The organism is Nonomuraea sp. CX421 (assembly GCF_059358955.1).
This window is the reverse complement of record NZ_JCADBK010000007.1, coordinates 56,481-280,799: the sequence shown is the minus strand read 5'-3', so window position 1 is coordinate 280,799 and position 224,319 is coordinate 56,481. Positions and strand designations below refer to the sequence as shown.

Below are 224,319 nucleotides of genomic sequence, written 5' to 3'. Positions count from 1 at the left end.
CTGGCCGAGGTCAAGGGAATGCGGCCCGACGAGCTGTGCGAGGCTATCAGCGCCAACGGGATCACGGTCTTCGGCGCCTGGTGACCGGCTCGCGCCCGGACCGTCCGGCCCGCGTCAGCCGGCCGGGACGGTCCGTCCTGCGTCAGCCGCCGAGGGACATCCCGAAGTCGGCGCCCTTCGCGGGCTGGAGCGGCCTCGGCTCCTCCGCGTTGCGCCCCGCCACCAGGACCTTCCCGTACGGCGCGGCGTCGGGCTGGCCGATGTAGATCTTGTTGCCGCTGAAGGCCAGCGAATAGCCGAAGAGCTCACCCATGGGGGCGATCCGCCTGTCCTCGCCGCCGTCCTTGAGCGAGATCACCCGCACCCCGCCACCGTACGGCGCGCCGATGGCCAGTCTGCCGTCAGGGGACGCTGCCAGCGAGAAGCCGAACGCCTGCCTGCCACCCTGCCGTACTGTCCTGGTCGGGGTGAGCTTGGTGTCGAGTAACTGCACGTAGCCGGGGCCCGGCGCGCTCACCGCGAGCCCCGAGCCTTCCACATAGGCCACCGCGTAGCCGTACCTGTCGTAGGAGGCTCCGGTCGGTGAGTCCAGCTTCGTGCTGACGAGCTCTCCCGCCAGCACGTCGTTGATCACGACGACCGAGCCCGAGTCGATCTTCCCGCTGCTGACCTGGCGCCCGGTGCCGTCGTCGTTCTCGTACGGCACGCCGACGATCAGGGAGTTGCCCGCGCCCATCGCCAGCGACCAGCCGAACTGGTCGCTCACCTCGCTGTTGCCGCGGACGGTCTCCGACTCCTGGCTGATCCGGCGCAGCCTTCCCTCGCCCTTGCGCACGTAGACGGCGCCCACGTCGGACAACCGCGCCTCGTCCTCGTAAGGGGCGCCGATCGCCACCAGGTCCCCCTTGGCGGCCACCGACCAGCCGAAGTGCGCGCCACGCTGAACCTCGGTCGAGACGAGCCGGACCGGAGGCGCGGCGCCGCCGCCGTAGACGAGGTAGGCCGCGCCCGAGTCCTCGGAGCCTTCCAGGTCGGTGAACGGGGCGCCGACGATCAGATCGGCGCAGGCGTCGGCGTTGACCCTGGCCAGCGTCACCGACCAGCCGAAACCGTCGCCCGGGTTCAGGCCGGGCACCGAGACGGCCACGACCTTCTCGCCGGAGATCACATGCACGGCACCCTTGTCGCCGTCGCCGAACGGGTCACCCACGACCACGTCCTCGACGCCGTCACCGTCGAAGTCGGCGGGGCCCGAGCAGGCGACCGCCGACGCGGCGCCGCCGGGGAGCAGCGCCACCGCGGCCAGCAGCAGAGCCAGGAACGTCGATCGGATCATCACAGCTTGACCTCGACTTGCTTGCCGTCTTTGAGGAGGGTCGCGGTGAGCTCGACGGGCCTGCGGTAGAGAGGCAAGTCGAAGACGAAGACGCGGTCGATGCGAGCTCCCGGCGCGATCGCCTCGGGCAACTGCACCGGAGGCGGATCGTGGCGGGCGCCCTTGTCGTCCAGCAGGGTCACGACCGGGCTGCCGATCAGGTGCAGCGCGCCACCCGGGTTGATCATGGACCAGCGGACCACGCAGAGCTGGCCCTGGGTCTGCTGGACGTCCTGGTACTGCTTCAGGCCGCACTGCGGGGCCGTCGCGACGATCAGCTGTGGGTCGTCGAACGCGTTGCCGAGGGCGTACCTCCGGCCCACGTCGGTGGACGGCTGCCCGGTTGGGGCGGCGGCCGGCGACTGGGCCGGGCGTGGGGCGTTGCGGCTGGAGGTGACGATCAGCGTGCCCGCCGTGACGGCGATGGCCAGCACCGCCGCGGCGGCCGCGATCAGCCAGCGGGTGCCGCGCGGGCGCTGCTCCTGGGCCTCCCGGGCCTCTTGGGTCTCTTGGGCCTCTTGGGCCTCTTGGGCTTCTTGTGGCGGAATCGTGAGCAGCGAGTCGGGGGACTGTCCCGCGGGCGGCTGGTCCTGCCGTGGTCGTACCTCCCAGCGGGCCAGCTCCTCCCGGGCCGCCTGCTCTTCCCGCCGGGCGGCGTCCTCCAGGGGCGGCTGGGTCGGTGCCTGCCGCACAGAGGGGGTTTGCCGGCGCGCGGTGTCCTGGCGGGTGGGCGCATCCTGCTGGTGGGCCTGGGCCTGGGCCTGAGTTTGGGGCCGGCCCTGGGCCTGGCGGGGCTGGTCTTGCTGAGGTGTGCCCGGCTGGCTGCGCTGCTGGTCAGGCCGGGACCCGGCGTCGCCCTGGTCCTGGCGGGGCGGGGCGTCCTGCGGTAAGGACTGCGCGGATGGCGAGGACTGCGGGATCTGCTCCCGCAAGGTCGCACCCTTGCCGCCAGTGGGAGGCTTGGCCATGGTGTCGCTGGGCGGCGGTGTGGCGAACGTGGCTGTGATGTCGGGTTCGTCCACCACATTCTGCGGGGGTTCCCATTCGTTGAGCAGCTCTGTCGCCACCAGCGTGGGCGGGTCGGCAGCCGCGGGCGCCGGAACGCTGCCTCCGACCAGCGCGATCAGCAGATCCTGGGCCGAGGGCCGGGGACCTGGCTCCATCGACGTGGCGAGCCGTACGAGCTCGTTGAGAGGCGCGGGCAGCGCGCCCAGATCGGGCGGGGTGTGCAGCACCCGCGTGGCCATCGTGATGGGGTCGCCACGGCCGAAGGGGTGGCGGCCGTTGCCCGCGTAGGCGATCAGGCAGCCCCAGGCGAAGATGTCGGCCGCCGGGCTGACCGCCTGGCCGCGTACCTGCTCGGGAGCCCACCAGCCCGGGCTGCCGAGCAGCTCTCCGGACATCGTGAACCCGGTCTCCCGGTCGAGCGCCCTGGCGATGCCGAAGTCGATCACGCGCGGGCCGGAGAGGGAGAGGATGACGTTGGCCGGCTTGAGGTCGCGATGGACCAGCCCGGCCACGTGGATGGCGGCCAGCGCGGCCGCGACCCCCAAGGCGACGCCATGCAGCGGCCCCGGATCCAAGGCGCCATATTTCGCGATCTGGTCGGACAACGGGGTGCCCGCGATGTATTCGGTCACCATGTACGGCCGGCCGTCGCCGGTGTTGCCGTTGTCGAGCACCTGAGCGGTGCAGAACGACGCCACCCGGCGCGCGTTCTCCACCTCGGCGTGAAACCTGGCCGCGAATCCCTCCTGGTTCGCGAATTCGGCCTTCACCACCTTGACCGCGACGAACCGCCCCGTAGGCGCACGAGCCAGGAACACCGTGCCCATGCCACCCTCGCCCAGCCGCCCGAGCAACCGGTAGGGGCCGATTTCCCGCAGATCCGTCGGGCGAAGCGGCGCGGCGCCCGTTGGCTCCATGAGGGTCGTCCCTTCCTTTTCCAACGCCATCCTCCCCTGTGGTGCCCCCGTCCGCCATCGCAGGTTCTTCGATGCGGGAGACTGGTTGGATGATGAGGCTGTTGGGCCCTGCAGAAATACGTATTTTGGCGGACAAGCTGGATCTGCGTCCGACAAAAAAGCTGGGCCAGAACTTCGTGATCGACGGGGGAACCGTCCGGCGCATCGTAAGGGTTGCAGACCTCACGACGGAAGACGTGGTGATCGAAGTGGGGCCGGGCCTCGGCTCGCTCACTCTCGCGCTCCTGCCGTCGGCCCGCCACGTGGTGGCCGTCGAGATCGACCCCGTCCTGGCCGCCCAACTCCCCATCACGGTGGGCGAACGCGGTCTCGGAGACAGACTCACCGTCGTGGGCGCCGACGCGATGAAGATCGTGCCCGCCGACCTCGGCGACCTCCAGCCCACGGCTCTGGTCGCCAACCTGCCGTACAACGTGGCGGTCCCGGTGCTGCTGCACCTGCTGGAGGTGTTGCCCTCGCTGCGCAAGGGCCTGGTCATGGTGCAGACCGAGGTGGCCGACCGGCTCGCGGCCGGTCCCGGCTCCAAGGTGTACGGAGTGCCGTCGGTGAAGGCCGCCTGGTACGCCGACGTACGCCGCGCGGGGCCCGTGGGGCGGACCGTGTTCTGGCCGGTGCCCAACGTGGACAGCGGCCTGGTCTCGCTGACACGCCGCGATCCGCCTGTCACCAGCGCGTCGAGGCAGGAGGTGTTCGCGGTCATCGACGCCGCGTTCGCCCAGCGCCGCAAGACCCTGCGGGCGGCGCTGGCCTCCTGGGCCGGAAGCCCGTCGCAGGCCGAGACGGCGTTGCGCGCGGCCGGGGTCGAACCCTCCGCTCGGGGCGAGCAACTGGACGTCGAGACGTTCGCCCGCATCGCCGAACACAAGCCGTAGCGGGGAAGGCGCAGGCCAGGGCGCGAGAGCGCACCGGGTGTGCGCCGGTTATCCACAGCCGCGGCGCGAACGTGCGCCGACTGTCCACAGAACCACGTTCGGGTCCACGGCCGGATGGGCCGGCGGATGATCCTGAGGCCTCCACTCCTCTTTCGGCACTGGAGGCCATCCATGAAAACGCGCTTCTTCGCGCGGAGTTGCTGCACGTGGCTCACGCTCGGCGGAGGGCTGTTGGCCGGGCTCACCGCGCTTGCGGGCCCGGCGGCGGCCGCCGCTTCGCATCCTCTCGGCCAGCGGGTGACCACCGCCTGTCTAGGCGTGATCACCCTGCCGGGCGCGTACGCCCGGCTGCTCGACGGCTCTCGCATGCCGAGACCTGACCGGTCGGCCCGGCGCCCTCGGTCTCACCCCCTCGCTCCGCCCAGGGCCGACGCCCTGCCGGTGTCCTTCGCCGTCCGCCTCGAAGGCGAAGCCTCGGCCGATCCGCCCTTCAAGGTTCTCTTGACCCTGCCCGCCGAAGCATGCGCTCGCCAGGGGCGAGTGGCTGAGGCGCTGGTCCGCGCGGGCATCTCCCCCATCGGTCCGGCCGCTCCGCCGGCGGTGACTGGAGCAGGGCCCACGATCAGGCCCGTCGTTCGTCAAGACGCACCATCGACCCGTCCCCGGTTCGTCTCCAGGCCGCCTGCGGAGACCTCTCCAAACGCGGCCACATCGGGGGTCGTCGGGCCTTGGCACATCGAGGCCGGGGACGTCAGGCCCTGGCACGCGGGGATCGACGAGTTCAAGCTTCGGGACGGTGACTTCGGCGGCGCCATCAAGCTCTGGGCCGAGAGGCTAGGCGGGCTCAAGCCCCGGGATGGGGAGCCTGGTGGGTGGGACCCGCAGGTCGGGGAGCGTGGCGGCATCAGGGGCCGAGATGGAGGGCTCGCGGCGACCAAGGCTCGAGATGGCGAGCCGGCAGTCGGCGGCCCACGTGTCGGCGGCCCACGTGTCGGCGGGGAGCAAACCCCCAAGACCCCTACCGGCACGTCAGGGAGCCCCGAGGCCGGCAGGGGCGGCAAGGCCGGAGAGAGCAGCCATGCCACACAGGCAGGGAGCACCGGCAAGCGCGCAGGGACGACGGTGACCTTCAAGGGCGGTGTCGCGGCGGTCGCGGCCGTCGGCCAGGTGGGCACCCCTTTCTCCTGGGGCGGCGGCTCTTCCACGGGCCCCACCAAGGGCATAGGCAGGGGAGCGTCCACGACCGGCTTCGACTGCAGCGGCCTGACCCTCTACGCCTGGTCGAAGGCGGGTGTGCGGCTCGCCCACTACACAGGCTCCCAGTTCCGTCAGGGCCGCCGGATCTCCCTCGGCGACCTGCGCGAGGGAGACCTGGTCTTCTTCGGCGGCGGCGCCGGCGACCCGACGCACGTTGGCCTCTACCTGGGCGACGGCGTCATGGTCCACTCCCCGAAGACCGGTGACGTGGTCAGGAAGACCCGCTTCCTTGACTCGTCCTACTACCGCCCGATCTATCGCGGTGCCGTACGCCCAGGCTGAGACCGCACCGGCAGGCGGGTCCGCCCCAGGCCGCTCACGGTCCGGCGAATCCTTGGCCTGATTCGGGTGCGTCGGCGAGCGCGACGGCCAGCGCTGGGTCCCGTCGGCGGCCTTTCGTGCCCGTCGATCAGGCTGGGAGGGTGTCAACTCCTGGCGCAGACCTCTGCCAGCGCTTTGACCAGCGGGGCCAGGAGGTCCTGGTCCTCGGGGCGGCTCGGCTCGTACTCCGTGATGCCCAGTCCGGCGACCTCGTACCGCTCCGCCACAGCCGTGACCATGGCCAGGAGTTCATCGGGGTGAAACCCGTCGGGCTCGGGGCAGCCGACGCTCGTGAAGATGCGAGGGTCGAGCACGTCCAGATCGATGTGGACGTACACCGCCTTGCGGCCCGAGTCGGCGTGATCTTGCCCCGGGCTCTGCCGACTCCCGAGGAGGGGGCCGGCGATCGCGGCGGTGAGTGCGGCGGGGTCCGCGGCACGGATGTGCCGGATGCCGCTGGCCTCGATGAAGGCGGCCTCGGCCGGATCAAGGGCGCGCACCCCGGCGAGCACGATCTGGTGAGGTCGCAAGGGCTGATCCGGGACGAGACCTATGGGTCCTTCGCCGGTGAGGGCGCGCAGCACCATGCCGTGGAAGGCCCCGGATGGCGAGCTCGTAGGAGTGTTGAGATCCCCGTGCGCGTCAAACCACACGACCATCAATCGGTCCCCGTGCCGTCGCAACGCCTCGGTGATCGGCTCCAGTTCGACCCCGCAGTCACCGCCGATGGTGACCACCAGTCCGTCGGCCTCCGACAGGGCCGAACGAACCCTGGAAGCGGTCGTGGGCAGAGAATCGTCCACGTCCACGCGGAGGCGGCGGGCGGTGGGCACCATTTCGGCCAGCAGTCTTGCCCCCTTGTGGAGCCGTTCGGCCGTAGGCGAACCAGATCCTCGCCACTGCGGCACCTCGATAATCGTCATATCGGACATAGCGGTCATGCTAGTCATGGGATCTCGTGAAAGATCATGCTCGGCATGCCGCTGGATTGCGGGTCCGGCCGTGACATCTCGTGTCGTGTCCGAGCGTGTCCGAGCGTGTCCGAGCGTGTCCAGAGTCGCCGGGGCGGACGCGGCACGCGATGTGCTCCCGCGTGGTGGTCAGCCGAGCCAGCGGCCGTCGCGCATGAGGTCGCGTCCCCGCAGTTCGTTCGCCTCACGCCAGGCCTGGATGCGCCGCGGCCGGATCAGGAAATACTGGTAGGGCTCGTCGAGCTCGCGCGGGTCGAACCCTGTCCTCGCCGCGAACGCGTCGCCCGTCTCGGGGGCGAGGTCGGCGATGTCCACCGGCTCGGCGGTGCCTTCCACGACGACGACGTCGCGGGTCGGCCCAAGGCTGAGTCGCACCCGGTGGTCCGCCAGCAGGTTGTGGCTCGTGACCGAGGCGCGCGGCGTCGAGATGAGGAACACGGTCCCGTCCCAGAGATACGAGAGCGGGATCAGGTGGACGCCGCCAGGGGAGCCCGACGTCGCGACCCAGAGATCGACCTCGCTCTCCAGTTTCGCGCGGGTGTCCCGCAGCCTCTCGTCAAGTCCACGCGCCGGCGCGCCTGTCATCGGATTTCCTTTGCTGAAGACCCCCGGCTTCAGCCTGGGGAAAGCGAGCCTGCCGCGGAGCAGCGCGAGGGTCGGCGATCGGTCGTCAAGGGTAGTGAGCAGTGAACAGTGACAATCAGGGCATGGTCGCCGGCGATGCGGCCTCCCAGGCGAACCCGTCGGGGTCGGTGAACGGCCCGGCATCGCCACCGATCATGAGCCGGTGCGATCCGGTGCCGTCGGGAGAGACGCCGGCGTCCTTGGCAAGGGCACGGCGCCTGTAAAGCGCCAGCTTGACGGGGCTCGACTCGCCGGCGAACTCGACGTACACGCGGCCGAAGCTCTTGGCCACGGCAAGGCCTCGGTCGGTGTAGAACCGCTTGCTCGCGGTCACGTCCGCGACTCCGAGCAGGAGCACGAGCTCGTCGATCTGCCGGGTGGCCGGGCCGGTGTCCTTCTTCGCCGAGGTCGCGACCTTCCAGATCGTCCCGTCCGGGGCCTGTACGACGCCGCCGTAGCCCCAGAGCGACTTGGTGACCGGCTTCAGCGACGTGGCGCCGGCGTCGAGGGCGGCGTCGATGAGGCCGTTGACGGTGGACGGCTGGGAGACCGTGAGCGAGAGCGTGAACCCACGGAAGCCGGTGGTCGGTGCCTCCGAGGCCCGCAGGCGAATTTGCGTGTCCCGCCCGAAGGCCGTGGCGTAGAAGTGGCCGGCGGTCGTGGGGTCGGCCACGTCGAGGGTGACGGATGCGATGGATGCCATGGTCATCACGCTATTTGCGGCTCGGCGACCGGCGCTTCTTGATTCCTGATCGGTCTCGTCACCTGTTTGGCCACACACGGCGGCATCCCCGCCGCGGCGCTCATCGCGCGGCGCCGGTAGACACTGGGCGGCATGCCGACCAGCTCGGTGAAGCGGGTGCTGAAGGTGCCCAGCGATGAGCAGCCGACCGCGAAGCAGACCTCGGTGACGTTGAGGTCGCCACGACGCAGCAGCGTCATCGCGCGCTCGATGCGCCGCGTCATCAGGTAGCTGTAGGGCGACTCGCCATAGGCCAGCCGGAACTCCCTGCTGAGGTGCCCGGCCGACATGTGAGCGCCGCGGGCGAGAGCCTCGACGTCCAGCGGCTGCGCGTAGTCCCGGTCGATCCGGTCGCGGACGCGGCGCAGCCGCGCGAGGTCACTCAGGTGCGCGGTGCGTGCGCGCCCCCATGCGGGGTGACACATGAGAAACTCCTCTCGATGCCCGGAAGGCTCGGACGGCTCAGCGAAGCTCCTGGATGCGGACCAGGTTGCCCGCGGGATCGCGGAAAGCGCAGTCGCGGATGCCGTACGGCTGCTCGGTCGGCTCCTGGACGACCTCGGCGTCGCCGGCCTGCACCCTCTCGAAAGTGCCGTCGAGGTCCCGGGTGGCCAGCAGGATCCAGCCGTAGGTGCCCTTGGCCATCATCTCGGCGATGGTGCGGCGCTCGTCCTCGGTGATCCCGGGGTCGGCGGCCGGCGGCGCCAGGAGGATGGACGTGTCGGGCTGGCCGGCGGGGCCGACCGTGATCCAGCGCATCTTGCCCTGGCCGACGTCGCTGCGGACCTCGAAGCCGAGGATGTCGCGGTAGAAGGCCAGGGACGCGTCCGGGTCGTCATGCGGCAGGAAGCTCGTGTGAATGGTGATGTCCATGACGATCAGGCTAGGTGCTGCTCCGTGACCTGCGCTTCTCGATTCCTGACCGATCCGGCCACCTGTTCGGCCATGCACGGGTCGCATCCCCGGCTGTCGCGCGTGCCGCGCTGGGAAGCCCGCGTGGCGGGGAAGCGGGTCCGTATAACATCGGATGTCCTTGAGCCGGCGGCGATGAAATGGCAGAAGATTGATGAGTTCGGTGACCGTACGGGTGCCCGCGAAGGTCAACGTGCAGCTGTCCGTGGGGCCCCTGCGCGAGGACGGCTACCACGACCTGGTCAACGTGTTCCACGCCGTGTCCATCTTCGACGAGGTGGTGGCGAACGAGTCCGAGTCGATCACCGTGTCAGTCGTGGGCGAGTGGGCCCACCAGGTGCCGGTCGATGACGGCAACCTGGCTGTTCAGGCCGCTCGGGCCCTGGCCAAGCACGCCGGCCGCGCCTATGGGGCGGACCTGGTGATCCACAAGGCGATCCCGGTGGCGGGCGGCATGGCCGGGGGCAGCGCCGACGCGGCGGGTGCGCTGGTGGCGTGCAACGAGCTGTGGGGTCTCGGCCTGCCGTTCGAGGATCTCCTGGAGATCGCCGGTGACCTGGGGAGCGACGTGCCGTTCGCGCTGCTGGGTGGCACGGCGGTGGGCACCGGCCGGGGTGAGCAGCTCAGCGAGCTGCCGACGGGTGGTGTCTTCCACTGGGCGTTCGCGGTGGCCGACGGCGGGCTGTCCACCCCTCGGGTCTACGCCGAGTGTGACGCCCTGCGCGCGGCGGCGGGGGCCGAGGCGCCGTGGCCGCAGGCGGACGAGGCACTGCTGGCGGCTCTCCGCACGGGTGACGCCCCCGCGCTGGGCACCCGTCTCGCCAACGACCTGCAGCCGGCCGCCCTCGCCCTCCGCCCCGAACTGGCCGGCACCTTGGCGGCCGGTCGCGATGCGGGCGCGCTCGGCGGCCTCGTCTCCGGCTCCGGCCCGACCTGTGCCTTCCTCGCGGCCGACGAGGAGCACGCTCGGCGTCTCGCCGACGCGTTGTCCGAGTCGCCCTCCTGCCGCACCGCTCTGACCGCTCACGGCCCCGTCTCCGGCCCCCGCCCGGCCTAGCACCTTCCGTTCTGCCGGACCATGCCAGGCGCTGGTCGCGACGTGAGTGGCCTCGGCAGGCCGGGGCGACCTCAACCAGCGAGGTGAGTGGCCTCGGCAGGCCGGGTGCCTCGACCAGCGAGGTGAGTGGCCTCGGCAGGCCGGGGGCCTCGACCAGCGAGGTTCAGCTCAACCGGGCGTGCGCGTAGGCGAGCATGGCGTCGCGCATGTACCCGGACAGGCCCTCGGCGATCCGCTCATAGTTCGCACCGAACCGCTCGTCGTCGACCTGCATCCGAGCCAGGTGCGTGTACTCCGCCGCGGTCGGCGACCAGAACCGGGTCAGGTGCCGGTAGTGAGCGTCGAGTTCGGCGAGAACCGTGGGGTCGTCGGTGGGGGTGCCGGCGGTCATGAACTCGGCCATCCGCATCATTCCCGCCGTCGCCTCCTGGCCCAGGCGGGCGATCTCCTCGGGAGGCAGGGTGTCCAGGAGCTCCTGTTGCCCGGACCGCTCCCAGTGCTCCGGCCACCGCTCGCGGGCCTCCGCGCCGTAGCGCACCCCGTCGAACCCCTCGAACAGGTTCTCCGGCCTACTGATTCTGGACATGCCGCCCTTCCCTTCGCTCTCCTGGAGTTCGGTGATGGTGCGGGTCACCATGCGGGCCACGGCGTCCAGCCGGTCGCGCTCCCGCAGCAGCCGCCGATGGTGCTCGCGCAACGCCTCCACCGGGTCGGTGTGCCGATCGATGATCTCCTTGATCTCGGCGAGACCGAGGTCGAGCTCACGCAGCACGAGGATCTGCTGCAACCGCAGCAGCTGGTCCTCCTCGTAGTGGCGATAGCCGTTCCCGCCGACCCAGGCGGGTGTCAGCAGCCCGATCTCGTCATAGTGGCGCAGAGTCCTCGACGTCACTCCCGACATCCGCGCCACCTGTGCGATCGACCATGCCATGGCCCGCTCACCCGTTCCCTGCCCATCACCGAGCCGGTTCTTCCGGCTCGTCCACGACGCTAGATGTTGACGCGACGGCAAGGTCAAGCACCGCTGCTCGACAGCGAGCCGGGAGGGCGCAGGGAGCCGATACCCTGGAAGCGCGATGAATCTGGTCAATCTCGAGTCTGTCTCCCATGCCTACGGGCCCAAGCCGCTGCTCCACGACGTCTCCCTCGGCGTCGAGGCCGGAGAGCGGATCGGTGTCGTGGGCCGCAACGGCGGTGGCAAGACCACCCTGATGTCGCTGATCGCAGGGGATGCGAAGCCCGACAGCGGGCGGGTGACGCACACGCGGGGCCTGAGGGTGGGGTTCCTGTCGCAGCGCGACGACCTCGACCCCGGCCGGACTGTCCGGGAGCTGGTGCTGGGAGGCAGGGCCGAGCACGAGTGGGCCGGCGACCAGGGCGTTCGCGAGCTTCTCGGCAGCCTGATCGGCGATCTCGACCTCGACGCGCGGGCGAGCGAGCTGTCGGGCGGGGAGCGCCGCCGTACGGCGCTGGCCCGGCTGCTGATCGACGAGCACGACCTGATCATGCTGGACGAGCCCACCAACCACCTCGACATCGAGGCCATCGCCTGGCTGGCGGCTCATCTGGCCGCCAGGAAGAGCGCGCTGGTGGTCGTGACGCACGACCGCTGGTTCCTTGACGCCGTGTCCACCCGCACCTGGGAGGTGGTCGACGGGCGGGTCGAGCGCTATGAGGGTGGATACGCGGCTTACGTGCTGGCGAAGGCGGAGCGGGCGCGCATCGCCCAGGCGTCCGAGGAGCGCCGCCAGAACCTCATGCGCAAGGAGATCGCCTGGCTGCGGCGCGGCCCGCCCGCGCGCACGTCCAAGCCGAAGTTCCGCATCGAGGCCGCTCAGGCGCTGATCGCCAACGAGCCGCCGCCCCGTGAGAGCGTCGAGCTGGTGAAGTTCGCCACGGCGCGGCTCGGCAAGACCGTCTACGACCTGGAGGACGTGACCCTCCACGCCGGTGGGCCCGGCAGCGGGCCTCTGGTGCTCGACCGGACCACCTGGCAGTTCGGGCCGGGCGATCGCATCGGGCTGATCGGCGTCAACGGCTCCGGCAAGTCGTCGGTGCTCCGGCTGCTCGCCGACACGGTCCAGCCCGACTCCGGGCGCGTGGTCAGGGGCAAGACCGTGCGGATGGCGCATCTGTCGCAGGAGCTGGCCGAGCTCGACCCCACCCGGCGGGTGCTGGAGACGATCGAGGACGTACGCAAGTACATCCAGGTCGGCAAGAAGGAGTGGACCGCCTCCCAACTGCTCGAACGCCTGGGCTTCAAGGGTGACGCGCAGTGGAAGGTGATCGGCGACCTGTCCGGCGGCGAGCGACGGCGGCTGCAACTGCTCCGGCTGCTCATGGACGACCCCAACGTGCTGCTGCTCGACGAGCCGACCAACGACCTCGACATCGAGACCCTCAACGAGCTCGAAGACCTGCTCGACGGCTGGCCGGGCACGCTGATCCTGGTCAGCCACGACCGCTACTTCCTGGAGCGGGTGACCGATCGCAGCGTCGCGCTCCTCGGCGACGGCAGGTTGTCGCTGCTGCCCGGCGGGGTCGACGAATACCTCCAGCGCCGGGCGGCGGGCGCCGCGCTCACGGCCCGGGTCGGTTCGGCCGTGCCCGCCGAGCGGGTGGCGGCCGAGGCGCCGGCCCAGCCCGCGGGGATGTCGGCCAAGGAGGAACGGGAGCTGCGCAAGGAGCTCAACCGCCTCGAACGCCAGCTCGACCGGCTCAGCGACAAGGAGGCCAAGCTGCACGCCGCGATGGCCGAGGCGGCGAGCGACTACGCCCGGCTCGGTTCGCTGGACGCCGAGCTGCGCGACCTCCTCAGCCAGAAGGACAGCATCGAGGCCGAGTGGCTGGAGGTCGCCGACAGCCTCGGCGACTGACCGCGCACCTCTTCAGGAGTCGAACGGTGTGAGGAGCGTGCGGAGGAGTGCGGCGAGGGTGCGCCGGTCGTCGGCGCCCAGGCCGGAGAGCAGCTCCCGCTCCCGCCGCAGCAGGTCGGAGAAGGCGGCGTCGACGCGCGCCTGCCCCGCCTCCGTCAGGGTGACCAGGACCCCGCGCCGATCCTCCGGGTCGGGCCGGCGGACGACGAGACCGGCCTGAGCGAGCCGGTCGATGCGGTTGGTCATGGTGCCCGACGTCACCAGGGTGGCGCGGAGCAGGCTACCCGGGCTCAGTTCGTACGGCTTGCCGGCCCGGCGCAGCGCGGTGAGCACGTCGAACTCCCAGGGCTCCAGGTCATGCTCGGCGAACGCGGCCCTCCTGGCCCGGTCGAGGTGCCTGGCCAGACGCGACACGCGGGAGAGCACCTGGAGCGGCTCGACGTCGAGGTCGGGGCGCTCTTCCCGCCAGGCCCGGACGAGCCGGTCGACCTCGTCCTGCGGATCCTCGGTCATGACCCAAGTGTACTGTCTTGACATCGAGATAACTATCTCGCTATCAATTATCTCTATGTCGAGAGATATCTGGGATCCAGCGACGTATGCCAGATTCGCCGGCGAACGGTCGCGGCCGTTCCACGATCTGATCGCCAGAGTGGAAGCGGACCGTCCCGATTATGTCGTGGACGCGGGCTGCGGCACCGGCGAACTCACCGTGGAGTTGGCCCGGCGCTGGCCGGAGGCGACCGTGGAGGGCTTCGACGCCTCGCCGGCCATGATCCGGAAGGCGAGGGAGCCGGCGGCGAGGCCCAGGTTCGAGGTCGCGAACGTGACCACCTGGCATCCGGACCGGCCGGTGGACGTGATCGTCGCCAACGCCGTGCTCCAGTGGGTGCCCACGTACCGTGACGTGATCGAGCGCTGGGTGGAGGCGCTGAGCCCCGGGGGCTGGCTGGCCTTCCAGGTGCCCGGCAACTTCGACGCCCCCAGCCACCGCGTCATCCGCGAGCTGTGCGCCTCGCCCACCTGGTCCGACCGGCTCGGCGATCTCGACCGCGACAGCCCCGTGGACAACCCGGTCGGCTACCTCGACCTCCTGTACGGCCTCGACTGCCGGCCCGACGCCTGGGAGACGACCTACACGCACGTGCTGCGAGGGGAGAACGCGGTGCTCGACTGGGTCTCGGGCACCGCCCTGCGGCCCGTCTTCGATCGGCTGGACCCGGCCGAGCGGGACAGGTTCGCCGCCGAGTTGGCCGGGCCGCTGCGCGAGGCCTATCCGAGCCGGGAGTACGGCACACCGTTCCCGTTCCGGCGGATCTTCGTGGTGGCGCGGAAGTGAGCATGGAGCCCGGTGTGTACGTCGCGGATCTCCTGGGCAATGGAATCGAGCTGCCGCCGCCGCGATGATTGTCCGGCTCCAGTGGCATGATTGTCCCCGAAACGGACCTTTTGCGAGGTGCTGTGGGCATCGAGATCGAGGACAAGTTCGACGTTCCGCCCGACTATGAGATTCCGGATCTGAGCGGGCTGGCCGAGGTCGTCGGCCCGAAGAGCCACCGGCTGGTGGCGCTCTACTACGACACCCCGGATCTCCGCCTGGCGGCGCGAGGCGTCACGCTCAGGCGCAGGCGCGGCGGCGACGACGCCGGCTGGCACCTGAAGCTGCCCAAGGCCAAGGGAGCCCGCCAGGAGATCGCCCGGCCGCTGACGCCGAGCACGAAGGTGGTGCCGCCGGAGCTCGCCGAGCTGGTACGCGCCTACACGCGGGGCGCGGAGCTGCGCGCGGTCGCCGAGCTCGACACCCGCAGGAGCGTCACCCTGCTGCGTGACGGCGACACCAGGCTGATCGAGGTCGCCGACGACCGGGTCAAGGGCACCGTGCTCGGCGAGGAGCGCAGGATCGCCCGATGGCGCGAGGTGGAGGCCGAGATCCTCGACGGCGACCGCGCCCTGCTGGCCAAGGTCGGCAAGCGCCTCAGGAAGGCGGGCGCCACCCCGTCCGGCGCGGCCAGCAAGCTCGCCAGGCTCCTCGACCGGCCCCCTTCGCCCGTGGCGGACACCGAGCCGGGCAGCGCGGGCCGGGTCGTCGTCGACTACCTCGCGAGCCAGGTCGCAGCCCTCCTCTCCCAGGACCCCCGCGTACGGCGGGCCGAAGAGGACGCCGTGCACCAGATGCGCGTCGCCTCCCGCAGGTTGCGCAGCGCGCTGAAGGCGTTCAAGACGATCGTGACCGACACCCGCGAGATCCAGGAGGAGCTCAGGTGGCTGGGCACGGTGCTCGGCGAGGCCCGGGACCTGGAGGTGATCAGGGCCAGGTTCGACGGTCTGCTGGACCGGTTGCCGCCCGAGCTGGTCGCCGGCCCGGTCCGGGGCAGGCTCGCCGACGACCTGCTCACCCGTGAGCGGGAGGCGTACGCGCGGATCAGGGACACCCTGAGCGGCCCGCGCTACTACGCCCTGCTGGACCGGCTCGACACGCTGGTGACCGAGCCGCGGCTGGCCAAGGCGGCGGCGAAGCCGGCCCGCAAGACGCTCACGAAGGTGGCGACCGCCGGCTGGGACCGGGTGACCAAGGCGTACGACATCGCCCAGGAGACCGAGGATCCGGCGCAGCGGGTGATCGCCCTGCACGACGTGCGCAAGGCGGCCAAACGAGCCCGTTACACGGCGGAGGCGCTCGAACCCACCCTCGGTGACCAGCTGGGCGAGCTGGCCGAGCTCGCCGAAGGCGTACAGGAGGTGCTGGGCGCGCAGCGGGACGGCGTGGTCGCGCAGCAGACGCTCGCCGAGGAGGCGGAACGCGCCCGCCAGGCGGGGGAGGACACCTTCACCTACGGGCTGCTGATCGGCCTCGAACGCGCCGCCGCCGAGCGGGCTGACACGCGGTTCCCCAAAGTGTGGGCGCGGACCGTCAAAGCTGTTAGGAAGGTGATATGAATGACATTCCCATCGTGCCCTTCGCACGCAGCGACCCGCTGAGCGTCCCCGCGGCCTACCGCGAGCTGCGGGAGCGGGAGGGCATCGCCAAGGTCCGCACCCCGATGGGCGACGAGGTCTGGCTGGTCAGCGGCTACGAGGATACGCGCGCCCTGTTCGCCGACGGCCGGCTGAACCGCTCCCACCCCGAGCCCGGGAGCGCGGCCCGCGTCTCCGCCTCCGCCCTGATCGGCGGCCCGCAGGGCGACGCCGCGACCGAGAAGGCCGAGCACGACCGGATGCGCAGGTTGTTCGTGCCGTCGTTCTCGGCCCGCCGCATGAAGGCCCTCAGAGAGCACGTCGGCACCCTGGTCGACGAGCGGCTGGCCCATCTGGCGAAGCTGACACCGCCCGCCGACCTGCACGCCGAGCTCTCCTTCCCGCTTCCCGTGCTGGTCATCTGCGAGCTGCTCGGCGTGCCCTTCGAGGACCGCGACTACTTCAGCGGCGTCTCGGCCCGGATGGGCGACGCCACGGACGAGGCCCTCGGCCTGGCCGCCCGCGAGGAGATGGGCGCCTACATGGCCGATCTCATCGAACGCAAGCGGCACACCCCGGGAGAGGACGTCCTGTCCGACCTGGCCGGTGAGCTGGACGACGACGGGAAGATCGCGCAGCTGGCCGGCGGGCTGCTGTTCGCCGGGCACGAGACGACGGTCAACCGCATCGACTACGGCGTGCTGCTCCTGGAGATGAACCCCGGCCAGCGCGCGCTGCTCAGCGCCGACCCGGGGCTGGCCGCCGCCGCCGTGGAGGAGATCCTCCGGCTGGCCGCGCCGAGCCTGCACGGCCTGCCGAGGTACGCGCACGACGACATCGAGCTGGGCGGGGTCACGATTCGCAAGGGCGAGGCGGTGCTGCTCATGACCGGTGCGGCGAACAGGGACGAGCGCGTCTTCGCCGAGCCCGACGCCTTCGACCTGCGCCGGCCGTTGAGCGATCCGCATCTCAGCTTCGGCTGGGGGCCCCGGTTCTGCATCGGGGCGAGCCTGGCCCGGGTCGAGCTGGAGGCCGTGTTCGGCAGGCTCTACCAGCGCTTCCCCGACCTGCGCGTGGCTGTGCCGGTGTCGGAGCTGCGGCGGTCGGAGGGGCGCATCACGGAGGGGTTCGCGGAGCTGCCCGTCACGTGGAGTGCCGCTCCACGCTGACCACCCGCTCGCCGATCCGGTGCACCACGGCGAACGCGCCCTTGCGCAGCCGCGTCTCCTCACCGGTCAGTGCGCGGATCAGGCCGGGCAGCACCTTGCGGTGGCTGCACACGGCCGCCGGCCAGCGCAGCGACCGCACCAGCGCGGGCGTCTTGCCCGGGTCCTGGCTCTCCTCGCCGAGCAACGGCTCCAGACCGATCTCCATGCCGTACGGCTCCAGCGTCTGGACGCAACGCAGGCTCGGCGAGCTGAGCAGCGTCTCGGGCCGGTAGGCCGGCAGCACGGTGGCCAGGGTCGCCGCCTGAGCCCGGCCGTCGGGGTCGAGCGGCCGGAGCGCGTCGTCGCCGCCCCACTCCTGCCGGGCGCCCGCGCTCGCGTGCCGGACGAGGACGAGGGGGACGGTGTCGAGCGGCGCGGCAGAAACGGCGCGCAGCAGACCCGCGTCCCACTCGTAGCTGAGCAGCGCGGCGGCCTCGTCGGCCGGCAGCCAGCGCAGCTCGTCCACCTCGTCGCCCGGCACGAAGTCGTCCCGCGCCAGCACGCGGCCCACCCAGTAGTCGACCCGTTTCGTCCGGCCCTGGCGCAGGTAGTGGGCAGGCGGCAAGGGGCGGCCGAGCGACACGCTCAGGCCCGTCTCCTCGCGCACCTCGCGCAGCGCGGCGGCGATCACGTGCTCGCCGGGCAGCAGTTTGCCCTTGGGGAAGGTCCAGTCGTCGTAGCGCGGCCGGTGGATGACGGCCACCTCCGGGCGGCTCTCGTCGCCCCGCCACACCACGGCTCCCGCGGCCCGCAGCGGATCAGTCGTCAACGGTCCTCCAGCGGTGGGTGCCGATGAGGTGACTCTGCAGGTCCTCGCCGGGGTGGCGGGCCCACGTGCCGTCGGCGTTCAGCCACCACGTGTTCGTGGTGTCGGCCATGGCCAGGTCCATCAGCCCGATCAGGTACGCCTTGTGCTGCTGGGCGGTCACCTTGACCAGGGCCTCCACGCGGCGGTCGAGGTTGCGGCGCATGAGGTCGGCACTGCCGATCCACACCTCCGGCCGCCTGCCCAGGCCGAACTCGTAGACGCGGGAGTGCTCCAGGAACCGCCCCAGGACCGACCTGACCCGGATGTTCTCCGACAGGCCGGGCACTCCGGGGCGCAGGATGCAGACGCCGCGTACCCACAGGTCCACCGGCACGCCGGCGCGGGAGGCGCGATAGAGCGCGTCGATGACCGGCTCGTCCACCAGCGAGTTGGTCTTGATCCTGATCCGGGCGGGGCGACCGGCCCGCTGGTGCGCGATCTCCCGCTCGATCCGGGCCAGCAGCCCGGCGCGCAGCGAGTGCGGCGCGACCAGCAGCCGGCGGTAGGCCGAGTGGTGGGAGTAGCCGGTCAGGTGGATGAACAGGTCGGTGACGTCCTCGCCGACCAGCGGATCGGCAGTGAGCAGGCCGAAGTCCTCGTACTGCCGGGCGGTCTTGGGGTTGTAGTTGCCGGTGCCGATGTGGCAGTAGCGGCGCAGCTCTCCGGAGGGCTCCTGGCGGACCACCAGGGCCAGCTTGCAGTGCGTCTTCAGGCCGACCACGCCATAGACCACGTGGCACCCGGCGCGCTCCAGCTTGCGGGCCCAGCTGATGTTCGCGTGCTCGTCGAAGCGGGCCTTGATCTCGACGACGACCACCACCTGCTTGCCCGCCTCGGCCGCGTCGATCAGGGCGTCGACGATCGGCGACTCGCCGCTGGTCCGGTAGAGGGTCTGCTTGATCGCCAGCACTCTGGGGTCGGCGGCGGCCGTCTCGATGAACTTCTGCACGCTGGTCGAGAACGAGTCGTAGGGGTGGTGGACGAGCACGTCGCGCTCGCGCAGCAGGCCGAACAGGTCCTCGTCGGCGCCCACCGCCTCGGCGGGCACGAAGGGCCGGTAGCCGAGCTCGCCGCGTTCGAGGTCCGCGATGGCGTGCAGGCCGGTCAGGTCGAGCGGGCCGGCGATGCGGTAGATCTCGTACGGCGCGACGCCCAGCTCCTCCACCAGGAGGTCCAGCACCTCGGGGGAGATCGTGTCCTCGACCTCCAGCCGGACCGGCGAGCCGAAGCGCCGCCTGAGCAGCTCCTTCTCCAGGGCCTGCATGAGGTTCTCGGTGACGTCCTCGTCGACGTCGAGGTCCTCGTTCCTGGTCACGCGGAAGACGTGATGCTGGACGATCTCCATGCCCTTGAAGAGCTGCCCGAGATGCGCCGCGATGACGTCCTCCAGCGGGACGAACCGGTCCTTCGACACGGGGACGAACCGGGGCAGCTGCGAGGGCACCTTCACCCGCGCGAACACCGTCTGGTCGTTGGCCGGGTTCCGCACGACGACCGCCAGATTGAGGCTGAGCCCGGAAATATACGGAAACGGGTGGGCAGGGTCGACGGCGAGCGGCGTCAGGACCGGCCGGACCCGCTCCCTGAACAGCTTGCGCAGCTCCGTGCGCTCCTCGCGGCCCAGGTCGTCCCATCTGACGATCGCGATGCCCTCGGCGGCGAGCTGGGGGGAGATCTGCTCGTGGAAGGCGGCCGCGTGCCGCCTGGCCAGCCCGTCGGCGATCGTCGCGATCCGCGTCAGCTCCTCGCGCGGTTTGAGCCCGCTCTTGGTCCGCAGCAGCAGACCGGTCGCCATGCGACGTTTCAGCCCCGCGACCCGGACCCGGAAGAACTCGTCCAGGTTGCTCGCGAAGATGGCCAGGAACCGCACCCGTTCCAGAAGTGGTACGGAGGGGTCCTCGGCCAGTTCGAGCACGCGCTCGTTGAACTGCAGCCAGCTCTCCTCGCGGTTGAGGAACCTCTCCTGAGGCAGGGCCGGCTCGCCGTTCCGATCGAGCATTTCGACGGACATATCCGGAATATGCCCCGTCAGATTGAACGGAACGTTAACTACGCCGCAACGGCTACTCCTGCTGGTCAGGCTGGCCGGGCCGGGCGGCGAGCCGAGCCTCCCGCTGACGCAGCTTGTCCTCGCGCTCGCGGGCCTTCTCGGTCTCCTTCCGGAGGCGTTCGCGCTCCTTCTCGGCCTCCTTCTGCAGGCGTTCGCGCTCCTTCTCCGCCTCCTTCAGCGCACGTTCGCGCTCCTTCTCGGCTTCCTTCAGCAGGCGTTCGCGCTCCTTCAGCTCACGAGCCCGGAGCTTCTCGGCCTCACGGAGGTCGCGCTGGCGAACCTTCTCCGCCTTCTCCAGCTCCCGCTCCCTGGCCTTCTCCAGCTCGCGTAGCTCCTTGTCGCTGGAACGGGGCTTGGCGGCGGCCGAATGTGTGCGGGTGGTGACGGTGATGGCCGGCTGCGGGTTGAGGTTGGTCAGGCCGTTCCACGCCAGGTTGACCAGGTGCGCGGCCACCTCCTCGCGCCCCGGCTTGCGCACGTCGAGCCACCACTGCCCGGTCAGCGCCACCATGCCGACCAGCATCTGGGCGTACATGGGCGCCAACTTGGGGTCGTAGCCGCGGCCGGCGAACTCGTCGGCGAGCACGTCCTCGACCTGACTGGCGATCTCGCTGATCAGGCTGGCGAACGTGCCCGTGCCCGACGCGGCGTGCGAGTCGCGCACCAGGATGCGGAAACCCTCGCTGCTCTCCTCGATGTAGCGCAGCAGCGCGAGCGCCGCCCGCTCCAGCTTGATCAGCGAGTGGCTGGCGGACAGCGCCTCGGTGATCATGCCGAGCAGCTTCTGCATCTCGCGGTCGACGACCACCGCGTAGACGCCCTCCTTGCCGCCGAAATGCTCGTACACCACCGGTTTCGACACCTGGGCGGTCGCCGCTATCTCCTCGATGGAGGTCCCGTCGAACCCCTTTTCGGCGAACAGCGTGCGGCTGATGTGAATCAGCTGCTCTCTTCGCTCTCTTCCGGACATGCGCCTACGAGATCGGGATTCGGTCACGGTTTCCATAATGGCGCTGCCGGGCGCGGGACCGGTCACCAAGGTGCCGTGGTCAGGCAACCCGCTTCGCCGCCAGCCGCTCCGGCGTGGGCCAGCGCACGTCGTGGGCCCAGCCGAGCTTCTCGAACATCCTGATGACGCCCGCGCTCAGGTCGATCTGCCCCTTCAGCACGCCGTGCCTGGCGCAGGTGGGGTCGGAGTGGTGCAGGTTGTGCCACGACTCGCCGAACGACGGGATGGCCAGCCACCACACGTTCCGCGACTTGTCGCGGACCTGGAACTCCTCCTCGCCGAACACGTGGCAGATCGAGTTGATCGACCACGTCACGTGGTGCAGCAGGCCGATGCGGACCAGGGTGCCCCAGAAGAACGCGGTCAGCGCGCCCTGCCACGACCAGGTGAGCAGCCCGCCGAGGATGCCGGGCAGCACGAGCGAGGTGACGGCCAGCGCCGGGAACGCCTTGTGCAGCCTGACGACGTCCGGGTCCTTGCACAGGTCGGGCGCGTACTTGTCGCGGTTGGTGCGCTCGGCGTCGAACATCCAGCCCATGTGCGCGTAGAGCAGGCCCTTGGACATCGACTTGAAGCCGGGGCCGAAGCGCCACGGGGAGTGCGGGTCGCCCTCCTTGTCGGAGAACTTGTGGTGCTTGCGGTGCGTGGCCACCCAGTCGAGCACGGACATCTCCAGTGAGAGGCTGCCCGCGATGCCCAGCGCGATCTTCAGCGGGCGCTTGGCCTTGAATGATCCGTGGGTGAAGTAGCGGTGCAGCCCGACGGTCACGCCGAGTCCGGTGACGACGTAGAAGACGAACGCGATCGCGATGTCCGTCCAGCCGAGCCCCCATCCCCAGGCGACCGGCACGGCTGCCGCGATGGCGATCAGGGGCAGTCCGACCACCAGGGCGAAGGTGACGAGCTCGGTCTTGGTGCGGACTTCTGGGTCGGCATCGGGTTTGGGTGTCGGCGTCGGACGCTCGGAGAGAACGGTCATGGGCTACCTCTCACGGCATGTATGGGGATGATTGTCCGGCTACGCAACCGTAACCTACGCCATCGTAAGTTAGGAAGACCTAAGCCACGAATATGAGATAGGTGACGCTCCGCCTTGCGATGAGAGTCGGATTCGTGGCTTGCCGGGGGTCCGGTTTTCTGCTAGTCGACTGCCCTACCCATCGAGGGCGGGGCCAATCGGAGGAGCCGATCGGCCGTGACATGACGGTGATCCGATGCGACGCGAATCCCGGCGCGCGCCGACGCGCGGGATCGGTATCGTAGATGTGTCGGACGCGGCCAGTGTCCGATTGATCCCGGATCGTCTAATCGGCAGGACAAGTGGTTTTGGTCCACTTTGTAGGGGTTCGAGTCCTCTTCCGGGAGCTCTGAGATTCTCCCCCGGCGCGAATGAGCCGGGCCCAGGCAGGTATCCTCACGGTGTCGGGAGGGTTGCCGTGCGGTGGTCGTACGAATGCCCTGATCTGTCCAGTCACAGGGAGCCTCAGTCCGTGAGTGTGCCGCGCCCGGCAGCCGTCATCGTCCTCGCCGCGGGCGAGGGCACCCGGATGAAGAGTCAGACCCCCAAGGTCCTGCACGAGGTGTGCGGCCTCGCGCTGGTCGACCACATGCTCGCCGCGGCCCGCGACCTCGGGCCCGAACGGCTCATCGTGGTCATCGGCCACGCCCGCGAACGCGTCGGCGCCCACCTGGCCGAGTCCAGCCCCGACGCGCGCGCCATCGTCCAGGCCGAGCAGCGCGGCACCGGCCATGCCGTGCGCACCGTGCTGGAGGAGGTCGGCGAGATCGACGGCACGGTCCTCGTCACCTACGGCGACGTGCCGCTGCTGCGCACCGAGACCCTCGCCGAGCTGCTCCAGCGGCACGAGGGCGACGGCAACGCGGTCACCGTGCTCACCGCCGAGGTGCCCGATCCGACCGGCTACGGGCGGATCATCCGTGACTCCTCGGGCGCCGTGCTGGAGATCGTCGAGGAGAAGGACGCCAGCGCCGAGCAGCGGGCCGTCAAGGAGATGAACTCCGGCATCTACGCCTTCGACGGGCGGCTGCTCGCCGACGCCGTCAAGCGGGTGTCGACCGACAACGCCCAGGGTGAGGAGTATCTCACCGACGTGCTGTCCATCCTGCGCGAGGACGGCCACCGGGTGGGCGCGCACGTCGCGGGCGACTACGCCGAGGTCGAGGGCGTCAACGACCGGGTCCAGCTGGCCTTCGTCCGTCAGGTGCTCAACCGGCGGCTGCTGGAGCGGCACATGCGCGCCGGGGTCACGGTCATCGACCCGTCCAGCACCTGGATCGACGTCAGCGTACGCATCGAGCCCGACGCGGTCGTCCACCCCGGCACCCAACTGCACGGCCACACGGTCATCGAGGCCGGCGCCGAGGTCGGGCCGGGCACCACGCTGACCGACACCCGGGTCGGCCCCGGCGCGGTCGTGCGCAACGCGGTCTGCGACGACGCCGTCATCGGGCCACGAGCCAGCGTCGGCCCCTACGCCTACCTGCGGCCCGGCACCGTGCTCGGTCAGGCGGCCAAGGCCGGTACGTTCGTCGAGATGAAGAACACCCAGGTCGGCGACCGTTCCAAGGTGCCGCACCTGTCCTACGCGGGCGACGCCACCATCGGTGACGACGCCAACATCGGCGCCGCCGTGATCTTCGTCAACTACGACGGGGTCGCCAAGCATCGCAGCATCGTGGGCGACGGCGCCTTCGTCGGCTGCGACACCATGCTCGTCGGCCCGGTGACGGTCGGCGACGGCGCCTACACGGCGGCGGGCTCGATCATCGACGGCGACGTGCCCCCCGGCGCGATCGGCGTGGCGCGCGCCCGGCAACGCAACATCGAGAAATGGGTCTTGCGCAGGCGCGCGGGCACGAAGTCGGCGGCGGCCGCCGAGCGGGCGCTGGCCGAGCAAGAACAGCAGGAGAGTGGCAAATGACCGGGCATGTTGAGGTCATCAACAGGCACCGCACCGAGGTCATGAGACCGACGAAGGAGAACTCATGACCAGCATCAAGCAGCCGGGCGAGAAGAATCTCATGCTCTTCTCCGGCCGCGCCCACCCCGAGCTGGCCGAGGAGGTCGCCGAGCACATCGGCGTCTCGCTCACCCCCACCAAGCTGATCGACTTCGCCAACGGCGAGATCTACGCCCGCTACCTCGAGTCGGTCCGCGGCTGCGACGCCTTCGTGATCCAGAGCCACACCGTCCCCATCAACAAGTGGATCATGGAACAGCTCATCATGGTCGACGCGCTCAAGCGGGCCTCCGCCAAGCGCATCACCGTGGTCATGCCGTTCTTCGGCTACGCCAGGCAGGACAAGAAGAGCCGCGGCCGCGAGCCCATCACGGCCAGGCTGATGGCCGACCTGTTCAAGACCGCCGGCGCCGACCGGTTGATGTCCATCGACCTGCACACCTCGCAGATCCAGGGCTTCTTCGACGGCCCCGTCGACCACCTGTTCGCGATGCCGGTGCTCGAGAGCTACCTCAAGAACCGGCTCGACCTGGCCAACACCACCGTCGTGTCGCCCGACACCGGGCGCGTGCGGCTGTCGGAGCGCTGGGCCGACACGCTCGGCACCCCGCTCGCCTTCATCCACAAGCGGCGCGACCTCGACGTCGCCAACTCGGTGAAGGTCAGCGAAGTGGTCGGCAAGGTACGCGGACGCACCTGCGTGCTGATCGACGACATGATCGACACCGCGGGCACGATCTGCAAGGCGGCCGACGCCCTCTACGAGCAGGGCGCCACCAACGTCATCACCGCGGCTACCCACGCGATCTTCTCCGACCCCGCGGTCGACCGGCTGAAGAACTCCCGCATCAGCGAGGTCGTGGTGACCAACACGCTGCCGCTGGCGCAGTCCGCCCGGTTCGACACACTGACCGTGCTGTCCATCGCGCCGTTGATCGCCCGGGCCATCACCGAGGTCTTCACCGACGGCTCGGTCACCAGCCTGTTCGAGGGCGACACGTGACCGGCGAAGGCCGCCGCCCGAGCCGGTAGACTGGCCAGGTTGCGCTCGTAACGCCTTCCGCTAGGGCGGGTGAGGGGGAGCGCCCAACATCCGATCTCGCATCCCTAGGAGATGTCGTGTCCGAAGTACGTATCGCCGCCGAGCCCCGCACGGAGTTCGGCAAGGGCGCCGCTCGCAAGATCCGCCGCGCCGACAAGGTGCCCGCCGTTCTCTACGGGCACGGCATCGAGCCCAAGCACCTGACCCTGCCCGGTCACGAGGTGCTCCTCGCACTCCGCACGGCCAACGTGCTGATCCGCCTCCAGGGTGACGGCGTCGACGAGCTCGCGCTGCCCAAGGGCGTCCAGCGCGACCCGATCAAGGGCTTCGTCGAGCACGTCGACCTGCTCCTGGTCAAGCGCGGCGAGAAGGTCACCGTCGAGATCCCGGTCACCACGGTCGGCGACGTCAACTCCGAGGGCCTGCTTGACCAGCAGCTCGTCTCGATCGCCGTCGAGGCCGAGGCGACCCACATCCCGACCGGTGTCGAGGTCGACGTCGAGGGCCTGGTGATCGGCACCGTCGTCACCGCCGGCGACCTCAAGCTGCCCAAGGGCACCACGCTGATCGCCGACTCCGAGGCCGTGGTCCTCCACGTCATCGCCAAGCCGGTCGAGGCGCCGGCCGAGGAAGAGGGTGTCGAGGGCGAGGCCGCCGAGGCCGCCGAGGTCGCGGGCGCCGAAGAGGCCGCCTCCGCCGAATAGCCACCGGGCGACGGGGCAGCCGATCCGATCGGCTGTCCCGTTTCTCTTGAAGGTCGCTCGAAGGTCGCTGAGGTCGCTTGAGGTCGCTGAGAGGAAACATGGACCGCTGGTTGATCGTCGGACTGGGCAACCCGGGTGCCGAATACGCGGGCAACCGGCACAACGCCGGCTTCATGACTCTCGACGAGCTGGCCGCCAGGGCCGGTGGACGGTTCAAGGTCCACAAGAGCCGGGCCGAGGTGCTGGAGACCCGCGCCGCGGTGCTGGCCAAGCCGCTGACCTACATGAACCTGTCCGGCGGCCCCGTCAAGGCGCTGTCCGACTTCTACAAGCTCGCCCCCGACCGGCTGATCGTGGTGCACGACGAGCTCGACGTCCCCTACGGCGCGCTGCGGGCCAAGCTCGGCGGCGGCGACAACGGCCACAACGGCCTCAAGTCGATCACCAAGTCCCTCGGCACCCGCGACTACCTGCGCGTCCGCTTCGGCATCGGCCGTCCGCCCGGCCGCATGGACCCCGCCGCCTATGTGCTGAAGGACTTCGGCACCGCCGAGCGCAAGGATCTGCCGTTCCTGGTCGACCGTGCGGCCGACGTGGTGGAGTCGCTGATGGAACGCGGGCTCGAAGTCACCCAGAACGAGTTTCATCGGGCCGATCTCAAGATTTCCGGCCCTCCTCGCTGATCATCGCATACAGCCGTTCGGCTGCCTCGGCGGTCGCATACCGCTACCATCTGGTGACTGTCTGCTATCCGATGGTCACGTGGAGGCGCGTTGAGCGACGGCGAAGGGCTGATGACCGTCGTCAGTTTCGATCCTGACGCGTCCTGGCGGGTCAGCCCACGCCTGCCTGGCTGGGTGCGCGCCTACCGTGCGCGGGCCGTGGTGATCGACTTCCTCGGGGGCGCCGCCGGGGCCAGCGCCGCCTTCTTCGGGCGGTTCGGTGAGATCACCCCCTACGTCACGCCGTACATCCTGGTGAGCGCGGCGATGCCGCTGGTGTGGGTGTGCGCGGTCGCGCTCAACCGGGCGTACGAGCCCCGCATGATCGGCATCGGCTCGGAGGAGTTCCGCCGCGTCCTGCAGTGCGGCGTCGCGCTGACCGCCGCGATGGCCATCGGCTCCTATCTGACGAAGACCGACATCGCCCGCGGCTACGTCGTGCTGGCCCTGCCGCTGGTGACACTCCTCACCCTGGTCTTCCGCTACGCGCTGCGCCGCTCGCTGCACCGGCGCAGGGCGCGCGGGGCCTGCATGCGCAAGGTCGTGGCGGTGGGCCACGCCGCCTCGATCGGCGAGCTCGTGGAGCTCTTCCGCAAGGAGCGTCACCACGGCATGGAGATCGTCGCGGCCTGCCTGCCGCGCGACGTGCCTGGCGACCTGGTCGCCGGCGTGCCGGTCGCCGGTGACTTCAGCGACGTGCCGATCGTCGTCGACCAGCTCGACGCCGACACCGTGGCCGTGCTCGCCTGCCCCGAGATGGACGGGGTGGCGCTGCGCCGGCTCGCGTGGCGGCTTGAGCGCACGCACACCGAGCTGGTCGTGGCCCCGGCCCTGATGGAGGTGGCGGGGCCGCGCACCACGATCAGGCCCGCCGCCGGGCTGCCCCTGCTCCATGTCGAGCACCCCGAGCTGGCCGGCGCCCGGCAACTGGTCAAGAACGTCTTCGACCGGCTGGTCGCCGCCGTGCTGCTGGTCGCGCTGGCCCCGCTGCTCCTCATGATCGTCGCCGCGGTGCGCGCCACCAGCCCGGGGCCCGCGCTGTTCCGGCAGACCAGGGTGGGCAAGGACGGCCGGCCGTTCACGATCGTGAAGTTCCGCACCATGCGACTCGGCGCCGAGCACCAGAAGTTCGCCCTGGTCAACGAAGGTGACGGCGTGCTGTTCAAGATCCGGGACGATCCGCGGGTGACGGCTTTCGGCGCGCTGCTGCGGCGCCACTCGCTCGACGAGCTGCCGCAGCTGATCAACGTGGTCTGCGGGCACATGTCCCTGGTCGGACCGCGCCCGCCGCTGCCCGAGGAGGTCGCCCGCTACGGCGACGACGTGCGCCGGCGACTGCTGGTGCGGCCGGGGCTCACCGGGCTCTGGCAGGTCAGCGGCAGATCCGACCTGTCCTGGGAGGAATCCGTACGTCTCGACCTGCGTTACGTTGAAAACTGGTCCCTCACGCTCGACCTCCAGATCCTGTGGAAGACTTGGTCGGCTGTCGCCCGCGGGCAAGGAGCATATTGATGATGATTCGCGACGATCACGCTCTCGCCGCCGACCTGGCGACCGAAGCGGGCGAGCTGTTGCTGGGCATCCGTGAGCGTGACGGCTTCGGCGACCCCTCCGCGCTGCGAGCCGAGGGCGACCGCGCCTCCCACGTCCTGCTGATGGAGTCACTCGCACGGCTGCGGCCGAGCGACAGTGTCCTGTCCGAGGAGGCCACCCGCGAGGAGCGGCTGGACCCGCGCAGGCTCGCCGCCTCCCGGGTGTGGATCGTCGACCCGCTCGACGGCACCCGCGAGTTCGCCGAGGAGGGCAGGGCCGACTGGGCCGTCCACGTGGCGCTCTGGGAGCAGGGGGGGCTGGCCGCCGGAGCGGTGGCGCTGCCCGCTCAGGGACGCGTCCTCACCACGGCCGAGCCGCCCAAGTCGCTCACGTTCGAGGGCGGCCGGTTCCGCATCGCGGTGAGCCGCACCCGGCCGCCCGAGTTCGTGCAACGGCTCGCCGCTCTCGTGGGCGCCGACCTGGTGCCGATCGGGTCGGCGGGCGCCAAGATCTCGGCCGTGCTGACCGGCGAGGTCGAGGCGTACGTGCACGCCGGAGGCCAGTACGAGTGGGATTCGGCCGCGCCCGTGGCCGTCGCGCAGGCGGCCGGGGCCCACGCCAGCCGGATCGACGGCTCGCCGCTGACCTACAACCAAGCAGACCCGTCCCTACCCGATATCCTGGTTTCCCTACCTGACTTGGCGTCAACCCTGCTCGCCGGGATTCGGGACCTGCACCGCTAGAACGCCGGAGGAAGCTCTCATGCTCCAGCGCGACTACACGACGTCGCAGCTCGACGTGCTCGAAGCCGAAGCCATTCACATCATGCGCGAAGTGGCCGCGGAGTTCGAGCGTCCGTGTCTGCTCTTCTCTGGCGGCAAGGACTCCATCGTCATGCTGCGCATCGCGGAGAAGGCCTTCTGGCCGGCGCCCATCCCCTTCCCGCTCATGCACGTCGACACCGGGCACAACTTCGACGAGGTCATCGAGTTCCGCGACCGGCGCGTCCAGGAGCTGGGCGCGCGGCTGATCGTGGCGAGCGTGCAGGCCTCGATCGACGCCGGGCGGGTGGTCGAGGACACCGGACGACGCGCCTCGCGCAACCGGCTGCAGACCACCACGCTGCTCGACGCGATCGAGGACCACGAGTTCGACGCCGTCTTCGGCGGCGCCCGGCGCGACGAGGAGAAGGCCCGGGCCAAGGAGCGGGTGTTCTCCTTCCGTGACGACTTCGGTCAGTGGGACCCCAAGAACCAGCGCCCCGAGCTGTGGAACCTCTACAACGCCCGGATCCGAAAGGGCGAGCACATCCGGGTGTTCCCGCTGTCCAACTGGACCGAGCTCGACGTGTGGGACTACATCCGGCGCGAGGGCATCGAGATCCCGTCAATCTACTTCGCCCACACCCGCAAGGTCTTCGAGCGCGACGGCATGCTGCTGCCCGACGCCGACGTCGTCCACCGCGGCGACGACGAGCCGCTCATCGAGGCGGTGGTGCGCTATCGCACGGTGGGCGACATGACCTGCACCGGCGCCGTGCAGTCCACGGCCGCCACGGTGGAGGAGATCATCGAGGAGATCGCGGCCACCCGGATCACCGAGCGCGGGGCCACCAGGGCCGACGACCGCGCGTCGGAGGCCGCCATGGAGGATCGCAAGCGGGAAGGTTACTTCTAAACCGATGGACATTCTGCGTTTCGCCACGGCGGGAAGCGTCGACGACGGCAAGTCCACGCTGATCGGGCGCCTGCTCTTCGACTCCAAGGCGATCTTCGAGGACCAGTTGGAGGCGGTCGAGCGCACCTCGCGCGACCGCGGCACCGAATACACCGACCTGTCGCTGCTCACCGACGGCCTGCGGGCCGAGCGTGAGCAGGGCATCACCATCGACGTGGCCTACCGCTACTTCGCCACCCCGCGCCGCAAGTTCATCATCGCCGACACGCCGGGACACATCCAGTACACCCGCAACATGGTCACCGGAGCCTCCACGGCCGACCTGGCGATCATCCTCATCGACGCGCGCAAGGGCGTCCTGGAGCAGTCGCGCCGCCACGCGTTCCTGACCTCGCTGCTCCGGGTCCCGCACCTGGTGCTCGCGGTCAACAAGATGGACCTGGTCGACTACTCCCAGGAGCGCTTCGAGGAGATCCGCGAGGAGTTCACCGCCTTCGCCTCCAAGCTCAACATCAGCGACCTGACGTTCATCCCGATCTCCGCGCTCAACGGCGACAACGTGGTGTCCCGCTCCGAGAGCATGCCGTGGTACAACGGCTCCTCTCTGCTCCACCACCTGGAGAACGTCCACATCGCCTCCGACCGCAACCTGGTCGACGTCCGCTTCCCGGTCCAGTACGTGATCCGCCCGCAGAAGGCGACCGATCACGCCTTCCACGACTACCGCGGCTACGCCGGCCAGGTCGCCGGCGGGGTGCTGAAGCCCGGCGACGAGGTCGTCCACCTCCCCTCGGGCCTGGCCACCAGGATCGCCTCGATCGACACCTTCGACGGGCCGGTGGAGGAGGCGTTCCCCCCGATGTCGGTCACCCTGCGCTTCGAGGACGACATCGACATCTCCCGGGGCGACATGATCGCCCGTCCCAACAACCAGCCGCAGGTGGCCCAGGAGCTGGAGGCGATGGTCTGCTGGATGGCCGACAGCGTCAAACTGGCCCCGCGTTCCAAGCTCACCATCAAGCACACCACCCGTACGGCCCGCGCCCTGGTGCGTGACCTCCACTACCGCCTCGACGTCAACACGCTCCACCGCGACGAGGAGGCCACCTCGCTGGGCCTCAATGAGATCGGCAGGGTGTCGCTCCGGGTCACCCAGCCGTTGTTCGTGGACGACTACGCGCGCAACCGGCTCACCGGTGGCTTCATCCTCGTCGACGAGGCCACGAACGGCACGGTCGGCGCCGGCATGATCACCGACGTCCGCTGACCCGATCACCCTGACGGCCCCCGCCTCGCCGGGGGGCGTCGGCGTTTCCCCATGTCGGCAGGTAGATCCTTAAACCGTTCACGAATCATGCGATTACTCTGAGCGCTAGAGTCTGCACGTTCCGTGTTCATCTTCCTGAGGCGTCATCTGTGATCGACCCTTCGACCGCCACCCGGGTGGTCTTCCTGGGCGGCCTCGGCCGCAGTGGCAGCACCTTGCTCGAACGGCTGCTCGGTGAGCTGCCCGGGGTGGCTCCCCTCGGCGAGGTGGTCCATCTGTGGGCCCGTGGTGTGCTGGCCGGCGAGCCGTGCGGCTGCGGCGAGCCGTTGCCCGACTGCCCGTTCTGGCGCAAGGTCGGCGAGCGGGCCTTCGGAGGGTGGACCGGCTCGCTGGCCGAGCGGATGCTGACCCTGCGGCAGCGGGTCGATCGCACCCATAGGGTGCTCCGCATCGGCCACCCCGACCTGGCCGAATACGTGCAGGCCTATCGCCGCGTCTACGACGCCGCGGCCGAGGTGGCCGACGCCCGCCTGGTGATCGACTCCAGCAAGCACGCCTCCCTGGCCCACTGCCTGACGGCGGACGGCTCCGCTCCGCACGTGATCCAGGTGGTGCGCGACCCGCGGGCCGTGGCCCACTCGTGGCGCAGGACGGTGGCGCGGCCCGAGGATGGCCGCCCGATGGCCCGCTGGGGCCCCGGCCGCACCGCGCTCCACTGGACGGCCCAGAACCTCGCCCTCGACCTGCTCGCCCGCCGCGGCCTCCAGGTGACCCGGGTTCGCTACGAGGACCTGCTCGCCGCCCCGCGCGCCACGCTGGCGTCCCTGGCGGAGCGCCTGGGCCTGCGGACCGAGCTGCCGTTCATCACCGACACGACCGCCCACCGCACCACGGCCCACCTCACCACCGCCCACACCGCCTCCGGCAACCCGATGCGCTTCACGGTGGGCCGGGTCGAGCTGGCCCTGGACGACACCTGGCGCTCCGCGCCCCGTCAGGGCCTGGTCACCGCGCTCACCTGGCCGCTCAGAGCCCGCTACGGCTATCGCGGGATCGCGGTGTGACTCCTCGATCAGGAAGTAAGACGATGCGACCATCTGTCGGCGTGGTGATCCCCACTCGGGGAGACCGGCCCCAGCAGCTCCGCGCCGCCGTCCTGGCGGCGGCGAGCCAGGACCACCCCGGCGAGACCTCCGTCGTCGTCGTGGCCGACGGCGTCGCTCCCGAAGCGGTCGCTGCCCAGCTGGCGGGGCTGGAAGCCGGGGCCTTCGCCGAGCACGTGACGGGGTTGGAGGCTGGGGCGTTCGCGGGGCGTGGGTCGGGGTTGGAGATCGGGTCGTTCGCGGGGCGTGGGTCGGGGTTGGAGGTCGGGTCGTTCGCCGGGCAGGAGTCCGGCCGGATCCGCGTCCTGGCCAACACCCTCACCCCCGGGCTGCCGGGCGCCCGCAACACCGGCATCGCAGCGTGCGACACCGAGCTGGTCGCGTTCTGCGACGACGACGACCTGTGGCTGCCGGGCAAGCTCGCCGCCCAGGTCGCCGTGCTGGAGAGCGGCGACGCCGAGTTCGCCAGCTGTGGCATTGAGGTCGAGTACGGCCGCCGCCGGGTGCCGCGACTGGCCGGGACGAGCACGGTCACCCGCGACGACCTGGTCCGCTCCCGCATGGTCATGGTGCACGCGTCCACGTTCCTGTTCCGGCGCGGTGCCCTCTGGGCGGACGAGAGCGCCCCCGGAGGCCAGAACGAAGACTGGGACCTCGCCCTGCGCGCCGCCAAACGGCGGCCAGTCGTCAACGTCGACCGGCCGCTCGTCCGGGTCCGCTGGGGATCGTCCCACTACGTCACTCGCTGGGCTGACCGCATCGCCGGGCTGGAGTGGATGCTCGCCCGGCACCCCGAGTTGGCCGCCGACCGGCGTGGCGCGGCCCGGGTCTACGGCCAGCTCGCCTTCCACCACGCCGCGCTCGGTCACCGGAGGCAGGCCGGGCGGTGGGCGGTGCGCGCCTTCACCGCCCGCGCCGGCGAGCCGCGCGTGCCGCTGGCGCTCGCCGTGGCGACCGGGCTCGTTTCCGCGCCCGCAGTGCTCGCCCTGCTGCACGACCGGGGGCACGGCATTTGACCAGCTCGCCACAGATCGCGCCGACGTCCGACGAGCCGCCGCCCGTGTCCGCCCAGTCGCCACTCGCCGCCGAAACGCCGCCGGCTCCGCCGGCCGCCTCGCCTGGTTCGTCAGCAACTCTGCCGGCAATGTCGTCAGCAGCGCCACCAGTAGGGCCAGCGGCAGTGCCGTCGACAGTGCCACCAACAGTGCCGTCGACAGTGCCACCAACAGTGCCGTCGACAGTGCCACCAACAGTGCCGTCGACAGGGTCACCAGCAGGGTCGGCAGCAGGACCGTCAGCAGTGCCACCAGCAGTGCCACCAGCAGTGCCACCAGCAGTGCCACCAGCAGTGCCACCAGCAGTGCCGTCGACAGTAGGGGCGGTGGGCCGGGCGGTGGGACGGGTGGCCGTCGCCGGCGTCATGGTCGATCCGCTGACCGAGTCGCAGGTGGTCGAGCGGGTCGCCGCCGCGCTGGAGGCCGGGCGCGGCGGCCGGATCGTCACGCCGAACGTGGACATCTGCCGGTCGGCCGCCCGCGACCCCGCCCTCAGAGAGCTGGTCAATTCCGCCGACCTGGTCGTGGCCGACGGCATGCCGCTCGTGTGGGCCGCACGACTGCTGGGCACCCCGCTGCCCGAGCGCGTCACCGGGGCCGATCTGATCTGGTCGCTCAGCAAGCTGGCCGCTCGCCGGGGCTGGCCGATCTACCTGCTGGGCGGGCCGCCCGGCGTCGCCGTCGCCGCGGCTCGGGAGCTCACCGGCTGCTATCCGCGGCTGCAGGTCTGCGGGGTCGAGTCGCCGCCCTACTCCTTCGACCAGACCGGCCCTGGCCGGGAGCGCGTGCTGCGCAGGGTCGTGGCGGCCAGGCCCGGACTGGTGTTCGTCGGGCTCGGCTTCCCCCGGCAGGATCTCCTGGTCGCGCGGTTGCGTGAGCGGCTGCCCGGGGCGTGGTTCGTGGGCTGCGGGTCGGCCATCGCGTTCGCCTCCGGAGCGGTGCCCAGAGCGCCCGGCTGGATGCGGCGTTCAGGGCTGGAGTGGTCGTTCCGGCTGTTGAGTGAGCCGGGGCGGCTGGCCCGCCGCTATCTGGTGGACGACCTGCCGTTCGCGCTGCGGCTGCTCGGCGGCTGTCTGGTCGAGCGGCTTCGCGGGGCCCGGCGGCGTCGGCTGTAGACCGCGAGTCACCGCGTTCATCGGGTGATGGTGGCGAGCATGAGACGCCGTGCGCGCGCCGGTGCGGTGGCGTCGGCGAGCAGCTGAATCTCCTGGTTGGCCGACATCGCGATCCCTGTCAGGGCTGTCACGAGATCGTCCGCGTCCAGCGTCGTGGTGATGTCGCCCGCTTCCTGCGCGATCACGATCTGCTCGCGCAGGAAGGCCCGCCATCGGGTGACCGTGGCGAGGAGGAAGCTCCGCAACTCGCCTGGCCGGCCGTCCAGCTCACAGGACGCGGCGGTAATGAAGCAACCGTTGGGAAACGGGCTGCTATCCAGATAGCCGCACCACAGATCGATCATCACGCGTAGGCGCGGCAGGCCCGACTCCACCTCCATGCTCGGCGCAACGACGGCGGCGATGAACATGTCGGCTGCCTTGGTCAGAACGGCGAACTGCAGTCCGGCGCGGGAGCCGAAGGGGCCGACGACGCCCGCCTTGCTCATGCCGAGAGCTTCGGCCAGGGTGCCGATGGTCAGCGCGGAGAGGCCGTCGGTGGAGGCCTTCGTCACGCCGGTGGCCACGATGCGTTCGCGGGTCAGCTGGGCCGCCTCGGCAGATCTCCTCATGGTTGACGAGCTTAGCAAACGATCGTACGCTAACCAGCCAACGAACGGTCGTACGCTAAAGGAGTCCGGAAGATGCGTGTTCGGTGGCTGGGCTGGGCCGGGGTGGAACTGGAGGCGCAGGGTCACAGCGTGGTGATCGACCTGCTCGGCCGCCCGGAGGGAGTGTTGGAGGGCACCCCGCTGTCGGCGCCTATGCCGACGGTCGTCCGGCCGCGTACAGAGGGGGACGTGATCGCCGGGCTGTGCACGCACCTGCATCGAGACCACACCGATGCCGCGGCACTGGCCGAAGCGCTCCGCCCCGATGGCCAGGTGTTGCATCCCGCGTCCTTCGGTGGCGACGACCACGAGAACCTGTGGACGCTCAAGGCCGACCGCGAACTCGACGAATGGAACCTGTCCCGGCGCCCGATGGGGCTGTGGGAGACCGTCACGATCGGCCCCTTCACGATCGCGGCCGTTCCAGCCGTCGACACTCTGGGTGATCCGCAGGTGTCCTGGGCCGTCGAAGCCGGCGGAAAGCGCGTGCTACACCTGGGCGACAGCATGTTCCATGGCTACTGGTGGCGCACCGCCCACCGGTTCGGGCCGTTCGACGCCGTGCTCACTCCCATCAACGGCCCGATCGTGTGCTTCCCGCACTGTCAGCCCCCGAGCCCCTATCCGGCCTCGCTCGACGCCGGCCAGGCGGCCGTGGCGGCGCGCCTGCTGGGAGCGAAAATCGCGGTGCCGATCCACTACGACGGATTCCAGATCGACGGCTTCTATGACACGCGGCCCGATGAGCTTTCCCGTTTTCTGGACGCGGCCTCGGCCGAGACCTATGAGGTCGCCGCCCTCAAGCAGGGCGAGGACATCACGGTCTAGACCTCTGGCCCGCAGCATCGGCGGCGATCAGGTGGTGAGCTCGCGTACCCGCGACACCTGGGCGGGGGTGAGGCCGCGGGCGGCTGTTTCCAGGGCGCGGCGCGAGTCCATCGGGCGGAAGGCGGTGCGTGACAGACCCGACCAGGCGAACCCTCGCTCGGCCGTCGCGGCGCCGGTGCACGCCCGGCCCACCCGGCGCTCGACAGCGGTCGACCAGGTCAGGCCCGCGTAGTCGTACAGGCGCCGGAAGCCGGGCACCGGGTCACGCGCCAGGTCCTCGTAGGCGGTCACCAGGACGCCCGGGGTGCGGGCCAGGATCCGGTGGGTCACCCGCCACAGCGCGGCGGCCTTGGCGACGCGGTCCTGGGAGCCGACGAGGGCGCGGAGCTCCAGCAGCTCGGGATGGTCACGGACGAGCAGGGGTTGTTCGAGCAGCTCGTGGAAGTAGACGGTCCAGCCCAGCCGCTGCCAGCTGGCCACGAACGACACCGGATCACGTTCCAGGGCGATCACCCGGCAGCCGAGCCGCGAGGCGAACCAGCCGGCCGACAGCACCGCGAACGGGTCGTCGAGCAGAGCCCGCCGCCCGGCCACTCGGCCCCAGGTGAAGGCGGTGCCGTACCTGAGCAGGCGGGCGAGATCGTACGGCGAGCGGTTGGCGCGGAGCTCGGACAGGAAGCGGTAGCGCAGCGCGGTCGTGTCGCGGAAGGCGGGCAGCCAGCCGGCCGAGTTGTCGTCGCAGATGTACTGGAACCGGTGCGTGACCTCGGCCCGCAGCACGCCGGGGCAGCGGCCGGGCGGGTGCTGGGGGTTGAGCGGCTCGTTGACGTAGACGAGCTCGCCGCCGGCGGCCAGCATCTTGCCCGTCCAGCTCGTGCCGCTCCGGGGCAGGCCCGTCACCAGGATCGGCGGTCGTCCGGTCATGCCGCCGACCAGGAGCGGATCCGCAGGGCGGCGAGGCTGTGGCGACCGAAGGGCCGCAGGCCGTAGCGGTGGTGGAGCTGCCAGAGCGGCAGCAGGTTCTTCGCCAGCATGCCGCCCGACCAGCCCAGCGCCGCGCCGAGCGCGCCGTGCGCGGGGATGAGCGCGATGTCGAGCGCGATCGTGATGGCGGTCGCCGCGACAAGGTTGAGCAGGCTGGCCGTGGTGTGCCCGGCGGCCGTGAGCACCACGTCGACCATCCCGCAGGCCGTCGCGACCATCATCGTGGCGGCAAGCACCAGGGCCACGGGGGCGGCGGAGCCGTACTCTGAGCCGAGCAGGCGCAGCAGCCACGGCGCCAGGGCGGCGTATCCGAGCCAGACCGGCCAGGTGAGCAGCACCAGCCAGACGGTCGTGGCCTGGTAGAGCTCCCGGGCACGCGCCAGCTCGCCGTCGGCCAGCGCGCGCACCAGGCGTGGTTGCACGGCCTGCGCCAGGCCCTGGTTGGCGAGCTGTCCGACCACCTTGAAGCGGGTGGCCGCGGTGTAGACGGCGGCCTGTGCCGGGCCGCCGAGCAGGGCGACGATCACGATGTCCAGCCGCTGGAACACCGCCTGGATCGCGCCCGCCACCGACCGGGGAGCCGTGTAGCGCCACAGCTCGCGGCCGGTGCCCGCCAGCTGCCGGGTGCGCGGCACCCGGCCGCGCAGGCAGCCCGCGGCCAGCAGCAGCACGGGAAGGTACGGCAGCGCCCAGGCGACGGGCAGCCAGCCGGGGGCCGCGACGACGGCCGCGACGGACACGAGCAGGAGCTGGCCGGCGGGCAGCAGCATGCCGTCGAGCAGCACGGTGGGGCGCATGGCGCCGAACCCCCGGGTGGCGGCCAGCAGGATGTCGGCGGCGACCATCGCGGGCAGCGCCAGGGCGAGGAGGCCGAGGTGAGGGAGGAGGGCGACGGTCGCGGTCACGGCCACGGCCACACTCGGGACCAGGGCCGCCCGGATATATCCGGAAATGCCCTGATAATCGGACGTCCTGGCTCGGGCGATGAAGTACACCAGACCGTTGCCCGCGTCGAGCTTGGCCACCCCGGCCGCCATCAGCGCCAGCGCCGTGGCGGTGAAGAAGGCGCCGGCCTGCTCGGCGCTGAACGCCCGGGTGACCACCACGACCAGCAGGAACTGGGCCAGCGCGCTGGTCGTGGCCCCGGTCACCCCGGCGGCGCCGCCCCTCGCCAGCCCCGTCAGCGCCGCCACGACGGGTCACCGCCCAGCCAGCGGACCAGGTGCGTGTCGTACACCTCGAAATGGTCGCTCAGCGCCTGCCGCACCGAGTCGGGCAGCGGCTTGGGCCGCGACCGCCCGTTGTGCCGCTCGAACTCCGGATAGCCCAGCCGCGGCATCCCCAGGAAGTCGAGCACCTCGTCGTAGACGTGCTCGGGCTCGGCGAAGAACCGGTGGCTGTCGAGGACCAGGATCCGCTCGCGCCCGAACAGCGGCTCCAGCCGGTCGAGCTGCTCGGCGTAGCGGCCGCGCGCCAGGTAGGCGTGGTGGCGGTGGGAGTGGTGGACGGAGTGGGGATGTGCCCGCAGGCTCTCCTCGGCTCCGGTCAGCCGCTGGGCCTCCAGCTCGACCGCGTACTCGAAGTGCGACTCGGTCTCGAACCCCCGGGCCAGCTCGTGCGCGTGGGCCGAGCAGGCCCGCTCGACCGGGTCGCGCACCAGCACGATCAGCTTCGCCCCGGGCAGGTCGGCGGCGATGCGCTCACCGGCCAGCGGATGGAACAGGTAGTAGGGCGACGACTCGAAGGCCAGTGGCCGGACACCGTACCGGCTGGTCAGCAGCTCGGCGCTCATCCGCAGCTGGAAGTGCGCCTGGTACCAGGACAGCGGACGGGAGTAGCCGACGTCGAAGTAGTGGACGCCCTTGTGCAGCACCGGCTTGAGCAGCAGCGGATGCTGCGCGAGCGCCCGGTAGAGCGAGGTGGTGCCGCACCGCTGCGCCCCTGCGATCAGGAACGACGGCAGGAGCCGCGAGGCCGACGTGATCCGTCCCGCCGCCCGGGAAATGGACAGCACCGACTGCTTCAGAGCCTTCAAGTGAGCAACTCCTGGTGGTCGAGGAGCGGGTTGAGCCAGACGTCGGGGGAGCCGAGCGGGGAGTGGCCGTCGGCGGCGTGCCGGTCGGCCAGCGCGATGAGGTAGTGCAGCGCGGTCAGCCGGGCCTGCGCGGCCGACAGCCCGAACGGCGCGAGCACGCCGACGGACTGCGCGAGGCAGGCGCGCGCGGCCGTCGCCGGGCTCATCCGGCGCAGCGCGCGCTGGAAGAGGTGGTGCAGGGCGTCGAACCCGCGGGGCACGCCGACCGCGTAGCGCTCCCAGTCCCAGACGAGCAACCGGCCGTCGGCGGAGGGGGAGATGTTCCACGGAGACAGGTCGCCGTGCCAGGCCGCGCCCGCCGGGCCCCCGGTCGCGGCGATCTCCCTGATCGCGTCGGTGAGCAACGCCGCGGGGACCCGGCCCCGTCTGACCGGCAGTGGAGACAGCGCCAGCACCTCCAGGTCGCGCCAGCGGCCGTGGTGCAGCACCGTCGGCACGACGACGGTCTTGAACGCCTGGTCGGCCATCCTCCGCAATGCGGCGGCCTCGTGTGCGACCAGCTCGCGGGCCCGCGCGGTGTCGCCGATCTTCACGTACGCCAGGCGCTCGCCGCCCGACCAGGCCTCCAGGATCGGTTTGCGGTTGGCCCGCCGGGCGGGGCGTACGTGGAGCACGGTCTCGATCGGGGCGCCCAGGACGTCGCTCAGGTGGGCGGCGATCGACCCGTCGGCGGCAAGTACGAGCTTGCGGCCGGGATGCCACCACCGGCGGGGCGCCAGGCGGCGCGGCAGCAGCCGGTGCGGCAGCACGCTGTAGGCCCGGGGCGAGCCGGAGCCGGGATGGAGCAGCCGCACGGTCTCGTCGAGATAGCGCAGACGGATCTTCGCGTCGTTCACGGACGGTTCCTCCACAGAAGGGCGAAGGAGATGAGGTAGAGGATGAGTGGCGTGACGAGCCCGTCGTAGATGAACATGTAGAGCAGCACGAGGGCCATCACCAGCACTCCCGCGAGCCCGACCGGGCTGCGGTCGCTCCAGTGACGGCGGATCGCGCCGACGAAGAACGCCACGTACAGGGCCGCTCCCGCGAAGCCCTGGGTGATCATCAGCAGCCAGAGCTGCCCGTCGCTGCCCAGCGGCGGGTGGCCGCAGCCGCCGCACCACGCCGTCTTGCCCGTGGTGATCGTGCGGTGGTTGCCCATCGCGTTGCGGGTGTTGCCGTAGCCGATCAGGGGGGAGTGGCCGGCGGCGCTGATCGTCGCCGACACGGTGAAGGCCCTGATGTCATTGGAGTGGGGGTTGTCCAGCCGCTGGGCGACCAGCGCGGCGAGCGGGCTGAACGCGAACACCAGCGCTCCCGTCACGGCCGCCGCGCACACCGCGAGCCTCGTCCGGCCGCCGACCCGGACGACCAGGTAGAGGGCGCCCAGCCCGAGCCCGATCCACAGCCCCCGGTTGAGGGAGTAGACGATCGGGATGGCCGCCAGGCCCATGAGCACGACCGCCACGGCCCTGCGCTGCCGGCCCCCGTGGACCCACCAGCCGACCACGAACCAGATCAGCAGCACCGACACGTTGCTGCCCCAGGCGTTGGCCCATTCGAACGGCGCCTCCGGGCGCGGGGAGGCGTAGCCGAGCACCTTCTGCGTCTGCGCGGCGGTGGGGTGGATCAAGTTCTGGACGAACGAGTTGCCGCCGATCCAGTCGGGCAGCGCCAGCTCCAGCGGAGAGGTGAACGAGAAGCTCGGGAAGAACACCCCGAGCAGCCCGCCCGCCACCGTCGTCACGAACAGCACCCCGAGCATCCGCACCAGCCGCAGCTGGGGCAGCTCCCGCTCGCTCAGGTTGCCCAGGTAGAGGACCATGACCAGCATCGACACGTAGAGCGCGAGTCGCATCAGGTAGCCGATGACGCGGCCCGCCCCGAACTCGCCGTAGGTGTCGGGCGGCATCTCCGACAGCATCAGCGCGCTCAGCCCGTAGCCGGCCAGCAGCAGCAGCCAGAGCCCGAACCCACGCGGCACCCTGATCGGTCTGCGCCGCCAGAGGATGACCGCCATCGGCACCGCCAGCACGATCACCGCGAGCCCGCCGAACCCCAGGCCCCACCACACGGGATAGCCCACGAGCAGCGCGGCGATGGGCCAGGCGGGCCCTTTCACGTCAGCGTGCCCGGTGGATGCGGCATCGCCTGCATGGGGGAGGTCTCTGGGTTGAGGCCGGGATCGAGCTCGGCGCCGGCCACGAGCTTGCCGAGGGAGGAGTGGGAGCGCGTGGTCACGGTCGGGGGGAACACGGGCTCGCGGTCGGCGGTGAGGACGCCGATGATCGGCACGTGCTGCCTGGCCAGCGGGCGGACCGCCGCCCTGACGTCCGCCGAGGTTGCGCGGCCGAGCCCGACGACCAGCACCGCGGCGTCGGCCCTGGCCAGGTCGCCCACGTCGGAGCCGTCGAGCACGGTCAGCAGCGTGGCGTCGGCGAGCGGCGCGGCCACGGCCGCGGCCGCGAATCCGATGGGCACCGCCCTGACCAGGAGCCGTTTGCCCTGGCAGCCGGCGATCACGGTGGAGGCCAGGTCGTGCAGCGCGCCGTGGTCGGGGCGGTGCGGCAGGTCGGCGATGACCGGCAGCCCGGTCAGCCGCTCGACGTCGGCGGCGGTGCGCAGCAGGGTGTCGAACCGGTCGCGCAGGGCGGCCCCCGCGGCGCCGAGAAGGAGCCCCAGCATCAGCCCGGTGCCGAGGTAGAGCGGCAGGCTGGGGGAGCTGGGGCGCTCGGGCGGGACGGCCTGGCTGAGGATCGAGCCCGGGGACACGGTGAGCGTCTTGAGGGCGTCGTACTTGGTGGTCAGGTTGTAGGCCTGCCGGTTGAGCACGCTCTGCCGGTGCTGGGCGAGGGTGTGCTCGGCGGTGCCGGCGGGCAGCGTGGGGAGCTCTCGGACCACGGTGTCGAGGTCGGTGTTGACCTGCTTGAGCTTGGCCAGCATGGCCTTCTGCTGGAGCGTGATGGCCGCCTGCGCGCTCTCGGCGCGAACCGCGAGGTAGGCGTCGGCATAGGCCTGCGACTGGGCCGCCGCGGTGGCCGGATCGGAGGCCGTCACGGAGATCGACAGCACCGCCGAGTTGGGCGGCACGGTCACCTCGACCGGCTCGGGCTCGGTGGTGCGCAGCAGCTCGGCCGCCTTGGCGGTCACCACGGCCGACTGCGCGACCTGTGCCTCGGTGTCGAGGTTGAGCGGCTCACGCTGCCGGGCGGTCACCTGGTTGCTCTGCTCCTGCGCGCCGACCGCCGTGACCAGGACCTGCGTGGTCGCGGTGTAGGCGGACGGCACGACGCACAGCAGGACCAGGCCCGCCAGGCCGCCGGCCAGGACGAAGCCCAGGAAGTGCTGCCAGCGCCTGCGCAGCAGGGCGAAGTGCTCGCCGAGACCGGTGCCGGAGCGGTGGGCCGGGAAGTCCGGCGACAGGCTCATGAGGCTCCCAGGGGTGTGCGCGATGTCATCGTGTGGCGACTCAGCGTCACATGTCGAGGCGCCCGCCCACTATAGGCCGGGCAGATATGGCCCAAGCTTATTACGGAAGATTTTCTCCGCTCTCGTCTGCGATTCGCCCTTCGAAAATACGAAATCGGGGGGAATTTCTGGTCGGATTGCAGCCGGTCTCATCAGCCAGAACACCCACACCGGCTGACGTCAAGAGAACGGCGTGGCATGGTTCAGCATTGACAGGGCGGGGGTCCTGGGAAAAGGGGGCGGAGGGTGCTGATGCTAAAAGACATTTCGTTTATGTCCAACAAAAAGGGCATGATTCTGCTGGTCGGGTCGGTAGGGCTGGTCGTGAGCCTCGTCATGGGGCTGACCGGGTGTTCGGGCCCGGCGGACACCCGTGAGGGGACGGCGTCCCCGGTCGACCCCAAGCCCAGGAAGGGCAAGGCCGCCTGTACGGTCACCGACAAGCTCATCCCGTCCTGCGGCGCCTGGTGGGGCATGGCGCCCGAGATCTTCACCGGCGTGCCCGTCGACCAGGCCATCCGCAGCGCCGAGCAGCGCATGGGCACCCACGCCGACGTGGTGCACGTCTATCACCGCACCAGCGAGCTGTTCCCCACCGACCGGGAGATCCGGCTGGCCCGCGACCCCGCCCGCCCGAGGCTGCTGCTGGTCAACTGGAAGCCGTCGTTCGACCACACCTGGGCGGAGATCGCCGGGGGAGCTCTCGACCACCGGATCGACCGGCTGGCCGCCTACATCCGGCGTACGTTCCCCGAGCGGTTCTTCCTCACCATCCACCACGAGCCCGAGAACGACGTCCGCGCCGGTCAGGGCTCGGGCATGCAGGCGGCCGACTACGCGGCCATGTACCGCCACGTCGTGCTCCGGCTGCGCGAGAAGGGCGTGAAGAACGCGGTCACGGTCATGACCTACATGGGCGCCCCCAACTGGGCGGCCAAGGCCTGGTTCGAGGAGCTCTACCCGGGCGACGACGTGGTCGACTGGGTGGCGATGGACCCCTACGCCGACAGTGACGTGCGCGACTTCGCCGGCCTGGTCAACAAGACCCGGCCCGACTTCCCGCGCTGGCCCGGCTTCTACCGGTGGATGCAGCTGCGCTTTCCCGGCAAGCCGGTCATGGTGGCCGAGTGGGGCGTGTTCGAGGACGCCGGCTCGCCCAAGGGCGCCTTCTACCACTCCGTACGCGCCCAGATTCGCAACTATCCGCAGATCAAGGCCCTGATCTACTTCGACTCACCCCAGGCGCCGCGCGGCAACACCAGCTTCGACACCGAGCCGATGACCGGCAGGGCGTTCACCACGCTGGCGCGCGACCCGCACTTCCGCTCGACCCGGGTGCCACTGCCCTGACCCCCGCCGGTCAGCGCGCCCAGCCGCCGGACCGCAGCGCGCCCAGCACCTGGGAGACCGCCGCCTCGATCGACAGGTGGGTGGTGTCGATGACCAGGTCGGCGTCGTCCGGCTCCTCGTAGGGGTCGGAGACGCCGGTGAACTCGGGGATGAGCCCGGCCCGGGCCTTGGCGTACAGGCCCTTGCGGTCGCGGCGCTCACACTCCTCCAGCGGGGTGGAGACGTGCACGAGCAGGAAATCGGCGCCGACCGACTCGACCATCTCGCGCACCTCCGCGCGGGTGGCCTCGTAGGGGGCGATGGGCGCGCAGATGGCCAGGCCGCCATGACGGGCCGCCTCGGCGGCGACGAAGCCGATGCGCCGGATGTTGAGGTCGCGGTCGGCCTTGGAGAACGTCAGGCCCTTGGACAGCAGGGCGCGCACCACGTCGCCGTCGAGGTAGGTGACCGTGCGGGTGCCGAGCTCCAGCAGCGCGTCACGCAGGCCGCGGGCGACCGTCGACTTGCCCGAGCCGGACAGCCCGGTGAAGAACACCACGAGACCGCGCCGGTGCGGGGGGCCGGGGATGCGCACCGGCTCGGGCCCGGCCAGGTGCTCGGTCGCGCCGTAGGCGGTGGCGACGTGCTCGCGCAGCTCCAGGTCGATCTCGGGCTCCTCGCGCGGCGCGAGCGGCACCGGGACGACGAGGGTGCCCTCGGGCAGGTGGTCCCTGGCCCGCAGCGCCGCCCTGACCACCGACGGGCCCTGCTCGCCGTACGAGAGGGGGAGCAGCACGATCGCCGCGTCGAGCTCCTTGGCGGTGGCGGTGATCTCGGTGAGGTCGTCGAGCGGCCCGCGCATCGTGACGACCAGTGTCGGGCGCCCGCCGAGGGCCTCGCGCACCTGGGACGGGGTGCGGCGCAGCCGGGCGAACGGGCCGTGCTCCGGCGCGCCGAGGCCGCGGACCGGACCGGCGGTCAGGCCATCGGGCTCGTGCTCGGTCACGGTGAGAACGGCGAGCGGCACGCCCTCGGGGTCGAGCAGCGTGACCTCGTCGCCGGGGGAGACGTCGGCGGGCAGACGCAGCGTGACCGGCGCCGGCCAGGGCGTGCCGTCGGCGAGGGTGCCGCGCTCGGCGACCGTGTGCAGGTCGTCGTGGCCCAGGAACCCGGTCAGGGGCTGGAACGCTCCGGACAGCAGCAGCTCGAGATCGGCCAGTTCGTGCGCGTCGGGGGTGTGCTCCACGTTCGAATCCCAAGTGCTCCGGTTAGATGACCGTCATAGTGTGTCACTAGATGAGACGTGCGAAGTGGTTCTGCGGCTTCCTGATGACCATGGTGATCTCGTCGTGTGACGAGGGATAACGGCCGCGGCTCAGCCTGTCGGCCAGCGTGACGGCGGTGCGGCCGAGCCGGCCCAGGGCGGGGCCGCTGGTCCTGGTCTCGTCGTCGGTGATCAGCAGGCCGCGGCTGAGGCAGAAGGCGTGAATGCCGTCGTACGAGGTCAGTGGCTCGTAGACGGCGGGCAGCGGGCCGGGTGTGCCGTCCGCCACCAGGTGGCGCCAGAGCGCGCGCCGCAGCCACCCCGGCGTGAGGCGGTCGCACAGGCCGTAGGCCGACTTGCGGTCGCGCATCCGCAGCAGCACCAGGCCGCCGGGCCGCAACGCCTGGAGCAGCCGGTCGAAGACCAGCTCCGCGTGGTGGATGCGTTCGAGCAGGAACGACAGCTGGATCACGTCCACCGATCGGGGCGGCACCGGCGCGGACCGCAGGTCGCCCAGCGACCAGGTGGCCAGGTCGGCTCGCTCCTCGACGACGCTCCTGATCGCCGGCAGATCCTCGTCGACCCCGGTGAGCCGGGTCTCGATCCGGTCGAGGGCCAGCGGCTCGTCGTGGGCGCATCCGGCGATCAGCAGGTCGAGCCGCCTGCCCAGCTGACCGGCCCACTGCTCGCGGATCCGCTGATCGAAGAGGCCGCCTTCCGGCGCGACCGACCGCACTTCAGACATGTCACTTAGAGTAGTCGGATCATCGCGAGTGGTGAGGGATTTCCCCTGCCGGCGTTCGTCGGCCTTCTGTGGCGGGGTATGCGGTCGTGCGGGGCGGGGTGGACAGTACCCTGGAGAACTGACACCCCCGCGACCTTCCCGGCCGGGGGTAATCGTGTTGCCGTCGTGGGGCTGTGGGCGTATCTGATGAGTCTTTCCGGGCTACTTGACCTTGTTGCCGCCGACCCGAAGCTGACCGCCGCGCTCGAAGAGGGCGGCGACGTCTCGCTGGTGGCGCCCTCGGCGTTGCGCCCGTTCGGCGTGGCCGCGCTGACCGGGCACGACCAGCGCACCGTGCTCGCGGTGACCGCGACCGGCCGTGAGGCCGAAGACCTGGCGTCCGCGCTGACCAGCCTCATCGAGCCGAGTTCCGTGGCGGTCTTCCCGGCCTGGGAGACGCTTCCGCACGAGCGGCTCTCGCCGCGCAGCGACACGGTGGGCCAGCGGCTGGCCGTGCTGCGCCGGCTCGCCCATCCGGTCAAGGGCGACTCGGCGGCCGGGCCGCTCAGCGTGGTCGTCGCTCCGGTGCGCGCGCTGCTGCAGCCGATCGTGAAGGGCCTCGGCGACCTGGAGCCGATCCGGCTGAGGGCGGGCGACGACGCCGACCTCGAGACCGTCGTGGACGACCTGGTGGGCAACGGCTACCACCGGGTGGACATGGTGGAGAAGCGGGGCGAGGTCGCGGTGCGCGGCGGGCTGCTCGACGTCTTCCCGCCCACCGAGGAGCACCCGCTCCGGCTGGAGTTCTGGGGCGACACCGTCGAGGAGATCCGCTGGTTCAAGGTGGCCGACCAGCGTTCGCTGGAGGCGGCCGAGGACGGCCTGTTCGCGCCGCCCTGCCGCGAGCTGCTGCTGACGCCCGAGGTGCGGGCGGCGGCGAGCGAGCTGGCCGGGCGCTACCCGGCGCTGGCCGAGGTGCTCGACCAGCTGGCCGAGGGGTCGCCGGTCGAGGGCATGGAGGCGTTCGCGCCCGTGCTGGCGGGCGAGATGGACCTGCTGCTCGACCACCTGCCGGCCAGGGCCGCGGTGTTCGTCTGCGATCCCGAGCGGATCAGGGGCCGGGCCGAGGAGCTGGTGCGTACGTCCCAGGAGTTCCTGGAGGCGTCGTGGATCAACGCGGCGGCGGGCGGCGAGGCGCCGATCGACCTCGGCGCGGCGGCCTTCCGCGGCCTCGACGAGATCCGCGACCACGCCGGCGCGCTGGGGCAGCCGTGGTGGACGATGGCGCCGTTCGGCACGGGGGTCGAGCTCGACGCCCATGACTCCGAGGCGTACCGGGGAGACACCAGGAGGGCGCTCGACGACGTCAAGGGCTGGCTCGCCGACGGCAAGGCCGTCGTGCTGCTGAGTGAGGGGCACGGCCCGGCGGAGCGCATGGTCGAGGTTCTCAAGAGCGTGGACGTTCCCGCCCGGCTTGAGAAATATCTGGACAAGGCGCCTGAGGCGCAGGTCGTCCACGTCACCACTGGTCTGATCGAGCACGGCTTCGTCACCCCCGACCTCGCCGTGCTCACCCATCTCGACCTCGTGGGCCAGAAGGCGTCCACCAAGGACATGCGCCGCCTGCCCTCCCGCCGCCGCAACATGGTCGACCCGCTGCAGCTCAAGGTCGGCGACCACGTGGTGCACGAGCAGCACGGCGTCGGCCGCTACGTCGAGATGGTCCAGCGCACCGTCCAGGGCGCCACGCGCGAGTACCTGGTCATCGAGTACGCCAAGGGCGACCGCCTCTACGTGCCCACCGACCAGCTCGACGAGGTCACCCGCTACGTGGGCGGCGAGGCCCCCACGCTCAACCGGATGGGCGGCGCCGACTGGGCCAAGGCCAAGTCCCGGGCCAAGAAGGCGGTCAAGGAGATCGCCGGCGAGCTGATCCGGCTCTACTCGGCCCGCATGGCCTCCCCGGGCCACGCCTTCGGCGCCGACTCGCCGTGGCAGCGCGAGATGGAGGACGCCTTCCCCTACGCCGAGACCGGCGACCAGCTGGAGGCCATCGACGAGGTCAAGCGCGACATGGAGCGCGGCGTCCCGATGGACCGGCTGATCTGCGGCGACGTCGGCTACGGCAAGACCGAGATCGCGGTGCGGGCCGCGTTCAAGGCCGTGCAGGACGGCAAGCAGGTGGCCGTGCTGGTGCCGACCACGCTGCTGGTGCAGCAGCACATGTCGACGTTCACCGAGCGCTTCTCCAGCTTCCCCGTGACGCTCAAGCCGGTCTCGCGCTTCCAGACCGACGCCGAGGTCAAGGGCACGCTCGAAGGGCTGCGCGCCGGCGCCGTGGACGTGGTCATCGGCACCCACCGGCTGCTCAGCCCCGAGGTGCGGTTCAAGGACCTGGGCCTGATCGTGATCGACGAGGAGCAGCGCTTCGGCGTCGAGCACAAGGAGGCCATGAAGCACCTGCGCACCCAGGTCGACGTGCTGGCCATGTCGGCCACGCCGATCCCGCGCACCCTGGAGATGGGCCTCACCGGCATCCGGGAGATGTCGACCATCCTCACGCCGCCGGAGGAGCGCCATCCGATCCTCACGTTCGTCGGGCCGTACGACGAGAAGCAGATCGGGGCCGCGATCCGGCGCGAGCTGATGCGCGACGGCCAGATCTTCTTCGTGCACAACCGGGTCGCCTCGATCAACCGGGTGGCCGCGCGGCTGCGGGAGCTGGTGCCGGAGGCGCGCATCGCGGTGGCCCACGGGCAGATGAACGAGCAGCAGCTAGAAAAGATCATGGTCGGGTTCTGGGAGCGGGAGTACGACCTGCTGGTCTGCACCACGATCGTGGAGTCGGGGCTCGACGTGCCCAACGCCAACACGCTGATCGTCGACCGGGCCGACAACTACGGACTGTCCCAGCTCCACCAGCTCAGGGGCCGGGTCGGGCGAGGCAGGGAGCGGGGCTACGCCTACTTCCTCTATCCGCCGGAGAAGCCCCTCACCGAGACCGCGCACGAGCGGCTGGCGACGATCGCGCAGCACACGGAGATGGGCGCCGGCATGTACGTCGCGATGAAGGACCTGGAGATCCGCGGCGCCGGCAACGTGCTGGGCGCCGAGCAGTCGGGCTTCATCGCGGGCGTCGGCTTCGACCTCTACGTCCGGCTCATGGCCGAGGCCGTACAGGAGCAGAAGGCCAAGCTGTCCGGCGAGGAGGCGCCCGCGGAGCAGCTCGACGTCAAGGTGGAGCTGCCGATCAACGCGCACATCCCGCACGACTACGTCACCTCCGAGCGGCTGCGGCTGGAGGCGTACAAGCGGATCGCCGCCATCTCGGCCCCCGTGCACATCGACGAGGTGCGCGACGAGCTCACCGACCGCTACGGCAAGCCGCCGGTCGAGGTGGACAACCTCCTGGAGGTGGCGAGGTTCCGCATCGAGGCCCGCCGGGCCGGGCTCACCGACGTCACCCTGCAGGGCCCGAACATCAAGTTCGGCCCGGTCAGGCTCAAGGAGTCGCAGCAGGTACGCCTCGACCGGCTCTACAAGAAGGCCATCTACAAGCAGGCCGCCGAGACGCTGCTCGTGCCGGTGCCCAAGACCAAGCCGCTGGGCGGGCAGCCGCTGCGCGACCTCGAGTTGCTCAAATGGTGCGGCGACCTGGTCGAGGCGATGTTCCTGGAACCAGCACGGGTAAGCTAGCGGCGGTTTTTGTCGGAAAGGGATGCATGTGAAGTCGATTCGAGTGGCTGTGGCCGCTGCCGCGCTGGCTGTCGTGATGACCGCCTGCTCCTCTCCCATGGAGGCCGGCTCCGCGGCCGTCGTCGGGAACGAGCGCATCTCGGCCAGCGACCTGACCAGAAACGTCCAGGAGTACGAAGCCGCGCTGCGCAAGGCCGGTGTCCAGCCCGACCAGATCGGGCTGCCGGGCAGCGTGCCCGAGGTCGTGCTCTACCAGCTGGCCAACGTCAAGCAGGCCGAGCAGCTCGTGCGCAAGGCCGGGGTGCGGGTCAGCGAGGGCGAGGTCGACCAGGCCATCGACGCCGCCCAGCAGCAGGGCGCCACCCTCGACCAGAACATGCTCTCCCGCGGCATGGCGCCGAGCCTGGGCCGCGACTACATGCGCATCTCGGTCGGCATCCAGAAGCTGCTCCAGCAGTACGGCGGCGGCACCGACGAGGCGGCCCAGCAGCGCGGCAACGAACGGCTGCAGAAGGAGGCCGCGACCATCTCGATCTCCTTCAACCCGCGCTACGGGAAGATCAACCAGCAGCGCACGGAGGAGAACCAGGCCCTGTTCATCGACGCGGGCCGCTTCGGCAAGGCCGTCGAGCCCGCCCAGCCGCAGCAGCAGCCGCAGGGCTAGCCGTGCCGCTGATCGTCGTCACCACCTCGCCGCGGATCGCGCCGGGCCTGCTGAGTCACCAGGCCTGGCAGGCGCTGCGCTCCGGCCGGGTGCTGACCGGCTCGGAGGACCATCCGCAGCTGCCCTACCTGGCCGAGGCGGGTGTCGAGGTGACGGTCGTCACGCCCGACCCTCCGCGGCTGGCGGCGGAGGCGGTCACCGAGACCGTCGTGTGGCTGGCCGACGACGACGAGCGGTTCATGCGCGATCTCGGGCACGCGGCGATCGCGCTGGACGAGCCGCCGGTGATCGAGGTGGTGCCGGGCTCCTACGACCTGCCGGGCGCCCGGGTGCTCGACCTGGTCGCGGTGATGGACCGGCTGCGCGCGGAGTGCCCGTGGGATCGCAAGCAGACCCACGAGTCGCTGGTCCCGTACCTGCTCGAAGAGGCGTACGAGGTGCTGGAGACGATCGAACAGGGCGACTATCCGGCGCTCCGCGAGGAGCTGGGCGATCTGCTGCTGCAGGTGGTGTTCCACGCGCGGGTGGCGGCCGGCTTCGACATGGACGACGTGGCCGCCGGGATCGTCGAGAAGCTGGTGCGGCGCCATCCCCACGTGTTCGGCTCGGTGCGGGCCGACAGCGCCGACGAGGTCAACGACAACTGGGAGGCCATCAAGGCCGCCGAGCGGGCCGCGAAGGGCGAGGAGACCTCGCTGCTGGACGGCGTGCCGCTCGGCCAGCCCGCCCTGTCGCTGGCGGCCCAGCTCGTCCGCCGCGCCGAGCGCGCGGGCGCGCCCGAGAGCCTGGCCGCCGCGGTCGGCCAGGGGGTGGGCCGCGAGCTGTTCGACCTCGTCCGCCGTGCCCAGGAGGCCGGTGTCGACGCCGAGGCGGCGCTGCGGGCCGCCGCCCGCTCCTACCGCGACCGGGTCCGCGCCTGGGAGTCCCGCGAGTCCTGACCGGGGAGCGCCTCCTCGGGGAGACCGCGCGTCCTGAGGGCGGGCGCGCCGACGAGGTGAGGCCGTACCGATAGGCTCTGAACGCATATTGCCTTTCGATTTAGGAGCGCATCCCGTGGCTACCATCGAGGTCGTTTACGCACGCGAGATCCTCGACTCCCGGGGCAACCCCACGGTCGAGGTCGAGGTGGTGCTCGACGACGGCAGCAGCGGCCGCGCGGCGGTGCCCAGTGGCGCGTCGACCGGTCAGTTCGAGGCGGTCGAGCTGCGCGACGGCGGCGAGCGCTATGCCGGCAAGGGTGTCGAGAAGGCCGTGCTGGCCGTCACCGACGAGATCTTCGACGAGGTCAACGGCGTCGAGGCCGAGGACCAGCGGATCATCGACCAGATCATGATCGACCTGGACGGGACGCCCAACAAGTCAAAGCTGGGCGCCAACGCCATCCTGGGCGTCTCGCTGGCCGTCGCCAAGGCCGCCGCCGACAGCGCCGACCTGCCGTTGTTCCGCTACCTCGGCGGGCCCAACGCCCACCTGCTGCCCGTGCCGATGATGAACATCCTCAACGGCGGCGCCCACGCCGACACCAACGTGGACATCCAGGAGTTCATGATCGCGCCGATCGGGGCCGAGACGTTCCGTGAGGCCGTGCGCATGGGCACCGAGGTCTACCACGCGCTCAAGGGCGTGCTGAAGGAGAAGGGCTACGCGACCGGGCTGGGCGACGAGGGCGGGTTCGCGCCCAACCTGCCGTCCAACCGCGACGCGCTCGACCTCATCCTGGTCGCGATCGAGCGGGCCGGCTACACGCCGGGCGAGGACGTCGCGCTGGCGCTCGACGTGGCCGCCTCCGAGTTCCATAAGGACGGCGTCTACACGATCGACGGCAAGGGCCTGTCGGCCCAGGAGCTCATCGCCTTCTACGCCGACCTGGTCGACAACTACCCGCTCGTCTCCATCGAGGACCCGCTCGACGAGGAGGACTGGGCCGGCTGGAAGGCCATCACCGAGGCGCTCGGCGACCGGGTCCAGCTCGTCGGCGACGACCTGTTCGTGACCAACCCCGAGCGGCTGGCCCGCGGCATCGAGCACGACACGGCCAACGCGCTGCTGGTCAAGGTCAACCAGATCGGCACCCTGACCGAGACGCTCGACGCGGTCGACCTGGCCCACCGCAGCGGCTACCGCTGCATGATGAGCCACCGCTCGGGCGAGACCGAGGACACGACGATCGCCGACCTGGCCGTGGCCGTCAACTGCGGCCAGATCAAGACCGGCGCGCCCGCCCGCTCCGACCGGGTGGCCAAGTACAACCAACTGCTGCGCATCGAGGAGACCCTCGACGAGGCCGCACGCTACGCGGGTCGCGCGGCCTTCCCGCGGTTCCGGCGCTAGTTTCGGGTACGGCTCGCGGTGGCGGTCCGCCGCGGGCCGCTACCAAGGGGGGTGCGGCATTGGCGAAGAGACCACAGTTGACCGGACGGGCCGCGATCCTCGCGGTCGTGGTGTGCGCGATCGCGATGAGCCTGGCCTACCCTGTGCGCGAGTACATCGCCCAGCGGCGTGGCATCGCGGAGCTGAGGGCGGAGAAGGAACGGGTCGAGGCCGAGCGGCGGACACTGGACGCCCAGGCACGTCAGATCCAGGATCCCAACTGGATCAAGCGCACCGCCAAGGAGCGGCTCCACTACTGCGGCTCCGGCGAGAAGTGCTTCGTGGTGACGGACCCCGGGCTGGGTAAGGGGCAGGCCGTGGCGAAGCAGCCGGCCCCGGTGCCGCCGTGGTACCAAACGCTGTGGACGTCCGTCAAAGCCGCCGATTCGGGCACCGGTCTGCGGGCGGGCACAGGAGAGAAGGAGAGTGTTGAACAGTAGCGAGGCCCCGGCCGAGAGCGACGTCGAGGTGGTGCGCCGGCAGCTCGGGCGTCCGCCCCGAGGGATGCGCGGGGTCGCTCACAGATGCCCGTGCGGCAATCCCGACGTGGTCGAGACCGCGCCGCGGCTGCCCGACGGGTCGCCGTTTCCCACCCTCTACTACCTGACCTGCCCCCGGGCGGCCTCGGCGATCGGCACGCTGGAGGGCTCCGGCCTGATGCGCGAGATGCAGGCCAGACTGGCCACCGACCCCGAGCTGGCGGCCGCCTACCAGGCGGCCCACGACGGCTACGTCGCCAGGCGCGACCAGGTGGCCGAGGAGGAGGGCGTAGAGCCGTTGCCGCGCGGCATGCAGAGCACCGGGGGGATGCCGCTGCGGGTCAAGTGCCTGCACGCGCTCGTCGCGCACGAGCTGGCCGTGCCCGGCGCCAACCCGTTCGGCCGGGAGGCGCTCGACGCCCTCCCTGACTGGTGGAGTGACGGACCATGCGTGTAGCCGCTGTCGACTGTGGCACCAACTCGGTGCGCCTGCTGATCGCCGATGTCTCCGATGACACGCTCGTCGAGGTCGAGCGGCTGATGGAGATCGTCCGGCTGGGTCAGGGGGTCGACGAGACGGGCCGGTTGGCGCCCGAGGCGCTGGAGCGGACGTTCGGCGCGATGCGCGGCTACCGCAAGCTCATCGACCAGCACGGCGTGCGGCACACCAGGGTCGTGGCCACCAGCGCGACCCGCGACGCGGCCAACCGGCAGGAGTTCGTCGACGGTGTGCGCGAGATCTTCGGGGTCGAGCCCGAGGTGGTCACCGGCGGTGAGGAGGCCGAGCTCTCGTTCACGGGCGCGACCAGGGGGCTGCTCAGCCTGTCGCCCGAGACCGGGCTGCCGGAGGGCCCGCTGCCGCCCTACCTGGTGGTCGACATCGGTGGCGGCTCGACCGAGTTCGTGGTCGGTTCGCGACACGTCGACGGCGCGGTCTCGGTCGACATCGGGTGCGTGCGACTGACCGAGCGGCACCTGCGCGAGGCGGGCGACCCGCCGTCGGCGACCGCGCTTGAGGCGGTGGTGGCCGACATCGAGGCGGCGCTCGACCGCGTGGCGGAGGCGGTGCCGGTCCAGGAGGCCCACACGCTGGTGGGGCTGGCCGGCTCGGTGACGACGGTCGCGGGCATCGCGCTCGACCTGCCCGCCTACGACCCGGAGCGGATCCACCACTCGCGCATCGCCGCGGGTCAGGTGCACGACGTCACCCGCCGGCTGCTGGCGATGACCCATGACGAGCGGGCCCGCATACCCGTGATGCATCCGGGACGGGTGGACGTCATCGGGACGGGTGCGCTGATTCTTGATCAGATTGTGAGACGTTTCGGGTTTACGCAGGTTGTCGTGAGTGAGCACGACATTCTTGATGGAATCGCCTGGTCAATCACTTAAAATCCGGTCAAATTGGGGCATTTCGGGATTCATGCCGTAGTTGAGCACGCGATCACTTTTGTGCTTAGGTAAAGGAGCATTACGGGGGCTTTGCCATATTGCCGGACACGGATGATGTCGGCGTGGCGACCGTTCCCGAGCGCATCTTTTCCCTCACGGAATGGAGCACTCTCCCATGATGTCCTCTCCCTTAGCACGGAAAGCGGTGGCGTTCGGCGCCTCCACTGTCGTGCTGGCCGGCATGGTGGCGGCACTGGCCGCCGGTCCCGCCCAGGCCGGCCCGAAGGTGGGACAGGCCGGCCCGGCCGCCGCCCAGGCCGGCCCGAAGAAGCCGCAGCCGAAGGTCTCGGTCTCCACCCCCAAGGCTACGCAGCGCGACTATGCGGGGGCCTGTCCCATCAAGGTCAACGTCTCCGCCAAGATCAGCGTCAAGGCGACCGGCAAGACCACGCTGGCCTACCGCTGGCTGCACGGTGACGGGTCCAAGAGCAAGGTCAAGACCGTCCGGGTCAAGGGCCACGGCACCAAGACCGTCACGGTCAAGCAGTCGGCCACGTTCAAGGACGACGTCAAGAAGGGCTGGGAGGCCGTACAGGTTCTCAGCCCCCGCAAGGTGACCTCCAAGAAGGGCTACTTCTCGGTCACCTGCGCCAAGGTCGTCGAGCTGAAGGAGGTCACCAAGGTCTCCGTCCGCGCGTGGGCGAGCCCGAGTTCCTACGTCGGCTCCTGCACTCCGGGCACCAAGATCGACTTCACCGGCCTGATCAGGGTCAGCGACCCGTCCTGGGTCCGCTACCGCTGGATCCTCAACGGCAAGGTCGTCGACTACGGCAAGACCAAGGTGTGGCGCTCCAAGAAGGTCGGCTTCGGCATCTCCCCGCGCAGCAGCGAGCACGGCTACGCGGTGCTCCAGGTGCTCGGCCCTGACCGCGCCTACTCCAACAAGGCCCACTACAAGGTCCTGTGCAAGACCGAGGCTCCGGCCACCCGCGTCGCCGTCACCGACCTGGTCACCGCGACCAACCACGACGGCTGCAAGGTCGGCGCGCACGCCGTCGTCCGGTCGACCGGCCCCGGCCGCGTCGAGTACGTGTGGTCGCTGAACGGCCAGCGCGTCCTCAGGGGCGACACCGTGTTCAACCACGGTGGCAAGCGCACCGTCACGCTGCCGGAGAAGGTCCTGACCGGCGCCGCGACCAAGGGCGGCAAGATCACGCTGACGGTCTTCGGGCCGCGCAACAGCGACTCGATCACGCAGTCCTACGCCGCCTGCGAGGCCCCGAAGCCGACCGTGTCGGTCTCGGCGGTCACGGTGGCGGGTCAGCGCAACGAGATGTGCGCTGACAAGCGGGGTCCCGGCGTCGACTTCAAGGCGACCCTCACCAGCACCGGCCCGACCACCGTCAAGTACTACTGGGTGGTCAACGGCAAGCGCGACCACAACACGCTCGAGCGCCAGGTCAACGGCAGCCTCGACGTGCAGTGGGGCGTGGGCGGCACCCATGGTGCCTCGGTGACCTCGGGCTCGATCGAGCTCGTCGTCATCAGCCCCAACGCGACCTCGTCGGGCGCTGCGCAGTTCACGGCGACGTGCCCGGCGCCGTCCACCCCGGCGCCGGCGACCACGCCGTCCGCCTGATCGGTCTCTCCGACCGGTTGACCTGACCGGGCGGCGCCCCTGTGGCGCCGCCCGGCTTTTCATGTGCCGCGACCGCTCCGCCCTGGTCCGAGGAAGTCCGGCCGATCGGGCACCATCGATGTCATGAGCTTCGTACCTCCCGGCACCGGCTGGCCGGACGATCCGGCGACCGCCGACACCCCGGTCGCCCATGACCCCGCCGACGTCCGCCGCCTCGCCGCCACCAGCCCCACCCTCGCGGAGCTCACCGCCCGGATGTCCGTCTGCCGCGCCTGCGCCCGCCTGGTGGAGTGGCGCGAGGAGACCGCCCGGGTGAAGCGGCGGGCGTTCGCGGACGAGACCTACTGGGGCCGGCCGATCGCGGGCTGGGGCGACGACCACCCGCGCATCCTGATCGTCGGGCTCGCGCCGGCCGCGCACGGGGGCAACCGGACCGGGCGGATCTTCACCGGTGACCGCAGTGGCGACTGGCTGTTCGCCTCACTGCATCGCTGCGGCCTGGCCGTACAGGAGACCAGTGAGCACGCGGGCGACGGCCAGAAGCTCATCGGCGCGCGGATGCTGGCGTCCGTGCGGTGCGCGCCGCCCGCCAACAAGCCCACGCCGGACGAGCGTGACACCTGCCGGCCGTGGATGGCGCGCGAGCTGGCCATGGTGGCGTCGAGCGTGCGGGCCGTCGTCGCGCTCGGCGGGTTCGCCTGGCAGGCCATGTGGCCGGCGCTGAAGGAGGCCGGCTACGGCCTGCCGCACAGCAGGCCGCCGTTCGGGCACGGGGTGGAGGTCCCGGCGACGTACGGCGAGGCGCCCGTGACCCTGATGGGCTGCTATCACCCCAGCCAGCAGAACACGTTCACCGGCCGGGTGACGGCGCCGATGCTCGACGACATCTTCACCAGGGCCGCCACTCTGGCGCTGTGACGCGCATGACAGGTCACGGATTGGTAATAGGCCGGTCTCATGACGTAGGCTATTTGTGAAAGCTTTCACAAGCATTCCCATGAGGGTGGGCCCGAAGGATGACCAAGCACATTCTGATCGTCGGCGGCGGCTACGTCGGCCTGTACACCGCGCTGAGACTGCAGCGCAGACTCCACCGTGAGCTGCGCGACGGACAGGTGCGCATCACCATCATCGACCCCCAGTCCTACATGACCTACCAGCCGTTCCTGCCGGAGGCGGCGGCCGGCAACCTCTCGCCCCGGCACGTGGTCGCGCCGCTGCGGCGGGTGCTGCCCAAGGTCCGGATCCTCAACGGCGCCGTCACCCGGGTCGACCACGCCGAGCGCACCGTCACCTTCCAGCCCGCCGAGGGCGAGGCGCGGCGGATCGGCTACGACCTCATCGTGATGGCGGCCGGCTCGATCTCGCGCACCCTGCCGATCCCCGGTCTCACCGACATCGGCATCGGGCTCAAGACCGTGGGCGAGGCCATCGCGCTGCGCAACCGGGTGCTGCACCTGCTTGATGTGGCCGAGTCCACCGACGATCCCGAGGTGCGGCGCCGCGCGCTCACGTTCGTCGTGGTCGGCGCGGGCTTCGCGGGCGTCGAGGTGCTGGCCGAGCTGGAGGACATGGCCCGCGACTCGACGCGCTACTACCGCAACATCAAGCCGTCCGACATCCGCTGGGTGCTCGTCGAGGCCACCAGGCGGGTGCTGCCCGAGGTCGGCCCCGAGATGGGCAAGTGGACGCTGGAGCAGCTGCGCGAGCGGGGGATCGAGGTCAAGCTCGACACCCGCCTGGAGTCGTGCGTCGGCGGCCACGTGGTGCTCTCCGACGGCTCGGCGTTCGACGCCGAGACCCTCGTGTGGACCGCCGGGGTCAAGCCGAGCACGGTCGTGAACGCCAGCGACCTGCCGCTCGACGAGCGCGGCCGGATCAAGACGACCACCATGCTGACCGTCGCGGGCACCCCTGACGCCTTCGCCGCCGGCGACGCGGCGGGCGTGCCCGACGTCACCAATCCGGGTCAGTACTGCGCGCCGAACGCCCAGCACGCGGTGCGCCAGGCCAAGGTGCTCGCCGACAACATCGTCCGCCGGCTACGCGGCGAGCAACTCGTCGAATACCGCCACAAGTATGTCGGATCGGTCGCCGGTCTCGGCCTGCACCAGGGTGTCGCGAACGTCTACGGGGTCAAGCTTCGCGGATTCCCTGCGTGGTTCATGCACCGGACCTACCATCTGTCGCGGGTGCCGACGCTGAACCGCAAGGTCCGTGTCGTCGTCGACTGGACCCTCGCACTCTTCTTCAAGCGGGAGACCATCTCGCTGGGTGAGATGGAACACCCGCGCGACGGGTTCAGGGCAGCCGTGGCGACGACCCATCGCTAGTCCTGCAACGGCAGCGCCCCGGCGTCCTCGCGCCGGGGCGTTCTCGGCGCCCGCGAGATCTCGGACGAGAGGGGATCCTCGGGTGGGGCTCTCTGCGGTGACCGTGCTCGGCGTCGACCGGCCCGGCGTCATCGCCGCGGTCACCGGCTCGCTCGCCGACTGCGGAGCGAACATTCAGGACTCGACGATGACCCTGCTCGGCGGCCACGTGGCGATGATGCTGCTGGTCTCGGGCGACCTCAGCCCGGAGCAACTCGTCAAGCAACTGGACACCCTCGACCTGGTGGTGACCGCCTCGGCCGTCGACGCCCGCCGCCACTTCGGCTGCAAGGCCGGGGGGCTCGGCTACGTGCTGACCCTCCACGGCCCCGACCGGCCGGGCATCATCTCCGCCGTCAGCGGCGTGCTCGCCTCGGTCGGCGGCAACATCACCGGCATGAGCACCCGGCTCACCGGACGCCTCTACGTGCTCATCGCCGACGTCGACATCCCCGAGCCGGTCGACGTGGCCGCGCTCATGTGCGACCTGGCCACCGTGGGCTCGGGTCTCGACCTCGAGATCACCTTCCGCCCCGTCGAACCGGACCTGCTGTGAAGAGGGCCGCCGGCCAGGCGCGCCACGTGCTCGACGCCCCGCACCCGATCCTGTCCACGCCCGCCGAGCAGGTCGATCCCGCCGACCCGAACGTCGTCGCCGCCGCGGCCGACCTGCTCGCCACCCTGCGCGTCGAGCCGAGCCTGACCGGCCTGGCCGCGCCCCAGATCGGGCTGAGCTGGCGGCTGATCGCCTTCGACGCGCGCCGCCACCCCCGCAGCCGGTCGGGGGCGGGCGAGCTCGTCGTGGTCAACCCGCTGCTTGCCCAGGCCGCCGGTTGGCGCGGCGGGCGCGAGGGCTGCGCCTCCATCACCGGTCTCACCGCGGAGGTACGCCGCGCGACCCGCATCACCGTGCACGGACGGCTACCGGGCACGGGCGATCCGGTCACCATCGATGCCGATTCTTTCGAAGCTCGGTGTATTCAGCACCAACTGGACCATCTAGACGGTTTACTCTTCCTTGACAGAGTCCCCAGGGCTCTGGCACTTCACCGCAAACTTCACAGTTGTGACAGCTGATGCGAAGTTGTGCTCCTCGGGAGCATGGTCCCTTTCGTATGATTGCGGCGCCCCCGTAGCCCAATGGCAGAGGCAAACCCCTTAAAAGGGTTGACGTGCGGGTTCGAATCCCGCCGGGGGCACCGGCCTCTACCCCTGGCGAACCGATCTTTCACCCGTCACCCTCGACCTGGGAACTTCACCGGCGAGACGTTCGTTCTCTCGCTGCTGAAGTCTCGAAACCACATAGATCTGAGCGCGAGTCGACCTTGGCGACGCCGGGTCTCGTAGGCTCGGCGCAGGAGGCATCGATGGAGAGTAGAAACCCCGTTTTCAACAGGTCCCGGCAGCGGCCCGGGGCATGGGCGCCCCCCGCCCCGACCCCCGACCAGTTGCAGCACATGTACGACTCCCCGTCGTACGCACCCCCGGCGGGGCCCGCCTACCGCACGATGACGATCGACGACGTCGTGGTCCGCGGGTTCATGACCCTGGGCACGCTCGTCGCTACCGCCGCCGTGGCGTGGTACTTCCAGGTCCCGATGGCCGTGGCCGTCGGCGCGGCGATCGTCGCCCTGGTGCTGGGGCTGATCGCCTCGTTCAAGCAGAGCACCAGCCCGGCCCTCATCCTGGCCTACGCCGCGTTCGAGGGCGTCTTCCTGGGCGCGCTCAGCAGCCTCTTCGAGTCGTTCTTCAACGGCATCGTGCTGCAGGCGATCCTCGGCACCGCGTTCGCCTTCGGCGGCGTGCTGACCGTCTACGCGCTGCGCATCGTGCGCGTCACACCCAAGCTCACCAAGTTCGTCATCGCGGCGGCCATCGCGGCGATCGGCCTGATGGTGGTCAACCTGCTCGTCGGCTTCTTCGTCGACGGCGGCATCGGCATCCGCACCGACTCACCGCTCGGCTGGATCTTCAGCATCGCGATGATCCTGCTCGGCTGCTTCTTCCTGCTGCTCGACTTCGACGCCGTCGAGCAGGGCGTCAAGCAGGGCGCCCCTGAGAAGTTCGCCTGGCAGTGCGCGTTCGGCCTGACGCTGAGCCTGGTCTGGATCTACCTCGAGGTGCTGCGCTTCATCAGCTACTTCAGCGGCAACGACTGAGACTCGACGGTGCAGAGGGGCCTCGCCGATCCGGCGGGGCCCCTCTGCTGTCTCAAGCATGAACTTCATGTAACGAATTGGTGCCGACTTGGGGGTTGCCTTTCCGGTGGCGGTGTTGCAGTGTCGAGCAAAGGACCTTAATCCGTGGAGGTGCCCATGTCCTTGAACCACTCACCGGAGACGCAGATCAAGCTCATCGCAAGGGTCCCGACGATAACGGGACGCCAGCTCCCCGAGTGGTTCCAAGCCATCGACAACGGTCCGTCGTTCCTCAGATGTGATGAGCGGGCCAACTGGCTCGCCGACGAGCACGGGCTGACCCACGGCTACGCCGCCGCGATCGTCCACGAACACGAGCGGCACCGCCGCAATCGCATGGGCTTCATCTAGAGGCTCCCACATGCGCGCCCGCGCCTGAGGCGCGGGCGCGTCATCATGGGGGGATGGATCTAGACAAGGCACGAGAGTTCCTCCGGCACAACCACCGCGCAGTGCTGCAGACCAGACGTGGCGACGGCGGCGCGCAGTTGTCGCCGGTGACGGTCGGCGTCGACGCCGACGGCCACGTGGTCATCAGCACCCGGGAGACGGCGGTCAAAACACGGAATGTCCGCCGTGATCCCCACGTGTCGATCTGCGCCTTCACCGACGCGTTCTTCGGTGAGTGGGTCCAGGTCGACGGCCAGGCCGAGGTCATCTCGCTGCCGGAGGCCATGGACCATCTGGTCACCTACTATCGCGACATCGCGGGCGAGCACCCCGACTGGGACGACTACCGGGCCGCGATGATCCGCGAACGCCGCGTCATCCTTCGGGTCAGGCTGACCCGCGCCGGCCCCGACGTCCAGGGCTAGCCCGTCCAGGGTTGGCCGTTCAAGGGTGGGCGGCAGGTCGCCCCGGCCGTCCGAAGGCCGGGGCGAGACCGGCCGCTAGCCCAGCCGCTCCAGGATCATGGCCATGCCCTGGCCGCCGCCGACGCACATGGTCTCGAGCCCGATGGACTTGTCGTGGTGCTGGAGGCTGTTGATCAGCGTGGAGGTGATGCGGGCCCCGGTCATGCCGAACGGGTGCCCCACCGCGATCGCGCCGCCGTTGACGTTGACGCGGTCGAGGTCGATGCCCAGCTCCCGGTAGGAGGGGATGACCTGGGCCGCGAACGCCTCGTTGATCTCGACCAGGTCGATGTCCTCGATCGACATCCCGGCGCGGGCGAGCGCCTGCTTCGACGCCTCGACCGGGCCCAGGCCCATGATCTCGGGCGACAGGCCGGTGACCCCGGTGGACACGATCCGGGCCAGCGGCGTGATGCCGAGCTCGGCCGCCTTCACGTCGCTCATCACGATGACCGCCGCCGCGCCGTCGTTGAGCGGGCAGCAGTTGCCGGCCGTGACCGTGCCGTCGGGCCGGAAGACCGGCTTGAGCGTCGACACGGCCTCGTAGGTGGTGCCGGCGCGCGGCCCGTCGTCCTTGCTGACCACGGTGCCGTCGGGCAGCGTGGCCGGGGTGATGTCCTTCTGCCAGAAGCCGTCGGCCAGGGCCTTCTCGGCGAGGTTCTGGGAGCGTACGCCGAACTCGTCCTGCTCCTGGCGGGTGATGCCCTTGAGCTGGGCGAGGTTCTCGGCGGTCTGGCCCATGGCGATGTAGATGTCGGGCAGCGCGCCGTCGTCGCGCGGGTCGTGCCAGGTGTGCCCGCCCTCGGCGAAGGACTTGCTCCTGGCCACGGCGTCCTCGAAGAGAGGATTCTGCGTGTCGGGCAGCGAGTCGGAGTTGCCCTTGACGAAGCGCGAGACGGTCTCGACCCCGGCCGAGACGAAGACGTCACCCTCGCCCGCCTTGATCGCGTGGAAGGCCATCCTCGTGGTCTGCAGCGACGAGGAACAGTAGCGGGTGACCGTGGTGCCGGGCACGTTGTCCAGGCCCAGCATCACCGACACCACCCGGCCCATGTTGTAGCCCTGCTCACCGCCGGGCAGACCGCATCCCAGCATGATGTCGTCGATCGTGGTCGGGTCGAGCTGGGGCACCTTGTCCAGCGCGGCCCTGATCATCTGCAGGGTCAGGTTGTCGGGACGGATGTCCTTCAACGAACCCTTGAACGCACGGCCTATGGGAGAGCGTGCGGTCGCGACGATGACTGCCTCGGGCATGTGGCCCCTCCTTTGTCAGCACTCTTCTAGAACTATATTTCAGTATTGCCGACATGCCCGCCGCCCCCTTCCCGGTAATTTCCGGCCGATTTGCACGAACCTGTGAGATCGGAGCTTCTAGCCGTACATGCCCGGTGCCGTGACGGTGCTGTCGTTGAGGGCGTGCATCGCGCCCTTCTCGTCGCGCCACAGCCGCCAGCCGTCCTGGCTGCCTGTGTACCAGGCGGGCGGCGCCGACGAGCTCGGGACACGCTTGCCCGTCGCGAGGTCGTAGTCGCAGACGGCCGCGACCGAGTAGAAGCCGGGAGCCTGGCCGCGCAGCGGGAGGGGCTTGGGGTCGGTGACGCAGAACGACCAGCCGCGCTCCTCCTCGACCGGCACCTGGCGGCCCGTGGCCAGGTCGAAGGCCGTGCCCTTGGTGTCGTGCTGCAGGAAGCCCAGCTTCTGCATGCGGTCGGGGAAGGCCAGCCACCAGCCGGATCCCGGCACCTCCGAGGCGGTGATCTGGCCGACCACGCGCCCGGTGGCGGAGTCGAGCCTGGCGAACCCGCCGTAGGCGCCGTGCTGGTCGACCGGCCGGACCACCGGCGCCAGCCCTGGGCTGCCGCTCGGGTAGACGCGCACCACCGACGGGCGCATCCAGTTGACGGTGCCGTCGGCGATCTTGATAGAGAAGAGCCCGAACGCGGACGCCTTCTTGGTGCGCGGGTTGGTGTAGGGGGCGACGTAGCCGACCAGGTCGTCGCCGGTCGAACCGAAGGCCCAGCCGCCGGACAGGTCGATGCCGGGCCCGAGCGCCTGCTCGATCGGCTGCTGCCACTGCAGCTTGCCGGTCTTGAGCTCGTACGACTCGATCATGGGGCTGGACGAGAGCCGGAGCAGCAGCACGCGCTCGGCGTCGGACCACTCGACCTCGGCGATGCCGGGCAGTTTCCACATCAGCTTGCCGGTGGCCGGGTCGAGCACGACCACCCGCGCGGACGACAGCGCGGTCTGCTCCGGCAGGCAGACGTAGGGGCCGCAGCGCTGGGGGCCGAAGGTGGAGTGGACGGGCCTGGTCCACTGCTGCCTGCCGGTGCGGGCGTCGCGGGCGATGAGCGTGGCGTTCCACTGGCTCGTCCTGGCCGGGTCGAGCGCCACGACGACGGCCTGGTCCTTGCCGGTCGGCACGATGGCCGGGGCCGAGACGCCCATGCCCGGCAGCCGGCCCGCCATCGTGGCGGGATGGGCCCACAGCTTCTTGCCGTTGGCGAGGTCGAGCGCGGCGGTCTCCAGGGTGCCGTCGGGCTTCATGGACGTGGCCGTGACGACCCCGCCCGCGCTGGTCATCCGGCTGACGGCGTTGACCTCGGTGTTGTGCCAGGTGGGGAAGGCGGCCGTGGCGGCGTCGCTGTCGGAACAGCCGGCCAGGGCCAGGATCCCGGCGAGGGCCACGGCGGGTTTCGCGAGGGGCCGGAGCACGATCAATCCACTCCAAAGGGGACGGGGAGTGACGGCTCTGACGCGAAAGGTGACCGAGATCAGGTGTCGTTGAGCATCTCGCCGTCTCGCCTGCGGAACAACGTCGCCCATCTGCCGTGGGGACCCGTCGCCCGCCCTGCGACCCGGGTCGGGGACACCTCGGTGCCGGACTCCTCCGCGGCAGTGGCCGCCGCTAGGTAAATCGGTTGCAGTCCTTCGCCCAGCGCGGGTCGCGGCTCAGGCCACAATCCCAACGCAGCGCATACAGAAGGTAGCACCGCGTAAGCGGCCTGTGCGTAACCTCGGTCAGATGGATGGAAACGATCCGGTCCGAACATCTCGCCCGGATTTGTTGCGAATTCGGGACCCAGGAGGTCGGCGAACGCCACCGTACGCCCGCCCGCGTCGACCACCGCGACCGTCTGCGCGGCCGCCAGCTGGCGGCTCCAGCGCCTGGTCACCCAGCGCAGCGGCTGGGCGATGGGGCGCACCGTGCCGAGGTCGGGGCAGGTGCCCACCACCACCTCCGCGCCGGCCTCGCGCAGCCGCCGCACCGTCTTGGTGAGGTGGCGTACGGCCGTCGCCGGCGGTGTCTTCGTGACCACGTCGTTGGCGCCGACGAAGACGACGGCCACGTCGGGCCTGAGCCGCACCGCCTTGTCCACCTGCTCGGTCAGCTCCGCCGACGAGGCGCCCGACTTGCCGAACACGCCGAGCCGCACCGGTCGTTCGGCGATGGCGGCCAGGCCGTTGGCGATCAGCACGGCCGGGGTCTTGCCCGGCTCGCTCACGCCCAGGCCTATCGACGTCGAATCGCCCAGCATGACCAGGGTGAGCGGGACGCCGGGGAACTCACCGTAGAGGCCGTCGGAGGCCGGCCCCTCCAGCCCGTGCGGGCGGCCGATCACCTTGCGGGCCAGCATGCTCTCGGCGATCAGCAGGCCGTAGGCCGTGGCTCCGAGCGCGGTCAGGCCGCCGCCGCCGAGCGCGGCCGCTGTCGCGATCCTGCGTGCGGCTCGCGCCACACCCGCCGACCAGACCACGTGCCCTCCTCATCGGAACTCGACGGTAGCGTTTGCTTGAAACTAGCCGAGTGCCCGCCACCCATACGCGACCTCGGCATCCGGCAAGCTGATCAAGCTTCGGCAAAGAAGGTGAACACCTCGGTGCGCGTTTATGATTCCCTGGTCGAACTGATGGGCAACACACCCCTCGTCCGGCTGCACAAGGTCACTTCCGGCCTGCCCGCCCAGGTGCTCGCCAAGGTCGAGTACTTCAACCCCGGCGGCTCGGTGAAGGACCGCATCGCCGTACGCATGATCGAGGCGGCGGAGGCGTCCGGAGAGCTGCGCCCGGGCGGCGTGATCGTCGAGCCGACGTCCGGCAACACCGGCGTGGGCCTGGCCATCGTGGCCCAGCAGAAGGGCTACCGGTGCCTGTTCGTGGTGCCGGACAAGGTGGCCCAGGACAAGATCGCCGTGCTGCGGGCCTACGGGGCCGAGGTCGTGGTCTGCCCGACCGCGGTCGCTCCCGACCATCCCGAGTCCTACTACTCGGTCTCCGACCGGCTGGCCCGGGAGATTCCCAACGCCTGGAAGCCCGACCAGTACTCCAACGTCAACAACCCCGACTCCCACTACCACTCGACCGGCCCCGAGCTGTGGGAGCAGACCGAGGGCCGCATCACCCACTTCGTCACGGGCATCGGCACCGGGGGCACGATCAGTGGCACCGGCCGCTACCTCAAGGAGGTCTCCGGCGGCCGGGTGAAGGTCATCGGCGCCGACCCCGAGGGCTCCGTCTACTCCGGCGGCTCCGGCCGGCCCTACCTGGTCGAGGGGGTCGGCGAGGACATCTGGCCCGCCACCTACGACACCGGGATCTGCGACCGGATCATCGCCGTCTCCGACAAGGACTCCTTCAACATGACCCGCCGGCTGGCCCGCGAGGAGGGCCTGCTGGTCGGCGGCTCGTGCGGGATGGCCGTGGTCGCCGCGCTCCAGGTGGCCGCCGAGGCCGGGCCCGACGACGTGGTGGTCGTGCTGCTGCCCGACGGCGGCCGGGGCTACCTGTCGAAGATCTTCAACGACGACTGGATGGCCGACTACGGCTTCCTGACCACCTCGTCCGACGAGGGCCAGGTGGCCGACGTGCTGGCTCGCAAGGGGCCTGGGCTGCCGGAGTTCGTGCACGCGCACCCGCACGAGACGGTCGGCACGGCCATCTCGATCATGCGCGAATACTCGGTCTCGCAGTTGCCCGTGATGAAGGAGGAGCCGCCGGTCATGGCCGCCGAGGTGGTCGGCTCGATCGTCGAGCGCGACCTGCTGGAGGCGCTCTACCGCGGCAAGCTGTCGTCCGACGACCCGATCGGCGAGCACATGTCCTCACCGCTGCCCACGATCGGCGGGGGCGAGCCCGTGGCCCGCGCGGTCGAGGCGCTGGAGAAGGCGGACGCCGCGGTGGTGCTGGAAGAGGGCAAGCCCGTCGGGCTCATCACCCGGCAGGACCTGCTTGCCTTCCTGGCCAACCACTAGGAGCTCCGGACCGCGGCGCCGCGCTGAGCCCGGCGCCGCGGTCACGACAGCGGAAACTCCGCGACGACCTCCCAGCCGCCCTCGGGCACCGGTCCCGCGTGCAGCCTGCCGCCCAGCGCCTCGACCCGCTCGGCCATCCCGACCAGCCCGAAGCCGCCGCCGAGGCTCGCCGTCCTGGCATCGGACGCCGAGCCGAAGTCACGCACCCGCAGCCCCGCCACCTGGTCGGACAGATGCAGACGGGCCTCGATCCAGGCCGCTCCCGACGCGTGCCTGCGCACGTTGGTGAGCGCCTCACGCAGCACCCGGTGGAGCGTCGTCATCACCTCGGGCGGCAGGGTGGCGTCGTCGATGCCCGGCCCGATCTCTAACGCGACGCGGGGACCGTTCGCCGAGAACCGCTCGGTCAGCAGGCGCAGGTCGGCCAGCGAGGTGCCCGGCGTGCGGGCCGCCTCGTCGTCGTCTCGCAGCACGGTGACCAGGCGCCGCATCGAGGTGAGCGCCTCGCCGCCGGCGCCGGCGATCGCGTCCAGGGCGGGCAGCACGGCCTCGGGTCTCAGCTCGGCGACCGTACGGGCGGCCTGCGCCTGGACCACGATGCCGGTGATGTGGTGGGCCACCAGGTCGTGGAGCTCCCTGGCCAGCTCCAGACGCTCGCTGCGTCGTACGGACTGGATGGCCTCGGTACGGCGCTCCTGCTGGAAGCGGAGGTAGCCGCCGACGCCGGCGGTCAGCGACCAGCCCGCGAACAGCAGGAACGAGAAGGCCAGCCCGTTGTGCTGGAGATCGCGCCCCGAGCCCTCCGCCAGGAGCACCACCAGCACGCCCATGGACAGCGCCGCGGCCCGCCAGACCGGCTCGACGTGGCGCAGCACGCCGAGGGTGAGCACGAGCAGCGCGCCGCTCTCCGCGCAGCCGGGCGCGCCGCCGAAGCCGGTGACGCCCATGGTCAGGGAGACGCAGGCGGACAGGGCCAGCAGGACGGCGAGACTCGCCAGGCGATGGCGCCGCCGCAGCATCACGGCCACGACGCCGGCCGCTCCGGTGGCCGGGACGAGCCACTGGAGCCCGCCGAGGCCGGTCGCCATGGCCAGGTCGATCAGCAGCATCAGGCCCAGCCAGCCGAGCATGGCGAGCTCGCTCAACCGGCGGATCCAGTAGACGATGCGTTTGGAGTCCCCCACCTCACGCAGCCTAGACCGGAGGTCGTAGCGGCCGTATCGGCCGTTCGGCCGACCGGGCGCACGAGGACCGGCCCTTCAGCGGAGGCGCGGCCGGGCGGTCGGCGGCGATGCTGGGTTCCGGAGAAGGGGGATGGAGACATGATGGTCGTCGGGTTCGCGTTGCTGGGTGTCGGGCTGGTCATCGGAGTGTTGCTCGCTCTGGCCGATCCGGTGCTGCTCTCGCGCGTCAACGGGGAGTACGCGGAGGGCGGCAGCGGTCGCCACCTCGATCGGTCCGCGGTGGTGCGGCTGGCCGAGCGCGGCGGGCACGGCAGGGACGAGCGCGCCGCCGCCTGAGGCCGCTCGCCCGGGCCGCTTCCGTTACGGTGGCCATATGACCAACGGTTTCGAAACTCTGGCGATCCACGCAGGTCAGGAGCCCGACCCGCTGACCGGCGCGGTCGTGCCACCGATCTATGCGACGTCCACCTACAAGCAGGATGGCGTGGGCGGCCTGCGTTCCGGATACGAATACAGCCGCTCGGCCAACCCCACCAGGACCGCGCTCGAAGAGGCGCTGGCCGCGGTGGAGGGCGGAGCGCGCGGGCTGGCGTTCGCGTCCGGCCTGGCGGCCGAGGACACCTTGCTGCGCGCCCTGTGCAAGCCGCAGGATCACGTGATCATTCCGAACGACGCCTACGGCGGCACCTACCGCCTGTTCGCCAAGGTGCACGCGCGCTGGGACCTGCACTTCGACCCGGTGCCACTCGGCGACCTCGACGCCGTGGCCGCCGCGATGACGCAGAAGACCAAGATCGTGTGGGTGGAGACACCCACCAATCCGCTGCTCGGCATCGCCGACCTCACCGCCCTGGCCCGGCTGGCGCACGAGAACGGCGCCCTGCTGGTCGTGGACAACACGTTCGCCTCGCCGTACCTTCAGCAGCCGCTGGCGCTGGGCGCCGACATCGTGGTGCACTCCACGACCAAGTACATCGGCGGCCACTCCGATGTGGTCGGCGGTGCGCTGGTGGCGGCGGACCCGGCGCTCGGCGACGAGCTGGCCTACCACCAGAACGCGATGGGCGCCGTGGCCGGGCCGTTCGACGCGTGGCTCACGCTGCGCGGGCTCAAGACGCTCGGCGTGCGGATGGACCGCCACTGCGACAACGCCGAGCGGGTCGTCGACCTGCTGCTCGCCCACCCGCGCGTGACGCAGGTGCTCTACCCGGGCCTCGGCGAGCACCCCGGGCACGAGGTGGCCGCCAAGCAGATGAAGAGGTTCGGCGGCATGGTGTCGTTCCGCGTGGCGGGCGGCGAGGCCGAGGCGGTCGCGGTGTGCGACCGGGCCAAGCTCTTCACGCTCGGCGAGTCGCTCGGCGGTGTCGAGTCGCTCATCGAGCATCCGGGCAGGATGACGCACGCCTCCGCGGCCGGGTCACCGCTTGAGGTGCCCGCGGACCTCGTGCGGCTGTCGGTCGGCATCGAGACGGTCGGCGACCTGCTCGCCGACCTCTCACAGGCGCTGGGTTAGGTTGGCACCACCATCAGGAACAGGATGACCAGCCAGATCACCGCCAGCAGTCCGCTGATGGCGGCGATCCGGCCGTTCTGCACCTGAGCGTCGTCGGCCGGGGTCTCGCTCGCGAGGGCCCGGACGGCGGTGCGCAGGTCGCGGTCGATGATCACGACCAGCACGATGGCCACGATGAACAGCGTCATCGACGCCGTCATGTACCACTTGCCGAGCACACCGCCGCCCATGACCACGCCGAGCGCGATGCCGAAGATCAGTACGCCGAGCGAGCCGATGGCGTAGACCCGCGTGGTGCGCTGGATGTTTCGCAGGACGGGCACGTTCTTGGTGCGGATGGCTCGCGGTGCGGCCATCGTCACCGCGGTGAGCGGGCCGATGGCGAAGATGGCGAAACCGATGTGCAGCCACAGAAGCAGGGACATGCGGGAGAGACTAGTCCCCGACGATCTCGGCCGGGGAGTCGACACACTCCTTCTGCTTCGAGGCGCGGCGCATGACGAGCTCCATGGCGGCGATGGCAATGATCATCAACGCGATCAAAAGAATCATGGCAATCATGAGGCACCCCTCCTTCCCCGTGTCAGACGGAAATATCGTCCGTTATGACTAGAGGCTGCGGCAACGGAATAAGTTCAGCGCGGGTAGGGTTGGAAATCGCTGTTTTTCTCTTACCCTCCGGTTACAAAGGAGTTCCTTCCGTGGCCATCAGGCATGTCGAGCCCTACACCGACGAGTGGCTGCAGCAGCCCGCCTGCTACGTGCGCCGCGTCGTCGGCCGGCTCGGAGCCGAGGTGACCGACTGGTGGGAGGGGCCCTGCGATCCGCGTGACGCCACCATCCGGTTGGCCGACGGCAGCGCGCTGGTGTGGGACGAGGAGAGCGGCTGGCGCCTCGGCCGCTTCGTCTCCGGCGGGCGCGACCGGCACACCGAGCTGTCCGGGGTCCGCTATCTGGGCGGCGGCCTGCTGCCCCGGCCGGAGCGGGTGCCCGCGGCCCTGGCCGACGCCCGCGCGGGCGTCGGCGCGAGCAGCGCCTGGCGTCCCTGCTACCGCTCGCACCGCAACTGCCGCGACGGGTTCGACGTCGCCCTCGACTTCTACGCCGGGCTCATCGACGCCTGACCCTCGAACACCTGACCCTCGAACACCTGGGCCTCGAACGCCTGGGCCTTGAACGCCTGACCTTCGAACGCCTGAGCCCCAGACGCGTGGCCCGGACCGCCAGAGCCTCTAGCGGGCGCGGCGCAGTCGCAGGAAGTCGCTGACCACGTATTCGCCCAGCCGGTCGGCGCTGGGCGAGAAGACCCGGCCGCCGTTGCGGCGCGCGAGCTCGTCCACGAACTCCTGCAGCCGCTCGTCGGCCGCCAGCATGAAGACGTTGATCGTCGCCCGCCGCCGCGTCATCTTGTCGACCTCCGCCAGCGTGAGCTCCAGCGTCTCGCTCGACGGGGGCCACTCGAACGCCGAACGGCCGTTGCGCATCAGATGGGCCGTGGGCTCGCCGTCGGTCACCACCAGCACCACGGGCTCGAAGTCGGGATGACGGTCGAGGTGACGCCCGGCGATCAGCAGGGCGTGGTGCAGGTTGGTGCCCTGGACCATGTCCCAGTCGAGCCCGGCCAGCTCGTCGGGCTGCAGCACCCGCGCGTAGTTGGAGAAGCCGATGATCTGTACGGCGTCCTGCGGGAACTTGGCGGCCACCAGCGCCTGCAGGGCCAGCGCCGTCTGCTTGGCGGCGGCCCAGGTGCCACGCAGGGCCATCGAGTAGGACAGGTCGACCAGCAGGCAGACGGCGGCCGCGCTGCGCCGCTCGGTCTCGGCCACCTCGAAGTCGTCCACCGACAGCCGCACCCCACCGGCCGTGCCACCGGGCCGGTGGCGGAGGCCGCCGTTGCGGACCCCGTTGACCAGCGTGCGCACCACGTCGATGGGCTGCTCGTCGCCGAACCGCCACGGCCGTGACGACCCGGTCAGCTCGCCGGCCGAGCCCGCGTCGCGCTGGTCGTGATCGCCCCGGCGGCCGGCGTCGAGCGAGGAGAACACCCGGCGCAGCGCCGTCTCACCGAGCCGCCGCACGGCCTTGGGGGTGAGCTCCAGCTTGCCGCGGCGGCGCAGGAGGTAGCCCTGCTCCTCCAGCTCGCGCTCGATCCGCCGCAGCGCCTCCAGATCGTCGACGGCCGAGCGGCCGAGGGCGCGGCGGACCGCGGCCTCGTCGATGTCGTCGAGCCGGGCGCCCGGGTAGTCCTGGCGCAGTGCCGCCTCCAGCTGGGTGAGGTCGGCCAGCTCCTCCAGCGCGGTGACGGAGTCGCCCATGCCCAGCGGCTCCTCGCCGGTCAGCCGCTCGGGGGAGTTCCAGGCCAGGTCGGGGCGGCGGGCCTGGAGGGCGTCGCCGAGCCTGCGCATCTGCTCGGCCAGCCCCTCCTGGTCGAGGGCCTGGTTGATCAGGTTGGCGAGCTCCTCGCGCTGGCGTGGCGTCAGCGAGGCGAGCATCCGCTGGGTGGCCGCGGCACGCCGGGCCAGCAGGTCGACGAGCTCGTCGAGGGTACGCGGCCGCTCGGGGAACAGGTCACCATATTTCGCCATAAAGGCGTCGAAGTCGGCCTGGGTGTGCTCGCCTCGGGCGTCCCTGTCCAGCATGTCGTTCAGATCCGACATCATGTGCCGGATCCGTTCCATCGCGGCCGGATCCGGATGGGCCAGCGCGTCGCGCAGCCCCTTGAACTGACTGTCGAGCACCTCGCGCCGCAGCAGGTCGCGCAGCTCCTCGAAGGTCTGCCGGGCGGCGGCCGAACGCCACTCGTAGGAGCTCAGCTGCTGGATCGCGCTCGCGGTGTCGTCGGGCAGCCCGTCGAGCTCCGACTCGCGCAGCCGGGCGTCGTCGGAGGGGTCGGGGAAGAGCTCGGCACGCTCCTGGCCGATGGCCTTGTCGAGCAGCGCCCGCGCCTTCTCCAGGGTGCCGTCGAGCCGGCCGCGCTCGCGCAGCTCGCGGCGGCGGCGGCGTACCTCTCTGAGCATGTCGTCGAGGCCCTTGCGGTCCTGCGTGCCCGGCAGCCCGCGCTTGAGCAGGTCGCGCAGCGCGTGCACGGGCGTCGAGCCGGACAGGATGGCGTCGCCCATCTCGTCGAGCGCCGCACGCACGTCGTACGGCGCGGCAAGGGGGTCAGGGCCGTCGAAATACTCGCCATAGCGGTAGGCCATCACGAATCCACGCTAACCCGGGAATCCCGGCCACGCGCCCCCCAGGCGGCGCTCACGTGCGGTAGACGGTGACGCCGTCGAGGTCGTCCTTGGACAGGCGGCGCATGAGGTAGAGGCCCTCCAGCGCGAACTCCAGGGCGGCCGCGGCGTGACCGGGTGACTCCTCGCCCGCGCCCATGCCCAGGTTGGACATGATCTTGGAAAGGCCGTCCACCGGACCGATGCGGTGCAGCAGCTCGCCGGCCGCGACCAGCTCGCCCGACTCCACCTGGTTGCCCTCGGAGAACTTGTCGGTCAGCGGCGACAGCTCCACCCCGCCCAGCCGGCTCCGGAACGTCTCGGCCGTGGCCCGGCGGAGCAGGTGGGCCAGGATCTCGGTCTCCCTGCCCTCCTCGCTGACCTCGAACTCCACCTTGCCGCGCAGGCTGTGGACGACGTTGGCCAGGTCGCACACCCGCGTGACGGCCCGCTCCTCGCCGGTGATCGCCGCCCTGCGCACGGCCGAGGCCGAGGCGGTCTCGGCCGCCGCGATCGAGAACCGCGCCGAGACGCCCGACCGCGCGTCGACGGAGGTGGACTCGCGGACCAGCCGGGTGAACCGGGCGATCACCTCGACCAGATGCTCGGGGACGTCGGCCCCGATGTCCGGCACCGACTCCTGGCGGATCAGCTTGAGCTCGTCGTCGACGGTCAGCGGGTAGTGGGTGCGGACCTCCGCGCCGAAGCGGTCCTTCAGCGGCGTGATGATGCGGCCGCGGTTGGTGTAGTCCTCGGGGTTGGCGCTGGCGATGAGCAGCAGGTCGAGCGGCAGCCGCAGGTTGTAGCCGCGCACCTGGACGTCGCGCTCCTCCAGCACGTTGAGCAGCGACACCTGGATGCGCTCGGCCAGGTCGGGCAGCTCGTTGACGGAGAACACGCCGCGGTTGGTGCGCGGCACCAGCCCGTAGTGGACCGTCTCCGGGTCGCCGAGCCGGCGGCCTTCGGCGATCTTGATCGGGTCGACGTCGCCGATCAGGTCGCCGACGGAGGTGTCGGGCGTGGCGAGCTTCTCGCCGTAGCGCTCGTCGCGGTGCTTCCACGCCACGGGCAGCTCGTCGCCCAGCTCCCGTGCCAGCGTGACACAGCGCGTGCAGACGGGCGCGTAGGGGTGGTCGTTGATCTCACACCCCTCGACCACCGGGGTCCACTCGTCGAGCAGACCGGTGACCGTACGGATGAGCCGGGTCTTGCCTTGACCACGCTCACCGAGCAGGACCAGGTCGTGCCCGGCCAGAAGGGCCCGCTCCAGATGGGGCAGGACGGTGTCGTCGAAGCCCACGATGCCGGGAAAACGGGGCTCACCCGCTCGCAACTTGGCCAGCAGGTTTTCGCGGACCTCTGCTTTCACGGTGCGATGAACGTGACCGCTCTCTCGCAACTCGCGGAGGTTTAGAGGCTGATGCACGGGATCGAGACTACGTCCCCCAGAACGAAAGCGGCAGGGACTTTCGCATCTGGCGGAGATCTCGGACCTTGACAATTGAGTCACGGCACATGTGCGTGCTTGTTCCTTTAGTGGGGAGAATCGGGCCGAGGGAACTAAGACGTGTCGAGGGAGGCGGGAAGCGTGGCCCTGATGACGAGCCGCTTCGCAGACGGCCTCGCCGTGGGCGCCGACCTGGCGGAGGTGGCCGAACGGGCTGTCGGCCAGGCCCTGTCGAGGCTCGGTGACCAGGCGGACCTTGTCTGTTTCTTCATCTGCGGCGACGACCCCGACGACGTGGCCAGGGCGGGTGAGCGGGCGATGAGGCTCGCGCCCGACGCGCACGTGATCGGCTGCAGCGCCACGGGAGTGATCGGCGACGGGCAAGGGGTCGAGCTGGCGCCCTCGGTGAGCGCGTGGGCGGCCACCCTCGGAGAGGCCCGGCTGACCACGTTCGCCCTGGAGACGCTGACGACCGAGGACAAGTTCGTCGTGGTGGGCCTGCCGGAGCGCAGCCCCGACGACCATGTGGCGATCCTGCTGACCGACCCCTACTCGTTTCCGACCGACGCGTTCGTCGAGCGCTCGGTCGACGTGCTGGGCGACCTGCCGTTGATCGGCGGCATGGCCAACGGCCTGCAGGGCCGGGGCTCGGTCCGCCTCTTCGCCGACGGCGAGGTCTACACCGAGGGCGCCATCGGCGTGCTGCTGAGCGGCGACATCCGGGTCAGCACGGTGGTCAGCCAGGGATGCCGGCCCATCGGGCCCACCATGGTCGTCACCGGCGCCGAGGAGAACCTCCTGCTGGAGCTGGCCGGGCAGCCCGCCCTGGCCCGGCTGGAGGACATCGTCAGCGACCTCGACGAGGACGACCGCGAGCTGGTCGCCTCCGGGCTGCAGATCGGCCTGGCGATGGACGAGTACGCCGATCGCCACGAACGCGGCGACTTCCTGATCAGAGGGGTCATCGGCATCGACCCCGAGCGGGAGGCGGTGGCCATCGGCGACGTCGTCGAGGTCGGCAGGACCGTCCGCTTCCAGGTGCGCGACGCGGCCACCGCCGACGAGGACCTCTACGACATGCTCGACGCCCACCGCGAGGAGCTGGGCCGGGTCGACGGTGCGCTGCTGTTCTCGTGCAACGGCCGGGGCTCGGCGATGTTCGGCACCGCCGACCATGATCCGGTGGCGCTGCGCGACACGCTCGGCCCGGTCGGCATGGCCGGCTTCTTCGCCGCCGGTGAGGTGGGCCCGGTCTCCGGCCACAACCACGTCCACGGGTTCACCGCGTCGGTGCTGGTCTTCTCCTCGGGCGCGGCGGGCGGCGAGTGATCCTCGCGATCGACGTCGGCGGCACCAAGCTGGCCGTCGGCCTGGTCGGGCCCGACGGGGCGGTGGCCGCCTCGGCACGCGTGGCGACCCCGCAGGACACCGACGCCGAGACGCTGTGGGAGACACTGGCCGCTCTCGTCGAGCCCTTCTCCGGGGCGGTCGACGGGGTGGGGGTGGGCTGCGGCGGGCCGATGGTCTGGCCGCGCGGCGAGGTCTCCCCGCTCAACATCCCGGCCTGGCGGGCCTTCCCGCTGCGGGCCCGGCTGGCCGGACGGTTCCCCGGCCTGCCCGTACGCGTCCACAACGACGCCGTCTGCCTGGCCGTGGCCGAGCACTGGCGGGGCGCCGGCCGGGGCAGCCGCGACATGCTGGGCATGGTCGTGTCCACCGGGGTGGGCGGCGGGCTGATCCTGGGCGGCCGGTTGATCGACGGCGGCACGGGCAACGCCGGGCACATCGGTCACGTGGTGGTCGAGCCGGACGGCGGGCCGCCCTGTGGCTGCGGCGGCCGGGGCTGCCTGGAGGCGGTCGCCCGGGGGCCCGGGCTGACCGCGTGGGCGGTGGCGCAGGGCTGGCGTCCCGGCCGGGGTGTGCCGGAGGGCGACGACGAGGCGTACCGAGAGGATCGGGTGGTGACCGGGCGGGCGCTCGCGGCCGACGCGCTGGCCGGCGACGAGGTGGCCCTGGCGGCGATGCGCCGGGCCGGACGCGCGCTGGGCGTCGCGATCGCGTCGGCCACCCACCTGTGCGACCTTGAGCTGGTCACCGTCGGTGGTGGGCTGTCCCAGGCGGGGAAGCCGTTGTTCGGGCCGCTGGAGGAGGCGCTGCGCGAGCACGCTCCGATGGATTTCGCCCGGCGGGTCCGGGTCGTGCCCGCGGCGCTCGGCCAGGAGGCCGGGCTGGTGGGGGCGGCGGCGCTGATCCTGGCGGGGGAGACCTACTGGGCCACCCCCCATTCGGCGGCCACCCGCTCCGACAACGCCGCGTGCCGTGGGTTGTAGACACGGAAGAACTCTCTGCCGCACTCGAGATCGTCGAGGGCCGAGGCGATCTCCTCGTGCAGGAAGGGCTCCGCCTGCTCCGGGGTGAGGCTCGCGTTGTCGCGCAGCATCGTGGAGAAACGGTCGCGTTCGAGCGTCGCGATCGTGCTGGGGACCGCCGAGCCGACCGGGTAGCCCCGGCCGGTCAGGCAGGCGGCGTAGCCGCGGGCCAGCTCGACCAGGCGCGGATCGGTGTCGAGCTCGCGTTGCCGGGCGCGTTGGACCGCCCTCGTGTACTGCCGCCGGAAGTGCGGGACGTCGGTGACGTCACGGCCCAGGACCTGCTTGACGGCCTGGACGTAGCAGGCGGAATGCGGCTCGGACAGCGTCGAGACGAAGCCGTCGTCGAGCCAGGTGTCGGAGCCGTCGGCGCTCGGCACCTCCGGGTAGAGCACCGTGGCGAAGACGCCGTGGCCGTAGCGGTCGCGGTAGGCGCGCAGCGCGGTGTAGTCGCCCTGGCGGCGCCTGAGCTGCTCGGCCGTCGGTGTGGGCATGTCGGGCGCCCACGGGATCTGCTGGATGCCCCGGGCCTTCAGGCAGGCGGCCGCCACGTGCTCCTGCTGCCACCGCTTGCTCGTGCCGCTGGGCAGCGCCTCGGAGGTGGCGCAGCCCGTCAGGAGGATGGCGACCGCCAGCACCACGAGGATCTTGGGCATGGGGGTCACATTAGAGGGTCAGGTGGGCCAGGCGGGCTTGTGGGGCTGGAAGAGCCAGACGTCGAACAGCGACCGCAGATCCTTGCCGGACAGCTGCTGGGCCAGCGCGATGAACTCCGGGGTGGTGGCGTTGCCGTACTTGTGCTGCTCGGTCCAGGTCTTCAGCAGTTTGAAGAACGTCCGGTCGCCGATCTCCTCGCGCAGGGCGTGCAGCGTCATGCCGCCCCGGGTGTAGACCGACTCGTTGAACAGGTTGCGGGGCCGGGCCTCGCCGGGAGGGTAGCTCCAGATCCGGTCGCCGGCCGGCCGGGCGAGGTTGCGCCGGAAGGTGGCCTCGGTGGTGCTCTTGCCCGTGTGGTCCCACCAGAGCCACTCGGCGTAGGTGGCGAAGCCCTCGTTGAGCCACAGGTCCTTCCAGCGCTTGATGCTGACGCTGTTGCCGAACCACTGGTGGGCCAGCTCGTGGGCGATGATGCCGTCGTCGGGGTGGAACCCGCCGTAGAGCGGCTTGGTCTGGTTCTCGAGCGCGTAGCCGGCCGCGAAGTTGTCGATCACGCCGCCGGTCGAGGAGAACGGATAGGGGCCGAAGATCTTGGCCCAGTGGTCGGTGATCCGGCTGGAGTTGGTGTAGAGGCTGTCGAGCGAGCCGCGGTAGGCCGGGTCGACGGCGGTCACGTTGGGGATGCCGCCGGGAGTCCTGCCCTGGCGCAGCTCGAAGTCGCCGAGCGTCGCGGTGGCGAGGTAGGTGGTCATGGGGTGGCCCTCGCGCCACCGGAACGTGGTGCGGCCCGCGGAGGTCGTCGGCTTGCCGGTCAGCTCGCCGTTGGCCAGCGCGGTCAGCCCCTTGGGCACCGTGATCTGGAAGTCGAAGGTGGCCTTGTCGGCCGGGTGGTCGTTGGCCGGGAACCAGGTCTTGGCGCCATTGGGCTCACAGGCCACGAACGCGCCGTCGGACGTCGGGATGAAGCCGAACGTGCCCAGGTTGGCCGCGTCCTTGAGCGGCTGCGGCCGCCCGGAGTAGGAGACCTGGACCTTGAACGCCGCGCCCGGGGCCAGCGGCTTGGCGGGCGCCACGGTGAGCTCGTCGCCCTGGCGCGTGAACGTCGCCGCGGCCCCGTCGACCGAGACCTTGCGCACCTTCAGCCCGGAAAGGTCGAGATTGAACCGCGACAGCCACTGGGCCGCCCTGGCGTCGATCGTCGCCACCCCGTCGAGGAGCCTGGTGGCGGGTGTGTAGCCGATCGCCAGGTTGTAGTGGGCCACGTCGTAGCCGCCATTGCCGTCCAGCGGGAAGGCGGCGTCGCCGATGCCGGCCGCCCCCGCCCCCGGAGGTGGGGACGGGGTGGGATGCGCGGCGGCCCCGTTGCCGGGCGAGCAGGCCAGCACGCTCAGCAACGCGATCACCGGCATGCCCGCGTAGCGGTTGAACCCCATGGCCCCGACTCCCCTCCGTAGCGTGGTCAGCAGTTTACGCTGCGTAGGGGAGGGGTGAGGGTCGTCCGGCGATCAGAGATTGCCTCTGCGCTCCTGCTCGCGCTCGATGGCCTCGAACAACGCCTTGAAGTTGCCCTTGCCGAACCCGAGTGAGCCGTGCCGCTCGATGAGCTCGAAGAACACGGTCGGCCTGTCCTGCACCGGCTTGGTGAAGATCTGCAGCAGGTAGCCGTCCTCGTCCCGGTCGACCAGGATGCCGCGCTTCTTCAGCTCCTCGATCGGCGCGCGTACCTCGCCGATGCGGGCCCGTAGCTCGGGATCGTCGTAGTACGAGTCGGGCGTGTCCAGGAACCGCACCCCCGCCTCGCGCATGAGGTCGACCGTGGTCAGGATGTCGTTGGTGGCCAGCGCGATGTGCTGCACGCCGGGTCCGCCGTAGAACTCGAGATACTCGTCGATCTGCGACTTCTTGCGGCTGACGGCCGGCTCGTTGAGCGGGAACTTGACCTTGCGGGTGCCGTCGGCCACGACCTTGGACATCAGCGCCGAGTATTCGGTGGCGATGTCGTCGCCGACGAACTCGGCCATGTTCGTGAAGCCCATGACCTTCTGGTAGAACTCCACCCACTCGTCCATCTTGCCCAGCTCGACGTTGCCCACGCAGTGGTCGACGGCCTGGAACAGCCGGCCGTTCCTGGTGGCCGGCGGGGCGACGAGCGGCTCGGCCGGTTGGTAGCCGGGCAGGTAGGCGCCGCTGTAGTTGGACCTGTCGACGAGCGTGTGCCGCGTCTCGCCGTAGGTGGCGATCGCCGCCAGCACCACCTTGCCGTGCTCGTCCTCCAGCGTGTACGGCTCCGCGAGCCCGCGAGCCCCCTGCGCCACGGCGTGCCGGTAGGCGCCCTCCACGTCGGGCACCTCGATGGCCAGGTCGATCACGCCGTCGCCGTGCTCGGCCACGTGCCGGGCCAGTTCGGTGCCGGGCCGGACCGAGGCCCTGAACTCGAACCTGGCGCGGCCCGAGGTGAGCACGTAGCCGACCTCGTCGCGGCTGCCGGTCTCCGGGCCGCGGTAGGCCACCAGCCGCATGCCGAACGCGGTGGAGTAGTAGTGGGCCGTCTGCTTGGCGTTGCCCACGGCGAAGACGACGGCGTCCATGCCGTTGACCGGAAAGACATCACTCATACCGCTCACTCTCGTAATACCTGGACGAGTTGTGCAAGAGTTACTTCAAATGGTGCACAATCTGTCCAGTATCAGCCCGTCGAACCCGGAGAATCTGTACACCATGACGATTGACGACCTGGACGCCCGCCTGATCGCGCTGCTGGCCGCCGAGCCTCGGCTGGGTGTGCTCGAGTGCTCGCGCCGGCTCGGCGTGGCCCGCGGCACCGTCCAGGCCAGGCTCGACCGGCTGGTCGCCAGGGAGGTGATCACCGGGTTCGGGCCCGACGTCTCGCCGGTGGCGCTCGGCTACGACGTGACGGCGTTCATCACGCTGGAGATCAGGCAGGTGGCCGGGCACGAGCCGGTGTCCGACGGGCTGGCGCGCATCCCCGAGGTGCTGGAGGCCCACACGATCACGGGAGGGGGCGATCTGCTCTGCCGGGTGGTCGCGCGGACCAACGCCGACCTGCAACGGGTCATCGACCGGATCGTGGACGTCAAGGGCGTGCTCAGGACGTCGTCGGTCATCGCGCTCGACACGCCGGTTCCATACCGAGTGCTGCCGTTGGTCGCCGATGTCCCCCGGCACGGCTCTCGTTCGACGTAGCATCGTCGGAAAGGCCGAGGCACCGATATCAGTCGTTTACCCTTGACATTCGCCCAGCTGACGGGGGTTTGGCGCGGTGCGGAGTGGTGGTGGAAAAGGCATGCGGAAGCGGCGCGTCCTTCGGCGGCTGCTGATTGCTTGTGGGCTGGCGATCGTGGGGGCACTCGCCCTGTTCGGCATCGCGTGGGCGATGACCCCGATCCCCGACAGCACTCAGGAGCAGGCCACGGCCCAGGGGTCGATCATCTACTACCGCGACGGCAAGACGGTGCTCGCCAGGCAGGGCGTCGACCGCCGCAACGTCGAGCTGGCCAAGGTGCCCGAGCACGTGCGCGACGCGGTGATCGCCGCCGAGAACCGCTCCTTCTACCAGGACAGCGGCGTCTCGGTGAAGGGCACCAGCCGGGCCCTGTGGTCCACGCTCACCGGGCAGCAGCTCCAGGGCGGCTCGACGATCACCCAGCAGCTGGTCCGCAATTACTACAGCGGGCTCAGCCAGGAGCGGTCCGTCACCCGCAAGTTCAAAGAGATCATGATCTCGATCAAGGTCGACCAGTCCAAGTCCAAGGACTGGGTGCTGGAGCAGTACCTCAACACCATCTACTTCGGCCGTGGCGCCAACGGCATCCAGGCGGCCGCCCAGGCCTACTTCGGCAAGGACGTCGGCAAGCTGACCGTGGCCGAGGGCGCCTATCTGGCCACGGTCATCCAGCAGCCGAGCCGCTTCGCCGACCCCGAGGGCGACGACCTGGCCGCCGCGCAGGGCCGCTGGCGGGCGGTGGTCGCGGCCATGGGCGAGACCGGCGCGCTCGACGCCGAACAGGTCGCGGCGCAGCGGTTCCCCGACCTGAAGGCGCCGAAGAAGCCGTTCGTGCTCAAGGGCCAGGCCCAGTACATGCTCGACCAGGTGACCGCCGAGCTCAACCGGCGCGGCTACTCCGACGAGGACATCAACGGCGGCGGCCTCCGGGTCGTCACCACCTTCGACCGGAAGCTGATGGACGCGGCCGAACGCGCGGTCAGGGAGGCGGTGCCCGAGTCCACGCCCAAGAAGGTGCGCACCGGGCTCGCCGCCGTCGATCCGGCCACCGGCGAGGTCGTCGCCTTCTACGGCGGCGACCCCCGGCGCTCCGACTACGACAACGCCTTCTCCGCCAAGGTGCCGGCCGGGTCCACCTTCAAGCCCTACACGCTGGCCACGGCGCTCGACAACGGGTTCGGCCTGTCCACGCGGGTCAACGGCAACTCCCCGATGCGCGTCGCCTCCGATCCCGACCACCCGATCCCCAACGACAGCGGGCGCTCCTATGGCCAGATCAACCTGGTCACCGCCACGCAGAACTCCGTCAACACCGCGTTCGTCGACCTCGGCCAGAAGGTCGGCCTGGACAAGGTGGCCGCCACCGTCAAGTCGGCGGGCATCCCGGCGGACCAGCTCCAGCAGCATCAGGCGGCCGCCGCGTTCCCGCTCGGCGTGGCCTCGGTGAGCGCGGTGCAGAACGCCTCCGGCTTCTCCGCCTTCGCCAACGGCGGCATCCACATGGAGGCGCACGTCGTCAAGTCGGTGAAGAACGCCGACGGTGTCAAGAACGTGATCAAGCCGGTCGCCACCAAGGTGGTCGGCGAGCAGGCCGCGGCCGACACCACGTACGCGATGCAGCAGGTGGTGAAGTACGGCACCGGCACCGCGGCCAGGCTCTACGACCGGCCGGTGGCCGGCAAGACGGGCACCACGGACGATTCAGTGTCGGTCTGGTTCAACGGCTTCACCCCGCAGCTGGCCGTCGCGGTCGACATGTTCCGTGACGACAACAAGACCGTCACGATCCCGGGCTACGGCGTGCAGTTCGGCGGCCAGCTGCCGGCCCAGATCTGGCGGGCGTTCATGACCGAGGCGATGGCCGGCAAGCCGGTCGTGGACTTCCCCGAACCCTCCGAACTGGGCTACGGCTACTCCACACCGGACTGGGAGCGGAGCGTCCCCGACGAGCGGGAGACCCAGGAGCCGGACGACTGGGGCAGCCCCGAACCCGAGTTCACCGAGCCGCCCGCCAACGACCCGACCGTCACGCAGGAGCCCGAGGAGAACGGCGTGCCGGACGAGTCCGGGCCGCCGCCCACGGAGCAGCCTGAGGGCCCGCCCTCGTTCGGCCCCGACCAGGGCCTCGGCAGATCACCGGATGAATGAGCCCGCTTTCCCGCCCCTCATCAGGTCAGGGGCCGCGTCGACCACGGCCGATGCCGGATCGGCTGTGGGGATGATCACGTCAGCGCTCGGCGAGCTGCGCGCGTAGCGCCTCGGGGGTGGTCACGGGCAGCCGGCAGGTGAAACCCCTGCACACGTAGGCCGCCGGGGCGCCGTCGATCGGGCCGCGCCCGTCCAGCAGGGCCGGACGCGACTCGTCGTCGGTGCCCGGACCGGGCGCCACGACCAGCCCGGGGACGTCGGCCAGCAGCGCCTCGCGGTGCAGGGCGCGGGTGCGCGGGTCGCCGGGCGGGCCCACCACCGCCACCTCGACCGGCCCGTCGAGCGCCGCCCGCGCCACGGCCAGCCCCCAACCGGCGAACCGCGCGTGCTTCCCGGCCAGCACCGACACCGTGCCCAGCGCCGCATGGGCCGCGTCACGATGCCGCATGGAGCCGCTCAGCGCCGCATAGGACAGCAGCGCCCCGGCGGCGGCGTACTGGCCCGAGGGCGTGGCGTTGTCGGTGGGGTCCTGCGGCCGCTGGAACAGCCGCTCGGCGTCGTCCGCCGTGTCGTAGAACCCGCCCGCGGTGTCGGCGAACCGGTCGAGCACGACGTCGAGCAGCGCGCCGGCCAGCCGGAACCAGCGCGTGTCGCCGGTCACGCCGTAGAGCGCGACCAGCCCCTCGGCCACGTTGGCGTAGTCGTCGAGCACTCCGGCGTTGGCGCCCGCGCGGCCGTCGCGCGAGGTGCGCAGCAGCCGGCCGTCCGCCAGGTGCACGTCCTCGATCAGCGCGGCGGCCGACGAGGCCGCCTCGACCAGGTCGGGCCGGTCGAACACCAGGCCGGTCTCGGCCAGGGCGGCGATGGCCAGGCCGTTCCAGGAGGCCACCACCTTGTCGTCGCGCGCCGGGCGGACGCGCCGGGCCCTGGCGGCGAGCAACCGGGCGCGGACGGAGCCGCACCGGCCGACGTCGTCCGGGTCACGAGGCAGCTGCAGCACCGACGTGCCGTGCTCGAACGTGCCGGTGACCTCGAACACCTGCTCCGCCCAGGCCGCGTCGGCGGGCCCCAGCACCTCGCGGAGCTCCTCGGGGCTCCAGACGTAGAACCTGCCCTCCTCGCCCTCGCTGTCGGCGTCGAGCGCCGACGCGAAGCCGCCCTCGGCGGTGCCCAGCTCGCGCAGCATCCACTCGGCGGTCTCCAGCGCGACCCTGCGGGCCAGCGGGTCGCCGGTCGCCTTCCACCAGTGCGTGTAGACACGCAGCAGCAGGGCGTTGTCGTAGAGCATCTTCTCGAAGTGCGGCACCACCCACGCGGCGTCGACGCTGTAGCGCGCGAAGCCGCCGCCGAGCTGGTCGTACAGTCCGCCGCGGGCCATCGCCTCCAGGGTCGCGCCGCTCATCTCCCGCTCGCCGGACCGCAGCAGAAACTCCAGCGCCATCGACGGCGGGAACTTGGGCGCGCCGCCGAACCCGCCGCGCTCCGGATCGAACGACTCACGCAGATTTCGTACGGCCCGCTCCAGCGTCTCCGCGGTGGGCAGCGGCCCCGTCGGCAGCGCGGTGGACCTGTTGAGCGCCTCGACGATCTTCGAGCCCTGCGCCAGCACGGCCTCCCGGTCGTGGCTCCACGCGTCGTGCACCCCGGCGAGCAGCCGCTGGAACTGGGGGCGCGGGAAGTAGGTGCCGCAGTAGAACGGGTGCCCCTCGGGCGTGGCGAACACCGTCATCGGCCACCCGCCCTGCTGGGTCATGGCCTGGGTGGCGTTCATGTAGACGGCGTCGACGTCGGGCCGCTCCTCACGGTCGACCTTCACGTTGACGAAGTGCTCGTTCATCAGCCGCGCGGTCTCGGGATCCTCGAAGCTCTCGTGTGCCATCACGTGACACCAGTGGCACGCCGAGTAGCCAACGCTGATCAGCAACGGCACGTCCCGCGACCGGGCCTCGGCGAACGCCTCCCCGCCCCATGGGTGCCAGTCGACAGGGTTGTCCGCGTGCTGCTGCAGGTAGGGGCTCGTCGCGTCCTTCAACCGGTTCATCAGGACCTCCTGTCTTCACCCTAGACCGCCCGGCCGGTGTCCTCCGGAGCGGACGATGGCCGCGTCGCGAGCCTGGCGGGTGTGGGGACGGGCGCGGAGGCGTAGGTTACGGAGAGTGGACCTGGACTTCGTCTGCACGCACGCGGGCCGGCGCGCCTCCGCCCTCACCAGAAGAGACGTGGCGCGGGCCCTGCTCGACGTGCCGTCCGGGATGGCGCTGGTGGGGCTGCCCGAGCTGCGGCGCGCGATGATGGCGGCGGGCAATCCGCTGTCCGTGGTGTTCTGGGAGTCGGCCAGGACGATCCTCAACGCGATCGAGTCGGGCGTCGCCACGGTCGGCGACGTGCAGCGCTGGATCGAGTCGACCGGCAGCGAGCCGATCCTCATGACGCCCGGCTACTTCATCTGGCCCGAGGAGGACGAGCGCGGCCCGGTGTCGACCGAGATGTACGCCAAGCTGGTCCACTACCTGGAGGCTCGCGTCCAGGCCGGCGAGGTCGACCCCGACGCGCTGGTCCGCGGCGACCAGGCGGCCCGGCGGGCGTACGAGGAGATGCAGGAGGAGTGGCTGAGCAGGCCGCTGCCCGACGGCCGGGTGCCCGGGTTCGCGGTCAACGACGAGCAGGACGAGGAGCTGTTCGCCGCCTGGGGCGAGGAGGAGGCGCTGGCCCTGGAGGAGCTGCGGCGGATCATGGGCGAGCTGCCCGAGCCGCCCGAGCCGCCCGCCGCGGAGCTGGACCGGGCGGGCGCGCGCCTGCGGGCGCTGCTGAGCCTGCCCGGCTATCCGGCCAACGTGCTGCGGGCCTGCGCGGGGTTCGAGGAGAGCCCGATGCCCGACGACGACCGCGCGCTCTGGCTCGCCGTGGTCGCCGGCATCGCCGCGCCGATCTCCGATCTGTCGGAGGAGGACGACACGCTGGAAGAGTGGACCGACCTCGAAGGCGAGCCGCGGCACGAGGACACCGTGCTGGCCCACATCTGCGCCATCCAGCACGCCGACTGGCTGGCCGCGGTGGCGGCGCTGGCCAGGCTCGGGCCGGGAGTGCTCGCCTCGCCCGAGCGGATCGCCCGGCTCATCGCCGAGTCGGAGGACATCGACGTCGACGAGCAGGACGTCGCGCTGGACATCGACGACGTGGCCGCGACCGAGAGCCTGTTCGCGCCGGTGGTGACGCTCTGGGGCTATCTCGGTGTCGTCGACCCGGACGACGTGCTGACCCCGCTCGGCTGGTGGGGGCTGCCGAAGGCGCTGGAGCGCGCCTGGTCACCCCGTGACTGAGGCGTCGAGCAGGTCTTTGTACTCGGGGTTGCGCTCGATGAGCCGCGTGACGTAGGGGCACTGCGGCACGACGGTGAGGCCGGTGTCGCGGCTCACGTCGAGGGCGTGCTTGATCAGCCTGCTCGCCAGGCCCTGTCCTTCGTACTCGGACCGCACCTCGGTGTGGGTGAAAACGATCTTGGTGGGCAGGAGGAGATAATCGGCGAACCCGGCGACCTTGCCGTCCACGAGAACCTCGAAGCGGCTTTCGGCTGCGTTGTCGACTACTTCGATCGGCATCTATTCGGCTTTCGTGTCGTCCTTGTCGGCCCCGCTGGGAACCTTGATCTTCGACATCTGCTTGTTCATCGACTTGATCAGGAAGTACAGGGCCACCCCGATGAGGGCGACGACGGTGAAGCCGAGCAGGCCCGGACTGACATCACCAGCTGCTAGAACTGTCACCCCTTCAGTCTGCCACCAAGGGGTCGTGGTCGGGTCAGTGGCAGGCGGCCGAGACCTCCTCGGCGTGGATGCCGGCGAACAGGTCGTCCTCGGGCAGCCCGGTGTCGACCAGCGAGCGCGCCAGATGGTAGTCCTCGGTCGGCCAGATCTCCTGCTGCAGCTCGCGCGGGCAGACGAACCAGAAGCCGTCGGGGTCGACCTGGGTGGCGTGGGCCAGCAGCGCCTGGTCGCGGATCTCGAAGTAGTCGCCGCACGGCACCCGGGTGGTCACCGGCCACTTGGCCGGGCGGTCCTCCCAGCGGGAGATCCAGTCGGAGTAGGGGGAGCCCATGCCGCGCGTGGTCATCGCCTCGTGCAGCGCCTCGAACCGCTCCTTGGTGAAGCCCATCTGGTAGTAGAGCTTCAGCGGCTGCCACGGGTCGCCGGCGCCGGGGTAGCGGTCGGGGTCGCCGGCGGCCTCGAACGCCTCCACCGACACCCTGTTGGTCATGATGTGGTCGGGATGGGGGTAGCCGCCGTCGTCGTCGTACGTCATGACGACGTGCGGCCTGAACTCACGCACCGCGGCCACGAGCGGCGCCGAGGCGACCTCCAGCGGCTGCACCGCGAAGCAGCCCTCGGGCAGCTCCTCGTCGTCGTTCTCCGGAAGCCCGGAGTCCATGAAGCCCATGAACCTCTGCCGGACGCCCAGGATCTCGCGCGCGCGGTCCATCTCGGCCCGGCGGACCTCGCCGATGTTCGCCACGATCTCGGGGCGGTCCATCTTGGGGTTGAGCACGGACCCGCGCTCTCCGCCCGTCAGTGTGCAGACCAGCACCTCCACGCCCTCGCGGACGTAGCGCGCCATCGTCGCGGCGCCCTTGCTCGACTCGTCGTCGGGGTGCGCGTGGACGGCCATCAGCCTCAGCGGTGCGCTCACGGGCTCGATGTCTCCTCTGTCAGGACCTATCACTAGCCCGGACAGGCTAGTTTCTGCTGGGCGGTCGCGAGGGCGTGACCCCCGCGGGCGACAATTGTCTCGGATAACGCTGAGGGAGTGCAGGGAGATTCCGCCATGGTCACCAGAGATGTCGAGAACGGGCCCGTTCTCGGCACACCCGACGACTTCCCGGACCGTCCCAAGCGAGGTGGTCGTCTCGTCGTGCACGTCGTGATCGGCGTGCTGGTGGCCATCATCGCAGGTGGATGGGGCTACGTGATGTGGTCGATGACCGGCAGCAGCACCGGTGCGGGCTCGCAGGTCGTGACGTTCACCGTGGACGGCCCCACTCAGGCCGAGATCACCTTCGACGTCAGCAAGCCGACCGAGCGTGCCGCGGTCTGCCGGATCAGGGCGCTGGACGTCAACCACGCCGAAGTGGGCAGCAAGGAAGTAAAAATTCCGGCTGGTGAGGGTATCAAACGTCTTACGGAGCGGGTCAGCACCAGCGTGCAGGCGACTTCCGTCCACATCCAGTACTGCAATCTCGTATGATGAGACGTTTGGGGAAGCGTTCGCGCGGCTGACTTGTTAGCCTTTCGCAATTAAACCGCACGCTACCTCAAGTGATCCAGGGCCCCCTAGGCAGCAAGGAGAACCCGTGGCCGACTCTCGCGATGAGAACGTCACATGGCTGACGCAAGAGGCGTACGACCGCCTGAAGGCGGAGTACGAGTATCTTTCGGGCCCCGGGCGCGTCGACATCGCCAAGAAGATCGAGGCCGCCCGCGAGGAAGGTGACCTGAAGGAGAACGGCGGCTATCACGCGGCCAAGGACGAGCAGGGCAAGATGGAGGCCCGCATCTTCCATCTCCGGCAGATCATCGACAACGCCCAGGTGGGAGAGGCGCCCAAGGCCGAAGGCGTCGTCGGGCCCGGCATGACCGTGACGATCCGGTTCGTCGGTGACGACGACGAGGTGACCTTCCTGCTCGCCTCCCGTGAGGAGAGCGGAGCACCGATCGACGTATACTCGCCCAAGTCTCCCCTCGGGGCGGCGATCAACGGCAAGAAGATCGGTGAGAAGGCGACCTACAGCATGCCCAACGGCCGTCAGAACACAGTCGAGATCCTCGAGGCTGTGCCGTACATCGGCAATTGACACCCGATGACACCAACCGCCGGGTCCACGCTGGCCCGGCGGATTTTTCGCATGGCTCCGGCATCCGCGGCGACCTGAGTTTTCTCGTCCGCTCCCGCAAACGGCGTGACCACCGGCGGCTGGTTCCGTTCATCGTGGTCACGCTGGTCGCGGTGCTGACCGCCGACCTGCTGTTACTCGTGCAGCCCGGCCGGCCGGTGGCGACCGAGGCCGTGCGCGCCCGGCCGGACTCCCGGCAGACGCCGGTCGCCGAGGTCAAGACCAGGCAGCCGGTCAAGCCGCTGGGCACGCTGCGCAAGCCCCACCTGTTCGTGGTGACCCGCAAACCGTTCACCACGCGGACGCTGAAGCGGGTGGCGCGGCTGCGCGGTGTGCGGGCTCTGGAGCTGGCCGACGCCGCCTCGATCATGCTCGACGGCAAGCGCGTCCAGACGCTCGCGGTCGACCCCTCGACCTTCCGGGCCTACACCCCCAAGGTGACGGCCTCCTCCGACCCCCTGTGGAACAACGTGGCCGCGGGCGACGTCGCGGTCTCGTTCGTGCTCGGCAGCGACGGAGGTCTCGCGCTGCACAGCCGGGTGTCCGGCCCCGCCGGGCCGCTGCGCATCGGCGCCTACGCCACGACCGGCTTCGGCGCGGTCGACGCGGTGGTCTCCCGTGACACGGGCCGCTCACTCGGCCTGCCGAAGGACAACGCGCTGATCGTCAGCGCCCCCAGGACCGACTCAGCCAAGCTGCGCAGGAGCCTGCTGAAGCTGCTGCCCAAGGGCTCTCAGGTGGCCATGGTCAACCCGGTGCTGCCCCCGGCCCAGACCCAGCCGCGCGCCTGGGCCGCGGGTTCGTTCATGTCGGGCGAGCAACTGACGGTGGCGCTGCGGGCGGCGGTCTCCAAGCTCGGCCGGCCCTACGTGTGGGGCGCCGAGGGGCCCGACACGTTCGACTGCTCGGGGCTGGTGCAGTGGGCCTACAAGCAGGCCGGCGTGCGGATGCCCCGGGTGACGCACCAGCAGTGGGTGACGGGGCCGCAGGTGCCGCTCTCGCAGGCGCAGCCGGGCGACCTGCTCTTCTGGCGCAACGACCCGACCAACCCCGCGTACATCTCGCACGTGGCGATCTTCTGGGGCGGCGGCAAGATGCTGCACGCGCCGCGCACCGGTGACGTGGTGAAGCTGGTGCCGGTCAACACCCGCAACCTGGCCGGCGTGGTGCGGGTGAGCCCTGCCGTGGCGTCCGGGGTCAGGTAACCGTAAGAGTTCCGTACCTGTGCGGGTGCCGTACGTGCTTTTCCGGCGCAACCATGTAATTCTGATTACATGGAGAGCGACGAGATCACCGCGCAGATCCGAGGCTGGTTCACCGGGCGCCTGCCCGAGGGCTGGTTCACCGGCCCGCCGGAGATCGTCAGGGACCGCGAGGAGATCGCGGTGTTCGGCACGCTGCCCGAGCCGCCCGGCGACCTGCCCGAGGCCGAGCGGGCCGCTCTCGTCGACGGGCTGATCCGGAGGTTCCGGGAGGAGACCCGCGAGCGGCGGATCGAGATCGCCAAGGAGGCCGAGCGCGCATTCCGGCAGAAGGTGTCGTGGGGCGTCGTCTGCGGCGACCAGACCGTGATGTTCACCACACTGTCGGTGCCGGTGATGACCCGGCTGCGCCAGACCGAACGGCAGGTCCTCGACACGCTCGTGGCCGCCGGGGTGGCCCGCAGCCGCAGTGACGCGCTCGCCTGGTGCGTGCGGCTGGTCGGCAAGAACACCGACACCTGGCTGGCCGAATTGCGCGACGCGCTGCAGCACGTCGACCGAGTTCGCTCCGCCGGGCCGGACGTCCGATCCTGAGGGCACGCAGCGCGAATCGTCCGGGCACTGGTTTATACCTCTCGGCGAATTGGTTTAGACCAAATAGATTGGCCTAAACCACTGCTCTGACGAATTCTTTTAAAACGCTTCCGCCTGGGTAGGCTCCCCCAATCGTCAAGGCCGCTGCCTGCGACGGAGCTCGCGAACAGGTCTATGCCAATTGGCTTTCGCGCGGTCTCGTCGTTAATGATGGCGGGGCCCTGAGAAGTGTGGAGGAGCCGGAGCCGTGTCCCTTTCCGTGGAAGTACCAGCCCCGACCAGCAATGGCGAATTGGTCGCGTGGGTGAGCGAGGTAGCCGCCCTGACCCAACCCGACCGGATCGAATGGTGCGACGGCTCGGAGGAGGAGTGGACGCGCCTGACCAACCTGCTCGTCGAGCAGGGCACCATGACGCGTCTGGCGAAGCGGCCCAACAGCTTCTACGCCAAGTCCGACCCGAGCGACGTGGCCCGGGTCGAGGACCGTACCTTCATCTGCTCCGAGCGCGAGGAGGACGCGGGCCCGACCAACAACTGGATCCCGCCCGCGGAGATGCGCGACACGTTCGGCAAGCTCTTCAAGGGCTGCATGCGCGGTCGCACGATGTACGTCGTGCCGTTCTCCATGGGCCCGCTGGGCGGTGAGATCTCGCAGCTCGGTGTGGAGATCACCGACTCCGCCTACGTCGCGGTGTCCATGCGGATCATGACCCGGATGGGGGAGCGGGCGCTGCGCCTGATCGAGGAGCGCGGAGCGGCGCGAAAGGCCGAAGAGAGCGAGGGACGAGCCAACGAAGGCCGCAGCAAGCGCGACCATGAGCAGAGCGACTTCGTGCGCTGTGTGCACAGCGTCGGCGCGCCGCTCGAGGACGGGCAGGACGACGTCCCGTGGCCGTGCAGCTCCACCAAGTACATCAGCCACTTCCCCGAGACCCGCGAGATCTGGTCCTACGGGTCCGGCTACGGCGGCAACGCGCTGCTGGGCAAGAAGTGCTACGCGCTGCGCATCGCCAGCACCATGGCCCGTGACGAGGGCTGGCTGGCCGAGCACATGCTCATCCTCAAGCTCACGCCGCCGTCGGGGGAGACGCGCTACATCGCCGCCGCCTTCCCCAGCGCGTGCGGCAAGACCAACCTCGCCATGCTCCAGCCGACCATCCCCGGCTGGAAGGTCGAGACCGTGGGCGACGACATCGCCTGGATGAGGTTCGGCGACGACGGCCGGCTCTACGCCATCAACCCGGAGGCGGGCTTCTTCGGCGTCGCGCCGGGCACCGGCCAGACCACCAACGCCAACGCGGTCAAGACGCTCTGGGGCAACAGCATCTTCACCAACGTCGCGCTCACCGACGACGGCGACGTGTGGTGGGAGGGCCTCACCGACGAGGTCCCCGCGCACCTCACCGACTGGAAGGGGCGTTCCTGGACGCCCGACAGCGATGAGCCCGCGGCCCATCCGAACGCCCGGTTCACCACGCCGGCGTCGCAGTGCCCGACGATCGCACCCGAATGGCAGGACCCCAAGGGCGTGCCCATCTCGGCGATCCTGTTCGGCGGTCGCCGCGCCACCGCGGTGCCGCTCGTGACCGAGTCGCTGAGCTGGGAGCACGGCGTCTTCCTCGGAGCCAACGTCGCCTCCGAGAAGACCGCCGCCGCCGAGGGCAAGGTGGGCGAGCTGCGTCACGACCCGTTCGCGATGCTGCCGTTCTGCGGCTACAACATGGGCGACTACTTCGCCCACTGGCTGAAGATCGGCCGTCGCGAGGGTGCCCGGCTGCCGCGCATCTACTACGTCAACTGGTTCCGCAAGAGCGCCGACGGCCGCTACATCTGGCCGGGCTTCGGCGAGAACAGCCGCGTGCTCAAGTGGATCGTGGAGCGCCTCAACGGCGAGGCCAAGGCCGTGCCCACGCCGATCGGCCTGCTGCCCGAGGCGCTCGACACCGAGGGTCTCGACCTGCCCGAGGAGGACCTGCGCACGCTGCTCTCCGTCGACCGGGAGGTGTGGCGCGAGGAGGCGGCGCTGATCCCGGACCACTTCGAGACGTTCGGCTCCCACCTGCCCAAGGAGCTGTGGAACGAGTACAACGCCCTGCTCGACCGCCTGTCCTGATCCTGTCCGGTACGGCTCGACGCGACGAGCCGTACCGGTTGATCCCGTTCTGGCCGGACCAAGGTACGGTGTGCTCGTGCTTTAACCAAGCGCTTGGACGGGAGGCGGGATGCGGATCGTCGACCTGGGCGGCGGTGCACTCGGGCCGGGGGACGAGGCGCCGCACGAGCCGGGCCCCGAACTCCTGTGGAACGAGTCCTACTACTTCGACTTCGTCTCCGAGGACGGCGAGCTGGGCGGTTACGTCCGGCTCGGCCTCTACCCCAACTGGAACCGCGCCTGGTACTGGGCCTGTCTGGTCGGTACGGACGGCCGGCGGCACATGGTCGTCGACCACGACGCCAAGCTCCCGACCGGCGCCGACCTGGACGTCAGCGGCGACGGCCACACCGCCACCCAGCGGACCGTCGAGCCCATGGAGGCGGTCCGTCTCACGCTCGCCGCCGACGACCTACGGCTCGACCTGGAGTGGCGGACCGCCGGCGGTGTCTACGGCTACGCGCTCACGTCGCGCTACGAGATCCCGTGCCGGGTGAGCGGCACCGTCGACGGCCGACCCTTCGCCGGCCACGGGCAGCGCGACCACTCCTGGGGCGTGCGCGACTGGTGGTCGGTCTCCTGGCTGTGGAGCAGCGGCCGGCTGGAGGACGGGACGTACCTGCACGGCATGCAGGCCAATGTCGGGGTCGCGCTGCCCTGGCCGGCGTTCACCGTGCCGCCCGGGGGACAGGTCGAGCACGTCGAGGGTTTCTCCGCGGCCACCGAGTTCGCGGGCGACCGGCCGAGCACCGCCCGGCTGGCCTTCCCCGGCCTGGGCACGACCGTCGAGCCGCTGGCCGACGCCCCTGTGGAGCTGACCTCACCGGACGGGGCCCTGGCCCGGTTCTCCAGGTCGATGTGCCGGTTCGTGACCGACGACGGGCGGGTGGGCCACGGCTGGACCGAGTGGCACCAGCCCCCGGGCTGGCGCGAGCACGGCTGGGGTCCCTTGCTCTGACGTGGCCGGACATCCTAGGTTCGGTGCATGATCGTGGACGCGCACCAGCACTTCTGGGACCTCGAAACCGGTTCCTATCCCTGGCTCACTCCCGAGGCCGGAGTGCTCTACCGGACCTATCGCCCGGAGGATCTGGCACCCGAGCTCGCGGCGGCCGGGGTCGAGGCCACGGTGCTGGTGCAGGCGGCCGACTCCTACCAGGAGACCGACGGCCTGCTGGCCCTGGCCGACGCGCACGACTTCATCGCCGGGGTCGTCGGCTGGGTGCCGCTGACCCGTCCCGACGAGGCCGGCGAGGCTCTGGAGCGCTACCGCGGACATCCGCGCTTCTCGGGGATCCGTCATCTCATCCACGACGAGCCCGACCCCGACTGGGTGGTCCAGGACACCGTGCTGGAGTCACTCGGGCTGCTCGCGGAGGCCGGCCTGACCTTCGACGTCGTCTCGCTGCTGCCCCGTCACCTCGACCACGTGGTCACCGTCGCCGAGCGTCATCCCACTCTGCGGATCGTCATCGACCACCTGTCGAAGCCGTCTATCAAGGACCACGTGTGGGAGCCGTGGGCCTCCGGGCTGGCCCGCGCCGCCGCCTGCCCCAACGTGTACGCCAAGGTGTCGGGGCTCGTCACCGAGGCCGACCACGCGGACTGGACGGTGGAGGACCTGCGGCCCTACGTCGAGTACGCGGTCGAGACGTTCGGGCCCGAACGCCTGATGGCCGGCAGCGACTGGCCCGTCGCGCTGCTCGCGGCCGACTACCAGACGGTCTGGCAGGTCACGTCCGCCCTGCTCAGTGGCACGGACCGGAGCCTCGTCCTCGGCGGCACGGCGGCGCGTTTCTACGGGTTTAGCTGACTTTCGGGGGGAAACCCTTGTGTGGTGGGCGGACTTCGTTGCGTCGACGGATCTTTCCTGACCGTCACGCCCGTCGCGTGCACGGACAGCGTCGGCGCCCCGTACGAGATCACTCTGGAGCTCCGTCGCGACGGCACGCCGTACGGAACGGTGGGTGAGCGGTGCGGGTGGGTGCTCGCGCGGGTGGCGCGCGGCGTCGACGAGGCGCGGCAGGGGCGCGGAGAGGCGCGGCGCTGGTCCGACCCCGACGACAGGTTCCCCGACGAGGCGCCCGACAGTGAGCTGTTCTCGTTCCGCTATCGCACCCGGTCGGGCACCGTCGGCGGTGGCGAGCTGCGCTGCCAGCTGCGGACGATCCCGATGTGGGTGCCCGGACGGGAGCGTCCGGGCGCGTGGCGGCTGACGCGGCGGGCCATCGTCGAGGCGTGGGGCGCGGGCGGCGTGGGCATGCGGGCGGTGCTCACCTCGGCGGAGCTGGCATCGTTCGTACGGGAGCTGGTCGACGAGGCCGAGGGGTGTCTGGGGGGCCGCAACCTGGCCCGCAATCCGGTCGAAGATCTCGGCAGGAATCACATTGAGGGGGCGGGCAGGGGCTAAACCCGGTGATAATTGCCTGTTAGGTCATTCGACCCGAGGCACAGCACCGCTGGGGAGGACTCCGTGGGCCTGCGCGACCTGGTCTACCGGGTGTACGAGCACCGCTTGGAGACCAAGCTGTCCAAGGACAGTGTGCCCCGGCATGTCGGGGTCATCATCGACGGCAACCGCCGCTGGGCGCGTGCCATGGGCATGCGCGACGTGGCCAGCGGGCACCGCAAGGGGGCCGACAAGATCTCCGAGCTGCTCACCTGGTGCCACGAGACCGGGGTCGAGGTCGTCACGGTCTGGATGCTCTCCAACGACAACCTGAACCGGCCCCGCGAGGAGCTGGAGCCGCTCCTGCGCATCATCGAGGACGTGACGCAGGAGCTGGTGGACGCGGGCTGGCGGATAAGTCCGGTAGGGGCGCTCGACCTGCTGCCGGACAGAACTGCCAATGTCCTGAAAAATGCAAAAGAAGTTACATCACACCGTCCGGGCCTGATTGTGAACGTTGCAGTTGGGTATGGAGGAAGACGTGAGATTGCCGATGCGGTGCGCTCACTCCTCCAGGAGCATGCCAGCAAGGGTGCCAGCATCGAGGACCTCGTCGAGGTACTCGATGTCGAGCACATCGCGGAGCATCTTTACACTCGCGGCCAACCCGACCCGGACCTCCTCATCCGGACCTCGGGCGAGCAGCGCCTGTCGGGCTTCATGCTCTGGCAGAGCGCTCATTCCGAGTTCTACTTCCACGAGGCCTACTGGCCCGACTTCCGCAGGGTGGACTTCCTGCGGGCGCTGCGCGATTACGCTGCGAGACATCGACGTTACGGTTCATAACCGGACATCTGGGTATGATGCACGTAACGTTGTAAGTGTTCGACCGCAGGTCGGACGCTACGGAGGGGGCCCGCCTTTGCGCCAGGACACTGCCGAGGGGGGCCGGCACCCCGGCACCACCGGCCGGTCACGGCCGGAGATCCCGGGCCCGGTCCGAATCCCACCTCGTCTGCAGGGCGCCCGTCCTCTTGGGCGCCCGGGGGAGAACGTGTGGCAGTGTCCTCGAGCAACCCTTCGACCAAGCCCGCCAAGCGCACCTACGTTCTGGACACCTCGGTCCTGCTCGCCGACCCGGCGGCCATGACCCGCTTCGCCGAGCACGAGGTCGTCCTCCCGATCGTGGTGATCACGGAGTTGGAGGGAAAGCGGCACCATCCCGAACTCGGCTACTTCGCGCGGAAGGCCCTGCGCTACCTCGACGACCTGCGCGTGCAGTACGGCAGGCTGGACGAGCCGATGCCGACAGGGGATGGCACGATCAGGGTCGAGCTCAACCACAGCGACCCATCCATCCTGCCCGCCGGGTTCCGTCTGGGCGACAACGACACCCGCATCCTGACCGTGGCCCGTTCGCTGGCCGCCGAGGGCTGCGACGTCGTCCTGGTCTCCAAGGACCTGCCCATGCGGATCAAGGCGGCCTCGATCGGCCTGGCGGCCGAGGAGTACCGCGCCGAGCTGGTCGTCGAGTCCGGATGGACCGGCATGGCCGAGATGCAGGTGACGACCGAGGACGTCGAGACGCTCTTCGAGCAGGGCACCGCCGAGGTGGAGGAGGCTCGCGAGCTGCCCACGCACACCGGCCTGAGGCTGCTGTCGTCCAAGGGGTCCGCCCTCGGCCGGGTGCTGCCCGACAAGTCGGTGCGCCTGGTGCGCGGCGACCGCGAGGTGTTCGGCCTGCACGGCCGCTCCGCCGAGCAGCGCATCGCGCTCGACCTGCTGATGGACCCTGAGATCGGCATCGTCTCGCTCGGCGGCCGGGCCGGCACGGGTAAGTCTGCGCTGGCGCTCTGCGCGGGCCTGGAGGCCGTGCTGGAGCGCCGCCAGCACCGCAAGGTGATCGTCTTCCGGCCGATCTACGCCGTGGGCGGCCAGGAGCTCGGCTACCTGCCCGGCACCGAGGGCGAGAAGATGGGCCCGTGGGGGCAGGCCGTCTACGACACGCTGGGCGCCATCACCTCGCCCGAGGTGATCGATGAGGTGCTCGACCGCGGCATGCTGGAGGTGCTGCCGCTCACCCACATCCGGGGCCGCTCGCTGCACGACGCGTTCGTGATCGTGGACGAGGCGCAGTCGCTGGAGCGCGGCGTGCTGCTCACCGTGCTCAGCCGGATCGGCGCCAACTCGCGGGTGGTCCTCACCCACGACATCGCCCAGCGCGACAACCTCCGGGTCGGCCGGCACGACGGCGTCGTCGCGGTGGTGGAGAAGCTCAAGGGCCATCCGCTGTTCGCGCACGTCACGCTGACCAGGTCCGAGCGGTCGCCGATCGCGGCGCTGGTGACCGAGATGCTGGAGGACATCACGCTCTAGATCATGTGCGATCAGATCATCTGAGATCGCCGCAGATGAACCGCCCCTCCGTCTTGGGGGGGCGGTTCCTGTACGTATGAATGATCTTGACTTGTTCGAGGGCGGCGTCCTGCTGGGCCGTACAGACGATCTGGGCCATGGCCGGCCTGCTCAGCGTGCCCTCGCCCCTGACGTAGACCGTCAGCGTGGAGGTCCTCGGCAGTTGGACCTCGTCGCGCTGGACGGGATTGAGAGAGTCCTCGATGCGCTCCAGGGTGAATCCGCGCAGCGCGGTGTCCAGCTCGCCGAGCGGCTGCGTGGAGGCCGCGAACAGCGCGGTGAGCAGGCTCTCCACCGCGTCGGACTCGACGTCGGCCGGCTCCCTCGTCAGCTCGCCGTCCTTCAGCAGGAAGATGGTCTTGGACGGGGGCGGGACCTGGATGACCGGTGGTCTGGTCCGCTCCTCCACGGCGTTCGGCGAGATGCCGCAGCCGGCCACCGCGAGCCAGGCGGCCAGCATGAGTGCCGTACGGGTCCTCATGGCCGCGGCAGCCAGACCGTGAAGAGCGTCCCCGGGTCCTGGGCGCGTACGGAGATGGTGCCGCCGTGCAGGTGGACGTTGGCCCGTGCGATCGACAGGCCGAGACCGCTGCCCTGGCTGCGGGCCCGGCCCGCGCCCGCCTTGTAGAAGCGGTCGAAGACGTGGGCCAGCGCCTCCGCCGGGATGCCCTTGCCGTGGTCGCGCACCTTCACCTCCAGGCCGTTCTCGGTGCCCCTGGCGTTGACCAGCACGGGAGGCTGCCCGTGCTTGAGCGCGTTGCCGACGAGGTTGGCCACGACCACGTCGAACCTCCTCGGATCCAGGTTGACCGTCAGATTCCGCGGGGCGTTGACCCGCACCTGATCGCTCCAGCCACGCACCTCCAGGCAGTCCTGGATCGCGTCGGCCACGTTGACCGGCTCCAGGTTGAGGGTCGCGGTTCCGGCGTCGAAGCGGCTGATCTCGATCAGGTGCTCGATCAGCTCGCGCAGCCGCTCGATCTCGCCGAGCACCAGCCGCACCGCCTCGGCCGACTCCTCGGGCAGCCGGTCGGCCTCGTCGTAGAGCACGTCGGCCACCGCGGTCATCGCGGTCAGCGGGGTGCGCAGCTCGTGCGAGACGTCGGCGACGAACCGGCGGGACATGGCCTCCAGCGAGCGCAGCTCGGCCACGCTCAGCTCCAGCGCCGCCGCCGCGTCGTTGAACCTGGCGGTGAGCTCGGCCAGCTCGTCCTGGCCGTGGACCGGCAGCCGGGTGTCCAGCCTGCCCTCGCCGAGGGCCTGGGCGGCCGCGCTGAGCCGCCTGACGGGCAGCAGCACCTGGCGGGCCGACAGCCAGGCCACGACGAGGGCGATCAGCACGATGACCGCGCCGCCCTGGGCGAGCGTGCTCCGCAGCGTGCTCAGCTGGCTCTCCTCGTCGCGCAGCGGGAAGAAGACGAAGGCCCGCAGCCCGGTCGGCTCGGCCGTGGGCCCGCTCTGGCGGTAGACCTCCGAGCCGACGATGAGCCAGAGCTCGCCGTGGATCACCTTGCGCTGGCTGACCATGTTCTGCTTGGCCCTGCCGTACAACTCGTTGGGCACGTCGGCCATGGTCAGCGGGCCGTCGGCGTAGGCCAGGTTGCGGTACTCCACGGTGACGCTGCGGCCGGGGCCGTCGAGCGCCTGGGCCAGGTCGGCGAGGTTCTGGCTGGTGGGCGGCGCCTCGCCCTGCCTGAGCCGGCCGACGGGGAAGGTGATCCGGTTCAGCTCCCGGGCGACCACGTCCAGGGCGGTGTCCTCGGCCCGCTTGACCAGGGCGGCCTTGGCGAGTTCGAAGCCGATGGTGGCGACCAGGACCGAGGCGGTGACCGCGACCAGGGTGAAGGTGATGACCAGGCGCGCCCGCAGTCCGGTGGGCAGCGGGATCACGGTGGGCTGAACCGGTAGCCGAACCCGCGGACGGTGTGGATGAACACCGGCTCCGCCGGGCGCGGCTCGATCTTCGCCCGGACCCGCTGCACGCAGGCGTCGACCAGGCGCGAGTCGGCGACGTGCGTGTGGTCCCAGACGGCCCGCAGCAGGTAGCGCCGGTTGAGCACCTGGCCGGGGTGCCGCACCAGCTCCAGCAGCAGCCGCAGCTCGGTCGGCGTCAGATGGATCTCCTTCTCGCCCAGCATGACCTTGAGGGCGCCCCGGTCGATCATCAGGTCGCCGAACGCGATGCGGTCGGAGGCGGCCGACTCGGCCCGGCGCAGGATGGCCCGGATGCGGGCGTCCAGCACCCGGGGCTCGACCGGCTTGACCACGTAGTCGTCGGCGCCCGCCTCCAGGCCCACGACCACGTCGAGGTCGTCGCCGCGGGCGGTGAGCAGGATGACCGGAAGCTGGTCGAGCCGGCGGATCCGGCGGCACACCTCGACGCCGTCGATGCCGGGCAGCATGACGTCGAGGATGGCGATCTCGGGGCGGCGCGACCGGATGTGGTCGAGGGCCTCCTCGCCCGTGGCGTAGGAGGTGACGGAATGCCCCTGTCTGGTCAGCGCGAGCTCGAGAGCCGTACGGACTGAGGGATCGTCTTCGACGAGGAGAATTCCGGCCACGCGCACATTATTCTTCCAACCTGCCTATATGTAGGTTGTGTCATAGAACTGTGACATGCCACGCACATGACCACAAAGAGCGCGCGAGACCCTGAAATACGGCCCTCCCTTCGGTTACGGGAGCCCGAGGGGCGGGCCAACCATGTGATAAAAGTCACACTATTTACGAAATGCCACCATAGCGCCATGGTTGCCCTGGGGAAGGTAAACCGAATATCCCGTTTCGGTTGCGGACCACCCCCCCACACAGGGCAAGCTCATAGGTCGTGAGCCCAGGTCCGCAGTTGAGAGAGCGCCGTGCGCCCGAAAGCTCCCGCTCGCGCCGTTCGTCCTCGCGGCTGACCCCGAAGCGGGTGCTCGGTGTCGGCCTCACCGTGGTGATCGTCCTTGGTGGCGGCGGCTACGTCGCCTACCGCGCGGTGCAGAACGCCAACACCCCGCCCACTCCGTTCTCGGCCGAGGAGTTCGGCAAGATCGCCAGCGGCGACCTCAACGCGCCCGACCCGGAGACGGACGCCCTCAAGGAGGCGGCTGTTCAGGCCTACAAGGCCGACGAGCTCAAGAAGGGCCGCGCGGGCGGCAGCAGCAAGGACTTCGACTGGGTCGAGGTCAAGGAGAGAGGGCCCGGCGGCAACGGGTTCCCGCCCGCCAACTTCCCGCCCGGCAGCAACCCGTCCCCGGGCAGCAACAAGGCCACCGCCAGGGGCATGCTGGCCTCGTTCGGCTTCGGCGCCGACCAGTGGGGCTGCCTGGAGAGTCTCTGGCAGAAGGAGAGCGGCTGGAACGAGCGGGCGATGAACCGCTACTCCGGCGCCTACGGCATCCCCCAGTCACTGCCCGGCAGCAAGATGGCCAGCGCGGGCGGCGACTGGCAGACCAACGCCGTCACCCAGATCAAGTGGGGCCTCGGATACATCAAGGGCCGCTACGGCACGCCGTGCGGTGCCTGGGGACACTCTCAGGCCAGGGGTTGGTACTGACAGGTCATCATTTCCCTCTGTAATCGGCAAGCCGTCGCGCCCGGCGAGATAGGGCGGCGCACGCTGACCCCATGGGTGTGAAGGTCAGTGTGATCGTCAATGTCCACAACCCGGGTGATACGGCCGACGCGTGCCTGCACTCCGTGCTGGAGCAGACTCTGCCCGCGGACGACTATGAAGTGATCTTCGTGGACGACGGGTCCACGGACGGGATCGCGGAACGGCTCGACACCGTCTCCGCGGTGCGCCGGAACGTGAAAGTGCTGCACCTGCCCCACACGGGCTCGCCGATGCGGGGCCGCAACGTCGCCATCGCGGCCGCCCAGGGCGACTACGTCTACCTGATGGACCAGTGCGACCGGCTGGAGCGCGACGCCCTCGCCCGGATGTACGACAGGGCCGTCGAAACCGACGCCGACGTGCTCGTCGGCCGGCTCGTACGCGACTGGGGTCCGCCGGTGGCCGCCTTCGAACAGAGCAGGGCCCGCGCCGACATCCTGCGGGACCGGCTGTTCAGCCTGCTCACCCCGCACAAGCTCTACCGCCGGGCGTTCCTGGAGGAGCACGGCCTGGGCTTCGCCGTGCCCGGCGGCCGCGTCGCCGAGCAGGCGTTCGTGGTCCGCGCGTACCTCCACGCCAAGATCATCTCGGTGCTGGCCGAGCACGTCTGCTGCCACCTGGGCGAGCGGGCCGAGCCGGAGGACGACCCGCGCACGCTCGTGGCCGAGCTCCGGTCGCTGCTGGACGACATCGACGCCTTCATCGGCGAGGGCCGCCACCGCGACCGCATGTACGGCCACTGGTTCCGCTCCACCGTGCTCAGGCCGTTCGTGGGAGCCAGGTTCGCCGCCTCCTCCGTCGACCGCAGCCTGTACTTCACGCTGCTCAGGGAGCTCGTACTGGAGCGCTTCCCCGAGCGGCTCGACCGTTACCTGCCCGTCCAGCTACGGGTCGTGGCGGCCCTGCTGCGCCTCGGCCGGCTCGATCAGCTCGTCATCCTGGCCAACTCCAGAGGACGCACCGGGCTGCGCGCCGACCTGACCGAAGTCCGTTGGGACGCCCAGGTGCTGGTGCTGGAGCTGGCCGTCGAGCTCCTCGGCAACGACGGCCAGCCGGCCAGGTACCGCACCGAGAACGACCGGCTCTACTGGATCCCGCCCCGCTCCGTCGACGCCCGGCTCCTGCCGGACGACGTCACGGAGGTCAGCTCCGCCGTCGAGCGCGCCCGCATCGAGGTCTACGTACGGCACGCCGAGACGGGCGTGGTGCACTTCCTGCCCGTGGCGTACCGGGTGGAGCGGTTCAAGGACGGGCGGCGGCACACCAGAGTGCGGATCCTCGGCGAGGCTCGGGTCGACGTGACGGCGGCCGCCCTGGGAGAGCCGTTGCGGCCCGGCCAGTGGGAGGTGCACGTCCGCATGTACGGCGGGGCGCACCAGGCCAGGAGCCGGGTCGGGCGGCCCGAGGGCCCGCTCAACTGCATGGGCGTGCTGTCGCAACGGCCCAGGACGCGGCTGGTGGTGCCCTGCTGGAGCGACGTGGGGGAGCTGGGCCTGGCCATCGAGCCGCGCTCGTTCTCCGAGTCGGTCGCGCTGGTGTCGCCGGGCGTGTCCATCCGGCGGCTGGACGGGCACGTGTACGTCGTGCTGCCGGTGCCGTACGTGCCGCCGAGCGGCGGGCCGCCGGTGGAGCTGGTGCTGCGCAACGCCGCCAGACGGTCGCGTGAGGTGTCCGCGCCCGCCCTGGTGGAGCCGGGGCTCCCGGGCAGGCTCGCCGGCCAGCTCGTCGCCAAGGTGCCGGTCAAGCGGATGCTGCCGGGGCGCGACCAGCTCGGCCCCGGCGCCTGGCTGTCGTCGCTGCGCACGGCCGACGACGAGATCGGACTACGGTTCGGGCTGGAGGTGCGCAGGGGGAAGATCCTGGTGCGCCCGTCGGCCGCCGTCGACCCCGAACGCCGCTCGCCGATGGGCAGGGACACGGTGTGGCACCGGCTGGGCCGCCGCCTGCCCGGCGCGCGGCACCTGGTGCGGCTGGCGCGCGCGGGCAAGCACCGCTACCTCCGGGACTGAGCCGCTCCAGCCCGACGCGCACCGAAGACGGGCGTCGCTCCCTGCTCGCGTGATCATGAGCGGCTGATAGGCTGACGTCATGACCGCGTACCTGTCCAGCTGGTGGCCCGCCTCCTAGGCGGCATCCGCAGCGACACCTACGCGTCCGGCCGCCTCGACGAGGCGGCCGTCGGCATTTCCAGGGGCGTCCCGTCGAGCACCTCGACAGACGAAAGGCGTAATCCGTGACCACCACCTGGGCCGCACTGCTCGGCACGCTCCTCGACGGCACCTCGCTCACCCCCCGGCAGGCCGCCTGGGCCATGGAGCAGATCATGTCCGGCGCCGCGACGGACGCGCAGATCGCCGCGTTCGCGGTGGCCCTGCGGGCCAAGGGCGAGACCGTCGCCGAGGTCGCCGGGCTCGCCGACGGCATGCTGTCGAGGTCGTCCGCCATCCGCGTCTCGGGCGACACCGTCGACCTGGTCGGCACCGGCGGCGACCGGGCCAACACGGTCAACGTCTCGACCATGGCCGCCATCGTCACCGCGGCCGCCGGAGCGCGGGTCGTCAAGCACGGCGGCCGGGCCGCCTCGTCCTCCACGGGAGCCGCCGACGTGCTGGAGGAGCTCGGCGTCCGGATCGACCTGCCGCCCGCCACGGTTGTCCGGGTCGCGGAGGAGGTCGGCATCACGTTCTGCTTCGCGCCCACCTTCCATCCGGCGCTCAAACGCGCCTCCGGCCCCCGGCGCGAGCTCGGCATCCCCACGGTGTTCAACTTCCTCGCCCCGCTCACCAACCCCGCCCTGCCGGCGGCCCAGGCCGTGGGTGTGTTCGACCCGGGCATGGCTCCGGTGATCGCGGGCGTCCTGGCCGAACGCGGCGGCTCCTCGCTCGTCTTCCGCGGGGACGACGGCCTCGACGAGCTCACCACCTCGGGCCCGTCCACCGTCTACGTCGTACGGCGGGGCACGGTCAGCCGCACCGCCCTGGACCCCGCCGACCTCGGCATCCCCCGGGCCCGGCCCGCCGACCTGCGGGGCGGTGACCGCGCGCACAACGCCCGGGTGGTCCGCGCGGTCCTCGCCGGCGAGCCCGGCCCGGTCCGTGACATCGTCCTGCTGAACGCCGCCGCCGCACTGGTCGCCGCCGAGGGCGCCCCGCCGCCGGCCGACCTCACCTCGGCTCTGGGGGCCGCCCTCAAACGCGCCGCGGACGCGGTCGACTCCGGTGCCGCCGCCGACCTGCTCTCCCGATGGGCCGCGGCGACCTCCCACTGACTCCCGGAGCCGTCAGGACGGGGGCCTGGTCATGGCCAGCACGTCGAGGGCGGCGTCGAGCTGCTCCTCGGTGATGCGGCCCTCGGCCACGTGGCCCCGTTCGACGACGACCTCGCGGATGGTCCTGCGTTCGGCCAGGGCCTGCTTAGCGATCTTGGCGGCCTCCTCGTAACCCAGGTATCGGTTGAGCGGGGTGACGATCGACGGTGAGGACTCCGCGTACTCGCGCAGCCGTTCCACGTTGGCCGTGATCCCCGACACGCACCGGTCGGCCAGCAGCCGCGACACGTTGGCCAGCAGCCGGATCGACTCCAGGACGTTGCGGGCGATGACCGGAAGCTGCACGTTGAGCTCGAAGGAGCCCGAGGCACCCGCGAACGTGATGGCGGCGTCGTTGCCGATGACCTGCGCCGCGACCATGGCGGTGGCCTCGGGGATCACCGGGTTGACCTTGCCGGGCATGATGGACGAGCCCGGCTGCAGGTCCGGCAGGTTGATCTCGCCGAGCCCGGCCCGAGGGCCCGACCCCATCCAGCGCAGATCGTTGGCGATCTTGTTCAGGGAGACGGCCACCACCTTCAGCTGGCCGGAGAGCTCGACCATGGAGTCCTGGGCGCTCTGGGCCTCGAAATGGTCCATCGCCTCGCGGAACGGGATGCCGGTCGCCTCGCGCAGCCTGGCGATGGCCTTCTCGGCGAACCCCGGCGGCGTGTTGATGCCGGTGCCCACGGCGGTGCCGCCCAGCGGCAGCTCCAGCACGTGGCCGAGGGCCGACCTGACCCGCACCAGTCCATGCTCGATCTGCGAGGCGTAACCGCCGAACTCCTGACCCAGCGTCACCGGTGTCGCATCCATCAGATGGGTCCGGCCCGACTTCACCACCTGGTCGAACTGGATCGCCTTGGCCCGCAACGCCGCCGCCAGATGTTCGAGGGAGGGCAGCAGATGGTAGGTCACCTCGGTCGCGGCGGCCACGTGGATCGAGGTCGGGAACACGTCGTTGGACGACTGCGAGGCGTTGACGTGGTCGTTCGGGTGCACCGGACGGCCCAGCCGCTCCTGGGCGAGCGTCGCGACGACCTCGTTGACGTTCATGTTGGACGAGGTGCCCGACCCGGTCTGGAAGACGTCGATCGGGAAATGCGCGTCATGCTCGTTCTCCGCGACGTCGGCCGCCGCCTGCGCGATCGCCTCCGCGATCTCCTTGTCGACGACGCCCAGCTCGGCGTTGACCTCTGCGGCGACCGCCTTGATCAGGCCCAGCGCGGCGATGTGAGACGGCTCCAACCGCCGCCCGGAGACCGGGAAGTTCTCGACCGCCCGCTGCGTCTGCGCCCGCCATCTGGCCCCCGTGGGTACGCGCACTTCGCCCATCGAGTCATGTTCGATACGGAACTCGCTCATGCCTCCAGTCTGACCCACGGGTGCCGGATCAGCTCGGCCCGAGCCCGCCGGATCGGCTCGCGCACCGGCCCCGCCAGGTCAGCCCGACAGCACCGCCACGATCAGAATGGCGATCACCACGGCGGCCGCCGCGGCCACGGCCATCAGGATGAGCATCCCGGTGCGGTTGCCGCTCGACGGCTGCTCGGGCCCGACGATCGAGAACAGGTCGGTGCCGAGCCCCTGGGCGCGATCCTCCTCGCGCGAGGGCGGCGGGGCCGGGATCTGCTGCGGCCCCGCCGGCGACATCGGTGGCGAGGGCAGCGGGTAGACCTGCTGTCCCGGCGAGTTGTTGTGGGGTTTGGGCTGCTGCACGCGCCGGGTGGTGACCGCGCCCTCGTCGCCCGGCCAGCCGGGAGCGGGGCTCTGCGGCAGCGGCGTCTTGGGCCGCATCATGCTGACGGTCCGCTCGGGATCGTGACCGCCCTGAGCCTGGGGCCCGGGAGCGGCTCCGCCCTGCGTGGGCCGCGGGACCGTGCCGGGCCCGCGCGGGCCGGCCGTGTCCGCCTGCTGCCCGAACTGCTGCGGGCCTCGCCCTCGCGGCTCCTGCGGGCCGGGTCCTTGCGGGGAACCCTGCGGACCCGCCGGGCCACGGCCGTAGGCGGCGTCGGCACCCGGCCCCTGCGCGCCGGGCCCGCGCGGACCTGGCGCCTGCGGACCGGGACCGTGCGCGCCAGGTCCGTGCGGACCTGGCGCCTGCGGACCGGGGGCGTGTGGACCGGGGGCGTGCGCGCCGGACGCGGAGCCGCGGCCATGGGCGGGCTCACCACGCACCTGTTCGTACGGCGAGCCGGGCCCGGTGCCCGGACCGAACGCGCTGGGCGCCTGGTCGAACGCGGAGCGCGCTCCCTGGAAGGGCGGCTGGGCATGGGGCACGGCGGCCTCCCGAGCGGTCAAGGCCTCCGCCGTGATCGCCGGCATCTCGTTGGTGGGCGTGTCGGCGACCATCCGGAGCAGCGTCTCCGCCTTCGCCGCGGACAGTCGCTGCTGGTAGTCCTTGTTGAGCAGCCCGACGAGCACCGGCCGGAGCTGACCGGCCTGGGTCGGCGGATCGGCCGTCTCGCTGAGCAGGGCCGCCAGCGTCTCGGCGATCGTGGCCCGCTCGTAGGCGGGACGCCCTTCCACGGCGAAGTAGAGCGTGGCGCCGAGCGACCAGATGTCGGACTCGGGGCCGGTGTATTCGCCCCTGGCACGTTCCGGGGCGGTGTAGCCGGGAGACCCGATCACCATGCCGGTCTTGGTGAGCTTGGGGTCGCCCTCGGCCTTGGCGATGCCGAAGTCGGTCAGCACGACGCGGCCGTTCTGGGTGATCAGCACGTTGCCCGGTTTGACGTCGCGGTGCGTGATGCCCTGAGCGTGCGCGGCGCGCAGCGCGCCCAGCAGGTCGACGCCGATCTCGGCCACCAGCCGGGGCGGCAGCGGACCCTCCTCGTCGATCACCTGTTCCAGCGAACGGCCCTCGATGAGCTCCATGATGATCCACGGGCTGTTGCCGTGGATGAGCACGTCATGGATCGAGGCCACGGCCGGATGGTTGATCCGGGAGGCGATGCGCCCCTCGCGGACCATGCGTTCGCGCAGCTCGGCGCGTTGTTCTTCGGTGAGCCCGGAGTCCTGGCGGATCTCCTTGACAGCCACCTCGCGCCCCAGAGCACGGTCACGGGCCCGCCACACGGTGCCCATGGTGCCGCGGCCGAGCGGCGAGATCAGCTCGTAGCGCTCTGCGAGCAGGCGTGTCTGCTGTTCCGGCATGAAAAGAAGATATCGATTCTCGCTTGGGAAGTGCTTTAGCCTCGCTTGCGAAGTTCTCTTGGCCAGAACCGTCGAGGGAGGCACAACTTTATCACCGTCGTCTTGAAACGGGCATAAGCGGAAGGCGCCGGTCGTGCTTCGACTCGTTTCCGGTGCACTCCCTCGCCGGCCTTGCGCTCCTGCCGGGGCGCGGGCACGGTGACCGCCACCGGCTCGGCCCGATGCAGACCGCGATGCGTCGATCTGCGGGCGAACGCGGGCGTCGGGGGAGCGGCCGGTGAGCGTACGGGCCGCCGCGCGGCCAGTGGCTCCTCGGCCGAGCCGCCCGCCGCCACGCGCGCCAGCATCAGCGAGGCTCGTACGGAGTCGAGCCTGGTCTGCGGGTCGATGCGGAGCAGCGCGTCGAGCACCGGGGCCAGCGGGCCCGCCTTGGTCATCGGGATCGGCTCGCCGCTGGTGAGCGCGGCCAGCGCGGCGGCGGCCGTGCGGCGGCCGTGCAGGCCCCTGCCCTCGACGGCCGTGTAGAGCGTCGCGCCGAGCGACCACAGGTCGCCGGCGGGGCTCGCCTTCGAGCCGAGCACCCGCTCTGGCGCGATGTAGCCGGCGGAGCCGAGCACGATGCCCGCCTGGGTGATGGAGACGTCACCCTCCAACGCGGCCAGACCGAAGTCGGTGAGCACCGCGCGATCCTCGGTCACCAGCACGTTGCTGGGCTTCACGTCGCGGTGCAGGATGCCCTTGGCGTGGACGGCGCGCAGCGCGCCGAGGATCTGCCGGCCGATCTCCGCCGCCTGGCGGGGGTGGAGCGGTCCGTTCTGCTGCACGAGCTGCTCGAGTGACCTGGCCTGGAGCAGCTCCATCACGATCCACGGGCGGTCGTCCTCGGTGACCACGTCGAACACGGTGATGACCGACGGGTGCGCGACCATCGCGGTCGCCCTGCCCTCACGCTCGGTGCGCGCGCACAGCTCGGCCCGCAGCTCCTCGTCGAGCACGGCCGGCAGGCGCACCTCCTTGACCGCCACATGACGGTCGAGCAACTCGTCGTGCGCCCGCCAGACGGTGCCCATGCCGCCGCGTCCGACCGGCTCCAGAAGCCGGTAGCGCGCGGCGAGGAGGTAACCGGAGGGCGCACGCATGCCTGGCAGCTTACCTATTTGTGTAAACCGACCAGTAGAGGCGTGGCCGATAAAATGTTGCGATTCTGAGTCAACCCGCCTGACTCGGCGCGTCAGTAAAGCGACGGTCATATCAGGCCGGCCGACCCCGGCTTTCCGCCGTCGGAGCGGCGGCCGGCATGCCGCCTTCAGGGCCGGTGAGGCCGTGGAAGTGCTGGTCGATGCCGGGTCCGGGCGACGGACCGGTCGATCATGGTCGCCATCCGAGGAGGCCGCTCCGGCGTCTGACCCGGAGCCTGACGCGACGGCTCGGACTCGACGGGACCTCCGGCCGCCACGGGCTTGCGCGCCGCTTCGGGTGCCGCCCCGTACTGGCCCGTCCGGGGCTCGCGTCCGTGCCGCCGGCCGACGGGCGGGGAGCCCGGACATTGCCGGATCCCGAATGCGGACGTGTTCGCGCAGCTCACCGCATTGTGTGCGCTGTCCGCTCACTCCGTACGGAAAGGCGTGTGTTGCCCAGTAAGTGCTTCGCAGGTGTCAGGCCTGGTTGCTGACAAGAACTCTCCGGAAGGCGTCAGCAGGTTGTAAGGGTGCCGTAAGGGGCCGGGGGCAGAGTGAGGGCGCCCGTAAGTAAGCCCGGTGAAGAGGTCCGGAAAGTACCGCCTTCTGAAACCCGCGCAACAGGAGCGTCATCTGAGAGGTGCACCATGTGCAGTCACTTCCCCCTTTGCCCCAGTGCCGACTCGCCCGACCGTGAGGCGTCGCACGTGATCTCGGCCCACCCCGACCAGGGGTGGAGCCTGCTCTGCAACGGCGTGGTGCTGTTCGAGGACACCGGCCTGCTGCTGCCCGATGGCCGGATCGTCGCCCCCCACCGGGCGCCCGTCGCCGCCTGAGCCCCCGACAGGTGGTGCCGAGCGGCGGGAGCGCCCGTCCGGCACCTTCGCGGCCGCCCGCCTAGCGGCGGCCGATGCTCAGCGCCAACGGTGTCAGTGAAGAAGCCTTATCGCTTGTTTGTCTAACGGTACCAATTTGCGATCACATGCATGATCGAGACGCCCCGCGTGCTTGGCGTGATCAGACTCAGCGTCACCACCGATGCCAGCACAGCTTCCGAACGTCAGCGAGACGCGATCCAGCACTGGGCCAACGCCCCCCATGTCAGCGGAACCGTGATCGGGTGGGCTGAGGACCTGGACGTGTCGGGCGGCCTCGACCCGTTCAAGCGACCGAAGCTCGGTTCATGGCTTACCAGGCGGGAAAGCGAGTTCGATGTCATCGCCGTTCTCAAGATCGACAGGCTTACCTGTCGCTCGAAGCACTTCGCCGAACTGGTCGAGTGGTGCGAGAAGCGCGGCAAGACGATCGTCTCTGTGACTGAGGGCATCGACATGTCCACCCCCATGGGGAAGATGTTCGCTCAGATCATCGCGGCGTTCGCGGAGGGGGGACTGAACACGATCCGTGCCCGGATCCAGGCCAGCGCGCAGACTCGTCTGGAGATGGGTGTGTGGACCGGGTGCTTCCGTTCGGGTACCAGTTCACGGAAAGTACGGCGGGCAAGGGTAAGAAGCTAGCCCAAGATCCCGAGTATTCGGCTCTGCTCAGGGAGATTGTGGACAGGGTGAAGACCGATTGGTCGGCCTACCGGATCGCCGTGGACCTCAACAGACGCAAGGTGTCGACATGGCGGGATTACCTGCGCATCAAGTCGGGGAAGCCACCTCGGGGAATCCAGTGGACTTCAGCCACGATCGTTGCCATTGTCACCAACCCCACCGCTGCGGGGTTCTTCACCTACAAGGGTGAGCAGGTGGAGGACGAGGAGGGCAACCCGGTCATGATCTCATCCAATCCGATCATGACTTCTGAGGAGTGGAACCAGATGGTCGTTCGTTTCACCACCGACGAGCGAAAGGCGGTCAGGTCCACCCCCTCACGTTCGATGCTCGGGGTATGGGCAGAGAAAGACGACGACCAGAAGCGGGCCTTTCTCAAGAAGCACAACATTCGCGTTGTGGTCTTCCGGGACTTGGTTGAGTGGTCCAAAGAGAGTGTCGTGGTCGAGTTCTTGGACCTGAAGGAAGTCATTCAGGTCAATAATCTTCAGCTGGATGATCCGGACTACTATAGGACCGACTTCGACACCCCGTCTGGGGATGATGGGAGCGCCATTCCATTGGAGCGGCTTACCGAGATGGCAAAGAGCCGCATCCAAGATCGTGTGTGAGAATAAGCCACTCTGCGATCTGATGCCTGTTCAAGCGCACGCTCAGCCCGCCGCTGCCGCTCCAGCAGCCACTCGGGGTCGTACGAGCCGGTCCGCAACATCGCGATCGCCGGCTCCACGGCCTCGGCACGGGTGTCCCACTCACGGGGTTGTGTGCGTCGCCGACACTTCTGTAGCCGGCGCCACAGCGCTGCTCGACCTCAGCATCCATCATCATCTGCACCATCCGCACCACCATCGCACGCAACACATCCGGCGAGGCCTGCGCCAAGGTCTCGTCGAACCGCGCACCCTCAGCAGGCGAATGTCCATAGCGGCCACTTCTCGTTCTCCTTCGAATGCCTTCGACAGCTGTGAAGGATCGCGGAGTGGCCGCCCTCATGTCACATCGGTCTTCCCTCTCGGGCTCAAGGTGACGTACGGGTTCAAACCCGTACACCACTTCCGTGGACGCAACTGTGCTCTCGCCCGTTGGGGCAGAGGACGGTAGGTCGTCAGACCTGCACAACGCCAGCCTGGTGCTGACAGCAACTGATCAGCCCGGACCACAGTCTGGAGCTTCGAGCTAGGTGTCGAGGGTCTACAGCCTGGGCGAGCGTGTTGGGATGCCTACGAAGGTGGCTCCACCGTCTAGTTGCCGTTGGTCAAAAAAGTCATCGCCCTTGTCGTCCACGACGATGAACGCGGGGAAGTCCTCGACCTCGATCTTCCAGACCGCTTCCATGCCCAGCTCGGGATACTCCAGGACCTCGACCTTCTTGATGCAGTCCTGTGCCAGCCGGGCCGCCGGGCCGCCGATGGAGCCCAGGTAGAACCCGCCGTACTTCTGGCACGCGTCCGTGACCTGCTTCGACCTGTTGCCCTTGGCCAGCATCACCATCGAGCCGCCCGCCGACTGGAAGCGTTCGACGTAGGAGTCCATGCGTCCGGCGGTCGTGGGCCCGAACGAGCCGGAGGCGTAGCCCTCGGGCGTCTTGGCCGGGCCGGCGTAGTAGACCGCGTGGTCCTTCAGGTACTGCGGCATCTCGCCGCCGTCGTCGAGCAACTCGGCGATCTTCGCGTGCGCGATGTCGCGGGCGACCACCAGGGGGCCGGTCAGGGAGAGCCGCGTCTTGACCGGATATTTCGTCAGCTCGGCCAGGATCTCGGGCATCGGGCGGTTGAGGTCGACCGAGACGACGTCGTCCGAGAGGTGCTCGTCGGTGGTGTCGGGCAGGAAGCGGGCCGGGTCGGTCTCCAACTGCTCCAGGAAGACGCCCTCAGGGGTGATCTTGGCCAGGGCCTGCCGGTCGGCCGAGCAGGAGACGGCGATGGCCACCGGGCAGGAGGCGCCGTGCCGGGGGAGCCGGATGACGCGGACGTCGTGGCAGAAGTACTTGCCGCCGAACTGCGCGCCGATGCCGAGCTTCTGGGTCAGCTCGAAGACCTTCGCCTCGAGCTCCAGGTCACGGAAGCCGTGCCCGGCCGGCGACCCCTCGGTGGGGATCGAGTCGAGGTAGCGGGCGCTGGCGTACTTGGCGGTCTTGAGGGCGTACTCGGCCGAGGTGCCGCCCACGACGATCGCCAGATGGTACGGCGGGCAGGCGGCGGTGCCGAGCGAGCGGATCTTCTCCTCCAGGAAGGCCAGCATGCGCTTCTCGTTGAGCACCGCCTTGGTCTCCTGGTAGAGGAACGACTTGTTGGCCGAGCCGCCGCCCTTGGCCATGAACAGCAGTTTGTACTCGTCGGCGTGGCCGAAGGGGTCTTCGGCGTAGAGCTCGATCTGGGCCGGCAGGTTGTCGCCGGTGTTCTTCTCCTCCCACATGGTCAGCGGGGCCATCTGGGAGTAGCGGAGGTTGAGCTTGGTGTAGGCGTCGTAGACGCCGCGCGAGATGTGCTCGGCGTCGCGGCCGTCGGTCAGCACGTGGCGGCCGCGCTTGCCCATGACGATCGCGGTGCCGGTGTCCTGGCACATGGGCAGCACGCCGCCGGCCGAGATGGAGGCGTTCTTGAGCAGGTCGAGCGCGACGAACCGGTCGTTGCCGCTGGACTCGGGGTCATCGATGATCTTGCGGAGCTGGGCCAGGTGCGATGGCCGCAGGTAGTGCGAGATGTCGTGCACGGCCGTCTCGGTGAGCAGCCGCAACGCCTCGGGGTCGACCTCCAGGAACGTACGGCCCGCTGCCTCGACTCTCCGCACCCCCTCCGATGTGATCAGCCGGTATGCGGTCTCGTCGGCGCCCAGCGGAAGCAGGTCGGTGTAGTCGAACTCGGCCATGACCATCCTTTCGATTGCCCAAAGGGTACGCCCACGGCCGCCCGCGTTCGTGCCATGGGGGCGTACGGTATGGGCGGTCTGTCAGGTGGCGTCGGCGGTGAGCCGGACCGGCTCGGGGGTGCGGTCGGCGGTGAGACCCACCACGATGCCCGCGATCACCAGGCCCGCGCCGAGCAGGTCGTAGCCGGAGGGCGTGGCGACGCCCAGCACCAGCCCCGTGACGATCGCGCCGACCGGGATGAGCCCGGCGAACAGCCCCGCCCGGCCGGGCCCGAGCTTGGGCAGCGAGGTGTACCAGAGGAAGAACGCCAGCACCGTCACCACCGTCGCCAGGTAGCCGAACCCGAGCGCCTCGGCCGCCGTCGGCGCCCGCAGCATTCCGGTGCCTTCTCTGACCAGTCCGATCAGGGCCAGCATGGGCACCGCCAGCATCGTCGAGTAGGCGCTCACCCGGATCGCCCCCAGCTTGGGCAGCAGCGGGATGGCCAGCAGCGAGAAGCTGATCTCCCCGGCCAGCGCGCCGAGCGCCCACAGCAGACCGGGCAGGTTGCCGCTGCCGAGCCCGGTGGCGAGCGTCGCGCCGGTCACCACCACGCCGGCCCCGGCGAGCAGCCGGGGTGAGGGCCGGCCACCGGCCAGCGCGAGGGCCAGCGGCACGGTGCCGAGCACGGTGCCGACCAGCGCGGGGCCCGAGGCGCGGGTCGACTCGATGACGCACACGTTGAAGATGACCAGTCCGAGCATGGCCAGCCCGCCGAGCAGCGCCCACTCCTTGGCGGTGAGCCGGACGAACCGCAGGCCCATCGCCCAGGTCACGATGAGCAGGATGACCGCCGCCACCAGGTAGCGCACGGCCTGCCCGCCGTAGAGGGGGTAGTCCGCGATCAGTCCGGACACGCCGGCCAGCGTCCCCACGATGAACATGGCGCTGGCCGCGCCGGTAACGCCGTTTCTCATGGAACGGATGGTAGGGAGACAATGGTTCTGCTAAACAGTCCAATCAGCCGACATGTGAGAGGACCAATGTGGCCGACCTTCATGTGTCGATCAATCCTGCCGAAGGGGGCATCGCCGCGCAGATCGCCACCCAGCTGCGCGAAGCCATCCGGCGCGGGCGCCTCACTCCCGGCATCCGCCTGCCCGCCAGCCGCGACCTGGCGGCCGACCTGGCGGTCTCGCGCGGGGTCGTCGTGGAGGCGTACGAACAACTGGTGGCCGAAGGCTTTCTGATCTCCCGCGTCGGCTCCGGCACCCGGGTGGCCCCCGCCGCCGCCCGCCACCCGGCTCCGCCGGCCCCGTCGGCGCCCGAGGGCCCCGGCCCCTACTACGGCCACCGTCCCACCTCTCCCGACCTGGGCCACTTCCCGCGCGAACGCTGGCTGGCCTCCGTCAGGCACGTCCTCACCACCATGCCCTCCGACGCGCTCGACTACGGCGACCCGGGTGGTGTCCCGGAGCTGCGCGAAGAGCTGGCCGGCTATCTCAGACGGGTGCGCGCCGCCGACGTGGCCCCGGAGAACCTGGTGATCGTGGGCGGCGTGGCGCAGGGTCTCAGCCTGGTCCTGCACGTCCTCACCCAGCGGACCGGAGCCGGGCGGTACACCCTGGCCGTTGAGGACCCGACCAGCCATCGCCAGGTCCCGCTGCTGCGACGGGCGGGCGCCCATCTGCTGCCCGTGCCGGTCGACGACCAGGGCCTCGACGTGGCGGCGCTGCGCGGCGGGCGGGCCGAGGGGGTGCTCGTCACGCCCGCCCACCAGTACCCGACCGGCGTGGTGCTCTCCCCGGCCCGGCGGGCCGCGCTCATCGCCTGGGCCCAGGCGGCCGGCGGCTTCGTGCTGGAGGACGACTACGACGCCGAGTTCCGGTTCGACCGCGACCCGGTCGGCTGCCTCCAGGGGCTGGCCCCCGGCCGGGTGATCCTGTCGGGCAGCGTGAGCAAGGCCCTGGCGCCCGGCCTGCGGCTGGGCTGGGTGGCCGCGCCCGCCGAGCTGGCCGAGGCGGTGCGCCGGGCGCGCGGCGAGCTCGACCTCGGCTCCCCGGTCGTCGAGCAGTACGCGCTGGCCCACTTCCTGCGCACCGGCGGCTACGACAAGCACCTGCGCCGGATGCGCCGCGAATACCATCGCCGCCGCGACGCCCTGGTGGCCGCGCTGGCCGAGCACCTGCCCGAGGTCCGGGCGCACGGCATCGAGGCGGGCCTGCACGTCCACCTGGCACTGCCCGACGGCTGGGACGAGAGCCGGGTGTCCGAGCTGGCCCAGGAGCAGGGGCTGGCCGCCGAGCCGGTCGCGCCGATGCGCTTCGCGAAGGGCGGCCCGGCCGTGGTCGTGGGCTTCGCCCGGCTCCCGGCCCACCGAGCGGCAGAGGCCATCCGAGGCTTAAAGGTAAGAATGTCTGGACAAATCATTGACTGAGGGAGAAATTCTCGCTTACAAAGAAAGCCCACTTCCCTTGGAGGCGTCATGCGTGTGGGACTGCTGGGTCTGGGCCGGATCGGCGCGTTCCACGCGGCCACCCTGGCCGCGCATCCGCTGGTGGACGAGCTGATCGTGGCCGATCCCGTCCGCACGTCCCCGTACGGCCGGCCGGGTGATCCGTTCGACGCCGACGCCGTGGTCATCGCCACCCCGACCGGCACGCACGCCGAGCTGCTGATCGAAGCCTGCCGCAGGGGCATCCCGGCCTTCTGCGAGAAGCCGGTGGCCGGTGACGTCGAGCGAACACGGGAGGTGCTGGAGGCGGCCCGGGGCAACCGGGTGCAGATCGGCTTCCAGCGCAGGTTCGACGCCGGGTACGCCGCGCTGGCCCGCGCGCTCCGCGACGGCGAGCTGGGGGAGTTGCAGCGGATACACATGATCACCGCAGATCCGGCGCCTCCGCCGCCCGAGTACATCCGGCTCTCCGGCGGCATCTACCGCGACTGCCACATCCACGACTTCGACATCCTGCGCTGGGTGACCGGCCGCGAGGTCGTCTCCGTCTACGCGACCGGCTCCAACCGGGGCGCCGCCTTCTTCGACGAGGCCGGCGACGTGGACAACAGCGCCGCCGTCCTCACGCTCGACGACGGCACGCTGGTCACGCTGCAGGGCTCCCGCTACAACGGCGCCGGCTACGACGTGCGCATGGAGGTGGCGGGCACCAAGGGCACCCAGGTCGCCGGGCTCGACCCGCATGTCCCGCTGCGCTCGGCCGAGGGGCTGCAGCCGCCCGGGGCGCCCTGGCCCGACTTCGTCAGCCGCTTCCGCCAGGCCTACACCGACGAGATCGACGGCTTCCTGCGCAGCGACCGCAGCCTGTGCTCGATCGAGGACGCCCTGGAGGCGCTCTACATCGCCGAGGCCGCCGAGCTGTCCCGCCGCGAGGGCCGTCCCGCCCGGCTGCACGAGGTCCGTACGACCGACGAGAACGAGGTGCCCAGGGTTGGCTGACTACCGGGAGCTACGCGGGACCAGGGCGAGGTTCCCGGAGCGCGTCGCCGAGGCGGCCGCGGCCCGGCGGCGCAGGCCGCTCTTCGGCGCGCGCGACCAGCTGCTGATCATCGCCGCCGACCACCCGGCCCGGGGCGCCCTCGCCGTGGGAGGCCGCCCGCTGGCCATGGGCAGCCGCGTCGAGCTGCTCCAACGGCTCACCGTCGCGCTGTCCCGCCCCGGCGTCGACGGGCTGCTGTCCACCCCCGACATCGTCGAGGACCTACTGCTGCTCGGCGCGCTCCATGACCGCGTCGTCATCGGCTCGATGAACCGGGGCGGCCTCCAGGGAGCTGTCTTCGAGTTCGACGACCGGTTCACCGCGTACGACACCGGCACGATCAGGCGGATGCGGCTCGACGGCGGCAAGATGCTCTGCCGCATCGCCCTCGACGAGCCCGGCACCGCCCCGACGCTGCAGGCGTGCGGCCGGGCGATCACCGAGCTGGCCGAGAGCGGGCTGGTCGCGATGATCGAGCCGTTCTGGTCCGGCAGAGCGGGCCACGACCTGTCCCCCGAGGGCGTGATCCGGGCGATCAACGTGGCCCAGGGCCTCGGCGCGACCTCGGCCCACACCTGGCTGAAGATCCCCGTCGTCGACGGCATGCAGCAGATCATGCAGGCCACCACGCTGCCCACCCTGCTGCTCGGCGGTGACCCCGGGGACACTCCCGACCTGGCGTACGCCTCGTGGCGCAAGGCGCTGCGGCTGCCCGGCGTGCGGGGGCTCGTGGTCGGCCGGGCGCTGCTCTATCCGCCCGACCACGACGTGGCGGCGGCCGTGGACACTGCCGTCGCTATGCTCGGGCCTTGACCGCCGGCTCGAAACCCCTGGCCAGTACGATGATCGCGGCTGCCAGCACGAGCGGCGCGGCGAACGCCACCCGCATGTCCGCGGCGTCCGCGATGCCGCCGACGAGCGCCGCGCCGACAATGAAGCCGACGTAGTTGAACAGGTTGACCCGGGCGATCGCCACCCCGGTGCCCGCCGGGTCGAGCCTGCCCGCCGCCGAGAACGACTGCGGAGCCACCACCGACAGCCCGACACCGGTGAGCCCGAACGCCACGATGGCCAGCGGCTGGCTGGGCGCGAAGACGATGCCGAGGAACCCGAGGGTCGCGATGGCCCCGCCGATCCTGACGATGGCGGCCGGGCCGTACCTCCGCACCGCGAGGTCGCCGCCGAGCCGTACGGCCAGTGTGGTGGCCTGGTAGGCGGCGTAGCCGAGCGGCACCACGCTCGCGCCCGCGCGCAGGACGTCCTGCATGAAGACGGTGCTGAAGTTGGAGACCGCGGCGTCGCCGACGTACAGGAAGCCCATCGCCAGGCAGAGCGGGATGATCGGCTTCCACGGGAACCGGCCGGCGACGGCCTGCATGGACTCGACCTTCTCCTCCTGGATCGTGCAGAGCCGCGGCCCGGCGTAGACCGAGCCCGCTACCGCCAGCAGCATCGGGGCGCTCATGATCACGGCCAGGTCGAGCGAGGCCGCTGCGGACGCCCACAGCGCGCCGGCCAGGCTGAAGACGCTCCACACGCAGTGGAAGCCGTTCAGCACCGCCCGCCCGTACCTCCGCTCGACCGTCACGCCCTGCATGTTGATGCCCGCGTCGACGGCGCCGACCGACAGCCCGAAGAGCAACAGCGCGAGCACGAGCAGCACGACGTCGGGCGCGAGCCCGGCGAGCACCACGCCGGCCGCCACCGCCGGTTGCGCGGCGCGCAGCAGCGGTTTACTGCCCTTGCGCGAGGCGAACGCGCCCGCGGCCACGCTGCCGATCCCGGCGAAGACGGGGACGATGAGCAGCAGCAGGGTCAGGGACCCTTCGCTGAGATGGTGCTTGTTCTGCAGGTTCGCGACCTGGGTGAGCAGTGTCGCGAACGACAGGCCCTGTACGGCGTAGGCGACGAACGTGGCGATGCGGGCCTGGCGATCACGCGGGGTCGGCACGGAGGCCTCCAGATGGGGGGAATCAAACGTGAGGCGCGGTCAGGTTATTCGCTTCACCGGCGCCTCCGCCAGCAGGCGCCGGCCGGTGCCGGGCACCCCACACGCCGAGGGCGACCACGGCGGCCACCTCGGTCGCCGCGAGACCGCGTTCGACCAGGCCGAGCGGCATGACCTGCCACCAGGACAGGCCCGCGCGCGTCCCCACCAGCACCGTCGCGCCGATGCCCAGCACCCAGAGCACCGACAGCAGACCGAAGCCGAAGGCGAACAGCGCGTGCCCGCGCCCCTCGGTGTGCCGCCACGGCCGGGCGATGACCAGAGCCGCCAGCGGCAGACTGAGGAACGCCACCAGACTGCCCGCCCGGTGGATGCTGCCGCTCAGGCTCGGGCCGACCGACCAGTCGTGCTTGGGAAACCAGGCTGTCACCAGCAGCCCGGCGCTCCACGCCATCAGCGCGAACGTGCCGAAGATCCCGGCCAGCCGGACCTGGGCCAACGCGACGCCGATCGCCGCGGAACCGCCCGCCAGCGACGCGACCGCGAAACCGAAGATCCACCCCTGCGCGCCGAGGCCGTGCTCGCTGATGGTCCGCCGCAACGGATTGATCTCCCCGAGGCTGACCAGGTCGAGACCGGCGATCACCACCACACCGGCTCCCACCGCGCCGAGTCCCCACCGCGCCGCCTGCCGCACGACCACCCCTCTCCGTACGGGCCGGGAGAGTCCTCCCTGCGGCCGGTCTCCGCGCTCGCGCGGGCCGGTCTTCACACGGGTCGGAAGAGTGCCCGGAACCACCGGTCCTGTCCGGTCAACGGGCGAATGGCCCGGCGGATTCCGCGGTTTGGCCGCCTGCGCCGACGAATCGGATGACACGGTCCAACAGACCTGAGCGAACATCCCGCCTGCCGGATATCGTCGGAAGTGTGAACGAACGCCCGGGGTCTTGGCTCCCACGCCTGCAGGAAGTCGGAGAGCGACTGGCCGAGGAGTGGGTCACCGCGCGTCGATCCACGCCCAAGCAGGCGGGGCCGCAGCCGCACGAGCTGCGCGCCTCCGACGACGACCGCGAGCGCATCGCGCAGGTGCTGCAGGACGCCCACGCCGACGGCCGCATCACCCTGGAGGAGCTCGAGGAACGGCTCGGCACCGTCTACTCCGCCCGCACCCTCGGCGAGCTCGCCGGAGTCACCGTCGACCTGCTCCCCGCCGAGCAGCAGCCGCTCAACCTCGACGGCCGACCGGTGTCGGCGATCTTCAAGCAGCAGGAGCGGGGCGGCCGGTGGGTGGTGCCCGCCGAGCTCGACGTCACGGCCATGTTCGGCACCACCAAGCTCGACCTGCGTGACGCGATCCTGCAGAACCACCGCATCGTGATCAACGCCACGCTGGTCTTCGGCGGCCTGGAGATCCAGGTGCCGGCCGACCTCGAGGTCGTCCGCGTCGCCAAGGGCAAGACCGTGCGGCTGACCAAGCAGCCCACCGAGCCCGGAGCGCCCGTGGTCGAGGTGCGCACCAACAACTTCGCGGGTGACGTCAAGGTCAAGGAACCGCCCCGCCGCAAGCGCCGCCGCTGACCGGCCCCTCCGCGACCGGCCCGCGGCCGTCCCGCCCGCGACCGGTCCGCGGCCGTCCTGCCCTCAGCCGCTCAGCCGGCGGAGTCGAAGTTGATCGCGCTGTAGGCCCGCAGCTTCCACAGCTGGTGCTCGCTTTCGACCTTGCGGATCGTCCCCGAACGCCCGCGCATCACCAGCGAGCTGGTCCGCGCGACCCCGCCGCTGAACCGTACGCCCTGCATGAGCTCGCCCTGGGTGATGCCCGTCGCCGCGAAGAACACGTCGTCGGACCTGACCAGGTCGTTCGTGGTGAGCACCTGGTTGAGGTCGTGCCCGGCGTCGAGCGCCTTGCGGCGTTCGGCCTCGTCGCGCGGCCACAGCTTGCCCTGGATGACGCCGCCCAGGCACTTGAGCGCGCACGCGGCCACGATGCCCTCCGGGGTGCCGCCGATGCCCAGCATCAGGTCGATGCCGGTGCCGTCGCGCGCCGCCGTGATCGCGCCCGCCACGTCACCGTCGACGATGAACTTGATCCGCGCCCCGGTCGCCCTGATCTCCTTGACCAGCTGCTCGTGCCTGGGACGGTCGAGCACGATCACGGTGACGTCGGAGGCCGAGCAGCCCTTGGCCCTGGCGACCGCGTTGATGTTGGCGGACACGGGCGCGTCGATGTCGACCACGTCCGCCGCCTGCGGGCCGGTGACCAGCTTCTCCATGTAGAACACGGCCGACGGGTCGTACATCGACCCGCGCTCGCTCACCGCGATCACCGACACCGCGTCGGGCATGCCCAGCGCGGTCAGCCGGGTGCCGTCGATCGGGTCGACGGCCACGTCGCAGTCGGGGCCGCTGCCGTCGCCGACCTGCTCGCCGTTGAACAGCATCGGGGCATGGTCCTTCTCACCCTCGCCGATGACCACCACCCCGTTCATCGAGACGGTGTTGATCAACTGGCGCATCGCGTTGACCGCGGCTCCGTCGGCGCCGTTCTTGTCTCCCCTGCCCACCCACCGTGCGGCGGCCATCGCGGCGGCCTCGGTGACGCGGACGAGCTCAAGAGCGAGGTTTCGATCAGGGGCGTGCTCGCCCGTGGCCAACGCGGGAGGGACGGACGTCTGATCGGACATGATGAAGGGACCTCCTTGTGGGCAACTGCCTCGATGGTAGTTGTCCCTGTATCCCCGGTCAGCGGAGGATAATGTGCCTGCCATGAGCAGCGATGTGGAACAGCCGGTCACACCACGCATCTCCGAGCGCGGTGCGGCCACGCGCGGCGCGCTACTCAAGGCCGCCCGGGAGGTCTTCATCTCCAAGGGTTTCGCCGAGGCCGGGGTGACCGATGTGGTGGGCCGGGCCGAGGCGAGCGTCGGCAGCCTCTACCACCATTTCTCCGGCAAGGCCGACCTCTACCAGACGCTGTTCGAGGAGTTCCAGGCCAGGCAGTCCCAGCGGACGAAGAAGGCCGCCCGCGAGGCCAGGGCCGCGGGCGAGAACGACCCGATGCGGGTCTTCGTCGGCGCCGCCCGCGCCTACCTCGACGGCTGTCTGGAGGAGCGCGAGCTCGCCGCCCTGTTCATGCGCGGTGACGGCCCGCCCGGCTTCGAGGTCGTCATGCGCGACCGGCTGCGCACCTGGGCGCAGCGCAACGCCGCCCTGTTCGACGACGACGAGGCCGCGCTGGTCGTGGTCATCACGGGAGCGCTGGCCACCGCCGTCTCCGAGGTCGTGGCCTCGGGTGACAGAGGGCTGGCCGAGGAGGTGCTCGCCATCATCGGACAGATCCGTCCGGCCGCTTCGGCAAGCGGCCCCACCAGCGGGTAACCTCACCAGATGTGCGACGGTTCACCGAGGGTTTCTACGGCTACGCGGTAGCAGTGTTCGTCTGTCTCGCGGCGGCGGGGCTGTTCCTGCTGATCGCGCCGCAGAGCCGTGAGGAGCACATCCCTCGGCGCGAATACTCGATCACCGTCGCCAACTTCGGCCACAGCGTCCCCTACGGCGTGTGGGCTCCCGCCAAGGACCCGGCCGGCTGGGTGCCCAACAGCAACCGCATCGCCAAGGGCGAGAACAACGCGCAGGTCCTCTCGCTCGGCTACGCCACCGCCAAGCGCGAGCACGCCATGTTCGTGCAGAGCGACGAGAAGCCGGCGGCCGCCTTCGCCAGCCGGATGGCCAATTCCGAGCGCGTGGTGGGCACCGAGCAGGTCGCCGGCCAGACGTGGGAGCGGCGCCTGCGCGAGGACAAGGACCAACGCTCGCTGGTCCGCATGCTGCCGGAGGTCACGCTGGTGGTCACGGGCACGGCCGACTGGCCCGAGCTGGCCGAGCTGGCCGCCTCCCTCCAGCAACGTCCCCGCGGCTGACCGCGATTGTCGGCCGCCGACCCTAAGGTGGTGCCTGTGGCAGACGAGAAGGCACCCTCATACGAGCAGGCCCGCGAGGAGCTGACCGAGGTCGTGCGCCGCCTGGAGACGGGCGGCCTCACCCTGGAGCAGTCGATCGAGCTGTGGGAGCGCGGCGAGAAGCTGGCCGCCATCTGCGAGGAATGGCTCCAGGGCGCCAGAGTCAAGCTCGCCGCCGCCATGGCCCGCCGGTCCGACCCGACCGCCTCCCGAGACGACGACGCGCCCTTCTGAGCTGTTCCGGGCCGCTTGTGGAGCCCGTTTCTGGCCCCCTGAGCCGGTTCGGGACTTCTCCTGTGGCGGTCCCGCGCGCCAGACCTTCGGGGGCCGGTTCTACGCGCCGGGGCTCGGGCGGCTGGGAGTCCAGGCTCAGGCGGCCGTACGCTCCCGCTCAGGCGTTCTGGCGCTCCAGGGCGACCACGGGGATGCGCCGGGTGGTCTTGGCCTCGTAGTCCGCGAAGCCGGGCGCGATCTCGACCATCCGGGCGTAGAGCCGGTCGCGTTCCTCGCCGTCGATCACGACCGCCTCGGCCTCGAACGTCTCAGTGCCGATCTCGGCCGTGACCCTCGGGTTGGCCCGCAGGTTGTGATACCACGCCGGGTGGTTGTCGGCTCCGGCGTTGGAGGCGATGATCACGACCCTGTCACCGTCGCGCAGATACATGGCCGGGGTGGTGGCCGGCCGGCCGGTCCTGGCTCCCCTGGTCGTGAGCAGGACCAGGGACGAGCCCTCGAACGCCCCGCCGACCAGGCCCTCGTTGGCGCGGAACTCGTCGATGATCTGCTGGTTGAAGTCGTTCGGCATGCAGGCTCCCATTGAATCGGAGGGTTCTCCGCTTATTTCAGGGAAGCCTATCCGGAGGCTTTTCCGGTTACAACCGATAAGCTCTCACGCGTGTGCGGACGCCGACCGCTGCCGATGATCGGACAGCCCCCACCCGAACGTGCCGACGCCGCGCGCAACCGCCAGAAGATCATCGAGGTCGCCTCCCGCATGATCGCCGAACACGGCGCCGACCAGCTGTCCCTCGACGAGGTGGCGAAAGAGGCGGGCGTCGGCGTCGGCACCGTCTACCGCCGCTTCGGTGACCGGGCGGGGCTGGTGTGGGCGCTCATCGACGAGCGGGAACGCCGCTTTCAGCAGGCGTTCCTGAGCGGGCCGCCACCGATCGGCCCCGGAGCCCCGCCCGCCGAACGCATCCGCGCCTTCCTGAGCGCCGTCGTCGACCGGGTGATGGACCAGGAGGATCTGTTCCTGCTGGTGGAGCTGGGATCGCCGAAGGCGCGCTTCGGCGGACCGTACAAGGTGCATCACACCCACCTGGCCAGCCTGCTCGCCCAGGCCCGTCCTGGCGCCGACGCCCGCTTCCTGGCCGACGCGCTGCTCGCCTCGGTCAACGCCCATCTGATCTGCTACCAGCGTGACGAACGGGGCATGTCCGTCGAGGCCATCAAGTCGGCACTCGACGACCTGGCCCTCTCGGTGACCGGCGGTCCGCCCGCCTGAGGCACGGGTCCGGGGCGAGCCGGTCGAGCGGTTCCGCCCGCCTGAAGCACGGGTCGGGCGGCCCGGTCGAGCGGTCGGTGAGCCTGATGGGTCGGCTCGACCGCGCCCCGGGAACTCCTGCGCGCCTGCTCGTGATGGGGCCGAGGTGTCCGTACGTATCGGGAATCACACCGGCGCGGCTGAGACCCGTCAGGCCGGGTCGGCGGGCTTCTTGCGAGGCTTGCGCGGCTTGGCGGCGGGGGTGTCGTCGCCGCCCGGTGCCTCCGCGCGGACCGTCAGGCGGTCGTCGGTGAGCCGGATCGTCAGCAGGGCGCCAGGTGAGACGTCCTTGGCCAGGCGTACGACGTCACCGGACGGGTGCTGGACGATGGCGTAGCCGCGTTCGAGCGTCGCGGCCGGCGACAGGGCGACGAGACGGGCGCGCAGGTGGGACAGGGAGTCCTCGGCCCGGTCGAGAGAGCCGGCGAGCGAGCGTCTCGCCCGGTCGCGGAGGGCCTCGGCCTGCTCGGCCCGGCGTTCGAGCTCGCGTACGGGATCGGCGAGGGAGGGGCGGGAGCGGACCGACGTGAGCCACGAGGTCTCCCGGTCGAGCCAGCCGCCGACGACCCTGCGGCCCCGGTCGCGGAGCTGGCGCACCAGGGTCAGCTGCTCGCCCACGTCGGGCACGACCTTCTTGGCGGCGTCGGTCGGGGTGGACGCGCGCACGTCGGCCACCAGGTCGAGCAGCGGACCGTCCTGCTCGTGACCGATCGCGCTCACCACGGGAGTGCGGCAGGCGGCCACCGCGCGGACCAGCGTCTCGTCCGAGAACGGCAGCAGATCCTCCAGCGAGCCGCCGCCACGGGCGATGACGATCACGTCGATCGACGAGTCGGCGTCGAGCTTGCGCAGCGCCTCGGTGACCTCGCCCACGGCGTAGGGCCCCTGGACGGCCACTTCCTCGACCTTGAAGCGCACGGCGGGCCAGCGGCGCCGGGAGTTCTCCAGCACGTCGCGCTCCGCCGCCGAGTCACGCCCGCAGATCAGCCCGACCGTGCCCGGCAGGAACGGCAGCCGCCGCTTGCGGTCGGTGTTGAACAGCCCCTCGGCGGCCAGCAGCCGGCGCAGCCGCTCCAGGCGGGCCAGCAGCTCGCCGACGCCGACAGGGCGGATCTCCAGCGCGGTGAAGGCGAACGAGCCCTTGTTGATCCAGAAATCGGGCTTGACGTGCACCACGACCCTGGCGCCGTCGGCGGGACGCGGCAGGGCCGCCTCGTAGACGCCGCGCGGCGCGGTGACCCGGGCCGACACGTTGGCCACCGGATCGCGCAGCGTCAGGAACACCGTGCCGCCGCGTGCCGTCAGGTCGGTGATCTGCCCCTCGACCCAGACCGTGCCCAGCTTGCCGATCCAGCCGCCCACCATCTGCAGGACGGTGCGGATCGGCAGCGGAGACTCGGGCGACGTCTTCGAGGTCATGCCGGAAGACTACGGTGCCGGACCGACTATTCCCCGGCGCGCAGCTTGGTCAGCCGGTTCTCGAACATCCGGATGACCTCGGGCCGCGCGGCCGTCGCCTGCTCGTACGCCAGCAGCTCGGTCATCTGCTCGGCCGACTTGCCGCGCATCCTGGCCCGCAGCGACGCCACGGTCAGCCCCGAGTAGCCCGGCAGCGGCTCGGCCGGCCCGGCGCCTCCGGCGGCAGCCTTCGCCGGCTCCGCCACCGCCTTGGTCTCGTCCTCGGTCTTCTCGGCGGTTGCGGCCTTTCCGGCACCCGCCGTCTTGGCGGAGTCCTCGCCCTTCGCGGCGGTCTTGGGCTTGGCCGCGGTCTTGGGCTTGGTGGCGGCCTTCGGCTTGGCGGCAGCCCTGGACTTCGTAGCCGCCTTCGGCTCGGCCACGGGCTCGGCGGCCGTGCTTGCGGCCGTCTCGGCCACCGGCTCAGTGGTGGCTTCGGTGGCGGGCGTCACGGCCGTCGGCTTCGGCTTGACGGGCTCGGCACCGGCGGGCGGCTCGGCCGCGACGGCGGGCTCCGCCGTAGCGGCGGCCGGCTCAGCACCGGCCGGCGGCTCGGTGGTCGTGGCCGCGGCGGGCTCGGTCTTGGCGGCCTTGGCCTGCTCCGCGGGCGCGGCGGGCGCGGCCTTGGACTCGCCGGCGGGCGCGGCAGGCTCGCCCTTGGCGGGCTTGGCGGGCGCGAAGATGACCGGCTCGGGCGTGGTCTTGGCGGACCCGTTGGCGGCGGCCGGCTCCGCCGAGGGGCGCGGCGCGAAGATGACCGGCTCCCTGCGCGCGGGCTTGGTCTCCTCGACCGGCGCGGGCGCCGCCACCTGGTCGGCGGCGGAGGGGCGGGAGTCGTACGACTCCTCCTTCTCGCCCTTGCCGGCCAGGCCCTTGAGCGAGCTCTTCATCCGGTCGACCAGGAGCAGTGCCTGACCGGCGGCGCTCAGCGTGGACTGGACGACGAGGAGCGGAAGCTCTTTCGCCTTCTCCTTGTCGGTGACGGACTTGGTGATGTTGCGTATCACGTCGCTAAGGGACATGACATCTCCCTGGGAGGTCAGTATTGGACGGCCAGTCTGGCAAACGGCGGGCAAGCGTGCACGCGCGGGCCTGTCGGCCGCTCCACGTAGCATAAGAAGTATGGAGCCCCAGTCCCGCACTTCCCGCCGTGTCCTTGTTGCCAAGCCGCGCGGCTACTGCGCCGGAGTCGATCGAGCCGTGGTAGCGGTCGAGAAGGCTCTGGAGCAGTACGGTGCGCCGATCTACGTGCGCAAGCAGATCGTGCACAACACCCACGTGGTCAAGACACTCGAGGCCAAGGGCGCCATCTTCGTCGAGGAGACCGAGGAGGTGCCCGAGGGCGAGATCGTCGTCTTCTCCGCCCACGGAGTCTCGCCCGCCGTGCACGGCGAGGCGAAGCAGCGCGGGTTGCGCACCATCGACGCTACCTGCCCGCTGGTGACCAAGGTGCACAACGAGGCGAAGAGGTTCGCCGGCCAGGACTACGACATCCTGCTGATCGGCCACGAGGGTCACGAGGAGGTCGAGGGCACCTCGGGTGAGGCGCCCGACCACATCCAGCTGGTCGACGGCCTCGAATCGGTCGGCAAGGTGCAGGTCAAGGACCCGTCCAAGCTGGTCTGGCTGTCGCAGACCACGCTGTCGGTCGACGAGACGGTCGAGACGGTCGCCCGGCTCAAGGAGCGTTTCCCCACGCTGATCGACCCGCCCAGCGACGACATCTGCTACGCCACCCAGAACCGCCAGGTCGCGGTCAAGGAGATCGCGGCGCGGTCCGAGCTGGTCATCGTCGTCGGCTCGGACAACTCCTCCAACTCCAAGCGGCTGGTCGAGGTGGCCAAGGAGTACGGCGCCGACGCCGCCTACCTGGTCGACAACGCCACGTTCATCAAGGACGAGTGGCTCGACGGCGTCACCACGGTCGGCGTCACCAGCGGCGCCTCGGTGCCCGAGGAGCTGGTCGACGAGGTGCTCGCCCGGCTGGCCGGCCACGGCTTCGCCGACGTCGAGCAGGTCGAGTCGGTGAAGGAGAGCATGAGGTTCGCGCTGCCCCACGAGCTGCGCAAGGATCTCCGGGCCTCCTAGTCCTCGCCGCGCGGCGTCCCGTAGACCTTGGGCTCGAAGTAGCCCTCGGGCTCGGGCACGAACGGCTGGCGCGGGCGCGGCACCTCAGCGCCCGCGCGGAGCTCGTCACGCAGCTCGCGTACGTTGTCGCGCAGGCCGCGCCGCCAGGCCACGCCGAGCACGACGGCCGAGCCCGCGAACAACCAGGGGGCGCCGTTCGACAGCGAGCTGTACAGGCCGAGCGCGAGTGACTGCGCGATCGAGATCGAGACGAGCGCCCGGCCGAGCTCGACGAAGAACGTCGCCGCGAAGAACACCAGCGGCGGCGTGACGACCAGCGACAGCAGCTCGCGCGGGTTGACCAGCAGCACCCCGAGCAGGCTCGCCAGCACGAACGCCACCCCGGTGACGATCGGCAGATCGACCAGGGCGGCCAGCACATAGCCCGCCAGAGTGGCGATCAGGGCGAGCGCGATGGCGCCGCGGGCGGTCAGCTTCACCGCTGAACGCCGGCCTTTCTCACTCACTGGCCCCGCCCCCCTTACTGCGACCCGTGGGCCAACTTACCGTTCACGTGCGAAATGAGAGACGAGGTTTCGAGCAGTTCGGGCGAGGCCAGCGGCCTGGGCAGGTCTTCGAGCATCTCGGGGGAGTCGAGCTCACCGTCGACAACTCCCAGATCGTGAAGTTTGCGCGCACTGACCAGGACGCGGCTTTCGAGCGATCCCACAGTCTTGTTGTACGCCTCGACCGCCCGGGTGAGCGACTTGCCCAGCGACTCTACATTCCTACCCAGTGACGACAGCCGTTCGTACAGCTCCTTGCCCAGCTCGAACACCGCGCGGGCGTTCTCGCTGAGCGCGGCCTGCTGCCAGGCGTAGTGCGCGGTGCGCAGCATCGTGATCAGCGTGGTCGGGGTGGCGATGTGCACCCGCCTGGTCATCGCGTACTCCAGCAGACCGGGATCGCGCTCCAGCGCCGGCGCCAGGAACGCCTCGCCGGGGATGAACAGCACCACGAACTCGGGTGACGGATTGAACGCCTGCCAGTAGGTCTTGGCGGACAGCCGGTCGACGTGCTCGCGTACGTGCCGGGCGTGCGCGTCGAGACGGACGGTGGCCAGCGACTCGTCGGACGCCTCGGCGGCCTCCAGGTAGGCGGCCAGCGACACCTTGGAGTCGACCACGATGTTCTTGCCGCCGGCCAGCCGCACCACCATGTCGGGCCGCATCGCGCCCTCGGTGACCTGCTCGTCGAAGTCGCAGTGGCGCTGCATCCCGGCGATCTCGGCCACCCGGCGCAGCTGCAGCTCGCCCCACCGGCCACGCGCCTCGGGCCGTTGCAGCGCGCGCACCAGCGCCGTGGTCTGGGAGCGCAGCTCCACGTTGCTCTGCCGGACGAACTCCATCTGCTTGGCCAGCTCGGCGCGGGCCGCCCGCTGGCCGGACTCGGTGTCACGCAGCTGCGCCTCGACCCGGGCGAGCGCGTCCTTCAGCGGCTCGACCAGGTGCTCGACGGCCTGCCTGCGCTGGTCGAGGTCGCCGGTCGCCTCCACGCGGCTGGCGTTGAGCCTGGTCTCGGCCAGCTCCAGGAAGCGGAGGTTGTTGACGTCGAGCGCGCGCGCCGACAGGGCCTGGAAGCGCTCGGTCAGCTGCTCCTCGACGTAGACGAGCTTGTCGGCCGATGCCTTGGCCCGCGCGTCGGCCTCGGCCACCCGGACCGCCGCGCGAGTGCGGGCCACCAGGAACCCGATGGCGAACCCGGCGACGAGTCCGAGGAGAAGCGAGACGGCGTCCACTCCATCGATGATTGCAGGACATCGGGCTCGGATCCGCCAGACACGCTTGCGCGGCCCCCCTCCGTCACGCACAGTATCCCTATGATTACGGGGATCCGTATGGTGGTGGCACTCCTCGCGACCATCGCCATCGTGTCCGGGGTGGTGGCCGCGGCGTTGGCGCTGACCGGAGGCGGCGCCCGCACCGGCTCGCCGGAGCCGTCGATGAGGGTGGTGTCCGCCCAGCCGCTGCGATGGTCCCCGGGCGCCTGTGTGCGCAGGTCCGGCGACAGATATGACCTGACAGGGTGCGACAGCGGTCAGTCCGAGGTGGTGGCCGTGGCCGCCGACCCGCCGGGCCTCGGTCAGTGTCCCGACGACACCGATGACGTCGTCCGCATCGGCGACGCCCGTACGGCCTGCGTGCGTGACTTCCGTGCTCCCCACGCGGGCGTCCCGGGCGGTGGCGGCGGGGTGCTCAGGGCCGGCGACTGCGTCGCGCTCGACGGCCGCGAGCGGCCGTGTTCACGACCCGGCTGGTACGGCAGGGCCATCGCGGTCACCCGCGAGGCGGCCGGTTGCCCCGCGGCCACTCTCGACACGTTGACCGTGGACGGCGTGATCTGTCTCGGCGGCGGCGGCCGGGTGCTGGAGCGCGGCATGTGCGTGGCCCGGCCCGCCCGCGACGTGGTGACCAGGTCGGCGATCACTCGCGTGGCCTGCTCGTCCGGCCGGGCGTGGGCCCAGGTGAGGTCCTTCGAGTCGGCGCCCGCGCGCTGTCCGAAGGGAGCCGACCACTACCTGGAGAGCCGGGGGGCCTACCGGCCGGTGACCTGCCTGCGTCTGCGCAGCAAGTAAACTCGCTGCACGTGAGCGAGCGTAGCGAGGCAACCATCCAACACTGCAGCCCAGGGCGCGTGCGGCCGGTTAAGGAGGAGGCATGAGCCTCTCGATCGGCATCGTCGGCCTGCCCAACGTCGGCAAGTCGACGCTCTTCAACGCGTTGACCAAGACCGGCAACGCGCTCGCCGCGAACTACCCGTTCGCCACCATCGAGCCCAACGTGGGCATCGTGGGCGTTCCCGATGATCGGCTGCCGGTGCTGGCCGGGATCTTCGGCTCGGCCAAGGTCCTGCCTGCCAAGGTGGAGTTCGTCGACATCGCGGGCCTGGTCAAGGGCGCCTCCGAGGGGCAGGGGCGGGGCAACCAGTTCCTCGCCAACATCCGCGACACCGACGCGATCTGCCAGGTGATCCGGGTCTTCGGCGACCCCGACGTGACGCACGTCGACGGCGAGATCTCCCCCAAGCGCGACATCGAGACGATCAACACCGAGTTGATCATGGCCGACCTGCAGACGGTCGAGAAGGCCGTTCCGCGCCTGCAGAAGGAGGCGCGCAACAACAAGGACAAGAAGGCCGCGCTGGAGGCCGCCGAAGAGGCCCTGAAGGTCCTGGAGACCGGCAAGACCATCTTCGAGAGCGGTCTGCTCGACCGTGAGGAGCTGCGCGAGCTCCACCTGCTGACGGCCAAGCCGTTCCTCTACGTCTTCAACCTCGACGCCGACGAGCTGATCGACACGGCGCTGCGCGAGCAGCTGTCGACTCTGGTCGCCCCGGCTGAGGCGGTCTTCCTCGACGCCAAGATCGAGTCCGAGTTGGTCGAGCTCGACGAGGAGGAGGCGCTGGAGCTGCTGCAGTCGGTGGGCCAGGAGGAGTCGGGCCTGTCGCAGCTCGCCAGGGTCGGCTTCGAGACGCTCGGTCTGCAGACCTACCTGACGGCCGGCCCCAAGGAGACCAGGGCCTGGACGATCCGCAAGGGAGCCACCGCCCCCGAGGCGGCCGGTGTGATCCACACCGACTTCCAGCGCGGTTTCATCAAGGCCGAGGTGGTCTCGTTCGACGACCTGGTCGAGGCCGGTTCGATCGCCGCCGCGCGTTCGGCGGGCAAGGCGCGCATCGAGGGCAAGGACTACGTCATGCGCGACGGCGACGTGGTCGAGTTCCGGTTCAACGTGTAGGGCGGGTCAGCGGACCAGCGCGCGGCGCAGGCACCAGCTGCCGAGCGCGAAGAGCACCGCCGCGTAGCCGGCCAGGACACCGAGCTGGGACGAGATGCCGGGCAGGTCGGCGCCGTGCCGCACCAGCTCGGCGAAGCCGTCGTAGCCCCAGGCGTGCGGGGTGAGGTGGGCGATCGTCCGCAGGGTGCCCTCGAAGGAGTCGAGCGGCACCATGGTGCCGCCGAGCGCGCCGAGACCGAGCCCCAGGATCACCGACACGGAGATCGCCACGCCCTCGTTGCCGACCAGCGCTCCCAGGAGCGTCGCCGCGCCTCCTCCCACCAGTGCGAACAGGATCACCATCGCGGCGGCGCCGAGCGGATCGCCCCAGTCGACCCCGAACAGCACGGCCGAGCCCAACATGATCAGCAGGCTCTGGAGGAGGGCGATGGCCAGCCGCCCGGCCGCCTCTCCCGCGACGATGGTCCTGGCGGGCGTCGGCGAGGCGTACATCCTGCGGGAGATGCCGAGCCGACGGGTCTGGACCAGCCCGATCGAGGCGGTCAACGCCGTCAGGAAGGTGTAGAGCAGCAGCAGAGGCGGCGCGGAGAAGGCGAACTGGCCGAACCCGGGTGGGATCTCGCTCCGCCCGACGGTGACCACCTTCACGTCCACCCCGGCGTTGCCCGAGGCCAGGCGCAGGCTCTCGTCGAAGGCGGAGGCGGCTCCGGCGTCCGCTCCGGCGTCCGCTCCGGCGTCCGCTCCTGCGTCCGCTCTGCCTGCCGTGCCGCCTTCCGCGGCGCCGAACTGGGCCGCCTTCAGCACGGCGGCTTCCCGTGAGACCGCCCACCGCACCCGGCTGCCCAGGTCCGCGGCCGCGGGGTCACCGGGGCGGCTCACGTATCTGACTTCCGCCCGGCCGCCGGCGCGGAGCGTGGCCTCGTACCCGGCGGGGATCACCAGTCCGCCGTGCAGCCGGCCGCGTTCGACGTCGGCGAGCAGGCGTTCCTCGCTGCCGAACCGGGCGACCTGGATGCTCGGCGAGCCGAGGGAGGTGGCCAGCCGGTCGGCGAGCGGCGTCGTGCCGCCGGCGACCCCGATGTGCAGTTGACGGCCGCCGCCGAACAACAGTCCCATCAGGAAGATCATCACGAACGGAGTGATGATCACGAAGAAGATGTTGCTCCGGTCCCGGAAGAGCCGGCGTACGTTGAGAAGCGCGATGGCGAGCGGTTTCATCGGATGTCCTTTGCTGGAGAACCGGGCTTCAGCCCTGGGGGGTAAGTCACGTGCGGGTCATCCCGCCGACACGGGTCAGGGCGAGCCCGCCGGTGGCGGCGGCGATGGCGAGCAGGACGAGGACCGGCGTCAGCAGCGCGCCGGGAGACAGACCGGCTGCCAGGTCGGCCAGACCGGTCAGAAACCACCGGTGCGGCGTGAGATGGCTCGCCACCTCCAGCACGCCGAGCTGGGGGATCGGGAACAGGGCGCCGCCGAAGACACCGAGAACCATGGCGACCACGGATATCCGGTTGGCGGCCTGTTCGGAGGTGTTGGAGAAGCCGGCGACCGCCGCCGCGATGCCGGTCACGGCCAGCACGCCGGCGATGACGAGGGCCGCGACACCGAGCGGCGGCCCCCATCGGGCGCCCATCAGCCAGGTGGAGGCGGCCACGACCACGGCCATGCTCATCAGGCCGATGAGAATCCCGCCGAGCGCCTTGCCGCCCAGGACAGCGGCCCGGGAGACCGGAGCGGCGAGGACCCGGGCCAGCACCCGCGAGCGCCGCTCCTCGAAGACGGCGGCCATGACGAACATGGCGACGAAGAACTGGAAGAAGATCGCCATCCCGGCGGCGTGGTAGGTGGCCGTGTCGAGCTGGCGGCGGGTCGCGGAGGTGTCGGAGACCAGCGTCAGGGGCGCGGCCACCTCCTGCGCGCGTCGGGCGAGGCGGCTGTCCCGTTCCTCGTCCACCGGCAGGCCGCGTGAGGCGGCGAGCACGGCCAGCCGGATCGACTGCCGTTCCATCGCGAAGGCCTGAGCCATCTCCCTGGCGACCTGTACGGCGATCGGGGCGTGCGCGCCGCCGATCACCTCCGGCGTGGTGGCCGAGGAGAAACCGGCCGGGATCACGAACACCGCGTCGGCCTCCTTCCGCTCCAGCAGGCGGGCACCGTCCTGGACGGAGGAGACCCGCTGGAGGCTGACGGTGCCGCGTCGCTCCAGGGGTTCGAGCACCTGCCCGACGAAGGCCGTGGCGTCGGGGCCGCGGTCGAGGTCGGCGACCGCGTACCGGGCGTTGAAGCGGCTGCCGTCGCCGCCGCCGAGCATCAGACTGAACAGGAAGGCCAGGCCGAGCGGCAGGAGGACGCCGAAGAGCAGGAGCGTGCTGTCACGTGAGCGCTGCCGGAGATCCTTGAGGAGGATGGCCATGACGGGAGGCATCGGTCGGCTCCTCAATCCCGCAGTGCTTTGCCGGTGATGTGCAGGAAGACCGATTCGAGGTCCGGCTCGCGCACCTCGACCGACCGCACCTCCACCCCCGCCTCGCCCAGCGCGCCGATGATCGCGGGTAACAGGCTGCGCGCCTCGTTCACGATCAGCTCCAGGTCGCCGTCCTCGCCGCCCGCCTTCAACACCCCCGGAAGGTCCCGCAGAGTGGGTACGGCTCGCGCCGCTCCGTCCGCGACCCGCAGGATGACCCGGTCGTGCTCGTCCAGCAGGCCGACCAGTTCCCGGCGCGTCCCCTCGGCCAGCATGTGGCCGGCGTCCACGATGCCCACCCGGTCGCACAGCCGTTCGGCCTCCTCCATGTAGTGCGTCGTGTAGAGGGTGGCCACGCCCTCGGCCGCCAGGCGCTGGACGCTCTCCAGGATCGCGTTGCGGCTGTGCGGGTCGACGCCGGCGGTGGGCTCGTCCAGCACCAGCAGGCGTGGCCGGTTGAGCAGCCCGATGGCGATGTTGAGCCGGCGCATCATGCCGCCGGAGTACTTCGTGACGGCCTCGTCCGCGCGGTCGTGCAGCTCGACGAGCTCGAGCACCTCCGTGATCCGCGTTCTCGCGGGGCGGGCGGTCAGGCCGTACAGGTGCCCGAAGAAGCGCAGGTTCTCCCTGGCCGTCAGGTCCGGGTACAGGGCCAGCTCCTGCGGCACGTACCCGATCAGTGCCTTGGTCTTCACGGACGTCACGTCGTGCCGCAGACCGTCGATCAGCACCTCGCCGCCGTCGCGGTCGAGGACGCCCACGACCATCGAGATCGTCGTGGTCTTGCCCGCGCCGTTGGGGCCGAGGAGTCCGTAGGTCTCGCCCTCCTCGATGGCGAAGCTCATGTGGTCGACGGCGAGGAGGTCGCCGTAGCGCTTGGTCAGGTCGGTGATCTCCAGGACTGGCATCGTGGCCCTTCCGTTCTCTGGTTCACTACAGTAGTAATGAACCAGAGAGGTCAGGAAAAGTCCAGCGGGCATTGTCTGATTCCGGGACAGATGAGACGTCAACCACCGTGCTCCCCCGCGCGTCGAATCGTCACGGCGTTCACGCTGACTCGGGAGGCCCCCTCATGATCCGTCGCATCATCCAGAAACGACGTCCCGCCCCGTCACTGGCGGGCATCAGCCTCGAAGAGGAGCTCGCCCTGCTCAGGGTCGAGCTCATGTACGGCCTGCGCGTCAACCGCGAGGCCTACCTGCGAAGGAAGGTGGACGAGCGAGAGGAGCTCGCGTCGCGGTTGCGTGAGCGCGACGCCACCGCGATGCTCGCCGACCTGCGTGGCTCGCTCGAGCGGGCGCTGCCACGCAACGGGCCGGCGGCGCCCGTGGTGGACCTGCGCAGCAGAAGGCAGCCGACCTCCCTTCAGGATCCCGAGCCGGCCTGACCACGCCGTACGGACCGGCCGCATGCCCTCGGCGGGTATGCGGCCGCTCGCGTCTTATACCAAATGCGTAGTTCGGGACAGTCCCTACGCCAATCGGACAGGAATGTCTGGCCGGCGGGTAATGCGGTCAGGCGTCTGGCCTGGCCAAATGCCAATTGGGGATGATTGTGGAGGTACTGGGCACTCCTTCGCGTCATGCGTACTCGGTTTGCCCCCGGACGGCGATGCCTGCAGCATGGGCGTGGCTTTCCTGGAACAATGGCGGAGACCGGATAGGGTGACTGCTTCACCACGGATGATGGGGATCGGCAACGGACGACACCGCGCCAGCCGGGGGGACGGGCGCGAGCGGAGGCGTGATGGCTCGTAGGTCAACCGTCCAGCACGGTCCTCGGATCGCTGGCGACCCCGAGCTTTCGGCACGCCCGGACATGGCCGACTACGACGCGCCGCCGCCGCGCAGGTCGCGGCGGGGCTGGTCGGGCGGCGGCGGGCGCTGGCTGGTCTGGATGGGGCGCATCATTCTTTGGGCGCTTATCGTGGTTATCGTCGTTAATGGGGTCCGTGCCCCATTTGAGAGGTTTACTCAGCAGGAGGCCGCGGCGCCGAATGGCGTCGTCGACGTCCACCACGGATTCCCGGTCGACCGGGGCATGGCGTTCGCCGCACAGTTCGCCGGCGTTTATCTGAATTTCAACCCGGCCGACGCCGCGAGCAGGGCGGGCAAACTGGAGGCGTTCCTGGCCGAGGGCATGTCGCCCCAGCTGGGCTGGGACGGCAATGGCAAGCTGTCGGCCGTGGCCATTCAGCCCTACGACATCCGGGCCGACGACGCCAGCAACGCCGTCGTCACGGTGTCCTTCCAGTCGGGGGCGCGCAGGCTCATGCTGTCCGTCCCGATCTACTACTCGGGTGACGACGATGACGGCGGCAGGTTCGTGGTGTCCGGCCGGCCTGCCATCCTGCCCGCGCCCGCACCGGCCGACCTGCCCCAGATCGCCGAGCCGGAGGGTGACGACGTCGCCGCCGCCGAGCTCAAGCCCCAGCTGGAGGGGTTCTTCAAGGCGTACGCCTCAGGTGACACCGCGGGGCTGCAGCGCTACCTCGCCGTCGGCAAGAGCCTGCCGAGCTTCGGCGGCGCGTTCACGTTCGGCGGGCTCCAGGAGCTGGTGGTGCCTGTGGGGGGTGCCACGCGAGAGATCAAGGCAGTGGTGGTGTGGGTCGTGCCGACCGGCGCGGCGCCACCGACCGACCCCAACGCCACGGACCCGAGCGAGGTGGCCGGCCGCCTTGAGCAGGCCTACCACCTCACCGTCGAGAAGCAGGGCGACAAGTGGTACGTCAACGACATCCGCGGCGCCGGTCGGGCTGTTGGGTAGACGTACGACCACGCTGCTGATCGGCACCCCCCGGGAGGACAAGAAGTGATCTTGAAGACCGTAGTGCTCAACCTGATCGAAATGACGCCGTCACCCGCTCCGACCGGCGTCAACACCGAAGGACTCGCCAGCTTCCTGCGCGCGTTCTTCGCCCCGCTCTTCCTCGTCGTCGTCTCGGTGGTCGCGCTCTTCTTCCTCTTCACGCGTGAGATCACCCGATTCGTGCAGTTCCTCATTCTGGCCGTGGCCATCGGCGTGATCTTCTACGTTCCCAACATTATCGAGGTGACGGCGAAGGCAATCGCGGGCGCATTGGGCATCAAGTAAGGGGTTGGGACCGCTCCGCGGCGGTCATGAACGAGCGGGTGGAGAGGAGGACCGCGTGGACCTGCCCACGTACACCAACATCTGGCGAATCGAGAAGCGGCTCTACAAGCTGTACGACCTACGGCTGCCGATGCCGCTCCCCATCGTCTGGATCGGTGTGTTCGTCGGCGTGTTCGTGCCGTGGTCGCTCCTGTTGTTCCTGGTCGGCGTGCCGGTGGCGATGCCGTGGCACGTTCTCTATCTCGTGCCGCCCGGGATCGTGACCTGGCTGTCCACCCGGCCCGTCATCGAGGGCAAGCGCCTCACCGAGCTCCTGGAGTCGCAGCTCCGCTACCTCGGGCAGCCGCGCGCCTGGTACCGTCTCGCGCCCGCCACCGAGCCCGAGACGATCACCTTCTCCGGCCGCGTCTGGCACACCATGCCGGCCCGCGTACGCGTGAAGAAGCGGCGCAAGGCGCGCCAGCCCAAACGCTCGGCCCAGCGGGCGGGCGGGCCGCGCCAGGTGCGTCCCGCCGTGGCCGCCGCCGCTGCCGCGGCCGCCCAGGCCCCGCTCGCCGAGCCCGCGTCCAGCCGCTCAGCCCGGGGTTCCGCCTCCCGCCGAGGCACCGCCCCCGCCCTCTCACAGGATCTTCACGCGGTGCGTGGCGAGGTCGTCACGAAGGACGCCTCGCCCATGCGGTGGGGGGAGTTGTCTGTTTCCGGCGATTCCCCAGGCGTCACTCGGGCCCTCGATGCGGGCACCGGCGCGCCCCCCGCTACGGAACTGTCACCGGCCGGAACATCCGCCGTCCGGAGCGCCGCGACGGGTGCCGCCCAGCCCACGACGGGGACCGCCCAGCCCGCTACGGACCGCTCGCCGAGTGGCCCCGAGAGACGTGCCGCCCGGGATGCCGAGCGCGCGGAGGCGCGTGAGCGGTCCGGGCCCACGGTGGGGAAGCCCATCGACACCGAGGCGTTGCGGCGGCTGCGCAGACTCGCGGCGACCGCCGACGCCCAGCCGTCCACACCCTCGCCGGCGTCCGCGACGGTCTCTCCCGTCTCCGACCGCGCGACCTCCGGAGCCTCCACGTCGTCCGGACCGGCAACTGACGGCTCCGCCTCCGATGACTCGACATCCGCCGAGCCCATGCCCGCCGAACCGGTGTCCGCCGAACCGGTGTCCGGCGAATCTGTGTCCGTCGAGTCCGGGGCCGTCGAGTCCGGGGCCGTTGGAGCCGCGCCGGAACGATCGGTGTCTGCAGGGTCCGCGTCTGTGACGTCTGGGTCTGGAGAGTCCGAGTCGGGGGTTGGGGGATCCGCGCCGGATCGGTCGGTGTCGGCCGGGGCCGGAGAGTCTGAGTCCGGGGCCGTTGGAGCCGCGCCGGAACGATCGGAGTCTGCAGGGTCCGCGTCTACGACGTGTGGGTCCGGAGAGTCCGAGTCGGCCGGGTCCTCCTCCGGCGAGCCTGCGGTGGCTGACGCGACCTTCGGAAGGTCTGCGTCGCCCGGGTCAGCGGCTCGTGGGTCCATGTCGGCCGGGTCTGTGTCCGATGGGTCGGCGGTCGGCGATTCGGGGGCCGATGAGCCGGTGCCCGCTGAGTCCGCCTCCACCACGTCCCCGCCGGGTGAGCCCGCGCCGGCCGAGCCGGTGGCCGGAGAAGCGGCTTCCGCTGGGTCGGCGTCCAGCGGGTCGGCGTCCAGCGGGTCGGCGTTCGGCGGGTCCGTGGCTGGTGAGGTGGAGACGGCCCGTGAGGACGAGGTCGCGCGGATGCAGCACCGTAAGGGGCAGCCGCCCCGGCAGGTGCCGCCGCTGGACGCGCGGCGGAGCCGGCCGCAGGCCGGTCAGACGGTCCGACGCGACCAGGGAGCCGGCGCCCCAGTACGGCGTGCCGGTCAGGGCGTCTCGGCCGGTGCTCGTCGCGATGAGGACGCCAGGCGGAACGACCCGGCTCCGGCGGCCCGTGAGGGCAGTGCGCGGCGGGGCGACGAGGTCGCCGACACCGGCGTCACCAGGCGAAACGAAGGCGTAGCGGCTTCGGTGGCTCGTGACGGGGGCACCGGACCGCGGCCTGTGGTGACCGGGTCGCGGGAGGCACGGGTGCGCCGGGTGGAGTCCGTCGTGGGACGTGACTCCGGCGGATGGCGGCGGATCGCCCAGGTGGTCGTCGGCGGCGGCGGGGTGCGGAGCGACGGCTCGGAGATCGACGAGGCCAGGGCGAGAGGGGTGTTCAGCGGCAGCCGCCGGATCGTCGTGCTCGGTTGCACGGGCGGCGCCGGACAGAGCACGACCGCGTTGATGCTCGGCCACACGCTGGCCACCTACCGAGACGACAAGGTGATCGCCGTCGACGCCAACACCGGCGGCAACACTCTGACCAGCAGGATCACGCCGGAGACGCCGGAGACGCTCGCGTCGCTGCTGGCCGGGCTGCACCAGGTCAGCGGCTACCTGACGATGCGCGGCTACACGACCCGTACGGCGTCGGGCCTGGAGGTGATCGGGGCCGACTCCGACGCGGAGGCGGAGCAGCGGCTGACCGATCGCACGCTGTTCTCCGACCACCGGCTGGGGCAGGTCATGCACCTGCTCGACCGGCACTACAAACTGGCCGTCATCGATCCGGCGGCCGCGCTGGCCGCGCGGGTCCTGCCGTACGCGGACCAGCTGGTGCTGGTGGTGCCCGCGAGCGAGGAGGCGCCGGAGGCGGTCGCGATGACGTACGAGTGGCTCGACGGGCACGGGTGCGCGGACCTGCGGCGGCGGGCGGTCATGGTGGTCAACGGGGTGAGCAGGCGTTCGATGGCCGACGTCGAGCAGGCGGAATCGGTGGCCAGCGGCAGGTGCCGGGCCATCGTCAGGGTCCCCTGGGAGGACGACCTGGCGCCGGGTGGCGCCGATGTCGTCGACCCGGGGCAGTTGCGCGCGGCCGGGCGGCGGGCCTATCTCGCCCTCGCCGGTGTCGTGGTCGCGGGCTTTTCGGCACAGACGGTGCGACCGAGCGAGGAGGAGTTGGCGAGTGACCCCCCGGGCACGAGAATCGGTGAGCGATAAGTGAACAAGCGAGCAGGTCTGGCCCGTTCATGCGCCGAGGGGGCGGCATGAGCAGGGCGTCGCGAACGCATCAGCGTCTGGCGGTCCGCTACTTCGACGACCGCATCCTGCTCAACGACACCAGCGCATGGGCGTACTTCCGCCTGCCGACGGTCAGTTACGAGTTCGTCACGCCCGAGGAGCGTGAGGCACTGGCCACCAACATCACGATCGCGCTGGCCGCGATCAGGATGCCCGACGCCGAGGTCCACCTGAGGGTCGCGCACCGCACCTACCCGGCGGCCGAGTGGGCGATGGCCCTCAACGGCACCTCCGACGAGGGCCCGGGATGGCGCGACTACCTGGAGGAGATGTACCGCCACGTCTGGGCGAAGGACTTCTGGTCCAAGGAGGTCTATCTCGGGGTGCGCCTCGGGGTGCGCGGCAAGCAGCTCGGCAGCGGAGTGCTGTCGCAGCTGTTCGGGTTCTACCAGCGGACCGAGAAGGCGCTCGGCCTCGAGGACGACAACGTGCCCGCCGCCGAGATCGGCAGATGGACCGAGCAGGCCGAACGGCTCGGCCGGGCACTCGCCTCCAGCGCCCTCTACGCCCGGCACGCCACCTCGGTCGAGGTGGCGTGGTTGTTCCAGCACGCGGCCATGGGCGCGCTCGGCGACCCGCCGCCGTCGGCCAGCCCGAAGCGGCGCTGGGGCAGGGGGGAGATCGAGTCGCTGGTCGAGGGGGAGATCCACAACGGCAGGTCGCTGCTGCGCGTCGTGCAACCGCAGGGCGACTCCTTCGTGGCCCACCTGTCGTTCGCCCGCTTCCCCGACCTGATGCCGTTCCCCGACGGCGAGCCGTGGATGCACTTCGCCGACCAGTTGCCGTTCCCGGTGGAGATCTCGTCCAGGATGCGGCTGATCCCGCCGGTCAAGGCGTCCAAGGACGTCGCCCGCAAGCTGGCGCACGCCCGTGACATGGACATCCACATCCGAGAGGCGGGCGCCGAGGCGCCGATCGCGCTGGCCGAGCAGATCGACGCGGCCCGCATGCTGGAGCACGGCATCACCAAGGAGCGGCTGCCCTTCGTGTACGGCTGGCACCGCCTGATCGTGTCGGCCCCGACCGAGGACATCTGCGTGCAGCGGGTCGAGGCGGTGGTCGAGCACTACCGCGACATGGGCATCGACGTGGTCAACTCGACGGGCGACCAGTTCTCGCTGTTCCGTGAGGCGTTGCCCGGCGAGAAGGTGGGGGTCAACGCCTACGCGCAGCGGCAGCCGCTGCGCACGATCGCGGGCGGCATGTGCACCGCGACCGTGGATCTCGGAGACCGGCTCGACGACGGCGCCGACGGCTGGCTGGGCCCGTACATCGGTGAGACCGTCGGCCGGGCCCGCAGCATCGTGCACTTCGACCCGCTGCTGGCCGCCTCCCGCAACCGGCCGACGGCCATCGCGATCACCGGCGAGCCGGGCGGCGGCAAGACCACGCTGGCGCTGCTGATGATCTACCAGATGGCGCTGCGCGGGGTCACGGTCGCGGTGATCGACCCCAAGGGCGACGCCGAGTCGCTGGTGCAACTCCTGCGGAAGCGGGGGCGCAAGGCGCGGATCATCCCGCTGGGCTCGGCCTCGCCGGGCCTGCTCGATCCGTTCTCGTTCGGCGACGATCTCGCGGCCAAGAAGACCATGGCCACCGAGACGCTGCGGCTGCTGCTGCCGCGCATGTCGGAGGAGCGCGAGTCGGCGATGATCCAGGCTGTCGCGGCCGTCTCCAACGGCACCGACCCGTCGCTGGGCAAGGTCGTGGAGTTCCTGGAGCAGTCGCCCGACGCGGCGTCGAAGAACCTCGGCGCGGTGCTGCGTTCGATGTCGGAGATGCACCTGGCCAGGCTCTGCTTCGACCCGTCCGGTGGCGAGCAGATCGACAGCGAGGGCTGGACCACGGTGTTCACGCTGGGCGGGCTGACGCTGCCCGACGTGGCGACCGGCCGCGACGACTACTCCTACGAGCAGCGCCTGTCGGTGGCCCTGCTCTACCTGGTCTCCCAGTTCGCGCGCAGGCTGATGAACGGGCTCGACCGGCGCTCGCCCAAGGCGATCTTCCTGGACGAGGCGTGGGCGATCACCTCGACTCCCGAGGGCGCCAAGCTGGTGCCCGAGGTCAGCCGGATGGGCCGGTCCCGCAACACCGCGCTCGTCCTCGTCTCCCAGAACGCCGGTGACCTGCTGAACGAGCAGGTGACCAACTGCCTGTCGTCCGTGTTCGCGTTCCGGTCCACCGAGCGGGTGGAGGTGGACCACGTGATGTCGTTGCTCGGCGTGGAGCCGTCCGAGGAGCACAAGGCGGTGCTGCGCTCGCTGGGCAACGGCGAATGCATTTTCCGCGATCTGGATGGCAGGGCGGGGCGCATCGGAGTAGACCTGATCTCCGAAGAGCTGCTCCGCTGGCTCGACACGAATCCAACGCACGACAAACCCGACGACAGCGGGCATGATGATCTTCAAGGGGGAGTGGGCACCAGAGCGCAGGAGGTGCGGTCATGAAGATCCGGCTACCCAGGCGGCTCGCGTTCGTCCTGGCTCTCATCGTGGGCATCCTCGTGGTCCCGGTCGTCGTGGGCGGCTTCTCGCCGGCCGCCGCGGCTCCGTGTGACCTGTCGCCCGAGCTGACCCCCGAGGTGATCAACAGCGGCGTCGACGGCATGATCCAGCCGCCGACGCCCGAGGGCACCGCCCCGGCGCCCACCACCAACTACGCCCAGTTCGGCATGAGCGGCCAGTTCTGGCACACGTACGACCTGGGCTGCTCCGACATCGCCGCCGTCATGGGCAACGGCTGGGCCAACACGGTCTTCCTGTGGGCCAAGGCGATCGACCGGGTGACGATCACGACCTACCAGGCCGCGGCCACCGAGGGACCGCTCCAGTCGATCAAGGACGTGGTCGACGACATCGTGATCAACCTGTCCAACGCGATGTACTGGCCCTACCTGCGGCCGATCGTGATCCTCGGCGCCATCTGGCTGGCCTGGTACGGCCTGATCCGCAAGCGGGCCACGACCACGGCCGAGGGCGTCATCTGGATGGTGCTCGCCGTCACGGTGGCGACCTGGTTCTTCAGCAGGCCGGGCGACTTCACCGGGCTCGGCAAGGTCGTCACCGACAAGACGGGCGAGGTCGTCAACTCCGCCTTCTCCGGGCTGCCCGGCGCGGGCGGCGCCTCCTGCTTGCCCGGTCCAGGCCAGAGCAATCCCGAGGTCAAGGCGGGCGGCTACGGCCAGGTCGGCACTCCAGGCGTCGACCAGAACGCCGACGCGCTGTGGTCCACGCTGGTCTGCAAGCCGTGGCTGGTCGGCATGTTCGGCACGTCCGATCCCAACGCGCCCGTGGTGCGCGACTACGGCCGGCTCATGCTGGAGACCCAGTCGATCCCCATGCCGCAGGCCGGTCAGGCCGCCGCCGACCCGGCCGCCCACCAGGCGAAGTACGCCGAGATCGCGGAGAAGCTCAAGGGTGATCCGCGCTTCGCCATCTTCCAGGGCAAGGACTGGACCAGCCGGCTCGGGGTGGCGATCGGCGCGCTCATCGCCGCCCTGGTCGCCGGGGTGCTCATCTTCCTGGTGGCGGTCTCGCTACTGGTGCTGAAGGTCGGCTTCCTGCTGTTGCTGATCCTCGGGCCGGTGTTCCTGCTGATCGGGGTCCATCCGGGCAGCGGCCGGATCATCGCGATGCGCTGGGTGGAGATGCTGGTCGGCACGCTGCTCCGGCAGGCCGTGCTGGCGCTCGTGCTCGGCGTGCTCGTGTACGGCTACGCGCTGATCATCTCCACCGCGATGCCGTGGGGGCTGCAGATCCTGTTCATGGCCCTGCTGACGATCGCGGTGTTCTTCTACCGCAGGCCGTTCCAGCATCTGTTCGCCTCGATGAACGGCCACACGCTCACCACCCGGATGCTCGGCGACGCCGCCAGCTCACGCACGCTGGAGCGGTCGTCGGTGGCGCTGCCGCCGGTGGCCGCGGCCCGCATCGGGCGGTGGGGCGCGAGCAAGGCCGAGCCGCTCGTCCAGGCGGCCGCGACGGGCACCGCGGCCGGTGCGGCCGCGGCGGCGGGCGTCGCGCAGGTCCGGGCCCGCGGCGACGAGGCGGGCGGAGCGGGAGTGCAGCCGGGCACCCGGGTGCCCGCCACGGCCGCGCCGCTCAACACCGACCAGCAGGGCGGGAAGGCGGCGGGCCGGCAGGTCCCCGCGCCGCGCAAGGGCGCGGCCCCGCCGCTCAACCTCGGCGGCACGCCGACTCGCACGCACGGCGGCGCCGCCCCGGGGGGCCCGCCCGTGTCGTCGGGCGGGAGCGCTTCGGGGAGTGCTTCGGGCGGGAGCGCTTCGGGTGGTTCCGCGGGCGTCGGCGCCCGGGGTGGCTGGTTCGGCGGGCGTTCGGGCGGTGGGTGGGCGCCGCGCGCCGGCTCCCGGCCCCGGTCGGGCGGCTCGGGCGGTTCGGGCCGTTCGGGTGGTTCCGGCTCTGGCGGGGGCGGGCTGCTCGGCGGCGGTTCGCGCTCCGGTGGCGGGTTGTTCGGCGGCGGATCCCGTTCGGGTGGTTCAGGCTCGGGTGGTTCCGGCGGTGGCGGGTTGTTCGGTGGCGGGTCCCGGTCCGGTGGTTCGGGTGGTTCGCGGTCCGGTGGCGGTTCCGGTTCGGGGGGTTCCCGGTCCGGCGGCTCGGGCGGCTCCAGCAGCCGCCGATCCTCGGGCGGCGGGCCGTTCGGCAGCTCCTCGCGTGCCGCTGACGTGCCGTCGCCGCGCTCCGAGGCACCCCCGCTCTGGCTGCCCAGCCGCCGGAGCAACGGCTCGGGCGGTGACGACCCGCCGGTGCCCTTCTGGCTCAAGCCCAACAGCCCGGACAAGGACTGAACATGGCTCAGCAGGGTGACAGGCGGGGGCTGGCCTTCGCTGCCATCGTGGTGGTGATCGCCGCCGTCGGTCTCTATCTCACGATGTGGCCCGATTCTGGCGAATCGTCCGGTGAGCCTGTCGCGACCGCCAGCACGAGCGGCGCGCCGGCGGTTCCGGTCAACACGCCGCTGGCCACCGCAAGTGACGCGCCGTTCGACATCTACTCCTTCCTGCCCATGTCCAAGGAACAGCTCGCGGCGGCCGCCGACCTGGCCGAGCGGTTCACGGCCGCGTACGGCACCTTCAGCTACGAAGAGGACCCGGTGGCCTACGCCGACCGGGTGAAGGTGTTCACCACGGCCGACCTCGGCAACGTGCTGGCGAGGACCCTCTCCTCGCCAGGCACGGTCGACCGCAACCGCGCCGACGAGGTCGTCTCCACGGCCACGGCCAGGACGAAGGAGATCAGGTCGGTCGAGAAGACGTCCGTCGTCCTCGTCGTCACCGGCACCCAGCAGATCACCGCCAAGAACGGGGCCAGGCAACTCACCGAGGACTACGCCGTCACCGTGAGCCAGATGGGCACCGACTGGCGGGTCTTCGACCTTCAGCCGGCCGGTGACGGCCAGGACGGGGACACCGAGGGGTGAACTTCTCCCGTACCCGCGTGGTCCTGGCGTTAGGCGTCGCCGGGGCCCTGCTGCTCGCACTGATCATCATCTCGCCGATGCTCATGACCTCGATCCCCTCGTTCATCGGCGACGGCGCGACGGACCCCGACTGCACCGGCGGCTCGCAGTCGGGGGAGGCCTCCGACTCGGCCGCCTCCGACATCCCGGCCGACTACCTGAAGCTCTACAAGGAGCACGGAGAGAAGATCGGCGTGCAGTGGAACATCCTGGCCGCGGTCGGCAAGCGGGAGACCGACCACGGCCGATCCGAACTGCCCGGCGTCAAGAGCGGCACCAACTCGTCGGGCGCGGCCGGGCCCATGCAGTTCCTGATCAGCACCTGGGGCGGCAAGGCCAGGATCGAGATGTCCTCCCGCTTCAACGGCTACGCCTCCGACGGCGACGGTGACGGCATCGGCGACGTCTACAACCCGGCCGACGCCATCCTGGGCGCCGCCAGGATGCTCAAGCGCAACGGTGCCCCGGAGCAGGTTCGGCGGGCGCTGTTCGTCTACAACCGGGCCTGGTGGTACGTCGACCAGGTCGAGGAGATCGCCAAGCGTTACGCCAAGTCCGGCGAGGTCGAGGTGCCGCCGCAGGCCGACGACTCGTGCGACGAGCCGCTGGTCGAGGCCGCGCCCAACGACGTGGTCGCCAAGATCCTGTCCTTCGCCCTGGCCCAGCGCGGCAAGCCGTACCTGTGGGGGGGCACCGGGCCCGACGCGTTCGACTGCTCGGGCATCATCTACGCGGCGTACCGGACGGCGGGGCTGTCGATCCCGCGCACCACGTTCGGGCAGTGGCCGTTCGGGGTGAAGGTCTCTCAGGGCAGCGAGCAGCCGGGCGACCTGGTCTTCTTCAACTCGGGGCCGGGCACGGGGCCCGACCGGCCCGGGCACGTGGGAATGGTCGTGTCGAAGGGGCAGATGATCGAGGCGCGGTGCCGCCTGTGCGGGCCGATCAAGGTCACGGGCTACGCGTCACGAGGCAACATCGTGGGCTTCACCCGGCCGCTGCAGAACTCCGACGTGATCGAGCAGCTCACGAGGCTGCGGAAGGCATCTCTATGACAGTCGTCGTGGTCGCCGCGGTGATCATCTCGTCCGACGCGCGGGTGCTCGCCGCGCAGCGGGCCGAGCCGCCCGCGCTCGCCGGAGGCTGGGAGTTCCCCGGCGGGAAGGTGGATCCGGGGGAGAGCGAGTTCGAGGCGCTGGTGCGGGAGTGCCAGGAGGAGCTCGGCGTGCGGATCGCCGTGGGCGAGCGGGTGGGGGGCGACTGGCCGCTGACCGACGGGTACGTGATGCGGGTCTGGCTGGCTTCCGTGGCCGAGGGGACACCTGAGGCCAAGGAGCATCTGGCGTTGCGGTGGCTGGCCCCCGGCGAGTACTACGACGTCGAGTGGTTGGGTGCGGACCACGAGATCATGAAGGCCGTGGAAAGAGTTCTCCAGCAGGATTAGCCCGTCGCTCTCTGCTACATAACGATTACTAGGTGTAATTTGTCGCAGCGGGGGGAAACGCGGCGTGATCAATCGAGGCTGGATCGTGACGGGGGCGTTGATGCTGGTGGCAGCGCCGGTCGTGCCTGCTGCGGCGGCCGGGATGGCGATGGTGCTGGAGCGCGTGGACGTCCCCGCCGGGTTCGGGAAATGGGTCAGGACCGGCGACGTGCTGCGCTTCCAGGTGCGGCTCGAAGGGACCAGCGGCGAGGTCCGCGTCGCGGTCGCCGCCAGCCCGGTCCGCGCCCTGTCCGCCGTCACCTGCCCGGCGGATCAGGAGCCCGTACGGCCCTTCGACGCCGCCCGGATGATCGCGCAGAGCCGGCCGGTCGCGCCGGCTCCGGCTCCTGCCGCGTCCGGTGAGCTGCCTGCATCGGCGCCGGGCATGTCGGGGCTGATGCCGATGGCGGCTGCGGTTCCAGACAGGTCCGGGTCGGCGCCGGCGGCGGCTGTGGTCTCGGGCGGCTCCGGGGCGGTGCCGACACTCGCTCCGGCTTCCGCGTCCGGGTCGAAACCGGCGCCGGTCGTGTCCGGGGTGCTGCCACGACCGGTTCCGGGGGAGTCCGGTACGGCGCCGGCTTCCATACCGGGAACGATGCCGGTTCCGGAGGTGTCCGGGTCGCCGGTCGACACGGGATTGATCCTCAGGAATGAGCGCAGATCGGTGGAGGATCGGGCGTTGGCCGCGGTGCGCGCGCCGGTTCGCCGGGCCGCCATGAACGTGGCCCAGGTGTGTCACCTGGGAGACAGCGCTGGGCAACAGACCGTTGACGTGCGGCTCACCGTGCCGGAAGGGGCGGACGAGGTGGTGCTCGCGAGCGCCGCCCGGATGCCCGGGGCGTCCGGTGGGGCCACGACTCTGAGCGGCACCGCCACGACGTCCGTCGACGGAGCCGCGCCTCCTGCCGGGAACTGGCCGGAGCCTCCTCCCGCGACCTCCGCGATGACCGGCCACGCGACCCGCGTACCACCCCGATCGGGCGATCCGGGGCGCGCGCTGGGCGAGAGTGGACGCACCGGGACCTCGGCCGCCCAGAGCCCCGCCGACGCTCATACCGGCAGGTCGAGCGCGCCGGGCCGGGGCGATGGTCGTGCCGGCCTGCCTGGCGTGGCGGGTCGCGGCGGCCGGGGACAGGTGGCGATCCGGGCTGATCGTGCCGGCACGGCCGACGTCGCGGGTCGCGTGGGCGGCGGTGCCGGTAGGCCGGGTGTGGCCGGTCACGATGGGGCGACGGGTGTGGGTGGCCTGGCTGCCGTGTCCGGGCGTGCCGCCCAGCGTGCGGGGATGCGAGCGGTGAACACCGGGGAGAACGCTGTCGCCGAGATGCGTGCGGGATCTTCCGGAACGGGTGCGGCGATGCCTTCGCAGCAGGCAGGGATCAGTACGACGCCGTCCGGCGGGCAGCCCCTCGTCATGCCGCAGGCCCAGCAGCAGCCGGTTGACGCGGCCCCGCAGCCCTTTGTCGCCGCGCTCGAAAGCAGCGGGTCGGCCGAGCTGGGAGCGCCGTTGCCGCGCCAGATCGCCGTCTCCACGAGCCGGGCGCAGCGGCTGGAGCCGGCGAATCCGCTGGCGGGGGCACGGGGGGCGCCGGCCGTCGCGGGGGGCATCGCGGTGCTGCTGGGCGGACTGTGGGTGGTCGCCTGGAAGCAGCGCGCACGTATCCGGAAAATGGAACAGTAGATCGGTCTTTACTGTTACTTTGACCCGACTAGTATTCCCTTGACCATTGTTCGGGATTACGCGGAGGGCACTGGTGGCACGCACGCGAGCGACGGCCGTCTCCGCCATGGTCTTGGCCCTGGCCTTGACCGGTGTCGGCACGGCGCCTTTCATCATGCAGAGCGCGAGTGCCTCGGTGGCGTACGACCCCGGGGTCGAGCCGTGTGAGGCCGGTCAGGCGTGCGAGAGCGACCCGCAGGTCACGGTGACGGTCACCACGACGCTGGGCACGCCCACGCCGGACGAGCCGGAGACCACGATCACGCGGACCGTCACCAAGTCGCCCTCGAAGGCCCCGACGCCGAAGAAGACCACGGCCAGCCCGCCGCAGAACCTCCCGGAGCCCACGCAGCCGCAGAACCCGCAGCCCTTACCGACGCAGAGCGTCCAGGTGCCGGTCCCCAGCAGTGAGCCGACCGAGGAGCAGTCCGTCGAGATGCCGACGGTCGCCGGTAGCGAGACTCCCGTGGAGACCCTGTCCAGCGCCGCGCCGGAGATCACGACCAGCGAGCCGGTCCAGCTGGAGGTGCGCAACGCGGCGCCCGAGTTCGACCAGCGGGACGTGACGCAGAAGCTCAGCATCCCCGCGCTGATCCTGGTGCTGCTCGCGCTCTTCGCGGTGCTGATCTTCGAGGGCCGACTGCGCCGGTTGGCTCACGCGGCGGCCGTGCGCCGGGCGGGCCCCTACCCCGGCGCTTCGGGCGAGGCCGCCGGCCACCCAGCGGGCCCTGGCTATCCCGCAGGTCCCGGCTACCCGCCGGGCCCCGGCTTCCCGGGCGGTCCCGGCTATCCTTCCGCCGGCTACCCGGCGGGTCCCGGCTACGCGAGCGTGGGTTATCCGGCGCCGCCCGGCTACGCGCCGTACGCGCCGATCATCAGTTTCGTCCCGGTCCATACTCCCGGCGGCCCGGTGCAGTACGGCGCCGTGTACCAGGACCCCGCGTACGTCCCCGAGGCCCAGCCCGAGCCCGTGGTGCTGCACCCGGACGAGTACACCAGCGAGGAGGAGTCCTATCGGGCTCCCTTCGAGCCGCTGGTCCCGGTGGAGGAGCCGCCGGCCGACATTCCGGCGGGTGGCGCGGAGCCCTATGGCGACTCGCCCGAACGCCCTCTGGGGGCCGCGTCGGCGGCGGAGACGGGCGACTCCGAGCCCTGGCAGCAGACCGTGCAGGAGGCGCGACCGGCTGAGGCCGGACCGGGCGCTTCGCAGCCGGTGGCCGACGATGTGACGGCTGTGCAGCCGCTGCCTCAGCAGGAGGAGCGCGGGCGCGGCTGGTGGCGGCGCTCCAAATGATGTTCTAGTGATGTTCTCCGGCCGGTGGGGCCAACGCCCCACCGGCCCGGGAGTGGTTACTTCGCGCGCTTGAAGATCTTGTTTCCCAGCCACACGATCGGGTCGTACTTGCGGTCGACGACGCGCTCCTTCATGGGGATGAGGGCGTTGTCGGTGATCTTGATGTGCTCGGGGCAGACCTCGGTGCAGCACTTGGTGATGTTGCAGTAGCCGAGCCCGTGCTCGTCCTGCGCCGACTGCTGCCGGTCGGCCACGTCGTACGGGTGCATGTCGAGCTCGGCGATCCGCATGAGGAAGCGGGGCCCGGAGAAGTTGGGCTTGTTCTCCTCGTGGTCACGGATCACATGGCAGACGTTGTTGCACATGAAGCACTCGATGCACTTGCGGAACTCCTGGGACCGCTCGACGTCGACCTGCTGCATGCGGTACTCGCCGGGCCGCACCCCGTCCGGAGGCGTGAAGGACGGGACCTCTCGGGCCTTCTCGTAGTTGAACGAGACGTCGGTGACCAGGTCCTTGATGACGGGGAACGTCCGCATCGGTGTGACCGTGATCGTCTCGTCCTCCTCGAAGGTGGACATCCGGGTCATGCAGCCCAGCCGCGGCTTCCCGTTGATCTCCATCGAGCAGGACCCGCACTTGCCGGCCTTGCAGTTCCAGCGGACGGCGAGGTCGGGCGCCTGTGTGGCCTGCAGCCGGTGGATGATGTCGAGGACCACCTCGCCCTCGTTGACCTCGACGGTGAAGTCCTCGAGTTTGCCCTCGCCGCCCTCACCACGCCAGACCTTGAACTTTGCCTTGTAGCTCATGACTTCGCTATCCCGTCGAACTCGGCCATCTCTTCGTCGGTGAGGTACTTGGACAGCTCGTCCCGGTCGAACAGGGAGATCAGGTCGTCCCGCATCGAGGGCTGGACCCTCTCCTCGACCTTGACCGACGAGCCGTCGGAGGTGGAGCAGACGAGCAACTTGCGACGCCACTCGGGGTTCATGCCGGGGTAGTCGTCGCGGGTGTGCCCGCCGCGGCTCTCCTCGCGCAACAGCGCGGCGCGCGCCACGCACTCGGAGACCAGCACCATGTTGCGCAGGTCGAGCGCCAGGTGCCAGCCGGGGTTGTAGATGCGTGAGCCGGCCGCGCCGACCATCCGCACCCGCTCCTTGAGCTTCTCCACGACCTCCAGGGCCTCGGACACCTCTTCGGCCTTGCGGATGATGCCGACCAGCTCGTTCATCGTCCGCTGGAGCTCGTGGTGCACCTCGTAGGGGTTCTCGCCGGCCCGCTCCAGGGGCTCCAGGGCCTCGGCGCGGGCCTCCGCGACCAGCTCCTCGACGACCTTCGGCCGGGTCGGCAGCCTGTCGACGTACTCGGCCGCGCCCGCGCCGGCCCGGCGGCCGAAGACCAGCAGGTCGGACAGCGAGTTGCCGCCCAGCCGGTTGGATCCGTGCATGCCGCCCGAGACCTCGCCCGCGGCGAACAGCCCGGGCACGGCCGCGGCACCGGTGTCGGCGTCGACCTCGACCCCGCCCATGATGTAGTGGCAGGTCGGGCCCACCTGCATGGGTTCGGCGGTGATGTCGACGTCGGCCAGCTCCTTGAACTGGTGGTGCATCGACGGCAGCCGCTTCTTGATCTCCTCGGCGGGGAGCCGGGTGGACACGTCGAGGTAGACGCCGCCCTGGGGTGAGCCGCGACCGGCCTTCACCTCGGCGTTGATCGCGCGGGCCACCTCGTCACGAGGAAGCAGCTCCGGAGGCCGGCGGTTGTTGGCCTGGTCGGTGTACCAGCGGTCGCCTTCCTCCTCGGTGGTGGCGTACTTGTCCTTGAACACCTCGGGGATGTACTTGAACATGAAGCGCTCGCCCTCGGAGTTGCGCAGCACCCCGCCGTCACCGCGGACCGACTCGGTGACCAGGATGCCGCGCACGGACGGCGGCCAGACCATGCCCGTGGGGTGGAACTGGATGAACTCCATGTTGATCAGGTTGGCTCCGGCCAGCAGGGCCAGGGCGTGCCCGTCACCGGTGTATTCCCAGGAGTTGGACGTCACCACGTAGGACTTGCCGATGCCGCCGGTGGCCAGCACGACGGCCGGCGCGTCGAACAGGATCAGGTTGCCGGTCTCGCGCCAGTAGCCGAACGCGCCCGAGATGCGGTCGCCGTCCTTGAGCAGCCGGGTGATCGTGCACTCGGCGAAGACCTTGATGTAGGCCTCGTAGTCGCCGTGCGTCTCGTAGTCCTCCTGCTGGAGGGCGACCACGCGCTGCTGCAGGGTGCGGATCAGCTCCAGGCCGGTGCGGTCGCCGACGTGCGCGAGACGGGGATACTCGTGCCCGCCGAAGTTGCGCTGGCTGATCTTGCCGTCCTTGGTGCGGTCGAACAGCGCGCCCCAGGCCTCCAGCTCCCAGACCCGGTCGGCGGCCTCCTTGGCGTGGAGCTCGGCCATCCGCCAGTTGTTGAGGAACTTGCCGCCCCGCATGGTGTCACGGAAGTGCACCATCCAGTTGTCGTCGGGGTTGACGTTGCCCATGGCCGCCGCGGCGCCGCCCTCGGCCATGACCGTGTGCGCCTTGCCGAACAGCGACTTGCAGACGATGGCCGTGCGCTTGCCCTGCTGGCGGGCCTCGATCGCGGCCCGGAGCCCGGCGCCGCCCGCGCCGATGACGACGACGTCGTATTCGTGTCGCTCGATTTCCACTGAAAGATTTCCTTACGCGTACGGGAAGGCGATGATGCCATGGGCGACCATGCGGACGTAGAAGTCCGCGATCATGACGGAGAACATCGAGGCCCACGCGAGCTGCTGGTGCTTGGCGTTGAGCTTGGAGACGAACGTCCAGGCCCGGTAGCGCAGCGGGTGGCGGGAGAAGTGGTTGAGCCGGCCCGCGGTGATGTGCCTGCAGGAGTGGCAGCCGAACGTGTAGCCGAGGATGAGCACCGCGTTGACGATCAGGATCCAGGTGCCGAGGCCGAGCGGCTTGTGCACGAGGGCCAGGATCGCGTCGTAGGTGAGCACGAAGCCGATCAGCACCGCGAAGTAGAAGAAGTAGCGGTGGATGTTCTGCATGATCAGCGGGAGGCGGGTCTCACCGGTGTACTTGCCGTGCGGCTCGGCCACCGAGCAGGCGGGGGGCGAGAGCCAGAACGAGCGGTAGTAGGACTTGCGGTAGTAGTAGCAGGTCAGCCGGAATCCACCGGGCAGACCAAGGATCAGCAGCCCCGGCGGCAGGGTGTACCAGTCGCCGAACGGGGCGAGCCCCAGGAACCGTGCTCCCTCTGGGCAGGAGGTCGCGAGACACGGGGATGAGAACGGGGCGATGTACTCGGCCCCGGCCACGTAGTAGTTGCCGTCGAGGATCGCCCACACACCGTAGACGAGGAACGAGCTGAGCCCGAGGAATGTCAGCAGTGGGGCCAGCCACCATCTGTCGGTGCGCAGGGTGCGCACCTTGATCTGCGCACGCTGCCTTCTGACCGGCGCATCGGGCGTCGTCTGGGTCATCGCGGACCTCTCCACCTCCCACGGACCCGCACGCCTGGGATCCGGGTTGTTCGCTGGGCGCGCGTACGGCGGGGCGTCGTCTCCGCTCGGGCGCGCATTGGTGCGCCATACGTTACGACGCCAGCAGGGACATTTGTGAGAAGGGTCACTCACTTTTTGGCTGACCTGCTGTGATTCCCGTCACGTCGCCCGTCAGGGCGTCCGTCAGAGGCGCTGCCCGTGGGTCGGCAACTTAACCACAGAGACGAAAAAATCATCGATTTGTCGGACAACTCGGATGAATTGCTCGAAATCCACAGGCTTCGAGACGTACGCGTTGGCGTGCAGCTGGTAGCCCCGGAGGATGTCCTCCTCGGCCTCGGAGGTGGTCAGGATCACCACCGGAATGGTCCGGAGATCGGCGTCGGCCTTGACCTCGCGCAGCACCTCCAGGCCGTCCATCCGGGGCAGGTTGAGGTCGAGCAGCATCAGATCGGGGCGCGGCACGTCCTTGTAGACGTCCTCGCGGCGCAGGAACGCCATCGCCTGCTCGCCGTCGTTGACCACGTGCAGGCGGTTCTTGACCTTGTTGAGCTCGAAGGCCTCCTGGGTGAGCAGGATGTCGCCCTGGTCGTCCTCCACCAGGAGCACCTCGATCGGCCGCCAGTCGCTCATTCGTCCTCTCCAGCCGGGGGCAGGGTCCAGCGGAACGTCGTCCCGGGCCCCTCGGCGTCGCCGTCGAGCCAGAGCTGACCACCGTGGAAGTCGATGATCTTGCGGCAGAGGGCCAGCCCGATGCCGGTTCCTGGATACACGTCCCGCGGATGCAGCCGCTGGAAAATCAGGAAGATCCGGTCAGCGTACTTGGGTTCGACTCCGATCCCGTTGTCGGAGCAGTTGAACTCCCACATCTCGCCCGCGCGCCTGACCCCGATGTGCACGCGCGGCGGCGCCTCGGAGCGGAACTTCACGGCGTTCTCGACGAGGTTCTGGAAGAGCTGGGTGAGCTGGAGGCGGTTGCCGATGACCTTGGGCAGCTCGTCCGAGGTGACGACCGCCTCGGAGTCCTCGATCATGGCCGACAGGTTGTTCAGCGCGAGGCGCAGCGTCTCGCCCGTGTCGATGACCACGCGCTCGCCGCTCATCCGGCCGACCCTGGAGAAGTCGAGCAGGTCGTTGATGAGCAGCTGCATCCGCTTGGCGCCGTCGACCGAGTAGTGGATGTACTGCTTGGCCCGGTCGTCGAGCTGGTCGCCGTAGCGTTGTTCGAGCATCTGGGTGAAGCTGGCGATCTTGCGGAGCGGCTCCTGGAGGTCATGGCTGGCGACGTAGGCGAACTGCTCCAGCTCTCCGTTGGACCTGCGCAGCTCGTCGGCCTGCTCCTCGGCGGTGCGCCAGGCCGTCACGACGCGTACGCGCATGGCGTCGATGTGGCTCGACAGCTCGGCCAGCTCGGCCGGCCGGTCGACCCACAGGCGCTGGTCGAAGTCGCCGGACGCGACCTGGCGCACCTGCTCGGTGAGCTTCGCGATGGGCTTGAGCACGGTGTACCGGACGATGAGCGCGAGGCCGACGGCGACGGCGACGACCACCACGAACAGCACCACCAGCGCCGCGTTCAGCCGGTCGAGCTGCACCTCGACGGCGGGCCGCGGCCTGGCGTCGCGGACCGCCTCGATCATCAGGACGGTGAGCACGATCCCGCCCGCCAGGGCGATCACGGCGGCCAGACCCGTCGCGACGAACCAGCGGGCGACGGGCAGCCGGCCGAGCCCGGTCGGCTGCTCGGGCGGCGGCAGCGGGTGGATGCTCACTCGGGTCCCCTTCGTACGAGCACCACGGCGAGGTCGTCGCTCAGGGTGCCCACGTGTGTGATGAGCCGATCGAGGTCGATCGAGCCGTGTGCGCGGATCAGATCGACCAGCCCGTCGACCCCGAGGAGCTCTTTGTACTCGCCCACGACCGCCTCGATGAGGCCGTCGGTGTAGAGCATCATCGACCACTCCTCGCCCAGCGGGACGTCGAGGATCCGCCACTGGGCGTCGGGGAAGATGCCGAGCGGCGGGCCGGACGGCGTGTCCGCGACCACCTCGACCCTGCCGTCGCGCACCAGCACCGGCGGTGGGTGGCCGACCACCCGCATCCGGGCGTGCCGCAGGTCGGGGGTGATCGTGGCCATGCAGAGCGTGGTGAAGATCTCGGGAGCCTGGCGCTCGGCCCGCAGCACCGCGTCCAGCGTGCGCAGCATCCGGTCACCGGTCTGCCCGGCCAGCACGAGCGTGCGCCAGGCGATGCGCAGCGCCACGCCGAGCGCCGCCTCGGCCGGACCGTGCCCGCAGACGTCGCCGACCACGATGTGCACGGAGCCGTCGGGCGTCTGCACCGTGTCGAGGAAGTCGCCGGCGAGCAGCGAACCCTGGCTGCCGGGCAGGTAGCGAGTGGTGTGCCGCAGCGCGTCGGTGTGCAGCAGCGGCACGGGGAGCAGCCCGCTCTCCAGCCGGGAGTTCTCCTTGGCGGTCAGCTCGGCCGCGACGAGCGCGAGGTGCGCCAGGTCGGCGCGCTTGCGCTCCATCGCGTAGCGCACGGCCCTGGCCAGCAGCCGCGCGTCGATGTCCTGCTTGACCAGGTAGTCCTGGGCTCCCGCCTTGACCGCGGCGACGCCCACGTGCACGTCGCGCAGGCCGGTCAGCACCAGCACGGCCGCCTGCGGGGCCATGGCCAGCACCTGCTCCAGCGCCTCCAGCCCGGTGGCGTCGGGCAGGGTGAGGTCGACGAGCACGCACTGGATCTGGGAGGTGAGTTTGGCCTTGGTCTCCTGGAGGCTGCGCACCCAGGTGATCTTGGGCGGCGCCTCGGCCTGTTTGAGAAGCTCTTCGACCAGAAAGGCGTCACCGTCGTCGTCCTCGATGAGGAGCAGCGTCAGCGTTTCGGAGAGAGTTGCCGTCACACACGCCTCTTCGTGGCAGGGGGATCGTTGTCGCTCATTGTGTTATGAGTTCGACCCCTTGCGGAAGCGTGCCTTCCTGACCCGCCTCGATGACGAAGGCCAGAAGTGTCGCCCGGAACGCCTGAGCGGCTCTGGTGGGCTCCACGTCGCGGCGATGGGCCAGCGCGATCGTCCGGGTGAGCCCGGGGGGCGCCAGCGGGACGCCCCTCAGCCCCGGCCGCCCGTCGAGCACCATCGACGGCACCACGGCCACGCCCAGCCCGGCCTCGACGAACCTGAGCACCGCGTCCATCTCACCGCCCTCCACGGCCAGCCTCGGCTCGAACCCGGCCTGGCGGCACGCGGCCAGTGTCGCCTCACGCAGGTCGTAGCCGCGCCGGAACATCACCATCGGCTTGCCCCGCAGGTCGGCGATGCGCTGATGCGGCCTGCGGGTGGGCTCGTGCGAGGGCATGGCCACGACGAGATTCTCCCGTAGGACGTCCTCGGTCACCAGAGAGGGGTCATCGCTCTGCAGCGGCATGATGATCAGTGACAGGTCGAGCTGGCCACGGGCCAGCGCCCTGACGAGGTCGCGCGAGCCGCTCTCCTCGACCAGCAGCTCGATGCCGGGATAGTCGCGGTGGAAGCGGGCCAGGGCGTCGGCCAGCAGCCCGGCGCACAGCGACGGCGTCGCGCCCAGCCGCACCCGGCCCCGGCGCAGCCCGGCCAGCTCGGCCACCTCCTGCCTGGCGGTGTCGGCGTCGGCCAGCATCCGGCGGGCGAGGGGGAGCAGCGCCTCGCCGGCCGGGGTGAGCGTGACGTTGCCGCGCGCCCGGGAGAACAGCGGCGCGCCGAGCTCGGCCTCAAGGGCCTTGATCTGCTTGCTGAGCGACGGCTGGGCGACCCGCATCCGCTCGGCCGCCTGGGTGAAGTGCCTGGTCTCCGTCACGGCCACGAAGTAGGCGAGCTGCTGCAACTGCATGTGATATTCCTCGCACCGGGGGTGCGGATTCGCGACCGCAATCGCCGTACAAACCAGACATCATAGCCGAAGGCTATGAAAACGAGGCCCGTGATGACTTGGACGGGCCATCGCGGGATACCTAGCGTCAGAAGACGTGACTGCCACGATAGAGCGCGGCGCCGCCACCGCGCCTGTGTCCTCCCCCAAGTCCGGCCGGCCCGCGAAGAGACCAACGGCTCGGAGGCCCGGAGGGTTCCTGGGCTCCTCGAACGGCAAGAAAGCCGTCATGGCCGTCACGGGCGCCGTGATGGTGATCTTCCTCCTCGCTCACATGCTGGGCAATATCAAGATCTTCTTCGGCAGGGAGTCGTTCAACGCGTACGCGCACGGGCTGCGCACGCTGCTGGAGCCCATGGCGCCGTACCGGCTGCTGCTGACGGTCCTGGAGATCGTGCTCGTCGTCTCGGTGGTGGCGCACATGTGGGCCGCGATCTCGCTGGCGCGGCGCGCCCGCAAGGCCCGGCCGGTGAAGTACGTGGCGAAGAAGTCGCAGGCCGGGGGCTACACCACGCACATCATGCGGTTCGGTGGCGTCACGATCGTGCTGTTCGTCGTCTGGCACCTGCTCGACCTGACCTTCGGCGTGGTCAACCCCAAGGGCTTCGACTCCACGCCCGCCGACCGCATGATCGCCGGGTTCGACGCGTCGCGCTGGTGGGTGACGCTGCTCTACGTGGTGGCCGTCGTCATGATCGGGCTGCACCTGCGGCACGGCATCTGGAGCGCCTTCCAGACACTCGGCCTGGCCAACCGCGCCCGCTACCGGGCGCTGAAGGCGGTCGCCGCGCTGGTCTCGGCCGCCCTGGTCATCGGGTTCCTCGCCCCGCCCCTCGCCATCACGTTCGGAGTGATCAAGTGAACTACGTCGAAGGGGCGCCGATCCGCGACACGAAGGCTCCCGCCGGGCCCATCGAGGAGCGGTGGGAGAAGCGGAAGTTCGGCGCGAAGCTCGTCAACCCGGCCAACAAGCGCAAGCTCAACGTCATCGTGGTCGGCACCGGTCTGGCGGGCGGGTCGGCCGCCGCCACCCTGGGCGAGCTGGGCTACCGCGTCAAGTCGTTCTGCTACCAGGACACGCCGCGGCGCGCGCACTCCATCGCCGCGCAGGGCGGGATCAACGCCGCGAAGAACTACCGCGGCGACGGCGACTCCATCTACCGGCTGTTCTACGACACCGTGAAGGGCGGCGACTTCCGCGCCCGCGAGTCGAACGTCTACCGGCTGGCGCAGGTCTCGGTGAACATCATCGACCAGGCCGTGGCCCAGGGCGTGCCGTTCGCCCGCGAGTACGGCGGCCTGCTCGACACGCGCTCGTTCGGCGGCGCGCAGGTGTCGCGCACCTTCTACGCCCGCGGCCAGACGGGCCAGCAGCTGCTGCTCGGCGCCTACCAGGCGCTGGAGCGGCAGATCGCGGCCGGGACCGTGGAGATGTTCACCCGGCACGAGATGCTCGACCTGATCGTCGCCGACGGCCGGGCCAGAGGCGTCATCGTCCGCGACATGGTGACCGGTGAGATCGAGCGGCACGTGGCCGACGCGGTCGTGCTGGCCACCGGCGGCTACGGCAACGTGTTCTTCCTGTCCACGAACGCCAAGGGCTGCAACACCACGGCCATCTGGCGGGCGCACGAGCGGGGCGCGTACTTCGCCAACCCCTGCTACACGCAGATCCACCCGACCTGCATCCCGGTGTCGGGCGAGTACCAGTCGAAGCTGACGCTGATGTCGGAGTCGCTGCGCAACGACGGCCGCGTGTGGGTGCCGCTGCGCAAGGGCGACGGCCGTGCGCCCGGGGACATTCCCGAGGACGAGCGCGACTACTACCTGGAGCGCATCTACCCGGCGTTCGGCAACCTCGTCCCCCGCGACATCGCCTCGCGCGCGGCGAAGAACGTCTGCGACGAGGGCCGCGGCGTCGGTCCCGGCGGCCTCGGCGTCTACCTCGACTTCCGCGACGCGATCGGCCGGCTCGGCCGGGACGCCGTGGAGAAGAAGTACGGCAACCTCTTCGAGATGTACGAGCGCATCACCGGCGAGAACCCCTACGACGTGCCGATGCGCATCTACCCGGCGGTCCACTACACGATGGGCGGACTGTGGGTCGACTACGACCTGCAGTCCACGATCCCCGGGCTGTTCGTGATCGGCGAGGCCAACTTCTCCGACCACGGGGCCAACCGCCTCGGCGCGTCGGCCCTGATGCAGGGCCTGGCCGACGGCTACTTCGTGCTGCCGACCACCATCGGCGACTACCTGGCGGCCGGGCCGTTCGGCGAGGTCGACGAGGAGGCCGTGGCGGCCGCCGAGATCAAGGTGCGCTCCAGGATCGACCGGCTGCTCGCGGTCAACGGCACGCGCACGCCCGACTCCTTCCACCGCGAGCTGGGCAAGCTCATGTGGGAATACTGCGGCATGGAGCGCACCGAGCAGTCGTTGCGCAAGGCCCTGGAGCGCATCCCCGAGCTGCGCGAGGAGTTCTGGCGCGACGTCAAGGTCTCCGGCACCGCCGAGGAGCTGAACCAGGTGCTGGAGAAGGCCGGCCGTGTCGCCGACTTCTTCGACCTGGCCGAGCTCATGTGCCTGGACGCCCTCGTCCGCACCGAGTCGTGCGGCGGCCACTTCCGGGCCGAGTCGCAGGACGCCGACGGTGAGGCGCTGCGCGACGACGAGACCTTCGCTCACGTCTCGGCCTGGGAGTACTCGCCCGAGGGCGAGCCGGTGCTGCACAAGGAACCGCTCGAGTACGAGTACGTCAAGATGACCCAGCGGAGCTACAAGTGAACCTGACCCTGAAGGTCTGGCGGCAGAGCGGCCCCTCCGACGCCGGACGGATGGTGACCTACCGGGTCGAGGACGTCTCGCCGGACATGTCCTTCCTGGAGATGCTGGACGTGCTCAACGAGCGGCTCATCCTCGAAGGCGACGACCCGGTGGCCTTCGACCACGACTGCCGCGAAGGCATCTGCGGCATGTGCGGCATGGTCATCAACGGTGTCGCGCACGGCGAGCAGCGCGCCACCACCACCTGCCAGCTGCACATGCGCCACTTCGAGGACGGCGCCACCATCACCATCGAGCCCTGGCGGGCCGCGCCGTTCCCGGTGGTGAAGGACCTGGTCGTCGACCGATCGGCGTTCGACCGCGTCATCCAGGCGGGCGGCTTCGTCTCGGTGCCGGCCGGGTCCGCTCCCGACGCGCACAGCATCCCGGTGCGCAAGGAGGACGCCGACGACGCCTTCGACGCCGCCACCTGCATCGGCTGCGGCGCCTGCGTGGCGGCCTGCCCCAACGGCTCGGCCTCCCTCTTCACCGCCGCCAAGATCACCCACCTGAGCCTGCTGCCCCAGGGGCAGCCGGAGCGGCTCTCACGCGCCAAGGCGATGGTGGACCAGATGGACGCCGAGGGCTTCGGCGGCTGCACCAACACCGGCGAGTGCACCGCGGTCTGCCCCAAGGGCATCCCGCTGGACACGATCGCCCAGATGAACAGCGACTACCTCAAGGCCAACGCCAAGTAGCGCGAAACGGGTCCGGCCTCCCGCCCAGGGGACGGGAGGCCGGGGTCAACGGGTCAGGAGTGCGGGCAGGTGTCGCGGTACTCCTCGATGTCGCTGCGCCGGGGCGCCGGGCAGAGGAACCGCTCATAGCGCGTGTCGTCGTCCACGAACCTCTTCAGCCAGGCGACCATGTACTTGCCGGTCGGGGTGTTGGTCGTCTGCGGGAAGAAGTGGCTGGCGCCGTTGAGCTCCATGTACGCCTTCTCCGACGAGGCGGGGATGCTCTCGTAGAACGGCTGGGAGTGGGTGGTCACGGAGGCGACCGAGTCGTTCTCGCCACCGATGATCATGGTCGGGACCCGTACACCTGACCAGCTCTTGGTCAGGTTCCACGGGGCCAGCGGGACCGCGGCCTGCAGGCTGGGCCGATCGTTGGCGGCCTCCAGGGAGCCGCCGCCGCCCATGGAGTGGCCCGCCACGGCCAGCCGGGAGGCGTCGATGCGGCTGCGGACCGCCGTCGAGCTGTCCTCGACCAGGTAGTCCAGGGCGGCCAGGAGCTGGCGGCCGCGACTGGCGGGCTGGTCGTAGCGGGTGTTGGTCTCGATGCCGATCACCACGAAGCCGTGCGAGGCGATGCGGGGGCCGAGCCAGGAGATGCTCGACCACGAGGCGGTGTAGCCGGGGGAGATGGCGATCGCCCCGAACGTGCCCTGACTGGTGTCGTTCGGGTAGTAGATCTGGCCGCCGCCGAACCCGCTCACGCTGAGCGAGGAGACGGACTGCTGGGAGGTGGCGAACGGGCCGCGGCTCGCCTCCAGGACGGAGTCGGTGGGGTCGGGGCCGCGCTCGTACGGGCCGGCGGCGTGGGCGGCGGGGGTGAGGGCGAGGGTGCCGCACGCCAGGGTCACGGCCATGGCGAGCTTCGTGAGGGTTCGCGCGGTGGGGAGAGACACGTCGGGAACTCCATGTTCGCTGGGGGTCCGGTGGGGGGAATCCGGGAACCGGTGTCCGCCGACATTGTTGAGCCCGCCTGTCAGCACCCGCATCGCGTGAATCGCCGGTCTCAGGAGAGGCGGCACGCCGGTTCCGCGGGACGTGCGTCGCCGGCCTCAGGAGACGTGGCACGCCGGTTTCGGAGGACGTGCGTCGCCGGTCTCAGGAGAGCAGCCGCGCCAGTTCCACCCGCGAGCGCACGCCCAGTCTGACGAAGACGTTCCTGAGGTGGTGGTCGATCGTGCGCGGGCTCAGGAAGAGCCGCTCGGCGACCTCCCTGTTGGTCGCGCCCTCCGCGACCAGCCGGGCGATCCGCAGTTGCTGCGCGGTGAGCAGTCGCTCCGGGTCTCCGGCGGGTGAGACGTGGACGACGGCCTCGCCGGAGGCGCGCAGCTCCGCCCGGGCCCGCTCGCTCCACAGCACCGCGCCCAGCCGCTCGAACGTCTCCAGCGCGCCGTGCAGGTGCTCCCGCGCGGCGCCGGGCCGCCGCTCCCTGCGCAGGGCTCCGCCGTACAGCAGTTGGGTGCGGGCGGTCTCGAACCGGCAGGCGCCCTGGCGGTGCAGCTCCAGAGCCTCGCAGAACAGCTCACCCGCCTCGCCCGGCGCGGCGAGCAGCGCCCGGCAGCGCGCGACGAGCGCGAGCCGGTCGGGGCTGCCGGTGCTGGCCGCCCAGCGCTCCAGCACCCGCAGGGCCGCCGCGGCCCGCCTCCTGTCACCGGTACGGGTCGCCGCCTCGATGAAGTGCGGGCTGGCCATGACCCGGATGACGACGTGGTCGTTGCCGTGCCGGCCGCGCAGCCGGGCGGCCGCCTCCGCCGGACGCCCGATGGACAGGTCGAGATGGGCCAGCGCCCAGTTGCCGAGCGTGGTGGCGATGCCCAGGCCATGGGACTCGGCCAGCTCGATCGCGGCGTGGGCCCGGTCGCGGCAGCTCTCCGCGTCGCCCTGGACGGCGGCGGCGTGCGCCAGCCAGGCCAGGTGCTGGGCCGCGGCGTTGAGCTGGCCCGACTCCTGGGCCAGCCGCAGCCCCTCGGTGGCGTGGGCCGCGACGGAGGAGTAGCGGCCCAGCCAGAACTGCGCCTGGATCATCGACTCCAGCAGCTGCGGCACGACGCTGACCGCGCCGCGCCGCCTCGCCGTGTCGACGGCCCGGGCCGACAGCTCGATCGCCGTGGCGTCCTCGCCGAGCAGCAGGCTCGCCACGCACGCCCAGACCAGCGTCACCGGGCTGCTCACCGCCGAGGCCAGCTCCACGACCCGGCGTAGCGGCCCGGCGGCGGCCCGGTGCCGGCCGCTGAACGTGGCCGCTATCCCCTCCAGGTACTCGAACATGAGCTGCGCGGTCACGCAGTCGTCGCCGCGGCGCAGCACCGCGGCCTGCCCGGCGATGGCGTGCAGGGCGCGGATGTCGCCGGCCAGATAGCTGGCCTCGGCCGCCTGCAGCAGCGCCTTCACCCCGACCAGCCGGTCGTGTTCGACCAGCCAGGTGGCCGCGGCCAGCAGCTTGTCGCGGGCACTGTCGGCGTTGCCGCTCAGCAGCTCCAGCCGGCCGTACATCAGCTCGGCCTGACCGCGCGAGGAGTCGGACGCCACGGGGCGGCGCAGCCAGGTCAGCAGCGACCTGGCGCGCGGGAAGTCGCCGGACACCCACGCGTGGCGGGCGGCCGCGGCCAGCCATTCGGCCCTGCTGGCGTCGTGGCCGGTCAGCCGGGCAGCGCGTTCGTAGGCCAGGGAGGGGCCGGGATGGCCGTGACGCGTGGCGGTCGAGGCGGCGGCGGCCAACTCGGCGGCGAGCCGTTCGGGCGGGCCGTCCAGCGCGACCGCTCGGTGCCAGGCCCGGGCCAGCCGACGGCTCTGCCCGTCGAGGAGGTCGCCGAGCAGCCGGTGCGCGGCCCGCCGCCGGGCGAGCGGGGCCTCGGCGTAGGCGACGGCGCGGACCGTCTCGTCGGTGTAGACGTACCGCTCACCCTCGGCGCGGATCACCCCGGCGTTCTCGGCGGGTGCCAGCAGGGACAGCGGGTCGGCCGGTTCGGCGGCCAGGATCAGCGTCGCCGTGTCGAGACCCGGATCGGCCGCGAGGAGCAGCAGCAGGAACCGGGTGTCCTCGGGCAGGCCCGCCAGCCGGTCGGCGTGCGCGCGGTGCAGCCGCCCATGGACGGGCAGGCTGTCGGGCGCCGGCGCGAGCCCGGCCAGCTGCTCGGCGCTGAGCGACTCCACCAGCTCGCGCAGGGCGAGCGGGTTGCCCCGAGAGATCCGCTCCAGGCTGCCGCGCAGGTCGTCGGAGAGGCTGCCCGGCAGCAGCTCCGCCGCCAGGGCGCGGGTCGCGGCCTGGTCCAGCGGCTCCAGCGTCCGCACCGGGACGTCGCCCGGCAGCTCGCCCGGCGGCCCGGCCGCGTCCCACGCCGTGAACAGCAGCGCGATCCGCTCCCCGGCCACCCTCCTGGCCGCGAACGTCAGCGCCTCCCGGCTGGCCGCGTCGAGCAGGTGCAGGTCGTCGACGCAGACCAGCACCGGTTCCGGGCCGGCCAGCTCGCGCAGGAACTCCAGCAGCGCGGCGGGCAGCGCGACCCCGCCGTCGCTGCGGCCCAGCCGGAGCGCCCAGGTCAGCACGTGTGACCGGATCAGGCCCGCCACCGGGTGCAGCAGCGCGTGCAGGCCGGACAGCGGCAGGTGCGTCTCCTGGCGGATCCCCCGGACGCGCAGCACGGCGAAATCGCCCGCCAGGGTGCCGGCGAGGTCGAGCACGGCGGTTTTGCCGATGCCCGGCGAACCCAGCAGGGCCAGCGCGCCGCCGGCTCCCTGACGTGCCCGGTCGAGCAGCAGCCGCACGGCGGCCTCCTCGGCGGCGCGCCCGTGCAGGACGCTCTGGCGCGTGACAGCGGCTGACGACATGACCAGAGTGTTACTCGCGGGTGTCAACCGATAAAGGGGGGCGGTGTAAAGACATCCGGGACCGGCGAAATCGCCGATGCGCGGTCAGTGGGCGGTCCAGGCGGCGGTGGTCTCCAGGTGGTGGCGCCACAGCTTCTCGCCCTCGCCGCCCGGCTCCCGGCGCGCCGCGAAGTCGAGCAGGTCGCGGCAGCGGGCGAGCATGGCCGCGTGCCGCCGCTCCCACGGCGGCACCGGGCCGTCGTAGGCGTCGAAGAAGGAGGCCAGAGACGGCACGTGCGCGGGATGGTGGGTGCGGACGATCCATTCGCACCAGGCGAGGTCCTCGAGCGGCACGCCCTGGTGCGCCCACTCCCAGTCGAGGATCGCGGCCGTCTCGAACGTCTCGGGGTCGAACAGCAGGTTCTGCGGGCCGAAGTCGCCGTGGACGATCCCCAGCCGGTGGATGCGGGTGAGCGTGCGCCCGCAGCCGGCCAGCACCTCGGCCGCCCGGCCGTCGTCCAGCAGGTCCTCGCCGTGGACGCCGTCGACGAACCGGATGGTCAGGCTCGTCGCGGTGATCTGGTGGACGGCGGGCACCGGCAGCCGCCCCTTCAGCCTGCGCAGGAACCTGCTCTCGGTGCGCAGCCGCGTGGCCGCGCCCGGCCCCTGGTAGCACTTGACCACCAGGGCGCCGTCGCCGACCGTGCTGTTGGTGTAGCCGTGCCTCACAGGCAACGATTCTGGCCTAACGGCGGCCCGGACATCACCCGGCGCGCCAGGCGCATTTGGCATACCCCGCATCACTACCCTATGTGACGACATGTTACAGATGGTGTATGGCAGAACTGCGCAGCGGTCAGACGCACAACCTGGTCCTCGCGACCTCGGCGTTCGCCCTCACGTTTTGGGCGTGGAACCTGATCGGGCCGCTGAGCAGCAGCTACACCAAGAGCCTGCACCTGGCGCCGACGCAGACCTCGCTGCTGGTCGCGATCCCGGTGCTGGTCGGCTCGCTGGGACGGATCCCCGTCGGCGTGCTGGCCGACCGGTTCGGCGGGCGGCGGATGTTCGCGGTCATCTGCTTCCTGTCGATCGTGCCCGTCCTGCTCGTCGGCTGGTCCGACTCGTACGGATGGCTGCTGTTCTGGGGGTTCCTGCTGGGGATTCCCGGCACCTCCTTCGCGGTCGGCATCCCCTTCGTGAACGCCTGGTACGAAGCCCCGCGGCGCGGCTTCGCCACCGGGGTGTTCGGGGCCGGGATGGGGGGCACGGCCCTGTCGGCGTTCTGCACGCCCCGGCTGGTCGAGGCGCTCGGGCGCGGGGCCACGCACGTGCTGATGGCGGTGGCGCTGGCGGCGATGGGCCTGATCATGCTGGCGTTCAGCCGCGACTCGCCCGCGTGGCGGCCCGCGACCCAGCCGGCGCTGCCCCGGATCCGCGAGGCGCTGAAGGTCAAGGCGACCTGGCAGTGCTCGTTCCTGTACGCGGTGACGTTCGGGGGGTTCGTCGCCTTCTCCACCTACCTGCCCACGCTGCTGGAGAACGTGTACGCGTACGTCCAGACCGACGCCGGGCTGCGCACCGCCGGATTCTCCATCGCGGCCGTGCTCGCCAGGCCGTTGGGCGGCATTCTCTCCGACCGGATCGGGCCGGTCCGGGTGCTGCTCATCTCGTTCGCCGGGGTCGTGGTCATGGCGGTCGTGCTGTGCTTCCGGCCGCCGCCGGAGCTACCCGCCGGGGTCACTTTCGTGTTGATGGCGCTCCTGCTCGGTCTCGGCACCGGAGGCGTGTTCGCGCTGGTCGCCAAGGTGGTCGAGGCGTCACGGGTGGGCACCGTCACCGGTCTGGTGGGGGCGGCCGGAGGGCTCGGCGGCTACTTCCCGCCCCTGGTCATGGGCGTCGTCTACAGTGCCACGGCGGCGTACACGCTGGGTTATCTGCTGCTGGCCCTGACCGCGCTGGTGGCGCTCGTCTACACGTTCAGGGCTTTCAGGGCGCTGCCCTCCTGACGCGAAAACCGTTTGCCTGGTCAACCCGTGCCTTGCCAATCTTGACAGGTTATGCGCTCCCTTCCTCAAGCCGATCCCGGCGTGCCCGACATCCGCGGTCCACTGCGCTACCTGTGGTGGAACGCGCGCTCCCAGCTGCCCTCCCTTCTGGCCGGCATCGCGTTCGCGATCGTCTGGTGGCTGGTGCAGGCGCTGGTGCCCGCCGTGCTGGGCAAGGGCATCGACGCCGTCACGGCCAAGGACACCGGGGCGCTGCTGACCTGGTCGGCGCTCCTGCTCGGGCTCGGCCTGGTGCAGGCGGGCTCCGGCATCATGCGGCACCGGATGGCCGTCTACAACTGGCTGGCCGCCGCCTACCGCACCGTCCAGGTGACCGCCAGGCAGGCCGCCCGCCTCGGGGCCACGCTGCCCAAGCGGCTGTCGACCGGAGAGGTGGTCAGCGTCGGCAACTCCGACATCGCCCACATCGGCACCGCGATGGACATCCTGCTGCGCGGCACCGGCGCGGTCGTGGCGATCGTCACGGTCACCGTGATCCTGCTCTCCACCTCGCTGCCCCTGGGCCTCCTGGTGCTCATCGGCGTGCCCGTCATGGCCGTCGCCGTCGGGCCGCTGCTCAAGCCGCTGCACCGGCGCCAGAACCTCCAGCGCGACCTGACCGGCGACCTGTCCACCCGGTCGGCCGACATCGTGGCCGGGCTGCGGGTGCTGCGCGGCATCGGCGGCGAGCAGGTGTTCGCCGAGCGCTACCGCGAGGAGTCGCAGCGGGTCCGTCATGCGGGGGTCGGCGTCGCCAGGGTCGATTCGCTGCTGGAGGGCGCGCAGATCCTGCTCCCCGGCATTCTGATCGCCACCGTCACCGGCGTCGGCGCGTCGTTCGCGGTCGGCGGTGAGATCACGGTCGGCCAGCTGGTCGCCTTCTACGGCTACGCCGTCTTCCTGATCGGCCCGATGCGCACCCTCACCGAAGCCGCCGACAAGCTGACCAAGGGTCACGTGGCCGCCCGCCGGGTGGTGCGGATCCTGTCCATCGAGCCCGAGGTGTCGGGCGGCACCGGCGCCAGCAAGGGCGGCGTGCTCCGCGACTCCTACAGCGGCGTGACCGTGCGGCCGGGCGTGCTGACCGCCGTCGCGGCCGCCACGCCCGAGGAGGCGATCACGATCGCCGACCGGCTGGGCCGCTACGCCGACGGCGACGTCACCTTCGGCGAGGCCGACCTCGCCACGCTGCCGATCGCCGAGATCCGCTCGCGCATCCTGGTCGCCGACAACGGCGCCAGGCTGTTCACGGGCAGGCTCCGCGACGAGCTCGACGTCCGTGGCGGCGCCTCCGACGAGCAGGTACGGCAGGCGCTGCACACGGCGTGCGCCGAGGACATCGTCGAAGCCCTGCCCGAAGGGCTCGACGCCGAGGTGGCCGAGGCCGGGCGGGAGTTCTCCGGTGGCCAGCAGCAGCGGCTCCGGCTGGCCAGGGCGCTGCTCTTCGACCCCGAGGTGCTCGTCCTGGTCGAGCCGACCAGCGCGGTCGACGCCCACAGCGAGGCGCGCATCGCCGACCGGCTGGCCAAGGCCCGCGCCGGCCGGACCACGCTGATCTGCACGACCAGCCCGCTGGTGCTCGATCGCACCGACCATGTGATCTACGTCGAGGACGGCAGGATGGTCGCCGAGGGCGCGCACCGCGACCTGCTGGCCTCCTCACCGAGATACGCCGCGACCGTGACCAGAGGGGAGGACTGACGATGGCCCGCGAGATCCTGCCCGTCGCCGACGAGAGACAGGTGCGCGCCTACGCCAGGCGGCTGACGCTGAGATATCCGCGTCAGCTCACCGTCGCCCTGGTCCTGCACGGGCTCGCGGCGGTCGCCGGGCTGGCCGTGCCCTGGCAGCTCGGCGCGCTGGTGCAGACCGTACGCGACGGCGGCGAGGTGAGCGTCGGCCTCGTGGTCCTCGGCATCGGTGGGTTCCTGCTGCTGCAGAGCGTTCTCATCCGCTACGCGGTGCTGGCCTCGGCCCGGCTCGGCGAGAAGGTCCTCGCCGAGTTGCGCGAGGAGTTCGTCGACCGGGTGCTCGGCCTGCCGCTGTCGACGGTCGAGCGGGCCGGGGCGGGCGATCTGATCACCAGGACGACGCGCGACGTCGACTCGCTGTCCAGGACCGTTCGCCACGCCGTGCCCGAGACACTGATCGCGGTGGTCACCTTCGCGATCACCATCGGGGCGATCGTGCTGGTCAGCCCGTTGCTCATGCTGCCGATGCTGATCGCGGGCCCCATCCTGTGGTGCGCGACGCGGTGGTACCTCAACCGGGCCCGCGACGGCTACCTGCGCGAGAACGCGGCCTACGCCGACATGACCGAGGGGCTGGCCGAGACCGTCGACGGCGCTCGGGCGATCGAGGCGCTCGGCCTGCACCGGCGGCGCGAGCAGCGCACCGACGACGACATCCGCGGGTCGTTCGGCGCCGAGCGCTACACCCTGCGCCTGCGCACGATCTGGTTTCCCGCCGTGGAGCTGGGCTACGTCCTCCCGGTCTGCGCCACGCTGTTCGTCGGCGGGCTCTTCTACACCAACGGCTGGGTGTCGCTGGCCCAGGTCACCGCGGCCACCCTCTACGCCCAGCAGCTGATCGACCCGCTCGACCGGTTCCTCATGTGGATCGACGAGCTGCAGGTCGGCGGCGCGGCCCTGGCGCGGCTGCTCGGCGTGGCCAACGTGCCCGACGACCGGGCGCCCTCCGCCACCCGCCCCACCGGCGAGCTGATGGAGGCCGACGATGTCCGCTACGCCTACCGCGAGGGCCGCGACGTGCTCCACGGTGTCTCCCTGACCGTCAGGCCGGGCGAACGGCTGGCCATGGTCGGCCCCTCGGGCGCGGGCAAGTCGACCCTCGGCAGGCTGCTGGCCGGCATCCACGGCCCCCGCACCGGCGCCGTGTCGGTCGGCGGGGTGCCCCTCGTCGACCTGCCGCTCGACGAGCTGCGCGGCCACGTCGCGCTGGTCACCCAGGAGCACCACGTGTTCAAGGGCACGCTCCGCGACAACCTGCTGATCGCCCGGCCCGGGGCCGACGACACGGCGGTCCGCGCGGCGCTCGACGCGGTCGACTCGCTCGACTGGGTGCTCGGCCTGCCCGACGGCCTCGACACGGTCGTCGGCTCGGGCGGGCTGGCCGTCTCGCCCGCCCAGGCCCAGCAGCTGGCACTGGCCCGTCTGGTGCTGGCCGACCCGCACACGCTGGTGCTGGACGAGGCGACCTCGCTGATCGACCCGCGCGCCGCTCGGCACCTGGAGCGGTCGCTGGCCGCGGTGCTGGAGGGGCGGACGGTCATCGCCATCGCGCACCGCCTCTACACGGCCCACGACGCCGACCGGGTCGCGGTGGTGGAGGACGGCCGGATCAGCGAGCTCGGGTCACACGACGAGCTGGTGGCGGCGGGCGGCTCGTACGCGGCGCTGTGGAGCAGCTGGCACGGCGCGCCCACCCGTCCGCCGCACGAACCGGTGCGCTGACGCCGCTCGCCCGGCGGGCCCAGGGCGGTCAGGTTGCTCGACCTGCCCGGCGGTTACGTTGCTCGGCCGGTGCAGGGCATCACGTTGCTCGCGTGATGCCCTGGGCCGAGGCGGCAGGTCAGGGGGACGTCACTCGCCCAGCGACTTCTTCAGGAAGTCGACCTGGAGCAGCAGCAGGTTCTCCGCCACGACCTCCTGCGGCGTCATGTGCGTGACACCCGACAGCGGGAGGACGTGGTGCTGGCGGCCGGCCGCGAGGAGCGCGGACGACAGGCGGAGCGTGTGGGCGGCCACCACGTTGTCGTCGGCCAGGCCGTGGATGAGCAGCAAGGGGCGGTCCAGCTTGGCGGCGTCCCCGAAGAGCGAGGAGTTGTCGTAGACCTCGGGCTGCTCGTCCGGGTGGCCCAGATAGCGCTCGGTGTAGCAGGTGTCGTACAACCGCCAGTCGGTCACCGGGGCCCCGGCCACCGCGGCGTGGAACACGTCGGGCCGGCGCAGCACCGCCAGCGCCGCCAGGAAGCCGCCGAACGACCAGCCCCGGATGGCCACCCTCGTCAGGTCGAGATCGTCGGGATACTGCTCGGCCACGCCCTGCAGGGCGTCGACCTGGTCCTCCAGCGCCGGAGTCGCCAGGTCGCCCAGCATCGCGCGCTCGAACCCCGGGCCCCGCCCGGGAGTGCCCCGCCCGTCGGCCACGATGACGGCGAAGCCCTGCTCAGCGAACCACTGGCTCTCCAGGTAGCCGCCGCGCCGGTTGAGCACCCGCTGCGCGTGCGGCCCGCCGTACGGGTCCATGAGGACCGGCAGCCTGCGCGAGCCCTGCTCGTGCCAGGAGGGCAGCACCACGGCGGTGGCCAGCTCGCGACGGCCGGAACGGCCGAGCGAGACCCGCAGGTCGAGACCGGGCCGCTCGGCCACGGACGGGATCGGGATCGCCACGCCGTCGCGGCGCACGACCGTGGTGGAGACGCCCTCGGCGTCGAGGGTCTGCTCGCTGAGCACGCCGACGCCGCTCGCCATCCGGCCGGAGAACACGCCGGAGCGGGTCGAGACCGGCAGCAGCGAGTGGCCGTCCCAGGTCCACAGCTGGATCTCGGTGGGGTCGCCGCTGGCGGTGAACAGCACGCTGTCGTGGTCGACGTCGAGCACCGCGCGCACCTGCAGCGTCGGCGGGGTGACCGCGCGGTCGCCGACGAACAGCCGGTTGCCGCCGTCGGCCTGGGCCACCCAGACCAGCGACCCGTCGTCGAGGTGGGCGGGCACACCGGCGAAGATGTCGACCCAGGCCGGGTCGGTGTCCTCGCGGACCAGCGTGGAGCGGCCGGTCGCCGGGTCGACCGCGAACAGCCGCAGTGCCTTCTGGTCGCGTGGCATCGTCACGATCGACAGCGCGTGGGAGTCCCAGGCGGCCGTCGTAAGGTACTCGTCGTCGTACGGCACCGCCACGCGCGACCCGTCGAGGCCCAGCACGAACAGCTCGGTGACGGCGTTGGGCGTGCCGGCGGCCGGGTAGCGCTGGGTCACCGCCGGGCGGTCGGGATTGGCCGGGTCGGCGATGTACCAGCTGCGCACCGGCGCCTCGTCGGCCCGCTCGACCAGGAGCGCGTCGCTCGACGGAGACCACCAGTGGCCGCGCATCCGGCCCATCTCCTCGGCGGCGATGAACTCGGCCAGGCCGTAGGTGACCGTCGGCGACTCGGGCGTGGCCAGCGCCCGGTCGTCGCCGGAGGCCAGGTCCTGGACGCGCAGGGCGCCGCCGGTGACATAGGCGACCAGGTGGCCGTCAGGGGAGACGCGCGGGTCGATGGCCGAGCCGGGGATGCCGAGCCGGCGCGTGCGCCCGCTCGGCAGGTCGGTGACGTAGAGGCCGCCCGACAGGGCGAAGACGGCCGTGGTGACCGCGGTGTCGGTCGTGTAGGCGACCACTCCGCCCGCCTGCTCGCGGCTGCGCTCGCGCCTGGCCCGCTCCTCGGGCGGCAGGTCGTCGTCGGCGTCGAGCGTGCGCGGGTCGACGACCAGCCGCTCGATGTGCGTCTCGGTGTCGAGCTCCCACAGGCAGGTCACGGGGTCGGTGCCGGACCTCGTGCGCAGGAACACGACCCGGGCGCCGTCGGGGGAGATGGTGAAGCCCCGGGGCACCCCGAGGGTGAACCGGCGGGTCCTGGCCGAAAGTCGCGGGAAGCTCTCACTCATGGGGCCAATCCTGCCAGCAAGAGCGGTTGGTTAGGCTCGGACGCATGACGGAGAGCGAGGCGCCGGCCGGCGAGCGAGTCCACGGGCGTGATCGGCGGTTGCTGCTCGTGCACGCCCATCCCGACGACGAGTCGATCGGCACCGGCGCGACCATGGCCCGCTACGCCGCCGAGGGCGCCCACGTCACGCTGGTGACCTGCACGCTCGGCGAGGAGGGCGAGATCATCCCGGCCGACCTCGCCCATCTGGCCGCCGACCGCGACGACGCGCTCGGCCCCTACCGGGCCGGCGAGCTCGCCGGCGCGTGCCGGGCACTCGGCGTCGAGGACCACCGTTTCCTCGGCGGCGCGGGGCGCTGGCGCGACTCGGGCATGATGGGCCTCGCCTCCAACGAGCGGCCCGAGGCGTTCTGGCAGGCCGACCTCGACGAGGCCGCGGGCGAGCTGGTCAAGGTCATCCGCGAGGTGCGGCCGCAGGTCCTCGTCACCTACGACGCCAACGGCTTCTACGGCCATCCCGACCACATCCAGGCGCACCGCGTCTCCCTGCGCGCCGTCGAGCTCGCGGCCGACCCGGAGTTCGGCGAGGGCGAGCCGTGGCGCATCGCGAAGGTCTACCACACGGCCATGGCCGTCTCGGTCATGCGGCGCTCGGCCGACGCGCTGCGCGCGGCCACCGACGTGTCGTTCGTCGCCGAGGACGTCGACAAGGCGCCGTTCGGCAGTCCCGACGAGGTGATCACCACCGAGATCGACGCGCGGCCGTGGGTGGGCCGCAAGCTCGACGCGATGCGCGCCCACGCCACGCAGATCAGCGTGCGCGACCCGTGGTTCGCGCTGTCCAACGGCATCGGTCAGCTGGCGGTCGGCGTGGAGCACTTCATCCTGGCCGAGGGAGCGGCCGGCCCCGACGTGCCCGGGCTGCCGGTCGAGGCGGGCGGGCTTGGCGAGCCGGGCCACCGCGAGAACGATCTGTTCGCCGGCATCCACTAACCTCGGTCGGCATGGAGCAACGCAGCCAGGCCGAGTCGGCGCTGGGCGGGGCGGCCTACGGCATGCTGTTCGTGCTGGGGCTCGTCATGGGGGTCGTGGGCGGGTTCACGCAGGACGCGTGGAACCTGGGGCCCTTCCCTGCCGCGGCGGTCGCGTGGGTGGTGGGGCTCTTCGGTGTCTGCGTGGGGGCGGGCAGGCTGATGCGCGCCCGGATGGGGGCGGCGGTGACGGCGGCCGGGTGGCTGCTGGTGTCGATGCCGTTCTCGCTGCAGTTGGCGCAGGGGGATCTGGTCATCGCGGGGGGCGCTGCCGGATATATCTACCTATATGGGGGGATGGGGGCGTTGGTGGCGGCCTTCTTCCTGTCCCCCTCCACCTCCCCGCCCGGCTCCTGGCTCCTCCGCGGCCACCCCTGACATATACGACCATCTCTATCCGCCCATTTTTTACGGCGAAGCACGGCAAGACCCACCCGCCGCCCTGGCCGGCCCCCGTCCAGGGACACGCTCCTCCGGTTCCCCGGCGTGCCGCCGTGACGTGCGCCCCCTGGGCCCCGGCCGTGGTGCACGCCTGACCGGTCGCCAGATGACGCCTGTCTGGCCGGGGCCCGGGTGGGCCGAGCTCACGGGATGCGCTTGGCCGGGGGTCCTACGGGGTGCCTGCCGGGGTGGGGACCGCCTGGCCGGGGCCCGCGGGATGTGTGCGGGGCCCGGCGGTCAGGGGGTTCTACTGGGCCGGGGGTTCCGGGAGTGGGGTTTCCGTTGGTTCAGTCGGCTCGTCGGTCGGTGTGTCCGTAGGCGCGCCGGTGGCGGTGGGGCAGATCGGGATCGGGTCCGCCGGGGGCGGTGTGTCCGTCGGGACTCCGGTCGGCTCCTCGGTGATCGTGAGGGAGGGCGTCGGGGTCGGTTCCGGCACGGTCGGCAGCGATGGAGTCGGTTCGGGGGTGATCGGGAGTGACGGGGTCGGTTCGGGGGTGGTGGGGAGTGACGGGGGCACCGTGGGCGTCTCCGAAGGCGGGAGCACCGGGACCTCCGGCCGGCAGGTCTGGGTGACCGTCGCCGTGACCGTCACCGGAGGCGCCGTGACCGTCTGGGTGACCGTGGTCGTGACCTCCTGCGTCGCCGTCTCCGTCACGGTCGCCGTGACCGTCTCGGCCGGCGCGGTCTCCGTGACCGTGGCCGTCGGCGTGGCCGTCACCGTGCGGGTCGGCCAGGGCAGTACCTTGACCTTGACCTTCGGCTTGCCTCTCAGCTTGTACGCGCCCTTGCCGAGCTTCTTGCTGGCCTTGCCCGCGCCCGTGGTCACGGGGAGTTCGGCGGCGGTCGTACGGCAGGACTTGCCCTTGCAGACGCGCTGGCGGATCGTGAACCTGGCGGCGCCGTCGTACTTGACGGCCACGTCCAGGTAGGAGGTGCCTTTTTTCTTGACGACCTTGGTCGTGGCGGTGTACTTACCGATCTTGGGGGTGGGCGTCGACGACGCGATCACGACGCGGAGCGGGGCCTCGGATAACCCCAGGGGGTCGCTCGCCGAGGTTTGAGTGATCGCGATTCCGCCGGCGCCGGCCAGAGCCATGGCGCCGACCAGCGCGCCCAGAGTGGAAAATCTCATGATCCTGCTCTTTAGGGAGATTTCAGGACGTCGATCATTATTCCGAGTTGTCAAGATTGGTCAAGACTGAGACGTATGAACAGGCGACACAGGTTCCGCCGGGTGGTGAACTATCTGAATCTGGCCACCCCGCTAGGTTTGCTGATCTCCGTCATCGGCGGCGCCACCCGGCAGCCCGGTCCCGACGGGCTCGTGCTCGCTTTCGGCTACCGCTACCGCTTCCCCATCGCGGGGGCGTTCACCGTGGGCAACGTCGTGCTGACCAGGCGAGATTCGCTCGACGACCGGCTCATCCTGCACGAGAGCAGGCACGCCACCCAGTGGGCGTGGTGCGTCGGCCTGCCCATGCTCCCGCTCTACCTGCTGTCCATGCTGTTCTCGGTGCTGCTCTGCGGGCACCAGGCGTCGTACAACGTGTTCGAGCGGCTGGCCGGCCTCGACGACGGCGGCTACCCGCGCGCGGCCCTGTGGTGGCGACGGCGCGCGGGAGAGCGGCAAGGCGGGTGAGTCAGTGCGGGTGAGTCCAGTGCGGATGAGTCAGTGTGAGTGAGTCCAGTGCGAGTGCGTCAGTGTGGGTGAATCAGAGCGATTGAGTCAGGGTGTGAGCCGCAGCGTGTGCACCGCCGCCTCGCGCACCGACTCCTTTCGCGAGTACATCGGCAGCAGCCCGCCCTCGGCCCAGAGCGTCGCCTGGTCCCAGTAGTTGTCGTGGAAGGCGTGGCCGGAGGCGCCGGTCAGGTTGATCCAGCGTGACTTGTCCAGGTCGCCCAGGTCGACGACCATCCGCATCGACGGCACGGCGGTGACGGCGTAGCCCTTCTGCACGTTCCAGCCGGTCGCGTTGACCGCGTCCTTGTTGCCGGGCACCGGCAGCGGGCCCCGGTTGAACAGGGCCTCGATCGGCCCGATGCCCGACGTGCCGAGCGAGCCATGGGTCAACGACAGCTGGTGCAGGTCGCCCCAGCGCCAGGAGCCGACGTCGTCGCCGAGCAGCCCGGACACCTCCTGGTAGGCGTCGGCCAGCGCCTGGCGGAGGACGTCGTCGCGGGTCTCGGTGACCTGCTCGGTTGTGGTGTCGTCCCAGAACGGGTCGTCGGGGGCGGCGAGCAGCCGTCTGACCACCTCGTACCAGCGGTCGCCGCCGCTCGGCCGGGCGGCTTCCGGCAGGTCGTCGTCGAAGGTCAGCTTGAGCAGGTGTCGCCAGACCGCGTTGAAGTAGGCGGCGGGGGCCGAGTCGAGGCCCTGCGAGCCGTCCCAGCCCTTCAGCAGCCCCCTGGCCCGCGCGCTCGGTCCGGCCAGCTCCACCTCCATGAGCGCGGGGACCAGCGTCGTGGCCAGGCCGTTGTTGCTGTCCTGCTGGATCCTGGACATGGTCGCCGCGTCGACCTGGCCCTTGTCGATCTCCTGCTTGAGCCGGTCGGTGATGCGCTGCGAGCGGTAGCCGTAGGACCAGTCCTTGGTCAGCAGCGGCTGGTAGCGGCGAGGGTCGATGACCGCGTTGTTGGCGGTGACGATGTAGCCCTCGGCGGGGTTCTCGACCGAGGGGAGCTGGTCGTAGGGGATCGGCGCGGTCTTCCAGTCGTACTCGCCGGTCCAGCCGGGCACCGGCCAGGTGCCGTCGCCCTTCTCGCGTACCGGGATCCAGCCGGGCGCCTGGTAGCCGATGCCGCCCTCGGTGTCGGCGTAGACGAGGTTCTGGGCGGGCACGTCGAACAGCACCGCCGCGGCCCTGAACTCGTGCCAGTCGGCGGCCTCGTTCAGCGCGAAGATCGCGTCGGCGGTCCGGCCGGGCATCAGCGCGGTCCACTGCAGGGCCACCGCGTTGGCCCCGTCGCCCGGCTTGACGTCGTCCATCACCTCGTTGATCAGCGGCCCGTGCCGGGTGCTTCTGACGTCGATCGTGACGGTGGCGCCACCCGCCACCTTGATCTCCTCACGCCTGGTCTCCAGCTTGACCTGCTCGCCCTTGTACAGGTACGTGTCGCCGGTGACCTGCTCCATGAACAGGTCGGCCACGTCCGGCGCCAGGTTGGTGAAGCCCCAGGCGATCTTGTCGGTGTGCCCGATGACGACGCCGGGCAGGCCGGCGAAGGTGAATCCGGTGACGTCGAAGCCGCAGTGCTCCGTGATCTCCCTGCAGTGCAGCCCCGCCTGGTACCAGACCGACGGGAGCTGGGCCGACAGGTGGGGGTCGTTGGCGAGCAGCGGCTTGCCGCTGGCCGTGTGGCGGCCGGAGACCACCCACGAGTTGGAGCCGATGCCCTCGTGGTCGGGGCCGCTCATCGTTGCGGGCAGGGCGTCGAGCGTCTTCCTGGCCTGGGCCAGCGCCGCCGCGCCCCGCGCGTCGGTCGCAGGCTCCTCCTGCCGCGGCTTGGCCCGCTGGTCGAAGCGCTCCTCGACGATCGCCCCCTGGGTGACGATCGGCTCGTGCTCGTCGAACGGGTAGCCGGGGTAGAGCTGCTCGACCCGTTCCCGGGGGAGTTTGGTGAGGGCGAGCGCGCGGTCGATCTCGTCCTCCAGGTTGGAACGCAGGTCCCAGGCCATGGCCTTGAGCCAGGCGATCGAGTCGACCGCGGTCCACGGCTCGGGGGTGTAGCCGCCGTTCTGCACCTTGAGCACGGAGTATTCGAGGCTGCGGTCGGAGGCGTTCGGGTTCGCCTGGAGCCAGGCGTTCACGCCCTTGGAGTAGGAGTCGAGGTAGCGCCGGGTGCGCGCGCTCAGCTCGGGCAGCTCGCGTTCGGCCACCTGGCGCCAGCCCATGGTCCTGATCGCCTTGTCGGTCTCGACGGTGGCCGCGCCGAACAGCTCCGACAGCCGGCCGGCGGTCGTGTGCCGCCGGAAGTCCATCTCCCAGAACCGGTCCTGCGCGTGCGCGAAGCCCTGCGCCATGAACAGGTCCTCGGAGGAGTCCGCGTAGATGTGCGGGATGCCTGATTTATCGCGATAAATCTCTACGTTCCCGCTTAACCCCGACAGCCGAAGCGTCCCCTCCACCTGGGGGAACGACTGCCGTACGGTGTACACGAGCACCCCCGCCAACACCACGGCGAGTGCGAGGAAGATGGTCAACACCCGTGCCAACCAGCGCAACGGCCACGGCAGCCAGGCATAGGGCCTCAACCTCACGAAAACCTCCAAACTCCCGCGATGCCCCCTAAGTCTGGCAGTCCGCGGTCACTGCTCTCACCGCCACGGCGACCGGCCGTCAATGTCCGCCGAGCACCCAGACCTGCCCGTCGGGCGTGTCGGACACCAGCACGCCGACCTCGGCGAGCGAGTCGCGCAACCGGTCGGCGACGGGCCAGTCGTGGGAGTCACGGGCCCGCGCACGCTGGTCGAGGAGCTCGGCCGCGCCCGGCGGCAGCACCGGGGCCCTGCCGATCTCGGTCGAGAGGTCGAGCGCCAGCACGTGGTCGAGATGCAGGAACGACTCGAACTTGGAGCCCGGCGGCACCGACTCGTCGTGTTCGAGCTCGCGCAGGATCCGCAGTGCCGCGGGGGTGTCGAGGTCGTCGTCGAAGGCCGCCTCGGCGCGCTCGACGTGGTCGCGGGCCATCGGCGCGCTCGGCGACTCCGCCCACTCGGCCACCCGGCTCCGCCAGCGCCGCAGCGTGCGGTCGGCGGCCCGCAACGTGTCCCAGTCGAGGCTGACCTGGTGACGGTAGCGCTGCTCCATGAACGCCAGCCGGACGGCGAGCGGGTCGAGCCCGGCCTCCACGACGTCGGACAACAGCACCACGTTGCCGGTCGACCTGGCCATCGGGCGGCCGTCGAACAGCAGCTGCTCGCCGTGCACCCAGTGCTTGACCACCTCGTGCCCGGCGGCCGAGTCGGACTGGGCGCGTTCGTTCTCGTGGTGCGGGAAGCGCAGGTCGATGCCCCCGGTGTGGATGTCGACGCGCTCGCCGAGGAAGCGCAGCGACATGGCCGAGCACTCGATGTGCCGGCTGGGAAGGCCGCGGCCCCACGGGGTGTCCCAGGTCGGCTCGCCGTCACCGGGCCTCCACAGCGCCCAGTCGGCGTGGAAGCGCTTGCGCGGGTCGACGTCGCCGTGCCGGTGACCGGGCTTGAGGGCGTCGAGCCGGTTGCCGGAGATCTCGCCGTAGGTCGGGAAGGACGCGGCGTCGAAGAAGACCGAGCCGTCCGGGACCGCGTAGGCGTGGCCCCGCTCGATGAGCTTGGCGATCAGCTCGACCATGGGCTCGATCGTCTCGCCGGCCCGGGGGGCGTGCTCCGGCGGCCGGAGGTTCAGCGCGGCCGTGTCGCGTTGGAAGGACTCCTCGTGGTGGCGGGCGACCTCCGTCACCGGACGGCCCTCGGCCCCTGCCGGGGCCCCGTCCGCACCGGCCTCCGCGTCGCCGGCGAGGAGACCCACGTCGGTGATGTTGCGGCAGACCACCAGGCGCACGCGCCGTCGCTCCAGAACCCGGCGGATCAGGTCGGACAGCAAGTGGGAACGCAGGTCGCCGATATGGGCGGGCCGGTGGACGATCGGCCCGCAGGTGTACATGCGCAGCGCCCGCGCGGGAACGATCTCCTCGGTCCGCCTGGTCCTCGTGTCGTAGATCCGCGCCATCCTCCGAGCCTAGCCCTCGGCCCGGTCAGGAGGTCAGCCGCCCAGGAAGCCGACGATGTCGCGGTCGCCGCGCTCGCGCAGCCGGGCCAGCACCTCGTCGCGCGAAGTCGCGTCGGGCAGCCCGACGCGGGCGCCGATCAGCCGCAGCCCCTCCACCTCGGAGGTCACCGGAGCGGTGTAGCCGATCAGGTAGAGGGCGCGGTTCAGCGGCGGCATCCCCGCCGGAGCGGCCGGCAGGTAGCGCGTCAGCAGTTCGCCGCCGTCGGAGACGGTCAGGAACACGTGGTCGCCCTCACTGGCCTTGAAGTCGGCCAGCACGTTGCGGATCGAGCCCATCGTCGGCTGGTTGTGCCAGCTGATCACCACGTCGCCGGACGGCGTCGAGGCGGTGAGCTGGCCACCGGGCGCCATGCCCAGGTAGGCCGCGAACCCCGTGGGCAGCGGCGAGCCCGAGCCGCGCAGGTGCTCGGCGTTGACGTCCACCCGGTGCCACCAGCGCCCGTCGCGGCTGCGGAAGCTGCGCCGGGTCTCCGACACGTCCTTACGCGGCTGGTACGGCTCCGCCTCCCCGGTGGGGGAGGTGCCCGCCACCCGGATCCATCCGCGCTGGGTCCGCTCGAACCCCGGCCCGCCCGAGTACGCCCGGACCGAGCTCTCGCTCACGTCGTAGCGGGAGGTCAGGTTGGTGACGATGGTGCTGACCGAGGCCTCGCCGCCGGCCCGCTCGATCTCCCTGGCGATCATTTCCCTGATGCCCAGGTACTCGTCGCCACCCCACTTGGTCAGACCGTACTTGTTGCGGTCGACCCGGTGGAAGCGCCCGTCGGCGGTGAGCTGGTTGCGGATGCCGACCAGGCTGTAGTCCTCGCCGATGCGCTCCTGGATCTCCTCGGGCGACAGCGGGCGACCGGCCACCAGCAGCACCGCCTCGGCCTTCTCGTTGATGCTGCGCGGCCACGGCACCACGTGCTGGTCGAGCACCCGAAGCTGCGGCACCGACGCGATCCACCGCTCGGCCACGTCCTCGCGGATGCCGAGCTGCGTGACCATGGACACGGCCTCGCCGAGCGGCCGGGGCCCGTCGGCGAACAGCTGGCGCGTCTTCTCGCGCAGCTCCTCGGCCCCGCCCGCGATCAGCCAGCCGTCGGCCTGCTCGTAGCCGGTCAGCAGCGTGCGCACGAACCGCCAGGCCGGGATGCCCAGCGTGCGCAGCTCGGCGCGATGCCACGGCACCGCCGCCGCCAGGTCGTCGGCGGGCACCGCCGAGCCGAGCCGGCCCCGCAGCCACGTGACGTGCGCGACCAGGGCGGTGGCCTCCGGTCCGCCCAGCCAGGCCTCCACGTGGTCGCGCAGGTCGCGCTCGATCTGCCTGATCCGCTCCCGCGTCACGGAGAAGCGCTGCGCCAGCTCGTCGAGCGTGGCCCGCTGCACCGCGTAGAGCCGGTCGCGCGCGATCGCCCGCTGCCGCTCGTCCAGCGCCGCGAACAGCCCGTCGACCAGGTCGGGCAGCGGCTTGTCCGGGCGGGCCGGCGCGGGCTCGGGCACCGGCTCCAGCAGCCGCTCGAACACCCCGCCGAACAGCTTCTGCACCACGTCCTTGCCCAGGGTCTCGGGCGCCCGCTCGGCCTCGGCCGGGTTGGAGAAACGCAGCAGCGGCAGGATGTCGCCGAGCAGCAGATGGCCCCAGCAGGTGACCGCGAGATCGGCGAGACGGCCGGCCACGGCCTGGGCGCCCACGATGGCGCACGCGCGGTCGAGTGGGATCGCCTGCCACCAGGCCTCGGGCAGCTGGGGATCCTCCGCGATCGGCGCGATCTGCCCAGGGGAGGTCCAGCGCAGGGGTGGCGCGAGGTCACTCAGGCTGAGGTTCATTGAGGTCCAACCGGCGAAGGGAAGATATCCGCAGTTCAGAGTATGTGATCAGAGCTACAGAAAGGGGCTACCTCTTCCCGAATGGGATATGTAGAGCATCGAGCGGGCTCGCGTGCAGGCGACGTACAGCATGCCCCGCTCCCGCTGCAGGAGTCGCGCGCGGGCGCCGGGATCATCGGGTGGCGTCTCGGGCACGATACCCTCCGCCACGCCGATGAGGGCGACGCGCTCGAATTCGAGTCCCTTCAGATTCTGGAACGTCGACACCCGGACCTCGGCCTCCGCGAGCGCCCGCCTGGCAGCCCGCACCAGTTGCGGCGTGCGGGCTCCCACGGCGATCTGCCCTGCGGGCACGCCCTCCTCCAGCCAGGACGCGACCGTCTCGGCCAGCCCGGCCAGCTCCGCCTCGGGCGAGTCGTAGACCCGGATCAGCGGGTGCTCGCCGTTGCGCGTGGCGCGGAAGCCGTACAGGCCGGACACGCCCTTGACCAGACCGTCAGCCGGCCCGCCGCCACGCAGCCGGACGCCGAACGAGAGGAGCTCCTGCGGCAGCCTGCGGGAGACCCACAGCGAGTGCAGGGCGGCGGGGATGCCCACGGCGCCGAGCGCCACGCGCGTGTCGGTGACCCGCTGGTGCGGATCGCCCACGATGAACAGGTCGTCGTGCGCGCGCGGCACCGCCGCGCGCAGCAGCCGCCACTGCGCCGGGCTGATGTCCTGCGCCTCGTCCACGATGATGTGACGGTACGGCTTGTGCCCCGGCTCCACATCGTCGAGCAGATCTCCCGTCGCCCTCGACAGCAGCCGCAGCGCCTCGTCGGTCAGCTCGGCCAGGGTCCGGGCGCCGGGGCCGACGAGGACGGGCCGTCGGCCCTCGGCCTGGCCCACGATCCGCATCGCCAGCCGCTCGGCGTTGTCCACCTCGACCCGCTTACGCGGCACCTCGTCGACGAGCAGCCTGTCGAGCCTGGTGGACAGCTCCTCGCCGAGGCTCTGCGAGTAGGTCACCAGCAGTACCGGCCCCTTGCCGTGCGTGGCCAGGTGGGCGGCCCGATGCAGGGCCAGGAGCGTCTTGCCGGTGCCCGCTCCGCCGATGACCAGCACCGGATTGTCGTAGCGGGCGGCGCGGGCCAGCCGGTGCTGCTGCGGATACAGGAACGTGCACCACGCCGGCGACTCCAGGACCCGTTCCAGCTCCAGCTTGTCGGTGACGAACACCGCCCGGTCCGGGCTGCGGCGCAGCGCCGCGTGGAAGTCCTCGCCGTCGATCGGCCCCGGGTCGCCGTCGTAGGGGCGGTGACCGTCCAGCTCCCGCCAGGCGTCGGAGAGCGAGCCGCCGCGTGCCAGCACCGCCAGCGGAGCGTGCTGGGTGACCGGGAGAAGTGGTTCGAGCGCCTCCACATCGGCCTCGGTGGTGATGAGCCGTACCAGCCGTAACGCCCGCACGTCGATGCCGAGGGCGAGCAGGTCGCCGTCACAGATCGGGTCGAACAGCCGCGAGGCGCCCGCCGACCTGCGCAGCGCGGGCTCCACCCGCTCCAGCGCCTCGGCGTCCCACTCCTCGACCACCCCGATCACCGGGTTGATCCCGTAGCGACGGCGCCGCGCGTACGACCAGGCGTCCGGGTCGGGCAGCAGTGTGAGCAGCCAGTAGACGTCCCGCTCGCGCACCACGACGCCACGGAGCCCCTCGGCGAGCCGCAGGGTCGCGATCCGGGCGTCCCGGGCGCCCCTGACCCGCTCGGGATGCGGACCTCCCGTGACGTTCAGCAGGAAGCGGCGCAGCGCGACCACGGCGTCCCTGCGCACCGGCGGGGCCAGTGCGCTGAGCTCCCGGGGGAACTCCGGGCCGATCGCGAGCCGCGGCACGGCTCAGTCCAGCAGAACGAGCAGGTCGCGGTCCCCGCGCTCGCGGAGCCTGGTGAACAGGTCGGGCAGGGCCACCGGGCCGGTCATGCCGATCCTGGTGGCGATCACTCTGGCGGCCTGGTCCTTGGTGCCGCCCGGCGCGGTGTAGCCGACCAGGCGGAGCGCCCTGGTGATCTTCTCGGCGCTCTGCGCGGCGACCGGCAGGTGCCTGGCCCGCAGCACCCCCTCGTCCGACAGCGTGAGGAACAGGTGACCGCCCTCCTTCGCGCCCACGTCGACGAGCAGCCGCTCGATCGACTCCAGCACCGGCCTGCCGTGCCACGTCATGGTCAGCGCGCCCGCCGCGCTCCGGACCGACCGGGTCTCACCGGGCGACAGGCCCAGGTAGGCCGCGAAGCCGGTGGGCAGCGCGCACTCGCCTCCGGCCAGTTGCTCGGCCGTGACGTCGATCCGCAGCCACCACCGCCCGTCCGGCTGGCGGAAGCAGCGCCGCGTCTGCGAGACGTCCTTCAACGGCTGGTACGGCTTCGCCGCCTGCTCGCCCGACCCTCCGTTGGCCTCCACGCGGGCCTCCACGGGGTGGGCCTCCACCGGGTGGGCCTCAGCGGGCGTGGCCGGCGCGAACGCCTGGAACAGCGGCGCAGGAGACGGAGCCCCGTTGGCCGGAGCCGGCCGGGCGAACGCGGACGGCACCTCGGGCCGCATCCCCGCCGCCTCAGACAGCGCCCCCGGCTTATCGGGCCGGGCCCCTGGCTCGTCGTCCGGGTGCGTACGGGCCGGCAGGGTCGCCAGCACGAACTGCCAGGCGGGCACCTCCAGCGCGCGGATCTCCTTCGCGTGCCACGGCGCCGCTCCGATCAGCCGCTCCTTGGGCGCGGCCGGGCCGATCGACCTGCGCAGCTCGTCCAGGTGCGCCCGGTACGGGGCCGCCTCGTCGCTGGCCAGCCACTGGTCGAGCTGCGCTCTCAGCCGCGTCTCGGTCGCGGCGATCTCGGCGGGGGGCACGGCGAACAGCTTGGCCAGCTGGTCCACCGCCGACGGCTCATCGGTGAACACCCTGTTCTGCGCGACGGCCCAGCTCTTGTCGTCCAGACCGGCGAACGCCGTCTCGATCAGCTCGGCCAGGTCCCCTCCGTCACCGGATGGCCCCTTCTCACCGTCACGCCCGCTCCCAGCGCCGTCGACATCCTCGTCCCGGCCCAGCACCGCCGAACCGTCCGCGCCGACACCCCGCCCCCGCGGGTCACCGGCGCCCCGGTGGGCCTCGGCGATGTCCACTTCCGCCGACGGGTGATCCGGGCCGCCCTCGGCGAGGCCCGCCTCCGCCGACGGGTCATCCGCGTCGGCCTCGGCGATGGCCGCCCTCACCGGCGAGTCAGCCGCGTCGGCACGGTCAGCGTCACCGGCGTCGGCCTGCGGGCCGGCCGCATTCGCCCGGTCCGAGTCGGCGGGGTTCGCGTCGGCGGGGTTCGCGTCGGCTACCTCCGCGTGTTCCGCGTCAGCGGCGTACGCCTCCGAGCCGTCGTGGCCGTCGGCGAGCTCCGGTTCGCGGGACTGGGATTCGCCGTGACCCGCGCGGTGCGCTTCGACGGCCTCGTCCGCGGAGTCAGCCTGCCGACGCGCCGCTGCGGCCGAGTTCGCCGCCTCCGCCAAGTTCGCCGCTTCCGCCGCGTCGACGGACCGGCTGTGTGCCTGGGCGGCTTCGTCGGCGACCCGCTGGCCCGGTTGGGCGTCGTCGGAGTCCGTACCGGACGGCGAGGCGGCCTGGTCGGACGGCGAGGCGGCCGGGGTGGAAGCCGGGGGTTCGGCCAGGGACAGGCCGGGGGAGTCGGCTGGTTCGGCCGCGTCCTCGGCGGGCCGGCCATGTGGGTCGACGGCCCGGAAGCGGGGACGGAAGACGTCGGCGAGGCCGTCGGCCGGGGACGCGCCGCCGGGGGAGGGGTCTCGGGGAGGGCCGTCGAGGACCCGGGGGCGCAGCGGGCCCGAGGAGTCGGCCGAGGGCACATCCGCGTCGACCGCGAGCTGCGGCTCGGAGGCGTCCTCGGTCAGGGGCTCGGCGTCGGCGTCGAGCACCGGCTGGGAGTCGTCGGTGGCCGGTTCGAGAACCACGACCTCGGCGCCGGGCGCCTCGGCGGGCGTGGAGACGGCCGTGGGACGGGCGGGGGCGAGTCGTACCAGGACCGAGGAGAACAGCGTGGTGAGCACGGGGCGCGCCTGGATGAACGGCTGGTCGACCAGCTCCCTGCCCGTCAGGGCGAGCAGCCCGGCCCAGGAGCCCGCCCGGTCGAGGGCGATCGCGACCTGCGGCTCGTCGGCCTCATCCGGATCGAGCACGTGCAGCGCGGGCAGGACGTCACCCACGGAGGCGGCGGGCCAGTGCTCCAGCGTGATCTCCGTGAGGAGCTCGGCCAGCGACTCCGGGGCGATCGCCGCGAGGACCAGCGGGAGGGGCAGGCTGCGCCACCAGGCGTCCGGGAGGTCCGGCTGACCGGTGAGAAGCGTGATCGTGGACGCGTCGCTCCACCTCAACGGTGGTACGAGGTCGCTCAGGCAGAAATTCATCCCGTTCCGTTCACCAGCCCCTCACTCCGCCGAAGCGGTGCAGCCATACTCTCGCCGCCCACGGAACAGACCATAGTCCGGCAAAACGGCACTACGCATCATGGACGACGCATCAACGCCGTACGGCCGCGAAGCGCAGGCGTACATAGTCGGCCATCCAGCCGGTCTCCCTGCGCAGCGCCGGCGCCGCCAGCTCGTTGACCCGCCGGAGCAGGGGTTCGACGATATCCGGCGGCAGCCCTTCGAGTACCGAGGACGCGAACATGCGCACCCAGTCGGCGGCTCCGCCGGGGCACTCGTCGAGGGGCGTGGGGCGGTCGAAGTATTCGAGCAGCCGCACGACGAAGCCCTCGCGTTCCAGGCGCTGGGCGTAGTCGGCGGGCGTGGGGAAGTACCAGGGCAGGTCGGGTTCGCGCAGGCCGTACTCGCGCCAGGCCGTGAGCATGGCGGCTGTCAGCTCGGCGCAGTTGCCGGCCCCGCCCATCTCGGCGACGAATCTCCCGCCTGGCGTGAGCGCCTCGCGCACGCTGGCGATGACCGCGCCGGGTTCGCGGCTCATCCAGTGCAGCGCGGCGTTGGAGAAGACGGCGTCGTAGGCCTGCGCCACGGTGAAGTCGTGGCCGTCGCCGACGATGAAGTCGATGCCCGGATACTGGGCGAGGGCCTTCTCGATCATCGCGGAGGACCCGTCGATGCCGAGCACGCGGGCCCCGCGGGAGGCGATCTGGGCGGTCTGTACGCCGGTGCCGCAGCCGAGGTCCAGCACGCGCTCCCCCGGCTGCGGGTCGAGCAGGTCGACGAGGGGAGCGCCCTGGGTGGAGACGTAGCCGAAGCTGCCGTCGTAGGCGCGACTGCTCCACCGCTCCAAGCTCGGTGTGTCATAGCGCAAGACGATCAGCTCTCTTCGTCAGACATCGGGCCCCCGTGGCCGTGCTGTCCATTCACTTTAGAGGCTGAAAGTCTCTATGACATACCAAGTCACATCGGTCTCATCCGCCGCTCTTTGTCCATTCCTTCTTCAGGTAGGACTTGCCGGCGTCCGTCTGCGGGATCGTGAGCAGGATGGGCGGTCCGGGGGCCGCGGGCAGCCGGGCCGCCTGATGGGTGTCGAGCGTGCCCCGCGTGAGCATGGCCTCGCCACGAGCGGGCCGGGCGAACCCCTTCTGGAGGAGGTTCTGGCCTTCGTCGGAGAAGACGAACTCCTGCCAGAGCCGGGCGGCGGCGGGATGCGGCGCGTGCTTGCTGATCGCCTGGACGTGGTAAGCGCCGAGCGGCGCGTCCTTCGGGATCGTCACCTTCCACGCCTCGGGGTCATGGGCGCTGCGGATGGCGTTGAGGTGGTCCCAGCCGACGACGACGTTGGCCTTGGCCGGCTCGGTGAGCCGCCCCTCCCGCTTCAGCTTGCGGAACAACTCCACCCCGCGCTGCGGGCGCGGCGCGCCGTGCAGCAGCGAGGCCGCCATCACGCCCTCGAAGGCGGCCATGGACCGCAGCGGGTCGCCGTCGAGCGCCACCACGTACCCGGGCTTGGCCAGGTCGGCGAAGGAGGCGGGCGCGGACACCGTGCGCGGGTCGTAGCCGATCGACATGTAGCTGCCGTAGGCGGCGTACCAGGCGCCGGACGTGTCCTTGACGTCGTCGGGCAGGTCCTGCCAGCCCTGCACCTTGTACGGGGCGAACTTGCCGGCGTTGGCCACCGCCACGTCCAGGGTCAGGTCGAACACGTCGGGCTTCAGCCGCCCGGCGGCGTCGATCTCGCGCTGGCTGCTGGCGTTCGGCTCGAACTCGTTCACCTTGATGCCGTACTTCTCGGCGAAGGTGTCGATGAGCTCGCCGTAGTTGACCCAGTCACGCGGCAGGGCGATGACGTTGAGCTCGCCCTCCTGCTTGGCGGCCTCGGCGAGCCGCTCCAGGCTGCCGAAGCCCGCTTTCATGGAGTCGGCGTTGGCGTTGACCGGAGGCAACGGCTTGGTCTCTGTGGTCGTCGACGCGCCGCATCCGGCGCTGACGAGGATGGCTGCGGCAGCGGCGCAGGTACGTACGGTCACAGACTGAATACTTACGGTTACGAAGCTCCAGGTCGAGGAGGCGCGGCGGGAACGACTCGGGCCGCCACCAGCGACTCTTCGGGGATCTCCACCAGCGTGCCGTCTCTTTTACGAACTTTGAGCACTCCGTCGGCCCACGATTCGAGGACGCCCACCGTGTCGCGGAAACCCGCCGGATCGCGTCTGCGCGTGGTGATTCGCGTCCCCACGTCGGCTGCTGTGATGCTGATCACGAAGCGACCGGCCACGAGTTTGCCACCCTCCGTTCCGGCCAGTTGGCAAGCACGGCAATACTAGGGCGTAGCAAACCGCGGTCAGAGACATGCCATGGTGGCGGAGAAGAAGGAGCTCGAGGTGACCTACGTCATCGCGCAGCCTTGCGTGGACGTCCTGGACAAGGCGTGCATCGAGGAGTGCCCCGTCGACTGCATCTACGAGGGCGAGCGCATGCTTTACATTCACCCCGACGAGTGCGTGGACTGCGGCGCGTGCGAGCCAGTGTGCCCCGTCGAGGCCATTTTCTACGAGGACGACCTTCCTGAGCAGTGGAAGGAGTACTACCGGGCCAACGTCGACTTCTTCGAGGACCTCGGCTCGCCCGGTGGCGCCTCCAAGGTCGGCAAGATCGAGAAGGACCACCCGGTCGTGGCCGCGCTGCCCCCGCAGGGCGAGGGCCACTAGCCTTCGCAGGGCGTGGGCCGCCCTTCGGGGCCGCCCACCCGCGGGTCTTCCCGGGCGCCGTCTCGGGAAGACGCGACCGGCCGAGTTCCGGCGCGCGTCGAGTCCCGCCGCACCACCGAGATCCTGGAGCCTCGTGAACACCCTGCCTGACTTCCCGTGGGACCGGCTGGAGCCGTACAAGGAGCGCGCCCGCGCGCATCCCGAGGGCATCGTCGACCTCTCGGTCGGCACGCCCGTCGATCCGGTGCCGGGCCTGGTCCAGAGCGCGCTGTGCGGGTCAGCGGACAGCCCCGGCTATCCGCTGACCCACGGCACCGCGGAGTTGCGGGAGGCCGCGGCGGGCTGGCTGCGCCGCAGGCACGGCGTCACGGTCGACGCGCGCGACGTGCTGCCGCTGCTCGGGTCCAAGGAGTTCGTCGCCTGGCTGCCGACCTATCTCGGTGCCAAGCGGGTCGTCTTCCCCGAGCTGGCCTATCCCACCTACGACGTGGGGGCCCGGCTGGCCGGAGCGGCGGCGACGGCGGCCGACGGCCTGCTGGCACTCGGTCCCCAGCACGTCGACCTGGTCTGGGTCAACTCCCCGGGCAACCCCACGGGCCGGGTGCTGCCGCCCGAGCACCTGCGCAAGGTGGTGGCCTGGGCGCGCGAGCGCGGCACGGTGGTCGCCTCCGACGAGTGCTACCTCGAGCTCGGCTGGGAAGAACAACCGGTCTCCATCCTGCATCCCGACGTCTGCGGCGGCTCCCACGAGGGGCTGCTCGCGGTGCACTCGCTGTCCAAACGGTCCAACCTGGCCGGATACCGGGCGGCGTTCGTCACGGGCGACCCCGCTCTGGTGGGCCGGTTGCTGCACGTGCGCAAGCACGCGGGCATGCTGATGCCCGGTCCCGTGCAGGCCGCGATGACGGCCGCGCTGGGCGACGACGAGCACGCCGACGCGCAGCGCGAGCTCTACGCCGCCCGTCGTGCCCGGCTGCGTCCGGCGCTCGAACAGGCGGGCTGGCGCGTCGATCACTCGACGGCCGGACTGTACCTCTGGGCGTCCAACGGAGAGAACGCCTGGGATCAGGTAAGCAAACTCTCCGAAATCGGCATTTTGGTCGCACCAGGCGATTTCTACGGACCAGCAGGTAAGCGACATGTCCGTATCGCCATGACGGCCACTGACGAAAGGATCAGTGCGGCGGTGCGCCGCCTCCAGTAGGATCCCGCGTCATAGTCAGCTCGCAATTGCGAGCAAGCATATATTGATAAGGGCGTTTGCCGAGGCAGACCGCGAGTGGAGCGAGCTGATCGATGAGCATGACCTCCATGGTCGTACTCGGGCTGAGCATCGCCACCGTCCTCCTGCTGCTGGGAGCCTTCTTGGCCACCCTGCGCCAGGACAGGAAGGACCGCACAGCCGCGCCGCCGGTTGAGGTCGCTCCCGTTGAGACCCCGTTACCGGCGCCGGTGAGCGCGGCTGGGCATGCGGGGTCCGACTACACCGATCCCCGGACCATCCAGGTCGGAGACCGGATCCACGTCCACGGCTCGCCCGCGCGCGTGCTGGGCGCGATGTTCATGTCGTGGCAGGGCCAGCAGTGGACCGAATACCTGCTCCGCGACCGCACCCGCCGCTTCCAGTGGCTGTCGGTGGAAGTGCGCCAGGGCCTCACCCAGGGAGATCCGCCGCACCTGGAGGTGCTCCTCTGGACCGAGGTGCCCACCCAGGGCATGGTCCCCGCCAAGAGCATGCTGATCATGGAGGGCGTCGAGTTCTTCCCGATCGAGCGGGGCACGGCGGCGTTCCGATGTGAGGGCGACACCGGCAACCCGGAGCGCGGGCTGCTCGACTTCGCCGACTACCGCGCCTCCGACGGGCGGCTGCTCTCCTTCGAACGCATCCAGGGCAGGGCATGGACCGCCAGCTACGCCCGGCCGCTGCCGCCCGGCTCGATCGACATCGTCAGCCGCGCGTCCTAGGACAGCTCGACGCGGCGGTCGCCCGCCTTGCCGCCGGACCGCCAGTCGTCGGCCTCCAGGTCGTTGGACCAGGTGGCCCCGCTGAACCCGACCCGGCTCAGGCTGTATTCGCGCGCGTGGGCCACCGACCAGGCGGCGATCAGCCAGCCGCGCCGCTTGCTGGTGATGGTGGTGTCGCCGAGTGCCCGCGCGAGCTGGCGGCGGGCCTCACCGGTGCGCGCCACGGGCGTGGCGGTCTGGCCCTTGGCCGGTGGATACCAGCAGTGCACGGACCGGGGGACCCGGCCGGTGAACGCCGCGGCCAGGATCTTGGCGTCGGACTCGTGGGGCGCGTAGGCGTAGCCGCCGGCGGAGCGCTGCACCTCCTGCGCGGCCTCGGCGAGCGGGATGGTGCGGTAGTTCTTGACCTTGACCAGCGCGGCGAAGAACTTGTTGGTCGAGTAGACCGGGTCCATGATCTGTTTCTGCGTGCCCCATCCCTGCGACTCGCGCTGCTGGAACACCCCGACCGAGTCGCGGTCGCCGTGGTCGAGGTTGCGCAGCTTCGACTCCTGCAGCGCCGTCGCGTAGGCGATCACGACGGCCCGCTCGGGCAGCCTGCGCCGTGCCGCCACGGCCGCGATGGTGGCCGACACCTGCGCCTGCTCGATGTCGAGGCCGAGCGACCCTTGGGGAGTCCGTACGACGCAGGAGGCATCGGGCACGGCCAGCGGCTTGGCCTTCTTGAGCAGCGCGTAGAGGCCCACGGAGATGCCCACCGCGAGCACGAGAACGATGACCGCGATGGTGAAGACTCCGCGGGAGAAGCGCAGGCGCACCCTGAAAAACCTACCCGGCCAGATAGGCTCCGTGGCCATGAGTCACCAGAGCACCTCGTCACCGCTCCCACGGGCCGTCGACGCCCTCTGGGAGCGGCGCGCGGAGCTGTCGCCGAACGACGCCGAGGCCCGCGCCGTGGTGGTCGGCGCGATCGACCTGCTCGACACCGGCAAGGCGCGGGTCGCCCAGGTGTCCGACGGCGAGGTGGTCGTCGACGAGCGGGCCAGACGCGCGATCCTGCTCGCGTTCAAGGTGCTCGGCCTGGCCAGGTCGCAGGTGGGCGACTTCCAGCACCATGACCGGCTGCCGCTCAAGACCACGTTCGACGGGGTCCGGGTGGTCCCGGGGGCCATCGCGCGATGGGGCTCCTACGCGGCGCCCGGCGTGGTGCTGATGCCGTCGTTCACCGACATCGGGGCCCATATCGGCGCCGGCACGATGGTCGACACCTGGGCCACGGTCGGATCCTGCGCCCAGATCGGCGGCAACGTGCACCTGTCGGGCGGGGTGGTCATCGGCGGCGTGCTGGAACCACCCAACGCCGTGCCGGTGGTCGTGGAGGACGACGCGCTGATCGGCAGCCGGGCGATGATCGTCGAGGGCGCCCGGGTCGGACGGGGCGCCGTGGTGGGCGCGGGCACCATCCTGTCGGCGACGATCCCGGTCATCGACGTGATGACGGGCGACGAACTGGCCCGCGGCCGGATCCCCGACTGGTGCGTGGCCGTCGGCGGCACCCGGCAGAGAGAGTTCCCCGGAGGCACGTTCGGGCTGCCCTGCGTACTGGTGATCAAGCGCCTGGACCCCGGGCAGCGGCACGACAAGGCGGCCCTCAACGAGGTGCTGCGCGAACATGGAGCCGATACCTGATGCTGGACCTGACACAGGACGTGCGCGCGCTGACGGCGGCGATCGTGGACCTCGAGTCGGTGAGCGGGGCCGAGAAGGCACTGGCCGACGAGATCGAGCGGGCGCTCGCCGCGCTGCCGCACCTCGAGCTCGACCGGTCGGGCGAGACCGTCGTCGCCCGCACCTCGCTGGGGCGCGGCGAGCGCGTGCTGATCGCCGGACACATCGACACGGTGCCCGTGGCCGCCAACCTGCCGAGCCGCGTCGAGGGCGACCTGCTCTACGGCTGCGGCACCTCCGACATGAAGGCGGGCGTGGCGGTCGCCCTCAAGCTGGCGGCCACCGTGCCGGCCCCCAACCGCGACGTCACGTTCGTCTTCTACGACTGCGAGGAGATCGAGGCGGAGCGCAACGGGCTCACCCGGGTGAGCCGCGACCACCCCGGCTGGCTGGCGGCCGACTTCGCGGTGCTCATGGAGCCGACCGACGGAGTGATCGAGGGCGGCTGCCAGGGCACGCTGCGGGCCGAGATCACGGTGACGGGCAAGCGCGCGCACAGCGCCAGGTCGTGGTTCGGGGTCAACGCCATCCACGGCGCCGAGCCGGTGCTGGCCCGGCTCAACGCCTACCAGGCGCGGCGGCCGGTGGTCGACGGGCTCGAATACCACGAGGGACTCAACGCCGTACGCGTCGAGGGCGGGGTGGCGGGCAACGTGATCCCCGACGCCTGCGTGGTGACGGTCAACTACCGGTTCGCGCCCGACCTGTCGCTGGAGGAGGCGGAGACGCACGTGCGGGAGGTGTTCGACGGATACGAGGTCCGCTTCGTGGACGCGGCGCCCGCCGCCCGGCCGGGTCTCACGCATCCGGTGGCCGCCGCCTTCACCGCGGCGGTGGGCGGCACGCCCCGGGCGAAGCTGGGATGGACCGATGTGGCGAGGTTCTCCGCCCTGGGGGTTCCGGCCGTCAACTACGGGCCGGGCGATCCGAACCTGGCGCATCAGCAGGGGGAGTACGTGTCGCTGTCCAAGATCGTGGAGAGCGAGCGGGCGATGCTCGACTGGCTCACAACGTGAAAGTGGCTTTCCTCGCCGGCCATTTGGCGGGGAAAGCCACTTTCAGTCCCGAGCAGCACCCTCGGCAGTTAGACGCGAGGGGGTCGAAATTCGGTTCCCTGCTTCTTTCAAGATTTTTTACGAGCTTGACACGGGCCGTCCACCTGCGGTTATGCCATCCATGATGTCCTCTCGGTGACTCACAGCCGGATCCTTCGCGCGGTGAGCACATCGAGTGACAGGCGCCGGCCGCGACCCGAGAGCCGGGGAAGAGGACTAGCGTGATCCGCATGGAGAAGATACGTCGCGAACGCCGTCAGGGGCAGGCCGTGGTCCGTGGCGCGCTGGTTCCCGAGTCCACCCACGACCAGCGGTTGCTCGACCGGCAGGGGCCCGCCGACTGGGTGCACATGGACCCGTGGCGGGTGCTGCGCATCCAGGCGGAGTTCGTGGAGGGGTTCGGGCAGCTGGCGGAGCTGCCCAGGGCGGTCACCGTCTTCGGCTCCGCGCGCACGGACGAGGACGACGCCTACTACGCCATGGGCGTCGACCTCGGCCGGACACTGGCCGAGGCCGGCTACGCCGTCATCACCGGGGGCGGGCCCGGCACCATGGAGGCGGCCAACCGGGGCGCGACCGAGGTCGCGGGCGGCATCTCCGTGGGCCTGGGCATCGAGCTGCCGTTCGAGCAGCGCATGAACGACTACGTCGAGCTCGGCATCGAGTTCCGCTACTTCTTCGTACGCAAGACGATGTTCGTGAAGTACTCCTGCGGCTTCATCGCGCTGCCCGGCGGGTTCGGCACCCTCGACGAGCTGTTCGAGGCGCTGACCCTGGTGCAGACCCGCAAGGTCACCTCGTTCCCCGTCGTGCTGCTGGGCACCGAGTTCTGGGGCGGCCTGATCGACTGGATCAGGAAGGCCCTGCTCGGCACCGGCAAGATCGCCACCCACGACCTCGACCTGATCACGGTCACCGACGACGTCGACGAGGCCGTGCGGGTCATCGTCGAGTCCGACCGGGCCCGGTCCCGGCAGAGCCTGGAGGAGCGGCAGGCCGCCGCCTCGCACCTCGCCGAACCGCAATAGGCTGGAGCCTCGTGAACGTCTGCGTCTACTGCGCCTCCAGCCAGAAGATCGACCCCAAGTACGTGGAGCTCGCCACGGAGGTCGGCACCGAGCTCGCCCGGCGTGGCCACACCCTCGTGAGCGGCGGCGCCACCGTCTCGTGCATGGGCGCCGTCACCACCGCTGCCCGGGCAGCCGGCGGCCACACCGTCGGTGTCATCCCGCAGGTCCTGGTCGACATCGAAGTGGCCGACCGCGACTCCGACGAGCTGATCGTCACCGCCGACATGCGCGAGCGCAAGGGCGTCATGGACGCCCGCTCCGACGCCTTCCTCGTGCTGCCCGGCGGCATCGGCACGCTGGAGGAGCTCTTCGAGATCTGGACGGCCAGGGTGCTCGGCATCCACGACCGCCCCCTGGTCATCCTCGATCCCTGGGGCCTCTACACACCGCTGCGCCGGCTCGTCGAGGGCATGTACGACGAGGGCTTCACCAGGGCCAACGTGTTCGACGCCATCGCCTGGACGACCACGGTGGACGAGGCCTTCGCCCATGTGGAGGGCCGGCCGGCGCCGGTCCGCCCTTCGGTCGCGGAGCTCGGCGAGGCCGTCGGCTGACCCGTCAGGCGAGACCGCGACGGGTGAGGGCGGGTGGGCGGCGACCGGCCAGCGACTCGGTCATGTCCAGGGCGAGCCGTACCTGATCGGTATGTTCCGTGACGAAGACCTGCGCGCCGTGCCAGCAGTAGATCGCGGCCGCCGCGAGCGCCGCGTCGAGCTCGTCGGGCAGCGTGACCAGCACGGTCGCGCCCGTCCGCGCCAGCGCGGACGCCTGCGCGGGCGAGGCCGCCGGAGTCCAGGTGGGGTCCAAAGGCTCACCGGGCGCGACAACTGCGGGACTCATGCCTCGATGGTATGAGTACGATGCCAATGTGCTGGTCATACTCGCCATCGCCGCGCTCGCCATCCTGGCCTGCGTCGTGCTGGTATCCCTTGGCAGGGGCGGTGAGCTGACCGAGTTCCCGCCGGACGTGCCGCCTCTCGACCTGCCCGAGCCGGGGCAGCTGACGGCGGTCGACTTCATGGCGTTGCATCTGCCGGTCAACCTCGTCGGCTATCACACGCAGAGCGTCGACGAGACGCTGCGCCGGGCCGCCAACGCGATCAGCGCCCGCGACACCAGGATCGCGGTTCTGGAGCAGCGGGTCTCCGAGCTGCTGTCGAGCCGGTTGCACGCGCGGCAGGAGGTCTACGCCGCCCCCGGTGGCGGCCTGCGCACCGACCACGAGCCCGAGGCGCCCGCCGCGTCCATGGAGCTGCCTGAGGCGGGCGATCCCGTCCCGTCCCTCGACACCGCCGCCCTGGCGCCGTTCGCCACGGGCTCCGAGCTTCCGTTCGCCACCGGCTCCGAGCTTCCGGTCCCCAACGGCGTCGAGCGCCGCGGCCCCGAAGCCGTCCGGGCCGACGACCTCCCGGACACCCAGGCTGATATCCCGGTTTCCCAGGCGGACATCCCTGCTGCTCAGGCGGACACTCCGGCCGCTCAGGCCGACATTCCGGCCGACACGAAGGACGCGCCGGACGGCGAGGCGGGGCGCGACGGCGACGACTCCCGTGGCAGCGGTCCCGGTGGAGGGACGCCTCGTGAGTGAGGTGGTGCGGTGCGCCTGGGCGGGCATCTCCGATCCGCTCTACCTCGCCTACCACGACGACGAGTGGGGCCGGCCGGTCCGAGGTGACGACAGAGTCTTCGAACGGGTGTCGCTGGAGGCGTTCCAGTCCGGGCTGTCGTGGCTCACGATCCTCCGCAAGCGTGACAACTTCCGCGCCGCCTTCGACGGGTTCTCGATCCCGAAGGTGGCCGCCTACACCGAGTACGACGTCGAGCGGCTGCTCCGCGACGCCGGGATCGTCCGCAACCGGGCCAAGGTGGAGGCGGCGATCAGCAACGCGCGGGCCGCGCTCGACCTGCCCGGCGGGCTGTCCGAGCTGGTGTGGCGGCACGCCGACCCGGACGCGCCCGTGCCGAGGGCGATGTCCGACGTCCCCGCCGTCACCCCCGGCTCCGTGGCGCTGGCCAAGGAGCTGAAGCGGCACGGGTTCAGGTTCGTCGGTCCCACCACGGCCTACGCGCTGATGCAGGCCATCGGCCTGGTCAACGACCACATCGAGGGGTGTGTGGCCCGCGCCGGGAGTGCCTGATCACTCCCGGCCGCCGGTGTCGCGGCCCGGCGGCGCACGGCCCGGTGTCCCGCGGCACGTCGCGCACGGTCCGGCGGCGCACGGCTCGGCGGCACGCGGCTCGGCGGCGCACGGCCCGGTGTCCCGCGGCACGTCGCGCACGGTCCGGCGGCGCACGGCTCGGCGGCACGCGGCTCGGCGGCGCACGGCCCGGTGTCCCGCGGCACGTCGCGCACGGTCCGGCGGCGCACGGCTCGGCGGCACGCGGCTCGGCGGCACGCGGCCCGGCGGCACGCGGCCCGGCGGCGAGGTCGCCCCTACGGGCCGGTCAGCGGCCGTGGAAGACCGGCCGCTCCTTGGCCAGGAAGGACTTGGTCGCGTCCTGGTGGTCGCGGGTGGCGACGCACTCGTCCTGCAGGTCGGCCTCCACGCGCAGGGTTTCGGACAGCGAGTGCGTGGCCGCGTGGGCCAGTGCCCGCTTGGTGGCCGCGTACGCCAGGGTGGGGCCCTGCGCCAGCCGTACGGCCAGCTCCTGGGCGGCCTTCGGCAGGTCGTCGGCGGGCACCACGCGCGAGACCAGGCCGAGTTCGAGGGCGCGGGCGGCGTCGACCGGCTCGCCGAGCAACAGCAGCTCGGCCGCCCGCCCCTGGCCGACGAGCCGTCGCAGCGTCCAGGAGGCGCCGGAGTCGGGCGCCAGGCCGATGCCCGTGAACGCCATCGCGAACTTCGCCTTGTCCGAGGCCACCCGCAGGTCGCAGGCGAAGGCCAGCGCCGCGCCCGCGCCCGCGGCGACGCCGTTGACCGCGGCCACGACCGGCTTGTCCATGGTGGTGATCAGCTCGACGATCGGGTTGTACTGCTCGCGCACGGTGTTGGCCAGGCCGCGGCCGGCCTCCAGGTTGGCGGCGTGCTCGCGCAGGTCCTGACCGGCGCAGAAGGCCCGGCCCGAGCCGGTCAGCAGCACCGCCCGCACCTCCGGGTCGCCGGCCGCCCGGCGCACCGCCTCCAGCAGCGCGGCCTTCACCTCGGACGTCAGCGAGTTCATCGCATCGGGGCGGTCGAGGGTGACGGTGGCGACGGCGTCGGTCACGTCATAGCGGATCACGATAACTCCCTGTCGACGAACGCGGCTGCTGCGGGCAGCAGGCGGGCTGCCTCCTGCTCGAAGTAGGATCTGGCCTTCTCCCCAGGCCAGGCGGGTGGCAACAGCTCGGGGGTCAGGCCGGGGTCGCGGAACAGGAAGTTGCGCCACCCGTGCACCAGTCTGCTCCTGGTCGCGAAGACCTGATCGGCGGGGGCCCCGTCGGGGAGCGCCCCGACCAGCGTGACAGCCTCCGACAGCCAGTGCTCGTACGCCTCGCCGATCGCCGTCAGGTCCCAGGCCCGCGACACCAGCTCCTGCGAGACGCCCTCCAGGGCCGCGTCGAACCTGTCGGCCCGCACCCCCTCGCCGTCGAGGAGGTTGTCGAGCTCTGGGGAGGAGCGCGGGCCGATCCAGGCGGTCTCGGACAGCGAGGCGTAGCCGAGGAAGGTGAGATCGGCTCTCAGCCGCTCCCGGCGCTGGCGATCCTTCACCGGTTCGAGCACGATCAGGTGCCAGCGTCCGTGCCAGCTCGGTGTTCCGGCTCGGTAAATTCTCAGTGCGGCCTCGTCCAGCCGCCTGACGCACTTGGGGGTGAGCCCGTAGCCGGGCCCCTGAGGCAGCCTGACCGGTCGCAGCCAGCCCTGCCTGACCATCCGTGAGACGGCGGTGCGCACCGCCGGAGCGGCGATTTCCAGGGGCTTCATCAGGCGTACGAGAGCGGCCACGGACGCCTGCCCGCCGCGCGTGCGCAGGTGGTCTCCGTAGAGGTCGAAGAGGGCGGCGCGAGCATGCACGAAGTCCAGTTTGAACGTCTTGGCCACCGTGGACAACGCATTCTGGGAGGAGATCGTTACCCATGAGGGCTCTCGATGCGGGAGAATAGGACATCACAGAAGACGTGAATGCGCCGCCCTCCCTAACGGGCGGTCGAAATCGCGGGCCGCGGGAGCCCAAGGCAGGAAGGGATGCACGCATGGCGGCGATGAAGCCGCGGACCGGCGATGGTCCGCTCGAGGTCACCAAGGAAGGGCGCGGCATAGTCATGCGGGTCCCCCTGGAGGGTGGCGGCCGGCTCGTCGTGGAGATTTCCGCCGACGAGGCAAAGGCGCTCGGTGAGGCGTTGAAGAACGTCGTCGGCTGAGAGCTCCCGAGACAACCTGACCCCACGGCCCTGGCGTTCGCGCCAGGGTCGCTGACGTTCGAGGAGAATGTTCCCGTGCCGATTGAGACCACTGCGTCGGTGGTCACCGACCTGCCCGCGGACGCCGAGCTGGTGGCCGTCCCCTATGCCCAGGACCTGATCCCGTCCCGCGCGCTCGACCTGCCGGTGCCGGTGGCCGACCTGCTGGCCCACTACGAGGCCAAGGGCGAGCCCGGCGAGGTCGTGGACGTGCCCGTGGCGCGCGGGAGCGGGGTCGGCCGGGTGCTGCTCTACGGCGTCGGCGACGGCTCGCCACGCGCGCTGCGCAAGGCCGCGGCGGCGCTGACCCGCCGGGTCAAGGGGCGCGCGGAGCTGGCCGTGGTGGTGCCCGACGGCGACGTGGCGGTGTTCGCCGAGGCCGCGCTGCTCGCCGCCTACGCCTATCGCATCGGCGCGCCGGGCAAGACGCCCGTCGGCGCGCTGAGGTTCGTCGGCGCCGACGAGGCGTCCGTACGCCGCGCCCAGGCCGTCGCCGAGGCCGTGGCGCTCGCCCGTGACCTGGCCAACACGCCCTCGTCCGTGAAGAACCCCGCCTGGCTCGCCGAGCGCGCCGCCGAGCAGGGCGTGCCCACGCGGATCTGGGACGAGGAGCAGTTGCAGGCGGGCGGCTTCGGCGGCATCGTGGCCGTCGGCCGGGGGTCGGCCAGCCCGCCCCGGCTCATCCAGCTCTCCTACACCCCGGCCGAGCCCGCCGATCGGCACGTGGTGCTGGTGGGCAAGGGCATCACGTTCGACTCGGGCGGCCTGTCGCTCAAGCCGACCGAGAACATGAAGACCCAGAAGACCGACATGGCGGGCGGCGCCGTGGTGATCGCCGTCCTGGGGGCGCTGGCCGCCCTGGGCGCGCCCGTACGCGTCACCGGCCTGATCGCCGCGGCCGAGAACATGCCGTCCGGCACCGCCCAGCGGCCCAGTGACGTGATCACGCACTACGGCGGCCGCACGGTCGAGGTGCTCAACACCGACGCCGAGGGCAGGCTGGTGCTGGCCGACGCGCTCGCCTACGCCGACGCCGAGCTCGACCCCGACGCGGTCGTCGACGTCGCCACGCTCACCGGGGCCATCACGGTCGCCCTCGGGCGCAACGTCGGAGCCGTCTACTCCACCGACGACACGCTGGCCCGCGAGCTGGTCGACGCCGGGCAGGCCACCGACGACCGGCTGTGGCGCATGCCACTGATCGACGACTACGCGCCCGCGCTGGAGTCGCCGATCGCCGACCTGTCCAACGTCGAGAGCGGCTCCACCTTCGGGGCGGGGTCCATCACGGCGGCGTTGTTCCTGCGGGAGTTCGCGGGCAAGCGGCCGTGGGCGCACCTCGACATCGCGGGCGTCGGCCGCAGCACCGTCGACGAGGGCACCCTCAGCAAGGGCGCGACGGGGTTCGGGGTGCGCGTGCTGCTGGAGTGGCTCACCCGGGGCTAGTCGGCGATCTTGACGGCGGCGAGCAGGCCGTCGCCGAGCGGCATCAGCAGTGAGCGGAGGCGGTCGTCGCCCTGCACGAGCTTGCCCAGCTCGCGGAGCGCGACCGTCTCCGGGTCGCGCTGGGACGGGTCGGCGACGCGGTTGTGCCACAGGGCGTTGTCGAAGGCGACGATGCCCCCGACGCGCAGCAGTCGCACGGCCTCGGCGAGGTAGTCGGAATACTCCTGCTTGGCCCCGTCGGCGAACACGAGGTCGTAGCCGCCGTCGGAGAGCCTGGGCAGAACGTCGAGCGCGCGGCCCGCGATGAGCCGCACCCGGCCGCCGGAGAAGCCCGCCTCGGCGAATGCCTGCCTGGCCAGCCGCTGGTGCTCGGGCTCCACGTCGACACTGGTCAGTGTGCCGTCGGGGCGCATGCCCCGGAGCAGCCAGAGGCCCGAGACGCCGCAGCCGGTGCCGATCTCGACGACCGACTTGGCGTTGACCGCCGTGGCCAGGAAGCAGAGCGCCGCCCCGCCTCCGGGAAGGATGGGGGTGGCGCCCATCTCCAGGCCGCGCTGCCGCGCCGCGTACAGGATCTCATCCTCGTGATGGAACTGCTCCGCATAGGCCAGAGTGGCCTCTACCGGACTGGTCATCGGCCTCCTCCCCCCACTTTCATGCGATTGGTCACCGGTCGCAGCCTAGGGGAGACACGCCCGGACGGGAACTCAGGAGCGCCCTCCGGCGTTGCAGGTTTAAACGGGCTTTGCCGGTCCGGAAGGCAGGCAGTACGCACGAAGGGACGAAACCAGGCACTATGGCGGTAGCGGTGGTCCCAGAGAGAGGAGTGCTGGTGGACGATAGTGACCACCAGGCCGATACTCCCATGTCTGATTGGACGCCTCCCACCTGGGAGGAAGTGGTGCGGACTCACTCCGCCCGCGTATATCGACTGGCGTACCGGCTCACCGGCAATGTCCATGACGCCGAGGATCTCACGCAAGAGGTCTTCGTCCGGGTTTTCAGGTCGTTGTCGAGCTACACGCCCGGCACGTTCGAGGGCTGGCTGCACCGGATCACCACCAACCTGTTTCTCGACATGGCGCGGCGCAAGCAGCGCATCCGGTTCGAGGGTCTCGCCGACGACGCGGCCGAGCGGTTGCGCGGCCGTGAGCCGTCACCGGCCCAGGCCTTCGACGACGCCCACTTCGAGCCCGACGTCCAGGCCGCTCTCGACGCGCTCACTCCCGACTTCCGGGCGGCGATCGTGCTGTGCGACATCGAAGGGCTGTCGTACGAGGAGATCGCGGCCACGCTCGGCGTCAAGCTGGGCACTGTCCGGAGCCGTATCCACCGTGGCCGGGCGCAGTTGCGGGAGGCGCTCGACCACCGGGCACCCCGTAATTCACAACTCCCCCCGCCAGCATTCCCGTCGGGGACCCGTGGGGAGGAAGTCTGATATGTCACATCTTGGAGAACGCGTATCCGCGCTGGTGGACGGTGAGCTCAATCACACCGAACGCGAGCGTGCCCTGGCTCACCTAACCTTCTGCGCGGAGTGCAGGCGCGAGGTCGAGTCGATGCGGGCGCTGAAGTCGCGCCTGCGGTCGCTCGACGACATGGTCATGCCGGCCGATCTCACCATGTCGCTGTTGCGGATGTCGGAGCCGGGCGGCCCGCTGCCGCCCCGGGAGCGGCCTTTCCCTACCCGGACGTTCGGCGGGGTGCCCATCCCGGGCCCCTACAGCATCGCCCCGCTGGACAACCGCCCGCGCAGGGACGCGACCGGCGGCGCTTCCGGCCCTGGCCGTGGAGCTAGACGGCGCTCGACCTACGTCGCCGTGGGCGTGGTCTCGGCGGCCGTCGCCCTCGGCACGTTCTTCGCCGCCTCGGGAGTGGGGCAGACCACCCCCAGCCCGCCGGTCGAGCTCTTCAACCAGCACCGGCCCGCGACCCCGCAGGTCACCACGCCGCCGATGCCCACACCCTGACCTTGGCCCGGTGAGCTGGGATACTCGGTTGGCGTAGTCGGCGGTGACGGGGGCATACGATCTGGGTTCGGGTTTTGTCAGGTGTGCCCACTTTCTGGGGGCATCCTTGACAATTGCTTTACGACCCTCGTATGCCGATCGCGCCAGGATTGCGGTGTCCGAGCAAGGAGTGGTGAGAGTTAGATGACCGACGAGACGCGCCCCAACGAAGGACGCACACCGTCGGACTTCCCCGGCTCACAGGGGCGACCGGAGTTCCTGCCCGCTGATGAGCATCCGGAACAGCCCGGTTGGGGATCCGAGACGAGCTCGTTCGGTCTCTGGAGCGATCCGTCAGGTCGTTCCGCCGGCACGGAGATGTACGGCCCGCCCGACCGGCCGTACATGACCGCCTCCCACGGTGAGCCGTCGGGCCCGCAGTCCGGTTCCCAGCCCGGTCCGCAGTCCGCGCAGGGGCCTCTCGGTGACCCGTCCGGCCCGCAGCCCGCTCAGGGCGGCTTCGGAGACCCGTCGGGCCCGCAGTCGACGCGCGCCTACGAGAGCCCCTTCTTCGGCACCTCGGCCGGCCCGCCTCCCTACGGCGGCGAGGTGCCCCCGCCGCCTCCGCGCGGCGCGCTCGGGATGGGGCAGGGGTGGGCGCCGCCGCCCGGGTCACCGGGCGCGGCCACGGCCAGGCGCGGCCCGAGCGTCAGTCTGATGGTCGTCCTGGCCGTCGTCATCGCCTTGCTGGCCTCCTTGCTCGGCAGCGTCGGCACCTACCTGCTGACCAGGAGCGGCGACGGCACCGACCCGTCCTACAGCCTCGGTCCAGCTCCCAGCGGCGCCGTCAACCGGCCTCCCGACTCGGTGGCCGGCGTGGCGTCGCGCGTGCTGCCCAGCGTCGTCTCGCTGGAGGTCGGCAACGGCAGCAACACCGAGGGCGCGACCGGCTCCGGCTTCCTGATCAAGAACGGCTACGTGGTCACCAACAACCACGTGGTCGCCATGGCCGCCAAGGGCGGCGAGATCCGGATCATGTTCAACAACCGCAAGACCACGACCGCCCGCATCGTGGGCCGTGACCCCGGCTCCGACCTGGCGGTGGTCAAGCCGGAGGAGACGTTCGGCACCCCCGAGATCACCCTGGGCAACTCCGACCAGGTGGTCGTCGGCGACCCGGTCATCGCGGTCGGCTCGCCGCTGGGCCTGTCCGGCACGGTCACCACGGGCATCGTCAGCTCCCTCAACCGCCCGGTCATCGCCGGAGACGAGAGCGGCACGTCCGCCGAGGAGCCCGCCTACATCAGCGCCATCCAGACCGACGCCGCCATCAACCCCGGCAACTCGGGCGGACCCCTGGTCAACGGCAAGGGCGAGGTCGTGGGGGTCAACTCCGCGATCGCCACGTTGAGCCGCTCACTCGGCAGCCAGAGCGGCAGCATCGGCCTCGGGTTCGCGATCCCGGTCAACCAGGCTCGCCGCGTCGCCGAGGAGCTCGTCAGCACCGGCAAGGCCAAGCGCCCCAAGATCGGCATCGTGCTGGACCGCGACTACAAGGGCGAGGGCGTCCGCATCACCACCGACCGGGTCGACGGCCGGCAGCCGGTCGACGCCAACGGGCCGGCGGCCAAGGCAGGCCTCAAGGAGGGCGACGTGCTGATGGAGATCGACGGGCTCCGCCTGCAGGACGGCAACGAGCTCATCGCGCTGATCCGCAGCAAGGCCCCCGGCTCCCAGATCACCGTCAAGTACCTGCGCAACGGCGAGGAGCGCACCGCCACTCTGACCGTGACGGCCGACGACGAACCCGTCGCCACACCGTCCTGATCCGGATGCGCGACGGGTCACCGCCCTGGACGGAGCTGTCCAGGTTTGGGATCGTCAGCGTGGGTGGGCGCCCGAGCTGTCCCGGCTAGCCCTTAGTCTGGGATTTGACCGGGGTCGTCCTCGGAGCTATTTCACTGCGGTAGGAGCTCACCGTGTTCGGACTCGGCTGGATGGAGATCGGAGCGCTGATCGTCATCGCGCTGCTCGTCTTCGGTCCGGATAAGCTGCCCCAGGTGGCGTCACAGGCGGGCGAGACGCTGCGCAACCTGCGCCGGATGGCCAACAACGCGCGCGAGGACCTGCGTGCCGGGCTGCCGCCGGAGCTCTCCAACTTCGACCCCGCCGACCTCAATCCGCGCACCTTCGTCCGCAAGCACCTCCTGGACGACGTGGAGAAGGACTGGAACGGCAGGCCTCGGGAGCTGGAGCCCGCTACGGCGGCCTACGTCGCGGAGGCGGAGCCGGTCGACCCGTTGGGCTATGGCGAGATCCCGCCGTACGACTCCGAGGCGACCTGACGCCCGCGAAACACGGCGGGCCCGCTCGCGGACGAGCGGGCCCGAAGCGAAAGGGCGTCAGCGGTTGGGCGACAGACCCAGCTGCAGGCCCTTGATGCTGGACGAGCGCTTGCTCAGAGCCGCCGCGATCGAGCGGAGCTCGGCGGCGGCGGGAGAGTCGGGATCGGTCAGCACGAGCGGCTTGCCCTCGTCGCCGCCCTCGCGCAGCCGCAGGTCGATCGGGACCTGACCGAGCAGCGGCACCCGGGTGCCGAGGGTGCGGGTGAGCGCGTCGGCGACCGTCTGGCCACCGCCCTCGCCGAAGACCGAGATGCGCTCGTCGCAGTGGGGGCAGGGCAGCCACGCCATGTTCTCGATGACGCCGGCGATCTGCTGGTGCGTCTGGGCCGCGATCGAACCCGCCCGCTCGGCCACCTCGGCGGCGGCCATCTGCGGCGTGGTCACGACGAGGATCTCGGCCGACGGAAGGCGCTGGGCCACCGAGATGGCGATGTCGCCGGTGCCCGGAGGCAGGTCGAGCAGGAGGACGTCGAGATCGCCCCAGTAGACGTCGGCGAGGAACTGGTGGAGCGCCCGGTCGAGCATCGGCCCGCGCCACACCACCGCGCTGTTGCCCTCGGGCTTGAACATGCCGACCGAGATGACCTTGATGTCATGCGCCACCGGCGGCATGATCATGTCCTCGACCTTGGTCGGCCGGTCGGAGGCGCCCAGCATGCGCGGGATGCTGTGGCCGTAGATGTCGGCGTCGACGATGCCGACCTTGAGGCCGCCCGCGGCCATGGCGGCGGCCAGGTTGACCGTCACGGACGACTTGCCGACGCCGCCCTTGCCGCTGGCCACCGCGAAGACCCGGGTCAGCGAGCCCGGCTGGTTGAAGGGGATCTCCTTCTCGGGCCCCCGGTCGCCGCGGAGCTTGGTCTGCAGGGTCTTGCGTTGCTCGGTGCTCATGACGTCGAGCTCGATCTCGACGCCTGTGACACCGTCGAGGGCGGTGATCGAGGCGGTGACGTCGCGGCGGATGGTGTCCTTCATCGGGCAGCCGGCGACGGTGAGGTAGACGCCGACGCGTACGACTCCGTCGGGGGCGATGTCGATGCTCTTGACCATGCCGAGATCGGTGATCGGGCGACGGATCTCGGGGTCGATGACGGTGGCGAGCGCTGCCGTCACCTGTTCCTGGGTTGGTGCCATCGAAGTCTCGGCACGAGGGAGTGCCGTCCCTCCTTTGTCGTCTATGTAGGACAGGCGCTGCACGCCAGTGAGGATGCCCCTCCATGGTATGAACCAGTGCCCCGGCACGGTTAATCCAAGCTGTTTGGGTGTCCGTGCAACGTTCTAAGGTTACTCCGTGACTCTTCTGCACGACGAGAGCCTCACCGCCGAGGAGCTGACGGTCTGGCGGATGCTGCAGCGAGCCCAGATGCGGGTCACCCGCCATCTTGAGGCGGAGCTGCTCGTCGCCCACGACCTCGCCCTGGCCTCCTACGACGTGCTGCTCCAGCTCGCGGAGGCGCCCGAGCGGCGGCTGCGGATGAACGACCTGGCGGGCAGGGTGCTGCTGTCCCGCAGCGGCCTGACGAGGCTGATCGACCGGCTGCAGCGTGACGGGCTGGTGGAGCGCGAGGCGTGCGCGAGCGACGCGCGCGGTCTCTACGCCGTGCTCACCGACACCGGCGCCGCCCGGCTGGCCCAGGCGACTCCCACCTATCTGGGGGGCATCAGGAGCCAGTTCCTCGACCTGCTCGCCCCCGGCGAGATCGAGCAGGTGCGCGTGATGCTGGCCAAGCTGGCGGCGCTCGACCTCACCGGCGCTCCCTGAGCTCCTCCAGCAGCCGCTGCACCTCGGAGTGCAGATAGTCGCGGGTGGCCACCTCGCTCAGGGCCATCCGCAGCCCGGCGATCTCGCGGGTCAGATACTCGATCTCCGCCTGGTTGCGCTCGGCCGCCTCGCGGTCCTGCTCGTACTGGACGCGGTCCCTGTCGGCCTGGCGGTTCTGCGCCAGCAGGATGAGCGGTGCGGCGTACGAGGCCTGCAGCGACAGCATGAGCGTGAGGAAGATGAACGGATAGGGGTCGAACCGCAGAAGTTCTGGGGCGAAGACGTTCCAGATCCCCCAGATCCCGACGAAGACCGTCATGTAGACGAGGAACCTGGCGGTGCCGAGGAACCGGGCGATCTGCTCGGCGAGCCGGCCGAAGGTCTCCTGGTCGTAGCGCGGGCGCAGTGTGCGGCGTAGATCGCGGGGCTGGTCGAGACGGTCGGTGCTGGTCACGGGTGCAGCCTTTCGCGCCAGTCCTTCGGCAGCATGTGGTCGAGCACGTCGTCGACCGTCACCGCGCCGACCAGCCTGCCCAGCTCGTCGACGACCGGAGCCGCCACGAGGTTGTAGTTGGCCAGGTAGGCGGCCACGTCGGGCAGCCTGAGCTCCGGCCTGATGGGGTCGATCGAAGGGTCGAGCGCGGCCCCCAGGAGGGTGGAGGGCGGGTCGCGCAGCAGCCGCTGGAAGTGGCTCACGCCCAGGTAGGCCCCGGTCGGGGTCTCGGTGGGCGGTCGTGTCACGTAGACCTGGGCGGCGATGGCCGGGGTGAGGTCCTTGAGCCGGATGTTCGCGAGGGCCTCGGCGACCGTGGCGGTCGGGGGCAGGATCACGGGCTCGCTGGTCATCATGCCGCCGGCGGTGTCCTGGGGGTAGGTGAGCAGCCGCCGCACGGGGGCCGCCTCGCCCGGCTCCATCAGCGCGAGCAGCCGGGCCGCCTCCTCGGGAGGCAGGTCGTGCAGCAGGTCGGCGGCGTCGTCGGGGCCCATCTCCTCCAGGACGTCGGCCGCCCGCTCGGGCTCCAGCGTGCTGAGGATGCCGATCTGGTCGCGGGGCGGCATCTCCTCCAGCACGTCGGCGAGCCGGTCGTCGTCGAGCGCGCGGGCGACCTCGAGCCGCCGCTTGCCGGACAGCTCGTGCAGGGCGCTGGCCAGGTCGGCGGCGCGCATGGACTCGAAGGAGGCGATCAGCCCGGCGGTGCCCTGGTCCTTCTGCAGCACGTCGAAGCCGGCCACCTCGCCCCAGTCGACGACCCTGGCCTCGCGGCGCCGCCTGCCTCGGTAGACGGCCACGCTGGTGATCTCCCAGGTCGAGGTCTTCGTCTCCTCCATCGCCACGTCGTAGACGGTCATCTGCTGGCCGCCGACGGTCACGGCGAGGTCGAGCATCTCGCCGACGACGAGCGTCTCGGTGGTCCGCTTCTCGAACCTGCGGACGTTGAGCTTGCCGGTGAAGATCACGGCGCCCGCCTCGATGCCGCGCACGCGGGTGATGGGCAGGAAGACGCGGCGGCGTGGCTGCACCTCGACGACCATGCCGTGGACACTTGGCGGACGGGAGCCGCGCAGGCCGACGACGACGTCCCGGATGCGGCCGATCTGGTCGCCCGCGGGGTCGAAGACCGAGGTCCCGGCCAGGCGGGCCGCGAAGATCTTCACGTGAGCAGGCTAACAGTGGCGCGGCGTTGCGCCTGGAACGCCCTACGTGTCAGGATCATGCGTTGCTAACGGTACTTACTCTGGATGGTGCGGCATGCGGAATGCCGGTCTCGCCTTCGCGCTGGTCTCAGCGTCCTGTTTCGCCTTCTCCGGACCGATGGGAAAGTACCTCATCGAGGGCGGCCTGACCCCGATCGAGGCCGTGTGGTGCCGTATGGCGGGCGCCGGGTTGCTGTTGTTCGCCGTCCTCGCCGTGCTGCGACCCGCCGCGCTGCGGATCCCCCGCTCCCGGCTGCCGTTCTTCGCGCTGTACGCGATCGTGGCCGTGGCCGGAGTGCAGTCGCTGTACTTCGTGGCCATCACCCGGCTGCCGGTGGGAATCGTGCTGCTGCTGGAGTACATGGCGCCGGTGATGGTGGTCATCTGGGTGCGGTTCGTCCGGGGCGTCAGGCTGGCCCGCGCCGCCTACCTCGGGGCCGTGGTGGCCGTGGCGGGGCTGGGCATCGTCGTGGAGGCGTGGGACGGGCTCCGGCTGGACGGGCTCGGCCTGCTGCTGGGCCTGGTGGCCGGGGCGTGCTGCGCCGGATATTTCCTGATGAGCGATAGCTTCGGGGACGATATCGACCCGCTGGGGCTGATCGCCTGGGGCATGATCGGAGCGGCCGTGGTGCTCGTCCCGTTCGCCCGGCCGTGGGGCATCCCGTGGGAGTCGTTCACCGTCTCGGCCGCGCCGCAGGGCGGGGTCACGCTGCCGGTGCTGGGGGCGTACCTGTGGATGGTGCTGATCGCCACCGTGACGGCGTACATCCTGGGCGTCAACGCGGTGCGGCGGCTGTCGGCGGCGGTCGGGGCCACGGTGGCGTCGCTGGAGGTCATCGGCGGCGCGCTGGTCGCCTGGGCGCTGGTGGGCGAGACGCTGGGCGTCTTCCAGGTCATCGGCGGCCTGATCGTCCTGTCGGGCGCCCTGCTGGCGCAGACCGCCTCGGCCCGCCGCTCACCGGCGCCGGGGGTGGCCGAGCCGGTGCGCGTGACCTGAGACCCGTGGCCGCTCAGAGCCGGCGCCCAGAGCGGGTGGCCAGAGCGGGTGGCCAGAGCGGATGCTCAGGTTGCGGGCGCTTCAGGCTGTGGGCGACTTCAGGCTGTGGGCGTGAGGCGTAGCACCGTGGACTCCCGCGCCCACCGGTCGGTCAGGTGGACGCTGTCGGGAGCGTTGAGGCGCTCCTTGGCCAGCGCGGCGACGGCGTCGGGCTCGGCGGCCTGGTCGACCACCCGGACCGCGGCCTCGAACTCCACCAGCCGGGCGCCGTTGTCCTTGCTGCGCAGCGTCACGCGCACCCGGTCGAGGGCGTCGAGCCCCGGCAGGACCTGCTCGCCACCCCCGGTGACGAGGTAGATGCCGCCGTCGTGCCAGGCGTGCCAGGCCAGGCGTGGACGGTCGAGGGTGAGCCAGAGGATGCCCGACTTCTTGGCGCCCTCCTCGATGGCCACGGTGTTGTCGCTCACAGCAACGACTGTAACCCCGGCCCGAAAGCTGTGGAGCGTCCCCGTTAACGTGTGCGCATGCGCTCTCGTCGTTCTGTGCTCGCGGTGCCCGGCAGCAACCCCCGCTTCCTGGAGAAGGCCCAGGGCCTGCCCGTCGACGAGGTCTTCCTCGACCTGGAGGACTCCGTCGCGCCGATGGCCAAGGAGGAGGCGCGCAAGAACGTCGTGACCGCGCTGCGCGAGGGCGACTGGACCGGCAAGACCCGCGTGGTCCGGGTCAACGACCTGTCCACGCAGTGGACCTACCGCGACGTGATCGAGGTCGTGGAGGGCGCGGGCGCGCACCTCGACTGCCTGATCCTGCCCAAGGTCCAGGACTCCACCGAGATCGTCTGGCTCGACACCCTGCTCACCCAGATCGAGCGGACGATGGGCTTCGAGGTCGGTCGCATCGGCGTCGAGGCGCAGATCGAGAACGCCCGCGGCCTGGTCAACGTCGACGCGATCGCCGGGGCGTCCCGCCGGATGGAGGCGTTGGTGTTCGGCCCCGCCGACTTCATGGCGTCGGTCAACATGCGGACCCTGGTCGTGGGGGAGCAGCCGCCCGGCTACACCGAGGGCGACGCCTACCACTACATCCTGATGCGGCTGCTCATGGCGGCCCGGATGCACGACCTCCAGGTCGTCGACGGGCCCTACCTGCAGATCAAGGACGTCGACGGGTTCAGGCGGGTGGCCCGGCGAGCCGCCGCGCTCGGCTTCGACGGCAAGTGGGTGCTCCACCCGCTGCAGGTGGACGCGGCCAACGAGGTGTTCTCACCCGGCCAGGAGGACTACGACCACGCCGAGCTCATCCTCGAGGCGTACGAGTACTACACGACGGTGGAGAAGCGCGGCGCGGTCATGCTGGGCGACGAGATGATCGACGAGGCCTCACGCAAGATGGCGCTCGTCATCGCGGCCAAGGGGCGGGCCGCCGGGCTGGCCCGCACCAGGACGTTCAGCCCCGAGGGTTAGATCTTCAGCCCGATCGTGGTGAAGAACCAGAACGACGAGGTCAGCCAGAGCCCGACGAGCAGGGTGAACGTGAGCCCGCCCAGCACGGGCAGCGACCAGCCCGGCAGGCCGCGCTTGGGCAGGGCGAGCAGCTTGGCGGTCAGCACCCCGTAGAAGAAGCAGCCGAGCAGCGAGTGCGCGAGCACCCGGGGCACGTCGTACTGCAGGCCCAGGGCGTACAGACAGTGGAACGCGACGGGGATGGTGAGCAGGAAGGCCAGCCGGCCCGACCAGCGGTGTACGGCGGGCGGGATGGAGATCCCGAGCCTGCCCCACATCGACAGGGCGGAGACCACCTGGACGAACGCCAGCACGAAGGCGCCAGTGGTCAGCCAGGCCTTCATCGGGAGCGCGGCGGAGAAGCCCGCGGGGCCCACCGCGAACCCGGTGGGCGTGTGGACCCTCCCGTAGACGCCGAGCGCGATCATCACCAGGCCGCCGGCCAGCAACGGCACGACCAGCGGGGTGAGGCTGTGAGAGGGCTGCCGCGTGGTGGTGGTCATCGCATCTCCTGGATGAAGCCGTCGACGTCCTTGGGGTAGAGGGTGGCCTGGTCGACGGTCACGGGGGCGGTGGGTTGCTCGCTGTTCAGCTCGGGGACGTCCAGTTGCCTCTCGTCCACGAAGGCGGTGCCCACCTGCGTGAAGCCGCCCTGCGGCCGGGCCAGCATGATCCAGCCCGCGCGGATCCTGGCACCCCTGACCTGCGCGGTCGCGCGGTAGAGGCCGGAGGGCTTCTTGACCGTCGGGGCGTCGAAGTTCCACTTCTTGCCGCCGACCTTCAGCCAGCCCTTGGCCTTGCCGCCGCCGAGCGTCGCCCCGGCCTCGGCGCCGCCGAAGCCTTCGAGGCCGACCTTGCCGGCCCCGGCGGTGCCCTTGAACCAGGCCTCCGTCCTGCCGTCACAGAAGTAGCCGATGGCCTTGCCGCCGCGGATGGAGATCGCGATGAGGCCGCCGTTGCCGGGGACGCGGCCCGCGTAGTCGATCTTCGTCGCGGTCGTCTCGGTCGGGGTGGGCTTGGCGCTCGCGGACGGCTCCCCGGCGGGCGGCGTCGCGTCGCCGCTGGTCGCGGGGTTCTCGGCGGGCTCGCCCGCGGTTTCGGGCGCGGTTTCGGGCGCGGTGCCGGTGGCGGCGGTGGGGTCCGCCGCGGGTGTCGCGGTGGTGCTGGCGACACCGAGCCCGGCGGCGAGCACGGCTCCGGCCGCCAGGGTGATGACAGGTCCCAGCCTTGACATTGGATTGCTCCCAGGGTCGAGATGTGTACCTCCCCGAGCATCCGCTCAAATGGCCGGTCCGTCTGTGAACTAATGCGCATCAGGTGGACACAATGTAAAGATGCAGGAGAACCCAGGACCCCAGTTTCCGTCCGGCCCTCGGCCGCCGGAAGGGCCCGCCTATCCCTATCCGCCGGCGCCGCGGCCCACGCCCTGGTTCCTGCCGATCCCGCGCGGCGCCAGGTACGACCAGCTCGCCCGGACCCCTGACACCCGCCTGTGGCGGCAGATCGTCGGCACGATCATCCTGGCCGGCGGGTTCCTGCTGGTCGGTGTATTCGTGGTGTTCGGGGGAGTGGTGGTCGCGACGCTCCTGGGCGTCTCCTCGCCGATGCGGCCCGGCAGCTACTTCGGCGATCCGGTCTTCGAGCTGGTGGTGTTGCTGCTGTCGATCGCGCTCGTCCTGCCGCTGGTCTTCGGTACGGTCGCGCTGGTGCAGCGGCGCCGGCCCGGGACTCTGTCCTCGGTCGCCGGGCGGCTGAGATGGGCGTGGGTGCTGCGCTTCGCCGCGCTGGGGGTGCTGGCCCTCGCGCTCGGGCAGACGGCGCAGGTGATCGCGCTCAGCCTGACGGGAGCGGAGACCTCCGACTTGTTCGGGTGGGTCGGCTGGGGCGCCTTCCTGCCCGCGCTCGTCGCCATGGTGCTGCTGGTGCCGGTCCAGGCGGCGGCCGAGGAGTATCTCTTCCGTGGATGGGTGTTGCAGGCGTTCGGGGCGCATCTGCGCAATCCGGCGTGGGGAATTCTGATCGGGGCCGGGATCTTCGCGTCGTTGCACGGATACACGTGGGTGGGGCTGATCGACGTGTTCAGCTTCGGGGTGGTCATGGGGTGGCTCGCGGTGCGGACCGGGGGGCTGGAGGCCGCGATCGGGCTGCACGTGGTCAACAACATGGTGGCCTTCGGGCTCAGCGCCGCCGCCGGCAGGCTGGAGGAGGCGTTGCAGCAGGGGGAGGTGCCGTGGCAGTCGCTGGTGGGGACCGTGGTGCAGCTGGGCGTCTTCACGGTTGGGGTGCTCTATCTGGCCAAAAAACGGTCGATCGGCACTATTTCCGGATAAACGGTGCCGGGGTTCCGGGAATCTCGCTAGAGAGGTCTCGCCATTCCGGCCCAGGCATGCTGATCTGGATCCTGTGGGGGTGGCGAGGATGGCGGAGGTGATCATCTCTGTTCGACGGGGTACGAGTAGACGCGTGCCGATATTCCATGCTGTTGGTGCATGGAGCCTGAAACAGGCACATCAACTGAACGAGCACCCCTGGAACGGTCCCAGCGGCCTTTGGGAGGGCTCGGTCATTGCCCGGTTGACCAGGTTGGACCCGCTCGACAAGCGCGACTAGGAGGTGCGCCGCGTGGCCTCCGGCCCCAGCGACCCGCCACGGCGACTGCCGGATGACGACGACCCGCGTTCCGACGAAGGCACACCCGCCTCGGAGTCGCACGGCCAGGGCGCGTCGCCGTCTCCTCACGAGCCCCGGATCCGGCACTCGCCGCCCGGGCCCACCGACGACCGGGCCAGAGGCTTACCCCTGGCCTCTCCCTGGGGTCTGCCGCCCTTCTCCTCGCCCACTCCGGACGATGACGAGCCCGCGGAACCTCCGAGAGGACGCAGGCCGTACAGCTCCCCGACGGCCGAACCCGAGACCGAGCAGCGGCGCCACCCCCGGCGCCAGGTGAACCGCCCCGACAAACTGGTCGCCTCCGGCCCACCCCGCCCCCCATCGGAGACATCGCGTACGGATCACCCCCCATCCGACCGTCCCGACGCCACCCACCCCGACGATGATCAGTCCGAGGCCCGTCAGCCGGACGCCGTCAGGCCGTACATCGATCGGCCGAGACCCGAGTCCATCAGCCTCCCTCCCGGCGTGGTGCCGCGATCCTGGTTCGAGCCGGGCGCCGAAAAGGCGGGACAGGAGCCCGATCCGGCACCCCGCCCCGACGTCGATGACCCCGTGCGCTCCGGGGCCGGGGAGCACGGCGAAGAGGCCGTACGTCCTGCCGCTGAGCCCGAGCACGTCGCCGGCGAGGACCAGCACGGCGAGGACCGGCACAGCGAGGACCGGCACAGCGAGGACCGGCACAGCGAGGACCGGCACAGCGAGGACCAGGACGGCGAGGATCAGGCTGTCCGGCGGGTGGGGCGGCCACCGGGGGGACGGCCCACGCGGCCTGACCTGCTGGTCGCCACGGGCCCGACCCGCTCCGGGGCCAGCGGCAGGCATCACCGAGGCCCGGCCCCGGCGGCGGTCCGACGGGCGAGCCCCGTGGGCCGGCGGCGGCGCGGCGCGGCGCCGTTCGCCATCCTGCTGGCCCTGGCGCTGGTCGTCGCGGGAGGCGTGCTGGTCTGGCGGTGGACCACTCCCGAGGAGGCCGGGCTGCGGCTGGAGGCGGGCACCGGCCAGTCCGGCGACGACCTGTTCACGGTCCCGTCGGCCGGCGACGGCTCCGTACAGATGCTCAACGACATGACCTCGGTGGGCCCCGCCGTGGTGGCCGTGGGCAGCGACACGACGAGCCCGACGCCGCGCCCGCTGTTCCTGTTCTCGCCGGACAACGGCAGGACGTGGCAGCTGGGCCAGGTCACGGGCGCGACCACGCCCACCGTCCAGCGGGTGGTGGGAGGCGAAGGGCTCTGGCTGGCCAGCGGCGGCGACGGCCAGGGCGGCGAGCGCGGGCTGTGGACGAGCGCCGACGGGTTCAGCTGGACGGCCGTGGAGCAGGCCGGGCTGTCGGCGTTCCGCGCCGGTGACCTGATCGCCGACATCGCCAGGACCCGGTCCGGGTTCGTGGCGGTGGGACGTACGACGCTGGAGGACGGCGGGACCGGCCCGGCGGCGTGGCAGTCGGCGGACGGGCGCTCCTGGCAGCGGGTCGAGACGCGCGGGCTGGACGTGCGGGAGCTGAAGGCGGTCGTGGCCAGGGGCGACACGGCGATCGCGGTGGCGCAGCCCGCCGATGGCGCCGGCTCGCGCGTCGTCCGGTCGGGCGACGGCGGCCGCACCTGGCAGGCGACCGGCTTCCAACTGCCCGAGGCGGCCCCGCGGCTCGGAACGCTGGCCGTGCTGGCCAAACAGTTCGTGCTGGTGCCGACCCGCCAGCGTACGGTCAGCGGCGAGGTGCGCGTCTACTGTTCGCCGACGGGCGCGCAGTGGTCGCTGTGCGGCTCGATCGGCGGGCTCGGCGGCGAGAGCCCCGGCATCGAGTCGGTGATCAGCCACCAGGGCGGCATCGCGGCGGTCAACCAGGTCAATCTCGGCCGATACGCGGTGCTGACCAGCACCGACGGCCGCGCCTGGAAAAAGAGCGCCGACCTCGGCGACCTGTCGGGGGCGACGCTGCGCGGCTTCACGATCACGGAGTCGGGCACCCTGTTCGCGGGCGGCGACCGGGCGGCGGCGGACGTGGACAACCAGCTCGTCCTGATGGCCGCCCCCGCGCGCGGCGGCGTCTCCCAGGTGGGGCTGGCGGGCGTCGACGGCCTGTCGAGGATGGCCAGGGAGACCAACGGGCTGGCGCACCACGACGGCAGGTACGTCGCGGTCGGCTCCGCCTCGGGCGACGCGGGCATCTGGACCAGTCTCAACTGGCAGAGCTGGACCTCGATGAGCCTCGGCGGTCCGCGTCAGCAGACCCTCGACGACGTCGCGTACGGCCGCCGCGGCTGGCTGGCGGCCGGCAGCACGCAGACGGGCATCGGCGTCACCGAGCCGCTCCTGGTCTCCTCCTCGGACGGCCGCACCTGGAAGCGGGTGGCCTCGTCCGGCGACCTCGCCCTGCCGAAGGATCATCCCCATCTCGGCGTCCGCGTGGTCGCCGCCGGCCCGGAGGGCTACGTGCTGGCCGGCGAGGACAGAGACTCCTCCGGCCCGGCGGCCGCCCTGTGGTTCACCCCTGACCTGCGGAAGTTCACCCGGTCGAGGAAGCTGCCGCAGGGCGGTTCCGGCGCCCGGATCCACGACCTGGCGGCCACGGGCTCGGGATACGTCGCGGTGGGCGGCGCCGGCTCGGGCGACCAGGAGAGCGGTGTCGTGTGGGTGTCGGAGGACGGCGTCAACTGGAAGGCCCGCAAGCGGGTCGCGCCGCCCGGCGCCACCGGCGCGGGCCTGCGCCAGGTGGCGGCGTACCAGGACCGGCTCGTCGCCATCGGGTCGGCGGTGGAGCGTGGGTCGCGGCGGGTGTTCTCCGCGGTCTCGGACGACGACGGCGTCACCTGGCGCACGGCCTGGCTCCCCGCGGACGGGGCGGCGGCCGTCTACGACCTCGCCTCCGCCGACCAGGGGCTCGTCGCGGTCGGCTGGCACGGCTCCCCGGACAACGGTGACAGCGCGGCCTGGATCTCGCAGGACGGCCTCACCTGGAACCGTTCGGACCTGACGAAGGACCGCCTGGCGGGCCCCGGCATGCAGTGGCTGGCGGCGGTCACGGTGGCGGGCTCGGAGGTCGTCGCCCTGGGCCGGAGCACGACCTACAGCGCCGACCACCTGATCCTGTGGACCTCCACCCTGACCTCCAGCCGCTGACGGCGGGTCACCGGAGAGGGAGCACGCCCCACTCCGTCAGGTCACCCACGAGACCATCGGTGATCGGGAGCCGGGCCAGGTCGTCGGACGTGCACCAGCGCGCGTCCGCGGCGTCGTCTCCGGCGGCGAGCGCGCCGCCCGTCACGGTGGCGTGGTAGTCGCGGATCTCGTACGTCACCCCGCCCGGCCCCGGACGTTCGACCGTGCCGGCGAGGGAGCCCACCGCGACCCGCAGGCCGGTCTCCTCCAGGATCTCGCGCTCCACGGCGGCCCGGTCGGTCTCCTGGGGCTCCACCCGGCCGCCGGGCACCGACCAGAGGCCCTCACCCGGTGGGCGGCCGCGTCGGACGAGGAGGAGCCTGCTGGAGCCGTCGACGACGATGGCGCCGACACAATTTACGCGCACATGGTCAAGATTACGACGAGACAACGAGATGTGGCCTTGACGGGTCCATATTCCAGGAAGCACCGTGGGTAGCTGTGAGAGCGGCTCCGACGTGTCCCCGTTGCTTTGGCCCGCTTCATGGGCCGAATGTCTGGTCGAGTGCATGGCGTTGTGACACGCATGGTGATGTCGTGCCCTACCGGCCGCCCTGGCCGCCGTCCGCGGCGGCCGTGGAGGCGCTGCGCAAGAGCGCGGTGGTGCCCGTCTGGCTGCCCTGGCCGTTGCCCACCGGCTGGCTGGTGACCGGATTCTCCGAGGCGGGCGACGAGCGCACCGGAGCGGTCGCCACCGTGGTCGCGCTGTGCGGGCCGTCGATCAGCGCCGGCCCCGCCGACCTGCTCATCATCGCCGAGGAGCCCGGCGTCGGGCTGGGAGCGGCGTTCGCGGGGGTGGACGGGCCCGATCCCGGTGAGGGGTTCGACTCGGGGCCGCCGAACGCCAAGATCGGAGTGCTGGGCCACCCCAGCCCGCTGTGGTGCGTCGAGGGCGCGCCCGACCGGGCCGTCTACGCGGGCGAGGCGCTGGGCAACTGGCTGTGGGCGATCGCCTGGCCCGCCGAGGCCGGCTGCCTCATCGCGCTCAGCGAGCTCGATCTGCTGGACCTGCGCGAGCTCGACCTCGACCTGCCTTTCGGGGCGTTCTCGCCGAAACTCGAGGACTAACCGGTACGACTCATCCGCAACGCGATTCGCACGGCCATGGAGACGAGCTAGAGTTCGGAGGCGTGACAGCGCGTATCGAACGAGTGGTGACCGAGGGCACCGTCGACATCGACGGCACCGAGTACAAGGTCGAGAACAACACCTGGATCCTGGGCGACGACGACGAGGTGATCGTCATCGACCCGGCGCGAGACGCCGACAAGATCCTGGAGCAGGTCGGTGAGCGAGAGGTGCTCGCCGTCATCTGCACACACGGCCTGCCCGACCATGTGGGCGCGGCCATCGAGGTGGCCAGCAGGGACGAGGCGGTGGTCGCCCTGCACCCCAAGGACAAGCCGCTCTGGCGGGAGACCTGGTCGGAGACCTGGCCCGACATCGACATGGAGGACGACGGCATCTTCGGCGTGGCCGACGTGCAGCTCGACGTCATGGAGACGCCTGGCATCACGCCCGGCGGCGTCTCGCTCTACTGCGAGGGGCTCAGCGCCGTGTTCACCGGCAAGTCGCTCCAGGCCGACGGCCCCGGCAAGATCGGCGGCGAGTATCCCGCGCTGCCCGACCAGCTCACCTCGATCGGTGGCCGCCTCTTCACGCTGCCCACCGACACCCGGGTGCTGGCCGCGCACGGCGAGGAGGTCACCGTCGGCGACCTGGAGCCCCACTTCGACGGCTGGGTCTCTGGCTCGCTCACCCGCACCGAGACCGAGGACGAGGGGCCGCTCACCGACGGCACCAGGGTCGCGGGCATCAGGATCACGCCGGGCGACGACTAGGTGTACGACCAGCTCCCGCTGGAAGGGATGCCGCGGCGGCTCTACTCCTGCACACCGTCGCGGTTAAACACCTGGCTCGACTGCCGCCGCCGCTACCGGTTCACCTACCTTGACCGGCCGCAGCCGTCGAAGGGGCCGGCCTGGGCCCACAACAGCGTGGGCGCGAGCGTGCACAACGCGCTGGCTGCCTGGTGGCGTGAGCCGTACGAACGCCGCACCCCGCTGACGGCGGCCATCCTGCTCACCAACGGGTGGATCACCGAGGGGTTCAAGGACTCCGAGCAGTCCTCCCGGTGGCTCGGCCGGGCCCGCGACCTCGTCTCCGGCTATGTCGCCACACTGGATCCCTCGGACGATCCCGTGGGTGTGGAGCGCACCGTCGCCACCCGCACCCAGGTCATCGCGGTCTCGGGGCGCATCGACCGGCTCGACCGGCGGGGTGACGAGCTGGTGGTGGTCGACTACAAGACCGGCCGGCGGCCGCTCACCCAGGACGACGCGCGCGCCTCGCTCGCGCTGGCCGTCTACGCGATCGCGGCGTCCCGGATGATGCGCACCCCGTGCCGCGCGGTCGAGCTGCACCACCTGCCGACGGGCGAGGTCGTCGAGTGGCGTCACACCGACGAGTCGCTCGGCCGCCACCTGCGGCGCGCCGAGGAGATCGCGACCGAGGCCGCCACCGCCGACGAGCACTACCGTGAGGCGATGGGCGCGCCCGCGCGTCCCGCCGGGCCCGTCGATCGGCGGGCGCAGGCGCAGCCGGCCGACGTGCCGCCCGAGGTCGACGCCCGGTTCGCCCCCAGCCCGGGGCCCATCTGCTCCTGGTGCGATTTCCGCCGCCACTGCCCCGAAGGGCTGGCCGCCGGGCCCGAGCGCCGCCCCTGGGAGGGCCTCGCCGACCTCTCGGAGTGACCGGGTCAGCGGGTCGGCGCGACCGGGGCTCGGAGTGACCGGGATAGCCGGCCGGCGCGACCGGCTTGGAGTGGCCCGGTCAGACGGTCGGCGCCGTCGTGCTCGGAGTGGCAGGTCAGGCGGCGAGTGCCGCCGGCCAGCGGCGCGGATCGGTCAGCCCCTTGAGCCCCTTGCTGACGTCGTAGCCGGCCGCGCCCAGGCGCTGCCGCGCGCCGTGCAGCATCTCCCTGGTGGAGGGCATGAACGCGCGGTCGTGCAGGTGCTCGGGCAGGGAGTTGAGGCCGAGCCTGAACGCCTTCAACCCGGCCGTCACGGTCGCCTGCGGCACCTCGGGCAGCACGCCGTACATCCGCCTGGCCCACTCCGGCAGGGTGTAGTAGCAGAGCGCGCCGAACGGGAAGTAGGCGGGTTTGCCCGGTGACAGCAGCCGCAGCTCCTGGGGCAGCCGCGGCCAGAGCAGGAACCGCACGGTCGAGGCGGCCTCCTCGGTGACGCGCAGGCTGGGCCGTACCTGCTTGACATAGGCGTCCAGCTCCGCGCACGAGCCGGGCACGTCGTCGAGGTGCAGGCCGACGTAGGTGGCGCTGGCGCGCTGCTCGCGCAGGTAGCGGTCGGCCTGGCGCTCGGTGAGACCGAGCCCGCCGCGCCTGGCCACCTCCAGGTAGGACGAGACCTCCGCGCAGTGCACCCACAGCAACAGCTCGGGGTCGTCCACGCGGTGGACCCGGCCCGTGTCGGGGTCGGTGACGCGCAGCCGCCGGTGGATGTCGCGGACCCGCCTGCCGATCTCGTCGGCCTCCTGGGGGCTGCCGAACGTCACCCTGCCCACGAAGTCGGCGGTGCGGCGCAGCCGGCCGAACGGATCGTCCTGGAAGTTGGAGTTCTGCCAGACCCCGCGCATGGCCAGCGGGTGCAGCGCCTGCAGCAGGAGGCCGCGGACGCCGCCCACCCACATGGAGCGGTCGAGGTGGACCTGCCAGGTGGCGCTCTGCGGCGGCTGGACGACTAGCTCTTCGATGCTCGCCATAGTAAGTAGATGATTACATTACATTGGACCGTTTGTCCAAAGAGCGGCTCTCGGCCTCGTTCCAGAACCTGACCAGGGCCGCGGCGGTCGTCTCGGGAGCCTCCACGGCCGGTGAGTGGGCCGCGCCGGGCACCACCGTGTAGTCGGAGCCCAGGGCCGCGGCCATCTCCGACTGCGTCTCGGCGGGCCAGCCGTCGTCGTGTTCGCCGTAGAGCACCAGCGTGGGCACCTCGATCTGGCGCAGCTCGTCGATCCGGTCGCGCATCGTCAGCACCTGCTCGGACATGCTCGCCAGGCCGACGGGTGAGTTGGCCAGCAGGCGCTTGCGCAGGAACGCGAGGATGTCGTCGGGCACGTCAGCGGTCATGGCTTCCGGCTCGAACCTGGCGTGCCAGACGTACTCGAGCCCCTTTTCCGGGATCTCCTCCATGAGGCGGCGGGCATGACGGGCCCGCCGGCCGACGATCGCGGCCGGGCCGGAGCTCATCAGCGTGAACGAGGCGAACTTGGTGCGGCCGTCGATCACCGCCTCGCGGGCCACGAGCCCACCGAAGGAGTGCCCGACCAGGTGGATCGGCTCGCCGTCGCCGAGCTCCTGGGCCAGCAGATCGATGTCGGCGCCGAGCGCGGCGCACGAGTAGGCGGCCGGATCGTCGGGGCCCGGAGTCTCGTACTGGCCGCGCAGGTCGATCGCGACGACCCGGCGGCCGGACTGGACCAGCGTCTGCAGAATCGCGAGAAAGTCTTCCTTGCTGCCGGTGAGCCCGGGCACCAGGAGGGCGGTCCAGCGCTCGACCACCCCGCTCATCGGAAGCGCGTCGAGGGCCGCGAACGTGCCCTGGGGCGTCTCTATCTTCCGTGGCTCGACGCCAGGAGGCAGGTTGAGGAAGCGCGGCGTACTCACGTGGGGCAACAATACCCAGAGGTCAACGCTTCGACACCGGCAAACTCCGTACGCTGGTGCGACTTCGGGGGAGTTGTGACGATTGCGCACCCTGGAGATCAGGCGGGCGTTCACCAGCTGACATGACGAGGCGCGCACCGCGTGGTCGCGGTGCGCGCCTCCTCAGTGACGTTCAACGCCTCTCGGCGCTGCCCGGTGAAGCTGTCAGCCGGAGCGACGGCGTCCAGGGCCGCCGCCGTTGCCGCCACGAGGCTGGCGGCGCTGCTGCTTGCGCTCGGTGGCGGCGGACGGGGCGATCTCGTCGTCGTCCGTCGCCAGATCGGGTGACTGGAAGATCACCGCGAACGGGCTGGGCGGGATGATCCGCTCCGGCTCCTTGCGGGCCGGAGGCGGCGGCGTGGACAGGAAACTGGGCTCGTGCCCCTTGTCCTGGCTCACGACCTGCTCCCGGTCCGCCCGGCGCTCCGCGACGGGCTCCCGCTCGGCGGCGGGCTGACGCTCCGCGACCGGCTCCCGCTCGGCGACCGGCTCCCGCTCGGCGACCGGCTGGCGCTCCGCGACGGCGGACTGGCGCTCGGCGACGGGCTGGGCGATCGTGGCCGGCTCGCGCCTGACGTCGGCGACCGGTGCGGTGGCCGCGACGGCGGAGCGGCGGGTGCGACGCCGTGGCTCGGCGGTCACCGCCTCCACCTCGCCGGTGGAGATGATCGCGGGCGTCTCGTCGGCGTAGCGCGAGTGGTTGTCCACGGGCTCGACCTCCGGCGTCTCGACGGGCGAGGTGCCCTCTTCGGTTAGCTTTCCGCCGCGGGTGCGACGGCGCTGGCGTGGCGTGCGGGAGGGGCGCTCCTCGCGTTCCTCACGACGACGGCCGCCGCCGCGCGTGCGTGTCCGGCCGGTCTCGCCGAGGTCCTCGATGCGCTCCGCCGACAGACCCGCCCGTGAACGGCTGGCGTGCGGCAGGACACCCTTGGTGCCCTCGGGGATGTCGAGCTCGGTGTAGACGTGCGGCGAGGTGGAGTAGGTCTCCTCAGGCTCGGCGAAGTCGAGCCCGAGCATCTGATTGATCATCTTCCACCGCGTCAGCTCCTCCCACTCGACGAACGTGACCGCGATGCCCGTACGGCCGGCTCGGCCGGTGCGGCCGATGCGGTGCACGTAGGCCTTGTCGTCGGCGGGGCAGTCGTAGTTGACCACGTGGGTGACGTCGTCGATGTCGATGCCGCGGGCCGCCACGTCGGTGGCCACCAGCACGTCGATCTTGCCGTTGCGGAACGCGCGCAGGGCCTGCTCACGCTGGCCCTGCCCGAGGTCGCCGTGGACGGCCGCGACCGCGAAGCCGCGGACGTCGAGCTGCTCGGAGACCATGTCGCAGGCCCGCTTGGTCTCGCAGAAGACCATGGTGAGCCCGCGGCCCTCGGCCTGGAGCAGCCTGGCGACGATCTCGATCTTGTCCATCCGGTGCGCACGCCAGACGATCTGGCGCACCTGCGGAGTGGTCTCGCCCTCACTGTCGCTGCCGTGCTCGGCTCGGACATGGGTGGGACGGTTGAGGTATTTGCGCGACAGCGCGACGATCTCGCCCGGCATGGTGGCCGAGAACAGCATGGTCTGTCGCTGCTCGGGGATGAGCTTGAAGATGCGCTCGATGTCCGGCAGGAAGCCCAGGTCGAGCATGCGGTCGGCCTCGTCGAGCACCAGCGAGGTGATCTGGCTCAGGTCGAGGTGCTTCTGCTTGACCAGGTCGAGCAGCCGGCCGGGGGTGCCGACGATCACGTCGACGCCGGCCTTGAGCGCCTCGACCTGCGGCTCGTACGCGCGACCGCCGTAGACGGTCAGCACGCGGGAGCCGAGCTTGCCCGCGGCGGTGACGAGGTCTCCGCTCACCTGGTGGGCCAGCTCGCGGGTCGGCACGACGACCAGCCCGCGTGGCTTCTTGCGGTTCTTGCGTGGCTTGCCGATGCTCTGGAGCATGGCGATGCCGAACGCGTAGGTCTTGCCCGTGCCGGTGCGGGCTTGGCCGATCAGGTCCTGACCGTCCAGGGCGAGTGGGAGTGCCATCTCCTGGATGGGGAACGGTGTGGTGATGCCCTCGGTCTCGAGGGCATCGGCGATTTCTGGTGTGACTCCGAGGTCTCGGAAAGTCGTCAGCGTGGCCTGCCTCAGTCTCAAATGAAGGCGGGCCTGCCGGGACCAACGGGCGGAAAACAAACCCCGTGCCTGGGTCCTCGCGGTAGAGCCAGCCCTCTCGCGTCATCAGCGACCGCAGCCCGGGGAGCGGGGGTTATCGGGGAAAATCCCCGAAATAACACAGTGCGGTCGCACTTTCACAGATCAGTGTACTCGATACCACAACGCTGGCCGAGCTAACGGATGTTCCCGAAGATTCCGGGAAGTACGCTGCCTTCCATGAAGGAGTCTCCTGGAGTCGTCGATCTGCTCGGTGTGCTGGCGTATGCCGAGCTCAGTGCCTATGCGCGCATGACGGAGGACGCGGCTTCGCTGGCCCCCTCGCTGGCCGACCGGACCGCGCTGAGCGAGCTGGCCGTGGCCGAATACAGACACTTCCGGCTGCTGCACGACCGGCTGGTCGAGCTCGGGGCCGATCCCGAGGCGGCGATGTCGCCGTTCGTCGAGGCCCTGGACGCCTGGCACGCCCAGACCGCTCCGGCCGACTGGCTGCAGGCGCTGGTCAAGGCGTACGTGGGCGAGGGCATCGCGTTCGACTTCTACCGGGAGGCGGCCAGGCTGCTCGACCCGTCGATCGCGAAGCTGGTCGACGAGGTGCTGGCCGACGAGGGGCGCTCGGAGTTCGCGGTCGAACGGGTGCGGGCCGGGCTGGCGGCCGACCCGGTGGCCGCCGGCCGGCTCGCCCTGTGGGCCAGGCGGCTCGTGGGAGAGGCGCTCAGCCAGGGGCAGCGGGTCGCCGCGGCCCGGCCCGAGCTGGCCCGGATGCTGGCCGAGGCCGAGAGCGACGACCAGGCGGAGATCTCGCGGATGTTCGCCAGGCTGACCGAGGAGCACAACAAGCGGATGGCCGCCCTCGGCCTCTGACCATCGTGCGGTCGCCCATCGAGCGGCGCGAGGGCGTGAACGGCGGTAGCGTGCCAGACATGAGGGCCTCGCGCCGCTATGACGGTTCGTTGACGAGATGTGGGCCGAATCACTGGACCACGCGTGTCGTGCTGAGGAGGGGGAGCGCGAGTTGCCCCACGAGTGAGCCACGGCGTCACGACCTCCACAGGCACCGGCGTCCGCCCGGATGCGCTCTCGGAAGATCCGGCGAGCGCGCCTGACCGGCCTCGGGGAGCGGCCGGCAAGCCGCTCCCCGCCGCTCGGATGACGCCGGGGCCCGCAGAAGCCTGGCAGGCCGCAGCCGACGGGCTGGAGGACCTTGGAGGGTGCCGCCGCTGACGGCGGGCTGGAAGGCTCTAGAGGGTGCCGCCGCAGCCGGCGGCTGGAGGGCCTTAGAGGGTGCCGCCGAAGCCGACGGGCCTGGACTCGTCCTCGCCGATCTCGACGAAGCCGAGGGAGGCGACGGGCACCAGCACTCGCCTGCCCTTGGTGTCGGTGAGGGCGAACACGCCACGATCGACGGCGAGCGAGTTGCGGATCTCCTCTTCGACCTGGTCGGCCGAGAGGTCGGTCTCGACGACGAGCTCGCGGTGCACGGATCGTACGCCGATCTTGACTTCCATCATGCTCCC

At 70.9% G+C, this 224,319-nt stretch carries 208 protein-coding genes, 2 tRNA genes and 1 pseudogene (1 of these 211 cut by a window edge); 118 read left to right on the top strand and 93 right to left on the bottom strand.

The window, feature by feature from the left end; genetic code table 11:
- On the top strand, window positions 1-84 hold the final stretch of the coding sequence (locus AC5L3X_RS16225; protein WP_494857705.1) for a TatD family hydrolase. Its footprint begins 771 nt before the window's first position; 84 of the gene's 855 nt are visible here — the last part of the coding sequence; its start codon lies off the left edge, out of view; the stop codon is at window positions 82-84.
- Between the two features lie 58 nt (window positions 85-142).
- On the opposite strand, the gene AC5L3X_RS16220 is transcribed toward AC5L3X_RS16225, so the two are convergent.
- Window positions 143-1,336 (bottom strand): hypothetical protein, encoded by a 1,194-nt coding sequence (locus AC5L3X_RS16220; protein ID WP_494857704.1) that lies wholly within the window; start codon window positions 1,334-1,336, stop codon window positions 143-145.
- Window positions 1,336-3,300 (bottom strand): serine/threonine-protein kinase, encoded by a 1,965-nt coding sequence (locus tag AC5L3X_RS16215; protein WP_494857703.1) that lies wholly within the window; start codon window positions 3,298-3,300, stop codon window positions 1,336-1,338. Before AC5L3X_RS16215 ends, AC5L3X_RS16220 begins: the two co-directional genes overlap by 1 nt.
- Before the next feature lie 71 nt (window positions 3,301-3,371).
- Between AC5L3X_RS16215 and rsmA the strand changes: the two genes are divergently transcribed.
- On the top strand, window positions 3,372-4,232 hold the full coding sequence (gene rsmA, locus AC5L3X_RS16210; protein ID WP_494857701.1) for a 16S rRNA (adenine(1518)-N(6)/adenine(1519)-N(6))-dimethyltransferase RsmA: 861 nt from the start codon (window positions 3,372-3,374) through the stop codon (window positions 4,230-4,232).
- A gap of 1,122 nt (window positions 4,233-5,354) precedes the next feature.
- Window positions 5,355-5,771, top strand: a complete 417-nt coding sequence (locus AC5L3X_RS16205; protein ID WP_494857700.1) for an NlpC/P60 family protein — start codon at window positions 5,355-5,357, stop codon at window positions 5,769-5,771.
- 143 nt (window positions 5,772-5,914) lie between these two features.
- Here AC5L3X_RS16205 and AC5L3X_RS16200 read toward each other — a convergent pair whose 3' ends face one another.
- The 5 genes from AC5L3X_RS16200 to AC5L3X_RS16180 form a co-directional block, all read right to left on the bottom strand.
- Window positions 5,915-6,742: an arginase family protein gene (locus AC5L3X_RS16200; RefSeq protein WP_494857698.1), complete on the bottom strand. Its 828-nt coding sequence runs from the start codon at window positions 6,740-6,742 to the stop codon at window positions 5,915-5,917.
- 168 nt (window positions 6,743-6,910) lie between these two features.
- Window positions 6,911-7,366 carry a pyridoxamine 5'-phosphate oxidase family protein gene (locus AC5L3X_RS16195; RefSeq protein ID WP_494857696.1) on the bottom strand — a complete coding sequence of 152 codons (456 nt, stop codon included), beginning with the start codon at window positions 7,364-7,366 and terminating at the stop codon, window positions 6,911-6,913.
- 115 nt (window positions 7,367-7,481) lie between these two features.
- On the bottom strand, window positions 7,482-8,108 hold the full coding sequence (locus tag AC5L3X_RS16190; protein ID WP_494857694.1) for a VOC family protein: 627 nt from the start codon (window positions 8,106-8,108) through the stop codon (window positions 7,482-7,484).
- 5 nt (window positions 8,109-8,113) lie between these two features.
- Window positions 8,114-8,572 (bottom strand): helix-turn-helix transcriptional regulator, encoded by a 459-nt coding sequence (locus tag AC5L3X_RS16185; protein WP_189124072.1) that lies wholly within the window; start codon window positions 8,570-8,572, stop codon window positions 8,114-8,116.
- A gap of 37 nt (window positions 8,573-8,609) precedes the next feature.
- Window positions 8,610-9,020, bottom strand: a complete 411-nt coding sequence (locus AC5L3X_RS16180) for a VOC family protein (RefSeq protein WP_494857692.1) — start codon at window positions 9,018-9,020, stop codon at window positions 8,610-8,612.
- A 193-nt stretch (window positions 9,021-9,213) separates the two neighbouring features.
- Here AC5L3X_RS16180 and AC5L3X_RS16175 point away from each other — a divergent pair, with 193 nt between their 5' ends.
- Entirely contained in the window at window positions 9,214-10,116 is a 903-nt protein-coding gene (locus AC5L3X_RS16175; RefSeq protein ID WP_494857690.1) for a 4-(cytidine 5'-diphospho)-2-C-methyl-D-erythritol kinase, read from the top strand.
- 163 nt (window positions 10,117-10,279) lie between these two features.
- Here AC5L3X_RS16175 and AC5L3X_RS16170 read toward each other — a convergent pair whose 3' ends face one another.
- Window positions 10,280-11,047 carry a MerR family transcriptional regulator gene (locus tag AC5L3X_RS16170; RefSeq protein WP_494857689.1) on the bottom strand — a complete coding sequence of 256 codons (768 nt, stop codon included), beginning with the start codon at window positions 11,045-11,047 and terminating at the stop codon, window positions 10,280-10,282.
- A gap of 145 nt (window positions 11,048-11,192) precedes the next feature.
- Here AC5L3X_RS16170 and AC5L3X_RS16165 point away from each other — a divergent pair, with 145 nt between their 5' ends.
- Window positions 11,193-12,992 carry an ABC-F family ATP-binding cassette domain-containing protein gene (locus AC5L3X_RS16165; protein ID WP_494857688.1) on the top strand — a complete coding sequence of 600 codons (1,800 nt, stop codon included), beginning with the start codon at window positions 11,193-11,195 and terminating at the stop codon, window positions 12,990-12,992.
- 12 nt (window positions 12,993-13,004) lie between these two features.
- On the opposite strand, the gene AC5L3X_RS16160 is transcribed toward AC5L3X_RS16165, so the two are convergent.
- A complete protein-coding gene (locus AC5L3X_RS16160; protein WP_189124077.1) occupies window positions 13,005-13,505 on the bottom strand; it encodes a MarR family winged helix-turn-helix transcriptional regulator in 501 nt (166 codons plus the stop codon).
- Here AC5L3X_RS16160 and AC5L3X_RS16155 point away from each other — a divergent pair.
- The 3 genes from AC5L3X_RS16155 (at window position 13,504) to AC5L3X_RS16145 (ending at window position 17,116) form a co-directional block, all read left to right on the top strand.
- Window positions 13,504-14,331 carry a trans-aconitate 2-methyltransferase gene (locus AC5L3X_RS16155; protein WP_494857687.1) on the top strand — a complete coding sequence of 276 codons (828 nt, stop codon included), beginning with the start codon at window positions 13,504-13,506 and terminating at the stop codon, window positions 14,329-14,331. The genes AC5L3X_RS16160 and AC5L3X_RS16155 overlap by 2 nt on opposite strands.
- Window positions 14,332-14,453: 122 nt before the next feature.
- Window positions 14,454-15,929, top strand: a complete 1,476-nt coding sequence (locus AC5L3X_RS16150) for a CYTH and CHAD domain-containing protein (protein ID WP_494857685.1) — start codon at window positions 14,454-14,456, stop codon at window positions 15,927-15,929.
- Window positions 15,926-17,116, top strand: coding sequence for a cytochrome P450 (locus tag AC5L3X_RS16145; protein WP_494857684.1), 1,191 nt, complete (start codon window positions 15,926-15,928; stop codon window positions 17,114-17,116). Before AC5L3X_RS16150 ends, AC5L3X_RS16145 begins: the two co-directional genes overlap by 4 nt.
- Here the strand turns inward: AC5L3X_RS16145 and AC5L3X_RS16140 are convergent.
- From AC5L3X_RS16140 to AC5L3X_RS16125, 4 genes are all read right to left on the bottom strand, one after another.
- Window positions 17,091-17,924, bottom strand: a complete 834-nt coding sequence (locus AC5L3X_RS16140) for an NUDIX hydrolase (RefSeq protein ID WP_494857682.1) — start codon at window positions 17,922-17,924, stop codon at window positions 17,091-17,093. The genes AC5L3X_RS16145 and AC5L3X_RS16140 overlap by 26 nt on opposite strands.
- Window positions 17,914-19,974 (bottom strand): RNA degradosome polyphosphate kinase, encoded by a 2,061-nt coding sequence (locus AC5L3X_RS16135; protein WP_494857680.1) that lies wholly within the window; start codon window positions 19,972-19,974, stop codon window positions 17,914-17,916. The genes AC5L3X_RS16140 and AC5L3X_RS16135 overlap by 11 nt, the downstream gene beginning before the upstream one ends.
- Window positions 19,975-20,026: 52 nt before the next feature.
- Window positions 20,027-20,983: a TetR/AcrR family transcriptional regulator gene (locus tag AC5L3X_RS16130; protein ID WP_494857679.1), complete on the bottom strand. Its 957-nt coding sequence runs from the start codon at window positions 20,981-20,983 to the stop codon at window positions 20,027-20,029.
- A gap of 79 nt (window positions 20,984-21,062) precedes the next feature.
- Complete coding sequence (locus AC5L3X_RS16125) at window positions 21,063-22,001, bottom strand: acyl-CoA desaturase (RefSeq protein WP_189124083.1); 939 nt, start codon at window positions 21,999-22,001, stop codon at window positions 21,063-21,065.
- Window positions 22,002-22,315: 314 nt separating this feature from the next.
- Here AC5L3X_RS16125 and AC5L3X_RS16120 point away from each other — a divergent pair.
- From AC5L3X_RS16120 to AC5L3X_RS16065, 12 genes are all read left to right on the top strand, one after another.
- A tRNA-Gln gene (locus AC5L3X_RS16120) sits at window positions 22,316-22,387 on the top strand.
- A gap of 125 nt (window positions 22,388-22,512) precedes the next feature.
- Window positions 22,513-23,964 carry a bifunctional UDP-N-acetylglucosamine diphosphorylase/glucosamine-1-phosphate N-acetyltransferase GlmU gene (gene glmU / locus AC5L3X_RS16115; RefSeq protein ID WP_494857677.1) on the top strand — a complete coding sequence of 484 codons (1,452 nt, stop codon included), beginning with the start codon at window positions 22,513-22,515 and terminating at the stop codon, window positions 23,962-23,964.
- A 64-nt stretch (window positions 23,965-24,028) separates the two neighbouring features.
- Window positions 24,029-25,006, top strand: a complete 978-nt coding sequence (locus tag AC5L3X_RS16110; RefSeq protein ID WP_494857675.1) for a ribose-phosphate diphosphokinase — start codon at window positions 24,029-24,031, stop codon at window positions 25,004-25,006.
- 116 nt (window positions 25,007-25,122) lie between these two features.
- Window positions 25,123-25,749 (top strand): 50S ribosomal protein L25/general stress protein Ctc, encoded by a 627-nt coding sequence (locus tag AC5L3X_RS16105; protein ID WP_494857673.1) that lies wholly within the window; start codon window positions 25,123-25,125, stop codon window positions 25,747-25,749.
- A 98-nt stretch (window positions 25,750-25,847) separates the two neighbouring features.
- Complete coding sequence (gene pth, locus AC5L3X_RS16100; protein ID WP_189124087.1) at window positions 25,848-26,432, top strand: aminoacyl-tRNA hydrolase; 585 nt, start codon at window positions 25,848-25,850, stop codon at window positions 26,430-26,432.
- Between the two features lie 111 nt (window positions 26,433-26,543).
- Complete coding sequence (locus AC5L3X_RS16095) at window positions 26,544-27,983, top strand: sugar transferase (protein WP_494857808.1); 1,440 nt, start codon at window positions 26,544-26,546, stop codon at window positions 27,981-27,983.
- Window positions 27,983-28,747 (top strand): 3'(2'),5'-bisphosphate nucleotidase CysQ, encoded by a 765-nt coding sequence (locus AC5L3X_RS16090; protein WP_494857671.1) that lies wholly within the window; start codon window positions 27,983-27,985, stop codon window positions 28,745-28,747. The genes AC5L3X_RS16095 and AC5L3X_RS16090 overlap by 1 nt, the downstream gene beginning before the upstream one ends.
- A 19-nt stretch (window positions 28,748-28,766) precedes the next feature.
- The gene (gene cysD / locus AC5L3X_RS16085; protein ID WP_189124089.1) at window positions 28,767-29,681 is read left to right on the top strand and encodes a sulfate adenylyltransferase subunit CysD; all 915 of its coding nucleotides are present in this window, start codon (window positions 28,767-28,769) and stop codon (window positions 29,679-29,681) included.
- 4 nt (window positions 29,682-29,685) lie between these two features.
- Window positions 29,686-30,948, top strand: coding sequence for a sulfate adenylyltransferase subunit CysN (gene cysN / locus AC5L3X_RS16080; protein ID WP_494857669.1), 1,263 nt, complete (start codon window positions 29,686-29,688; stop codon window positions 30,946-30,948).
- Between the two features lie 149 nt (window positions 30,949-31,097).
- The gene (locus tag AC5L3X_RS16075; RefSeq protein WP_494857667.1) at window positions 31,098-32,012 is read left to right on the top strand and encodes a sulfotransferase; all 915 of its coding nucleotides are present in this window, start codon (window positions 31,098-31,100) and stop codon (window positions 32,010-32,012) included.
- Between the two features lie 23 nt (window positions 32,013-32,035).
- Window positions 32,036-33,067, top strand: coding sequence for a glycosyltransferase family 2 protein (locus tag AC5L3X_RS16070; protein WP_494857665.1), 1,032 nt, complete (start codon window positions 32,036-32,038; stop codon window positions 33,065-33,067).
- A 365-nt stretch (window positions 33,068-33,432) separates the two neighbouring features.
- Entirely contained in the window at window positions 33,433-34,221 is a 789-nt protein-coding gene (locus AC5L3X_RS16065; RefSeq protein WP_494857664.1) for a WecB/TagA/CpsF family glycosyltransferase, read from the top strand.
- 17 nt (window positions 34,222-34,238) lie between these two features.
- Here the strand turns inward: AC5L3X_RS16065 and AC5L3X_RS16060 are convergent, their stop codons facing one another.
- On the bottom strand, window positions 34,239-34,832 hold the full coding sequence (locus tag AC5L3X_RS16060; protein ID WP_494857662.1) for a TetR/AcrR family transcriptional regulator: 594 nt from the start codon (window positions 34,830-34,832) through the stop codon (window positions 34,239-34,241).
- A gap of 72 nt (window positions 34,833-34,904) precedes the next feature.
- Between AC5L3X_RS16060 and AC5L3X_RS16055 the strand changes: the two genes are divergently transcribed.
- The gene (locus tag AC5L3X_RS16055) at window positions 34,905-35,699 is read left to right on the top strand and encodes an MBL fold metallo-hydrolase (RefSeq protein WP_494857661.1); all 795 of its coding nucleotides are present in this window, start codon (window positions 34,905-34,907) and stop codon (window positions 35,697-35,699) included.
- Window positions 35,700-35,726: 27 nt separating this feature from the next.
- Here the strand turns inward: AC5L3X_RS16055 and AC5L3X_RS16050 are convergent, their stop codons facing one another.
- From AC5L3X_RS16050 to AC5L3X_RS16025, 6 genes are read right to left on the bottom strand one after another with little or no spacing between them, the layout of a single operon-like run.
- Entirely contained in the window at window positions 35,727-36,623 is an 897-nt protein-coding gene (locus AC5L3X_RS16050) for a sulfotransferase (protein ID WP_494857659.1), read from the bottom strand.
- Window positions 36,620-37,876 (bottom strand): lipopolysaccharide biosynthesis protein, encoded by a 1,257-nt coding sequence (locus tag AC5L3X_RS16045; protein WP_494857658.1) that lies wholly within the window; start codon window positions 37,874-37,876, stop codon window positions 36,620-36,622. The genes AC5L3X_RS16050 and AC5L3X_RS16045 overlap by 4 nt, the downstream gene beginning before the upstream one ends.
- Window positions 37,864-38,718 (bottom strand): sulfotransferase, encoded by an 855-nt coding sequence (locus AC5L3X_RS16040; RefSeq protein ID WP_189124096.1) that lies wholly within the window; start codon window positions 38,716-38,718, stop codon window positions 37,864-37,866. Before AC5L3X_RS16040 ends, AC5L3X_RS16045 begins: the two co-directional genes overlap by 13 nt.
- Window positions 38,715-39,614 carry a hypothetical protein gene (locus tag AC5L3X_RS16035; protein WP_494857657.1) on the bottom strand — a complete coding sequence of 300 codons (900 nt, stop codon included), beginning with the start codon at window positions 39,612-39,614 and terminating at the stop codon, window positions 38,715-38,717. Before AC5L3X_RS16035 ends, AC5L3X_RS16040 begins: the two co-directional genes overlap by 4 nt.
- On the bottom strand, window positions 39,611-40,879 hold the full coding sequence (locus AC5L3X_RS16030) for an O-antigen ligase family protein (protein ID WP_189124098.1): 1,269 nt from the start codon (window positions 40,877-40,879) through the stop codon (window positions 39,611-39,613). The genes AC5L3X_RS16035 and AC5L3X_RS16030 overlap by 4 nt, the downstream gene beginning before the upstream one ends.
- Complete coding sequence (locus AC5L3X_RS16025) at window positions 40,876-42,186, bottom strand: Wzz/FepE/Etk N-terminal domain-containing protein (protein WP_494857656.1); 1,311 nt, start codon at window positions 42,184-42,186, stop codon at window positions 40,876-40,878. The genes AC5L3X_RS16030 and AC5L3X_RS16025 overlap by 4 nt, the downstream gene beginning before the upstream one ends.
- A 330-nt stretch (window positions 42,187-42,516) precedes the next feature.
- Here AC5L3X_RS16025 and AC5L3X_RS16020 point away from each other — a divergent pair, with 330 nt between their 5' ends.
- Entirely contained in the window at window positions 42,517-43,575 is a 1,059-nt protein-coding gene (locus AC5L3X_RS16020) for a glycoside hydrolase family 26 protein (protein WP_494857655.1), read from the top strand.
- A 10-nt stretch (window positions 43,576-43,585) separates the two neighbouring features.
- Here AC5L3X_RS16020 and cysC read toward each other — a convergent pair whose 3' ends face one another.
- Both cysC and AC5L3X_RS16010 read right to left on the bottom strand, forming a co-directional pair.
- Window positions 43,586-44,800 (bottom strand): adenylyl-sulfate kinase, encoded by a 1,215-nt coding sequence (gene cysC / locus AC5L3X_RS16015; RefSeq protein ID WP_494857654.1) that lies wholly within the window; start codon window positions 44,798-44,800, stop codon window positions 43,586-43,588.
- A 46-nt stretch (window positions 44,801-44,846) separates the two neighbouring features.
- The gene (locus AC5L3X_RS16010) at window positions 44,847-45,563 is read right to left on the bottom strand and encodes a class I SAM-dependent methyltransferase (protein WP_494857652.1); all 717 of its coding nucleotides are present in this window, start codon (window positions 45,561-45,563) and stop codon (window positions 44,847-44,849) included.
- Window positions 45,564-45,749: 186 nt separating this feature from the next.
- Between AC5L3X_RS16010 and mfd the strand changes: the two genes are divergently transcribed.
- The 16 genes from mfd to AC5L3X_RS15930 all read left to right on the top strand — a co-directional run bounded on the left by mfd (window position 45,750) and on the right by AC5L3X_RS15930 (window position 61,167).
- Window positions 45,750-49,238, top strand: coding sequence for a transcription-repair coupling factor (mfd, locus tag AC5L3X_RS16005; protein WP_494857651.1), 3,489 nt, complete (start codon window positions 45,750-45,752; stop codon window positions 49,236-49,238).
- A 28-nt stretch (window positions 49,239-49,266) separates the two neighbouring features.
- Complete coding sequence (locus AC5L3X_RS16000) at window positions 49,267-49,902, top strand: SurA N-terminal domain-containing protein (RefSeq protein ID WP_494857650.1); 636 nt, start codon at window positions 49,267-49,269, stop codon at window positions 49,900-49,902.
- A gap of 2 nt (window positions 49,903-49,904) precedes the next feature.
- Complete coding sequence (locus tag AC5L3X_RS15995; RefSeq protein ID WP_189124104.1) at window positions 49,905-50,840, top strand: nucleoside triphosphate pyrophosphohydrolase; 936 nt, start codon at window positions 49,905-49,907, stop codon at window positions 50,838-50,840.
- A 115-nt stretch (window positions 50,841-50,955) separates the two neighbouring features.
- On the top strand, window positions 50,956-52,233 hold the full coding sequence (gene eno, locus AC5L3X_RS15990) for a phosphopyruvate hydratase (RefSeq protein WP_189124105.1): 1,278 nt from the start codon (window positions 50,956-50,958) through the stop codon (window positions 52,231-52,233).
- Between the two features lie 59 nt (window positions 52,234-52,292).
- Window positions 52,293-52,712: an FtsB family cell division protein gene (locus AC5L3X_RS15985; RefSeq protein WP_494857649.1), complete on the top strand. Its 420-nt coding sequence runs from the start codon at window positions 52,293-52,295 to the stop codon at window positions 52,710-52,712.
- A 64-nt stretch (window positions 52,713-52,776) separates the two neighbouring features.
- Complete coding sequence (locus AC5L3X_RS15980; protein ID WP_225263099.1) at window positions 52,777-53,208, top strand: DUF501 domain-containing protein; 432 nt, start codon at window positions 52,777-52,779, stop codon at window positions 53,206-53,208.
- Window positions 53,199-54,143, top strand: coding sequence for a Ppx/GppA phosphatase family protein (locus AC5L3X_RS15975; protein ID WP_494857647.1), 945 nt, complete (start codon window positions 53,199-53,201; stop codon window positions 54,141-54,143). Before AC5L3X_RS15980 ends, AC5L3X_RS15975 begins: the two co-directional genes overlap by 10 nt.
- 175 nt (window positions 54,144-54,318) lie before the next feature.
- Complete coding sequence (locus tag AC5L3X_RS15970) at window positions 54,319-55,782, top strand: hypothetical protein (protein WP_494857645.1); 1,464 nt, start codon at window positions 54,319-54,321, stop codon at window positions 55,780-55,782.
- A 123-nt stretch (window positions 55,783-55,905) separates the two neighbouring features.
- Window positions 55,906-56,700, top strand: coding sequence for a uracil-DNA glycosylase (locus tag AC5L3X_RS15965; protein ID WP_494857644.1), 795 nt, complete (start codon window positions 55,906-55,908; stop codon window positions 56,698-56,700).
- A gap of 98 nt (window positions 56,701-56,798) precedes the next feature.
- On the top strand, window positions 56,799-58,115 hold the full coding sequence (locus tag AC5L3X_RS15960) for an NAD(P)/FAD-dependent oxidoreductase (protein WP_189124111.1): 1,317 nt from the start codon (window positions 56,799-56,801) through the stop codon (window positions 58,113-58,115).
- Between the two features lie 82 nt (window positions 58,116-58,197).
- Window positions 58,198-58,710: a glycine cleavage system transcriptional repressor gene (locus AC5L3X_RS15955; RefSeq protein ID WP_494857642.1), complete on the top strand. Its 513-nt coding sequence runs from the start codon at window positions 58,198-58,200 to the stop codon at window positions 58,708-58,710.
- Window positions 58,707-59,231, top strand: coding sequence for a peptide deformylase (locus tag AC5L3X_RS15950; protein WP_494857640.1), 525 nt, complete (start codon window positions 58,707-58,709; stop codon window positions 59,229-59,231). Before AC5L3X_RS15955 ends, AC5L3X_RS15950 begins: the two co-directional genes overlap by 4 nt.
- 49 nt (window positions 59,232-59,280) lie before the next feature.
- Window positions 59,281-59,353 (top strand) — tRNA-Leu (locus tag AC5L3X_RS15945).
- 168 nt (window positions 59,354-59,521) lie between these two features.
- Complete coding sequence (locus AC5L3X_RS15940) at window positions 59,522-60,313, top strand: Bax inhibitor-1/YccA family protein (RefSeq protein WP_494857638.1); 792 nt, start codon at window positions 59,522-59,524, stop codon at window positions 60,311-60,313.
- 156 nt (window positions 60,314-60,469) lie between these two features.
- The gene (locus AC5L3X_RS15935; RefSeq protein ID WP_189124115.1) at window positions 60,470-60,703 is read left to right on the top strand and encodes a DUF4287 domain-containing protein; all 234 of its coding nucleotides are present in this window, start codon (window positions 60,470-60,472) and stop codon (window positions 60,701-60,703) included.
- A 53-nt stretch (window positions 60,704-60,756) separates the two neighbouring features.
- The gene (locus tag AC5L3X_RS15930; RefSeq protein ID WP_494857636.1) at window positions 60,757-61,167 is read left to right on the top strand and encodes a PPOX class F420-dependent oxidoreductase; all 411 of its coding nucleotides are present in this window, start codon (window positions 60,757-60,759) and stop codon (window positions 61,165-61,167) included.
- Between the two features lie 75 nt (window positions 61,168-61,242).
- On the opposite strand, the gene AC5L3X_RS15925 is transcribed toward AC5L3X_RS15930, so the two are convergent.
- The 3 genes from AC5L3X_RS15925 to AC5L3X_RS15915 all read right to left on the bottom strand — a co-directional run bounded on the left by AC5L3X_RS15925 (window position 61,243) and on the right by AC5L3X_RS15915 (window position 64,964).
- Complete coding sequence (locus AC5L3X_RS15925) at window positions 61,243-62,460, bottom strand: acetyl-CoA C-acetyltransferase (RefSeq protein WP_189124117.1); 1,218 nt, start codon at window positions 62,458-62,460, stop codon at window positions 61,243-61,245.
- Window positions 62,461-62,577: 117 nt separating this feature from the next.
- Window positions 62,578-63,921 (bottom strand): outer membrane protein assembly factor BamB family protein, encoded by a 1,344-nt coding sequence (locus AC5L3X_RS15920; RefSeq protein ID WP_494857634.1) that lies wholly within the window; start codon window positions 63,919-63,921, stop codon window positions 62,578-62,580.
- 59 nt (window positions 63,922-63,980) lie between these two features.
- Window positions 63,981-64,964: an SGNH/GDSL hydrolase family protein gene (locus tag AC5L3X_RS15915; protein ID WP_494857632.1), complete on the bottom strand. Its 984-nt coding sequence runs from the start codon at window positions 64,962-64,964 to the stop codon at window positions 63,981-63,983.
- A 123-nt stretch (window positions 64,965-65,087) separates the two neighbouring features.
- Here AC5L3X_RS15915 and AC5L3X_RS15910 point away from each other — a divergent pair, with 123 nt between their 5' ends.
- On the top strand, window positions 65,088-66,458 hold the full coding sequence (locus tag AC5L3X_RS15910) for a cystathionine beta-synthase (RefSeq protein ID WP_189124119.1): 1,371 nt from the start codon (window positions 65,088-65,090) through the stop codon (window positions 66,456-66,458).
- Between the two features lie 41 nt (window positions 66,459-66,499).
- Here AC5L3X_RS15910 and AC5L3X_RS15905 read toward each other — a convergent pair whose 3' ends face one another.
- The gene (locus tag AC5L3X_RS15905; RefSeq protein ID WP_494857630.1) at window positions 66,500-67,642 is read right to left on the bottom strand and encodes a sensor histidine kinase; all 1,143 of its coding nucleotides are present in this window, start codon (window positions 67,640-67,642) and stop codon (window positions 66,500-66,502) included.
- 138 nt (window positions 67,643-67,780) lie between these two features.
- Here AC5L3X_RS15905 and AC5L3X_RS15900 point away from each other — a divergent pair, with 138 nt between their 5' ends.
- Both AC5L3X_RS15900 and AC5L3X_RS15895 read left to right on the top strand, forming a co-directional pair.
- Window positions 67,781-67,978: a hypothetical protein gene (locus AC5L3X_RS15900; RefSeq protein WP_494857629.1), complete on the top strand. Its 198-nt coding sequence runs from the start codon at window positions 67,781-67,783 to the stop codon at window positions 67,976-67,978.
- Window positions 67,979-68,015: 37 nt separating this feature from the next.
- Entirely contained in the window at window positions 68,016-69,155 is a 1,140-nt protein-coding gene (locus tag AC5L3X_RS15895) for a cystathionine gamma-synthase (protein ID WP_494857627.1), read from the top strand.
- Here AC5L3X_RS15895 and AC5L3X_RS15890 read toward each other — a convergent pair.
- Complete coding sequence (locus AC5L3X_RS15890) at window positions 69,152-69,580, bottom strand: DUF2269 family protein (protein WP_189124123.1); 429 nt, start codon at window positions 69,578-69,580, stop codon at window positions 69,152-69,154. The two genes, AC5L3X_RS15895 and AC5L3X_RS15890, sit on opposite strands and share 4 nt — an antisense overlap.
- Before the next feature lie 10 nt (window positions 69,581-69,590).
- Entirely contained in the window at window positions 69,591-69,716 is a 126-nt protein-coding gene (locus AC5L3X_RS15885) for a hypothetical protein (RefSeq protein WP_494857625.1), read from the bottom strand.
- Between the two features lie 140 nt (window positions 69,717-69,856).
- Between AC5L3X_RS15885 and AC5L3X_RS15880 the strand changes: the two genes are divergently transcribed.
- On the top strand, window positions 69,857-70,279 hold the full coding sequence (locus AC5L3X_RS15880) for a DUF6292 family protein (protein WP_189124124.1): 423 nt from the start codon (window positions 69,857-69,859) through the stop codon (window positions 70,277-70,279).
- Window positions 70,280-70,387: 108 nt separating this feature from the next.
- Here AC5L3X_RS15880 and AC5L3X_RS15875 read toward each other — a convergent pair whose 3' ends face one another.
- Window positions 70,388-72,355 (bottom strand): vWA domain-containing protein, encoded by a 1,968-nt coding sequence (locus AC5L3X_RS15875; protein WP_494857623.1) that lies wholly within the window; start codon window positions 72,353-72,355, stop codon window positions 70,388-70,390.
- Between the two features lie 52 nt (window positions 72,356-72,407).
- On the bottom strand, window positions 72,408-73,799 hold the full coding sequence (locus AC5L3X_RS15870; RefSeq protein WP_494857621.1) for a sigma 54-interacting transcriptional regulator: 1,392 nt from the start codon (window positions 73,797-73,799) through the stop codon (window positions 72,408-72,410).
- Window positions 73,800-73,970: 171 nt separating this feature from the next.
- Between AC5L3X_RS15870 and AC5L3X_RS15865 the strand changes: the two genes are divergently transcribed.
- Together AC5L3X_RS15865 and AC5L3X_RS15860 are read left to right on the top strand one after the other, a co-directional pair.
- On the top strand, window positions 73,971-75,149 hold the full coding sequence (locus AC5L3X_RS15865; RefSeq protein WP_189124127.1) for an FIST signal transduction protein: 1,179 nt from the start codon (window positions 73,971-73,973) through the stop codon (window positions 75,147-75,149).
- Window positions 75,146-76,150, top strand: coding sequence for an ROK family protein (locus AC5L3X_RS15860; RefSeq protein WP_494857618.1), 1,005 nt, complete (start codon window positions 75,146-75,148; stop codon window positions 76,148-76,150). The genes AC5L3X_RS15865 and AC5L3X_RS15860 overlap by 4 nt, the downstream gene beginning before the upstream one ends.
- Here the strand turns inward: AC5L3X_RS15860 and AC5L3X_RS15855 are convergent.
- From AC5L3X_RS15855 to hppD, 3 genes are all read right to left on the bottom strand, one after another.
- Window positions 76,087-76,845 carry a hypothetical protein gene (locus AC5L3X_RS15855; protein WP_494857616.1) on the bottom strand — a complete coding sequence of 253 codons (759 nt, stop codon included), beginning with the start codon at window positions 76,843-76,845 and terminating at the stop codon, window positions 76,087-76,089. The genes AC5L3X_RS15860 and AC5L3X_RS15855 overlap by 64 nt on opposite strands.
- An 18-nt stretch (window positions 76,846-76,863) precedes the next feature.
- A complete protein-coding gene (locus AC5L3X_RS15850) occupies window positions 76,864-78,279 on the bottom strand; it encodes a M1 family metallopeptidase (protein WP_494857614.1) in 1,416 nt (471 codons plus the stop codon).
- Between the two features lie 72 nt (window positions 78,280-78,351).
- Window positions 78,352-79,461, bottom strand: a complete 1,110-nt coding sequence (gene hppD / locus AC5L3X_RS15845) for a 4-hydroxyphenylpyruvate dioxygenase (protein ID WP_189124130.1) — start codon at window positions 79,459-79,461, stop codon at window positions 78,352-78,354.
- A gap of 103 nt (window positions 79,462-79,564) precedes the next feature.
- Between hppD and AC5L3X_RS15840 the strand changes: the two genes are divergently transcribed.
- Complete coding sequence (locus AC5L3X_RS15840) at window positions 79,565-80,050, top strand: Lrp/AsnC family transcriptional regulator (RefSeq protein WP_189124131.1); 486 nt, start codon at window positions 79,565-79,567, stop codon at window positions 80,048-80,050.
- A 100-nt stretch (window positions 80,051-80,150) separates the two neighbouring features.
- A complete protein-coding gene (locus AC5L3X_RS15835; RefSeq protein ID WP_494857611.1) occupies window positions 80,151-82,238 on the top strand; it encodes a transglycosylase domain-containing protein in 2,088 nt (695 codons plus the stop codon).
- A 79-nt stretch (window positions 82,239-82,317) separates the two neighbouring features.
- Here the strand turns inward: AC5L3X_RS15835 and AC5L3X_RS15830 are convergent, their stop codons facing one another.
- Window positions 82,318-84,279, bottom strand: coding sequence for a thioredoxin domain-containing protein (locus AC5L3X_RS15830; RefSeq protein ID WP_494857609.1), 1,962 nt, complete (start codon window positions 84,277-84,279; stop codon window positions 82,318-82,320).
- Window positions 84,280-84,394: 115 nt separating this feature from the next.
- Between AC5L3X_RS15830 and AC5L3X_RS15825 the strand changes: the two genes are divergently transcribed.
- The gene (locus AC5L3X_RS15825; RefSeq protein ID WP_494857607.1) at window positions 84,395-85,558 is read left to right on the top strand and encodes a hypothetical protein; all 1,164 of its coding nucleotides are present in this window, start codon (window positions 84,395-84,397) and stop codon (window positions 85,556-85,558) included.
- On the opposite strand, the gene AC5L3X_RS15820 is transcribed toward AC5L3X_RS15825, so the two are convergent.
- From AC5L3X_RS15820 to mca, 3 genes are read right to left on the bottom strand one after another with little or no spacing between them, the layout of a single operon-like run.
- Entirely contained in the window at window positions 85,544-85,837 is a 294-nt protein-coding gene (locus AC5L3X_RS15820) for a GNAT family N-acetyltransferase (protein WP_494857605.1), read from the bottom strand. The two genes, AC5L3X_RS15825 and AC5L3X_RS15820, sit on opposite strands and share 15 nt — an antisense overlap.
- On the bottom strand, window positions 85,838-86,002 hold the full coding sequence (locus AC5L3X_RS15815) for a hypothetical protein (RefSeq protein ID WP_494857604.1): 165 nt from the start codon (window positions 86,000-86,002) through the stop codon (window positions 85,838-85,840).
- A 34-nt stretch (window positions 86,003-86,036) separates the two neighbouring features.
- A complete protein-coding gene (gene mca / locus AC5L3X_RS15810; protein WP_189124137.1) occupies window positions 86,037-86,921 on the bottom strand; it encodes a mycothiol conjugate amidase Mca in 885 nt (294 codons plus the stop codon).
- A gap of 222 nt (window positions 86,922-87,143) precedes the next feature.
- On the opposite strand from mca, the gene AC5L3X_RS15805 reads away from it, so the two are divergent.
- The 10 genes from AC5L3X_RS15805 (at window position 87,144) to phoH2 (ending at window position 96,835) form a co-directional block, all read left to right on the top strand.
- On the top strand, window positions 87,144-87,476 hold the full coding sequence (locus AC5L3X_RS15805) for a DUF4307 domain-containing protein (protein ID WP_494857603.1): 333 nt from the start codon (window positions 87,144-87,146) through the stop codon (window positions 87,474-87,476).
- A gap of 106 nt (window positions 87,477-87,582) precedes the next feature.
- Window positions 87,583-88,083: a transcription elongation factor GreA gene (gene greA, locus AC5L3X_RS15800; RefSeq protein ID WP_189124139.1), complete on the top strand. Its 501-nt coding sequence runs from the start codon at window positions 87,583-87,585 to the stop codon at window positions 88,081-88,083.
- Window positions 88,080-89,327, top strand: coding sequence for a C40 family peptidase (locus AC5L3X_RS15795; protein WP_494857602.1), 1,248 nt, complete (start codon window positions 88,080-88,082; stop codon window positions 89,325-89,327). The genes greA and AC5L3X_RS15795 overlap by 4 nt, the downstream gene beginning before the upstream one ends.
- A 69-nt stretch (window positions 89,328-89,396) precedes the next feature.
- A complete protein-coding gene (gene abmR, locus AC5L3X_RS15790) occupies window positions 89,397-89,918 on the top strand; it encodes an ATP-binding transcription factor AbmR (protein ID WP_494857601.1) in 522 nt (173 codons plus the stop codon).
- A 247-nt stretch (window positions 89,919-90,165) separates the two neighbouring features.
- Entirely contained in the window at window positions 90,166-92,031 is a 1,866-nt protein-coding gene (locus AC5L3X_RS15785) for a phosphoenolpyruvate carboxykinase (GTP) (RefSeq protein WP_494857600.1), read from the top strand.
- A 109-nt stretch (window positions 92,032-92,140) separates the two neighbouring features.
- Entirely contained in the window at window positions 92,141-93,028 is an 888-nt protein-coding gene (locus tag AC5L3X_RS15780; RefSeq protein ID WP_189124142.1) for a DUF7064 domain-containing protein, read from the top strand.
- Between the two features lie 27 nt (window positions 93,029-93,055).
- Complete coding sequence (locus AC5L3X_RS15775; protein WP_189124143.1) at window positions 93,056-93,883, top strand: amidohydrolase family protein; 828 nt, start codon at window positions 93,056-93,058, stop codon at window positions 93,881-93,883.
- 24 nt (window positions 93,884-93,907) lie between these two features.
- Window positions 93,908-94,480: a hypothetical protein gene (locus AC5L3X_RS15770; RefSeq protein ID WP_494857599.1), complete on the top strand. Its 573-nt coding sequence runs from the start codon at window positions 93,908-93,910 to the stop codon at window positions 94,478-94,480.
- A gap of 63 nt (window positions 94,481-94,543) precedes the next feature.
- Window positions 94,544-95,305, top strand: a complete 762-nt coding sequence (locus AC5L3X_RS15765; protein WP_189124145.1) for an isoprenyl transferase — start codon at window positions 94,544-94,546, stop codon at window positions 95,303-95,305.
- A gap of 210 nt (window positions 95,306-95,515) precedes the next feature.
- Window positions 95,516-96,835: an RNA 5'-3' helicase PhoH2 gene (gene phoH2, locus AC5L3X_RS15760; RefSeq protein WP_268241128.1), complete on the top strand. Its 1,320-nt coding sequence runs from the start codon at window positions 95,516-95,518 to the stop codon at window positions 96,833-96,835.
- 16 nt (window positions 96,836-96,851) lie between these two features.
- Here phoH2 and AC5L3X_RS15755 read toward each other — a convergent pair whose 3' ends face one another.
- From AC5L3X_RS15755 to AC5L3X_RS15745, 3 genes are read right to left on the bottom strand one after another with little or no spacing between them, the layout of a single operon-like run.
- Window positions 96,852-97,355 carry a hypothetical protein gene (locus AC5L3X_RS15755; protein ID WP_494857598.1) on the bottom strand — a complete coding sequence of 168 codons (504 nt, stop codon included), beginning with the start codon at window positions 97,353-97,355 and terminating at the stop codon, window positions 96,852-96,854.
- Entirely contained in the window at window positions 97,352-98,764 is a 1,413-nt protein-coding gene (locus tag AC5L3X_RS15750; protein WP_189124147.1) for an ATP-binding protein, read from the bottom strand. The genes AC5L3X_RS15755 and AC5L3X_RS15750 overlap by 4 nt, the downstream gene beginning before the upstream one ends.
- Complete coding sequence (locus tag AC5L3X_RS15745; protein ID WP_189124148.1) at window positions 98,761-99,435, bottom strand: response regulator; 675 nt, start codon at window positions 99,433-99,435, stop codon at window positions 98,761-98,763. Before AC5L3X_RS15745 ends, AC5L3X_RS15750 begins: the two co-directional genes overlap by 4 nt.
- 284 nt (window positions 99,436-99,719) lie before the next feature.
- Between AC5L3X_RS15745 and AC5L3X_RS15740 the strand changes: the two genes are divergently transcribed.
- The 3 genes from AC5L3X_RS15740 (at window position 99,720) to trpD (ending at window position 103,743) form a co-directional block, all read left to right on the top strand.
- Window positions 99,720-100,415, top strand: coding sequence for an aggregation-promoting factor C-terminal-like domain-containing protein (locus AC5L3X_RS15740; protein WP_494857597.1), 696 nt, complete (start codon window positions 99,720-99,722; stop codon window positions 100,413-100,415).
- A gap of 71 nt (window positions 100,416-100,486) precedes the next feature.
- On the top strand, window positions 100,487-102,484 hold the full coding sequence (locus tag AC5L3X_RS15735) for a glycosyltransferase family 2 protein (protein WP_494857596.1): 1,998 nt from the start codon (window positions 100,487-100,489) through the stop codon (window positions 102,482-102,484).
- Between the two features lie 224 nt (window positions 102,485-102,708).
- Window positions 102,709-103,743, top strand: coding sequence for an anthranilate phosphoribosyltransferase (gene trpD, locus AC5L3X_RS15730; protein WP_494857595.1), 1,035 nt, complete (start codon window positions 102,709-102,711; stop codon window positions 103,741-103,743).
- 12 nt (window positions 103,744-103,755) lie between these two features.
- Here the strand turns inward: trpD and AC5L3X_RS15725 are convergent, their stop codons facing one another.
- From AC5L3X_RS15725 to AC5L3X_RS15715, 3 genes are all read right to left on the bottom strand, one after another.
- Window positions 103,756-105,147 (bottom strand): class II fumarate hydratase, encoded by a 1,392-nt coding sequence (locus AC5L3X_RS15725; RefSeq protein ID WP_189124151.1) that lies wholly within the window; start codon window positions 105,145-105,147, stop codon window positions 103,756-103,758.
- A gap of 78 nt (window positions 105,148-105,225) precedes the next feature.
- A complete protein-coding gene (locus tag AC5L3X_RS15720) occupies window positions 105,226-106,938 on the bottom strand; it encodes a serine/threonine-protein kinase (protein WP_494857594.1) in 1,713 nt (570 codons plus the stop codon).
- Between the two features lie 35 nt (window positions 106,939-106,973).
- Entirely contained in the window at window positions 106,974-108,077 is a 1,104-nt protein-coding gene (locus AC5L3X_RS15715) for a serine/threonine-protein kinase (protein WP_494857593.1), read from the bottom strand.
- A gap of 686 nt (window positions 108,078-108,763) precedes the next feature.
- Between AC5L3X_RS15715 and AC5L3X_RS15710 the strand changes: the two genes are divergently transcribed.
- From AC5L3X_RS15710 to AC5L3X_RS15700, 3 genes are all read left to right on the top strand, one after another.
- Complete coding sequence (locus tag AC5L3X_RS15710) at window positions 108,764-108,952, top strand: DUF5999 family protein (RefSeq protein ID WP_494857592.1); 189 nt, start codon at window positions 108,764-108,766, stop codon at window positions 108,950-108,952.
- Between the two features lie 150 nt (window positions 108,953-109,102).
- Window positions 109,103-109,633, top strand: a complete 531-nt coding sequence (locus tag AC5L3X_RS15705; RefSeq protein ID WP_494857591.1) for a recombinase family protein — start codon at window positions 109,103-109,105, stop codon at window positions 109,631-109,633.
- Window positions 109,567-110,286 (top strand): recombinase family protein, encoded by a 720-nt coding sequence (locus AC5L3X_RS15700; protein WP_494857590.1) that lies wholly within the window; start codon window positions 109,567-109,569, stop codon window positions 110,284-110,286. Before AC5L3X_RS15705 ends, AC5L3X_RS15700 begins: the two co-directional genes overlap by 67 nt.
- Before the next feature lie 32 nt (window positions 110,287-110,318).
- Here AC5L3X_RS15700 and AC5L3X_RS15695 read toward each other — a convergent pair.
- The 3 genes and pseudogenes from AC5L3X_RS15695 to AC5L3X_RS15685 all read right to left on the bottom strand — a co-directional run.
- A pseudogene (locus tag AC5L3X_RS15695) lies at window positions 110,319-110,626 on the bottom strand (transposase); the annotation flags it as partial.
- A 240-nt stretch (window positions 110,627-110,866) separates the two neighbouring features.
- Window positions 110,867-112,543: a fumarate hydratase gene (locus AC5L3X_RS15690; RefSeq protein WP_494857589.1), complete on the bottom strand. Its 1,677-nt coding sequence runs from the start codon at window positions 112,541-112,543 to the stop codon at window positions 110,867-110,869.
- Between the two features lie 81 nt (window positions 112,544-112,624).
- Complete coding sequence (locus AC5L3X_RS15685) at window positions 112,625-113,500, bottom strand: DMT family transporter (RefSeq protein ID WP_494857588.1); 876 nt, start codon at window positions 113,498-113,500, stop codon at window positions 112,625-112,627.
- 68 nt (window positions 113,501-113,568) lie between these two features.
- Here AC5L3X_RS15685 and pdxR point away from each other — a divergent pair, with 68 nt between their 5' ends.
- From pdxR to AC5L3X_RS15670, 3 genes are read left to right on the top strand one after another with little or no spacing between them, the layout of a single operon-like run.
- A complete protein-coding gene (pdxR, locus tag AC5L3X_RS15680) occupies window positions 113,569-114,960 on the top strand; it encodes a MocR-like pyridoxine biosynthesis transcription factor PdxR (RefSeq protein WP_494857587.1) in 1,392 nt (463 codons plus the stop codon).
- Window positions 114,961-115,008: 48 nt separating this feature from the next.
- The gene (locus tag AC5L3X_RS15675; protein ID WP_494857586.1) at window positions 115,009-115,977 is read left to right on the top strand and encodes a Gfo/Idh/MocA family protein; all 969 of its coding nucleotides are present in this window, start codon (window positions 115,009-115,011) and stop codon (window positions 115,975-115,977) included.
- Entirely contained in the window at window positions 115,970-116,830 is an 861-nt protein-coding gene (locus tag AC5L3X_RS15670; protein WP_494857585.1) for a Cgl0159 family (beta/alpha)8-fold protein, read from the top strand. The genes AC5L3X_RS15675 and AC5L3X_RS15670 overlap by 8 nt, the downstream gene beginning before the upstream one ends.
- On the opposite strand, the gene AC5L3X_RS15665 is transcribed toward AC5L3X_RS15670, so the two are convergent.
- Complete coding sequence (locus tag AC5L3X_RS15665) at window positions 116,814-117,968, bottom strand: MFS transporter (RefSeq protein WP_494857584.1); 1,155 nt, start codon at window positions 117,966-117,968, stop codon at window positions 116,814-116,816. The genes AC5L3X_RS15670 and AC5L3X_RS15665 overlap by 17 nt on opposite strands.
- 22 nt (window positions 117,969-117,990) lie before the next feature.
- Window positions 117,991-118,737 carry a DUF998 domain-containing protein gene (locus AC5L3X_RS15660; RefSeq protein WP_494857583.1) on the bottom strand — a complete coding sequence of 249 codons (747 nt, stop codon included), beginning with the start codon at window positions 118,735-118,737 and terminating at the stop codon, window positions 117,991-117,993.
- Window positions 118,738-118,892: 155 nt separating this feature from the next.
- On the opposite strand from AC5L3X_RS15660, the gene AC5L3X_RS15655 reads away from it, so the two are divergent.
- Window positions 118,893-119,543 (top strand): DUF1707 SHOCT-like domain-containing protein, encoded by a 651-nt coding sequence (locus tag AC5L3X_RS15655; RefSeq protein WP_494857582.1) that lies wholly within the window; start codon window positions 118,893-118,895, stop codon window positions 119,541-119,543.
- A gap of 71 nt (window positions 119,544-119,614) precedes the next feature.
- Here the strand turns inward: AC5L3X_RS15655 and glpX are convergent, their stop codons facing one another.
- Complete coding sequence (gene glpX / locus AC5L3X_RS15650) at window positions 119,615-120,649, bottom strand: class II fructose-bisphosphatase (protein WP_189124163.1); 1,035 nt, start codon at window positions 120,647-120,649, stop codon at window positions 119,615-119,617.
- 82 nt (window positions 120,650-120,731) lie between these two features.
- On the opposite strand from glpX, the gene AC5L3X_RS15645 reads away from it, so the two are divergent.
- Genes AC5L3X_RS15645 through AC5L3X_RS15635 form a run of 3 tightly spaced genes read left to right on the top strand, consistent with a single transcriptional unit; the run spans window position 120,732 to window position 122,158 of the window.
- Window positions 120,732-121,343, top strand: a complete 612-nt coding sequence (locus tag AC5L3X_RS15645) for a TetR/AcrR family transcriptional regulator (protein WP_494857581.1) — start codon at window positions 120,732-120,734, stop codon at window positions 121,341-121,343.
- Between the two features lie 11 nt (window positions 121,344-121,354).
- Window positions 121,355-121,885 carry a DUF4245 domain-containing protein gene (locus AC5L3X_RS15640; RefSeq protein WP_189124165.1) on the top strand — a complete coding sequence of 177 codons (531 nt, stop codon included), beginning with the start codon at window positions 121,355-121,357 and terminating at the stop codon, window positions 121,883-121,885.
- Between the two features lie 36 nt (window positions 121,886-121,921).
- Window positions 121,922-122,158, top strand: a complete 237-nt coding sequence (locus AC5L3X_RS15635; RefSeq protein ID WP_189124166.1) for an exodeoxyribonuclease VII small subunit — start codon at window positions 121,922-121,924, stop codon at window positions 122,156-122,158.
- 157 nt (window positions 122,159-122,315) lie between these two features.
- Here AC5L3X_RS15635 and AC5L3X_RS15630 read toward each other — a convergent pair whose 3' ends face one another.
- Window positions 122,316-122,729, bottom strand: coding sequence for a nitroreductase family deazaflavin-dependent oxidoreductase (locus AC5L3X_RS15630; RefSeq protein WP_494857580.1), 414 nt, complete (start codon window positions 122,727-122,729; stop codon window positions 122,316-122,318).
- 90 nt (window positions 122,730-122,819) lie between these two features.
- Between AC5L3X_RS15630 and AC5L3X_RS15625 the strand changes: the two genes are divergently transcribed.
- Window positions 122,820-123,431 carry a TetR/AcrR family transcriptional regulator gene (locus AC5L3X_RS15625; protein ID WP_494857579.1) on the top strand — a complete coding sequence of 204 codons (612 nt, stop codon included), beginning with the start codon at window positions 122,820-122,822 and terminating at the stop codon, window positions 123,429-123,431.
- Window positions 123,432-123,620: 189 nt separating this feature from the next.
- Here the strand turns inward: AC5L3X_RS15625 and xseA are convergent, their stop codons facing one another.
- The gene (gene xseA / locus AC5L3X_RS15620) at window positions 123,621-124,889 is read right to left on the bottom strand and encodes an exodeoxyribonuclease VII large subunit (RefSeq protein WP_225263037.1); all 1,269 of its coding nucleotides are present in this window, start codon (window positions 124,887-124,889) and stop codon (window positions 123,621-123,623) included.
- A 26-nt stretch (window positions 124,890-124,915) separates the two neighbouring features.
- Window positions 124,916-125,947 (bottom strand): DUF8129 domain-containing protein, encoded by a 1,032-nt coding sequence (locus AC5L3X_RS15615; protein WP_494857578.1) that lies wholly within the window; start codon window positions 125,945-125,947, stop codon window positions 124,916-124,918.
- 100 nt (window positions 125,948-126,047) lie between these two features.
- On the opposite strand from AC5L3X_RS15615, the gene AC5L3X_RS15610 reads away from it, so the two are divergent.
- A complete protein-coding gene (locus tag AC5L3X_RS15610; RefSeq protein WP_189124169.1) occupies window positions 126,048-127,013 on the top strand; it encodes a 4-hydroxy-3-methylbut-2-enyl diphosphate reductase in 966 nt (321 codons plus the stop codon).
- Here AC5L3X_RS15610 and AC5L3X_RS15605 read toward each other — a convergent pair.
- Window positions 127,010-127,519 (bottom strand): DUF6542 domain-containing protein, encoded by a 510-nt coding sequence (locus AC5L3X_RS15605; protein WP_189124170.1) that lies wholly within the window; start codon window positions 127,517-127,519, stop codon window positions 127,010-127,012. The genes AC5L3X_RS15610 and AC5L3X_RS15605 overlap by 4 nt on opposite strands.
- A 14-nt stretch (window positions 127,520-127,533) precedes the next feature.
- Window positions 127,534-128,790 (bottom strand): DNA recombination protein RmuC, encoded by a 1,257-nt coding sequence (locus AC5L3X_RS15600; RefSeq protein WP_494857577.1) that lies wholly within the window; start codon window positions 128,788-128,790, stop codon window positions 127,534-127,536.
- A gap of 99 nt (window positions 128,791-128,889) precedes the next feature.
- Between AC5L3X_RS15600 and AC5L3X_RS15595 the strand changes: the two genes are divergently transcribed.
- Both AC5L3X_RS15595 and ychF read left to right on the top strand, forming a co-directional pair.
- The gene (locus tag AC5L3X_RS15595; protein ID WP_494857576.1) at window positions 128,890-129,627 is read left to right on the top strand and encodes a hypothetical protein; all 738 of its coding nucleotides are present in this window, start codon (window positions 128,890-128,892) and stop codon (window positions 129,625-129,627) included.
- Window positions 129,628-129,709: 82 nt separating this feature from the next.
- Window positions 129,710-130,789 (top strand): redox-regulated ATPase YchF, encoded by a 1,080-nt coding sequence (gene ychF, locus AC5L3X_RS15590; RefSeq protein ID WP_494857575.1) that lies wholly within the window; start codon window positions 129,710-129,712, stop codon window positions 130,787-130,789.
- A 6-nt stretch (window positions 130,790-130,795) separates the two neighbouring features.
- Here ychF and AC5L3X_RS15585 read toward each other — a convergent pair whose 3' ends face one another.
- Genes AC5L3X_RS15585 through AC5L3X_RS15575 form a run of 3 tightly spaced genes read right to left on the bottom strand, consistent with a single transcriptional unit; the run spans window position 130,796 to window position 134,161 of the window.
- Complete coding sequence (locus AC5L3X_RS15585; protein WP_494857574.1) at window positions 130,796-132,007, bottom strand: ABC transporter permease; 1,212 nt, start codon at window positions 132,005-132,007, stop codon at window positions 130,796-130,798.
- A 46-nt stretch (window positions 132,008-132,053) separates the two neighbouring features.
- Window positions 132,054-133,214, bottom strand: coding sequence for an ABC transporter permease (locus AC5L3X_RS15580; protein ID WP_494857573.1), 1,161 nt, complete (start codon window positions 133,212-133,214; stop codon window positions 132,054-132,056).
- Between the two features lie 11 nt (window positions 133,215-133,225).
- Window positions 133,226-134,161, bottom strand: a complete 936-nt coding sequence (locus AC5L3X_RS15575) for an ABC transporter ATP-binding protein (protein ID WP_494857572.1) — start codon at window positions 134,159-134,161, stop codon at window positions 133,226-133,228.
- A 164-nt stretch (window positions 134,162-134,325) separates the two neighbouring features.
- Between AC5L3X_RS15575 and AC5L3X_RS15570 the strand changes: the two genes are divergently transcribed.
- The 11 genes from AC5L3X_RS15570 (at window position 134,326) to AC5L3X_RS15520 (ending at window position 149,427) form a co-directional block, all read left to right on the top strand.
- On the top strand, window positions 134,326-134,640 hold the full coding sequence (locus AC5L3X_RS15570; RefSeq protein WP_189124176.1) for a hypothetical protein: 315 nt from the start codon (window positions 134,326-134,328) through the stop codon (window positions 134,638-134,640).
- Window positions 134,641-134,999: 359 nt separating this feature from the next.
- Window positions 135,000-136,019 carry a conjugal transfer protein gene (locus tag AC5L3X_RS15565; RefSeq protein ID WP_189124177.1) on the top strand — a complete coding sequence of 340 codons (1,020 nt, stop codon included), beginning with the start codon at window positions 135,000-135,002 and terminating at the stop codon, window positions 136,017-136,019.
- 81 nt (window positions 136,020-136,100) lie between these two features.
- On the top strand, window positions 136,101-136,346 hold the full coding sequence (locus tag AC5L3X_RS15560; RefSeq protein WP_225263094.1) for a hypothetical protein: 246 nt from the start codon (window positions 136,101-136,103) through the stop codon (window positions 136,344-136,346).
- Window positions 136,347-136,401: 55 nt separating this feature from the next.
- Entirely contained in the window at window positions 136,402-139,377 is a 2,976-nt protein-coding gene (locus AC5L3X_RS15555) for a TcpE family conjugal transfer membrane protein (protein ID WP_494857571.1), read from the top strand.
- 47 nt (window positions 139,378-139,424) lie between these two features.
- Complete coding sequence (locus AC5L3X_RS15550; protein ID WP_494857570.1) at window positions 139,425-141,905, top strand: ATP-binding protein; 2,481 nt, start codon at window positions 139,425-139,427, stop codon at window positions 141,903-141,905.
- Entirely contained in the window at window positions 141,902-144,262 is a 2,361-nt protein-coding gene (locus AC5L3X_RS15545; RefSeq protein ID WP_494857569.1) for a type IV secretion system protein, read from the top strand. Before AC5L3X_RS15550 ends, AC5L3X_RS15545 begins: the two co-directional genes overlap by 4 nt.
- A 2-nt stretch (window positions 144,263-144,264) precedes the next feature.
- Window positions 144,265-144,894 carry a hypothetical protein gene (locus AC5L3X_RS15540; RefSeq protein WP_494857568.1) on the top strand — a complete coding sequence of 210 codons (630 nt, stop codon included), beginning with the start codon at window positions 144,265-144,267 and terminating at the stop codon, window positions 144,892-144,894.
- Window positions 144,895-144,911: 17 nt separating this feature from the next.
- A complete protein-coding gene (locus tag AC5L3X_RS15535) occupies window positions 144,912-145,985 on the top strand; it encodes a C40 family peptidase (protein ID WP_494857567.1) in 1,074 nt (357 codons plus the stop codon).
- Complete coding sequence (locus AC5L3X_RS15530) at window positions 145,982-146,374, top strand: (deoxy)nucleoside triphosphate pyrophosphohydrolase (RefSeq protein ID WP_494857566.1); 393 nt, start codon at window positions 145,982-145,984, stop codon at window positions 146,372-146,374. The genes AC5L3X_RS15535 and AC5L3X_RS15530 overlap by 4 nt, the downstream gene beginning before the upstream one ends.
- A 64-nt stretch (window positions 146,375-146,438) precedes the next feature.
- The gene (locus AC5L3X_RS15525; protein ID WP_494857565.1) at window positions 146,439-148,094 is read left to right on the top strand and encodes a hypothetical protein; all 1,656 of its coding nucleotides are present in this window, start codon (window positions 146,439-146,441) and stop codon (window positions 148,092-148,094) included.
- Between the two features lie 73 nt (window positions 148,095-148,167).
- Window positions 148,168-149,427 (top strand): hypothetical protein, encoded by a 1,260-nt coding sequence (locus AC5L3X_RS15520; protein WP_494857564.1) that lies wholly within the window; start codon window positions 148,168-148,170, stop codon window positions 149,425-149,427.
- A gap of 56 nt (window positions 149,428-149,483) precedes the next feature.
- Here the strand turns inward: AC5L3X_RS15520 and AC5L3X_RS15515 are convergent, their stop codons facing one another.
- The 7 genes from AC5L3X_RS15515 to AC5L3X_RS15485 form a co-directional block, all read right to left on the bottom strand.
- Window positions 149,484-150,236: a succinate dehydrogenase/fumarate reductase iron-sulfur subunit gene (locus tag AC5L3X_RS15515; protein ID WP_494857563.1), complete on the bottom strand. Its 753-nt coding sequence runs from the start codon at window positions 150,234-150,236 to the stop codon at window positions 149,484-149,486.
- A complete protein-coding gene (locus tag AC5L3X_RS15510) occupies window positions 150,233-152,122 on the bottom strand; it encodes a fumarate reductase/succinate dehydrogenase flavoprotein subunit (RefSeq protein WP_189124188.1) in 1,890 nt (629 codons plus the stop codon). Before AC5L3X_RS15510 ends, AC5L3X_RS15515 begins: the two co-directional genes overlap by 4 nt.
- A gap of 12 nt (window positions 152,123-152,134) precedes the next feature.
- A complete protein-coding gene (gene sdhC, locus AC5L3X_RS15505; RefSeq protein WP_494857562.1) occupies window positions 152,135-152,926 on the bottom strand; it encodes a succinate dehydrogenase subunit SdhC in 792 nt (263 codons plus the stop codon).
- 204 nt (window positions 152,927-153,130) lie between these two features.
- The gene (locus tag AC5L3X_RS15500; RefSeq protein WP_494857561.1) at window positions 153,131-153,580 is read right to left on the bottom strand and encodes a response regulator; all 450 of its coding nucleotides are present in this window, start codon (window positions 153,578-153,580) and stop codon (window positions 153,131-153,133) included.
- Complete coding sequence (locus tag AC5L3X_RS15495; protein WP_494857560.1) at window positions 153,577-154,719, bottom strand: sensor histidine kinase; 1,143 nt, start codon at window positions 154,717-154,719, stop codon at window positions 153,577-153,579. Before AC5L3X_RS15495 ends, AC5L3X_RS15500 begins: the two co-directional genes overlap by 4 nt.
- A complete protein-coding gene (locus AC5L3X_RS15490; protein WP_494857559.1) occupies window positions 154,716-155,852 on the bottom strand; it encodes a PP2C family protein-serine/threonine phosphatase in 1,137 nt (378 codons plus the stop codon). The genes AC5L3X_RS15495 and AC5L3X_RS15490 overlap by 4 nt, the downstream gene beginning before the upstream one ends.
- 34 nt (window positions 155,853-155,886) lie before the next feature.
- The gene (locus tag AC5L3X_RS15485; protein ID WP_494857558.1) at window positions 155,887-156,816 is read right to left on the bottom strand and encodes a LysR family transcriptional regulator; all 930 of its coding nucleotides are present in this window, start codon (window positions 156,814-156,816) and stop codon (window positions 155,887-155,889) included.
- A gap of 136 nt (window positions 156,817-156,952) precedes the next feature.
- Between AC5L3X_RS15485 and AC5L3X_RS15480 the strand changes: the two genes are divergently transcribed.
- From AC5L3X_RS15480 to AC5L3X_RS15470, 3 genes are read left to right on the top strand one after another with little or no spacing between them, the layout of a single operon-like run.
- A complete protein-coding gene (locus AC5L3X_RS15480) occupies window positions 156,953-157,717 on the top strand; it encodes a succinate dehydrogenase cytochrome b subunit (RefSeq protein ID WP_494857557.1) in 765 nt (254 codons plus the stop codon).
- Window positions 157,714-159,639 carry a fumarate reductase/succinate dehydrogenase flavoprotein subunit gene (locus AC5L3X_RS15475; protein WP_189124194.1) on the top strand — a complete coding sequence of 642 codons (1,926 nt, stop codon included), beginning with the start codon at window positions 157,714-157,716 and terminating at the stop codon, window positions 159,637-159,639. Before AC5L3X_RS15480 ends, AC5L3X_RS15475 begins: the two co-directional genes overlap by 4 nt.
- The gene (locus AC5L3X_RS15470; RefSeq protein WP_189124195.1) at window positions 159,636-160,376 is read left to right on the top strand and encodes a succinate dehydrogenase/fumarate reductase iron-sulfur subunit; all 741 of its coding nucleotides are present in this window, start codon (window positions 159,636-159,638) and stop codon (window positions 160,374-160,376) included. The genes AC5L3X_RS15475 and AC5L3X_RS15470 overlap by 4 nt, the downstream gene beginning before the upstream one ends.
- Window positions 160,377-160,429: 53 nt before the next feature.
- Here AC5L3X_RS15470 and AC5L3X_RS15465 read toward each other — a convergent pair whose 3' ends face one another.
- From AC5L3X_RS15465 to AC5L3X_RS15455, 3 genes are all read right to left on the bottom strand, one after another.
- Window positions 160,430-161,269 (bottom strand): alpha/beta hydrolase family protein, encoded by an 840-nt coding sequence (locus tag AC5L3X_RS15465; protein ID WP_494857806.1) that lies wholly within the window; start codon window positions 161,267-161,269, stop codon window positions 160,430-160,432.
- A gap of 241 nt (window positions 161,270-161,510) precedes the next feature.
- On the bottom strand, window positions 161,511-164,240 hold the full coding sequence (locus tag AC5L3X_RS15460; RefSeq protein ID WP_494857556.1) for a LuxR C-terminal-related transcriptional regulator: 2,730 nt from the start codon (window positions 164,238-164,240) through the stop codon (window positions 161,511-161,513).
- A gap of 84 nt (window positions 164,241-164,324) precedes the next feature.
- Window positions 164,325-164,948: a phosphotransferase gene (locus tag AC5L3X_RS15455; RefSeq protein WP_494857555.1), complete on the bottom strand. Its 624-nt coding sequence runs from the start codon at window positions 164,946-164,948 to the stop codon at window positions 164,325-164,327.
- Between the two features lie 107 nt (window positions 164,949-165,055).
- Between AC5L3X_RS15455 and AC5L3X_RS15450 the strand changes: the two genes are divergently transcribed.
- Genes AC5L3X_RS15450 through AC5L3X_RS15440 form a run of 3 tightly spaced genes read left to right on the top strand, consistent with a single transcriptional unit; the run spans window position 165,056 to window position 169,740 of the window.
- Entirely contained in the window at window positions 165,056-166,228 is a 1,173-nt protein-coding gene (locus AC5L3X_RS15450) for an MFS transporter (protein ID WP_189124198.1), read from the top strand.
- 51 nt (window positions 166,229-166,279) lie between these two features.
- Window positions 166,280-167,968: an ABC transporter ATP-binding protein gene (locus tag AC5L3X_RS15445; RefSeq protein WP_494857554.1), complete on the top strand. Its 1,689-nt coding sequence runs from the start codon at window positions 166,280-166,282 to the stop codon at window positions 167,966-167,968.
- Window positions 167,969-167,970: 2 nt separating this feature from the next.
- Window positions 167,971-169,740, top strand: coding sequence for an ABC transporter ATP-binding protein (locus AC5L3X_RS15440; RefSeq protein WP_494857553.1), 1,770 nt, complete (start codon window positions 167,971-167,973; stop codon window positions 169,738-169,740).
- 129 nt (window positions 169,741-169,869) lie between these two features.
- Here AC5L3X_RS15440 and AC5L3X_RS15435 read toward each other — a convergent pair whose 3' ends face one another.
- Window positions 169,870-171,933, bottom strand: coding sequence for a S9 family peptidase (locus AC5L3X_RS15435; RefSeq protein WP_494857552.1), 2,064 nt, complete (start codon window positions 171,931-171,933; stop codon window positions 169,870-169,872).
- A gap of 44 nt (window positions 171,934-171,977) precedes the next feature.
- On the opposite strand from AC5L3X_RS15435, the gene mshB reads away from it, so the two are divergent.
- Window positions 171,978-172,925 carry an N-acetyl-1-D-myo-inositol-2-amino-2-deoxy-alpha-D-glucopyranoside deacetylase gene (gene mshB, locus AC5L3X_RS15430; protein WP_494857551.1) on the top strand — a complete coding sequence of 316 codons (948 nt, stop codon included), beginning with the start codon at window positions 171,978-171,980 and terminating at the stop codon, window positions 172,923-172,925.
- 11 nt (window positions 172,926-172,936) lie between these two features.
- Complete coding sequence (locus AC5L3X_RS15425) at window positions 172,937-173,341, top strand: DUF6113 family protein (RefSeq protein WP_494857550.1); 405 nt, start codon at window positions 172,937-172,939, stop codon at window positions 173,339-173,341.
- A 310-nt stretch (window positions 173,342-173,651) separates the two neighbouring features.
- Here the strand turns inward: AC5L3X_RS15425 and AC5L3X_RS15420 are convergent, their stop codons facing one another.
- Window positions 173,652-174,536, bottom strand: coding sequence for a hypothetical protein (locus tag AC5L3X_RS15420; protein WP_494857549.1), 885 nt, complete (start codon window positions 174,534-174,536; stop codon window positions 173,652-173,654).
- A gap of 75 nt (window positions 174,537-174,611) precedes the next feature.
- Between AC5L3X_RS15420 and AC5L3X_RS15415 the strand changes: the two genes are divergently transcribed.
- Complete coding sequence (locus tag AC5L3X_RS15415) at window positions 174,612-175,043, top strand: hypothetical protein (RefSeq protein WP_189124205.1); 432 nt, start codon at window positions 174,612-174,614, stop codon at window positions 175,041-175,043.
- 87 nt (window positions 175,044-175,130) lie between these two features.
- Here AC5L3X_RS15415 and AC5L3X_RS15410 read toward each other — a convergent pair whose 3' ends face one another.
- The 8 genes from AC5L3X_RS15410 to AC5L3X_RS15375 all read right to left on the bottom strand — a co-directional run bounded on the left by AC5L3X_RS15410 (window position 175,131) and on the right by AC5L3X_RS15375 (window position 187,672).
- The gene (locus tag AC5L3X_RS15410) at window positions 175,131-177,662 is read right to left on the bottom strand and encodes a penicillin acylase family protein (RefSeq protein ID WP_494857548.1); all 2,532 of its coding nucleotides are present in this window, start codon (window positions 177,660-177,662) and stop codon (window positions 175,131-175,133) included.
- Window positions 177,663-177,741: 79 nt separating this feature from the next.
- Window positions 177,742-179,112 (bottom strand): CysS/YqeB C-terminal domain-containing protein, encoded by a 1,371-nt coding sequence (locus AC5L3X_RS15405; RefSeq protein ID WP_494857547.1) that lies wholly within the window; start codon window positions 179,110-179,112, stop codon window positions 177,742-177,744.
- Window positions 179,113-179,145: 33 nt separating this feature from the next.
- A complete protein-coding gene (locus AC5L3X_RS15400; protein ID WP_494857546.1) occupies window positions 179,146-180,984 on the bottom strand; it encodes a sigma factor-like helix-turn-helix DNA-binding protein in 1,839 nt (612 codons plus the stop codon).
- Between the two features lie 54 nt (window positions 180,985-181,038).
- Window positions 181,039-182,853, bottom strand: coding sequence for a UvrD-helicase domain-containing protein (locus AC5L3X_RS15395; RefSeq protein ID WP_189124209.1), 1,815 nt, complete (start codon window positions 182,851-182,853; stop codon window positions 181,039-181,041).
- 3 nt (window positions 182,854-182,856) lie between these two features.
- Window positions 182,857-185,415 (bottom strand): hypothetical protein, encoded by a 2,559-nt coding sequence (locus tag AC5L3X_RS15390; protein WP_494857545.1) that lies wholly within the window; start codon window positions 185,413-185,415, stop codon window positions 182,857-182,859.
- A gap of 112 nt (window positions 185,416-185,527) precedes the next feature.
- Window positions 185,528-186,304 carry a class I SAM-dependent methyltransferase gene (locus tag AC5L3X_RS15385; RefSeq protein WP_189124211.1) on the bottom strand — a complete coding sequence of 259 codons (777 nt, stop codon included), beginning with the start codon at window positions 186,302-186,304 and terminating at the stop codon, window positions 185,528-185,530.
- A gap of 100 nt (window positions 186,305-186,404) precedes the next feature.
- Complete coding sequence (locus AC5L3X_RS15380) at window positions 186,405-187,463, bottom strand: ABC transporter substrate-binding protein (RefSeq protein WP_494857544.1); 1,059 nt, start codon at window positions 187,461-187,463, stop codon at window positions 186,405-186,407.
- Between the two features lie 17 nt (window positions 187,464-187,480).
- The gene (locus AC5L3X_RS15375; protein WP_494857804.1) at window positions 187,481-187,672 is read right to left on the bottom strand and encodes a putative acetyltransferase; all 192 of its coding nucleotides are present in this window, start codon (window positions 187,670-187,672) and stop codon (window positions 187,481-187,483) included.
- 145 nt (window positions 187,673-187,817) lie between these two features.
- On the opposite strand from AC5L3X_RS15375, the gene fdxA reads away from it, so the two are divergent.
- From fdxA to AC5L3X_RS15360, 3 genes are all read left to right on the top strand, one after another.
- The gene (gene fdxA / locus AC5L3X_RS15370) at window positions 187,818-188,144 is read left to right on the top strand and encodes a ferredoxin (protein WP_189124213.1); all 327 of its coding nucleotides are present in this window, start codon (window positions 187,818-187,820) and stop codon (window positions 188,142-188,144) included.
- A 133-nt stretch (window positions 188,145-188,277) separates the two neighbouring features.
- On the top strand, window positions 188,278-189,348 hold the full coding sequence (dapC, locus tag AC5L3X_RS15365) for a succinyldiaminopimelate transaminase (RefSeq protein ID WP_494857543.1): 1,071 nt from the start codon (window positions 188,278-188,280) through the stop codon (window positions 189,346-189,348).
- A 92-nt stretch (window positions 189,349-189,440) separates the two neighbouring features.
- The gene (locus AC5L3X_RS15360) at window positions 189,441-190,109 is read left to right on the top strand and encodes a DUF4178 domain-containing protein (protein ID WP_494857542.1); all 669 of its coding nucleotides are present in this window, start codon (window positions 189,441-189,443) and stop codon (window positions 190,107-190,109) included.
- Here the strand turns inward: AC5L3X_RS15360 and AC5L3X_RS15355 are convergent.
- The gene (locus AC5L3X_RS15355; RefSeq protein WP_494857541.1) at window positions 190,106-190,927 is read right to left on the bottom strand and encodes a hypothetical protein; all 822 of its coding nucleotides are present in this window, start codon (window positions 190,925-190,927) and stop codon (window positions 190,106-190,108) included. The genes AC5L3X_RS15360 and AC5L3X_RS15355 overlap by 4 nt on opposite strands.
- Window positions 190,928-190,964: 37 nt before the next feature.
- Here AC5L3X_RS15355 and AC5L3X_RS15350 point away from each other — a divergent pair, with 37 nt between their 5' ends.
- The 4 genes from AC5L3X_RS15350 (at window position 190,965) to AC5L3X_RS15335 (ending at window position 194,516) form a co-directional block, all read left to right on the top strand.
- Entirely contained in the window at window positions 190,965-191,798 is an 834-nt protein-coding gene (locus tag AC5L3X_RS15350) for a 2,3,4,5-tetrahydropyridine-2,6-dicarboxylate N-succinyltransferase (protein ID WP_494857540.1), read from the top strand.
- On the top strand, window positions 191,798-192,853 hold the full coding sequence (gene dapE, locus AC5L3X_RS15345; RefSeq protein WP_494857539.1) for a succinyl-diaminopimelate desuccinylase: 1,056 nt from the start codon (window positions 191,798-191,800) through the stop codon (window positions 192,851-192,853). Before AC5L3X_RS15350 ends, dapE begins: the two co-directional genes overlap by 1 nt.
- A gap of 269 nt (window positions 192,854-193,122) precedes the next feature.
- A complete protein-coding gene (locus AC5L3X_RS15340) occupies window positions 193,123-193,920 on the top strand; it encodes an LOG family protein (RefSeq protein WP_494857538.1) in 798 nt (265 codons plus the stop codon).
- A gap of 11 nt (window positions 193,921-193,931) precedes the next feature.
- Entirely contained in the window at window positions 193,932-194,516 is a 585-nt protein-coding gene (locus AC5L3X_RS15335; protein WP_494857537.1) for an LOG family protein, read from the top strand.
- Between the two features lie 4 nt (window positions 194,517-194,520).
- On the opposite strand, the gene AC5L3X_RS15330 is transcribed toward AC5L3X_RS15335, so the two are convergent.
- Window positions 194,521-194,802 (bottom strand): hypothetical protein, encoded by a 282-nt coding sequence (locus AC5L3X_RS15330; RefSeq protein ID WP_494857536.1) that lies wholly within the window; start codon window positions 194,800-194,802, stop codon window positions 194,521-194,523.
- 28 nt (window positions 194,803-194,830) lie between these two features.
- Here AC5L3X_RS15330 and AC5L3X_RS15325 point away from each other — a divergent pair, with 28 nt between their 5' ends.
- A complete protein-coding gene (locus AC5L3X_RS15325; RefSeq protein ID WP_494857535.1) occupies window positions 194,831-195,550 on the top strand; it encodes a hypothetical protein in 720 nt (239 codons plus the stop codon).
- Window positions 195,543-196,100, top strand: coding sequence for a DNA-3-methyladenine glycosylase I (locus tag AC5L3X_RS15320; RefSeq protein ID WP_225263019.1), 558 nt, complete (start codon window positions 195,543-195,545; stop codon window positions 196,098-196,100). The genes AC5L3X_RS15325 and AC5L3X_RS15320 overlap by 8 nt, the downstream gene beginning before the upstream one ends.
- Window positions 196,101-196,407: 307 nt before the next feature.
- Here AC5L3X_RS15320 and AC5L3X_RS15315 read toward each other — a convergent pair whose 3' ends face one another.
- Together AC5L3X_RS15315 and AC5L3X_RS15310 are read right to left on the bottom strand one after the other, a co-directional pair.
- The gene (locus tag AC5L3X_RS15315) at window positions 196,408-197,184 is read right to left on the bottom strand and encodes an enoyl-CoA hydratase-related protein (RefSeq protein ID WP_189124222.1); all 777 of its coding nucleotides are present in this window, start codon (window positions 197,182-197,184) and stop codon (window positions 196,408-196,410) included.
- Window positions 197,181-197,984: a PaaX family transcriptional regulator gene (locus tag AC5L3X_RS15310; protein WP_494857534.1), complete on the bottom strand. Its 804-nt coding sequence runs from the start codon at window positions 197,982-197,984 to the stop codon at window positions 197,181-197,183. The genes AC5L3X_RS15315 and AC5L3X_RS15310 overlap by 4 nt, the downstream gene beginning before the upstream one ends.
- A gap of 152 nt (window positions 197,985-198,136) precedes the next feature.
- On the opposite strand from AC5L3X_RS15310, the gene AC5L3X_RS15305 reads away from it, so the two are divergent.
- Window positions 198,137-198,304 (top strand): DUF3117 domain-containing protein, encoded by a 168-nt coding sequence (locus tag AC5L3X_RS15305; protein WP_020545024.1) that lies wholly within the window; start codon window positions 198,137-198,139, stop codon window positions 198,302-198,304.
- A gap of 75 nt (window positions 198,305-198,379) precedes the next feature.
- Window positions 198,380-199,789 (top strand): leucyl aminopeptidase, encoded by a 1,410-nt coding sequence (locus AC5L3X_RS15300; protein ID WP_494857533.1) that lies wholly within the window; start codon window positions 198,380-198,382, stop codon window positions 199,787-199,789.
- Here AC5L3X_RS15300 and AC5L3X_RS15295 read toward each other — a convergent pair.
- Window positions 199,786-200,424, bottom strand: coding sequence for an O-methyltransferase (locus tag AC5L3X_RS15295; RefSeq protein ID WP_494857532.1), 639 nt, complete (start codon window positions 200,422-200,424; stop codon window positions 199,786-199,788). The genes AC5L3X_RS15300 and AC5L3X_RS15295 overlap by 4 nt on opposite strands.
- 161 nt (window positions 200,425-200,585) lie before the next feature.
- Between AC5L3X_RS15295 and sigE the strand changes: the two genes are divergently transcribed.
- The 4 genes from sigE (at window position 200,586) to AC5L3X_RS15275 (ending at window position 204,083) form a co-directional block, all read left to right on the top strand.
- Window positions 200,586-201,227: an RNA polymerase sigma factor SigE gene (sigE, locus tag AC5L3X_RS15290; protein WP_189124226.1), complete on the top strand. Its 642-nt coding sequence runs from the start codon at window positions 200,586-200,588 to the stop codon at window positions 201,225-201,227.
- 1 nt (window position 201,228) lies between these two features.
- The gene (locus tag AC5L3X_RS15285; protein WP_189124227.1) at window positions 201,229-201,759 is read left to right on the top strand and encodes an anti-sigma factor family protein; all 531 of its coding nucleotides are present in this window, start codon (window positions 201,229-201,231) and stop codon (window positions 201,757-201,759) included.
- 183 nt (window positions 201,760-201,942) lie between these two features.
- Window positions 201,943-203,565, top strand: a complete 1,623-nt coding sequence (locus tag AC5L3X_RS15280; protein ID WP_494857531.1) for a S1C family serine protease — start codon at window positions 201,943-201,945, stop codon at window positions 203,563-203,565.
- Window positions 203,566-203,717: 152 nt separating this feature from the next.
- Window positions 203,718-204,083, top strand: coding sequence for a sec-independent translocase (locus tag AC5L3X_RS15275; protein WP_189124229.1), 366 nt, complete (start codon window positions 203,718-203,720; stop codon window positions 204,081-204,083).
- A gap of 57 nt (window positions 204,084-204,140) precedes the next feature.
- Here the strand turns inward: AC5L3X_RS15275 and AC5L3X_RS15270 are convergent, their stop codons facing one another.
- A complete protein-coding gene (locus AC5L3X_RS15270; RefSeq protein ID WP_189124230.1) occupies window positions 204,141-205,277 on the bottom strand; it encodes an Mrp/NBP35 family ATP-binding protein in 1,137 nt (378 codons plus the stop codon).
- A 157-nt stretch (window positions 205,278-205,434) separates the two neighbouring features.
- Here AC5L3X_RS15270 and AC5L3X_RS15265 point away from each other — a divergent pair, with 157 nt between their 5' ends.
- Complete coding sequence (locus AC5L3X_RS15265; protein ID WP_225263017.1) at window positions 205,435-205,905, top strand: MarR family winged helix-turn-helix transcriptional regulator; 471 nt, start codon at window positions 205,435-205,437, stop codon at window positions 205,903-205,905.
- On the opposite strand, the gene AC5L3X_RS15260 is transcribed toward AC5L3X_RS15265, so the two are convergent.
- A complete protein-coding gene (locus AC5L3X_RS15260; RefSeq protein ID WP_494857530.1) occupies window positions 205,889-206,359 on the bottom strand; it encodes a DUF1003 domain-containing protein in 471 nt (156 codons plus the stop codon). The two genes, AC5L3X_RS15265 and AC5L3X_RS15260, sit on opposite strands and share 17 nt — an antisense overlap.
- Window positions 206,356-207,561 carry a magnesium transporter MgtE N-terminal domain-containing protein gene (locus AC5L3X_RS15255; RefSeq protein ID WP_494857529.1) on the bottom strand — a complete coding sequence of 402 codons (1,206 nt, stop codon included), beginning with the start codon at window positions 207,559-207,561 and terminating at the stop codon, window positions 206,356-206,358. Before AC5L3X_RS15255 ends, AC5L3X_RS15260 begins: the two co-directional genes overlap by 4 nt.
- Window positions 207,562-207,655: 94 nt before the next feature.
- Between AC5L3X_RS15255 and AC5L3X_RS15250 the strand changes: the two genes are divergently transcribed.
- Window positions 207,656-208,597: an EamA family transporter gene (locus AC5L3X_RS15250; protein WP_494857528.1), complete on the top strand. Its 942-nt coding sequence runs from the start codon at window positions 207,656-207,658 to the stop codon at window positions 208,595-208,597.
- A 98-nt stretch (window positions 208,598-208,695) separates the two neighbouring features.
- Here AC5L3X_RS15250 and AC5L3X_RS15245 read toward each other — a convergent pair whose 3' ends face one another.
- Window positions 208,696-209,064: a hypothetical protein gene (locus AC5L3X_RS15245; RefSeq protein WP_225263012.1), complete on the bottom strand. Its 369-nt coding sequence runs from the start codon at window positions 209,062-209,064 to the stop codon at window positions 208,696-208,698.
- A 57-nt stretch (window positions 209,065-209,121) separates the two neighbouring features.
- Between AC5L3X_RS15245 and AC5L3X_RS15240 the strand changes: the two genes are divergently transcribed.
- Window positions 209,122-210,060: an HpcH/HpaI aldolase/citrate lyase family protein gene (locus AC5L3X_RS15240; protein ID WP_494857527.1), complete on the top strand. Its 939-nt coding sequence runs from the start codon at window positions 209,122-209,124 to the stop codon at window positions 210,058-210,060.
- Here the strand turns inward: AC5L3X_RS15240 and AC5L3X_RS15235 are convergent.
- On the bottom strand, window positions 210,057-210,602 hold the full coding sequence (locus tag AC5L3X_RS15235) for a DUF6529 family protein (protein WP_189124234.1): 546 nt from the start codon (window positions 210,600-210,602) through the stop codon (window positions 210,057-210,059). The two genes, AC5L3X_RS15240 and AC5L3X_RS15235, sit on opposite strands and share 4 nt — an antisense overlap.
- Entirely contained in the window at window positions 210,599-211,333 is a 735-nt protein-coding gene (locus AC5L3X_RS15230) for a hypothetical protein (RefSeq protein ID WP_494857526.1), read from the bottom strand. Before AC5L3X_RS15230 ends, AC5L3X_RS15235 begins: the two co-directional genes overlap by 4 nt.
- Before the next feature lie 100 nt (window positions 211,334-211,433).
- On the opposite strand from AC5L3X_RS15230, the gene AC5L3X_RS15225 reads away from it, so the two are divergent.
- A complete protein-coding gene (locus AC5L3X_RS15225) occupies window positions 211,434-212,429 on the top strand; it encodes a CPBP family intramembrane glutamic endopeptidase (protein ID WP_494857525.1) in 996 nt (331 codons plus the stop codon).
- A gap of 808 nt (window positions 212,430-213,237) precedes the next feature.
- Window positions 213,238-215,892, top strand: a complete 2,655-nt coding sequence (locus tag AC5L3X_RS15220) for a hypothetical protein (protein WP_494857524.1) — start codon at window positions 213,238-213,240, stop codon at window positions 215,890-215,892.
- 7 nt (window positions 215,893-215,899) lie between these two features.
- Here AC5L3X_RS15220 and AC5L3X_RS15215 read toward each other — a convergent pair whose 3' ends face one another.
- Entirely contained in the window at window positions 215,900-216,298 is a 399-nt protein-coding gene (locus tag AC5L3X_RS15215; protein WP_494857523.1) for an NUDIX hydrolase, read from the bottom strand.
- A 74-nt stretch (window positions 216,299-216,372) separates the two neighbouring features.
- Here AC5L3X_RS15215 and AC5L3X_RS15210 point away from each other — a divergent pair, with 74 nt between their 5' ends.
- From AC5L3X_RS15210 to AC5L3X_RS15200, 3 genes are all read left to right on the top strand, one after another.
- Window positions 216,373-216,999 (top strand): DUF6758 family protein, encoded by a 627-nt coding sequence (locus AC5L3X_RS15210; protein WP_494857522.1) that lies wholly within the window; start codon window positions 216,373-216,375, stop codon window positions 216,997-216,999.
- 62 nt (window positions 217,000-217,061) lie between these two features.
- A complete protein-coding gene (locus AC5L3X_RS15205; RefSeq protein WP_494857521.1) occupies window positions 217,062-217,772 on the top strand; it encodes an MBL fold metallo-hydrolase in 711 nt (236 codons plus the stop codon).
- Window positions 217,773-218,684: a RecB family exonuclease gene (locus AC5L3X_RS15200; RefSeq protein WP_494857520.1), complete on the top strand. Its 912-nt coding sequence runs from the start codon at window positions 217,773-217,775 to the stop codon at window positions 218,682-218,684.
- Window positions 218,685-218,799: 115 nt separating this feature from the next.
- On the opposite strand, the gene AC5L3X_RS15195 is transcribed toward AC5L3X_RS15200, so the two are convergent.
- From AC5L3X_RS15195 to AC5L3X_RS15185, 3 genes are all read right to left on the bottom strand, one after another.
- Window positions 218,800-219,711, bottom strand: coding sequence for an oxygenase MpaB family protein (locus AC5L3X_RS15195; RefSeq protein ID WP_494857519.1), 912 nt, complete (start codon window positions 219,709-219,711; stop codon window positions 218,800-218,802).
- Between the two features lie 13 nt (window positions 219,712-219,724).
- The gene (locus AC5L3X_RS15190) at window positions 219,725-220,615 is read right to left on the bottom strand and encodes an alpha/beta fold hydrolase (protein ID WP_189124242.1); all 891 of its coding nucleotides are present in this window, start codon (window positions 220,613-220,615) and stop codon (window positions 219,725-219,727) included.
- 204 nt (window positions 220,616-220,819) lie between these two features.
- Window positions 220,820-222,673: a DEAD/DEAH box helicase gene (locus AC5L3X_RS15185; RefSeq protein WP_494857518.1), complete on the bottom strand. Its 1,854-nt coding sequence runs from the start codon at window positions 222,671-222,673 to the stop codon at window positions 220,820-220,822.
- Between the two features lie 348 nt (window positions 222,674-223,021).
- Here AC5L3X_RS15185 and AC5L3X_RS15180 point away from each other — a divergent pair, with 348 nt between their 5' ends.
- Entirely contained in the window at window positions 223,022-223,666 is a 645-nt protein-coding gene (locus AC5L3X_RS15180) for a ferritin-like fold-containing protein (protein ID WP_494857517.1), read from the top strand.
- Window positions 223,667-224,079: 413 nt separating this feature from the next.
- Here the strand turns inward: AC5L3X_RS15180 and AC5L3X_RS15175 are convergent, their stop codons facing one another.
- Window positions 224,080-224,310: a DUF3107 domain-containing protein gene (locus tag AC5L3X_RS15175; RefSeq protein WP_494857516.1), complete on the bottom strand. Its 231-nt coding sequence runs from the start codon at window positions 224,308-224,310 to the stop codon at window positions 224,080-224,082.
- Window positions 224,311-224,319 lie beyond the last annotated feature (9 nt).

What these genes read in the sequence shown, in the direction of transcription:
- AC5L3X_RS16220 (WP_494857704.1), bottom strand. Translation starts at nt 1,336, where the DNA reads ATGATCCGATCGACGTTCCTGGCTCTGCTGCTGGCCGCGGTGGCGCTG.
- AC5L3X_RS16215 (WP_494857703.1), bottom strand. Translation starts at nt 3,300, where the DNA reads ATGGAGCCAACGGGCGCCGCGCCGCTTCGCCCGACGGATCTGCGGGAA.
- rsmA (WP_494857701.1), top strand. Translation starts at nt 3,372, where the DNA reads ATGCGGGAGACTGGTTGGATGATGAGGCTGTTGGGCCCTGCAGAAATA.
- AC5L3X_RS16200 (WP_494857698.1), bottom strand. Translation starts at nt 6,742, where the DNA reads ATGTCCGATATGACGATTATCGAGGTGCCGCAGTGGCGAGGATCTGGT.
- AC5L3X_RS16195 (WP_494857696.1), bottom strand. Translation starts at nt 7,366, where the DNA reads ATGACAGGCGCGCCGGCGCGTGGACTTGACGAGAGGCTGCGGGACACC.
- AC5L3X_RS16190 (WP_494857694.1), bottom strand. Translation starts at nt 8,108, where the DNA reads ATGGCATCCATCGCATCCGTCACCCTCGACGTGGCCGACCCCACGACC.
- AC5L3X_RS16185 (WP_189124072.1), bottom strand. Translation starts at nt 8,572, where the DNA reads ATGTGTCACCCCGCATGGGGGCGCGCACGCACCGCGCACCTGAGTGAC.
- AC5L3X_RS16180 (WP_494857692.1), bottom strand. Translation starts at nt 9,020, where the DNA reads ATGGACATCACCATTCACACGAGCTTCCTGCCGCATGACGACCCGGAC.
- AC5L3X_RS16175 (WP_494857690.1), top strand. Translation starts at nt 9,214, where the DNA reads ATGAGTTCGGTGACCGTACGGGTGCCCGCGAAGGTCAACGTGCAGCTG.
- AC5L3X_RS16170 (WP_494857689.1), bottom strand. Translation starts at nt 11,047, where the DNA reads ATGGCATGGTCGATCGCACAGGTGGCGCGGATGTCGGGAGTGACGTCG.
- AC5L3X_RS16165 (WP_494857688.1), top strand. Translation starts at nt 11,193, where the DNA reads ATGAATCTGGTCAATCTCGAGTCTGTCTCCCATGCCTACGGGCCCAAG.
- AC5L3X_RS16155 (WP_494857687.1), top strand. Translation starts at nt 13,504, where the DNA reads ATGACCCAAGTGTACTGTCTTGACATCGAGATAACTATCTCGCTATCA.
- AC5L3X_RS16160 (WP_189124077.1), bottom strand. Translation starts at nt 13,505, where the DNA reads ATGACCGAGGATCCGCAGGACGAGGTCGACCGGCTCGTCCGGGCCTGG.
- AC5L3X_RS16145 (WP_494857684.1), top strand. Translation starts at nt 15,926, where the DNA reads ATGAATGACATTCCCATCGTGCCCTTCGCACGCAGCGACCCGCTGAGC.
- AC5L3X_RS16135 (WP_494857680.1), bottom strand. Translation starts at nt 19,974, where the DNA reads ATGTCCGTCGAAATGCTCGATCGGAACGGCGAGCCGGCCCTGCCTCAG.
- AC5L3X_RS16130 (WP_494857679.1), bottom strand. Translation starts at nt 20,983, where the DNA reads ATGTCCGGAAGAGAGCGAAGAGAGCAGCTGATTCACATCAGCCGCACG.
- AC5L3X_RS16125 (WP_189124083.1), bottom strand. Translation starts at nt 22,001, where the DNA reads ATGACCGTTCTCTCCGAGCGTCCGACGCCGACACCCAAACCCGATGCC.
- AC5L3X_RS16110 (WP_494857675.1), top strand. Translation starts at nt 24,029, where the DNA reads ATGACCAGCATCAAGCAGCCGGGCGAGAAGAATCTCATGCTCTTCTCC.
- pth (WP_189124087.1), top strand. Translation starts at nt 25,848, where the DNA reads ATGGACCGCTGGTTGATCGTCGGACTGGGCAACCCGGGTGCCGAATAC.
- AC5L3X_RS16095 (WP_494857808.1), top strand. Translation starts at nt 26,544, where the DNA reads ATGACCGTCGTCAGTTTCGATCCTGACGCGTCCTGGCGGGTCAGCCCA.
- AC5L3X_RS16090 (WP_494857671.1), top strand. Translation starts at nt 27,983, where the DNA reads ATGATGATTCGCGACGATCACGCTCTCGCCGCCGACCTGGCGACCGAA.
- cysD (WP_189124089.1), top strand. Translation starts at nt 28,767, where the DNA reads ATGCTCCAGCGCGACTACACGACGTCGCAGCTCGACGTGCTCGAAGCC.
- cysN (WP_494857669.1), top strand. Translation starts at nt 29,686, where the DNA reads ATGGACATTCTGCGTTTCGCCACGGCGGGAAGCGTCGACGACGGCAAG.
- AC5L3X_RS16070 (WP_494857665.1), top strand. Translation starts at nt 32,036, where the DNA reads ATGCGACCATCTGTCGGCGTGGTGATCCCCACTCGGGGAGACCGGCCC.
- AC5L3X_RS16060 (WP_494857662.1), bottom strand. Translation starts at nt 34,832, where the DNA reads ATGAGGAGATCTGCCGAGGCGGCCCAGCTGACCCGCGAACGCATCGTG.
- AC5L3X_RS16055 (WP_494857661.1), top strand. Translation starts at nt 34,905, where the DNA reads ATGCGTGTTCGGTGGCTGGGCTGGGCCGGGGTGGAACTGGAGGCGCAG.
- AC5L3X_RS16050 (WP_494857659.1), bottom strand. Translation starts at nt 36,623, where the DNA reads ATGACCGGACGACCGCCGATCCTGGTGACGGGCCTGCCCCGGAGCGGC.
- AC5L3X_RS16025 (WP_494857656.1), bottom strand. Translation starts at nt 42,186, where the DNA reads ATGAGCCTGTCGCCGGACTTCCCGGCCCACCGCTCCGGCACCGGTCTC.
- AC5L3X_RS16020 (WP_494857655.1), top strand. Translation starts at nt 42,517, where the DNA reads ATGATTCTGCTGGTCGGGTCGGTAGGGCTGGTCGTGAGCCTCGTCATG.
- AC5L3X_RS16010 (WP_494857652.1), bottom strand. Translation starts at nt 45,563, where the DNA reads ATGTCTGAAGTGCGGTCGGTCGCGCCGGAAGGCGGCCTCTTCGATCAG.
- mfd (WP_494857651.1), top strand. Translation starts at nt 45,750, where the DNA reads ATGAGTCTTTCCGGGCTACTTGACCTTGTTGCCGCCGACCCGAAGCTG.
- AC5L3X_RS15980 (WP_225263099.1), top strand. Translation starts at nt 52,777, where the DNA reads ATGCGCGGGGTCGCTCACAGATGCCCGTGCGGCAATCCCGACGTGGTC.
- AC5L3X_RS15975 (WP_494857647.1), top strand. Translation starts at nt 53,199, where the DNA reads ATGCGTGTAGCCGCTGTCGACTGTGGCACCAACTCGGTGCGCCTGCTG.
- AC5L3X_RS15970 (WP_494857645.1), top strand. Translation starts at nt 54,319, where the DNA reads ATGATGTCCTCTCCCTTAGCACGGAAAGCGGTGGCGTTCGGCGCCTCC.
- AC5L3X_RS15965 (WP_494857644.1), top strand. Translation starts at nt 55,906, where the DNA reads ATGAGCTTCGTACCTCCCGGCACCGGCTGGCCGGACGATCCGGCGACC.
- AC5L3X_RS15960 (WP_189124111.1), top strand. Translation starts at nt 56,799, where the DNA reads ATGACCAAGCACATTCTGATCGTCGGCGGCGGCTACGTCGGCCTGTAC.
- AC5L3X_RS15940 (WP_494857638.1), top strand. Translation starts at nt 59,522, where the DNA reads ATGGAGAGTAGAAACCCCGTTTTCAACAGGTCCCGGCAGCGGCCCGGG.
- AC5L3X_RS15935 (WP_189124115.1), top strand. Translation starts at nt 60,470, where the DNA reads ATGTCCTTGAACCACTCACCGGAGACGCAGATCAAGCTCATCGCAAGG.
- AC5L3X_RS15930 (WP_494857636.1), top strand. Translation starts at nt 60,757, where the DNA reads ATGGATCTAGACAAGGCACGAGAGTTCCTCCGGCACAACCACCGCGCA.
- AC5L3X_RS15925 (WP_189124117.1), bottom strand. Translation starts at nt 62,460, where the DNA reads ATGCCCGAGGCAGTCATCGTCGCGACCGCACGCTCTCCCATAGGCCGT.
- AC5L3X_RS15900 (WP_494857629.1), top strand. Translation starts at nt 67,781, where the DNA reads ATGATGGTCGTCGGGTTCGCGTTGCTGGGTGTCGGGCTGGTCATCGGA.
- AC5L3X_RS15895 (WP_494857627.1), top strand. Translation starts at nt 68,016, where the DNA reads ATGACCAACGGTTTCGAAACTCTGGCGATCCACGCAGGTCAGGAGCCC.
- AC5L3X_RS15890 (WP_189124123.1), bottom strand. Translation starts at nt 69,580, where the DNA reads ATGTCCCTGCTTCTGTGGCTGCACATCGGTTTCGCCATCTTCGCCATC.
- AC5L3X_RS15885 (WP_494857625.1), bottom strand. Translation starts at nt 69,716, where the DNA reads ATGATTGCCATGATTCTTTTGATCGCGTTGATGATCATTGCCATCGCC.
- AC5L3X_RS15875 (WP_494857623.1), bottom strand. Translation starts at nt 72,355, where the DNA reads ATGGCCTACCGCTATGGCGAGTATTTCGACGGCCCTGACCCCCTTGCC.
- AC5L3X_RS15865 (WP_189124127.1), top strand. Translation starts at nt 73,971, where the DNA reads ATGACGAGCCGCTTCGCAGACGGCCTCGCCGTGGGCGCCGACCTGGCG.
- AC5L3X_RS15855 (WP_494857616.1), bottom strand. Translation starts at nt 76,845, where the DNA reads ATGCCCAAGATCCTCGTGGTGCTGGCGGTCGCCATCCTCCTGACGGGC.
- AC5L3X_RS15850 (WP_494857614.1), bottom strand. Translation starts at nt 78,279, where the DNA reads ATGGGGTTCAACCGCTACGCGGGCATGCCGGTGATCGCGTTGCTGAGC.
- hppD (WP_189124130.1), bottom strand. Translation starts at nt 79,461, where the DNA reads ATGAGTGATGTCTTTCCGGTCAACGGCATGGACGCCGTCGTCTTCGCC.
- AC5L3X_RS15840 (WP_189124131.1), top strand. Translation starts at nt 79,565, where the DNA reads ATGACGATTGACGACCTGGACGCCCGCCTGATCGCGCTGCTGGCCGCC.
- AC5L3X_RS15835 (WP_494857611.1), top strand. Translation starts at nt 80,151, where the DNA reads ATGCGGAAGCGGCGCGTCCTTCGGCGGCTGCTGATTGCTTGTGGGCTG.
- AC5L3X_RS15830 (WP_494857609.1), bottom strand. Translation starts at nt 84,279, where the DNA reads ATGAACCGGTTGAAGGACGCGACGAGCCCCTACCTGCAGCAGCACGCG.
- AC5L3X_RS15820 (WP_494857605.1), bottom strand. Translation starts at nt 85,837, where the DNA reads ATGCCGATCGAAGTAGTCGACAACGCAGCCGAAAGCCGCTTCGAGGTT.
- abmR (WP_494857601.1), top strand. Translation starts at nt 89,397, where the DNA reads ATGGAGAGCGACGAGATCACCGCGCAGATCCGAGGCTGGTTCACCGGG.
- AC5L3X_RS15780 (WP_189124142.1), top strand. Translation starts at nt 92,141, where the DNA reads ATGCGGATCGTCGACCTGGGCGGCGGTGCACTCGGGCCGGGGGACGAG.
- AC5L3X_RS15775 (WP_189124143.1), top strand. Translation starts at nt 93,056, where the DNA reads ATGATCGTGGACGCGCACCAGCACTTCTGGGACCTCGAAACCGGTTCC.
- AC5L3X_RS15755 (WP_494857598.1), bottom strand. Translation starts at nt 97,355, where the DNA reads ATGAGGACCCGTACGGCACTCATGCTGGCCGCCTGGCTCGCGGTGGCC.
- AC5L3X_RS15735 (WP_494857596.1), top strand. Translation starts at nt 100,487, where the DNA reads ATGGGTGTGAAGGTCAGTGTGATCGTCAATGTCCACAACCCGGGTGAT.
- AC5L3X_RS15725 (WP_189124151.1), bottom strand. Translation starts at nt 105,147, where the DNA reads ATGAGCGAGTTCCGTATCGAACATGACTCGATGGGCGAAGTGCGCGTA.
- AC5L3X_RS15720 (WP_494857594.1), bottom strand. Translation starts at nt 106,938, where the DNA reads ATGCCGGAACAGCAGACACGCCTGCTCGCAGAGCGCTACGAGCTGATC.
- AC5L3X_RS15715 (WP_494857593.1), bottom strand. Translation starts at nt 108,077, where the DNA reads ATGCGTGCGCCCTCCGGTTACCTCCTCGCCGCGCGCTACCGGCTTCTG.
- AC5L3X_RS15710 (WP_494857592.1), top strand. Translation starts at nt 108,764, where the DNA reads ATGTGCAGTCACTTCCCCCTTTGCCCCAGTGCCGACTCGCCCGACCGT.
- AC5L3X_RS15705 (WP_494857591.1), top strand. Translation starts at nt 109,103, where the DNA reads ATGATCGAGACGCCCCGCGTGCTTGGCGTGATCAGACTCAGCGTCACC.
- AC5L3X_RS15690 (WP_494857589.1), bottom strand. Translation starts at nt 112,543, where the DNA reads ATGGCCGAGTTCGACTACACCGACCTGCTTCCGCTGGGCGCCGACGAG.
- AC5L3X_RS15685 (WP_494857588.1), bottom strand. Translation starts at nt 113,500, where the DNA reads ATGAGAAACGGCGTTACCGGCGCGGCCAGCGCCATGTTCATCGTGGGG.
- AC5L3X_RS15675 (WP_494857586.1), top strand. Translation starts at nt 115,009, where the DNA reads ATGCGTGTGGGACTGCTGGGTCTGGGCCGGATCGGCGCGTTCCACGCG.
- glpX (WP_189124163.1), bottom strand. Translation starts at nt 120,649, where the DNA reads ATGTCCGATCAGACGTCCGTCCCTCCCGCGTTGGCCACGGGCGAGCAC.
- AC5L3X_RS15645 (WP_494857581.1), top strand. Translation starts at nt 120,732, where the DNA reads ATGAGCAGCGATGTGGAACAGCCGGTCACACCACGCATCTCCGAGCGC.
- AC5L3X_RS15630 (WP_494857580.1), bottom strand. Translation starts at nt 122,729, where the DNA reads ATGCCGAACGACTTCAACCAGCAGATCATCGACGAGTTCCGCGCCAAC.
- xseA (WP_225263037.1), bottom strand. Translation starts at nt 124,889, where the DNA reads ATGACCTCGAAGACGTCGCCCGAGTCTCCGCTGCCGATCCGCACCGTC.
- AC5L3X_RS15615 (WP_494857578.1), bottom strand. Translation starts at nt 125,947, where the DNA reads ATGTCCCTTAGCGACGTGATACGCAACATCACCAAGTCCGTCACCGAC.
- AC5L3X_RS15610 (WP_189124169.1), top strand. Translation starts at nt 126,048, where the DNA reads ATGGAGCCCCAGTCCCGCACTTCCCGCCGTGTCCTTGTTGCCAAGCCG.
- AC5L3X_RS15595 (WP_494857576.1), top strand. Translation starts at nt 128,890, where the DNA reads ATGGTGGTGGCACTCCTCGCGACCATCGCCATCGTGTCCGGGGTGGTG.
- ychF (WP_494857575.1), top strand. Translation starts at nt 129,710, where the DNA reads ATGAGCCTCTCGATCGGCATCGTCGGCCTGCCCAACGTCGGCAAGTCG.
- AC5L3X_RS15585 (WP_494857574.1), bottom strand. Translation starts at nt 132,007, where the DNA reads ATGAAACCGCTCGCCATCGCGCTTCTCAACGTACGCCGGCTCTTCCGG.
- AC5L3X_RS15580 (WP_494857573.1), bottom strand. Translation starts at nt 133,214, where the DNA reads ATGCCTCCCGTCATGGCCATCCTCCTCAAGGATCTCCGGCAGCGCTCA.
- AC5L3X_RS15575 (WP_494857572.1), bottom strand. Translation starts at nt 134,161, where the DNA reads ATGCCAGTCCTGGAGATCACCGACCTGACCAAGCGCTACGGCGACCTC.
- AC5L3X_RS15570 (WP_189124176.1), top strand. Translation starts at nt 134,326, where the DNA reads ATGATCCGTCGCATCATCCAGAAACGACGTCCCGCCCCGTCACTGGCG.
- AC5L3X_RS15565 (WP_189124177.1), top strand. Translation starts at nt 135,000, where the DNA reads ATGGCTCGTAGGTCAACCGTCCAGCACGGTCCTCGGATCGCTGGCGAC.
- AC5L3X_RS15560 (WP_225263094.1), top strand. Translation starts at nt 136,101, where the DNA reads ATGACGCCGTCACCCGCTCCGACCGGCGTCAACACCGAAGGACTCGCC.
- AC5L3X_RS15550 (WP_494857570.1), top strand. Translation starts at nt 139,425, where the DNA reads ATGAGCAGGGCGTCGCGAACGCATCAGCGTCTGGCGGTCCGCTACTTC.
- AC5L3X_RS15545 (WP_494857569.1), top strand. Translation starts at nt 141,902, where the DNA reads ATGAAGATCCGGCTACCCAGGCGGCTCGCGTTCGTCCTGGCTCTCATC.
- AC5L3X_RS15540 (WP_494857568.1), top strand. Translation starts at nt 144,265, where the DNA reads ATGGCTCAGCAGGGTGACAGGCGGGGGCTGGCCTTCGCTGCCATCGTG.
- AC5L3X_RS15530 (WP_494857566.1), top strand. Translation starts at nt 145,982, where the DNA reads ATGACAGTCGTCGTGGTCGCCGCGGTGATCATCTCGTCCGACGCGCGG.
- AC5L3X_RS15515 (WP_494857563.1), bottom strand. Translation starts at nt 150,236, where the DNA reads ATGAGCTACAAGGCAAAGTTCAAGGTCTGGCGTGGTGAGGGCGGCGAG.
- sdhC (WP_494857562.1), bottom strand. Translation starts at nt 152,926, where the DNA reads ATGACCCAGACGACGCCCGATGCGCCGGTCAGAAGGCAGCGTGCGCAG.
- AC5L3X_RS15500 (WP_494857561.1), bottom strand. Translation starts at nt 153,580, where the DNA reads ATGAGCGACTGGCGGCCGATCGAGGTGCTCCTGGTGGAGGACGACCAG.
- AC5L3X_RS15485 (WP_494857558.1), bottom strand. Translation starts at nt 156,816, where the DNA reads ATGCAGTTGCAGCAGCTCGCCTACTTCGTGGCCGTGACGGAGACCAGG.
- AC5L3X_RS15465 (WP_494857806.1), bottom strand. Translation starts at nt 161,269, where the DNA reads ATGGCCGTGACCCTGGCGTGCGGCACCCTCGCCCTCACCCCCGCCGCC.
- AC5L3X_RS15460 (WP_494857556.1), bottom strand. Translation starts at nt 164,240, where the DNA reads ATGTCGTCAGCCGCTGTCACGCGCCAGAGCGTCCTGCACGGGCGCGCC.
- AC5L3X_RS15450 (WP_189124198.1), top strand. Translation starts at nt 165,056, where the DNA reads ATGGCAGAACTGCGCAGCGGTCAGACGCACAACCTGGTCCTCGCGACC.
- AC5L3X_RS15445 (WP_494857554.1), top strand. Translation starts at nt 166,280, where the DNA reads ATGCGCTCCCTTCCTCAAGCCGATCCCGGCGTGCCCGACATCCGCGGT.
- AC5L3X_RS15440 (WP_494857553.1), top strand. Translation starts at nt 167,971, where the DNA reads ATGGCCCGCGAGATCCTGCCCGTCGCCGACGAGAGACAGGTGCGCGCC.
- AC5L3X_RS15435 (WP_494857552.1), bottom strand. Translation starts at nt 171,933, where the DNA reads ATGAGTGAGAGCTTCCCGCGACTTTCGGCCAGGACCCGCCGGTTCACC.
- mshB (WP_494857551.1), top strand. Translation starts at nt 171,978, where the DNA reads ATGACGGAGAGCGAGGCGCCGGCCGGCGAGCGAGTCCACGGGCGTGAT.
- AC5L3X_RS15425 (WP_494857550.1), top strand. Translation starts at nt 172,937, where the DNA reads ATGGAGCAACGCAGCCAGGCCGAGTCGGCGCTGGGCGGGGCGGCCTAC.
- AC5L3X_RS15420 (WP_494857549.1), bottom strand. Translation starts at nt 174,536, where the DNA reads ATGAGATTTTCCACTCTGGGCGCGCTGGTCGGCGCCATGGCTCTGGCC.
- AC5L3X_RS15415 (WP_189124205.1), top strand. Translation starts at nt 174,612, where the DNA reads ATGAACAGGCGACACAGGTTCCGCCGGGTGGTGAACTATCTGAATCTG.
- AC5L3X_RS15405 (WP_494857547.1), bottom strand. Translation starts at nt 179,112, where the DNA reads ATGGCGCGGATCTACGACACGAGGACCAGGCGGACCGAGGAGATCGTT.
- AC5L3X_RS15400 (WP_494857546.1), bottom strand. Translation starts at nt 180,984, where the DNA reads ATGAACCTCAGCCTGAGTGACCTCGCGCCACCCCTGCGCTGGACCTCC.
- AC5L3X_RS15390 (WP_494857545.1), bottom strand. Translation starts at nt 185,415, where the DNA reads ATGAATTTCTGCCTGAGCGACCTCGTACCACCGTTGAGGTGGAGCGAC.
- AC5L3X_RS15360 (WP_494857542.1), top strand. Translation starts at nt 189,441, where the DNA reads ATGAGCATGACCTCCATGGTCGTACTCGGGCTGAGCATCGCCACCGTC.
- AC5L3X_RS15350 (WP_494857540.1), top strand. Translation starts at nt 190,965, where the DNA reads ATGAGTCACCAGAGCACCTCGTCACCGCTCCCACGGGCCGTCGACGCC.
- dapE (WP_494857539.1), top strand. Translation starts at nt 191,798, where the DNA reads ATGCTGGACCTGACACAGGACGTGCGCGCGCTGACGGCGGCGATCGTG.
- AC5L3X_RS15340 (WP_494857538.1), top strand. Translation starts at nt 193,123, where the DNA reads ATGGAGAAGATACGTCGCGAACGCCGTCAGGGGCAGGCCGTGGTCCGT.
- AC5L3X_RS15330 (WP_494857536.1), bottom strand. Translation starts at nt 194,802, where the DNA reads ATGAGTCCCGCAGTTGTCGCGCCCGGTGAGCCTTTGGACCCCACCTGG.
- AC5L3X_RS15305 (WP_020545024.1), top strand. Translation starts at nt 198,137, where the DNA reads ATGGCGGCGATGAAGCCGCGGACCGGCGATGGTCCGCTCGAGGTCACC.
- AC5L3X_RS15295 (WP_494857532.1), bottom strand. Translation starts at nt 200,424, where the DNA reads ATGACCAGTCCGGTAGAGGCCACTCTGGCCTATGCGGAGCAGTTCCAT.
- sigE (WP_189124226.1), top strand. Translation starts at nt 200,586, where the DNA reads ATGGCGGTAGCGGTGGTCCCAGAGAGAGGAGTGCTGGTGGACGATAGT.
- AC5L3X_RS15285 (WP_189124227.1), top strand. Translation starts at nt 201,229, where the DNA reads ATGTCACATCTTGGAGAACGCGTATCCGCGCTGGTGGACGGTGAGCTC.
- AC5L3X_RS15280 (WP_494857531.1), top strand. Translation starts at nt 201,943, where the DNA reads ATGACCGACGAGACGCGCCCCAACGAAGGACGCACACCGTCGGACTTC.
- AC5L3X_RS15270 (WP_189124230.1), bottom strand. Translation starts at nt 205,277, where the DNA reads ATGGCACCAACCCAGGAACAGGTGACGGCAGCGCTCGCCACCGTCATC.
- AC5L3X_RS15250 (WP_494857528.1), top strand. Translation starts at nt 207,656, where the DNA reads ATGCGGAATGCCGGTCTCGCCTTCGCGCTGGTCTCAGCGTCCTGTTTC.
- AC5L3X_RS15240 (WP_494857527.1), top strand. Translation starts at nt 209,122, where the DNA reads ATGCGCTCTCGTCGTTCTGTGCTCGCGGTGCCCGGCAGCAACCCCCGC.
- AC5L3X_RS15235 (WP_189124234.1), bottom strand. Translation starts at nt 210,602, where the DNA reads ATGACCACCACCACGCGGCAGCCCTCTCACAGCCTCACCCCGCTGGTC.
- AC5L3X_RS15230 (WP_494857526.1), bottom strand. Translation starts at nt 211,333, where the DNA reads ATGTCAAGGCTGGGACCTGTCATCACCCTGGCGGCCGGAGCCGTGCTC.
- AC5L3X_RS15225 (WP_494857525.1), top strand. Translation starts at nt 211,434, where the DNA reads ATGCAGGAGAACCCAGGACCCCAGTTTCCGTCCGGCCCTCGGCCGCCG.
- AC5L3X_RS15195 (WP_494857519.1), bottom strand. Translation starts at nt 219,711, where the DNA reads ATGGCGAGCATCGAAGAGCTAGTCGTCCAGCCGCCGCAGAGCGCCACC.
- AC5L3X_RS15185 (WP_494857518.1), bottom strand. Translation starts at nt 222,673, where the DNA reads ATGGCACTCCCACTCGCCCTGGACGGTCAGGACCTGATCGGCCAAGCC.
- AC5L3X_RS15180 (WP_494857517.1), top strand. Translation starts at nt 223,022, where the DNA reads ATGAAGGAGTCTCCTGGAGTCGTCGATCTGCTCGGTGTGCTGGCGTAT.
- AC5L3X_RS15175 (WP_494857516.1), bottom strand. Translation starts at nt 224,310, where the DNA reads ATGGAAGTCAAGATCGGCGTACGATCCGTGCACCGCGAGCTCGTCGTC.